The sequence below is a fragment of the Labrys sp. F242 genome (assembly GCF_057813875.1).
Map to the genome: position 1 here is coordinate 570,329 of NZ_JBVASG010000002.1, position 226,459 is coordinate 796,787.

Below are 226,459 nucleotides of genomic sequence, written 5' to 3' on the forward strand. Positions count from 1 at the left end.
TCTGCTGGCCTGGGGGCTGAGTACCAGCGACATTCCCACGCTCAAGGAAGGCGAGGCCAGCCACGCCTATCGCACGCTGGCCTGGCCGATCGCGCGCGGCTCCGCCTTCGCCCTGTTTCCCAACCTCACCTGCAACGACCCGGTCTGGCGTGCCGTGCTGCGGGATGTCCGCTTCCGCCGGGCCCTGTCGCTGGCCATCGACCGCCACACGCTCAACAATTCGCTGTGGTTCCGGCTCGGCATCGAGGGCAACAACACGGTGATGCCGGAAAGCGCCCTCTACAGCGAGGACGACCGCAAGCGTTGGGCCACCTACGATCCCGCGCTCGCCAAGAAGCTGCTGGACGAAGCCGGCCTCAACAAGCGCAATGCCGCCGGCTTCCGCCTCCTGCCCGACGGCCGGGAGGCGGAGTTGATCGTCGAGGTCGCCGGCAACGCCCGCGACGTTGCCGACGCGCTCGAGATCACCAGCGAGTTCTGGCAGGATGTCGGCCTCAAGGTGGTGGTGAAGGCCGAGGACAGCAACGACCTGAACAAGCGCTCCTTTTCAGGCCTTACGCTGGTGACGGCGAGCGAAGGCCTCGAGAACGCCATTCCAACCGCACTGATGCCGCCCAGCGGGCTGGCACCCCTGCGCCAAGATAATTACTCCTGGCCCAAATGGGGCCAATATGCCGAAACCGGTGGCATGGCTGGCGAAAAGCCCGACATGCCCGAAGCGATCGAGCTGATGTCCTTGTGGGAGCAGTGGATGAATGCGACCACGCTGAACGCCCAGGCGGCAATCTGGCGGGAAATGCTCTCCCTCCATGCCGACCAGCAGTTCAGCATCGGCACCGTGCAGGGAGCGCTCAAGCCCATCATCGTCAACAAGGCCATCCGCAACATCCCGAAGAAGGCGGTGTTTTCCTGGGAGCCGACGGCCCTGATCGGTGTCTATCGCGTCGACGAATTCTACTACGACAACATCGTGGTGACGGGGAATGCGCCATGATGCGCTATGTGCTGCGCCGCTTCGCCACCATGGTGGTGACGCTGCTCTTGATTTCGCTTTTGATCTTCATCGTGATCAAGCTGCCGCCGGGCGACTTCCTGACCAACAAGATCAACGAACTCAGGGCCCAGGGCGAGGCTGCCAGCGTCGCCAAGGCGGAGGCGATGCGGGCGCAATACGGCCTCGACAAGCCGCTGCTCCACCAATACGCCACCTGGCTCGGCGTGTTGCCCGGTCCCAACGGCTTCAAGGGCCTGCTGCAGGGCTATTGGGGCTGGTCGTTCGAATATGAGCAACCCGTTAAGGCGGTGGTCGGCGATGCCCTGTTGCTGACCGTCCTGCTCAACCTGGCGGTGATCGTCTTCATCCATCTCGTCGCCATTCCGATTGCCATCTACTCGGCCACCCGTCGCAATTCAATCGGTGCCCATGTGGTGACGTTCCTGGGCTATATCGGCCTGGCGACGCCCAGCTTCCTGCTTGCCCTCGCGCTGTTGTTCTATCTCAACCGCTGGTTCGGCATCTCGATCGGCGGCATGTTCGGGCCCGATTATGCCGACGCGCCCTGGTCGCTGGGCAAGCTCGGCTCCTTCCTCAGCCACATGATCGTGCCGGTGGTGGTGATCGGCCTCGCCGGCACCGCGGGCATGATCCGGCGGCTGCGCGCCAACCTGCTCGACGAGCTTTCCAAGCAATATACGGTCACCGCCAAGGCCAAGGGGCTGCCGCCGGGCCAGGCCCTGCTCAAATACCCCTTCCGCATCGCGCTCAATCCCTTCGTGGCCGATATCGGCAATCTCCTGCCCAGCATCGTCTCGGGCTCGGCCATCGTTTCCATCGTGCTGAGCCTGCCGACCATTGGCCCTATCCTGGTTCAGGCCCTGCGCATCCAGGACCAGTATCTGGCCGGCTTCATCCTGCTCTTCGTTGCCTTCCTCACCGTGGTCGGCATGTTCATCGCTGATCTCGCTCTGGCGGTGCTCGATCCGCGCATCCGTATCGGCACCGGCAAATAGGACTGTAATGACCGAGTCGCGATCGCCCCATTACGTCAATCCCGCTCCCTTCGACCCCTATGTCGCCAAGAAGATGACGGCGGAGGAGGAGCGGTTTTATCGCGCCTCCTCCGCCACGCTGATCTGGTGGAAATTCCGACGCAATCGGCCGGCCCTGTTCGCCGGCATCTTCCTGGCGCTGGTCTATCTGTCGCTGCCTTTCGTGGAGGTCATCGCCCCCTATTCCTTGAACCAGCGCAATGCCGACTATCTCTATACGCCCCCACAGAGCGTGCATCTGTTTCACGACGGGCAGTTCGTCGGTCCTTTCGTCTATCCCGTGAACTTCGCCATCCGAGACATCGAGAGTTCGCAATTTCCCGGCATCTACCAGGTCGACAAGACCAAGCCCCAGACGCTGCGCTTTTTCTGCCGCGGCGAGCGCTACAAGATGTGGGGCCTGTTCGAGGCCAACTTCCATCTGGTCTGTCCGCCCGAAAACGGTACCGCCTTCCTGCTCGGGACCGACCGGCTCGGCCGGGACATGCTGTCGCGCATCGTCTATGGCGCCCGCATCTCGCTCACCGTGGGCCTGATCGGCATCGCGGTCTCCTTCACGATCGGCCTGACGCTGGGCGGGCTTGCCGGCTATGTCGGCGGCATCATCGATGCCCTGGTGATGCGCCTGATCGAAGTGCTACGCTCGCTGCCGGAACTGCCGCTCTGGCTGGCGCTGTCGGCGGCCCTGCCGGCCAATTGGAGCCCGGTGATCATCTTTCTCGGCATCACCATCATTCTCGGCCTGCTCGACTGGCCGGGCCTAGCATTGGCGGTGCGCTCGAAGGTGAAATCGCTGCGAAACGAGGATTTCGTGCATGCCGCCGAGATGATGGGGGCCTCGCGCGCGCGCATCATCGGCCGCCACCTCCTGCCCAATTTCATGAGCCATTTGATCGCAAGCGCCACCCTGTCGATCCCGGCAATGATCCTGGGCGAAACGGCGCTGTCCTTCCTCGGCCTCGGCCTGCGCCCGCCTGTGGTGAGCTGGGGCGTCCTGCTCAACTCCGCCCAGAACCTGGGCGCCATCAACCTCTATCCCTGGCTGTTGATCCCGATGATCCCGGTGATGCTGGTCGTGCTCGCCTTCAACTTCTTCGGCGATGGCCTCAGGGATGCGGCCGACCCCTATCATTGAGCGCAAGACAACTTCACTCGAAACAAAAAGCACAAACACGCGCTGAAACAAGGAGTTAAGGCAAAAACCCCAGTTCTGAAATTGGGCTAGATCAGCGACCGACGGCATCGGCATTCCGATCGGGGGAGGGTCGGCAAAGGTGGGTGGTCGAGCAAAGGACGCCGACCCACTCCCCGCCGACAGGCTGTCGCGAAATTCTAATCCAAAAGCTTCCTAAAATTGGGAGCTTTGCTGGTTCCATACAATTCCTGAGCCCGGAATTGAATAATTGTCGAGGATCAGCATAGTCCTGACGCCGAACCACAGCTCCGGTCTGGAATCCTCCAATGCATTTATTTGAAGAAAAGCCATGGAAACACTCCCAGGCTGGTATTGCGGGCATGCCTTCAGGAATGTTGGGCCCGACCGAGGGGGCGCTTCTTTATCACCTTGCGAAGGACTATTTCAGCGGCAGGGGAGAGATCATCGATGCCGGGGCGTTCCTGGGCTCGTCGTCCTACTGCCTTGCGAAGGGAGTCGATGAGAACAATAGGCTAAAGTCAAAATCCGAGACAATTCATGCCTATGATTTGTTCAAGGTATGGATCGAGCAGGACAATTCCGAAGATTTCATGATCTCGGAATTGAAAAGAGTCTTCGACATCGACCTATCCAATAATCGATCGATCCTGCCTCGATACATGTCCAATCTGGGCCCGCTGGCACAATATGTTGACGTACATATCGGCGACATCACCAAAATGAATTGGAATAAGAGGCCAATTGAAATCTTGTTTCTCGACATCTGTAAAACGAAAGAGATTTGGCAGCATGTGCTGGGGACATTTTTTAGAAGCCTGATTCCGGGGATCTCCATCGTCATTCATCAGGACTATCATCACCCCTTTCTGCCCTATATTCACGTCGTGCAGGAACGGTTGGCCGGGTATTTCGATATTGTGGAAGAGAAAGCCGACGACAGTGCAGCCTTCTTGCTGAGAGAGCGCCTGCCCGATCGGCTGCTCGACGAAGTAGCGAATTACGATTTCGACTTCGCCGCAGAATTGAACTGGATCGATCGGGCTATTGAAAGACTACCGAACAACAATCGGCATATCCGTTGCGCCAAGGCGCAGTTGCTTAGGCAACACGGCCAATTCATCCCGGCGAGAAGCCTTATCGACCAATTGAAGACGGAGGCGGCGGATGTGAAGGATGATCCCCGCTTTCCGGTGCACATTGCTTATGTCGAGCATCACTTGGCCCGGGACGAGGCGCGCGAGTTCGCGCCGCCTCCTGGATTCGACGAGGACTCTTATCTCGCCGCCAATGCCGACGTCCGCGCCGCCGTTCTGAAAGGAATTTTCCAAAGCGGCCTGCACCATTGGCATGCATTTGGCCGCAATGAGCATAGGCGGCTTGCGTAAGGCCCTCCCATCTCAAACCGCTTCCCAGGCCGGAAAAGGATCGCTGAGATGGCGATAGGCTTTCGGGTCGAAGCGGCGCCCACCGGCAGGCCGCACCAGGCAATCGTCCAGCGCCTTGCGGATCGCCGGCTCGTCGAGGCCAGTGCCGATGAAGACCAGTTCCTGCCGCCTGTCACCCCATACGTCGTCCCAATTGCGTTCGAGGATGCGCCACCAGTCGGGATGATCCGGCCAATGCCGCCGCGGGATGGCGGCCCACCAATGCCCCATCGCGCTCACGCGGGCGATGGCGCCCGCCAGCGAGAACTCGCCCACCCAGTCGGGCCGCGTCGCCAACCAGAAATGGCCCTTGGCCCGGATCAACCCTGGCCAGATCCGTTCGACGAAAGCATTGAACTTGTCGGGATCGAAGGGCTGCCGCGCGCGGTAGACGAAACTCTGGATGCCATATTCCTCGGTCTCGGGCACATGATCGGCGAAGCCGTAGAGTTCCTTGTACCAGAGGGGGTGGCGCTGCGCCTTCTCCTCGTCGAAGAGGCCGGTATCGAGCACCGCTTCCAGCCCGACCCTGCCGAAATCCGTCTCGACGATGCGCGCATCGGCATTCAGGGCCTGCACGACCTTGCGCACCAGCGCGAGATGATCGGCCGATACTTGCGAGGCCTTGTTGATCACCACGACATCGGCGAACTCGATCTGCTCGACCAGCAGATCGACGATAGTACGCTCGTCCGCGGCGCCCGCGGTTTCGCCGCGATCGCGCAGGAAGTCGTTGGAGCCATAATCGGCCAGCAGGTTCGCCGCATCGACGACCGTGACCATGGTGTCGAGGCGCGCGACGTCCGACAGGCTCACGCCCGCCCCGTCCCGGAAGGAGAAGGTACTTGCAACCGGAAGCGGCTCGGCGATGCCGGTGCCCTCGATCAGGAGATAGTCGAAACGGCCTTCCTCGCTCAGGCGCCGGACCTCGGAAAGAAGGTCGTCGCGCAAGGTGCAGCAGATGCAGCCATTGGTCATCTCCACCAGTTTCTCGTCGGTTCGCGACAGGCCACTGCCGCCGTCACGCACGAGATCGGCATCGATGTTGACCTCGCTCATGTCGTTGACGATCACCGCGACCCGCCGGCCCTCGCGGTTGTTGAGGACATGGTTCAGCAGGGTCGTCTTGCCCGCCCCCAGGAACCCCGACAGCACGGTGACCGGCAGCCTCTTGTCTTCGATCTCCATAATAACTCCATAAGTAATGTTATAACATAACATTACTTATGGCTTTCCCGCTTGGCAAGCAGCTTTGGCGCCGAAGAGGGGCAGCCCTCGGAGCGACCTGAAAACACCGCACGCCCGGAGGGTTCAGCTCCGAAGAACTTGCTTCAAAAATCGTGGCAAGCCGAGAAAAATTCGATTTTGTCATGCCTGGGCGTCGTCCCGGGCAGCCAGGGAACCATAACTCGCTGAGTTTTTGGCTCCTGGATCACCGGGACAAAGCCCGGTGATGACAAAGGTTGAGGTTTCCGTGAGTCTTCTGTCAGGCTCTGAAGACCGGGCCCCGATTGCCCGCTTGCCTTCCGTCCCGCCCTGGCTGATATGCAGGACATGCAGTCCCCCCTCGCCGCCGCCCTCCTCGCCCGCATCCAAGCAAGACAGGCCGTGATCGGTATCATTGGCCTGGGCTATGTCGGCCTGCCGCTCGCCATCGCCATTGCCGGCGCCGGCTTCAAGGTGCTGGGTTTCGATATCGACTTGAGGCGTGTGGCCGCCCTCAACGAGGGCGATGGGCTGATCAAGCACATCTCCAACGAGCCGATCCGCGAGGCCATCGCCAAGGGCCTTTTCGAGGCCACCGCCGATTTCGACAGGCTCGACGAGCCGGATGCCATCCTGATCTGCGTGCCGACGCCGCTGACACGCCAGCGTGAGCCCGACATGTCCTATGTCGCCAACTCGACTGCTTCGATCGCGCAGAAGCTCCGGCGCGGCCAGCTCGTCATCCTGGAATCCTCGACCTGGCCCGGCACCACCGAGGAATTGATGAAGCCCGTGCTGGAGGCTGATGGCCTGGTCTCCGGCCAGGACTTCTTCCTCGCCTTTTCGCCCGAGCGCGAGGATCCGGGCAATCCCGTTTATGGCACCCAGAACATTCCCAAGGTCGTCGGCGGCGACGGCGCCGATGCGCTCGCCTTGGCCAAGGCCCTCTACGATGCCTTCGTGAGCGCCACCGTGCCGGTCTCCTCGCCGGCGGCGGCGGAGGCTGTCAAGCTCACCGAGAACATCTTCCGCTCGGTGAACATCGCCCTCGTCAACGAATTGAAGGTGATCTACGACGCCATGGGCCTCGACGTCTGGGAGATCATCGAGGCCGCCAAGACCAAGCCCTTCGGCTACATGCCCTTCTATCCCGGCCCGGGGCTCGGAGGGCACTGCATCCCGATCGACCCCTTCTATCTGACCTGGAAGGCGCGGGAGTTCGATATTGCCACGCGTTTCATCGAGCTCGCCGGCCAGATCAACACGGCCATGCCCCGCCATGTCGTCGACCGCCTGGCGGAAGCCCTCGACAAGCGCTTCAGACGCGGCCTCAACGGCGCCCGCATCCTGCTGATCGGCATCGCCTACAAGAAGAATGTCGACGACACCCGAGAGAGCGCCTCGTTCAAGCTGATCGAGATCCTGGAGGAGCGTGGTGCCGCGACCGATTTCCACGATCCCCATGCACAGGTGATTCCGAAAACGCGCGAGCATGCCGCCCTCACCGGGCGCCTCTCGGTGGCGCTGACAGCCGAGACGCTCGCCGGCTACGATGCCGTGCTGATCGCCACCGACCATGACGGCGTCGACTACACCCTGGTCGCCAGCGCCGCGCGCCTGGTGGTCGACACCCGCAACGTCTGCGCCAAGGCGGGTGCCGACATGGCGAAGGTGGTCAAGGCGTGATGGGAGCGCGGACTTCTCGGCTCCGGGTTCTGACTTGCCTGCTAGAACGCTCGACATGCGGTGTGCCGATCTCCAGATCGGCATTCTTGGAAACGTCGCGTTTGTCGGTAGGGAAGATGCCGATCTAGAGATCGGCACACCAATTTCATGCTCCGGGGAATCAATGCCCGATCATCCATTTGTGGCGAGTCGAAGGGCCTTTCTTGCTGACCTTGCACAAGGCGCAGCCGCAACCAGCCAGATGGGACTTCTTGACCACCTTCGGCTCGGTGCCGCTCTTTTCGGAACGGGCGAGGGCACGGCGCAGCTTGCCGTTCATCAGGCTGAGCTGCGGGGAAGCGACGTCCCGTTCGCTGAGCTCGCTGCAGCCCGGGCAGGCGCAGGCCTTGGTTGCGTCCGCCATCGCCACCCATTCGTCGAAGGGCCCGCAATCGTCGCAGACATAATTGTAGAGCGGCATGGTTGTCTCCCAGGACAAGACGCTTTTGGCACCAAAACAGAAGATGCCGCGGGGCGTACCCCGCGGCAGGTTCACAGCTTGCCTTCCAGCAGCAGCAGCCCGGGGATCCAGCCGGTAACGATGCCGGAGGCCACGGTCGCCAGCCCCGTCACCCTGAGGATCGGGCGCTTGAGCGCCAGCAGCAGGAAATACATGAACCAGAGCACGGCCCAGATCGCCCAATTCAGGCCGAGCCAGGTATCGGTGAAGGTCTGGGCCGAGGTCAGCCCCTGAAAGGCGATGGGCACCACGGTTACAGCCACGAACAGGCTGAACCAGCCCAGCCCGCGCCCATCGACCGTCACCACCCGGTTATAGGCGACCCACAGATAGGTGGTGGTGAACAACAACGTCAGGGCAGCGGCCTTGATCGAGGCGGCATCGGCCTGGGCGCCGAAGGCCGAAGACAGGGCGACGCACAAAGTGACGAATCCGGAGACCACGTTGATGACGACGATCTCCTTGTCGTCGATCTTCCCGAGCAGCCACAGCCCGTTCAGGAACAGGACGGCTCCGACATAGAGCAATGCAAATCCAAGCAGCATGATCGCCTTTCCTCCACACGCAACGCGTCGACCGGAGATGCATTCCGGTCGAAGCGCGGGTTTCATGATGTGTGCGAGGGGGTGATCAGCTCGTCTTGGCGACGTCTGGGCCCGACACCTTCTTGGTCGGTCCCGAGGCGTTCGGATTGATGTCGAAGTCGAAGATGGCGGTTGGAATGGCCAGCGTGGCGCAGACATTGGGAATGTCGACGATGCCGGCGATACGCCCTTCCACCGGCGCTGTGCCCAGGATCATGTAGGCCTGCTCGCCCGAATAGCCGAATTTCTTGAGATATTCGATGGCGTTGAGGCAGGCACGCCGATAGGCGACATGGGCGTCGAGGTAATATTGCTCGCCCGTATGCTCGTCGACCGAGATGCCCTCGAAGATGAGATAATCGTCGAAATGCGGGTCGATCGGGCTCGGCTTGAAGATCGGGTTGGTGATGGCATATTTGGCCATGCCGCCCTTGATCACATCGACGCTGATATCGATCCAGCCGGCCATCTCGATGGCGCCGCAGAAGGTGATTTCGCCATCGCCCTGGGAGAAGTGGATGTCCCCCATCGAAAGGCCGCCGCCCTTCACATAAACGGGGAAATAGACCTTGGAACCGCGCGACAGATTCTTGATGTCGCAATTGCCGCCATGCTCGCGCGGCGGCACGGTGCGCCAGGCTTCCGCCGCGGCCTTGCGGGCGGCATCCCCCGACATCTGGCCCATCAGGGCCGTGTCGCCATAGGGCAGGGCCGCGAGCGGCGGCACACGCTCGGGATCGGTCGCCACCAGTTCCGCCTCGCGCCGGTTGGCCTCGGCCAGCAGCTTATGATCGGGCAGGCAGCCGATCAGGCCGGGATGGATGAGGCCGGGATAGCGCACGCCGGGGATATGGCGCGAGGTGGTGTAGATGCCCTGGAAGTCCCAGATGGACTTGGAGGCATGGGGATAATGCTCGGTGAGGAAGCCGCCGCCATTCTCCTTGGCGAACAGGCCGTTGAAGCCCCATTCCGAATCGGGCAGGGCGCCGATGTCGAGAATGTCGACGACCAGAAGGTCGCCGGGCTCAGCGCCTTCGACGCCGAAGGGGCCGGAAAGATAGTGCACGCGGGTGAGGTCGACGTCCCGGATGTCGTTGGCGCTGTTGTTGTTGCCGATCTGGCCGCCGGTCCAGTCATAGCATTCGACGCGGAAAACGGCGCCGGGCTTGAAGGTCTCGACCATCGGGATGTCGGGATGCCAGCGATTATGGGTCTTGATCGCCTGGTCCTCGGGAGCTTTTTTCAGATCGACGGAGAATGCGGTCTTGGGCATCGGTTCCTCCTCCTGGGGCCGGCCTGCGGGGTACTCCGGGCCGAACCGTCACGATGTTCTGTGCCCGCGCCACAAGGGAGCAGCCGGGCCGTTCGTGCAGGGGGAGCCTAGGAGCGCCCTGTAACCACCATGAATCGTCCGACCACGGTTTGTGTAATTTTTTGTAACCGGGAAAGACGGAGGTAAGCGCCGAATTGACCGTCCCTTGGCCATACCCCCCGGTTTTTCAGCGGAATTGGCACAAGAACCCCGGCCAGGGCCCTATACGCTACCGCCATGTCCCGCTACCCGTCTCGACCACAGGCGGCATTGCGACTATCCTGCCGCCATGCCAGCCGCCGACGCCAAGCCTCGCATCCTCGTGGTCGATGACGATCATCGGCTGTGCCGCTTTCTGGAGAAATTCCTGTCGAGCGAGGGCTATGCCACCGCCAGCGCCAATGAGGGGCGGGCCATGCGCCGCGCCATGGCGGACGAGAGCTTCGACCTGGTGATTCTCGACCTCACCTTCCCCGCCGGTGAAGACGGGTTGAGCCTGGCGCGCACGCTGCGCAGCCAATACGACCTGCCGGTGATCATGCTCTCCGGCAAGAGCAGCACCATCGACAAGGTGGTCTGCCTGGAACTGGGCGCCGACGACTACATCACCAAGCCCTTCGAGCCGCGCGAATTGCTGGCCCGCATCCGCACCGTGCTGCGCCGCTTCACCCGGCGCATAAACCTGTCCGAAACGGTGGAGCACAGCGCCTCCCCCGCCATCCGCTTCGCCGGGTGGCAGCTCGATCCCTCGCGCTACGAACTCTGCTCGCCGCAGGGCGAACGTGTGCGCCTGACCAGCCAGGAATTCCAGATCCTGTCCGCCCTGGTCGAGCGGCGTGGGCGCATCCTCTCGCGCGACCAGATCCTCGACATCGTCGCCAATCGCAACTGGACGCCCTATGACCGCAGCATCGACGTGCTGATCGGCAAGATTCGCCGCAAGCTGCGCGACGATGTGCGCGACGCCCAATACATCAAGACCATCCGCGGCGTCGGCTACATGTTCGCAGCCGAAGCGCGGGAGTAGGCACGTGAGCACCCCTCATCCCCCGCCTGCCAGCCGCGCCTGCGGCAGATAGAGGTTGATCGTGGTGCCCTCGCCCGGCGTGCTGACGATGCCGAGGCGCCCGCCGGCCTGGCGCACGAAGGCATCGACCATCGCAAGGCCTAGGCCGTTGCCTTCCCCGGATGGCTTGGTGCTGAACAAAGGTTCGAGAGCCCGGCGCCGGACCGCCAGCGGCATGCCCTGGCCGGTATCGGTCACCGACAGCAGAACATAGGCACCCGGCAGCAGGCCAGAGGCCACGCGCGCGTCTTCGGCCGCCACCAGGATATTACTGGCTGCAAAGGTAAGGCGCCCGCCTTCGGGCATGGCATCGCGGGCATTGAGGGCAAGATTGAGCAGGCTCGATTCGAGCTGGCCGGTGGGGATCTCGACCGGATGGAGATCCGGCGCGACCTCGAGGACAACAGCCACCTTGTCGCCCAGCGTGCGATCGAGGACGCGCATCAAGGGCGGCAATTCCGTGCCGAGAGCGACGACCGCCGTTTCCTCGATGCGCCTCGCCCCGAAGCTCAGCAGGCGCGACGCCAGCTCCGAGCCGGACCGCGCGGCATCCAGGGCATCGGCAACGAGTTCGTGCAGCTCCGGCTGGCTATCGAGCCGCTCCTGCAGCCAGCGCAGATTGGAATAGAGCACGGCCAGGATGTTATTGAAGTCGTGGGCGATGCCGCTGGCGAGCTGCCCCATCGCCTCCAGGCGCTGGGTCTGGCGCAGACGTTCGGCAATCCGGCTCTTCTCCTCCACCAGGCGGATGCGTTCGAAGCAGCGATCGAGCAACGCCAGCAATTCCTCGGTGTAGAAGGGCTTGGAGAGGTAGTCATAGGCGCCCGCCTTGAGAGCCTCCACCGCCGTCTCGATCGAGGCATAGGCCGTGACCATCACGCAGACGAGATCGGGATTGCGCTGGCGCAGCGCGCGGACGAGATCGACTCCATCGCCGATGCCGAGGCGGACGTCGACCAGCGCCACGGCGATACGTTCGCGAGCAAGCATGTCCAGGGCCGCCGCCGGATCATGCGCGATCGGGGTATGATAGCCTTCCAGGCTCAGCAGGCCGGCAAGGCTGGAAGCGAAATCGACATCGTCGTCGACGATCAGCACGCAGCGCGTATCCGCCTCTTCGCCACCGGAGGAAGCCCCCGACGCGCCGATGATGTCGGCGGGCAGTTCACTGTCCTCGTCCTTCATGGCCGGGTCGCCGGAATGCAGGGCAGGACCAGCGATATCAGCGTGCCCTCGCCGGCCTCGCTCTCGACCCTGACTTCGCCGCCATGCTGTTCGAGGATACGCTTGACCAGCGGCATGCCGAGCCCGACGCCGAAGGCCTTGGTGCTGAACAAGGGCTCGAAGATACGAACAGCCACCTCCGGGGACATGCCGCTGCCCTTGTCGGCGATACCAAGCACCACCCGATCCCCTTCCCTGAGCGTGGTGATGGTGATGGCGGCCTCGCCTTGCACCTTGCCCTCGCAGGCCTGCACCGCATTGACGAGCACATTGGAAAAAGCCTGGCGCAGCCGCTCGGCATCCGCCGGCACGGCGCAATCGGCCTCGAGATCGAGGGTGATCAGAGCGCGGGTGGCCGCATCCTGCTCGCCGGCCTGCTGGCGGACCCAGGCATCGATGGCGACGGGCGCGAGCACCAGCGGCCGCTTGCGCGAGAAATCGAGAAGGTCCTCGATGATGCGCACGCAACGCCAGGCATTGCGCTGCAGGCGTTGCAGTTCGCCCATTACCGGCTCGCCGGCGTCGCGCAGCGAACGCCTGAGCACATCCGCCGAGGTCACCAGCGTACCGAGCGGGTTGCGCAATTCATGGCTCACCGTGGCCGTCATCTGGCCGATCGCGGCCAGGCGCTCATTGCTCGCCAGCTCCTGTTGAGCCTGGTGCAGGCGCTCCAGCGAAGCGACCAGGTCACGCTCGGCAAGCTCGCGGCTTTCGTGCGAGAGCACGATCCACCAGGCGCCGATGCCAAGCAGGGGGAGGAGAGCCAGGAAGACCCGGAGCAGCAGGGCGCCGCTGTCGAGATGCGGCTCCTCGGCGCCGGGTTCGATCAGGCGATAGGTGAGCAGGAACACCGCGGCGGTAACGATGGTCAACGCGAACCCCACCCCCCCCACCTTGAGCAGGCGCTGGCCCATATGCGGGGCGATCTTGCCGATCAGCGTGCGCCCGAAATAGCGCGAGCGGGAATCCTCCAGCACGCCGCCGGGCGATTTGCAGACATCGTGGCAATGCGAATCCAGGCTGCAGCACAGCGAGCAGATCGGCCGATCGTAGAAGGTGCAATGCACCATGTCCGGGCGCTCGTAGTCGAGCCCGCAGATCTCGCATTTGACGATAGCCTGCCGGCGAGCAGCCACTTCTTCCCGCGGACGTGCGAGATAATAACGCCCCCCAGTCGCCACACCGATGAGTACTGCGCTGGTAAGGGCGGTGAAGAAGGCGATCGGCGCCGCATAGGCTTCCGCCAATGTTCCGAAGCTGCCGACAAAGCAGAGCACGGCGACGATGGAGGCGAGCGCCATCGAGCCGCAGCCGACCGGGTTGAAATTGTGGAGATAGGCCCGTTTGAACTCGGTGAAGGGCGGGCTGACCTTGAGCGGCTTGAGGATGGCGAGGTCCGCGAAGATCGAGCCGATCCAGGCCGAGGCGATGATGGAATAGACGGCCAGCACCAGCGCCAGGGTCTGGAAGATGCCGAGCAGCATCAGCAGGAGCGAGATCAGGATGTTGAAGACCAGCCAGACCACCCGTCCGGGATGGTAGTGGGTGACTCGCGAAAAGAAGTTCGACCAGGCGAGCGAGCCGGCATAGGCATTGGTGACGTTGATCTTGACCTGCGAGATCAGCACGAACAGCACGGCGACCGCCAGCACCACGGCGCTATCGGCGCTCACATACTCATAGGCCTTGATATACATGTGAACGGGCTCGAGCGCGGTCGCCTGCGACAGGCCCGAGCTGACCACCAGCACGGCCAGGAAGCTGCCGCACAGGATCTTGAAGCCGCCGACCACGATCCAGCCCGGCCCCGCCGCGATCACCGCCGTCCACCAACGCCAGCGATTTTCTTCCGTCTTGTCCGGCAGGAAGCGCAGGAAGTCGACCTGCTCGCCGATCTGGATCGACAAGGCACCAAGCACGCCGATGGCAGAACCGAAGGCGAGGAGGTTGAAGCCCCCGCCGCCTGCCGCGCTGCCAGCGAAGGCGACCCATTCGCCGAGCGTGCCGGGATGGCCGATGGCGATATAGACGAAGGGAAGCAGGTGCAGGACGATCCAGACGGGCTGGGTGATCATCTGCAGCTTCGAGATCATGGTGACGCCCATGAAGGTGATCGGGATGATCACCAGCGAGGAGATGATGTAGCCCAGCACCAGCGGCACATTGGCGAAGAGCTTCAGCGCCTGTGCCATGATCGCCCCTTCGAGGGCGAAGAAGATGAAGGTGAAGGTGGCGTAGATCAGCGAGGTGATGGTCGAGCCGATATAGCCGAAGCCAGCCCCACGGGTGAGCAGGTCCATGTCGATGTTGTAGCGGCTCGAATAATAGGCGATCGGCAGGCTGGTCACGAACACGAACAGGCAGGTGACCAGGATGGCCGGAAAGGCGTTGGCGAAACCATAGCTGAGCGTGATGGTGCCGCCGATCGCCTCCAGCGCCAGGAAGGAGATGCCGCCAAGCGCCGTATTGGCGATGACAAAAGGGGACCAGCGCCGGAAGGACCTGGCCGCATAGCGCAGCGAATAGTCCTCCAGGGTCTCGTTGGCGATCCAGGAATGGTAGGATCGCAAGGCGGGCAGGCGCGGAATGTCCACTAGCCACCTCGCCCGATAGGACGCATGCGCCTCAGGCAAACCTCGACTGGCATCCAATCCCCTCCCGGTCCGGACACCGCCATCCTATCGCGGTTCCAGGCCTGATACGGTCCGCAAATCCCGGTGTGACCCCGATTGAAGCGGCCGAATCTTCTTCGCTCCGACAGCGTTGCCCCTGGGCGGCGGCATTGTGGTCCGCCCCTATCGAGACTGCAAGCCAACGCTCGGCATCTTCGATCTTGACGGAATCCGTTAGGATCTCTATAAATGAGTATGTACTCACTCAAATGAAGCCGAACCGTGGCCCGTCCTCTCAGCGAAGCAAAGCGCCAGGCGATCCTGGTATCCGCCACCAGGCTGGTGGCGGCCATGGGGATCGGTGCACCGACGGCGAAGATCGCCCAGGGCGCGGAGATCGCCGAGGGCACGCTGTTCAAATATTTCGCCAATAAGGACGAGTTGCTCAACCAGCTCTATCTCACCCTCAAGACCGAACTCGGCGGGTCCATCATGCAGGGCTTCGCCCCCGATGCCAGCATAAGGGAGCGTGCCTGGCACATCTGGAGCCACTGGATCGACTGGGGCGCGAAATATCCGGTGAAACGCAAGGCCATGCGCCAACTCGGCGTATCCGAGCGCATCACACCGGCCAGCAGGCAGGCAGGCCACGCAGCCTTTCGTGACGTCAGCGCTGCTTTCGAACAGGCCCACGCGCTGGGCCCGCTCCGGGATCAGCCGATGGCTTTCCTGAGCGCCGCGTTTGAGGCGCTCGCAGAGACGACCCTGGAATTCACCGCGCGGGATCCGGATGGGCGGGAAGCCTACAAGCAGGCCGGCTTCCAGATCTTCTGGGGCGGCCTGGGCAGCTAAGGCGACCTTACTCACAGAACTCTTTTACACGTTAAATGAGTGAGCACACACTCTTTATTCACCGAAACGGGAAGTGAACCATGTCTAAGATCTGGCTGATCACGGGTGCCGGCCGCGGGCTGGGGCGTTCGATCCTCGAAGCGGCGCTGGCCGCAGGCAATAAGGTGGTGGCGACGGCGCGCGATCCGGAGCGCCTTGCCGATCTCAGGGAACGTTATGGCGACAGGTTGCTCAATCCAGCGCTCGACGTCACCAATCCGGCCCATGCCCATCGCGCCGTCATGGTCGCTGAAGCTGCCTATGGCGGCCTCGACGTGCTGGTCAACACGGCCGGCTACGCTCATCCGACGCCCCTCGCGCAGGCCGGCGACGAGGGTCTCGCTGCCCGAAGCGAGACCAATTTCCTCGGCACGGTCAATCTGATCCGGGCCGCCCTGCCGGTGATGCGCAACCAGCGGGCCGGCCATATCATCAATATCTCCTCCCTCGGCGGACGCGTCGCCACACCCGGCTTTACCGCGGCTCTGGCCCGAGACGTCGGGCCCTTCGGTATCAAGGTTACCGCCTTGCAGCCGGACGCCCCCGACGAGATTGCCCGGCTGGTGGCGGAGCTTTCCGGCCGCCAGGAGTCGCCGCGCCGCCTCATGCTCGGTGGCGGAGCGTTTCAGGCCTTCCGCCAGCCCGAAACCGTCCGGCGGAGCACGGCAGCCGAATGGGCCCCCTCGGCGCGCCGACCGGTTTCGCCCGCGCCCAATTCCCAGCTTTGCTGAGGGCTTGACAATCATGAGCACAACCAACGGGTCTTGGACCACGCGCAACATGCCGCCCCAGCGGGGCCGGCGTGTGCTGATTACCGGCGCGACCGGCGGCCTCGGCTACGAGACGGCCCTGGCCTTGGCGCAGGCGGGCGCCGAGGTCCTGCTGACCGGCCGCAATCCGGCCAAGGGGCAGCAGGCGCTCGCGCGTATCCGCGCTCGATGCCCCACCGCCATCATCCGTTACGCCGACCTCGACCTCGCGGATCTCGGTGCGGTTGCCGCCTTTGCCGATCGCCTGGACGATGAGCAGGAGGGGCTGGATCTCCTCGTCAACAATGCCGGCGTGATGACACCACCCGTCCGGCACGAGACCCGGGATGGTTTCGAGCTGCAATTCGGTACCAATTATCTCAGCCATTTCGCTCTTACGGGCCGGCTGTTGCCCCTGCTGCGCCGGGGCAGGGCCCCTCGCATCGTCAATCTCAGCAGTGGGGCACACCGACTGCTGGCGGATATCCACTTCGACGATCTGCAATGGCGTACAAGCTACAAACCCTGGCGGGCCTACGCCCAGTCCAAGCTCGCCATGATCCTCTTCGCCTTCGAGTTGCAGCGGCGTAGCGACGCCTTCGGCTGGGGCCTGATCAGCAATGCCGCCCACCCCGGCTATGCCGTCACGGATCTGCAGAGCAGCGGTCCGCGCCTCGGCCGTAACAGGCCCCATCCAATGGCGTGGCTGACCCGGCTGATGCAACCGCTGATGTCCCAAACTGCCGCCGAAGGCGCGCTGCCGACGCTGTTCGCGGCGACATCGCCCGAGGCCAGGCCATCAGGCTATTACGGCCCACAGAACATGTTCGAACTCAAGGGGCCGGTCGGGGACGCCAGGATCGGCGACAAGGCCCGCGACCCGACCCTAGCAGCCCGCCTCTGGACCATTTCCGAAGAACTGACAGGTGTGACATGGCCGAACCATCAGCCGAGCTTCGTTTGACCGATCCGGGCACGTCCTGTGCCGATTTCTCCCGTTTCTTCCGCGCCTGGGTGACGAACCCGCTGCGCGTGGCCGCCGTAGCCCCCTCCAGCGACGCGCTAGCCCGAGTGATGACCCGCGAGATCTCACCGGCACACGGTCCCGTGCTGGAACTCGGACCCGGCACCGGCGTGTTCACCCGCGCCTTGCTGGCGCGCGGCGTCGCCGAAAGCGACCTGACGCTGATCGAGTTCGGCGCCGATTTCGCCCGCATGCTGGGAAACCGCTTTCCGCGGGCTCGAGTCGTATCGATGGACGCCGCTCATCTCGCCCAGCATGCGCTGTTCCTGGGCAGCCCCGTTGGCGCCGTGGTCAGCGGCCTGCCGCTGCTTTCGATGCCGCCGGACAAGGTGGCGGACATCGTATCAGGCGCCTTCCATTATCTGCGTCCGGACGGAGCCTTCTACCAGTTCACCTATGGGCCGCGCTGCCCCGTTCCCCGCGCCGTCCTCGCAGAGCTCGGCCTGCAGGCCGAGCGCATCGGCGGCGCCTTCTGGAACCTGCCGCCCGCCGCCGTCTACCGGATCACGAGGGCAAGGCGCTTTTGAACAAAATGCTGCAGAGGCGGTGTCTGAAGAGCTGAACCCTCAGGCGACGGCCGGCTGCCCGCCCGGGAACACCTGTGTTCCCGGGAATGCTTGTGATCCCGGGATTACCACCGTCTGCAGGCCGTCGGCGAAAGAGATACCAGCGGCCTTGAGAGCGGTCTCGATGCGCTTGAAGGCCTCGGCCCGAACATCGAACTGCTTGCCCGGTGCGGTCTGGAACTTGCAACGGAAGATCTTGATGCCGGGATCGATGCGATAGAGCTTGGCTTTCAGCGGCTCGCGTATCAGCGGGCCGATATCGGGGTCGGCCTGCATGCCCTCGCCCACCTTCTTGATGATCTTGCGGACCTGTTCGGAATCCACGGCCACGGGCAATGGCAGGTTGAACTTCTCGATCACCCAGTCGCGGGAATTATTGCGCACCGTGCCGAGCGAGCCATAAGGCACGAAATGCAAGGGGCCGTTGTGGTGGCGCAGTGCCACGGTACGCAAGGTGATGCGCTCCACCGTGCCCTTGGTGCTCGAGCCACTCTCGATATATTCGCCGATGCGGAAGACGTCCTCGACCAGGTAGAAGATGCCGGCGATGATGTCGCGCACCAGCGCCTGGGCCCCGAAACCGACGGCGAGGCCGAGCACGCCGGCTCCGGCCAGCAGCGGCGTGATCTCGATGCCCAGGGTCCACAGGGCGGAGAGCACCAGAAGCACCAGCAGGACGATGGCGCTGGTCATGCGCAGCAGCGGCAGCAGGGTGCGCAGGCGCGCATTGGGGCCGGGCTCCGCATGGGGATCGAAAGGCCCGATGGCGCGCAGGCGCCGGTCGATCAATTCGCGGATGGCGACCCAGCCGACATTGATGACGAGCGCCAGGCCGGCGACACCGAGCAGATGCAGCACGAAGCGCATCAGCGGGCTGTCGCCCCCCGCCATGTTGCGCATCGGCGCATCCAGGGCGATGAGGGCGGCGCCGATGCCGAGCAGCACCACGACATAACGCGACATGGACAGCACGATGTTCGGGATGAGGCCGGCGCCGATCGTGCTGCCGTCGGGCGTCACCTCCTCGGGCCAGTAGAAGAACACCCAGCGCCGCAGCCGCGCCTGCACCGCCGCGACGATGACCAGGATCGCCAACAGCGTCGCGAGTGGGCTGCCCGCCGCCAGCCAGACGCCGTAAATGCCGAGGATCAGCGCGGCCGCGAGGAAGCCATAGGGAAAGCGCGGCAGGCGGCCACTCGCCCTGGCGGCGGCCCGTCCCCGTCTCAGCCCCGTCAGAACGGCGACCAGCACGATGAGCGTGATCAGGGTGGCTGATATCACCCGGACGGCCGAGGCCGCGTGGGGCGCGCCAGCGACATATTCCAGGAGTTCGGGCAGGAGATGGCTGAGGGCGAGCAGGAAGGCCATGCCGACAAAGCTGGCCACGAAGCGCTGCGCATGGGCGGGATCGATGTCGCCGAGCCGCAATTGCGGATGGCCGGGCGCGGCGATGACGTCAGCCACGAGCCAGGCCAGGCGCACGAACACGATGAGCAGGATCGAGGCGATCACGAAGCCGTCGAAGCCGGCCGGCCAGTCGAAATAGGCGGCGGCGCCGACAATGGCCACCACGAACAGGACCAGGCCGAAAGCACGCAAGGCGAGACGCCGCATGGCGAGGCTGAATGCCTCCCGGCGGCTCGTGAGGGCGGCCGCCTCCAGCGCGATCACCGCCGGCGTGGCATAGGTCCAATAGAGCCATTCGGCCCCCGCCCCGACGATGACCAGGATGAGGCCATAGGTCAGAGTGACGATGCCGTTGCCGGTCGGCATCGCGGTGGAGACTTCCGAGACAAGGCGCGCGAACTCGCCGGGCGCCAGAGCCAGGCTGTTGGCGATGCCCGAGAGGCGATGCTTGGCGGCCTGCAGCAAAGTGGCCACGAAGGCCGAAAGCTGCCCCTGCTGGACCGTCTGGTCCTGGATCAGCGCGGCGGTGCCGAGGGTTTCCGCCTGCGCCCGCTGCAGGGCCAAGCCGGCGGCCGAAGCGCATGCCAGGAAGGCGACGATGCTGCGTTTGCTCATGGCACGGCCTGCGATGGCAAGGTCTGCGATATGGCTCCGCCGGCCGAAGCTGCCACCCAGCCGGCGGGATCGCGCGCAGCGGTGACGTCGGCATAGGCCGGGTGCAGGCGGCTGATCGAAACGGACTCGCCCAGCAATCGGGCCTGGCAGGCCAGGCGCTGGCCGGCGCCTGCCTTGATGCGCGCCAGCGTCGCCCGTTCGTCGGCACCGATCGGCGATAGATTGGCCGTCCCCTCGTCCACGGCGACCAGGCAGGTTCCGCACCGGCCCCGGCCGCCGCAGACATGGGCATGGGGAATGCCGCTGGACAGGCTGATCTCGAGCAGGGAAAGGCCGGGCCGCCCCTGGCCGAGAAGATCTCCGTCATAGTGCACGCTGACCACCTGCTGCCGATTCCCCAGCACGCGCCTCACCATCACGCCGCAGGCCAGCAACACCAGGGCGACATAGGCCAGCAGGGTCGTATTGCGGATGGCGCCGATCTCAGCCTCGGCATGACCGAAACGCGCCATACTGGCGGCGATCGCTGCCTGCCATTCGGGCTCGGCGGCAAGCCTGGCCATGGCATCCTTGCCGCCCTGTACGAAGCCGAGCAGGGCGGCCACGGGCAGGATGAAGAACAGCGGCGTCAGGATCAGGCCGAGGCGCCGCCAGATCGGCTTGAGCACCAGCCAGGTATAGAGCCCTACCGCGCCATGCACCCAGACCACCACCACGGCGAGCACCTGCAGCAGCGCATTGGCGGGCGCGAAATGCCAATAGGCTGCCAGCACCAGGCCGAAATCGGGTTTGAACCCGGCGTCGATCAGGCTGAACACCTGCGCGAACAGGATATGATTGATCAAAAGGGGGGTGGCGAACAGGCCCAGAACGATCTGCAGCCAGTCCGTGCGCGACAAAGCCAGGCTCCGTCGTCCGGCAATCGCCATGAGGCCGAGAACGCCATGCACCAGGGCCGCGGCCGACAGCAGCACCAGGCCCGGCATGGTGCGCCAGGGCAGTTGCAGAAACGGCTTGGCCTGTTCCATGGCCTCGATGGACATCAGGCCGAGGGCAGCGTTGACGAGATGCATCGTCACGAAGACGAGCAGCACCAGTCCGGCGAGGAGCCGCAGCCGACGCTGGAGCGAGCGCATACGCTGGGAAAGGGGAAGCGCCGACAAGGGACCCGCCTGCCGCTTGAGTTCATTGCCGCGATCATCCTACGAAATTCGTAAGATTCAATGATCCCGGTAGCGGACGAAGACGCTCGTGCTTCCAGGCGTCCCTACACGGTGCGCCGATAGAGGAAATAGCGCCCGGCCGGCACGTCGGCCGGCGGATCGAGATGCTGGAGCGCGGAATGCCGCAATGGCAGGCCGCTGGCGACGACGCCGCCGGGCTGCAGCAGGCCGGCGGCCAAAGGCGGCAGCCAGCGCATCGTCTCGGCGTCGACTTCGGCATAATTGGTTTCGATATCGGCATGCACCAGCGCCGCGCCAATGCCGGTGAAGCGGGCAGCGGTCTCGCGGATTTCGCCGAGCACGAGATCGTCCTCAGGCGGCACCGAGCTCTTATGCGCACCGAGGGCTCGGTCGAAGGCGATGATACGATGGCCTGGCAGTCTCTCGCGCAGATGATCGAAGGTCCGCCCATTGCCGAGCCCAAGTTCGAGCACCGGGCCGGGCAGCCCGTCGATCAGGCCGCAGACATGGTCGAGCACGTCGCGCTGGGCGCTGACCCGGCGGATGAAACTGTCGAGGCGACTCACGACCCCTGCTCCGCCAGGGTCGGTGCCGACACCACGGCCGCGCCTTGTCCGGCCAGCACCGCGTCGAACTTGCCGGCGAGCGCCGCAATGCCGGCTTCGAAGGAGAAGGCTTCGCGCACCCGCCGATAAGCGCCGGCTCCCAGGCGATGGCGCAAGACGGGATCTTCGGCCAGGGAACGCAACCCTTCGGCGAGGGCTGCCGGATCGCTCGGCGGCACCAGCAGCCCTTCCTCGCCCTCGCGCACGAATTCCGGCACGCCGGCAAAACGCGTGGAGAGGATCGGCAGAGCCTGGGTCGCCGCCTCCATGATCACATTGGGCAGTCCGTCGCGGTCGCCGCCCTCGCCTTCCTTGCAGGGCAGCACGAACAGATCGGCCATGCGCAGGGCCTCGATCACATCGCTTTGCGCCAGCGCCCCCCGCCAGGTGATTCGGTTGGACAGGCCAAGGCTCTCGGCCTGGGCCTGCAGCGCCTTGCGCAGCTCGCCGCCGCCAATATGGGTGAGGCGCCAATGGAGGCTCGGAGGCAACCGCCCCAGTGCCGCGAGCAGATCGTCGAACCCCTTCTTGGCCACCGCGCGCCCGACCGTGACGATCTCCACCGGCGCCTCGGCGCTGCTGCCGTCGCGGGGTGGGCGCACGGCCGGCGGCAGCGGGAAGCGGCCGAGATCGAGCCCGTGATAGAGCAGGCTGACACGCTCGGGATCCCCAGCCGGCGCCAGTCTCTGCAAGGCCTCGACGCCACCACGCGTGCAGGTGACACCCCATAGGCTGTCGGCGATCTTTTCGCGCTTCTCCCAATCGGTGGTGGTCCAGATGTCCTTGGCATGCGCCGAGAAGCTGAAGGTCCGCCCGGTGAGCAAGGCGGCGTAGCGCGCCACCGAGGCCGGCGTGTGCAGGAAATGCACATGGATATGGCTGACAGCCGGATCAAGCTCGCGCGCCATCACCAGGGCCTGGCCGAGGCGGCGGCCCCGGCTCGCGCTGAAATCGCGCCTGAGATCGCGCGCGAACAGCCCCATCAGCTTGAAGAGCCTGGGACGCTTGAGGGCGCTGATCGCCCCCGCCAGCACCCGCAGCGGGGCCTGGTGCAGATATTCGGGCAGGTAGACCGGCCGGGCCTTGATCTGCCGGTTCAGCATGTGCACGGCCCCGTCCGTCGGCTGGCGCAGCGACCAGATCTCGAAGGCGAAGCCCGCCTGCTCCAGCGCCAGGACCTCCTGGGCGATGAAGGTCTCTGACAGGCGGGGATAGCCCTTGACGACGATGGCAATGGGAGTGCGGGTTGATGACATCAAGATCCGGTCACGGAAAAGCTTTGTTGGTAACTGCTCGCTTTAGCAGGGACTTTTCTCGAGCGCCCGGGAAATGGTCAGGTTCCAGCAACGCGCCCCAGCGGGACCGCGCCTGACCTGGCCTCGAACCAGGGTGTCGCCAATTGCTCGATGCGGTCGAGGCCATCGAGCAGATGGGGCAGGAATGCCTTGGACGGCAGGGGCTGGTCGGGCAGGTTGCGGATGGCCTGCGCCATCTCCAGCGGATCGCGGCGGGCGCCGGGATTGAGGTTGTTGCCGTCCAGCATGGAGACGAGCCCGAGGCGGGTGGCGTGCTCGGCGCGGATCGTCTGCTCGCGCCGGGGCGTGGTGCGCGGCACGATCAATGCCCGTTTGTCGAGCGAGAGGATCTCGCAGAAGGTGTTGTAGCCGCCCATCGAGACGATGCCCTGGGCCTTCACCATCAGATGCTCGATCTTGGCGTCGAAGGTGATGGCATCGACGTTGGGCAGGCGGGCGATGCGTTCCATGAAGGGGCCACGGCGGTCGCGGGCGACGAACGGCCCGAACACCAGCAGAGCGGGGGTCGGAATGCCGGGATCGCGCTCATAGGCCGACAGCACCCAGTCGACCAGTTCATGCCCGTCGCCGCCACCGCCGGTGGTGACCAGCACGAAGGGGCCCTTGGTCAGCTTGGGATAGCGGATCAATTGCGGCTGAGGCGGCAGTTCGCGGCGCAGGAAACCGGTATAGACGATGCGCCGACGGACATGCTCGGGCAGGTCAAGCCCGGCCAGCGGTTCGTAGATCTCGCGCAGGCCGTAGACCCAGACGTCGTCGTAATAGCGCGCCAGCGCATCGACGGCGCCCTTGCGCTCCCATTCCGGCGCCAGCACCGAAGGGTCGTCCATCACGTCGCGCACACCGAGTACGATACGGGCCCCGGCCCGGTGCAGTTCCTCGAGCGCCGGCAGCAATTCGCCGCGGAAACCGGTCGGCTCCTTGTCGACGATCACCAGGTCCGGCTTCAATGCGCGGGCTGTCTGCAGGATGATACCCTCGCGCATCGCCACCGCTTCGTCGAGCGACAGGTTGAGGCTGAGGGTGGTGTAGTTGCCATCGGCATGCTTGACCACGCCAGGCACGCGCACATAGTCGACCCCGTCGCCGAATTCGAAGCTGCCGATCACCGGGGAGCCGGAGATGATGACGATCGAGGCGTCGGGGTGGCGTTCGACCAGGCGGTTGGCGATGGCGCGCGAGCGCCTGAGATGGCCAAGGCCAAAAGTATCATGGCTGTAGATCATCACGCGCGGGCCGCCGGAGCTGCGTTGCGCGCGACGGGATATTCCCGGCCCGGGCTGATGCAACATGACGACTAGCCCCCCGAGCCTTTGCTGGATGCTCTACGCATTAATACCCAATTCGATCCTGATCGACGCCGTATAGCGGCTCGCGCCAAACAGCGCGGCCAGCCAAGCAGCACCGCCACCATCCGATACCACTTCGGGTTCATCATAAACATACCGCGTCGCAGCGACAACGGGCAGATGGCGGCATTCTCAGTGCAATGAACGCCCGCCTGCACCTGCCAACCCTGGCAGCCACGATACGCAAATACGAACGCTAAACATGGTTATGTAACAAGCTTTTGTCAGCTAACATGGCAGCCTCGTTGACGGATGCCCTGCAAGCTCCTACTTCCACGACACTGGAAAACAGGTGTCACCCGTTGGACCCTAGCCTCTTTCGATATGTCTGGCGGCACTCGCGCGGCGAGCAGATCTTCCTGCTGCTGGTGATTCTTGTGTCCCTGCCCTTCTATTGGATATCGCTGGAAGTCCCCAAGCACATCGTCAACCAGGCGATTCAGAACGGCGCCTTCGAAGGCGGCAACAAGACGGCGCGCCTGTTCGAGATGTCGCTCTCGCTGCCCGATTTTCTCGGCGGCGCCACCTGGCGGATCTTCGACGGCCTCGAGCTCACGCGGATACCTTTCCTGTTCGCGCTCAGCCTGTGGTTCCTGGTGCTGGTGCTGATCAACGGCGCCTTCAAATATGTCATCAACATCCGCAAGGGCATATTGGGCGAGCGCATGCTCAGGCGCCTGCGCTTCGATCTGTTCTCGATCCTGATGCGCTTCCGGCCCGAGGACATCGCTCCCCTGAAGCCGGCCGAGGTGGCCGGGATGATCAAGGACGAAGTCGACCCGATCGGCGGCTTCATCGGCGATGCCTTCATCCAGCCGATCTTCCTGATCACACAGGCCGGCACCGCTTTGCTCTTCATCCTGATGCAGAGCCCGAGCCTGGGCCTGGCCGCCCTCGTCGTGGTGCTGGCCCAGGCGATCATCATCCCGATCCTGCGGCGCGAGCAGATCCGCCTCGGCCGCGAACGCCAGCTGGCGTCGCGCCAACTCGCGGGGCGAATCGGCGAGGCGATCGAGACGGCCCCCGCCCTCCACACCTTCGGCGCCACCCGCTATGTCGAGGCTGAGATCGGCGACCGGCTGGGCGGCCTCTACACGATCCGCGCCAACCTGTTCCGTCGCAAATTCGCGGTCAAGTTCCTCAACAACCTCCTGGCCCAGCTCACGCCCTTCATCTTCTACGCCGTGGGCGGCTACTTTGCCGTGATCGGCACGGTGAGCATCGGCTCCCTCATTGCCGTGATCAATGCCTACAAGGATCTTCCCGCGCCGATCAACGACCTCATCACCTGGGACCAGCAGCGCCAGGACGTGCAGGTGAAATATGAGCAGGTCGCCGCCCAGTTCTCGCCCGAGCGCCTGCTGCCGCCGGCCAATGGCAAGACCGCGGCGATTCCCCCCGCCGACACGCCGATCCAGCTTACCTCGGTCAGCGTGCAGGATGCCCGTGGCGTCTCGCTGCTCGACCGTCTCTCCCTAACGCTGGAAAGGCCTGGTCACATCGCCCTGGTCGGGCCGGCCGGCTCCGGCCGGGACATCATGGCCCGCATCGTCGGCCGCCAGTTCCTGGCCTATCAGGGCAGCGTGAAGATCGGCGAAACCGAAATTTCAGCGTTCTCCGACCTCGAACTCAGCCAGATCCTGTCCTTCGTCGGCCCGGATGCCCTGCTCTCGCCCGGCTCCATCCGCGACAACATCCTGTTCGCCGCCCAGCGCCGGCCGCCCGCCCTCGGCGACATCTCGGTGCTCGTGTCCGACAACGTGCAATACAAGACCTTCCTCGAAGCACGCCGGTCCGGCAATCCGCTGATCTCAGCCGATGCCGACTGGACGGACTACCAGGCGCTGGGCGTAGCCGGGCCGCAGGAGGTCGACGACGCGATTCGCAGGGCGCTCGACGCCGCCGGAGCCTTCGCGGACATCAACCGCTTCGGCGTGCGCGGCCGCTTCGACGACAGCCATAGCGACGCTTTCCTCGAGCGATTCGTGCGGGCACGCCAGGTCGTGCGCGAGCGCCTCGCGAGCAAGGGCATGTCCCATCTGGTCGATCCCTTCGACCCCCAGCTCTACAACGCCGGCGCCTCTGTCGGCGAAAACCTGCTCTTCGGCGTGCCCAAGGGCAAGAAGCTGCATATGGACACCCTGCAGCGCAATAATTTCATGCGCTCCATCCTCGAGGCCGAGGCCCTGCTCGAACCCCTGATCGATTTCGGCCTGCGCGTGGCGGAGATGGCCGTGGAGACTTTCGCCGGCCTGCCGCCCGAACATCCCGTGTTCGAGCGCTATTCGGCGATTCGCCCCGAGGACCTGCCGCGCTTCCAGGAGATCGTGGATTCCGTGCACGCACGCGGCACCACGAGGGCGCTCTCGTCCTCGGCGCGCACGCGGTTGCTCGGCGCTGGCCTTGCCTATATCGAGCCGCGCCATCGCCTGGGTCTGGTCACCGAGGCTTTCATGGCGCGCGTGCTGCGCGCTCGCCACAGCTTCCGTACCCACCTACCCTCCCACTACAGCGGTGAGATCGAGTTCTACGATCCCGCCAGCTACATGCGCGCCGCCCCGGTGGGAGACAACATCCTGTTCGGGCGCATCAGCTATGGCATCGCCAATGCTCCCGAGCGCGTCTACGCGCTGGCGCGCGCCGTCGTCGAGGAACTCGGCCTCGACAAGGACATCTTCGCCCTCGGACTGAATTTCGAAGTCGGCAAGAATGGCTGGCAGTTGCAGCCGGCGCAGCGCGCCCGCATCGCCATCGCCCGGGCCCTGGTCGCCAATCCCCAGATTCTGGTGATGGAGAACGCGCTTTTGGCCTTTTCCAGCACGGAAGCCGAGGAGCTTCTCCATAGCGTGCGCAGCGCCATGCAGGGGCGCACCTTGATTGCAACCCTGCCGAGCAGCGGCCAGGCAGAGGGATTCGACCGGATCATCGAGTTCGAGGGATCAAGAATCGTCACTCGCGATATTGTTACTCTTGCGCAGAGTGCCTAAATGATGCTTGGATTGCAGCTGGATTTTGCCTCGATTGCTCAACGAGGGGTTGTTTGGGTTGAGCGGGGAGAGGGACCTTGGATCTCGATCTGGAAGTCAAGACCATCAGGAACGCGGCGATCTTCACGGGTATAGATCCGTGCAAGATGCGGCTGCTTGCCTGCATGAGCGAGCAGTTGACCTTCGAGAAGGGCGACTATCTCTTCAAGGTGGGAGAGATTCCTGACGCTGCCTATGTCATCCTCAAGGGCGAAGTCGAAGTTCTTGCCCAGAACGGCGAGAGCCTCATCACTGTCGGCACCGAAGGCCCGGGCAGCATGATCGGCGAAGTCGCGGTGCTTTGCGACGCACGCCGTTTCACCTCAGCGCGGGCTCATACCGAGATTTCGGTCATGCGCATCAACAAGGACTGCCTGCTGCGCATGATGCAGGACAATCCGCAATTCTCGATGTCGATCGCCAAGGAACTGGCGCGCCGCGTCATGCAGATCGCCACGCAGGACGCCCACGTCCTAACGCATTGAAGCGCCTGACGCATTGAGGCGCCTGACGGGTGGGCTTCAACCAGCCGCTGCAGCTTTGCGGCGGCCACATCTTGCTTGGCGAATTTACCTACAATTACTTGCATTGTGAAGGCTTGGCAGGCAGGACTCGGGGGCAGATGGCGCCATGCCATTGCCCGGAGCGAGGTGCGTTTCAAACGCAGTTTCGTTCCGATTCCGTTTCGACGCGTCTTTGCGATTCCGGATGACTCCATCGGATCGAGGGACGCCTAAGGAACCGCCATGTCCCTTGCGCTCGATCGCCTTCGTGCCGAAACCCCCGGTGTCGCCAATCGCATCCATCTCAACAATGCTGGCGCAGCCCTGATGCCGGCGCCAGTGGTCGATGCGATGACCTCCTATCTCAGGCGCGAAGCCGAGATCGGCGGTTATGAGGCCGCCGAAGAATCGGCAGCCCGTCTCGACACTGTCTATGACAGCCTGGCCCGCCTCGTCGGCGGCGCCCGCGACGAGATCGCCTTGACGGAGAATGCCACCGTCGCCTGGCAGATGGCGTTCTATGCTCTCCCTTTCCGGCCCGGCGACCGCATTCTCACCACCACGGCCGAGTATGGCGCCAACTACATCGCCTTCCTGCAGGTCGCCAAGCGAACCGGTGCGGTGATCGAGGTCATTCCCGACGATGCCGACGGCGTGCTCGACCCCGCCGCGCTCGAGGCCATGATCGACGACAGGGTCCGCCTGATCGCCATCAACTGGATCCCGACCAATGGTGGACTGGTCAACCCGGCCGCCGCCGTGGGCGCCGTGGCCCGGCGCCATGGCATTGCCTATCTTCTCGATGCCTGCCAGGCGGTCGGACAGATGCCTGTCGACGTCGAGGCGCTCGGCTGCGACATGCTGTCCGCGACCGGCCGCAAATTCCTGCGCGGGCCGCGCGGCACCGGCTTCCTCTATGTGCGCCGCAAGCTCTGCCTCACGCTCGAGCCGCCCATGATCGATCATTTCGGCGCAACCTGGGTCGACAAGGATCATTATCGCTTGCGCGACGATGCCAGGCGCTTCGAGAGTTGGGAGAACAATTACGCTGCGCGGCTCGGGCTGGGCGTCGCCACCGATTACGCCCTCGCCGTCGGCATCGAGGCGATTCGCGAACGCTGCCTGGCGCTGTCACAGCGGCTGCGGGAGGGCTTGCGGTCGCTCCCGCGCCTGCGCATCTTCGATCTCGGCCCGCACCCGGCGGCCATCGTCACCTTCGCGGTCGATGGCCTAGAGGCGGAGGAGGTCCGCCGCCGCGCGACCGAAGCCGGCATCAATCTCAGCATATCCAGGCCGGGCAGCACTCTGCTCGATGCGCTCGCCCGCCATCTGCCGATATTGGTGCGTGCCTCCCCGCACTATTACAACAGCGAGGAAGAGATCGACGCCCTGCTCGCGCTGCTGCAGAAAATGCACTAGTGGCAGGCTGGCGCCCAAGCATTCAAGCCTGAATGCTCGAGGACGTCACCGCGGATCGCAAACACGCTCCAGCCGATCCGTTGGATTGGCTCGGAAACAAAGAGCTAGAGTAAAATCGCGTTTTCGCTAAAACGAGCTTTGCCTCAGTGACGCAGGGGCCACCCCTTTGACCGACTGCCGCATCCCGGCACTCATCTTCACGAGTTCGACCGCATGAGCGACACCGAGAGCGCACCCGGGCAAATCGAATGGCGATTGCCGCGGGAGCGCGAGTTGCGGCTTTGGGCCGGGGTCGTGCTGTTCGCCTTCGTGACTACCCACCTGCTCAACCACGCCCTCGGCGTGTTCGGCGTAGCGACCATGGAGGCCGTGCAGCGCTGGCGCATCTGGGCCTGGCAGTCCTATGGCGGCACCGCGCTCCTCTACGGAGCGTTGTTGACCCATGCCACGCTCGCGCTCAAGCGGCTGACCACGCGGCGCATCTCGCGCATGCCGCTCGAGGAGTTGGTGCAGATCGCCCTCGGCCTGGCCATTCCCTATTTCCTGATCTCCCATGTGCTGGGCACGCGTGTCACCTCGCTCTATGGCTACAGTGAAAGCTATGGCGAGGTGCTGGCGCGAATCTGGCAGGGCGGACCGGTCAAGCAGATCCTGCTGCTGCTCTGCGCCTGGACCCATGGCTGCATCGGCATCGGCCAGGTGTTGCGCAGCCGCTCCTTCTATGCGCGCTGGCGCGACCTGCTGATCCTGGGCATGGGCATGCTGCCCACGCTGGCGCTGGCGGGCTTCTTCTCCGCCAGCCGAGAGCTCGAGGCCGCCGGCCGCACGCCTTCACCGATCGCCGCCGATCACACTATGGCCTTGCTCGTTGCCGGACAATGGCTGCTGCTCGGCCTTGCCGCCGTGATCGCCTTTGTTGCCTTCGTGATGATTCTCCGGGTCGTACTGCGGCTGCGTTCCGGCACGGTCGCCATCCGCTATGTCGGCCATGGTACCTTCAAGATCCCGCGCGGCACCACCGTGCTCGAAGCCAGCCGCGCCAATGCCATCCCCCACCCCGCCCAATGCGGCGGACGCGGGCGCTGCTCGACCTGCCGGGTGGCGGTCACCTCCGACGCAAGTGCCCTGCCGGCTCCGAGCAAGGCCGAGCGCACCATGCTGGAGCGCATCTCGGCACCCGCCAATGTGCGCCTCGCCTGTCAGCTTCGCCCCGACCACGACATCTCCGTGCAGATCCTGCTGCCGATCGTGCCGACAGGCATGCGCGGGCGCAGCGGCGATGATCTCTATCGCTGGGGCGCCGAACGCGAGATCACCGCGCTCTTCGTCGACATCCGCGCCTTCAATGCGATGACGAGGCTGCAGATTCCCTACGACATCGTGCTGTTGATGAACCGCTTCGTGCAGGAAATGACCCAGGCCGCCGAAGCCCATGGCGGCCGCGTCGATGCCTTTGCGGCCGACGGGCTGATCGCGGTCTTCGGCCTTGGCGACGAGCCCTCCCGCGGCGCAGCCGATGCCATCCGGGCGGCCAGGGGCATGCTCAAGAGCGTGGAAGGCCTCAACACCGAATTCGGAGCCGCGCTCTCGATCCCGCTGCGGGTGGGCATCGGCATCCATTCCGGCCCTGCCATCATCGCCCGTGTCGGCGACAGCGAACGCGGCATGCGCCTGGTCGCGCTCGGCGACACCGTCACCATTGCCGGCCGGCTGGAAGCCGCCACCAAGGATTATTTGACCGACTGCCTGATTTCCGAGGAAGCGATGCAGCGCTCCGGCATGTCGCTGCGCCGCCAGAATGGCAAGCATCTGCATATCGTCGGCCGGGACAAGCCGATCACGCTCTATACGCTGGATGAAACGCCCGTACCGGCGGAGTGAGACGCAAAGATCCTGCAACGCCCCATTCCGGCGGGCCGCACCGTGCCGGCCCTCGGCGCAGGCCTTCCCGAATTGCCGCGGGAAGCGGCGCATCGAGCGGAGCGGGCTTGGACGGCGCTGCCGATGGCGAGGATCCAGTACGGCTCTGAAGGGTGCTTTCCCGGCATCCGGCACGGCGCGTCATGCCGGGACCACCATCACTCGAATTTGAGCGCCGCCTGTCGCACTTCTGCCAAATCTGCGCTACACACGGGCTCAAGCCACCGGCCTTGACCCGGTGTGCCGGATGGAGAAGACCGTGCTTGATCTGACTGCGATTGGAACCAAGTCCGCCGCCCCCAAGCTGCTGCACCGCATGCGCGACAAGGTGACGGACCAGATCCAGAAATCGCCTCTGGCGCGCAAGGCGTTCACCTACGCTGCCAGCCATATTCCGCTCAGCTATTTCAAGAAATTGCCGACGATCATCGTCGTCGACGTCACCAATTCGTGCAATTTGCGCTGCCCCGTCTGCCCGGTCACTTTCGCCATGACGCGGCCGCGCGGCCTGATGAAGATGGAAATCTTCCGGCAGATCGTCGACGATTTCGTCGACGAGAAGGAAAAGCCGGCGATGTATTTCAACTTCTCCGGCGAGCCGACCATGAACAAGGCGCTGCCCGAGATGATCGCCTACGCCAACGAGCGCGGGCACGATACCTTCGTCTCGACCAACGCCACCAAGCTCTCCTCCGAGTTGATCGAGAAGATGCTCCAGGCCGGGCTTGGCCGCATCAACCTGTGCATTGACGGCTTCGACGCCGAGGCGCAGGAATCCTATCGCGTCGGCTCGAAATTCGAGCAGGTGAAAGCCAATATCGAGAACTTCCTCGCCATCAAGCAGCGCCTCGGCATCACCAAGACGGTGACCGTGCTGCAGACGCTGCTGACCTCCTATTCGGAAAAGCAGATCGACGCGATGGTGGAGTGGGCCGACAATATCGGCTTCGACCAGGTGCGCTTCAAGACCTTCAGCCTGGGTTCCTATACCGACGACGACCAGCAGACGAAATACGGCCACCTCGTGCCGAAGAACCACGATCTGCAGCGCCACCAGAACGAGAAGATCAGCCTGCTCTGCGACGTGCCGCTCTATCAGACCGTAGTGTTCTGGGAAGGCGATCTCGGCCTGTGCTGCATCGACTATGACCGCATGATCAAGCTGCCCAATGTCGACAAGGTCGGCTTCAAGCAGGCCTATCTGTCGGACGAAGCCGCCAAGGCTCGGCGCCACGGTTACACCAAGCAGTTCGATATCTGCCAGAGCTGCTCCTATTCCAACGCCGACAATATGGGCTTCAAGATCAAGCTCAATAAATTGCGCCGGCAGAAGGCCGCCGAGCTGCAGAGCAAAGCGGCGTGAACGCCCGGTTGCGTACCGTTGCCGGCACGCGTTTTAGCGTCGCCGACGACAAGGACGGCTTCTGGGACAAGGCCGAGAGCGGCACCTGGGAACCGGAAACACTGGCGAGTGTGCACGCGCTCGCCGGCCCTGATACGCTGCTCATCGATATCGGCGGCTGGATCGGACCGATCACCCTGACAGCCGCTGCGCTCGGGGCCGATGTCCTCGCCTTCGAGCCCGACCCGCGCGCCTTCGAGCTCATCAGCGCCAATGTCGCCGCCAATCCGACGCTGTCATCGCGCATCCGCCTCCACAATGCCGCGGTGTCGCCGACGCCGGGGCGCGTCAGGCTAGGGTCGCCCAGGAAACCCGGCGACAGCATGGGTAGCATCCTGGCCGCAGACAGCGGCGTCGCGCTGTGGGAGGCGGAGGCCATTCTACCTGCCGACATCGCGGCCATGGCGGGGGATGCCGAGCGCATCGTCCTCAAAATGGATGTGGAAGGGGCCGAATATCAGCTCTTGCCGTACCTCGCGCCTCTCCTCGGCCCGCGCACCGTCGCGGCCCTGATCGCTTTCCATCCACGCCTGCTCGCCAAGGCCGGCCGTTCGCCGGTGCAGATCGAGGCTCTGACGGCGACGGCCCAGTCGGCACTCGCAGCCTATGAGCTGCGCAGCCTGGATTGCGAGGACATGCCCATATCGCGACAGGCGAATTCCACCGTCCTGCTGACGCGAAAGTAGCAGATTGCCGTTACGGGGCCATTGACCGCCCCTTCGCCCTGTGTCGTGAATTGTCCGTCCTTCGGTCAGGCAAGCGAGGCCCTGCGCCTGCCCGTCGGCGGCTGGAGCAAAACGCGTTCAGGCTTGGACGTCGGTTCGCTCTCACTCTTTGTTTCCAGCCAATCCAACGGGATTGGCTATAGCGTCTTGCGATTCCTCGCTCATGCCGGCAAGCCGCAAGACGTTTTGGAGGACGTTTGCCTTGAAACTGCCTGGCGGCTTGCGTTGGCTCTTCCTGGTTTTCGCCCTGGCAAGCTGGCCTTGCTGGGCGCAGGGAACGCCACCGCCCTCGGCTCCTGCCGCACCCGTCATGAGCCAGCAGCAGATGGATACGATGGTGGAAGCCATCAGCCAGTCCGTCATGAAGAAATTGCAGGCCCAGGGCACACAACCCGTTCCGCCCGGCCCTGACGGCAGCGGCATGCAGATGGCGAGTGCCCAGCAGACCGAGATGTTCATGCACGTCGGCGGCCTCGTCACCGGCCTGCCGGCTCTTTGGGCCGAATTCGGCAAATTGATCACCAGGCTCGATGCTGATTTCAACAATGGCAGGAGCCTCGGCCGCTATTTTCTGCTGCTGATCGGCGCGCTGGCGGCGGCCCTTGCGGCAGAATGGGTAGTCCGGCTGCTGCTGACACCACTGCGGCGCCGCCTGGTGATCCGGATGCATGGGCTGCATGGCATAAGGGCCCTGCTCGGCCTCGGGGCCTTGGAATTGCCTCCCCTGATCGCGCTCTGGGTCGTCGGAAACGCCAGCGAGGCGGCCCGCTTCATGGGCGACCTGCCACAGACCCGCTTCTCCATCGCCATGCTCAAGACCATGCTGATCTGGCGTATGCTCCAGGCGGTGTTCCGCTTCACCCTGCAGCCACGCCTGGCCGAGGCCCGCCTGCCCGATCTCGGGGATGCCGATGCACGGGCAATCTATCGTGGCGCTTCGTTTGCAATTCTGCTGCTCTTGTTCAACACCGTGCTGGCTGATGTGCTGCGTGCCCTGCAGTCCCCGCCTTTGGCGGTGGGAACCGCCCAGCTCTATGGGGCCGTGATCATGATGCTGGGCATGGTGGCCGTCTGTATCCGCCTCAACGGCCCGATCGGCCGCTGGTTCATCGGCGTCGCCAATCCCGCCCATGCCAGCCCGGTCAAGACCACGATCGCCAAGCACTGGTTCCTTGGAGCCATGCTGCTGTTTGCCTTGTTCGTCACCGCCGATATCTATGCGGCCGTGGCGGGCCAGACGCGCATCTCCGGCGCCCTGATGCTGACGCTGGCAATTCTGGTAGCCCTGCTGGTGGTCGAATCACTGGTGCACCGTATCCGCATCATGCTTCAGCATCAGACCGACGGCGTCCGCCTGATCCATCCAAGGGGCGCGGAAGCGCTGGCGCGCTGCGCCCGTTTCGGTGTCCTGATCCTGGCGATCGGCGCCCTGGGCCGAACCTGGGCCGTCGATGTCAGCGGCGTAATGGCCGGCGACGATTTCAACAGGGTGGCGCGCAGCCTCTTCTCGGCCGGTCTGACGGCCTTTGCCGCCTATTGCACCTGGGAACTGGTGCGCTACATCACCGACCGCTATTCCTCTGGCCGCAGCGGCTCTCCTCTCCAGCCGGGCGCGAGCGACACCGAGGACGAAGCTCCGGTTTCCACCGCCTCGCGCGTCGCCACCATGATGCCGGTCTTCCGCATCGGCCTGGCCATCGCGATCTCCATCCTGGCCGTGCTGACCGTCCTGTCTCAGCTCGGTGTCAATGTCACGCCGCTGATCGCCGGTGCTTCGATTTTCGGCCTTGCCATCTCCTTCGGATCGCAAACCCTGGTGAAGGACGTGGTGTCGGGTGTGTTCTTCCTCATCGACGATGCCTTCCGGGTCGGTGAATATATCGATGTCGGCAAGGCCAAGGGCACCGTCGAGGGCTTCACCCTGCGCTCCCTGCGCCTGCGCCACCAGAACGGGCCGGTGCACACCATCCCCTACGGCCAGCTCGGCCAGGTCACCAATTACAGCCGCGACTGGGCGACCATCAAATTTCCGCTGCGCTTCGCACGCGAGACCGATCTGGAAAAGCTGCGCAAGGCGGTCAAGAAGATCGGCCAGGACATGCTCGAGGATCCCGAGATGAAGGAGGAGTTCCTCACCCCGCTGAAGATGCAGGGCGTGTTCGACATCACCGACAACGCCATCGTCGTCCGATTCAAATTCACGGTCAAACCGAACAAGCCGACCTTCATCCAGCGCGAGGCGCTCAAGCGTCTGGTCCGCATCCTGCCCGAACAGGGCATCGAGTTCTCCACCGGCACCGTGGCGGTGCGCACGCTCGACGGTGAGGGCCGTGCCTCGCTCGGCGCCGCCGTCGCCGCCAATGCGGCCTTGGCCTTGCCTCCCGCCGCAGCCGGATAGGCCAGTTAGGATAGGGGCGTCGGCGCTACCAAATCCTTCCCCAAATGCGCGTCAGGGTGTAGCAGACACATACCCGATTTGTGCCGGCGGATTGTCGCGATGACCTTTCTACCCGATCTCCATACGCTCGCCCTCTATTCGATCGCCTGTGTGTTCCTGTTCATCACGCCCGGTCCCGACATGAGCCTATGGCTGGCCAAGACCATTTCCGGCGGCCGGCGCGGCGGTACCGCCGCTATGCTGGGTACGCAGGTCGGCTGCCTATTCCATACTTTCTTTGCCGCGGTCGGCCTGTCGGCCGTGCTGGCGGCCTCGGCCACCGCCTTCACCGTGCTGAAGATCGTCGGCGCGCTCTATCTGCTCTGGCTTGCCTATGGCGCGATCCGCTCCGGCTCTGCCCTGAACATTCGCGACGAGACCAAGCAGGAGGCAGGATTCTGGGCCACTTTCACGGTCGGGCTCGGCATCAACCTCACCAACCCCAAAGTAGTGCTGTTCTTCCTGACCTTCCTGCCGCAATTCGTCGACGCCACCGACCCGCATGCCTCCCAGAAACTTTTCTTCCTGGGACTCTATTTCATTGCCATCAATCTGCCGTTTGCGTTTCTATTGATTCTCGGGGCTGAGAAGGTGGTGTCGTGGCTGAAGGCGCGCCCACGCGTACTGCGCGGCATCGACTTCACCTTCGCCGGGGTCTTCGGGCTGTTCGCCTTCAAGATCCTGACCACTCAGACCCGCTGAACACGCTTTGCTCTGAGGAGTTGTTGCTTGCCGTCGTTTCTGCGCCGGACCTTACTGGGCCTGGCAACCATCGTCGCCCTGATCGGATCGGCCGTCGCGGCCGAAGCTGCCTGCGAGGACGTGACCTCGAAGGGGCGCAGCTACATCGTGTGCCGCTTCGATCTGTCGAACGACAGCCTGGCCCTTTATTGGCGCGGCGCCGACGGCACGCCGCTCGGCAGTCCGAACCGGCTCGCCCAGGAACTGGGCGCCCAGGGCAAGAAGCTGATCTTCGCCATGAATGCCGGCATGTATGACAAGGCGCTCGGCCCCGTCGGCCTCTATGTCGAGAACGGCCGCATCCTGCACAACGCCAACACCCGCAACGGCTTTGGCAATTTCCATCTCAAGCCCAATGGCGTGTTCTATTTCGGCGACGGCAAGGCCGGCGTGATGGAGACGAGCCGATTTCTGAAAGCCCGCATCAATGCCCGCTTCGCCACGCAATCGGGCCCCATGCTGGTGATCGACGGCCAGATCCATCCCAAGATCCAGCCGGACGGTCCCTCCGAGAAGATCCGCAATGGCGTCGGCGTGCGCGACGGCAAGATCGTGATCTTCGCCATCTCGGCCGAGCCGGTGAGCTTCCACGATTTCGCCGAACTGTTCCGTGACGGCCTGGGCACCCAAAACGCCCTCTTCCTCGACGGCTCGATCTCCACCCTCTACGCACCCCCGATGCCGGCCATCGGCGGCTGGACCACGCTGGGACCGATGGTGGGCGTGACGGAAGGGCCGTGATGGCGGCAGAACCCACCAAGACAGTACTGGATTTCCTGGGCTTTCTCGGCGTTGCTCATCGGAGCTTCATTGAAGCCTGAATGAGGCAAGTAAGAAACAAAGCCTCCCCAATCTCCAGATCTCGGTCGTGCCATCCGACAAAGGGCCCGACGACTACGCGACTGACGGCAAAGTTCTGCTCCTTTATCTGAACGCAGATATCAAGACGCCGATCCATTCCAGACGGCAGGCCCTCGGTATGCAGTTCCTCACGCGTCACAGGATGGGAAATGGCAGGGTGAAGCCGAGATTGGCTGGTCCAGCAATCAGGTCGGCTGGGAGGTCATTGATTCGCGCGAGTTTCAAGTGCCATCGATCGACGAGTTCATCGAAAACGCACCGGATCAACTAAACTGGCCGGGAAAGCGATTCATTGAGGAGATCGCCAAACTACCTAATTAGGCTGTTAGTTTTTACACTCTTTTCCAGACGGGCATTTTTGACTACATCAGCGTCAAATCGACGTCACACTCTAGGAAAAGCCATGGCTCCCCGCACGCTCTATGACAAGATCTGGGACGATCACGTCGTCGAAACTTCCGCCGACGGGACGAGCCTGCTCTATATTGACCGTCACCTCGTGCATGAAGTGACCAGCCCGCAGGCCTTCGAGGGCCTGCGCGTCTCGGGCCGCCAGGTGCACTCGCCCCAGCGCACCCTGGCCGTCGTCGACCACAACGTGCCGACCTCCGACCGCTCCAAGGGCATCGACGACCCCGAAAGCGCCATGCAGGTCTCGACGCTCGCCCAGAACGCCAAGGATTTCGGCGTCGAATATTATTCCGAGCTCGACAAGCGCCAGGGCATCGTCCACATCGTCGGCCCCGAGCAGGGGTTCACCCTGCCTGGCACCACGATCGTGTGCGGCGACAGCCACACCTCCACGCATGGCGCCTTCGGGGCGCTGGCGCACGGCATCGGCACCTCCGAGGTCGAGCATGTGCTCGCCACGCAGACGCTGATCCAGCGGAAGGCCAAGAATATGCGGGTCACCGTCGACGGCAAGCTGCCGGACGGCGTGACCGCCAAGGACATCATCCTGGCCATCATCGGCGAGATCGGCACGGCAGGTGGTACCGGGCATGTGCTGGAATATGCCGGCGACGCCATCCGTGCCCTCTCGATGGAGGGCCGCATGACCATCTGCAACATGTCGATCGAAGGTGGCGCCCGCGCCGGCCTGATCGCGCCCGACGAGAAGACCTTTGCTTATCTCGTGGATCGCCCCAAGGCGCCGAAGGGCGAAGCCTGGGAGCGGGCTCTGGCCTATTGGAGAACGCTCTACACCGAGGAAGGCGCACATTTCGACCGCGAGGTGAAACTCGACGCCGCCGCATTGCCGCCGATCGTCACCTGGGGCACCAGCCCGGAGGATGTTGCCTCGATCACCGGCAATGTGCCACGCATCGAGGATGCCGCCAACGAACACAAGAAGGCCTCGATCCAACGCGCTTTGGCTTATATGGGCTTGAAGGGTGGTGAGCGCATCCAGGACCTGAAGCTCGATCGCGTCTTCATCGGCTCGTGCACCAATGGCCGCATCGAGGATCTGCGCGCCGTCGCCGGCATCGTCGAAGGTCACCAGGTCAACGCCAATGTCAATGCCATGATCGTGCCGGGTTCCGGCCTGGTGAAGATGCAGGCCGAAGCCGAGGGCCTCGACAAGATCTTCCGGGCCGCCGGCTTCGACTGGCGCGAGCCCGGCTGCTCGATGTGCCTGGCCATGAATGCCGACAAGCTCGCTCCCGGCGAGCGCTGCGCCTCGACCTCGAACCGCAACTTCGAGGGGCGCCAGGGCTACAAGGGACGGACCCACCTGGTCTCGCCGCAGATGGCTGCTGCTGCCGCCATCGTCGGCCATTTCGTCGACATCCGCGAATGGGAAAAGATCGCGGCCAACGCGTAGTCATCTCCCCTCTCCCTAGTCGGGAGAGGGACTAGAGCGTTTTGCGATTAGACGGGAGCACCTGGAATCGCAAAGACGCGTGGGAAACATGAGACTAGAGAAAAGGGCGTTTTTGCTAAAACGCGCTTTGCTCTAGGGGTGAGGGTCTTTTGAGGGCACCATGCATGTTTTCCCCCTCGCCCCTAGCCCCTCTCCCCGCCAGGGAGAGGGGAATGCGGTTGTGATGCCTCCACTCTCGCCTGCCGATGCCCGCCGCCTGCCCGCCTTCGCCCCGGGGATGACCATCGGGCTGTTCGGCGGCAGCTTCAATCCGCCTCATGAAGGCCATCGCCATGCCAGCCTGGTGGCGCTGACGCGGCTCGGGCTGGACCGGGTCTGGTGGCTGGTGACGCCCGGCAACCCCCTCAAGGACAATCGGGCCCTGCCCTCGCTCGAACTCAGGGTGGCGGCCGCACGCCGGCTCGCAGACCACCCTCGCATCGAAGTGACCGGCATCGAGGCCGATATTCATACCCGCTACACTTACGACACCATCGCCTGGCTGCAGCGCCGCTGCCCGGGCGTGACCTTCGTGTGGATCATGGGCGCCGACAATCTCGCCGGCTTCCATCGCTGGCAGCAATGGCAGGCCATCGCTTCGCGGGTGGCCATTGCCGTGGTGGCCCGCCCCGGCGCCACCACCAAGGGCCCGCTTGCCAAGGCGGCCCGTGTACTCGCCGCTTATCGCGTCCCCGAATATCAGGCCGCGACGCTGAAATATCGCCGGGCGCCCGCCTGGATCTTCCTGCACGCGCCGCTCGATGCCAATTCCTCCACCGCCTTGCGGGCCAATGGCCAGGGCTTGCCCATAAGGTAAAAATTAACCACTTATTAACTATGTCGGAGCAGGCTTAATTCTATTGGCGTCATTGAATCGACGCGATGGCTTGCTAATATTGTGGAGCGAGTGGAATTCGCGGAGGTCCGCGAATCAATGAGCAAGAGGGTGTGCCCCTGACCACGTTGGTGAGACGCGAAGCGGACGTGATTCCGCTTCATCCCGTGAGCCGAGCGATCCGCCCGGACGTTGAAGCTACGGTTCGCCTGATCCTCAACTGCCTTGATGACATGAAGGCTGAGGAGATTGTGGAAATCGATCTGCGCGGCAAGAGTGCAATCGCCGACGTCATGATCATCGCGACAGGTCGGGTTGCCCGACATGTCGGCGCGATCAGCGATCGCATCGCCAAGGATCTCAAGGAAAACGGACACGGCAATCCCCGGATCGAAGGTGTCCCGGTCTGCGACTGGGTGCTGCTCGATACCGGGGACGTCATCGTGCACGTGTTCCGCCCCGAGGTCCGCGCCTTCTACAATCTCGAGAAGATGTGGTCGTCAGGCCGCCCGAACGAGCAGCTTCCGAGCTAAAGCATTTTCCAGAAAAGTCGATAGACTTTTCGATTGAGAAAATGCGTCAAAACAAGGAGTTAGAGCAAAGCGCGATTCGAAGAAATCGCACCTTTGCTCTAAAGTGAGCATGCGCCTGATGATCTGCGCCGTCGGCCGGCTCAAAGCCGGCCCGGAACGCGATCTCGTGGCTCGTTATGCCGAGCGGCTGAATGCCAGCGGGCGGAGCTTGGCCCTTGGCCCGCTCGACATCATCGAAATCGACGAAAGCCGCGCCCGGCGGCCCGAGGACCGCAAGGCCGAGGAAGCCGACAAGCTGCTCGCCGCTGCTGGCACGGCCACCATCATTGCCCTGGATGAAACCGGCAGCTCGCCCGGCAGCGAGGCCTTCGCCGCGCGGATTGCCGGCTTGCGCGACGGCGGCACCCAATCCCTTGCCTTCCTGATCGGCGGCGCCGACGGCCATGGCGACGCAATCCGGTCGCGTGCGATCCTCTCGCTGTCCTTCGGCAAGATGACCTGGCCCCATCAGATCGTGCGCATCCTCCTGGCCGAACAGCTTTACCGCGCCGCCACCATCATCGCCGGCCATCCCTATCACCGGGTGTGATACCCATCTGCTTTGACCTGGCTCTGCCCGGGACGATCTGTCTTCGCTCTGTCGGTATTTTCGAGACGTGGCGTGAAGACATATAGGCGTGGGCTTTGGCCCAAAAGCTGCGCAGGTCGCGCTGCCCTCCTCCATCAAGCCTCAACCTCTCCCGCACATCATCAACCGCTTTCGGCGATCTGCCTGCCCAAATAAACAATGCAAGATACCTTGCATTAAAAGGTACCTTGCATTATTCTCCTCCTTGAAGAGTAGGGAGGCCATGACCGATTCCATCGACATCCAGCTCAAGAAGGGCGCGCTCGAACTCTGCGTCCTGGCTCTGCTGCACCGGCGTGAAAGCTATGCCTATGAGATCGCCAGCACGCTCTCCGAGCGTGTCGGCATGGGCGAAGGCACCATCTACCCGCTGATGCGCCGGCTGCAGACCGAGGGGTTGGTCAGTACAAGGCTGGAGGAATCGGCCAGCGGCCCGCCACGCAAATATTACCGTCTGACGCCGGCCGGCCAGGCCAACTATGTGGCCCGTCAGCGCGAATGGCGTGACTTCGTCACCGCCGTCGACCGGCTTATGGAAGGCATGCCATGACTCGCCAGGACTTCTCTCGCCAGGAATTCCTCGACGCCTTGAAGGCCGGTCTCGACGGGCTGCCGGCAGCGGAGATCGACGAGGTCTTGGTTGACTACGCCGCCTATTTCACCGATGCGCAGGAGGCCGGGCGTAGCGAGGACAGTGTCGTGCAGATGCTTGGCGATCCTGCCCAGCTTGCCCGGGCACTCAAGGCGGAAAGCGGCCTGCGCCAATTGCAGGCGCGGCCGAGCCTATCCACCATACTGGGCGCGATCGCCGCGCTCACCGGCCTCGCCATGCTCGATCTCTTCGTGCTGCTGCCCGTCCTGTCGATCCTCCTGGTGGTCTTCCTTGCCCTCGGCCTGGTTGCCCTCGCCTTGGCGCTCGGCGGATCGGCGATCGTGCTCCACTCGACCTTCATGTGGGATGGCACGCCCCTGCTCACCCATCTCGGGCGGGCCCTGGTCGGCTTCGGTTTCATCGCCCTGGCGGTGTGTCTGAGCTGCCTCTTCCTGCTCGGCCTCAATGCCGGGCTGAGGGCGATGGCTGCACATGCCCGGCGCTACACCCGCTTGCTCACTTCCTCACCACGCTCCGGCGCCGCATCGTGACAATGCTCGCGCCGAGCAGGCGCCATGGGAGGCACCATGCCCTCGAAACTTGGAAAACTGGCGGCCTTCTCCTTCGTGATCGCCCTGGTCTGTCTGTTCCTCGGCACCAGCCTTGCCGGGCCGAACGACGGCTCGCCCTGGCGAGGCTGGCGCTGGACCACGCTGACGGGATGGGGAGCCTGCCCGGCCCTGCCGCAAAGCGGCGACGGCAAGGCTGGTTCGATCACCCTGCCCTGGGACAATGACGGCTCGCTGACCATCGCCCTGCCGGCAAGCGTGAGCTATGCCCCCGGCCCACAATCCAGCGCCGTGATCAGCGGTGACCCCACCCTGATCGGCCATGTCCGCCTCTCGGCGGGACGCCTCGCCCTGGACGATGACTGCGACATCCCGTTCGGCGCCATCGCCGTCCGGCTGACGGGCGGCCCGGTCAAGGACTGGACGGTGAACGGATCCGGTGAGCTACACCTTGCGGCAATCGCGCAGGATCGGCTCGCGCTTCGCCTCCACGGCAGTGCGCAGGCGACCGGCGAGGGTACGGTGGAACAATTGGACCTGCGTATCTCCGGTTCCGGCGGCGCGGATCTTGCCAAGCTGGCCGCCAAGGCGGCCGAGATCCGCATCAGCGGCAGCGGTGAAGCCGGTATTGCCGCCAGCGAGAGTGCCGACGTCACCCTTTCCGGCAGCGGCCGCGTCACCCTGCGCGGCAAGCCCAGACTCACGACGCAGATCCATGGCAGCGGCCGGATCGACGAAGTTCCCTAAAGCGTTTTGCGATTAGGCGGAATCACGGCCAAGCAAGGAGCTGGAGCAAAGAAGCGGCTTCGCCAAAACCCGCTTTGCTCTAGCGGTCACGACTAAAGGCTCCGGCCCCCTTCCCGTCACCTTTGGTGGCATTGGAGATGGCTGTCCCTTCGTTTCCCTCGTTCACGGATAAGCCCCTGGAGCTCCGGGCCGATTCCGATCGAACTCTCGCTATTCCCATTTCCCCATCACACTTTGCAAGGAGGCACCCATGCGCCCCCATAGCCTTTCCGTTGCCTTGGCGATCATTCTGACCGGCATGACCACCGCCGGGCTGTCGGGCTCGGCGGCGCCTCAATCGACCTGCGGCACGCCCGGCAAGGGCACTTCCGGCAAGGGGACGTCCGATTGGCCGATCGCTGCGCCTGAAGATGTCGGCCTCGATCCGCAAAACCTGTGCACGCTCGCCCAGAAACTCGACGCGGCGAAGGAGGACAATATCCATGCCCTGCTGATCGCCCGGCACGGCAAATTGGTATTCGAACGCTATTTCACTGGCTCCGATTCCCACTGGGGCCAGCCGGCCAAGGAGGTTGCCTTCGGGCCGGACGTTCCGCACGATCTGCGCTCGATCAGCAAGAGCGTGGTATCGCTGTTGTTCGGCATCGCCCTGGACAAGGGCTGGATCGGCTCGATCGACCAGCCGGTGCTGGTGGTGTTGCCGGTCTATGCCGATCTGGCAACGCCGGAAAAACGCGGCATCACACTGCGCCATCTCCTCACCATGTCGCCGGGCTTGGCCTGGAACGAGCAACTCGCTTATGACAATCCCGCCAACAGCGAAAGTCGCATGGACATGGCCAAGGACCCCTGTCGCTATGCACTGGAACAGCCCGTGGCCCATGATCCCGGCCTGGTGTGGACCTATAGCGGCGGCACCACCGGCCTGCTTGCCTGCGTCCTGCAGCAGGTGACCGGCAAGCCCCTGGATGAGCTGGCACGCGAGAATCTGTTCGAGCCGATGGGCATCACCAAGGTGGAATGGGCGCGCTATCCCCAGAACGGCGGCCCGGTGGCGGCCTCGGGCCTGCGCCTGCTGCCCGCCGACACGCTGAAATTCGGCCAGCTGGTGCTCGACAAGGGGGCGTGGAAGGGCCGACAAATCGTGTCGGCCAAGTGGATCGAGATGGCGACGGCGCCGCAGATCAACGCCCCCGGCGCCATGTTCTACGGCTTCCAGTTCTGGCTCGGGCGCTCCTTGGTCGACCACCGCTCCGTCGATTGGATCGCCGGCTTCGGCTATGGCGGGCAGCGCCTGTTCATCGTGCCCTCGCTCGACCTCACCGTGATGGTGCATGCGGGGCGGTATGGCGGCCAGGACGAGGGCGGGTTCGCAGCCGCCATCCTCAACCGCTATGTGCTGCCTGCCGCCAAACCATAAGCGGCCAGGAGCAGTGGGTAGGAGGGAGTGTCAGGACCCGATTGCCGCCTTGATCAGCGCCTTCGCATCCTCGCTGGCCCACTCGGCCGGGCCGGCCATGGCGCCGATGCGGCAACCCTGCTTGTCGATCAGCACCGAGGTCGGCAGGCCCTGGCCGAGGCCTTCATTGCGCAGGCTCTGCAGGATGCCGGTCGAAGGATCGGCGTAGCGGTGCAGCTTGTCGATCTTGGTCTCGTTCAGGAAGGCGTCGACCCGCTCGGGCCCCTGCGTGTCGATATTGACGGCCACCACCTCGAAGTCCTGGCCACCCAGATCGGCCTGCAACTGGTTGAGCGCCGGCATCTCCTTGCGGCAGGGCACGCACCAGGTCGCCCACAGATTGAGCAGCACGGTTTTGCCCTTGAAATCGGCCAGGGTCGTCTTGCTGCCGTCCGCCCTCTGGAAGCTGATCGGCACCAGCGGTTGAGGCGCCTTGGAGACGGCGAGAGCCGCCACCTCCCCCTTGGCGAGCGGGTCGACACGGGCCGCAATTGCCGCGGAAGCGGGGCAGGATGCGCTTTCCTGATTGCCCGAGCCGCCGTTTGTCCCGTATACCGCGCCGACACCCGCCACGGCTCCCGCCAGGATTGCCGCGCCGATCAACCAGCGCCGGTTCGACCCTTGTGGTGGCTGACTCTCGGAATGTTCCTGCCGACTATTCTCGTTCACTGAAAGCCTATCCAGATGAGCAACAAAATGTGGGGCGGCCGGTTCCAGTCGGGACCGGACGCGATCATGGAAGAGATCAACGCCTCGATCGACTTTGACAAGCGCCTGTGGGCCCAGGACATCCGCGGCTCTCTGGCGCATCTCGCCATGCTGGAAAAGCAAGGGATCGTTGCCGCCGCCGATGCCAAGGCCATCGCGGACGGTCTAGAGGTGGTCCGCGGCGAAATCGAGAGCGGCTCGTTCACTTTTTCGCGCGCGCTCGAAGACATCCATATGAATGTCGAGTCGCGGTTGGCGGCGATTGCCGGACCGGCGGCCGGACGCCTGCACACCGCCCGCTCGCGCAACGACCAGGTCGCCACCGATTTCAAGCTGTGGGTGCGCGACACTATCGACGATCTCGACGCTCAGCTGAAAGATTTGATGACGGCACTCGCCGAAAGGGCTTTCGCCCTCTCCGGTGCGGTGATGCCGGGCTTCACGCATCTGCAATCGGCCCAGCCGGTCACCTTCGGCCACCATCTGCTCGCCTATGTCGAAATGCTCGGCCGCGACCGCGGCCGCTTCGCCGATGCGCGCCGGCGCCTCAACGAATGCCCGCTCGGCGCTGCGGCGTTGGCCGGCACCTCCTTCCCGATCGACCGGGACGCCACGGCCAAGGCGCTCGGCTTCGACCGCCCCACCGCCAATTCGCTCGATTCGGTCTCCGATCGCGACTTCGTGCTGGAAGCGCTCGCCGCCGCTTCGATCACCGCCATGCACCTCTCCCGCTTCGCCGAGGAGATCGTAATCTGGACGACGCCACAATTTGCCTTCGTGGCGCTGTCGGACAAGTTCACCACCGGCTCGTCCATCATGCCGCAGAAGCGCAATCCCGACGCGGCCGAATTGGTCCGCGGCAAGGCCGGCCGGGTCATCGGGGCGCTGGTCGGCCTGCTCACCATGATGAAGGGCCTGCCGCTCGCCTATGGCAAGGACATGCAGGAGGACAAGGAGCCCGCCTTCGACGCGCTGCAGACGCTGTCGCTCTGCACGGCGGCCATGGCCGGCATGGTCAGGGACATGGTGCCCGACCTCAAGCGCATGAAGGCGGCCGCCGGCTCGGGCTATGCCACCGCCACCGATCTCGCCGACTGGCTGGTGCGCGAGCTCAATCTGCCCTTCCGCGAGGCCCATCACGTCACCGGCCGCCTGGTCGGACTCGCCGCCGATGCCAAGCTGCCTCTGGAGAAGCTCTCGCTGGCTGAGATGCAATCGGTGGAGCCACGCATCCATCAGGGGCTTTTCGCCGTGCTCGGCGTGGAAAAGTCGGTCCGCAGCCGGACCTCCTATGGCGGGACGGCGCCGGCAAATGTCAAGGCCCAGGCCAGGAAGTGGCTGAAAGCGCTGGCGAAATAATCGAAGCACGGACATCGCAACATGCCCACATGTTGCTGAGATGTCCGCGCTCTCAAATCAAAATTCGTGCTACACAGCGTCAAACACTGGAGTTCCCCATGGCTGGTAATGCGTTCCGCATCGCGCTCGCTTTGACGTTGGTCACGACTCTCGGCCTCGCCGGTTGCGGCCGCAAGGGCAAGCTCGAGCCACCACCCGAGCAGCATGTCTCGGACGGCAAGGGCGGCGGCTACAACAAGAAGAAGGATCCGGGCTATGTGAAGCCGGATCGCAAGCTGCCCATGGACTTCCTGTTGAACTGATTTCGAACCGAACCGGCCATGCATCACTTCACCTATCGCGACGGCGTGCTTCATGCCGAAGATGTCGCACTGCCGGCGATTGCCGCCGCGGTCGGCACGCCTTTCTACTGCTACTCGGCCGCCACGCTGCGCCGGCACTACAAGGTGTTCGCCGGTGCCTTTGCCGACGTGCCCTCCCTGGTCTGCTTTGCGGTGAAGGCCAATTCGAATCTTGCCGTGCTGCGCCTGCTCGCCAAGCTCGGCGCCGGCATGGACGTGGTCTCCGAGGGGGAGTTGCGCCGCGCCCGCGTCGCCGGCGTGCCTGCCAGCAAGATCATGTTCTCGGGCGTCGGCAAGCTCGTGCGCGAAATCGACTATGCGCTCGATGAAGACATTCTGTGCTTCAATGTCGAATCGGAACCGGAACTGGAGCTGCTGTCGCAGCGTGCCAGCGCCAAGGGTGCGACGGCCCGGGTGTCGCTGCGCATCAATCCGGATGTCGACGCCAAGACCCACAAGAAGATCTCCACCGGCAAGTCCGAGAATAAGTTTGGCATCCCGATCGCCCAGGCCCGCGCCCTCTACGCCCGCGCGGCCAAGCTGCCGGGCATCGCGGTCACCGGCGTCGACATGCATATCGGCAGCCAGATCACCGCGCTCGAGCCCTATGACGCCTCGATCGAGCGTCTGGTCGGCCTAGTCAGAGACCTCAGAGCCGACGGCCATGTCATCGACCATATCGATTTCGGCGGCGGCCTCGGCATTCCCTATCGCGACGACAACGAGCCGCCGCCTCACCCCGACGACTATGCCGCGGTGGTCAAGCGCTATGCCAGAGATCTCGGCGCCACGCTGGTGTTCGAACCCGGCCGCCTGATCGCCGGCAATGCCGGCATCCTTGTGAGCGAAGTCGCCTTTGTGAAGGAAGGCGAGGGCAAGACCTTCGTCATCGTCGACGCCGGTATGAACGACCTGATCCGCCCCACGCTCTATGAAGCCTATCACGCGATCTGGCCGATCAAGGAACGCCCGCTCGGCGGCGCAATGGTGACGGCCGACGTCGTCGGCCCCGTCTGCGAGACTGGTGATTATCTCGCGCTCGACCGCGACATCCCGGCGGTGGCACGCGGCGACCTGGTGGCGGTGATGTCTGCCGGCGCCTATGGCGCCGTGCAGTCAGGCACCTATAACACCCGCCCGCTCATCCCGGAAGTTCTGGTGGACGGCGACAAGTTCGCGGTGATCCGGCCTCGGCCGAGCTATGACGAACTGCTCGGGCTCGACAAGGTACCGGACTGGCTGTGATCCCGGGAACAGCCTCTGTTCTAGGGAACAACTTCTTTTCCGGGGAACACAGGGTGTTCCCGGGAACAGCGCCTTCTCCAACCCTGTCGTAGAGCCGTCATTCCATCTGGAACTCCGAGGACCCATGCGCAGTTTCCTTGCCATTGCCCTTCCCCTTCTCGCCAGCGTGGCCTTGGCCACCCCCGCCTTGGCGGACGCCTATAGCTGGCAGCTCCGTCAGTCGCCGGAATCGGTGGTGGTGGCCTATGAGGTGCCCGACACCGACGACCAGCCGCTTGCCTTCTTCTGCACGCCGGACAGCAAGGCCTTCTCGATCAATTATCTGCCGGGCGCCGACCGCATCCGCAAAGGCTGGCAGGGCGTGGTCAGCTTCAGTTCCGAGGGCGGGCAGGTCGACGTGACCATGCAGGCCGTCGAGGATGAATTGAACGGCCCATCGCTCGAGGCCAAGCCCGACTTCGATCCCGATTGGAGCGCCGTTCTCGGCAAGGGCCGCACCCTCAAGATCGGCTTCCTCGGCAAGAGCGAAAAGATCAAGCTGACTGGCGCTTCCAGGGGCGCCGCGGCCTTGGCCAAGGCTTGCAGTCGATAGAGCATCTTTCAGCAGGATCGCTCGGGCCACCGCAGCCCCTTACCCTCTCCCCATAAGGGCGGGGAGAGGGTAAGGGTGAGGGGCTACGCCACCCCGGCAAATCACTGTCGGCCTTTTCCCGGAATTGCGCCCGTAAGCAGCCTTTTGCTCCGCGCCTGCTCGGTGCTCAGCGAGCGACGGCGAAGCATTTGGCCAGCCTCGCCGCGACGGGATCATAGGTTGCCGCCTCCTTGGTCGGATAGGTCAGGCGGAAGGCACGGATGGTCTCGACTGCACCCTTGGCATCCTTCTCGAACAGGACCTTGGCGTAGAAAGTCTCGCCGCCCTTCCGGCCTGAGACCACCACCCCGTTCTTGGTGGCACTGCGATAGGTGACCTTGCCGTCACCGGCGACACCGGCAACGATTGTGCCGATGTCTTCCTCGGCGGCATTGTAGGAGCCCCAGACACGCAGGCTGGCGCCGGAGCGGCCGGTGAAGACACGCCCATCGCCATTGTCGGCCTCGGGCTCCGCTGTCATCAGATCGGCAGGGTAACAGATGCGATAGCCAAAACGGGCATTGGCATAATCGTTCCAGTCCTCAGCCGCTGCCGGCCCGGTGGGAACGGCCAGGCACAGAAGCGGGGCGAGCACGGCGCAGGAACGGATCAGGCGGCGCATCGGCCTCTCCTTGTCGATGAGACATGCCATTGCTACGGCGATGATCCGCGCAATGCCAATCATGTCCTTACCAGATTGCTGGTATGAGATTGCCGGACCTGGGCTGGCTCTTCCGCGAGGAACGCACCAGCAGCACAGCCATTGTCATTGCCGGGATTGGCCCGGCAATCCAGCCTTCCACAGGTGACGAGCTGTGCTCTGGATGCCCGGGTCGAGCTGGGCATGACAAAGGTCGGCGCTCAGTGCCGGCGCCGGCGCCGTGCCTCCTCACCGCCGCCCACCTTGGGCGGGGCGACCAGCGGGCCGATCTCGGCGATCACCTTGGCCGCATCCGGGCGCTCGGCCCGGGTATGAGCATCGATGGCCTGGCGCATGGCGGCAAGATGGGCCGGCGAGGTGCCGCAGCAGCCGCCGATGATGCGTGCACCCGCATCGATGGCCAGGCGTGCATAATTGGCCATCAGCTCCGGCGTGCCGGAATAATGGATATGGTCGCCGTGGAACTGCGGAATGCCGGCATTGGCCTTGGCGATGACAACCACTTCGGGATTGGCTTCGGTCATCGACAGTACCGAGACCAGGAGGTCGGAAGCCCCGACGCCGCAATTGGCACCCACCGCGACAGGATTGGGATCGACGCCGCCGGCAACTTCGGGCATGGCCGATGGCGGGATGCCCATCATGGTCTTGCCGGCCGTGTCGAAGCTCGCCGTCACCGTATAGGGCATGCCGGCCTTGACCGCCGCCTTGGCGGCGGCCCGCATCTCTTCGGCAGCCGACATCGTCTCGATCCAGATCACGTCGGCGCCGCCTTCCTTGAGCCCCTCGATCTGCTCGAGGAAGACCTCGACGGCTTCGTCCTCGGTCAGCGGCCCGAGCGGCTGGAACAGATCGCCCGTCGGGCCGACGGAACCGGCCACCACTACCGGGCGGCCGGCGCCATCGGCGACCTCTCGGGCCGTGCGGGCGGCCGCGGCATTGAGCTCCTTCACGCGTCCGTCGAGCTTGTGCAGCGCCAGGCGACGGCGATTGCCGCCGAAGGAATTGGTGAGGATGATGTCGGCGCCGGCATCGACGAAGGACTGGTGCAGCGCGTGGATGCGGTCGGGATGGTCGAGGTTCCACATCTCCGGCGGATCGCCCGACATCAGGCCCATCTCGAACAGATTGGTCCCGGTGGCCCCATCCGCGAGCAGCACGGGCTTTTGAGCCAGAAGTTCGGTCAGGCGCATGGCGTGTCCTTCATGAAGAAACCATGCTTCCACATAGGCTTTTGCGGGAACGATTCAAGCACGAATGTCCGGGGGCGGCTTCGCCCCCAAAACAGCAACGCCGGGACAAGCCCGGCGTTGCACAAGCATGGGATGGGCTGAAAAGCCTGTCAGTTCGGCACGCCCGCCTTCGGATCCGGCGGGAAATAGGCGCTCTTCTGCGCACCATGCAGCAGGTCGATCGCCTTGTTGAGCTGGGTATCGTCCTTCTCGTTGGCGGGCACATAGGCCGATGAGCCGCCTTCCTCCGACTTGTTGTCGGCATCCGGATTGGCCAGATGGCCCTTGAGGCCGGATTCGCCCTTGGTCTGGTCCTTGCCCTTGAGGTCGTCGGGCACGTTCTCCTGAACCACGATCTCCGGTTCGATGCCCTTGGCCTGGATCGAGCGGCCGGACGGGGTGTAGTAGCGCGCCGTGGTGAGGCGCAATGCACCATTGCCCTGTAGCGGGATGATGGTCTGCACCGAGCCCTTGCCGAAGGAGCGCGTACCCAGGATGGTGGCGCGCTTGTGGTCCTGCAGGGCGCCGGCGACGATCTCCGACGCCGAAGCCGAGCCGCCATTGACCAGCACGATCACCGGCTTGCCGCCGGTCAGGTCGCCGTTGCGGGCGGAATAACGCTGCACGTCGTCGGCCTGGCGGCCACGCGTTGAAACGATCTCGCCACGTTCGAGGAAGGCATCCGACACCTGGATCGCCTGGTCGAGCAGGCCGCCCGGATTGTTGCGCAGGTCGATGACAAAACCCTTGAGCTTGTCCGGGCCGATTTCCTTGCTCAGCTTGTCGATGTTCTTCTTCAGGCCATCGAAGGTCTGCTCGTTGAACTGGGTGATGCGGATATAGCCGATGTCATCGCCCAGCTTCTTGGCTTTGACCGACTGCACCTTGATGATGTCGCGCACCACCTTGATGTCAACAGGCTCGCCCTTGTTGCGCAGGATCTTCAGGATGATCGGCGTGTTGACGGCGCCGCGCATCTTGTCGACGGCCTGCTGCAGCGTCATGCCCTGCGTCGCTTCGCCGTCGATGGCGGTGATCAGGTCGCCGGAGAGGACGCCAGCCTTGGACGCCGGCGAATCATCGATCGGCGACACCACCTTGATGGCCCCGTCCTCCTGGGTCACCTCGATGCCGAGACCACCGAACTCGCCCTTGGTCTGCACCTGCATGTCCTGGAAGCTCTTGGCATCCATGTAGCTCGAATGCGGATCGAGCGAGGTCAGCATGCCGTTGATGGCGGCTTCCACCAGCTTGCCGTCCTCGGGCTGCTCGACATAGTCAGAACGCACCCGCTCGAACACGTCGCCGAACAGGTTGAGCTGCTTGTAGGTGTCGGTGACGGCGGCATTGGCACCGCCCATCAGCAGCAGGTGGGGTTGCGTCACCGCGATCGTCGCGATCGCGCCCATGGCCACGCCGCAGAATAGAATGGGAAGCTTGCGAATCATCCGCGTGCCTTCTCGCCTTGATTGGCCCACCACGGGGTGGGGTCTATGGAAACACCGTCTTTCCTGAACTCTATATATAGGGCGGGTTGACCGGCACTTGAAGCACCGCCAAACGCCGCAGCCGTCGCCTGTATTCCCAAGCCCGCCTGAGACCCCGGATCGACGTTCGATCCCGAAGACGGACCTGAACCCATGGCGGCAACCGGCTCGCCCGTCAAGACAAACTGGCCCAGCCCCACATTGATCTTGTCCATGCCGGCCATCACGACATGATACCCGCCACCGGCATTGATGATCAAGAGTTGGCCGTAGGAGCGGAACTTGCCGGCGAAAACGACCCAGCCGTCGCAGGGCGCGGTGACGCTGGCGCCGGACGTCGCCGTCAGGGTCATGCCCTTGGCGGCGCCGCCATTGCCGTCATCGGCGCCGAAGCCGCGCAGCATCGCGCCGGTCACCGGCAAGCGTAACAGACCCTTGGCCTGGTCGAAGGGCATTGCGGGGGTCAGGCGGCTCGGATCCTGCAGGGCGGCGAGCGAAGGCCGGGTCTGGCCAGCCGCCGCGTCGGCGGTGTCGGCGGCGCGCCTGGCCGGCGCCACCTCGCGCTCCATGCGGGCGATCAAATCCTTGAGATTGGCGGCTTCCTGCGCCAAGGCGGTAGCATGGGCCTGTTCGCTGGTGAGGGTGTTCTGCTCCTGCGCCAGCACCTTCTGGCGCTCCTCGACCAGAAGCTGAGTGCGGGTGCGCTGCTCGGCGAGGGTGAGAAGCGCCTGCTTGAGCGTGTCGCGTTCGATGGTGATCTCGCCCCGCACCCGGGCCAATTCCTTGAGATCGGCCACCAGGGCCAACATTTCCTGGCGCATTTCCGGCAGCACCGCCCCCAGCAGCATCGCCGTGCGCACCGCCTCCAGCGCGTCGTCCGGGCTGACCAGCAGGGCCGGCGGCGGATTGCGCCCCATGCGCTGGAGCGAGGCCAGCACCTCGATCAGCAGGCCGCGCTTGGAATCGAGGGAGACGCGAATATTGTCCTCATTGCTGTCGAGCGAAGCCAGTCGCGCCTCGGCACCCAGCACCTTGGCTTCGGTCTCATGCGTCTGATCACCGGTTTCGACCAATTGCTGGCGCAGCTTCTCGCTGTCGCTCCCGATCGCCTGGATCTCCTTGCGCAGGCGCGCCAGCGTCTCGTCGGACAGCTTGATCTCGCCCTGGATGCGCGCGAGGTCCTGGCGTTTGGCGGCAGCCTCGTCGGCGGCGGACGGGGCCGACGGAGGCGCCGCCTGCTCAGCCCGGGCGGGCAGACCTGCAAAGCACAGCAACGCAAACAGCGCCCCGGCGATCATGGCCGGGCTCTTGGTCGAGTTTGCGCTGGTCTCGTTCATTCAGGATAAATGCGGCCAATATGGTTAACGAAGTTTCAATCGTTAACGATTCGTCATTGTTGTCGAGAGACACTGGCGCCGTATCCCGCCTTTTCTGGGGCAGGATGAGGTTTCCAACGGGAAGTTGATCGCCGCCTTCTGGAGCAAAGCGCGTTTAGGCGTAAACGCTTCTTTTCTCTAACTCTTTGTTTCGACGCGTCTTTGCGATTTGAACTGATGCCGTCAAATCGCAAAACGCTGTGGCGCCGGTGGATTTCCCGCCGCATGCCCGCTAAGGAAACTTCGAAGAGTCAAGTGAATTGCCTTGAATCCGTCATTTTCAGCCACGACTAGCGGTGCAAGTCGTGGTGACAGCGTCGCCGGAGGTGGCGGCAAGTGATGACGGGATCACTTGTTCTCCGACCTCTTCCCAGGGGGCACGATCCCGCCGCGAGCATGCCGGAATCCCACCACCGTCATGCTCTCATATCCTGCAACGCCCCGGACTGCCCGGCACCGCCCGATGGACGGATCCGGACTGCCCGCTCAGGGAAAACCATGCTGCGCCGCTTCTATGACTGGATGATCCGCATTTCGGAAAGTCCACGGGCCGTCTGGGCCCTCGGCATCGTTTCCTTTGCCGAAAGTTCCTTCTTCCCGTTTCCGCCCGACGTCATGCTGGTGCCGATGGCGGTCGCCCAACCGAAGAAGGCCTGGTTCTACGCCGCCGTCTGCACTGTCACCTCCGTCCTGGGCGGGGTGCTCGGCTATCTGATCGGCTGGCTGCTCTACGACACGGTCGGGTCCTGGCTGATCAGCGCCTATGGCTATCAGCACGGCGTCGAGCAGTTCCGCTGTCTCTATGCCCAATATGGCAGCTGGATCATCCTGATCAAAGGCCTGACGCCGATCCCCTACAAGATCGTGACCATCACCTCGGGCTTTGCCGGCTACAGCCTTTTCTGGTTCGTCCTGCTGTCGCTGCTCACGCGCGGCGCCCGCTTCTTCATCCTGGCCGGCTTCCTCAACTTCTTCGGCGAGCGCATCCGCGCCTTCATCGAAAAGCACCTGGCGCTGGTGGCGATCGCTTTCGTGGTGGTGCTGGTGGGCGGGTTCTTCGTCGTCGAATATCTGATGCCATCGGGTAGTACCGCAACATGCCAGTAAATCTCAGTTCCCGCTCCGCGCTTGCGGCCGGATTGATCGGCCTCGTCGTCATCGCCAGCGCCCTGGTGCTGCAGCACGGCTTCGGCTATGCGCCCTGCCCGCTCTGCCTCGAGCAGCGCTGGCCCTATTATGTCGGCGTGCCCATCGCCTTCATTCTCGCTTTCATCGGCGACAGGCTGTCGGCGAAAGTGATGGTGGTGGCCTTGCTGCTGCTGGCGGCCCTGTTCGCCTATGGCTGCGGCCTCGGCATCTACCAGGCGGGGGCGGAGTGGAACTATTGGCTCGGCCCCGCCAATTGCGCCGCCGGCAATATCGGTTCCAACCCGGCCAATGTCGGTGGGCTCCTCGATGCGATCGACACTTCCACCGTGGTGTCCTGCACCAATCCAAGCCTGCGTATCGCCGGCCTCTCGCTGGCCGGCTGGAATGCCATCGTCATGGCCGTGATGGTGCTGATCACGCTGAAGGGCGCCGCAAGCGCCGCCAAGTCGCACTGAAAGCGCCACCAGAGCCCATCCGCGTTCGGATTGGCTCAAGTCTTGTCATTGCCGGGCTTGATCCGGCAATCCAGCCTCTCTTTCTAGTTACGAGGCCCCTCTGGATGCCCCGGGTCAAGCCTGGGCATGACAAAAATCTACGATTTCACCTTATAGGTCAGATAGTTAAGGGCTGCTACACCAGCGCTCCACATCGGCCCACCTTCAGATCACGTTGAGCTCGAAGACCGGCTTGTTCTCGATCACGCGCCGATAGTCGAACACCGACAGGTCCAGCGTCTGGAAGCGGCCCGTCGTGATCAGTTCGGCGACGGCGCGCCCGGCGGCCGGAGCCTGCTGCAGGCCGTGGCCGGAAAAGCCGTTGAGAAAGAAGAAGTTCGGCATGGCCGGATGCGGGCCAATCACAGCATTCTGGTCGAGCGTGTTGTATTCGTAATGCCCCGCCCAGGCCCGTATGAGCTTGAGCTCCTCCAGCGCCGGGACCTGGGTGGCCAGGGCTGGCCAGACGGCTTCCTCGAACAGGCTGTAATCGACCTCGAAATCGCCGTCGGCACGCTTCTCGCCGCGTTCGTCCTCGGCACCGCCGCAGATATAGACGTCGCCTTCCGGCCGGATATAGATGCCGCCTGGCTCGACCAGCAGCGGCATGCGCGGCAACTCGGTCCTGCAGCGCACCACGAAGACGGAGCGCTTGCGCGGCTCGACTGGCAGGCCGAGCCCGGCCAGGGCGGCAACGTCGCCACCCTGCGGCCCCGCCGCGTTGACGAGCGTGCCGCAGGCGATGCGCCCGCCCGATTTCAGCCTGACCGCCTCGGCCTTGCCGTCCCGGTGATCGATGCCGACCACCTCGTCCTTCACATAGACGGCGCCGGCATCCCGCGCCGCCTTGCGGAAGAGATCGAGCAGGGAATGGGCGTCGAACCAGCCCTCCCCCCGGCGGCCATAGGCACCGGCGGCGATGCCCTCGACATTGAGCCAGGGAAATTCATGGCTGAGAGCCTGCGGATCGAGCAGCTCGATCGCCGTGCCCTCGGCCTGCTGGACCTGCCAGTTCTGCTCGAGGATCGCCTTACCGCCCTCGCTAGCCAGCAGGAGGTAGCCGCCCTCATGGAAACCGATGTCGGCGCTCGGGCCGAAGCGCTCCTTGAGATTGCGCATGATCTCCAGGCCGAACAGGCTCATGCGGATGTTCTCGGGCGTGGAGAATTGCTGCCGGATCGAGGCGGCCGACAGGGTGGTCGAGGAATGGGCATAGGTCGGATCGCGCTCGATCACCGTGACGGAGCCGGCGAAACCCAGTTCGACCTTGAGGAAATAGGCGGTGGCTGAGCCCATGGCGGCGCCGCCGACGATGACGATGTCTGAAGAAGAAGAAGGGATCACAAGAAGCTCGCTGGCGGAAGGGCGATTGCGCCCGGGGGTTGGCCTTTCTATGATCGCAGGTACGGGATGCGCAATATCCCCGGGTGCGCGGACGTCTCGGCCGCATCTTCCTTTCCTGCGGATGGGCCGTGTCCAGGATGCGGATCGTCCGACACTCTCTTGAGTGTCGCAGGACGTCCGCGCACCCGGGAATGCCTTCGCAAGATCATGGGAGAGTTTTCGTGAACCAATGGCGGCCGCAGCCTGCAGGCGACCTGCCCGACGGACTGATTCTGTTCGACGGGGTCTGCGTCCTGTGTTCGGGCATGGTGGCCTTCGTCATTCCCCGGGATGCCCTCAGCCGTTTCCGATTCGTCGCCATTCAAAGTGAAGCGGGCGCCGTGCTCGCCGATCGTTTGGGCATCCGGGCGGATGATCCCGAGGCTATCGCCGTGATCAGCGACGGCATCGCCTATTTCAAGGCGGATGCGGCCATCGCCATCGGCCGGGGCCTGCCGGGCTGGCGCTGGGCGGTCGTGCTGAAGGCCGTACCCCGCCCCGTGCGGGATTTCCTCTATGACCGTATTGCCCGCAACCGCTACCGCCTGTTCGGCAAGCGCGAGAGCTGCCTGATGCCGACGCCGGAGATCCGTTCGCGCTTCATCGCCACCCTGCCCGATCTTGCGAGCGTGGCATGATCGAGAGAGCCGTCATTGCTGGGACCGCGGACGTCCTCGTCCGCCTCTTCCTTTTCTGCACGAACAGCGTTTCCAGGAGCAGGCGAGGACGCCTGCGGTCCCAGGAACGCCCAGTTCGAGGCGCGGCATGATCGACGCCAACATCATCGTCCGGCGCGCCGGCTTCACGCTCGAATCGGCCTTTACCTCGGATGGCGGCATCACCGCCTTGTTCGGCCGTTCGGGCTCGGGCAAGACGACACTCCTCAATGCCATGGCCGGGCTGATCCGGCCTGACAGTGGGCATATCCGCCTCGATGGGCAGACGCTGTTCGAGGCCTCCTCCCGTACCTTCCTCGCCCCGCATCGGCGCCGGATCGGCTTGGTCTTCCAGGATGCCCAGCTTTTCCCGCATCTCACCGCCAGGCAGAACCTCCTTTATGGCCGCTTCTTCAACCGTCGATCGCTCGACGTCGCCGGCCCGAAGCTCGAATTCGACGCGGTGGTCGGCGTGCTTGGCATCGAAAAGCTGTTGGGCCGCCGGCCGAACGCGCTTTCGGGCGGCGAGAAACAGCGCGTGGCCATCGGCCGCGCCTTGCTGGCCTCTCCTCGCCTGCTGCTGATGGACGAACCACTCGCCGCGCTCGACGCGCCGCGCAAGCTCGAAATCCTGCCCTTGATCGAGCGCGTGCGCGACGAGATGAAGGTGCCGATTCTCTACGTCTCGCATGCGGTGGAGGAGGTAGCGCGCCTCGCCGCCCGTGTCGTGGTCCTGGAGGCCGGCCAGGTCAGCCGCATCGGCACGCCGCAGGACGTGCTGGTACCGGCATCCGGCCCGCTCTCCAATCAGCGCTTCGAGACGGTCTCGCTGCTGGAAGCACGCGTGCGCGGCTATGACGAGCATTACGGCCTCTCGACCCTGGATCACCCGGCTGGCCCGATCAGCATTCCCGGCCGCGCCGGCCCGCCCGGGACCAAGGTGCGCGTGGTGGTGCGAGGCTCCGACGTCTCCATCGCCATGAAACGCCCGGGCAGCGTGTCGATCCGCACCATGCTGGGGGCGCAAGTGCAGGCGATCGATGCCGATGACGGCCCAGTCGCCCGCGTCGACCTCATACTCACCGGCGGCGACAAGCTTTCCGCCTTCATCACCCGCAACGCCGTGGATGAGCTTGGCCTGGGCCAGGGCGATAGCGTCCTGGCCATGATCAAGGCGGCCTCGATCGACGCGCGGTGGGAGGGCTAGCGCCCCTTCTTCACCTCGTCCAGCCAGCGCCGGGCCGCTTCGTGATGGCGCGGCAGTATGGCGCCGGAGACCATGCGGATGGCGGCATAGAGGATGGCGGCATCGTCGGTGAAGCCGAGGCCGACGATGAAATCGGGGACGATGTCGAAAGGCAGCACGAAATAGGCGAGCGCAGCCGCCAGCGTCGCCCGCACCTTGAAGGGCGTGTCGCGGTCGAGCACCGCGTAATAGGCGGCCAGGAGATCGGAAGCGAAGGGTATATGGGCGAGCGCCAGCTTCAGCTTGGGCAGGAAATTGGCCCTGAGCTGTTCCTTGCGCCGCTCGAAACGACGGCCGGCATCGTCATACATACGGGACTGTGTGACCATGTTACCCTCCTCAACGCGAAACCATGTGGCCCCGCTTGCGGCGGTTTCAAGCATCGCATGCCCAGACATCGTGAAAATATTTCGATCTGCATGGCTGCTCTGCGCCCAAAATCCGCCAGGATCTCGGGATTCGCGTTCTAATCCATTGCACTGAGCCCGCCGACAGGATATCGCATCGCAGCAAGATTATAACGGGTCGAAACTGGAGGTCCTTCCGATGGCCGATCCTAACGCGTCCGCCGGCAAGCCTGGCCTGGCTGATTCGCGTCCCTTGTCGCCGCATCTGCAGATCTATCGCTGGCCGATCACCATGACGATGTCGATCCTGCACCGCGTGACCGGCGGGGCTCTCTATGTCGGTACCTTGCTGCTCGCCTGGTGGCTTTTGGCTGCGGCGACCAGCCCGTCGGCCTTCGCCTGGATGCAGTGGTTCATCGGCAGTCCGCTCGGCCTCCTCATCCTGTTCGGTTATACTTGGGCTCTGATGCATCACATGCTCGGCGGCATCCGGCATTTCATTTGGGACTTCGGGCATGGCCTCGGGCCGGGCGAACGCAACGTCTATGCCTGGGCCAATGTGATTGGATCGGTGGCGCTCACGGTGCTGATCTGGATCGTCGGCCTGCTGGCCTTCAGCAGCGCCAACTGAGGACCCGACATGAGCAAGAGCCTCAAGACCCCTCTCGGCCGCGTGCGCGGCCTCGGTTCGGCCAGGTCCGGTACCCATCATTTCTGGCTGCAGCGCCTGACCGGCGCCGCCATGGTGCCGCTCACCATCGCTTTCGTGCTGACGGTGATCTGCCTTGCCGGCGCCAGCCAGGCCACGGCGATCGCCACCTTGTCCTCGCCGCTCGTCGCCATCCTGCTGTTCCTGTTCATCATCGCCGGTATCGTCCATATGCGGGCCGGCATGCAGGTGATCATCGAGGACTATGTCGAGACGGAAAGCCTGAAGATCCTGGCAGTACTCGCCAACACCTTCTTCTCGCTCCTGGTAGGGGCTGCTTGCCTCTACGCGCTGCTGAAATTGAATTTCGGGATGTAAGCCATGGCCGAAGGCACCGTTACCACCCCCTCCGCCCTGGGCACTGCCTATCCCATCACCGATCACACCTATGACGTCGTGGTTGTGGGCGCCGGTGGCGCGGGCTTGCGCGCCGTGGTCGGCTGTTCCGAAGCGGGGCTGCGCACCGCCTGCATCACCAAGGTCTTCCCGACGCGGTCCCACACCGTGGCCGCACAGGGCGGCATCGCCGCCTCGCTCGGCAATATGGGTCGCGACGACTGGCGCTTCCACATGTACGACACCGTCAAGGGTTCGGACTGGCTCGGCGATCAGGACGCCATCGAATATCTGGTGCGCAACGCGCCCGCCGCCGTCTACGAGCTTGAGCATTGGGGCGTGCCCTTCTCGCGCACCGAGGACGGCCGCATCTACCAGCGCCCCTTCGGCGGCATGACCACCGATTTCGGCAAGGGCATCGCCCAGCGCACCTGCGCCGCCGCCGATCGCACCGGCCACGCCATGCTGCACACGCTCTACGGCGCGGCGCTCAAGCACCAGGCCGAGTTCTTCGTCGAATATTTCGCCATCGACCTGATCATGGATGAGGATGGCCAGTGCCGCGGCATCGTGGCCCTGAAGATGGACGACGGTACCATCCATCGCTTCCGCGCCCATCGCACCATCCTGGCGACAGGTGGCTATGGTCGCGCCTATTTCACCGCGACCTCGGCCCATACCTGCACCGGCGACGGCAACGCCATGGTGCTCAGGGCCGGCCTGCCGCTGCAGGACATGGAATTCGTGCAGTTCCATCCCACTGGCATTTATGGCGCCGGCTGCCTGATCACCGAAGGCGCCCGCGGCGAGGGCGGCTACCTCACCAATTCGGAAGGCGAGCGCTTCATGGAGCGCTATGCCCCCTCGGTGAAGGACCTTGCCCCGCGTGACATGGTCTCGCGCGCCATGACCATGGAAATCCGCGAAGGCCGGGGCGTCGGCAAGCGCAAGGATCACATTTTCCTGCATCTCGACCACCTCGATCCCAAGATCCTGGCCGAGCGCCTGCCGGGCATCTCCGAATCGGCCCGCATTTTCGCCGGCGTCGATCTCACCAAGGAGCCGATCCCGGTGCTGCCGACGGTGCATTACAACATGGGCGGCATCCCCACCAATTATCACGGCGAAGTGTTCACCAAGAAAGGCAACGACCCGGATGCGATCGTCCCCGGCCTGATGGCCCTGGGTGAAGCAGCCTGCGTCTCCGTGCACGGCGCCAACCGCCTCGGCTCCAACTCGCTGATCGACCTCGTGGTGTTCGGCCGCGCGGCGGGCCTGCGTTGCGCCGAAATGATCAAGCCCGGCGAGAAGCATGCCGACCTGCCGGCCGATTCGGCCGAGAAGGCGCTCTCACGCCTCGATCGCCTGCGCTACGCCAAGGGATCGACGCCCACCGCCGAACTCCGCCTTTCCATGCAGCATGTGATGCAGAGCGACTGCGCCGTCTACCGCACGAGCGCCTCGCTCGCCGAAGGCAAGCAGAAGATCCATCAGGTCTGGGGCAGTGCCGATGACGTGCGCGTCACCGACCGCTCGCTGATCTGGAACTCGGACCTGATCGAAACCCTGGAATTCGACAATCTGATCAGCCAGGCCGTGGTCACCATGGACGGCGCAGAGAATCGCAAGGAAAGCCGCGGCGCCCACGCCCATGAGGATTTCCCCAACCGCGACGACCAGAACTGGATGAAGCACACGCTGGCCTGGGCAGACACCGAGAAGAAGTCCGTCACGATCGATTACCGGCCCGTTCACACCTACACCATGTCGAACGACGTCCAGTATATCGAGCCGAAGGCACGCGTTTATTGAGAAAGGTGGCTCGCTGACGCGAGCAGCCGCCGACCCGACATCAACAGACCTATCCGGGCGCCTTCCGCGATCCACGAGAGACTCGAAAATGGTTCAGCTCACACTTCCCAAGAACTCCCGCATCGTCAGCGGCAAGGTCTGGCCGAAGCCGGAGAGCCAGAAGAATCTGCGCGAGTTCAAGATCTACCGCTACGATCCGGACGGTGAGTCGAACCCGCGCACCGATACCTATTTCGTCGATCTCGACGATTGCGGCCCGATGGTGTTGGACGCCATCATCTGGATCAAGAACACCATCGATCCGACGCTGACCTTCCGCCGCTCCTGCCGCGAAGGCATCTGCGGCTCCTGCGCCATGAACATCGACGGGGCCAACACGCTGGCCTGCACCAAGGCGATGGACGACATCAAGGGCGTGATCAAGATCTATCCGCTGCCGCATATGCCGGTGGTGAAGGATCTGGTGCCCGACCTTACCCGCTTCTATGCCCAGCACGCCTCGGTCGAGCCCTGGCTGAAGACCGACACGCCGATGCCGGAAAAGGAATGGCGGCAGTCGCATGGTGACCGCGAGAAGCTCGATGGCCTCTATGAATGCATCCTGTGCGCCTGCTGCTCCACCTCCTGCCCGAGCTACTGGTGGAACGGCGACCGCTATCTCGGCCCCGCCGCCCTGCTGCAGGCCTATCGCTGGCTGATCGACAGCCGCGACGAGCGCACCGGCGATCGGCTGGATGAGCTGGAGGACCCCTTCAAGCTCTATCGCTGCCACACCATCATGAACTGCGCGCAGACCTGCCCCAAGGGTCTGAATCCAGCCAAGGCGATCGCCGAGATCAAGAAGATGATGGTGGCAAGGCAGGTGTGAGGGCGGGGGTGTCACCCGCGCCAGGATTGTATCCTGCACAATCTGCGGCGTTTTCAGGATTTCGGCATTCCAGAAACGCACGATGGTGAAGCCTTGTGCTTCCAGCCAGCGATCTCACTCCTGATCATGCGTGCTTTCGGCATGTTGCGAACCATCGGCCTCGACGATCAGCCTGCATTCGAAACAGACGAAATCGACGATGTATTTTCCGATTGGCGCCTGCCGGCGAAACTTCAGGTGGGATAACCGGCGACCACGCAATAACCGCCAAAGCCTGGCTTCCGCGTCGGTCGATTCAGCTCGCATTGAACGGGCGAAGCCACGTTGGTCCTGCTTCACGACGTTAAAAAAGGGGTAGCGAATTATTCCCCTCATCCCCCTGCCGGGACCTTCTCCCGCATGGGGAGAAGGGATTTCATCAAATTCGCGACGCGGCTACCGCACCGGGCCGGTGACGTCCACGTCTTCCACCGGAGGCTGCTTGCCGAGTTCATTGCGGTCAAGCCGGGGCGAGGCCGCGGCTGGAACGGTGGCGGGCGCGTGGAGCGTGAGCTTAGGCAGTTCGAGATTGCTGTCGACGCGGCCAATCGGAGCGGCCGACGATGTCATCGTCGACAGGGCGACCAGCACTGCAACGGCGCTCGGGGCAGCCATGGGTTCTCTCCGGGACGTGTGACGTTCAGGCCACACCTTGGCGAAATTGATTTAAGCAAGCCTTAAGATCATCGAGCCTATCAAAGATTCGACACAGAACCAGCTCAACAGGGCAGTGTGGCCTCGCGGTCCAATTTCCCCTACGGCACGCGAGATTGTTTGCCCGATTTATCGCATGCGGCGTTGCGCTTCTTGCTGTCGCCGTGCGCCTCGATCTGTTATGGGCAGTACCTGATAAACTCTGACTGGGACCGGATGGACCGATGAGATTTTCCGCGCTGGCAATTCTACCTTGTGCCCTGCTGCTGGCGTCCTGCGCGTCGTCATCCCGCCTTGGCGACGCCTTCGATTTCGGCAGTTCGCGCCGCCCCCCGCCCGATGCCGGTCGCCCTGTGCCGGCGCCAGAGCCGCTGATGGCGGCACCGACAGAGGACGTGACCTCCCAGCCCCTGCCGCCCGCCGGCGGCGAGGCGACGCCGGGTGGCACGGCCGCTGCCCCCTCCACCTCGCTCGCGCCGCCGAGCAACCAGGTCGCGGCCCTGCCGACCACGCCGCGGGCGCCGTCCACCGGCGGCATCTCCGGGAGTTGGAAGATTTCCGATGCGGCGCGCGGCAGTTGCAACATCTCGCTGACGCGCCAGGCCCTGCTCGACGTCTACCGTGCCTCTCCGTCCGGCTGCCAGGCCGGATCGCTCGCCAAGGTCAATGCCTGGCAGCAGCGTGGCCAGGAGATCGATCTGCTTGAGCCGGGCGGCCGCACCGCCGTGCGTCTGTTCCCGACGGGCGACGGCGCCTATGAGGGCGCGGCCACGCTGTCGGGCGCCAAGATCCGGATGACCCGGTAGAGGGTGGCTTCCGACGGGAATATCGTGAGGGCAGGCTTCGGCCTGCCCTTTTTTTTCCAAATCGATGAACAGAAAACAAACAGGCGGCCGATGCGATGGGCCCGCCAGGCTCATCCCTGTGCGGGCGCCCGGCCATAGGGATGGATCAGCGTGTCGTGCTCGGTGACGAAATAACGCCGGGCCACGTCCCAATAGCCGTTATAGACCAGACCGCCATTCTCACGAATCACCCGCTCGCGGTTAGCGCGGTACCAGGCCGGGATTTCGTACCAGGGCATCATCGGATTGTCGTGATGCACGACATGCAGGTTGTTGTAGAGGAAGAGCAGGCCTAGCACCGGCGCGTTCTCGACGATGGCCGTGCGCTCCTCCACGTCGTTCTCCGCGCGGTGCTCGGCGAAGGAACGCACCAGCATCAGCGCCGTGCCGGGGTAGACGATCGCCACAAAATACACGAGCGGATTGAGACCGCACACCAGCACGAGCCAGGCCAGCACCACCAGGAGCTGCAGGGCGTGGCTGGTCCAGATGCGGCGATGCATCGGCTCATTGCGCCACACGGCACGGGCTTCGCGGAACAGGAAGGTCGACATTGCCCGCGCCGGCCCGATGATCATCCGGCCAAGGAAGGTGGCGTTGGCGCGGATCGTCCAGGCATGGAAGCGGCCAAGCCGATCCCATTGCTCCTGTGTCCAGTAGTGCGATTCCGGATCGTCGAGCGGGTCGGTCAGCCGTTCGTCGCGGTGATGCAGCAGGTGACTGATGCGATAGGATTCATAGGGCAGCCATAAGAGCAGCGGCCAGCAGCCGATCCAGCGATTGAGCGTCCGGTTCGAGGTCGGATGCCCGTGGATGATTTCATGCTGGAGGGAGGCATGCCAGGCGACCGTCCAGCCTCCGAGCGGAATCCAGAGCCAGAGCGGAATCGCGGCATGAAAATAGGTCAATACCCCCCAAAAGCTATAGATTAAAGCTGCAAGAGCGACGGTCGGCCACTCGACCGCCTTCCGTCTCCGTCGCGCCTGAATCTCAGCCTTATGCATTCAAATCACTCCATAATTACAGTGATGATGCGGCGAAAGCCTAAATCACACAAGGATTGTGTTGTCGCATAACATTGACATTTGTAGTTTAATAATCTCCTGTGTAGATTGTTTCATCATTCGTTGATAATTATAAACATTCAGGGCAGAAATGGCACACCCTACCGCGGCTCAGAGCTTTCGCGACCGGCTCGAACGGGTCATTGGCCAGACCGGCCTGAACCAGGCGGGCTTCGCCCGCCATGTCGGCATCGATCGCTCCACCCTGTCGCAATTGCTGTCGGCGGAGAATGACCGCCTGCCGCGGGCCGAGACTTTGGCGGCTATCGCCAAGGGCTGCCGCATCTCGATCGACTGGCTGCTCGGCCTCAGCCAGCGCGAGCAGATCGGCGCCGAGCTGGTTGAAGCGGTGTTGACCATCGAGACCCAGGCCCATGCCCCCTTCAACGAGCGCTTCCTGCGTTGGCATGCCGAGGCGGCGGGCCGCAAATTGCGCACCGTGCCGATGAGCTTTCCCGACTTCCTGAAGACGGACGAGGTCATGCAGTTCGAATATGCGGTGGCGCTCGGCCCAGATTCGAACCCGGCCCTGGCCGAGCGGCGGCGGTTGACCATCGCCGCCATCCGCGATGGCGGCGAGATGGAGGCCTGTGTCTCCGTCCAGGCGCTGGAACTCTTCGCCAAGGGCCAGGCCCAATGGGAGGGCTTCGATAGCGCTGCCCGGAAGACCCAGTTCCACACCATGGCCAACCTGGTGGACGAACTCTATCCGACGCTGCGGCTCAATCTGTACGATCTTAGGCACACCTATTCGGCGCCCTTCACCATCTTCGGCAATTCCCGCGCCGCGGTCTATCTAGGACCGACCTACCTTGTCCTCAATGCCAGCGAACATATCCGCCTGCTGACACGCCGCTTCGATGACATCGTGCGCACCGCCACCGTGCAACCCCATGTCGCGGCCGCCTATCTGCGCGATCTCGGCGCCTCTCTCGACTGAGCAGGATCGGCACGGCGCGCGACCGGAACGCTCCAGCTCCACGCCTTGATGCGGCGCTGTTCAACAAGGAAAGTCCTGATTTGTCATAGCTTGGCTTGTTCCGGCTGTAACAAGGCTCACGCAAACTCGGATGAAGTTTAGGTGCGCCGTTCTCCATGCAAGATGAACGCCACGTGAACGAGCGCTTGCATCGTTGTTCACACAGTTCCGGTTATGGTGCCCGCAGATCTGGTCTGGAGAAGCTTCATGCCCTGCCGAACCCTTATCGGGGTGATTGCCGGTCTGGCCCTCCTGACCCTGGGCTTTCAGACCGATGTGAATGCCGCCTTCGCGCAAAACTCGTTGAATAATTACGCCCAGACGCCGCAGCAGGCACCGACGCTGGGAGCCAATCGAGGTCTTCCGCAGGCACCGAACGAGGTCGGCCGGGGGCCGGACGAGGCAGGGAATCCACGCCTGCTGCCGCCACGCGCCATCATTTCCAGCCTGGCCGGCCGGGGATACCGCAACGTCGTCATCAAACGCGTGCGGGGCGACAGCTACATCGCCGAAGCGGAGGGCTCGGAGGGCGGGCGCGTCCTCATCGTCATCGACGGCCATACCACCGAAATTACGGGACTGCGGCAATTGGGCTGGGCCCGGCCTCCCCGCCAATGGGACAATGACAGTTGGGTCCCGCCGCGTCCCTGGAGTGGTCCACGCTGGTAGGCTCGAGCCGAAACTCGATAGCTCGGCGTGCTCCGGAGCAGTCCGGCAGCCCGCCTGCGCTCCCGGCGCGGGCGGGCTCGTTATTTGACGCTGCCACCACAAAAGATGCTGGCGCAAATTACGGTCTCTGCGAGCGGCAATTCTCTCCAATTTTCGTTTCGACGCATTTTCTTGATCGAAAAGTCTGCCGACTTTTCTGGAAAATGCGTTAAGGAGCAGGTCATGCTCCAGCCCACCAGCGCGATGCGCCTTCACGGCAGCCCCGAGAATCCCTGTCCCGATGGCGCCATCCTCGAAGCGCTCACCACCCGGGACGGGATCAGCCTGCGCACGGTGCGCTGGCCTTCGCTGTCGCCGCATCCCAAGGGAACCGTCTGCCTGTTTCAGGGACGGTCGGAGTTCATCGAGAAATATTTCGAGGTGATCCGCGAATTGCGGGCCCGGGGCTTTGCCGTGGCAACCCTGGACTGGCGGGGGCAAGGCGGATCCGACCGCCTGCTGCGCGACGGGCGCCTAGGCCATATCGATGATTTCGCCGATTTCGGGCCAGATCTCGACGCCTTCATGCGCAAGATCGCACTGCCCGAATGCCCCGGCCCGTTCTACGCGCTGGCCCACTCGATGGGGGGCGCCATCCTGTTCGCCAATATGCCGCCCGGCTCGATCTGGTTCGACCGCCTCGTCGTCACCGCGCCCATGATCGAGATTGGCCGCAAGCCCCCAGGTGCCCGCTGGCTTGCACGTTTCCTCGGCGGGATCGGCCTGGGACGGCTGATCGTGCCGGGCTGGTCGACCCGCCCGGTCGGGCTCAAGCCTTTTGACGGCAATCCGGTGACTTCGGACAAGGCTCGCTATGAACGCGCCGCCCAAATCGCCCGCGACGCCCCTGAGCTTGCCATCGGCGGGCCGACGATCGGCTGGGTGCGCGCCGCTTTCCGGGTAATGGACCGGCTCGCCGATCCGCGTTTCGGGGCGGATTGGCGGATCCCTACCCTGATCATGCTGGCGGGCGACGACCATGTCGTCTCCTCGCCGGCAGCCCAGCATTTCGCCTCCAAGCTCTACGCCACCCGGACGTTGACCCTGCCCGGCTCGCGCCACGAGATCACCCAGGAGCGCGACGCCATCCGCGAAGCCTTCTGGGCCGCCTTCGACGCCTTCATTCCGGGCACTCAGGTGTGAGTCCTGGGAGCGCGGACACCTGTCCGCTCTTCTCCTGGCCGCAAATGCGGACATCGCCCCATGAACTTCATGGAGCTGTGATGTCCGCTCTGCGGGGCCGTCAGCCGGCCTGCAACAGGGAGAGCGCCGCCGCATGCACGCGAGCATCGCCCGCCGCGACGATCCGTCCGCCCGCCTGGGCAGGACCGCCGTCCCAGGTGGTGATGACGCCGCCGGCGCCTTCCACGATCGGGATCAGGGCCGTGATGTCATAGGGCTGCAGATTGGCCTCGATCACCAGATCGACCAGGCCCATCGCCAGCATGGCATAGGCGTAGCAATCGCCGCCATAGCGCGAGAGCTTCACCTTCTCTTCCACCACCGAGAACAACGCCCGATCGGGCTCGGCCATCAGGCGGGGACTGGTGGTGTAGAGCACGGCGTCGGCGAGGCCCGCGCAGGAGCGGGTGCGCATGGTGCGCTCGCCGCCCGGGCCGCGATATCGAGCCGAGCCGCCATCGCCCGAAAAGCGCTCGCGCGTGAAGGGCTGATGCATCATGCCGTAGCAGGGCTGGCCGTTGCGCAGCAGGCCGATCAGCGTGCCCCAGCCGACCATGCCGGAGATGAAGGATTTGGTGCCGTCGATCGGATCGAGCACCCAGACGAACTCGGCATCGAGGCGCTCGGAGCCATATTCCTCACCCATCACGCCATGGCTGGGAAACATCGCCCGGATCTTCTGGCGAATCACCGCCTCGGCGCCACGGTCCGCCTCGGTGACGGGATCGAAACTGCCGCCGCCGGACTTGTCTTCCGCCGCCAGGGCCGAACGGAAGAAAGGCAGGATCGTGGTGCCCGAAACATTGGCGAGTTCATCTACGAAGGCTTCGAAATCCACCGGTGCCATCTTTTTCTCCGCGCGGCCAGAGCGCTTGCTTGCGCCGGACTCCCTTAGAGTGTTTTGCGGCCCGGCGGAATCGCCGGGACTTGCAAAGGCACGTCAATGGGGAGCCGGAGCAAAGAGCGTTTCGATCTGAATGGGCCTTGCTCTAGAGTAGAACGTCGCCGGAGAAAACCGGTTTTTTACAGCATCGGGCCCGATTTCGGAATCGTGTCCGATGCTGTAAGTTCTTGCTATCACATCGTTTTTCCGAAAACCGGCACCCACTTTTCGAACGATACTCTCAAAATGAAAACCCCGCCTCTCGGCGGGGTTCCGGGGCCTCGCTGCCGACCGCTGATGCAGGCCGGTGCGAGGACGCTACCGTGAAATTCTGTTAGCGGCAGACGCGCACACGCTCGACGTGATAGCCGTAGTCGTACTGGTTCGGCACGCGCTGGCGCTCGAACCAGCAGCGGGGCTGCACATAGACCGGAGCGGGCTCTTCATAGTAGCCCTCGTCATAGTAGCGATCACGATTGGTCAGCGCACCGCCTAGGAGCAGGCCGCCAACGAGACCGGCCGCCGCACCGCCGGCAAAGGCGCCACCACGGCCGTAGCGAGCTTCGGCGGTGCCGGTCGTCGCCATCGAGGCACCGGCAACAGTGGCAACAACCAGGGCCGATGCGAGAATTTTCTTCAACATAATCAGTTCCTCACGTGGGGCGCTCCAGAAGCGCCACCATCGGTAGCTGCTTTGTGCCCTTGAACCTATGGGATGCATTTTAGGGGGTACAAGCTGAATGGACTATGAACGCTTCCGTCAGCTTTCGGACGGGTTTTGCGGGTCCAGCATGATGATGTCGACGGCCTGTCCCAGGCGTTCGCGGGCGATCTCTACCACATGGCGATGATGCGTAAACAGGATCTTCTGCAGCCCCGAGCCCTTGGCCGCCAACACCTGCAGCGCGGCGGCGACGCGCTCCTCATCGAAGGTCATCACCAAATCGTCGCCGATGAAGGGGGGCACCTCACGCCGCCCCGCCATGGCTTCGAGATGGGCAAGGCGAAGCGACAGATAGAGCTGATCCCGCGTGCCCTCGCTCAAGCCACCGATATCGGTGGTGCCGCCATCGGGCCGACGGGCGGCCAGGCGCAGCCTGTCGGCCTCGTCATAGAGCGTGGCGATACCGGAGAACCCGCCGGCGGTGATGGTAGCGAACAGGCCGCCGGCCCGCGCGATCAGCGGTCCCTGTTCGGAGCGTAGCTGGCGCTCCAGCCCCGCCTCCAGCAACAGGGAGGCCGTCTTCAGCACCAGATAGTCGCGGGTGATGCGGGCAAGGTCGGTGCGCGCGTCCTCCCGTGCCTGGGCCGCGCCGGCCGCGCCGGCTTCCCGCTCGATCGCCTCGCGCCGCCGCCGCAATTCCCCGAGGGCGAGGGCCGCCTGCTTGTCCGCTTCGATCAGGCCGTTGAGTTCGGCCTGCACGGCCTCGCTCTCGCCCGCGGCCTCGTCGATACCGATCTCGGCCGCTTCATGCCGCAACACTGCCTCCTCCAGGCCGTCGCCCTGTCCGCCCAGTTCGGCCCGCGCAGCGGCAAGCTCACGGCGGAGGCCGGCACGCAAGGCGAGGTCGGCGGCTAGCGCGGCAAGCGCGGCCGTCTCGCAGCCGGCCGTAGCGGCAAGGCCGGCCAAGGCATCGTCATGGCTACGCTGGGCCGCCTCGGCCTTGGTCAGCGCATCGCGATAGCGATCCAGGCTCTCCCGTGCAGTGCGACGACGGATCGCCGCGTCACGGGCCGCCGTCAGAGCCGTCATCAGGCCAAGAGCCGTCTCCGCCGGATCGCCGCTCGCCTCGGAGGGAAGCTTGTCGACCAGGCCCGCGGCGTGTTGCGCAAAGGTGGTCCGATCGTCGAGAATACTGGCGATCCGGTGATCGAGGCTGCCGAACTGGGCAAGCTTGCCCTGGACGGCGATCCAGAGTTCGCTCGCCTTGGCGGCCTCCTGGGGGCTCGCCTCGGGCGCCAGGCCGAGAACGGCGAGTGCGGCGGTCCAATCCGACTGGGTGGCGGCGCGCGCCGCCTCGGCCGCTTCCTGTGATTTTTCCGCCCGGGTCAGCTCGGCCTGGTTTGCTGCGAGCTGGTCGGCGAGTGAGCGGGCCTCGCGAGCCCCGAGTTCGAGTGCGGCAAGACCGTCCTCGATCAGCCGAATCAGGCTGGGCAGGCTCTGCGCCGGTGCGCCCGCAATGCCGATCTCGGCGGCGAGAGCCTCGAGCCCTGGCCGCTCACCGGCCAGACGCCGCCGGCTCCGCTCGATCCTGAGTTCGAGCTCCTGCAGTGCCTGGCGTTCCTCGCGCAGCCTTGCGAGCTCGGCCAGAAAGCGACGCATCACCGCCGGCGCCTCCGTCTTGCAGCCGAGCGACGCGAACAGCGCCTGCCAGGCCTGCCCCACCTTCTCGCTTTCCTGCAGACGCGCCGCGATCCCCACCTCAGCCCGCGCAAGGGCCGCGGCATCCCTGGCTCGCGTCCGGCGCGCCACTTCACGGCGAGCCAGATGCTCGGCCTGTGCCAGCCTGCGGTCAGCGAGTTGATCCACGGCGCCGACGATCTTGCGATAGGCCTTCGCCACAGCCTGCGAGGGCTCGGCGATTACAGCGTCGAACAAGGCATCGCGTTCCGACCGTTCGCGGGCCAGCAAGGCATCGTCGATCAGCCCGTCCTCGCCCCCGGTTTCGGCCAGGAGAGCGTCGGCTTCCGCTAGGGCTTCCCGCACCCGCCTGACTTCGGTTTCCTGCTCCCGGGCTGTGCTCTCCAGCGCCGCTAACGCCTGCTCGGCCTGGGTAATCTCTGCCTCGGACGGCTCGCGCCAGGCCCAGAGCCTGGGCTCATCAGCCACCGCCGGCGACAGCCGCGCCAGCCTGTCCTGCTGCAGCGCCCGGCGACGGGCCAATTCGCCTTCCTGCTCTTCGAGGGCGCCGGCTTCCGCCAGGGCCGGCTGCATGGCCTTCAGGCGTTGGCGCAGGGGGCCGGGATCGGAGCCCGCCCGGACGGAGGCCGTCTTGCGTTTCAGCCCGTCGATCGCTTCGCGCGCCCGCTCGGCGGCGCGCCGGCTTTCGCCGCCTTCGCGCTCGATCTCGCGCCGGCGCTCGGCCAGCACTCGGATGCGTTCGAGGGCGAGATCGTCCGGGCTCAACGCCGAGAGGGCAGCCCGGTCCTTCTGGCCGAGCCGCCGGGCCAGGTCGTCGAGGTCATCAGCGATTTGCCGCGCTTCCGCCTCCCGCCGCGGCAGATCCTGCATCGCCTTGGCCAGGGCGGCGCGCTCCTCATTGAGGGCCGTAATCGCCTCTCCCGCCGCCAGCAAATCATCATCGACGGCGATCGCGGCCAGGGCCCGCTCGGTATCACCAATCTCGCGCGCCAGGCGGGCCATGGCCTCGCGTCCGTTCTCGGCCCGGACCAGCGCCGCCTCGATCTCGGCGGCGAAGCCGTCGGGCAGATCCGGCCGGGTATCGAGAGCAGCCAGGGCCGCCTCGGCCTTGCCCATGCGCGCGAGCAAGGGGGCGACACGGCGGACGCGGTCGATACGGGCACGCCGGATTCCGGCCTGGCGCAATTGCTCGGCCAGGGTGCGGGCTCGCGCCTCACCGGCTTCGATCTCACCTTCGAGACTGCGCACGTCGTCGGCCCGCAGAGACTGCTCGCTCAGCGCCCGGCGGGCCTGATCGTACCGCTCCTGCGCCTCATAGAAGGCACGCTTGTTCGACTTGCGGGCTCCGAACAGCCCATCCGCCTCACCCTCCAGCCCGGCGCGAACCGAAACCAGGGTCTTCAGGCCGGAGGCCGCTGCAAACAGGCTTTCGCCCACCTCGCCCTCGGCCGCTAGCATCTGGCGGGCGCCCTCGCGCAGGCCGGCTTGGTCGAGCCCGAAGGCAGCCAGGAAGACCTCCCGCGAAATGCCGCTCAACAACTGTTCGAGCAACCCGTCGTCGAGCGGCGTGTCCTCGGCATCGGTGAGGGAATTCTTCAGCCGCTTGCGTCGCCAAAACCGCAAGGGTTCGCCATCAGCCCGTTGCAGCTCGGCGCCGACCTTCAAATCCTCGTAGCGATGCCTGAAATTGGCGGGGCTGCGCGGCTCGAAACCATAGAGCAGGTCGGTGATCGCCGACAGGGCCGAACTCTTGCCCGCCTCGTTCGGGCCATAGACGATGTGCAGATCGGCATCGGGACGAAAATCGAGACGCGTCCCGGTAAAGGGACCATAGCGATCGAGATCGAGGCGGGTGAGCTTCATGCCGCCTCTCCGGCACCGGCCTTGCCGCCCCGGCGCAGGCGCGCCAAGGCGACGGCGCGTGCCTCTTCCACCAGAGCCGTCCCGATCTCCTCGCCGCGCACGGCCTGGCGCACCTCGTCCGGCAATTTGGCCAGGATCTCCTCGACGACACCTGCAAAAGCCTCAGCGAAATCCGACTCGGCTTCGAGCCCGGCCAACAGGCCTTGCGGATCGGCAAAGCCGACAGTCTCGTCCATCGCGATCTGCGGCATCGTAGTCGAGAGTTCGATGCGCTCGATATAGAGGCGCTCGCTAACCCGATCGGCGGCGGCCTGGATCTCGGCTCGCAAATGCTGGCTGTCGGCGGCAAGTCCGTCATGAACAGGCGTTTCACCCGTCAGCGTCAGGCGCAGCGCCAGCGGGCGTTCGCCCGCTGCGGTAATTTCCTCCCGCAGGGCGGGCTCGACCCGTGCCAGCACCTCGGCGAGCGTCGTCGCCTCGTCGATCGCGATGCGGCGATGGCCCCAGCGCGCCTTGTCGAGCACCAGGGGGATGAGCGAAGCGACGGCGCCATCCTCGACCTCCACCAGCATGGCGCCTTTCGGCCCGCTTTCCCGCACATGACGGCCCTGGAGATTGCCAGGGAAGACGATAGGGGGATCGGTGGCGACGATTTCGGCCGCATGGATATGACCGAGGGCCCAGTAGTCGTAGTTGCGAGCCTTGAGATCGGCCAGGCTGCAGGGCGCATAGGAGGCGTGGCCAGCTCGGCCGTCGAGCGAGGTATGCAGAAGGCCGAGATTGAACCAGCCAGGCCGCGCAGGTGGAAAATCGCGCACGATATTATCGCTCAAGGAGCGCTCCGCGAAGCTGCGCCCATGCAGCGCGACTCTTAGCTCGGGCAGCTCCATGGTTTCGGCCTTGCGGGTGCTGAAGGAATGCACCAGGGGCGGCAACGTCACCTTGCGCGAGATCTGGCTTTCCGCGTCGTGATTGCCCTGGATCAGGTAGGTGCGAATGCCGGCCCGCGACAGACGCGCGAGCTGGCCGGCAAAGAACAGGCCGGTGTGGTAATCGCGCCAGTCGCCGTCATAGACGTCCCCCGAGATCACCAGAAAGGCCGCCTTGCGGGCCAGCACGTCGTCGATCAAGGCTTCGAACGCCTCGCGCGTCGCCCGAGCGAACAGTGCCGCCAGCTCGGGCTGGCGAGCCGTCAAGCCATGCATGGGGCTGTCGAGATGCAGATCGGCGGCGTGGACGAAGCGAAAGCGCATGAGCGCTTGTAGGATCGTTTCAGCCGCTTTGTCGAGGCAGCCCGCCTGGGCCCTCAGGCACCCTCAGTCGAACAGCGGGCCGAGATAGTCCTTCTTGCTGAGCTCAACGCCATTGGCACGCAAGATGGCGTAGGCCGTGGAGGCGTGGAAATAGAAGTTCGGCAGGGCATAGAAGTTGAGATAATCGTCCGGCTTCAGGTCGCGCTGTGTGCCGGCGATCTTCAGGCTGATCGTGCGCCCGCCGCCGGCCTCAACATCGGCCTGGGGGACGGAGCGGATGAATTCCAGCGTCCTTGCGATGCGCGAACGCAATTCGGCGAAGTCCTTCTCGTCATCGTTGAATTTCGGCGCCTCGACGCCGGAAAGCCGCGCCACGCACAACTTGGCGAAATCGCAGCTCGTGCTGACCTGCCGCGAAAGCGGCAGCATGTCGGCGGTGAGCCTGAGCCCGCACATCACCGCGGGATCGACCTTCTTGGCTTCGGCAAAGGCTGCTGCCTTGTCGAGAACCCCCGAGATAGCCCCCAGAGCGTGCACGAAAACCGGCACGGTGGCCTGGTAATATGAGAGCGACATGATTTCCTCCGCATCCGTCCAAAGCGTTTTGCGATTTGTTGGAATCACCAGGAATCGCAAAGACGCGTCGAAACAAAGAGTTGGAGCAAAGAAGCGTCTACGCCTAGACGTGCTTTGCTCTGGGTGTGGCCGGCCCCTTGTACTCGGCCGAGCCCGCCAAAGCTATGGTCCTTCGACCTCACGCCCCGAAGATCGACCAGCCCATGCGGCGAGTGAGGGCCTCCAGGGCGATGCGGCCGAGATGGGAATTGCCGTTGGCGTCGAGGCCTGGCGCCCAGACCGCGATCGAAGCCTTGCCGGGGGCCACGGCGAGGATGCCGCCGCCCACGCCGCTCTTGCCGGGCAGGCCGACGCGATAAGCAAATTCGCCCGAGCCATCATAATGGCCACAGGTCAGCATGATCGCATTGATGCGGTGGGCACGCTCGGCCTGGACCACACGGTGGCCGGTGGAAGGATTGCGGCCCTGCCAGGCGAGGAATCGCCCCGCCATCGCCAGTTGCCGGCAGGACATCGCGATGGCGCAATGATGGAAATAGACACCGAGCGTGTAGTCGACCGGATTGTCGAGCACGCCGAAGGATTTCATATAGTTCGCCAGGGCGGCGTTACGGAAGCCTGTGCGCTGTTCGGAGGCGGCCACCGCCTCGTCGATGGCGATCGAGGGATCGTCGGCGAGGAAGCGCATGAAATGCAGGATCTCGCCCAGGGCCTCGCGCGGCTGGTGGCCTGAGAGGATCAAATCGGTGACGGCGATGGCGCCGGCATTGATGAAGGGGTTGCGCGGAATGCCCCTCTCGTTCTCGAGCTGCACGATCGAGTTGAAGGCGCTGCCGGATGGCTCGCGTCCCACCCGGCGCCATAGCCGATCGCCGGCCTTGCCGAGGGCGAGGGTCAGGGTGAAGACCTTGGAGATGCTCTGGATCGAGAAAGCCATATCAGCATCGCCGCCGACATGCGCATTGCCGTCGGCATCGATGACGGCAATGCCGAAATGTTTGGGGTCGACGCGGGCAAGCTCAGGAATATAGGTCGCCACCTCGCCCCGGTCGCTGTAACAGGCCATCTCCTCGGCGATTTCGGTGACGATCTCATCAAGCTGGGGCAAGGCGGGTCTCGGGTTTCGATGGCGGTATCCTCCCTTACCGCAAATCGGCAGCGGTTTGGAAAGAGGTGACCTTTTTTGGTGGGGTGGTGTTTCATCCCTCATCCCCCTGCCGGGACCCAAGGCACTTTCATGGAAAGTGCCAGGTCCCGCACGGGGAGAAGGGTTTTTTGTGGGAGAGGTCGAGTTTGACTGAGCAGTTCCATGGTGCATCATACCGAGCCCGAATAGATCCCTTCTCCCCCTGCGGGAGAAGGTGGCGGCAGCCGGATGAGGGGTGAAACGCCGCCTTTCCTTGACTCCTGCGCCCGTATCCCCTATGTCCCGCATCGTTCTTACACAGTAAGACGCTCTTCCTGCCGACCATCCCGAGAGGATGGAGGCCAACGCCCGTCAGCGCGATGCGCCCACGGGCGTGTTTTGCGTTGTGCGTCTTGCCTTGAAAGACGATGGCTCCGATATCCGCATCGAAGCCAAACAGGAAAAGACGAATGTTCGATGGTCTCTCCGCACGTCTGTCCGACGTGCTCGACAAGCTCACCCGGCGTGGCGCCCTTACCGAGGCGGATGTCGGCGAAGCCATGCGCGAGATCCGCCGTGCGCTGATCGAGGCGGACGTCGCGCTCGACGTCGTGCGCTCCTTCATCGACAAGGTCCGCGCCCGCGCCGTCGGCGCCGAGGTGCTGAAGTCGGTGACTCCGGGACAGATGGTCGTCAAGATCGTCAACGACGTGCTGATCGAGACCCTCGGCGGCGACGGCCAGGCCATCGACCTGCAGGCTGTACCGCCGGTGCCGATCCTGATGGTCGGCCTGCAAGGCTCCGGCAAAACCACCACCACCGCCAAGATCGCCAAGCGCCTGACCGACCGGTTCGGCAAGAAGGTGCTGCTGGCCTCGCTCGATACCCGCCGTCCCGCCGCCATGGAGCAGCTTGCCGTGCTCGGCAAGCAGGTCGGCGTCGCCGTGCTGCCGATCGTCGCGGGCCAGTCCGCCGTGCAGATCGCCAAGCGCGCCATGGATGCCGCCCGCTTCGGCGGCTATGACGTCGTCATGCTCGACACCGCCGGCCGCACCACGGTCGACGAGGCCCTGATGGCCGAGGCCGCCGAGGTCAAGGCCGCCACCGAGCCGCATGAAGTGCTGCTGGTCGCCGATGCCCTCACCGGCCAGGATGCCGTCAACACCGCGCGCGCCTTCGACGAACGCCTCGGCATTACCGGCATCGTGCTGACGCGCCTCGATGGTGATGGCCGCGGCGGCGCCGCCCTCTCGATGCGTGCCGTCACCGGCAAGCCGATCAAGCTGGTCGGCACCGGCGAAAAGGTCGACGCACTCGACGACTTCCATCCCGCCCGCATCGCCAACCGCATCCTGGGCATGGGCGACATCGTCTCGCTGGTCGAGAAGGCCGCCGAGACGATCGACGCCGAAAAGGCCGCCAAGATCGCGGCCAAGATGCAGAAGGGTGCCTTCGATCTGGAGGATCTGCGCGACCAGCTGATCCAGATGGAGAAGATCGGCGGCATGTCCGGCGTGCTCGGCCTCCTGCCCGGCATGGGCAAGATCAAGGATCAGCTCGCCGGCGCCAATCTCGACGAGAAGGTGTTCAAGCGCCAGCGCGCCATCATCGACTCGATGACCCCCGAGGAGCGTCGCAAGCCGGAAATCCTCAAAGCCTCGCGCAAGCGTCGCATCGCCGCCGGCTCCGGCACCTCGCCCGAACAGATCAACCGCCTCCTGAAGATGCATATGCAGATGGCGGACATGATGAAGAAGATGGGCGGCGCCAAGAAGGGCGCGCTGGGCAAGATGGCCTCGATGTTCGGCCTGGGTGGCGGCATGCCGCAATTGCCGCCCGGCGCCATGGATGCCATCGCCAAGGGCCAGATGCCGCCGGGCATGCCCTCGGAAATGCCGAAACTGCCGCCCCAGATGCCGAATTTCGGCCCCGGTGGCCCCAAATTGCCAGGCTTCCCCGGGCTTGGCGGACCAAAATTGCCGGGCGGCCTGCCGCCGGGCTTCCCCTTCGGCGGCAAGAAGAAATAGCTGCCCGAAACCCCTTGAAGACCATCCTGCCCTTTAAGACACTTGCAAACGGAGTAACCCATGTCCCTCAAGATCCGTCTCGCCCGCCGCGGCGCCAAGAAGCGCCCGTTCTACGCGGTCGTCGTTGCCGATTCGCGCTCCCCGCGCGATGGCCGCTTCATCGAGAAGCTCGGCACCTATGACCCGATGATCGCCAAGGATTCGGGCAAGTCGCGCTGGACCGTCGATCTGGAGTCCGCCAAGGCCTGGATCGCCAAGGGCGCCCAGCCGACCGACCGCGTGCTGCGTCACTTCGCCGATGCCGGCCTGCTGGCCCGCGAAGCCCGCAACAACCCGGTCAAGGCCGTTCCCGGCAAGAAGGCGCAGGAACGCGTCGCCGAGAAGGCCAAGAAGGCCGAAGCTGCTGCAGCTGAAGCTGCCGAGTAAGCTCGACTAAGCAAGGACGAAGCGCGATTCCAGCGCATACAATTTGTGTGCGCGACCTCCCCACGAAGCTGGGGAAGGTGGGCTTGCGCAGCAAGCTCGGAAGGGGTGCAGCCAGAATAGAGCACATGAAACGGGACTTTGGGTCTGCGGTTCTCGTGCTCTATTCTGGCTGCACCCCCTCCGTCACGACTTCGTCGCGACACCTCCTCCAGCTTCGGGGGGAGGCTCCCGTGCCCTTTATTACAAGGTCCCCATGCCCCCTGCCTCGCAAAACCTCGTTGTCCTCGGCGTTTTCGGCGCAGCCCATGGCCTCAAGGGCGAGATCCGGCTGAAATCCTATACCGAGGAGCCGCTGGCCATCGCCAATTACGCGCCGCTCCTCACCAAATCAGGCCGCCAGATCAAGCTGGCCAGCCTGCGCCAGGCCAAGGATGTGCTGATCGCCCGGGTTGAAGGCGTCGGCGACCGCACCGCTGCCGAACAACTCGTCAATCTTCAGCTTTTCGTCGAGCGCGCCGTGCTGGGCACCCCCGAGGACGAAGACGAATTCTTCCACGCCGACCTTATCGGCCTTGTTGCGCGCGGCGAGGACGGCAGCAGGATCGGCACGGTCACAGGCCTGTTCGATTTCGGCGCCGGCGACATCATCGAGGTGACGCCCGATGGCGCCAAAGGGACGCAAGGCAGCGCCAAGGGGGCGCCAGACAGCGCCAAAGGAGCGCTTGGAGGGGCCAAGCCCCTGCTGCTGTCCTTCACCAAGGCCGTCGTACCCGAGGTCGACATCAAGGCCGGACATATTGTCGTCGTGCTGCCTGAGGAAACTGGCGCGGCCGATGAGGCCGAGGAGACAGGTGACGATGAGCGCTGATTCTATTTCCACCGGCAGCCTGCAAGGCGATTTCAGGCATTTGGCCGGCACGCCGGTCGCCGGCCTGATCTTCGACATGGACGGCACGCTGGTCGACAACATGCATGTGCACAATGATGCCTGGGAAGCCTGGCATCAGCACCATGGCCTGCCCTTCGATCGCGAGCGCTTCTTCCGCGACACCGCCGGCCGCGCCAATCGCGAAGTGGTTGGGATGGTCAAGCCCGACGCGAGCGAGCACGAGCTCGACACGCTGGGGCTGGAAAAGGAAGCGATCTACCGCGAGATCTATCGCAACCAGATGGTACCGATGCCAGGCTTGGCAGCTTTGATATCAGCCTGCGAGGCTCGCGGGCAGAAGATGTCGGTCGCCACCGCGGCCACGCCCGAAAATGCCGCTCTGGTGCTCGACGGCCTCGATTTGCGCCGCCATTTCGTCACCGTGGTCTCCCCTTCCATGGGCTATCGCGGCAAGCCCCATCCCGACCTCTTCCTTGCCGCCGCCGAGGCGATGGGCCTGGCACCCAGCCAATGCGTGGTGTTCGAGGACGCACCGCTTGGCATCGAGGCCGCCCGCAATGCCGGCATGCGCGCCGTGGGCGTGAAGACCATGCTCGACGATGCGGCGCTGGACGGCCCGAACACCGTGTTTTCGATCAAGGACTTCACGGATGAGAGGCTGAAGGGCCTCTTGGGTTTCTGAGCATTCGTCCCGTGTGGCGTGCCTCGATCCTCACCCTCTATCCGGAGATGTTCCCCGGGCCGCTCGGCGTCTCGTTGTCGGGCGAAGCCCTGGCCACCGGCACCTGGGCGCTGGAAACACGCAATATCCGCGATTTCGGCCAGGGCCGCCATCGCTCGGTCGACGACACGCCAGCCGGCGGCGGCCCGGGCATGGTCATCCGCGCCGACGTGCTGGCTGACGCCATCGATGCTCTCGGCGATGACGGTCGCCCGCGCCTGTTGATGTCGCCGCGCGGCCTGCCGCTGCAACAAGCCCATGTGCGGGCGCTGGCGGCGGGAGATGGCGCCGTGATCGTGTGCGGGCGCTTCGAAGGCGTCGACCAGCGCGTGATCGAGGCGCGCGGCCTCACCGAGGTTTCGATCGGCGACTATGTGCTGTCGGGCGGCGAGCTCGGCGCCATGGTGCTGATCGATGCCTGCGTCAGGCTGCTGCCCGGTGTGATGGGCGGCGCCACCTCCGGCGACGAGGAGAGCTTCGAGAACGGCCTGCTCGAATACCCGCATTACACCAGGCCCGCCCTCTTCGAGGATCGCGAAATCCCGGACATCCTGCGCTCGGGTCACCACAAGAACATCGCGGCCTGGCGGCGGGGCGAGGCGGAGGCACTGACGCGCGCGCGCCGGCCGGACCTGTGGGCGGCCTATGAGGCGCGACAGCCGCCGCCGAAAAAGAGGAAATAGATGCGCGGTCCCAGGGGTGACATCTCTTCACCGAATTCGGTGGACTCGCCTTCCGTAATGGCGTATTGGCACGCCTCCACTTAAAGCAAGAGCAAGATGCGTCCTTCGGGTACGCGCGGAGACATGATCATGAACCTGATTCAGACTATCGAGCAGGAAGAAGTTGCCCGCCTGTCGGCTGGCAAGGACATTCCTGAATTTCAGCCCGGCGACACGGTGATCGTGAACGTCAAGGTGAAGGAAGGCGAGCGCTCCCGCGTTCAGGCCTATGAAGGCGTCTGCATCGCCCGCAATGGCGGCGGCCTGCAGGAGAGCTTCACCGTCCGCAAGATTTCCTATGGCGAAGGTGTCGAGCGCGTGTTCCCGCTCTACTCGCCGATGATCGATTCCATCAAGCTGGTCCGCCGCGGCAAGGTCCGTCGCGCCAAGCTGTATTACCTGCGCGATCGCCGCGGCAAGTCTGCCCGCATCGCCGAGCGCGTCGATCACAAGAAGTAAGTTCGACGCATCTGACGGATTTCGACGCCGGCCTGGCAACGGGCCGGCGTTTTTGTTTTGTGCAAGAGCAACCCGGACGCATCCTGCCGAAAGTTGGACCCTCTTTGCGAGCGTGGCGAAGCAATCCAGACGTTCAAACATATCACTCGCGGCCTCTGGATTGCTTCGCTACGCCCGCAATGCTCCTCAGCCGACCGGTGCACTGCTATCCCTTTTTCTTCGACCACCACAGATCCGGGATGCCGCGGTCGTAGATTACGCCGGGATCGCCGTGCTCGAACTCGTCCCAATAGGCCAGCCAGTGGTTCGGGCGGGTCCACATCGGCACCCAATAATAGCCCGAGCGCAGCACGCGATCGAAAGCGCGGCACGCCGCGACGAGCGCGACCCGGCTGTTGGCGGCGACGATGGCATCGATCAGCGCGTCGATTGCCGGATCGGCAATGCCGGAAATGTTGGTCGAGCCAGGGATACCGGCCGTCCGGCTGGCGAAGGGCCCACGCATGTCTTCGCCCGGGGTCAGGCCGAAGGACGTGCGGCGGGAAATGATGTCATAGTCGAACGCATCGGTACGGCGCTGATATTGCGAGGAATCGACGGCGCGGAAACTCGCCGCGATGCCGAGCCGGCCCAGATTCTGGATGAAGGGGGCCGTGACCTTGTAGAGGAAGTCGCTCTCCTCCAGGAACTCGATGGTGAAGGCTTCGCCCTTGGCGTTCTTGAGAACGCGGTTGTCGAGGGTCCAGCCGGCGTCCGCGAGGAGCCCCAGCGCCGTTCGCAGATTGGCCCGATCGAAGCCGGTCCCGTCCGAGACCGGCGGCAGCAGGGCTTCGCCGAAGACGGCATCGGGCACCTTGCCGCGATGAGGTTCCAGCAGGGCGAGTTCATCCGGCCCGGGCTTGCCTTCGGCCTTCAGTGGCGAATTTTCGAAGATCGAGGCCGTGCGCCGGTAGGACGCGTACATCACGTTTCGGTTCACCCATTCGAAATCGAAGACGAAACCGAGAGCCTTACGCACGCGAGGATCGGAAAACTTGGCGCGCCGCGTGTTGAAGTGCCAACCCTGGGCGCCCGAGGGCGTGTGGTCGGGCACCGTTTCACGCCGGATGCGGCCGTCGCGCACAGGCGGAATATCATAGCCCTTGGCCCAGTTCTCGGAGCTCGGCTCCTCGCGGAAGCGGAAATTGCCGGCACCGAACGCAATGAAGGCCACCGAAGGATCGCGGTAATATTGCCAGGTCAGGCGATCGAAATTGTTGGTGCCGATCTGGGTCGGCAACCTCTCGCCCCACCAGTTCGGCACGCGTTCATAGCTGATCGCATCGCCTACATTGACCTTGCCCACCTTGTAGGGCCCGCTGCCGAGCGGTGCTTCCAGCGTGGACTTGACGAAATCGCGCTTGGACCACCAGGCTTTCGAAAAGATCGGCAGGGCGGCGACGATCAGGGGAAGCGAGCGCCCGCGCCCGGGCAGCAGCGTGACGCGCACCACGTCGGGAGCCTCCGCCACTGCCTCCTTGAAGAAGCGTAGCGGCTCGGCGATGAAGGGATGTCCCTTCTCCTTCAGAATGTTGAAGGACCAGGCACAGTCCTCCGCCGTCAGCGCGGAGCCGTCATGGAAGCTGAGGCCGGGGCGCAGGCGGAAGCGATAGCTCTGCCTGTCAGCCGAGACGGCCACCGATCGGGCGGCATAGCCATACATCGCATCCGGCTCGTCCACGGCCCGCGCCATCAGCGAGGCGAAGGTAAGGTCCATCCCCACCGCGCCCGTGCCCTTCAGGACGTAGATGTGCAGGCTGTCGAACGAGTTGAAGGACTGGTTGTAGCCGGTCTGGTAGACCAGCTGCGAGAAGGCGCCGCCCTTGGGCGCGTCCGCGCGCGTATAGTCGAATTTCTTGAAATCAGGTCCGTATTTGAGATCGCCGAAGGTCGACAGGCCATGGCTCTCGACCTCCTGTCCCCGCGCGCCCACCGGCAGGAGCGCACAGGCTGCGCCGAGGAAGCCGGTCTTCAGGAGCATGCGGCGATCGAGTTCGGCCATGGGCGGGGTCCTTGCGGGGGGATAGACGGATAGTTCGGGTGCACGGGCATCTTGCCCGTTCTTCCTATCCTGCCAGTGCGGCGGTTCAAGAATGAGCAAGATGCCCGTGCACCCGCAACACGTCGACGCTACTTCGCCGCTCCGGTCTTGGCGGCAAGCGCCGGATCATACCACCAGACGGTGGGAAAGCCGCCGGTCGGGCTCTGCGTGGGCAGTACAGCCGGCTGGCCGAAGCGGTTCCAGCGCAAAGTGTGCCATACATCGTTGTACCACATCGGTACCACATAGTTTCCGGCGAGCAGCACCCGGTCCAGCGCCTTGGTGGTGGCGACCAGTTCGGCCCGGTCCTTGGCATAGACGATGCGCTCGGTCAGTACGTCCACCGCCGGATCCTTGATGCCGATGATGTTGCGCGAAGTCGGCTTGTCGGCGGCAGCCGAGCCCCAATAATCGCGCTGCTCATTGCCGGGCGACTGGGTCTGGCCCACGCCGAACAGGATCAAGTCGAAGTCGCGGTTGTTCTCGCGCTGGTTGAACTGGGTGTCGTCGACCACACGCACCGAGGCCTCGATGCCGATGCGCTTGAGATTCTCGACATAGGGCAAGGCGATCTTGGTGAACGTATCGCTGGAGAGCAGGATCTCTACCTTCATCACCTCGCCGTTCCTGGTGTTGGTGAGCTTGCGATCCTTAAACTCCCAGCCGGCCTCCTTCAGCAGGCCGATGGCTGCGCGGATATTGGCGCGCTGAGCTTCGTCGCTGCCATTGACGGGATTGGCATAGGGCGTGGTGAACACTTGCGGCGGCAGCTTGTCCTTGAGCGTTTCGAGGACGTCGCGCTCCTGGCCCTGCGGCAGCCCCGTGGAGGCGAGTTCGTCGAGACCGGCGAAATAGGAGCCGATGCGCTTGTACTGGTTGAAGAAGATCGTACGGTTCAACGTCTCGAAATCGAAGACCAGGTTGAAGGCCTTGCGCACCCTGACATCCTCGAACTTCGCCCGCCTCAGGTTGAAGGCAAAGGCCTGCATCCGGCCGGATGTGTTTGAGGGGAAATCCTGCTTGACGATGCGCCCTTCCGTCACCGCCGGGATGTTGTAGAGCGTCATCCAGTTGGCGATGACGTTCTCCAGGCGGAAGTCGTAGGAATCGCTCTTGAACAGTTCCGGAAGTTGCTGGGTGTTGGTGTAGTAGTCGTAGCGGATCTCGTCGAAATTATAGTGGCCCTTGGCGGTGGGCAGGTCGACACCCCACCAATCCTTGACCCGCTCATAGACGGCCCCGCGCCCGGCCTCGAAGCTCTTGAGACGGTAGGGGCCGGAGCCGAGCGGCGGCTCGAGCGTGGTGTTGGCGACGTTGCGCGGCTTGCCGTCGGGCCCGTTGGCCAGCCACCAATGTTTGGGCATGACATAGAGCTGGCCGAGGATCTGCGGCAGCTCGCGATTGCCCTTGGTCGAGAAGGAGAACGTCACCTGGTCGGGTGCGCTGACCTCGGCCTTGGTGACGTCGTGATAATATTGCGCGGTCTGCAGGTTGTTGGCCTTCTGCACCTCGAAGGACCAGACCACGTCCTCCGGCGTCAGCTTGGTGCCGTCGTTCCAGCGCGCCTTGGGGTTGATGCGGAAGGTCACCGAGGAGATGTCGTCGGGAAAGCGCACGGCATCGGCGATCTCGCCATATTCGGTGGACGCTTCGTCCTGCGCTGATGTCATCAGGTTCTGGTAGACATTGGTGATGCCGGCCTCGATGTTGCCCTTCACGGAGACGCCGTTGATAGCCATCAGCGCGATATTGAAATTGTCGAAGGTGCCGCTGATCGCCAGCCGCACCCGGCCGCCCTTGGGCGCATCGGGATTGACATAGTCGAAATGGTCGAAAGCTTGCCTGTGCTTGGGCTCGCCCAGCAGGGAGATGCCGATGCGCCAGGGTGGTGTCGTGCTCGCCGTCGCCCCGGCAGGCGCTTCGGCCGGTTTGGCGGCCTCCTCCGCCGAAGCCTGCCAGGGCGCGAAGACAGTCAGGCTCATGAGGACGGCAAAGGCGGCCGAGGCGAGAGGGGAACGGACGGGGTGCATGGGATCTCCGTTGGTTTCCCTCGCCATGGGCAGGGAGACGGGGGGCGGCCGGGGCGACGCCGCTCGATTGCAGCACGGCTTGCGGGCAGCGCCCGCCAGCCCGCGAGGATTAGGAGCCAATGCGGCGGAAATGCAGCTGATTCGGCAAGATGACATCGTGTTCACCTCGAGCAAAGCACGTTCACAGCTGAGCAGTCGTTTTGCTCCAGCTCCCCGTTTCCCAACCGATCCAGCGGATTGCCTGGGGCCTTTGCGCTTCCCCGCGATTGCACCAAATCGCGAGGCGTTTCCGCAGGAAAGCGCGTGCCAACGCGCCCGGCCGGGCTTATTCTGATTGGGCAGTCCTTGCGCCGGACGGCTGCGCCGGTTTTCGACGCCGAGCGGTACGGGCCGGCAAGAGGAACGATCCGGAGGCACCGCCATGCTGGGAGACAAGCTCGCCGTCGCCACTTTGCCCGTGCGCGATCTCGCCACGGCCCGGCGTTTCTACGAGGAGCTGGTGGGGCTGGAGATCGCCTTCGAGCATGCCGGCAGCGCCATCGCCTACAAGGCCGGCCCCTCGATCGTGCTGGTCTACGCCTCGGCCAATGCCGGCACCAACCACGCCACCGCCGTGACCTGGGTGGTGGGCGACGACATGATCCGCCTGGTCGAGGCGCTCAAGGCCAAGGGCGTCGCCTTCGAGCATTACGAGATCCCCGGCACCACGCTGGAGGGGGACATCCACCGCACCGGCGACCTCGAACTCGCCTGGTTCCGCGACCCCGACGGCAACATCCACGGCCTGGCGAGCGGGTGATCCCGGGTGCGCGGGCGTCGCGTCCGTTCTTGGAAACGCCGCACGCGCCGATAGGAAAGAACGAGCAGGACGCCCGTGCACCCGAAAAGCCCGCAATCGCGGATTGACGCCGCCCCATCCCTCGCTATAGTGCCGCCCGCGTTGCCCCTATGGCGGAACTGGTAGACGCGTCCGACTCAAAATCGGATTCCGCAAGGAGTGCTGGTTCGATTCCGGCTAGGGGCACCACTTCCACTTCATGCTGACGGGTGTGCCGCTGCGATCAGTTGCGCGCGCCGCAATCCTCACCCTTCCCTCCCACTCCCGCCCGTGACACTCTCCCGGTCCAATCACACCAGGGAGTGCCCACCATGTCCTCGTCCCCCGCCATCATCGTCACCGGCGCCGCCGGCAATCTCGGGGCTGCGGTGGTGCGCGAGCTTGCCAAGGGCAGCGCCCCGCTGGTCCTGATGGAACGCTCGACGGACAAGCTCGAGGCGCTGGTCGCCTCGCTGCCCTCGGACACCCAGGTGCTGTCGATCGCCGGGACGGACATGACCTCGCAGGAAGCTTGCGAAGCGGCGGTGGCCAAGGCTGTCGAGCGGTTCGGGGCGGTGGGCGGGCTGGCCAACACGGTGGGCGGCTTCGCTATGGCGCCAGTCGCCAAGGCCCTTGCGCAATGGGATGCCATGCTCACCGGCAATGCCCGCACGGCGCTCGCCATCAGCGCCGCGGTACTGCCGGCGATGCAGAAAGAGCGCCATGGCCGCATCGTGCATGTGGCGGCGCTGGCCGGGCAGAAGGCCTCGGCCGGGATGGCCGCCTATGCCGCCTCCAAGGCGGCGCTGCTCCGGCTCACCGAGGCCATTGCCGAGGAATATCGCAAGGACGGCATCAGCGCCAATTGCGTGCTGCCCGGGGTGATCGACACGCCGCCGAACCGTGCGGCCATGCCCAAGGCCGATACCAGCACCTGGGTGGCACCGGAAGCGATCGCACGATTGATCGCCTTCCTGCTCTCGCCGGAGGGCGGTGTGGTCACCGGCGGGGCGATTCCGGCGACCGGCGTGCCGGCTGCGTGAGGCCACGAGGTTGTTACTTGGGAGCGCGGACCTCACAGTGACATGCTTGCATGTCGCGATGTCCGCTCTTCTTTTCGCAAGCTCGGCGCTTCCAAGAGCGGACAGGATGTCCGCGCTCCCAGGAGTCGCTGGATGTCGCCATCGGGCAATTGCCCGGCAATCTTCCAGCGCTATAGTTCCCTCCAAAATCCTGCCGGAGGAGGAACCGCATGCTGAACCCTTTCGTCCGTCTCACCCGCGTGGCCACGCTCGCTCTGCCCCTGGCCCTCGGCCTCGCGATGGGCGCCGTTGCGCCCGCCAGCGCCAAGGGCTGCGAGGATCTGGCAGCCGGGCGCTGCAAGGTGAAGCTGCCCGGCGGCATCACCATGGCCTATGTCGAGACCGGGCCGAAGGACGGGCCGGCGGTACTCCTCATCCACGGCCTCACCGACAATATCCGCTCCTGGTCGACCACGATGGCGGCGCTGCACAAGCGCGACCCCGGCCTGCATATCCTTGCCATGGACCTGCGCGGCCACGGCCAGACCTCGATGCCACCCCGCACCACCTGTTCGCCCGCGCCGGAAAAATGCTTCCGGACCAGCGATTTCGCCGGCGACATCGTCGCCTTCATGAAGGCCAAGAAGATCGCCAAGGCGACGCTGGCCGGCCATTCGCTCGGCAGTTTCGTCACCCAGGAAGTCGCCCTGGAGCACCCCGAACTGGTCGAGCGCACCGTGCTGGTGGCGAGCTCCACCAAGGGCGTCGACAATGTCGCCTTGCGCGACTACGTGCTCAAGGAGCCGGTGGAGGGCTCCTGGAAGAAGGCCCTGGAGGCCAAGGGCTGGAAATATCCCGCCGGCTTCTACATGCTCACCCCGCTGAAGGCCGATCCCAAGGCCGAGGACTGGATCGCCAAGAACTGGGTGGTCGATCCGGCGGCCGATCCCGCTTTCCTCAAGCCCTATGTGCCGGAGACCGCCAATGTCCGGCTCGGCACCTGGATCGGCGCCAGCAAGGCGCTGCTGGCCACCGACAACACCGAACGGCTGAAAAGCTTCTCCGTACCCGTGCTGGTGCTCTGGGCGACGCAGGACAGCATCTTCCTGGAGGCCGACCAGGCCTGGCTGAAGCAATCCCTCGGCGAAGCAGCCAAGGCCAAGGGCATCCCCGCCTACTGGAAGCGCTATGGCGTGATTCCCCTGCCGGCTTCCGGGGCGCAGGTCAGCGATATCGGCCATAATGTGCAATGGGGGGCGCCGGATGCCGTCGCCGCCGACATCGAGGCCTTCATCAAGACGGGAGCACCCACCAGCGATCTCCTGCACAGCGACAAGCCGCCGGCGCTCGACCACATTCTCACCGAACCTGGCAAGGCGGAAGTGATCAAGCTCGGCCAGTAAGGCGCCGAGACTTGATGGAGCAAAGTCGGCATGTTCAGTGGCACGCATGACGGTTCCGGGCCGGTTTGAAGAGACTGACGCGATAGTCGCAACGAGGCCGAGAAAAGCTCGGTTTTGTCATGCCCGGGCTTGTCCCGGGCATTCAGCCACCGCCGCGGTCCTGGATTGCCGGGACAAGCCCGGCAATGACAAAAGTCGAGTTCCATCGATTTTTCCGTCAGACCGGCCCGCAGAGGCCCGCCTCGACCATTCACTTTAAGGCTTGTTAAGTACGGCAATTCACTTTATGCCTTGTTAAGTGAATCTGCCGAGGCCCTGATGAAGCGTGCCGACGATCACAATGCCGACAGCGGTGCCGCGCCCAATCTGGAAGCGCGGCGCTCCAGCGTCCTGGGCCAGCGCGTCAAAGCCTTCCGCACCGCGCGCCGGCTGACCCTGCGCGAGCTCGGCGACCTCACCGGCACCACCGCCAGTTTCCTCTCTCAGCTCGAGCGTGGCCTTTCCGGCGCCAATACCTCCACGCTGATGGGGATCGCCAACGCCCTCGGCATCAATGTCGCCGACCTCTTCGACGAGGGCGAGGCTTTGCCGCACAAGGTCGTCTCCCGCTCCGAACGTCCGGCCTTGCCGGCCAGCGGCGGTTGCCACAAGACCTTGCTGTCCCGGCGCCCGCTTCGTGACCTCGAAGTCTATTCCGGCGAGTTCGATGTCGGCGGCTCCACAGGCGACCTGCCCTATACCCATGGCAATTCCCACGAGATGTTCCTGGTGCTGCGCGGGCGCCTGCAACTGACGCTCGGCCAGGAGAGCTTCATCCTCGAGGCGGGTGACAGCATCGAATATTCGTCCTCGACACCGCACAAGACGGCGAACATCGGCGACACGCCGGCCGAGGTGGTGTGGATCATCTCCCCGCCGACCAGCGGCGCCGCCGATCTCGACCAATATGTGATCCGGAAATCGCTCGCATCCGGGTCGCCACAACAAACAAGCGAGTCTCCAGAGGGATAATGGGATGACAACTGCAACGGCATTTGCCCGACTATCTTGCGCCAAAGCGATTTGTGCCGGCCTGGCCGGCGCCGCCTTCACTCTGCTGGCGGCATCGGGCGTGCAGGCCCAGAGCGCACCGCCGGCCGGCACCATCGGGGAGGGCTCGCTGAAGGACAAGACGCTGACCTTCGTCTCCTATGGCGGCATCTACCAGGACGGCCAGAACGCGGCGCTGAAGGAATTCGCCGAAAAGTCCGGCGTCAAGCTCCTGAACGACGGGCCGACCGAACTCGCCAAGCTCCAGGCCCAGATCGAATCGGGCAACGTCACCTGGGACGTCGTCGACACCGGCGACCTCGCGCCCTTCGCCTATTGCGGCAAGTACTTCCAGAAGCTCGACTTCACCAAGATCGACGTCTCGCACATTCCGCCCGGTCAGGTCGGTCCCTGCAGCGTGCCGGCCATGAATTACGGCATCGTGCTGATGTACAAGACCGACAAGTTCAAGGACCATCCGCCCAAGAACTGGAAGGACTTCTTCGACACCAAGAATTTCCCGGGCACGCGCGGCATCGATGGCAGCGGCGACCCACCGGTCGGCCTGCTCGAACAGGCGCTGCTGGCCGACGGCCATCCCGTGGACAAGATGACGCCCGAGGATATCGACAAGTCCATCGCCCGGATCAAGGCCCTCGGGCCCGATACCGTGTTCTGGAAAACCGGCGCCGAATCCCAGCAGCTCGCCGAGTCCGGCGAGATCGACATGCTGCTGATGTGGACCGGTCGCGCCATGACCGCCGTCAAGAACGGCGCCAAATACACCCCCGTCTGGCAGGACTGGCTGGTGGTCAAGGACCAGCTCGCCATCCCGGTCGGGGTCAAGGATCCCGCCGCCGCCCATGCGCTGATCAACGCCTATCTCGGCAAGAGCGCGCAGGAGGCCCTGACCCAGAAGACCTCCTATTCCCCGGTCAACAACGAGGCCAAGCCCGAGGTCGACGCGCAGGTGCAAGCCTTCCTCACCAACACGCCCGAACGTGTCAAGCAGGGCTATGGCTTCAACACGGCCTTCTGGACCGAGAATTTCCAGGCCCTGAACGAGAAATGGGGCTCGCTGCTGGCAGGCAATTGAGCGAAGGGATCTTTAAACCCTGCCCAGAGAAGCGCGACCAGCCTTCCCCACGAAGCTGGGGAAGGTGCTCAAACGGAGTTTGGGCGGATGGGGTGTGGCGGGCAGCGCAGCGTCATTTGAAGGTCTGCATACCCGTGGTGCAATCTTGTTTTGCTTGGGGTGCTGCCCGCCCCACCCTTCCCGACCTCGCTTCGCGAGGCAGCGCACACAACTTGTGTGCGCGCCCTTCCTTGTAGGCATACCCAGCCAAAGCGGAGCTTTTGCGCGTGACTGACACCATGCAATCCTCCATGGCCATCGCCCGGCAACGCAGGTTGAGGCCGCTTTCTGCCTATCCGTCGTTGCTGACGGTCCCGGCCGTGCTGCTGCTGATCCTCGCCATGGGCTATCCCTTGCTGACGGTGGTGGTGCGCAGCTTTGCCGAGCCGAGCTGGGGCCTGCAGAACTATGTCTGGTTCTTTTCCACCCCGGCGAACCTGACCGTGCTGGCGCGCACCTTCTCCATTGCCGCCTGGGTCACCCTGGTCTGCGTGGTCGCGGCCTATCCCTATGCCTATCTGATGACGGCGGTCGGGCCGAAATGGCGGCTGGTGCTCATTCTGTGCGTGCTGGTGCCCTTCTGGGTCAGCGGCGTGGTGCGCACGCTCGCCTGGGTCGTGCTGCTGCAGGATTCCGGCGTGATCAACACGGCCCTCCAGGCGCTCGGCCTCGACGGCATCAAGCTGATCCGCACCCCGCTCGGCGTCGTCATCGGCATGGCGCAGGTGCTGCTGCCCTTCATGATCCTGCCGCTCTATTCGGTGATGCGCAGCATCGACCTGCGCCTGATCCAGGCGGCGCGCAGCCTCGGTGCCAACCCGGTCCGTGCCTTCTGGCAGATCTACCTGCCCCTGTCGCTGCCCGGTGTCTTCGCCGGCGCCATCATCGTCTTCATCCTGTCGCTCGGCTTCTACATCACCCCGGCTTTGCTGGGCGGGCCGCGCAGCACCATGCTCTCCACTTTGGTGCAGAACCAGGTGCTGAGCCTGCTGGCCTGGGGCCGTGGCGGGGCGATGGGCGTGATCCTGCTGGTGGCGACCTTCCTGCTGCTCGCCATCGCCGCGCCTTTGATGCGCCAGCGCCACAAGCAGGCCTCGAGGAGCTGACGATGAAACCGCTGCGTCTCTTCCTCGCTCTGTTCTGCCTCTTGATCGCGCTCTGGCTGGTGTTGCCGACATTGGTGATCATTCCAATGTCGTTCAATCAGAACAAGTCGCTGGCCTTCCCGCCATCGGGCTTCTCCTGGCAGTGGTACGAGAACTTCCTCACCAATCCGGACTGGTCGTCCAGCTTCTTCAATTCGCTGCGCATCGCCACCGTCGTCGCCATCATCGCCACGCTGATCGGCACGCTCGCCGCCCTCGGCCTCAGCCGCATGAAGCATGCAGGGGGAGGCATCCTGCGCGCGCTGCTGATCACGCCGATGGTGGTGCCGGGCGTGGTGCTGGCGGTGGGGATCTATTCGGTCTACCTCACCTACAAGCTGGTGGGCACGGATCTCGGCTTCGTCATCGCCCACACCATGCTGGCGATCCCCTTCGTGCTGATCGCCGTCTCGGCCAGTCTCGAAATGTTCGACGTCAGGCTCGAAAAGGCGGCAGCCAGCCTCGGCGCCAACCGTTTCACCACCTTCCGCACCATCACGCTGCCGCTGATCGCGCCCGGCATCCTGTCGGGCCTGCTCTTTGCCTTCGTGACCTCCTTCGACGAGATCATCGTCGCGCTGTTCATCACCAATCCCTATCTGAAGACGCTGCCGGTGCAGATCTTCACCTCCATCACCCGCGACGCCGACCCCACGGTCGCCGCGGTGGGAACCATCGTCTTCCTTGCCACGACATTGCTGATCGCCGCCGGCCTTCTCCTCGGCGCGCGATCGAAGAGGAGCTGAGATGTCCAACGCCGCAGCCGCCATCGCTACTCCTGCCGGCTCCCCTCAGGGCGCGGCCGGCGCCGCCATCGATATTCGCAATGCCAGCAAGCATTATGGCAACTTCACTGCGCTCGACGATGTCAGCCTCCATATCGAGCCCGGCGAGTTCATGACGCTGCTCGGCCCCAGCGGCTCGGGCAAGACGACCACGCTCAACGTGGTGGCCGGGTTCACCGAGCTCTCCAGCGGTGCGCTTGCCGTCGGCGGCGAGGACATCAGCGGCTTGCCGGCGCATAAGCGCAATATCGGCGTGGTCTTCCAGCACTATGCCCTGTTCCCGCATATGACGGTCGGCAAGAACGTCGCCTACCCCCTCGCCTTGCGCGGTGTTCCCAAGGGCGAACGCGAGGCGCGTGTCCGCCGCGCCCTCGACATGGTCAAGATGGCCGATTTCGCTCACCGCTATCCCAGCGAACTTTCCGGCGGCCAGCAGCAGCGCGTGGCGCTGGCCCGCGCCATCGTGTTCGACCCGCCGCTATTGCTGATGGACGAGCCGCTCGGCGCGCTCGACAAGAAGCTGCGCGAATGGCTGCAGCTCGAGATCAAGCGCATCCATCGCGAACTCGGCACCACCTTCGTCTATGTCACTCACGATCAGGAAGAAGCCCTGGTGCTGTCGGACCGCATCGCCGTGTTCAACCATGGACGCATCGAGCAGGTCGGCACCGGGCGCGAACTCTATGACGAGCCGGCCACCCTGTTCGTCGGCAAGTTCATCGGCGAATCCACCACCCTGCGCGGAAGCGTGGAGACCTCCGGCAGCGAGACCTGCCTCACCATTGCCGGGCAGAAGGTGGTTTCGCAGGAAAGGCTCGCCGACGGCCGGCAGCCGGTGATGCTGCTGCGGCCCGAAAAGCTCTCGCTCGCCCCGGCGGCCACGGGCGCGAGCGCCGGCCACAACAGCCTGTCCGGCCAGGTCAGCGAAGCGATCTATCTCGGCTCCAGCTCCAAATACCAAGTGGTACTGGCCGACGGCTCGGTCGCGATCGTGCGCGCGCCGCTGGAAAGCCGGCCCTTCGTCATCGGCGATGCGGTCGATCTCACCTGGGCGACCAGCGACGCCAAGCTGCTGGCCGACGACGAGCGCGCCGACCTGACCCTGACTTAAACGAACAGCGCCAACCTTTACCCTCGTCATCAAGGGGGTAAGCGCCACCTCCGCACCGCCATATTGCATCTCTTTTACGCGAGCCCCCCATCATGGACGTCAAAGTCAACGGCAACATCTCGTTCTGGTATGCCGATATCGGCGGCGTGCCCGGCTATCGCCCGGCGCTGCCGGGCGACCGCAGCGCCGATGTCTGCATCGTCGGCGGCGGCTTCACCGGGCTGTGGACGTCCTACTACCTGAAGAAGGCCAATCCCGGCCTCAACATCATCGTGGTCGAGAAGGAATTCGCCGGCTTCGGCGCCTCCGGGCGCAATGGCGGCTGGCTCTCGGGGGGCTTTGGCTGGTCACGCGAGAAATATCTGAAGACGTCCTCGCGCGGCGCGGTCGTCGACATGGAAGCGGCGATGCACGGCTCGGTGAACGAGGTGATCGCCGTTACCGAGCGCGAGGGCATCGACGCCGATGTCCGCCGCAACGACACGCTGACGGTGGCCGTCAACCAGGCCCAGCTCGGCCGCATCCGCCAGTCCTACGAGTATGAGAAGGGCTGGAGCGTCCCCGATGCGCGCATCAGCCTGATCGGCCGCGATGAGATGCGCAAGCGCATCGAGATCCACAATGTCGAAGGCGCCCTGGTGCATCACGACACCGCCCGCGTGCAGCCGGCCAAGCTGGTGCGGGGCCTCGCCGCCGTGGTCGAGCGCCTGGGCGTCTCCATTTACGAGCAGACCGAGGTCGTCGGTATCGAGAAGGGGGCGGTGACCACCAAGCGCGGCACCGTGCGTGCGCCGATCATCATCAGGGCGACGGAGGGCTTCACCGCCGGCATTCCCGGCTTCGAGCGCCTGTGGATCCCGATGAACAGCGCCATCCTGATGACCGAGCCCCTCAGCGAGGAGCAATGGAGCCGGATCGGCTGGAACGGCTACGAGCTCCTGGGCGATGCCACCCATGGCTATTGCTATGCCCAGCGTACCCGCGAAGGCCGCATCGCCATGGGCGGGCGCGGCGTGCCCTATCGCTACGGCTCGGCCACCGACATGCGCGGACAGACGCAGGATCAGACCATCGCGCAGCTCTACGCCATCCTGATGCGGCATCTGCCCCAGACCAAGGGCCTCAAGATGGAGCATGCCTGGTGCGGCGTGCTCGGCGTGCCTCGCGACTGGTGCACCACCGTCGGCCTCGACCGCAAGAACGGCATCGGTTGGGCCGGTGGCTATGTCGGCCTCGGCGTGTCCACCTCCAATCTGTCCGGCCGCACGCTGGCCGACCTGATCCTGGAGCGCGACACCCCGCTGACCCGGCTGCCCTGGGTCAACCGCTCCGTGCGGGAATGGGAGCCGGAACCCTTCCGCTGGCTCGGCATCCACTCGATGTACCAGCTCTATCACATGGCCGACCGGCGCGAGTCGGCAGGCCTCAAGCAGACCTCGCGCCTCGCGACCTTCGCCAACAAGATCACCGGGCGCTGACAAGCCCGGGTTTCATTTGCTTCAACGCGCCTCGATTGGAATGACCATGATCGACAGCCGAACTTTCGCCGATCTCACCTCCCTGGACCTCGGTCCCTTCGGACCCAAGCCCACCACCCTCAGCGAAGGCCAGGTCGAGGCGGCAAAAACCCTGTGGAAGTCCGAGGACGGCCTGATGGAAGTCGGCGTATGGGAATGCACGCCGGGCCGCTTCACCGCCTCGCGCGAACGCAATTCGGAAACCTGCCATATCGTGTCGGGGCGGGTATCGCTGCATGACGCGGGCGGCCAGACCCGCGAGGTGCGGGCTGGCGAGGCCCTGGTCCTGCCCAAGGGCTGGAAGGGCGAGTGGACCATCCACGAGACCACCCGCAAGCTCTACATCATGCATTACGACGCGGCGTGAACGCGTTTGTGGCGCCGCTCGGCCAGGATGGCGTTGATCTCCGCCCCGAGCAGGAACGCCAGCGCCACCAGCCACAGGAAGAACAGTGCCGCGAAGACGCTGCCCAGGCCCGCATAGAGCTTGGAGTAGGCGGCAAAGTCGCTGATATAGATGCTGAAGGCGTAGCCGCCGGCGAGCCAGAGCCCCATGGTGATCAGCACGCCTGGCCAGATCACGCCGAGCGAAGGGCGGCTCGCCACCAGGAACAGATGTACCAGGATGATGGCGCCGCCGAGCACCGCCGTGGTGATGCCATAGCGGGCGATCTCGATCAGTGCCTGCAGCGGTGCCAGCACCGGCGTGAAGCTGACCGCCGCCTGCCATATCACCGGCCACAGCACCACCAGCAGAGCGAGAGTGACCAGAGCCAGCGAGGCCAGCAGCACGAAGAACAGGCTCTGCAGCCGGCACCACCAGAAGGACCGCATCTCGACCAGGCCATAGGCCCGGTTGATGCCGACGCGGATGGCCTCGACGCCATTGCTGGCCAACACCACCGCCACGATGGCACTGACGGTGAGCAGGCCGGGGCGCGCCGTGCCCAGTACCCTGGTGACCTCGCGGGCGATCGGCTCGGAAACTTCATGCGGCCAGGTTTCGAACAGCAGGCGGACGATCTCGTTCTGCAGGTCGGCGGTGCCGAGCACGCCGGCCAGGGACGCCACGAAGATCAGGAAGGGAAACATCGCCGTGAGCAGGGACAGCGCCATATGGCTCGCCAGCGCGTAATCGTCATGCTCGGTGACCCGTTGCGTGAGATCGGAAATGAATTTGTACGCCCGCATGGGGCAATCATGCCATTCCATTCGAAGATTTACCAGGAAAGGCCACGAAACATCCCGAGAAAACGCTAATCGCACTGTGCTAAAGCGTTTTGTGATTTAATTGCCTTACGTCAACTCGCCAAGTCGCTCCAGCCAATCGGTAGGATTGGCTTGGAACCAAGGAGCGAGGGCCCACAAGCGTTCACAGCTGAACGCGCTTTGCTCTGGAGGACACGGGCGAAATCGCTCGATATCACACCCCTTCACGAATCGCGGAGGTGCCCCCTTCTCACCACTGTGTTACTCGCCCGTTCATCTTCGATGGGCTATGGCTTGCGGGTGTTTCTCACCGGAGCAAGGCACTTTTCAGCAAGAATGCGCCCTGCCCGCACTCCCTGTTTCAACCCGTCTTTGCGATTCCCGGCAGTTCGGCCAGATTGCAAGGCGCTTTAGGCCTGGACGAGATCGATGCGGCGAAACCTGGTTGCAGCGCTGTTGTTGCTGGCCGCGAGCAGCCCGGCGATGGCGCAGCCGCGGGCCGTGGTGGAGCTGTTCACCAGCCAGGGCTGCTCCTCCTGCCCGCCGGCGGACAAGATGATGGGCGAACTCTCCCGTGATCCCAGCGTCATCGCACTGTCCCTACCGGTCGATTACTGGGACTATGTCGGCTGGAAGGACACGCTGGCCGACAACACCTTCACCCGCCGCCAGCGCGCCTATTCGGAGGCACGCGGCGACAGGGCCGTCTATACCCCGCAGATCGTGGTGGATGGCGTGCAGCACGCTGTCGGTTCCAATGGCGAGGAAGTTCGCCGGGCCATCGAGATGGCCGCCACCCATCCCAGCGTCCTCAGCGTTCCCGTCGCCATTTCCGGCAAGAACGGTGCTTACAGCATCTCGTTGGGCAAGAGCACCCACAAGGGCGAGGTCTGGGTGGTGCCCATCGAGACGAGCGCGGAAGTCAAGATCGAGCGCGGCGAGAATACCGGCAAGACGGTGACCTATTCCAATGTCGTGCGCTGCTTCCGCAAAGTCGCCGATTATGATGGCAGTGTCGCCACGGTAACGCTGAAGCCGGACGTGACCAGCGCCCCGGGGGCCGACAGTTTCGCCGTGTTGGTGCAGGCCAATGCTGCCGGCAGGCCGGGCGCCATTCTCGGTGCTGCCCTGCACAAACCCTGACCTGCTGTTTTTGATCCCCATCGGCCCAAGGCGTTTCCCAGAAAAGTTGACAGGCTTTTCGATTAAGAAAACGCGTGAAAACAAAAAGTTGGAGAAAAAGTGCGATTCAGAGAAATCGCATTTTGCTCGCGGCGCTTTTCTCCTGCGACAATCCTCCCTATCTTCCGGTCTCCCACGCATCGTGGCGGCCGAGTCGTACAGGTGTGCGCTGGCCATTGCCCCGAATCCGCACCGACGCCCCCGCCTGACGAGCTTCAAATGATTGACCAGAACGATATTCGCGCCGCCTATCAGCGCGTCGCCTCCCATATTCGCCGCACGCCACTTCTCGACACCCAGGCGGGAACCTTCGGCCTCGCACATGGCGTACAGCTCAAGCTCGAATTCCTGCAGCATGCCGGCTCGTTCAAGCCGCGCGGCGCCTTCAACAACCTGCTGTCGCGCGACGTGCCGGCGGCCGGGGTCGCCGCTGCCTCGGGCGGCAATCACGGCATCGCGGTTGCTCACGCCGCCCGTGCTCTCGGCCACAAAGCCCGCATCTTCGTCCCGGTGATCTCCAGCCCAGCCAAGATCGCGGCGATCCGCGCCCGCGGGGCCGATCTCGACATTGGCGGCGAGCGCTATGCCGATGCTCTCGCCGCCTGCGAACGCTATATCGCCGAGACCGGCGCGCTCTCGGTGCACGCCTTCGATGCCTGGGAGACCATTGCCGGCCAGGGTACGCTCGGGCTGGAATGGGAGGAACAGGCCGGTGGGGCGCTCGATACCGTCCTGGTCGCCACCGGCGGCGGTGGCCTGATCGCGGGTATCGCGGCCTGGTTCGCCGGCAGGGTCAAGGTCGTTTCGGTGGAGCCGGAAGGCTCGCAATGCCTCAAGGCGGCGCTGGAGGCCGGCGGCCCTGTCGATGTCGGCGTGGAGAGCGTGGCAGCGGATTCGCTCGGCGCCCGCAATTGCGGCGCCAAGGTCTATGCCGTCGCCAGCCGCCATGTCGGCGAGGCCATCACCGTGCCGGACAGTGCCATCGTGGAAGCGCAGAAGCGCGCCTGGGCCGATGCCCGCCTCGCCCTCGAACCCGGCGGCGCCACCGCCCTGGCGGCCCTGGTCGGCGGCGCCTACCGCCCGGCACCGGGCGAGCGCGTCGGCGTGCTCGTCTGCGGCGCCAATGTGGACCTTGCGACCATCGGCTGAGGCCGTATGCCTCAGTTGCGCTGGCGCCGGTAGTGCAGGATGACGGCGCCGGTATCGAGCGGGCGGTTTTCGATCAGCTCCAACCCGAGCTTGGGCAGGCCTGGCTCGAACAGGCGCTTGCCATTCCCGAAGATCACCGGCGTCACCATCAGGCGATATTCGTCGACGAGATCGAGGCTGATGAGGCTGTTGGCGACGCCGGCGCCGCCGAAGCAATAGATGTCCTTGTCTGCGAGGCTCGATTTCAGCCTCCCGATCGCGGCGGCGAGATCCGCTCCCGCCAGGGCGGCGTTCCAGCCGGGAGCGCCGGACAAAGTGGAGGAGACCACCGTCTTGGGCAGGCGGTTCATCACCGCGGCATGGGGAATGCCGGCGGCGGGGCTGGCGGGATCGGTCTCGGCCGGCTCCCAGAATTCCTTGTTGAACAGGAAATTGGTGCGGCCATAGACGAGATGGCCGGCCCGCTCCAGGGCATGGCCGGACCAATGGGTTTCCAAATCACCCGACCACGCCGGCGGCACAAAGCCGTTCGGGCCCTCGATATAACCATCCAGACTCGTGAACATCGCCAGGACCAGTTTGGTCATCGTCATTCCTCCCAGGAATACCAGTTGTTATATGCAATCAGTTGCCTTCTAGCTCAACTACTCCTATTTTGCAAGCGGTCAAGCCATTTTACGATGGATGGTATCACCCGAAATCGTAAAGGCTCTTCCGCCAATCCGTTGGATCGGGTTGGAAACAAGGCGTTGGAGCGAACGAGCGTTCAGCCACGAGCGCGCTCTGCTCCAAGCAGAGTTTCCCAGTGAGGCGCTTGAATGGGGCTCGCCGGGAAACTCTGAACTATTTGATATCTTGCAGGTTCCTTTTGATTGCGCCCTGGGCTCGATCAAGAGGCCCCTGCTTGGGAGTGCGATGATGAATACGGCCTACCGGTCGGGATGCCCGATCAATCTGACGCTGGAAATGCTGGGGGACCGCTGGAGCCTGATCGTCATTCGCGATGTCATGTTCGGCAACCGGCGGCATTATCGCGAGCTCCTGACCCAGTCGGAGGAAAAGATCGCCTCCAACATCCTGGCCGACCGGTTGAAACGTCTTGTCGAAAGCGGCCTGCTCAGCCGCCGAGACGACCCCAGCCACAAGCAGAAGGCGATCTACAGCCTGACGGAGCCGTCTATCCAGTTGGTGCCACTGCTGGCGCAGATGGGCGCCTGGGGCCGCCGGCACACGCCGGCTTCACGCCGCTTGTCGATCCGCGCGCAATTGCTGGAGGAAGGCGGCCCGCCACTGTGGGAGGCGTTCATGGAGGAATTGCGGGCCCTGCATCTGGGCACGCCCGTGCCAGCCCGCTCGGTCCTGGCCGAATTGCAGGCAGCCTATCTGGCTGTGATGGCGCAGGAAGAGGGCGCGTCGGATCCCGTCAAGGCCTGACCGGATCGACGTCCCGCTCGGGATCGGCAAAGCCGATCAGGTCCTGCGGCTTCAGCCGGTACTGGCGGGAGTAACGGTCGGGCGCGTCGAGGATCTCAGGCGTGTGTCCCTCCTCGACCTCGGCTATCCAGGCGAGCAAGCGGGCCTTCAAATCGTCCGATATGCCGCGGAAGGCCGTCATGCCGACGAGGTTCACCATCTCATAGGGGTCGTTTTCGAGGTCGTAGAGATAGCTTTCGCGATAGACGTCCGAGCGGGGAGCTCCCTGGTCGTAGTCGGAGGTCACGCCATATTTCCAGCGCTGCGTACGCAGGGCCCGCCCTGTCTCCGTCTCGCTGATCTGGACGAGGATATCCTGCCGCCAGGGCTGCCGGGCATCCCGGATGACCGGCATGATCGACCGGCCCGCCATCGCGGCGGGTATGTCGAGGCCGGCGGCATCAAGCAGGGTCGGGGCAACGTCGATGGTGCTGAACAGGGCGCGGACCTGTCCGCCCGACATGAAGCCCGGCCCGGTGATCATGCTCGGCACCCGGATCGCGCTCTCATGGCAGGAGCGCTTATACTCGCTGTTGCGCGTCTTGAAATGGCAGGCATGGTCGGAGGTGAACATCACAATGGTGTCGTCGAGCATGTCCAGGCTCTTCAGGGCATCGATGAGCCGACCGAAAGCCTCGTCGAGGCGTTTCACCATGCCGTAATAACCACTCAGGTGCCAGGCGCTGCTGCCCTGGAGGCCGACGAGATCCGGCGGCGTCCACTGGCTGGCAGCCATGGCCTCCCGGTAGCCGTCGGGCGGGGGATAGTCGTCGACATGGTTCTGGTGATGCGGCTCCAGGAACGAGACGAACAGGAAGAAGGGCTTGTCCTGATGGTCGTCGCAATAGCGGATGGCGGCATCGGTCAGGGCATCGATCCGGTATCCCGGCAGTTTGCGGCGGCGGTCTTCGGTATCGAACAGCACCGCATCATAGGCATCGGACACGAATTCCAAAAGATTGGCCGCGAGCCAATTCTGGTAGCCGCCACGCTCATGCTTGGGCACGGGATCGGTGTCGCCCAGATGCCACTTGCCGATATAGGCGGTGTCATAACCGTTGCGAGCAAATTCCCTGGCGATGGTGACGGCGTCGTCAGGCAGGGGAATGCCGTTACGGAACACGCCGGTCTGCGTGGCGAAGCGCCCGGTTTGCATCGAGGAGCGCGCCGGCCCGCAAAGCGGCTGGCTGGTAAAGGAATTGTAGAGGTGCGTCCCCGCACGGGCGAGTCGGTCGAAATGGGGGGTGAGGCCCATCGGATTGCCGTGCACGCCCGTGGTATCGTGGCGTTGCTGGTCCGTGAAGAAGACCACGACATTCGGCTTTTTCATCCAGATCCCGCTCCAATTCGTCCGCTTTCGCCCTCGAAGAGTCAAGAGGGCGAGCACCGTCTGGATGGTTTAGCGGCTCGATTCAGACCCGGAAAATGATATTAACTCACCCCCACCATAACCTGACGGAATATCGCGACTACCCGCAAGCTCCGTTCACGCCAGTGTCCCCTGCTCGTCCACCAGTTGCTCAAGCAGGTCGAGCGAGCGGGTGAGGATCGGAAACTCGCTGGTCGAACGACGAAAGCAGGCGCCCGAGGCAAAGCGCCAGAACGGGTCTTCGAACAGGAGCTTTTTCAGGCCGGCGGCTTTGGCCATCGCCTCGACCTGCACCGGCGCCAAGGTGAAGTAGGAGGTGCCGCTGATGATCCGGAAGCTTGCCGCCAGGGTCTCCACCTCCATGACGATCTCGGGCGAGCGCAGGCGCCTGTCGCGAAAATAGGTCTTCAGGCGTTCGACCACGGTGCCGTCGCGCTTGTAGACGATCCAGCGGCGATCACTGAGGTCTCGGGCGGCCACGCTGTCCGACTGAGCCAGCGGGTCGTCGCCGCAGCAATAGACGCACATCTCGACATTGAACAATTGCCGGGTCTCGATGCCTTCCGGCGGTTCGCCGCGCAGGATGCCGAGCAGCAGGTCCACGCGCCCCTCCAGCAATTGCGGAAAGGTCGTATCGGCGAGGTTGTAGTCGAGGGTGAACCGTGTCTGCGGAAATTCCAGACTCAGCCTTTTCACCAGGTCCGGAGCGATCGCCATCTGATAGGACATGCCCGCCGCGATGGTGAACATCTCGACGCTGCCCTTGCCGAGCGCCCTGATCTCCTCGCGGGCGTGACGATGATGGGTTTCGATCGCCCGCGCGCGCTCGAGCAGTTTGCGGCCGGCGACTGTGAGTTCCATGCCGCGCGTGGTGCGGTGGAAGATCTGGCTGCCGAATTCGAGTTCCAGCCGGCGAATGGTCTTGGTGAGGGCCGGTTGCGACAGGCCGATCTTTTCGGCTGCCGCCGTGAGATTGCCCTCCCGCGCCACCGCGAGGAAAGCCTTGAGATTGCGATCCATGCCATTCCCAAAAGTTATGGATAGATGCACTCAATATCATTTTCCAAGCTTGGCGGCAGTACCTATCGTGCAATCCGGAGCGGGGCCAATTCCGGTTATGGGCGGAGCCTGGCGGCAGACTCCCGGCCGAGCGGTCGGAGTATCGGACAAGGGAGAACTCGAATGAGCCATCGGCATGCCAAACCCGCGATCCTCGCCGCCCTGTGCATGTCGATATCAGCCACAGGCGTGGCGAAGGCCGAGGCCCCCTTCGCGGAGGTTGGCAAACAGGCGCCGATCACGGTTCTGATCAATGCCTCGCCCTGGTACAAGGGCTTTGAAAAGGCCGTCGAACTGTACGAGGACCAGACTGGTAACGTGGTCAATCTCGAGGTTACGCCGTTTGACGGCATGCTGGAAAAGGCTCGCTCGGCCGTGCGCAACGGTGGCACCAGCCCGCTCGATCTGGTGAACATGAACGGCCTTTCGGCGGTAGAGTTCTATGAAGGCGGTTTTCTCACGCCGTTCACGGATATCGATCCCGATTTCAAATGGCCGAAGGAAGCCTACACCTATGGCGACAGCAATTGCTGGGACGCCGGGAAGCGATATCCTGATTGCAGCACGGGCAAGGTGATGGGCTTTTCGCCCAACGGCAATGTCCAGCTCTATTACTACCGCAGCGACGTCTTCAAGGAGAAGGGCCTCAAGCCGCCGGCAACCTTCGACGAGGTGCTCGCCGACTGCAAGCTGCTGCACAATCCGCCGGCCGCCTACGGCTATTTGCAGCGCGGCGAGAAGGGCAATGGCATCTTCTATGACTGGATGGCCTATATGCTCAGCTATGGCGCCAAGGCCGAGGCCGACCCCGCCCATGGCGACTACACGGTGACGATCAACAGCCCGCAGGCCAAGCTGGCACTCGACAAGTTCATCGAGATCAGCCGCAATTGCGGCCCCGCCAATTACGCGAGCCTGGGCCAGGGCGACGTCATCCAGCTCATGCAAACAGGCAAGGGCATGCAGGGACATGCCGTGGTCGCAGCCTTCCCCAATTTCGACGATCCGCGCAAATCCGCCGTTACAGGCCAGATCGATGCGGCCGTCCTGCCCAAGGCGAACGCCGAAGCGGAACCCGGCATCGCCATCGGCAACCTCATTCTGGGAGTGCCCGCCAATGCCTCGGAAGCCGGCAGGAAGGGCGCGGTGGCCTTCGCCAAATGGTTCCTGACCTATGAGGCGCAATATGCCTATGCCGAGGCGGGCGGCATTCCGGTGCGCAGCGACGTGCTCTCCTCCGACCTCAGGAACCGGCCGGAATTTCGCTGGATGCCGGCCTATCAGGATTCGCTGAAATATGGCCGCCAAGTCTTCTTCTATGCGGAAGGCACGACCATCAGCAACAATGTCGGCCTGCGCATCAACCAGGCTCTGGTCGGGGAAATGAGTTCGGCCGCCGCCCTCAACCAGATCGCCCGGGACATGAAGGCCCTCTTCGAGAAGAACGGCCGCAAGACCGGCATGCTGCCACCCTTGCCGGAATGACCCCGACAATCGCACAGGGAACGGGAGGAAGCCGGTTGCCGTGACAACGGTGCCGCCATTCTGAAAGGGGAAAGTGTGTCCGATTTCGTCGACCGCCACCTCGCCTGGTTCATGCTGGGACCGGCCATGCTGGTCCTGCTGGCCCTGACGATCTATCCCGTGCTCAACCTGATGGCGATGGCGTTTGCCGACATCCGCTTCGAACAGGCGCGGGAAATCTGGACCTTCCGGCCTCTGGATAATCTGCGCCAACTCGCTGGAGATGAAGTCTTCCGGCGAGCCCTGCTCAACACCGTCGTCTTTGCCGTGGCGGCCGTCTGCCTGGAAATGCTGATCGGGCTGGCACTGGCCATCCTGGTCTCGTCGCTAAGCGGCCTGAAGGGGCTGGTGCGAACGGTGCTCATCCTGCCCGTCCTGATGCCGCCCGTGGCCATCGGCTCGATGTGGAAGCTGATGTACAATCTCGACTTCGGCGTGCTGAACCAGGCCGTAACCGCCATTGGCCTGCAGCCGATCAACTGGCTTGGATCGAGCTCCCTCGCTTTGATCTCGGTGATCATCGTCGACGTCTGGCATTGGACGCCCTTCGTCTTCCTCATCCTGTTCGCCTCGGTCGAGGGCATTTCGAAGGATATCGTCGATGCCGCCAGGCTGGATGGTGCGGGCAATTGGGACATCGTCACCCGGATCATCGTGCCCTTGATCTGGCCGCCACTGCTGGTGGCCGCGCTGTTTCGCATCATCATGGCCTTCAAGGTGTTCGACCAGGTGTTCCTGCTCACCTCGGGCGGCCCCGGCAATGCCACCGAGGTGGTGAGCCTCCATCTCTACAAGGTCTATTTCCAGGAGAACCAGCTCGGCTACGGCTCGATGCTGTCGCTGGCGATCATCCTGGCGCTGCTCTGCTTCATCTGGATCAGCCGGCGTGCCGGAAAAGCCATGGAAGCGCGCTGATGCTGGAGCTTCGCGGCAACTCCCGCGCCATCGGCTACGGCCTGATCGCCCTTGGCGTCTTCATCACGATCGCCCCCTTCCTGTGGATCGCGCTGCAGTCGCTGAAGAACGAGATCGATATTCTGCGTGGAAGCTGGCTGTTTGCACCGAACGGGTTCAACTACGCCGACGTGCTCTATTCGCGGCGCTCGGATTTTCCCGCCAACATCCTCAACAGCCTCATCGTCGCCGCGACCTCCACGGTCTCAGTGCTGGTGATCGGCACGCTGGCCGCCTATGCGCTGACCCGGCTGACCGTGAAGCCCTGGATCTCCAGATTGTTCCTGGGCTGGACGCTGATCTTCAACATGCTGCCGACGCTGACCCTGGTCGGGCCCTGGTACCTGATCTTCCGCCAAGTCGGGCTGGCAGGCTCGCTGACGGCCCTGGTGCTGACCCACATCACCCTCAATCTGCCGATGACGATCTGGATGATGATGGCCTATTTCCGGGAATTGCCGCAGGAGCTCGAGGACGCTGCTCGCGTGGACGGCTGCCGGCAGATCGACGCCTTCTGGCGGATCCTGCTGCCGCTGACGACGCCCGGCCTGATCGCGGCGGGCGTGCTGGCTTTCGTGTTCTCGTGGAACGAATTCTCGGTGGCGCTGACACTGACCGATCGCTCGACAGCGACGGTACCGGTCGCCGTCGCCCGCTTCGCCCAGCAGTTCGAGGTGCAATATGGCCAGATGGCCGCCGCCTCGGTGCTATCGACCATCCCTGCCGTGGTGTTGATGTTCTTCGGCCAACGCTTCGTGGTGCAGGGGCTGACCATGGGCGCCGTGAAATGACGGCGCCCAGCGCAGGCTGTCCGGCATTGGGGGCGAACGACCGCGCTCGCCGTCCAACCCGCGCAAAGGGCAGCCTCAGCCCTTGTTGCTCGCCTTGTAGCGTTCGATGGCCGCGAGGATCATCGCCTCCGCTTCCTTGGCGTCGCCCCAGCCCTCGACCTTGACCCACTTGTTCTTCTCGAGATCCTTGTAGTGCTCGAAGAAGTGCTCGATCTGCTTGAGGGTGATCTCCGGCAGGTCGGTATAGTTGTGCACCTTTTCGTAGCGGCGGGTCAGCCGCGACACGGGCACGGCGATGATCTTCTCGTCGCCGCCGGATTCGTCGCTCATCTTCAGGACGCCGACAGGACGCACCGCGATCACGGCGCCGGGGATGATGCCGCGCTGGTTGGCAATCAAGACGTCGATGGGATCGCCATCATCGGACAGCGTGTGCGGAACGAAGCCGTAATTGCCGGGGTAGCGCATCGGCGTGTAGAGGAAGCGATCGACCACGAGCGCGCCGGAATCCTTGTCCATCTCATACTTGATGGGCTCGCCGCCGACGGGAACTTCGACGATGACATTCACCTCATGCGGCGGATTGCGTCCGGTCGAGATCGCTTCGATACGCATCGTAGATCACATCCTGTAAGGCAGGTTCTGGCGCAGGATGCCTCCAGACCCCGATCAGACTGCAGCCTTATGCGGAACGCGGATGCGTTTCAACCCGAAGATCACAAGAATATGATGCCAGTTTCACGGGAAACACTGACGGATGCCCCTTCCGTCACGGGAGTGTCACAACGGAGGCTGCCGCGGCAGCATCCCTCTATGCTTCGAAAACATGGGCCGGCCCCGCCACGCTCAGGCGCACGCGCGTGCCGGTCGGCGGCAGATCGAGGCCGGTGCCGGTGATGCGAAGCCGATTGCCATCGGCCAGTTGCACCGTCACGGCCCGCAGAGCACCGCCGAATTCCACGTCCACCACGCTTGCAAAACAGCCCTGCGCGGCCTCGTCCGTGCTCGGCGTGAACTTGACCTGCTCGGGGCGCAGCATCAACTCGACATCGCCGCGCCGGCCATGCGTGCCGGCAGCGAGCCGGCCGAGCACGCAATCGACCCAACCGACCCCGGCCTCCCCCTTCAGCAGGATAGCCTCGCCCAGAAACAGCGCCGTCTCGCGATCGCACGGCCGGCGGTAGAGATCGTGAGGTGCACCGGCCTGCACCAGCCGGCCCTCGCGCAGCACGGCGACCTGGTCGGCGAAGGACAGCGCCTCGGTCTGGTCGTGGGTGACGAGGATGGTGGTGACGCCGGCCTCCTGCAGCAGGGCTGCCACCGCCTTGCGGGTCGCCTCGCGCAGGCCGGTATCGAGGGCGGAGAAGGGCTCATCCAGCAGCATCAGCTTGGGCTGGCGCGCCAGTGCCCGAGCCAGGGCCACGCGCTGCTGCTGCCCGCCGGAAAGCTGGTGCGGCCGGCGCTCCAGCAGGCGCGGATCTAGATCGACGGTGCGCATCAAGGCGCGGATACGCTCGTCCCGATCCCTGGCACCCCGTTCCAGGCCGAAACCGATATTGTCGGCGATGGTGAGGTGGGGAAACAGCGCCCCGTCCTGGGTGACGAAGCCGATGCCGCGGCGATGGGCGGGCACGATGGCAGGGCCATCCGCCAGGACGGTACCGTTCAGGGCGATGCGGCCGGCATCCGGCCCCTCGAAACCGGCGATCAGGCGGAGCAGCGTGGTCTTGCCGGATCCGGAGGGGCCGACGATGGCGGTGCGGCTGCCGGACGCAACCTCCAGGCTGACGCCATCGAGCGCCACCATGGCGCCATAGCGCTTGCCGGCCTTGTCTATGGTCAGGAAACTCATTGGCTCGGGAAACTCATTGGCCGATCGATCGCCTGGACTGATAGTGAAGCAGGAGGGTGAGAGGCAGCGACAGCAGCACCATCAGGAGCGCGAAGGGCGCCGCCGCCACATAGTCGATGTCGTTGGTCAGCGACCAGAACCGCGTCGACAGGGTGACCGTGCCGTTGGGGGCCAGCATCAGGGTCGCCGTCAGCTCCGTGGTGATGCCGAGGGCGACCAGCGCCATGCTTGCAGCGACGCCCGGGGCCGACAGGCGCATGGTCACCTGCCAGATCGCCTTGAGCGGCGGGCGCCCCAGTGCCATCGCGGCCCGTTCGAGCTCGATGGGTGCCTGCGCCAGACTGGCCCGCAGCCCGACCACGGCCCGTGGCAGGAACATCAGGCCATAGGCCAGCAGCAAGGTCGTCATGGTCTGATAGAGCGGCAGGGCGACCCGCACGGTGATCGTCACTAGCGCCAACGCCACCACCACGCCCGGGAGTGAGCCGACATAATAGTGGCAGGCCTCCAGCACCTTCTGCAGGCGGCCCGGTGCGCGGACCGACAGCCAGGCCATCGGCAGGGCGGCCAGCGTGGTCGCGGCCCCGCCGAGCAGGGCGAGGCCGAGGGTCTGGCCGAGGGCTGTGCCGATATCGCCGGACGCCCAGGCCGCCGCGCCGCCGATAGTGAGCCAGCGCGAGAGCGTCAGCAGCGGCACGCCCAGCGAAAGGAGAGCGAGGCCGAGCGGCAGCGCCAGCCAGATCGGAGTGGCCAGGCCGAGCCGCGCACGCGCCGCCGGACGGGCAGCCCCGGAGCCGACGCGGGCATAGCGCTCCTGGCCACGCAGACGGCTTTCCAGCCCCAGCAACACGAGGCAGGCGAGCACCAGCACGCCGGCGAGCATGTTGGCGGCCGGGCCGTTATAGGCCGACTGGAACTGGTCGACGATCGCGGTCGAAAAGGTGTCGAACTCGATCATGGCATAGAGGCCGTATTCGGCGAGGAGATGCAGGCCGACCAGCAGCGAACCGCCGCAGATCGCCAGCCGCAATTGCGGCAGGATCACCCGGAAGAACACGCGCGAGGGCGACTGGCCCAGGCTCGCCGCCACGTCCTCGAGTGCCGGGTCGAGCCGCCGCATCTGGGCAGCCACCGGCAGATAGAGGAAAGGCAGATACGCCATGATCGAGACCAGGACACCGCTCCACAGGCCGCGCATGCCCGGCACCAAGCTGATCCAGGCATAGGAATGCACGAAGGCCGGCACGCCGAGCGGCGCCACCGCGAGCCAGGACCAGATGCGCGCGCCCGGCAGGTCGCTGCGCTCGGTCAGCCAGGCCAGAGCCACCGCCAATACGATGGCGATGGGAATGGTGACGGCCTCGAGCAGGACGGTATTGACCAGCAATTCGCCGACGCGCGGGCGTACCACCAGTTCATAGACGGTCTGCCAGCCGGTCTGAAGAGTGATGAAAATCACGAAGCCGAGCGGCAGCAAGGCGAGCAGGGACACCAGTACCGCAGCCATGGCGACCGCATTGCGCCCGGTGAAGCCGGGTGAAGATACGCGCAAACTGCCGATTTCGGGCTGAGGTGACGTCGATGACACGAGGTGTCCTGAAAAGCGAAGGCCTCCGGCGCAGAGCCGGAGGCGCGATGATGTCAGGTTTATGTCGGCAGCGCCATATCGGCGCGGCGCGGTGTACGGTCGCTCAGAGCAGGCCGGCCGCCGTCATCAGGTCGCTGACCTTCTTGCTGTTGAGCTGGGCCGGGTCGATCTTGGGAGCATTCAGATCGGCCAGCGGCACCAGCTTGGCATTGGAAGCGGCATCCTTGCCGACCGCATATTCGAAGGAATTGCCGGTCTTCAGGATTTCCTGGCCGCCCTTGCCGGCAACCCACTTCACGAAGGCCTCGGCTTCCTTCTTGTGCTTGCTGGAAGCGAGCACGCCACCACCCGAGATGCTGACGAAAGCGCCCGGATCCTGGTTGCGGAAGTAATGCAGCGCAACGTTCTTGGAGTTCTCGCCGGTCTTGGCCTGGTCGCCGAACCAGTAGTACTGGTAGATGATCGCGCCTTCGACCTCACCGTCATTCACACCCTTCATGGCGATACCGTTCTTCTTGAACGGCTTGACGTTGGCCTTCATGCCCTTCAGCCAGGTCGCGGTGGCCTCCTCGCCCTTCAGGGCCAGCAAGGCGCTGACGATGGCCTGGAAGTCGGCGCCGGCCGGCGCTGCACCCCAGCGGCCCTTCCAGGACGGATCGGCCAGATCGAGCAGGGACTTCGGCAGCTTGTCCTCGGTCAGCTTGGTCTTGTTGTAGGCGAACACCGTGGTGCGCGCGGCGATGCCGATCCAGCGACCATGCGAGGGCTTGAAGGCCTCGGGCACCTCGCCCAGCGTCTCGGCCGATAGCGGCGCGAACAGCTTGGCGTTGTCGACCAGCACCATGGCCGGCGAATTCTCGGTGAGGAAGACATCGGCGGGCGATTTGTCGCCTTCCTGCACCAGCTGGTTGCCGAGTTCGGTGTCTCCGCCATTGCGGAGCGTCACCTTGATGCCGGTTTCCTTGGTGAAGGCCTCGGCCCAGGCCTTGGTCAGGCTTTCATGCTGCGCATTATAGACCGTGATGCCCGCATCCTCGGCCTGGGCGCCCAGGGGAGCAGCGAACAAAGCAGCGGCAAGGGCGACGGCCCCCGCGAGGGCTGCACGGCGATGCGGCAGGAAAACTCTCATCAGAACCTCTATCGGTTGGCTTCAGCCAAGGGATTGATTGAACACCCGATCTCTAGGCTCACCGAGAAGTTCCCGTCAAACACTTTAGATTAGAATTAGAATTATTAAAAACTAGATATTCATACCATTTATTATAGAAATGGTATCGGTCATCTGAGGAATCTCGAAAGGAGGACTTGCGCCTCTACACGTCCGCAGAACTATACGCTGGATTTTTTATCGACCGCCATGATGATACCGAGGATTACAAATGCGTAACCGGCACCTCGGGCTACCTGATGCCTCGCTCGCGCATCCCTGGCCGGTCGTGCCTTCCGGCAATGAAGAAAGACGACCGCCATCGAATTGATGACCGCGCTCGGAAGGTGATGGGAAACAAGAGGGTCATCGACCGATCGGACCGCTGGCAAAAATGCAAACCAGCCCAGGCCTCGTTCAGGCGGCCCAGCCGAAGGCGATCTTCTGCAGCTTCACGTCGCCGAAGCGCTCCACCATGCTGTCGACGGACTGGCCGCCGAGGCGCCGGTAGAAATCGCAGGCCCGCACATTGTCGGCCAGCGCCCAGACCACCATGCCCTTGACGTCATGGCCGTTGAGATCGCGGCGCACCGCGTTGAACAGCCGCTTGCCCAGGCCGATGCCCTGATATTCCGGACGCAGGTAAAGCTCGAAGATCTCACCCTGATAGGGCAGTCCGACGGCCCGGTTGCGGCCATAGGTGGCATAGCCGGCGATTACGCCGCCAAAGGCCATCACCACGATGCGGGTCTTGCGATCGATGGCATAGCGCCACCATTTGGCACCACGCCGCTCGACCAGGCGCTCGAGCTCACGGCCGGGAATGACGCCACGATAGGCGTAACGCCAAGCGACGTCATGCACATCGGCGATGGCATGGGCGTCGTCCGGGCGAGCCAGACGGATTTCGATGGCGTCGGTCCTCATGGCAGAAAGATAAGCGGGCCTGGGCGGTTCCTGCAAGTGAATTGCTCGTAGGAATGCGGCCGCCGGCGCAATGCGCGTCGGAGCGGCCACGCTGTTTCGCTTCAGCGCCTTGTTTGGACAGGAGTTTGCGATTCCCAGTGGTTTCACCGGGTTGCCAGGCGCCATGGCGTCGCGCCCGCACAAATCTGTTGCAAGCCAGACGCTCAGCCTGTTGAAAGGCCTGGAAAGGACCCGGCATGACTTCTCACCTAGCAAGCGCTCTTCCCGTTCCGGCGGATCATCCCGTCGGGGCCAGCGGAAGGATCGGTGTTCTCCTGGTCAATCTCGGCACCCCGGACGCGCCGACCTACTGGCCGATGCGGCGCTACCTCAAGGAATTCCTGTCCGACCGGCGGGTCATCGAGGTCTCGCGCCTGCTGTGGTGGCCGCTGCTCAACGGCATCATCCTGACGACGCGGCCCGGCAAGAGCGGCGCCAAATATGCCTCGATCTGGGACAAAACCGAGAACGCCTCGCCGCTCCTCGTGATCACACGGCGCCAGACCGAAAAGCTGGCCGAGACCTTCGCCGCCGATTCCCGCCTGACGGTGGATTTTGCCATGCGCTACGGCAATCCCTCCATCGCCTCGCGCATCGACGCCCTGCGCGCCGAGGGCTGCGACCGCATCCTGATCGTGCCGCTCTACCCCCAATATGCGGCGGCAACCAGCGCCACGGTGTGCGACAAGGCCTTCGAACATCTGATGACCCTGCGCTGGCAGCCGGCCGTGCGCATCGCGCCGCAATGGCATGACGACCCCGTCTATATCGAGGCCCTGGCCAGCTCCGTGCGCCAGAATCTCGCCAAGCTCGACTTCGAACCGGAGGTGCTGCTGGCCTCCTTCCACGGCGTGCCCAAGACCTATCTGATCCAGGGCGACCCCTATTACTGCTTTGCCATGAAGACGGGGCGGCTCCTGCGCGAGGCGCTCGGCTATGACGAGGCCCGTTTCAAGATCACCTTCCAGTCCCGCTTCGGCAAGGAGGAGTGGCTCAAGCCCTATACGGACGAGACCGTGGAAGGGCTGGCCAAATCCGGCGTGAAGCGCCTCGCCATCGTGGCGCCTGGCTTCGTGGCCGACTGCCTGGAAACGCTGGAAGAGCTCGGCGAGGAGAACAAGGAGATCTTCCAGCACAATGGCGGCGAGCACTTCGCCTATCTGCCCTGCCTCAACGACAGCCCCGAGGGCCAGCGCGTGCTGGAACATGTGGTCACGCGCGAATTGCAGGGCTGGGTCTGACGGGAAAATAGTCGCCCCAATGCGGGCTGGTACTACTTCAAGATGGTAGCCGCCCGATCGAGTGCCGGGCCGAATCCCTTGAGCGAAACCGTGAAGACGAGCGGCTTCACGCTGTCGTCGACCGACTTGGCCGTGAGCTTGAGCTGCTTGCCGGCCTTGAGCGCCGTGATGGTGTTGGCATCGAGTGCCAGGGGCACCAGGCAGCCCGCGGGGATGCAGGTCTTGTAGTTCAGCGGCTTGCCGCTGATCCCGGCATCCAGGGCGAGGGACACGCCGGCATCGAATTGCAGGCCGAACGGCATCACGAGATTGCCGGTGGTACCGCCGTCCGCCGTGGGGTTCAGCTCGACCGCCAGCACGCGCTGGCCGGTCTTGGTATCGCTCTGGACCTGCTGAACCGCGCATTGCTTGGCATTGTTGACGACATTGCAGAGCACGCGCCAGTCCTCATAGCTCTCCTGGATGGAGGAGGCCCCGCCGGGCAGCGGCGATTTGGCAGGCGCTGCATCCTGGGCCTGGGCGGCACTTACCAGAAGGGCAAAAGCGAGACTAAGGCTGGTCTTCAGCATCGATTCCTCACGGCAGAAAGGCGTCATGCCCGGATGAGGGCAATGGCCGCAGCCATGACACGAATATCGCCTTCTGGCGATAGGGCCCTGCCGAAAAACCCGATGCTTTCGACACTTGATATGCCGTTACGGTAGGATGGCACGCCCCAACCTCCCAAGGCCGACCCTTTCTCCTTGACTTGCCGCGGCTTCGCGATCCAACTGACCGGGGGAAAGATCCGGGGCATCTTGCACGAGGTGACGACCATGGACATCGACAAGGCCATTGCATTGGTTTCCGCGGCCGGTATCGAACTCACCGACCGACGCCGCAACGACAGCGATGACGGCTGGTCCCTCAGCTTCTCCAACGGCGCAGCGCTGGAAATCCGGGACAATGGCGAAGTCTCCGCCTCCGGCAAGGGCGCCGAGGCGGTCACGGGCCTGCTGGGTCTGCCGGGCCAGTCCGCGGGAAGCTGAACCGCATGAAGCGCAGGCCAGAGGGCCGTCGCTTCGATCCGATACTCACTTTGCCGGCTCATAGCCGTCGGTGAGCGTGCCTAGGAAGACCACGACATCGTCGATCTCCGCCGGTGTCAGCGCCGGTTCGTCGCCGGCCTTGCGGTCGAAGGGCGGGTCGGTGTTGATGTTCGCCTTTGCCGCTTCGGGCAAATCGTCATATTTGTCGATGCTGCCGTCGGCCTTGCGCGGATACCAGCGTTCCGGATGGGTTTCCCGCTCGACATAGAAGCGCACGGCATCGCGCAGGGAATGCATGGTGCCGTTGTGGAAGAAGGTCTTGCGCAGGGCAATGTTGCGCAGGGTCGGCGTACGGAACAGGCCGCAATAATCCTCGCGCTTCAGAAAGTCGGTGCGCAGCGGCCCGCACAGGCCGAGATCGTGATAGGCCGGATCCTTGTTGGCGGGAATGTCGGGGTTGCGCGGCACGGCCAGCGCGATCTGGCCGTAATCGGTGAATTGCGGCGGCGTGCCGTCATTGCCGCGCTGGCTGATATGGCAGGAGGCGCAATTGCCCTTGTCTGCCGCGTTGAACAGGTCCAGTCCCCGAGCCTCCTGGAGCGTAAGCTCGGCCTTGCCGGCCAGAACTGCGTCATATTTGCTCGAATAGGGATAGAAGGTCCGGTAGTCCTGCTGGAACACTTCGAGCGCCTTGAGGGCGGTCTTGTAGACCAGGGCGGGATCGCCGGCCGCCTTCGGCCCGGCAATGGCGGCGATGGCCTTGCCGTGCCCAGCGGCGAGCACGCGGCGGGCCACCTCGGCCCCATCCCGATTACCCATCTCGAAATCCGAGAGCAGCGGAATCCGGGCCTGATCCGCGCCGCGGTCGACCCGCCCGTCCCAGGTCAGGCCTCCCGTGGGGCCGTTGTCGACGCTCTCGTCGGCCTCATCCTCGGAATCGTAGAAATGTTCGGTGAAGGGCGGCACCACCTGCAGATATTTCAAGGAGGGCACGGCACGCACACCGGACCGATGCATGTCGCCGCCGCCGAGCTGCACCGCGCGATCGTTTACCGGCCCGAAAGCATGAGCGGGATCGTGACAGGAGGAACAGGCAAGCTTGCCCGACCCCGACAGGGAGGGATCGAAGAAGAGGGAGCGGCCGAGGGCGCCGAGGGCCTGCGCCTGCTGGCGTACTTGCGCGCGCGACATCGCACGGGACACGTCTTGGCCGGCCTGGACCGAGGTCATCGCCAGCAACGGCAGGGCGAGCCCCAGGGCTCCGCCCAATCGCCTCACACGCCTGTTGCAAAGAAAGCTTATGGCTGCATTCCTTCATTGCGATCGGGGGTGGCTTCCGCCGCCAGCCCGGATAAGATGAGGGGCTGAGGGGAACGATAGCAACAAGCAAATCGATGCAGGAGACCCAGATGCGCATGAAACCTGCGGCGGTCGTGTACGCGTTGAGCCTTTCCATCGCGGCGTTCGGGCCGGCGCTGGCTGCCGAAAGCGCTTCAGGCCAGAAAGCCAAGCCTGCGCCCGGAACGTCCGAGGATCTGAAGCTGATCGACACCGTGGTGGTGATCTATGCGGAAAACCGCAGCTTCGACAATCTTTATGGCAGCTTTCCGGGCGCCAACGGCGTGGCGAAAGCACCCGCAAGCGCGCGCATCCAGCGCGATCGCGACGGCAAGCCCTTCCGCCAGTTGCCGCCGATCTGGGAAGGCCTGACCGCCAAGGGCGTGACACCGCCGGTCACCCAGGCCGAGACCGAGCACCTGCCCAACCTCCCCTTCCATGCGGATGACTCCAAGGGTTTCAACCTCAGCTACGGCACCATTACGCGTGACCTCTGGCACCGCTATTACCAGAACCAGATGCAGATCAATGGCGGGCGCAATGACAGATTTGTCGCCTATGCCGATTCCGGCGCCTTGGTGATGAGCCTGTGGGACGGCTCGAAAACGGCGATGTGGCAGGTCGCCCAGAAATATGTCCTGGCCGACAATTTCTTCATGGGCGGCTTCGGCGGTTCGTTCTTCAACCATCAATGGCTGGTCTGCGCCTGCGCGCCCTATTACCCCAACGCCGACACCAGCCCCGCCAAGCCCTCGATCGCGGTGGTCGAGCCCGATGGGGTGACGCTCAAGCCCGCCGCCAACTCGCCGAAATCGGCGATGGACGGCATCCCGAAATATGCCGGCGACGGCAATCTCACGCCTGATTTCTATGCCGTGAACACCATGCAGCCGCCCTATCAGCCGAGCGGCAACGACCCAGTGAAGGGCGGCGACAAGGCGCTGGCCGATCCTGCAAAGCCGACGACGCTGCCGCCCCAGACCGAACCGACCATCGGCGACCTGCTCAGCCTCAAACATGTGAGTTGGGCCTGGTATGGCGGGGCCTGGCAGGACGTGCTCGACCACGGCAACAAGACGCCGATCCCGAATTTCCAGTATCACCACCAGCCGCTGAATTATTACGCCAGCTTCGCACCGGGCACTGCGGCCCGGGCCGAGCATCTGCGCGACGGCGGCCTGGCAGGCGTGGAATTCATCAAGGCGATCGACGCCGGCAAGCTGCCGCAGGTCTCCTTCTACAAGCCGCAAGGCGACCTCAACGAGCATTCGGGCTATGCCGACATCCAGGCCGGCGACGCCCATATCGCCGATGTGATCGCCCATCTCGAGAAGAGCCCGCAATGGCCGCATATGCTGGTCGTCGTCACCTATGACGAGAATGGCGGCTTGTGGGATCACGTCGCCCCGCCCAAGGGCGATCGCTGGGGCCCCGGCTCGCGCATCCCGGCCATCATCGTCTCGCCCTATGCGCGCCGCGGCATTGTCGACCACACCCCGATGGACACCACCTCGATCCTGCGCTTCATCACGCGCCGCTTCGAGCTGCCGACCCTGCACGGCATCACCGTGCGCGACACGGCGATGGCCGCCCGCAAGCAGAAGCTGCTCGGCGACCTGACCAGTGCGCTGGTGTTGAAGGACAAGTAAAGGCCCGCATCGTAGCGCGGGTGCGCCGAATAAAGCACAGGAATCCCTCCCCGACTTCGGGGAGGGTGGCCGAGCCCAGCGAGGTCGGGTGGGGGAGAGTGGCACTAACCAGGCTAGCAAAAGCGAACTGGCGCCACTCTCCCCCTTCCGTCGCTGCTGCGCAGCGACACCTTCCCCGAAGCCGGGGAAGGATAATTGCGTTTCGTTTTGAAGGGACGGCAAAGGTGGAAGGGTAGCCTCAGCTTGAGGGAGTTACCCCTCCTCTTCTTTCCAGCGGCCGTGCAGTGCCTCGAAGATTGTATCGATCACCGACGGGAGTGCATGATCGACGTCGTAGTTCGAAAAGCGCAGGATTTTGAAACCCCGCTCCGCCAGGAAGGCATCGCGGATGCCATCCCGGGCAAGCCCTTCAGGCATTGCATGCTGGTTCCCGTCGACTTCGATGATTAAGCGCCGGCGCAAGCAGGCAAAATCCGCAACATAGCAACCGATCGGAACTTGGCGCCGGATATGGAATCCCTGGGGCCGCAGTACGCGGAGGCGCTGCCAGAGTTTGATTTCCTGCCGAGTCAGCTTTTTACGCAACTGCCTCGCCGTTGCGACCGACATGCCACCTCGCCGCTCCCCCTACCCCACCAGCGCCAGGAACCTCTTCACCTCTTCATCCTTCGTCGCGAAGGAGGTGACCAGGCGCACGAGGTCGGCATCGGCGGCGGGCCGCCTGTCAGCCTGTAGGCCGTGAACAGGCCATTCATAGAGGCGGGCACCGGCCTGCCTCAATTGGGCGATCACGGTCTTCGGCAGGATGGCGAAGACTTCGTTGGCCTGCGTCTCATAGCCGAGTTGATGACCCGCCGCGACGAGGCCCTGCGACAAAGCCGCCGCCATGCCATTGGCGTGGCGAGCGAGATCGAGCCAGTGATCGTTCTCCAGCATGGCCAGGAACTGCGCGGCGATCGGCCAGGCCTTGGAGACGACATGACCGCTGCGCTTGCGCAGCCATTCGATCTCGGCCGCCTTCTCCGGCTCGAACAGCACGACAGCCTCGGCCATCAGAGCGCCATTCTTGGTGAGGCCGAAGGCCAGGGCATCGACACCCGCCTTCCAGGTGATGTCGGCGGGGCTGATGCCATCGGCCTTCTTGAGGAAGGCGAAGGCATTGGCGAAGCGCGCGCCATCCATATGCACCTTGAGGCCCCGTGCCCGGGCGATCTCGGTCAGGGCGGTGATCTCACCCCGGCGATAGACCGTGCCGCTTTCCGTTGCCTGGGTGATCGACAGCACGGCCGGCTTGGGGATGGCAGAGCCGGAGCCCGAGCCCCGTGCCAGTGTGGCCTCCAACCCGGCCGGGGTCAGCTTGCCGCTGGCGCCGGCGATCGGCACCAGGCGCGCACCATGGGTGAAGAACTCTGGCGCACCGGCCTCGTCGCCGACGATATGCGCCTCTTCATAGGCATAGACAGCGCCATAAGGCGGACTGAGGGCACTCAGGGCCAGGGAATTGGCGGCGCTGCCGGTGGCAGCGAAGAGCACGCCGACCTCGCAGCCGAACAGATCGGCGAGGCGTGCCTTCAATTCACGGGTAAGATCATCCTGCCCATAGGCAGGGGCGATACCATCGGCGCCGCGGGCAAGCGCCTCGATGATCCTGGGGCTGGCTCCAGCCCAATTGTCGCTGGCGAAATTCATGCCTTGAAGTAGAGCGCTCCAGGCCTGATGCGCAAGGGGGAAGAGGCAAGCTTTCCGGTGCGACGTGTCAGCGCTCCCAACCCTTGCCGCGCGGCCAGGGCAGCAGGACGAAGCTGGCGATGCCGGCGGCCAACAGGACGATGATCACCACAAAGACGGGCGTGAAAGGATCGGCTTCCTGGGCCGCCGCGAAGGATCCCACCAGTCCCGTCAGCCATTGCATCACGGCGACGCCGAGGAAGATGGCGGTGTTGAACACGGCGAAGGCCCGGCCGACGACCTCCTCGACATAGGCGGCGCGGACATCGGCATATTGCAGGATGAAATAGCCGGTCATGAATCCGAGCAGGACCACCGCGATGACATCGACGAGGCTCGACGACTGCCCGGCCAAGGCCGCAAAAGCGGCAATGCAAAAGGCCGCGCTGGCGACGATCCAGTAGCGCCGGCCGCGATTGCCCGGCTTGAGCAGGCCGAAAACGGGTGGACCGAGCAGGGCTGCGACCGAGGTCGCCAGCATGATGTGCCCACTGACGACGAGGCCGAAGCCGTGCCGATCCATCAGCATCGGCACGGCCCACAGACCGCGCAAGGTGAGGAAGGCGGCATAGGAGACACCGCCGAGCAGCAGGATGCCGAGCGTATGCCTCTGCGCGAGAAGGGGACCTATCTCGGCAAAGGCGGCAAGCAGCCCCGGACGTTTGCGCTCACGACCGGGTTCGACCCTCTCGTCCGAAACCAGCAGGACATTCGCGGCCAGGACGATCGCCGACAGGATCGCCAGCACCAGGAAGCCAGCCCGCCAGGACCAGATTTCGACCACGAAGGCGAGCGGCGTGCCGGTGATCAGCATGCCGATGCCGCTGAAGCTCAGCACCAGGCCGGAGAGCCGCGCAAATTGCGAGGCTGGATAGCGGTTGGTGACGAAGACGATGGCGCCGAGGAAAGCCGGCGCGCAGCCGATGCCGATCAGCACCTGGCTGGCGACGAGCACGGGCAGGTTCGGTGCGAATACGGACAGGAAGGAGCCGGCGCAGGCCAGCAGGAATGCCGCGCTGACGGTACGGCGCGGACCGAAAAGGTCGAGCGCGACGCCGATGGGAATCTGCGCCACCGCGAAGGACAAATGAAAGGCGCCGGCGAACAGCCCGATCTCTTGGGTGGAAGCGCCAAACTCCCGCTGCAACTCGCTGGCGAACAGGGTTGCGACCGTACGAAAGGCCTGGCTCATGGCCGCCACCGCGGAGAGGGCCGCGAGCATCGCCCAGAGCGGAATTGCGGCTTGTGCCCTGGTGTGGGGAACGGATCGCCGTTGGTCTTTCGACACGGCTTTGCGAGCTTCGGTCAGCATGGCGCCCTCCTCGCATCGGTTTCATCAGGAATTTATAACCATCATGATGGTTATAGCATCGACCTCCTTGCCTTGACCGTCAACCCCCATGGGGGTTAGAAATACCTAGCAGCCGTCAGCGTTGATCGAAAACCCGGCGGGTAGCCCCAGAGGCCAGAGGGAGGGAGCGGCCATGCTGATTGCTCCGGTGCGCGCCGATCTCTGCATCGACTATGCCAATACCCGCTCCTGGCGGGGCCGGGAAAAGCCCGTCGAGCGGTTGAACGGCATGGCGGACTTGCTGGCCTGGACGGCGCGGCAGGGTGACGAGGTGCCTCGGCTGGCCGAACAGGCAACGCATTGGTCGAAGGCGCATCCCACGGCGGCGGACCGGCTCTTCGACGAAGCCATCAGGCTTCGGGAGACGCTCTACCGCAGCCTCGCAGCGGTTGCGCAGAACCGGGGGGTAGAGGAGCAAGACTTCTCGGACCTGGCGCAGGCGATCGCACAGGCCCCGCCACGAAACCGTCTGGTCCGCTCGCAACAAGGCTATGCCTGGACCATCGGCGCCTTTGAACCAGCCGCCGCTTATCTGCTCGCCCCGGTGCTATGGTCGGCCGGCGATCTCATTCCCGCCGCCGAGCGTTACCGCATCCGGTGCTGCGCCAATCCCGAATGCCGCTTCCTGTTCCTCGACGAAAGCAAGAGCGGTACCCGCCGCTGGTGCGACATGGCCACCTGCGGCAATCGCGCCAAGGCCAGCCGACATTATGCCAAGGTCAGGCAAAGCGACATCGGCGCATAGGCAACGCCGCCTCACCTCAGGCGAACGCGACCTTGCGGCCGGTCCAGCGGGCGATCAGGGCGTCGAGGGAGAAGAAGCCGCCGCCGAACTTGGCGAGATAGAGGGCGCAGACCATCCAGGGCAGGTGCTCGTTGTAATGGTCGGGATAGACGAAGAGCTGGATCACCAGCGCCATGCCGAACAGGCCGAGGCCGCCGAGCCGCGTCGCCAGCCCGATAAGGACCAGCACGGAGAACACGCTCTCGCCCAGCAGGGCCAGATGGGCGGCGAGCTCCGGCGGCAGCAGCGGGAGCTTGTATTCTTCCTGGAAGAGATAGACGGCGCTGTCCGACAGGGAGAACAGCGTGCCGTCAGCCACCTTGGTGCGCGCCGACCACCAGAACACCCGAAACAGGGCGATACGGGCGATCAGGGCGATCAGCCAATGCGGGATCAGCGTGAAGAGGTGGATCAGGCGATCCGCCAATCCCGGTGCTGCCGGGCCGGGGGATGCGAATGTCGTGCGGGTCATGGCAACACTCTCCGGCAGGTTCAGATCTCGAAGCGGCGGGCGATGCCGGCCGCAACCAGCCCCGCAATGGTGGCGGCTAGGTCGAAATCAGGGGTTTCGGCGAAAGCAGCCTCTGCCGCCGCCTCCAAGGGGTGCCGGGCCAGCAGGGTGGCCAGGAAGGCATGGCCGCCCGGCGGCAGGATCTGCACCTCGACATCGAGGCGGGGACGGGTCACCAGCACGTCTTCGCCGGACCAATCCGCGATCTCCCGCGCCTCGCCGCCGGCATTCATCTGCCAGATCGTCGCCACCGGGAAGGCCGAACGCAGGAGACGCGCCGCCGGATGGATCTCGACCCGCACTTCGTGCAGCCGTGCAGGATCGAGGCCGCTGAGGGCGGCCGGCGAGGCAGACTCGGCATCGGCGGCGTGATAGGCCTGGGCCCGGGCAATCTCCAGGCGCATCACGTCGGGCAGATAGGCGACCGCCCGCGCCGGCTCGAAGGCTTCGGTGAAGGCCGGCAGATGATCGCCGTAATCGAGAAGCAGCGGCGAGCGCGGCGGATGCTCGCGCGCAAAGCGGATGGCGAGGGCCCGGAAGAAGTCGGCGCCGACGATGGCGATCGAGGCCGGAAAGCGGCTCTCCAGTGCCGCGGCGAGGCTGAGCGCGACATTGTCGCGATAGACGGCGAAGCGCCGGTGCGGCGCCACGCCATTATGGGCGGCGAGCCCCTGCGGCAGCGCGGCGGCCGGGTCGAGCACGGCCTGCCGGAACGAGGATTGCATCTTGGCGAGCATCAGGCGGCCCTCGCTCGCATGACCCGTGCCATCGCGGCCTCGGCAAGCGCGGCCTCGCGGGCGAGCACCGGCCAGTCCGGCACGTCATTGTCCCATTCGATCAGGGTCGGCAGCCGCCCGGTCCGGGCGATGACGCGTTCATAGAGCGCCCAGACCGGGTCGGCCACCGGCCGGTCATGGGCGTCGATCAGGAGCGGCGCGCCGGCATCGTCGACCGTCTCGGCATGGCCGGCGAGATGGATCTCGCCGACGAGATCAAGCGGGAAGCGATCGAGATAAGCTTCGGGCGAGGTCGCGTGATTGGTAGCGGAGACGAAGACATTGTTGATGTCGAGCAAGAGGCCGCAGCCGGTACGCCCCGCGATCTCGCGCAGGAAATCGGTCTCCTCGATGGTGCTCTCCTCGAACAGGAGATAGGTCGAGGGATTCTCCAGGAGCATGGGCCGCCCCAGCGTCTCCTGCACCTCATCGATATGCGCGCAGATACGCTGCAATGTTTCGGTGGTATAGGGCACCGGCAGGAGATCGTTGAGGAAGACCTCCTCATGGCTCGACCAGGCCAGGTGCTCCGAAAAGCTCGCCGGGCGATAGCGTTGTTCGAGCGCCTTCAGCCGGGCGAGATGATCCTTGTCGAGCGGCCGCGCCGCGCCGATCGACAGGCCGACGCCGTGCAGCGACAGTGAGTAGTTCTCGCAGATGGCCCGAAGCTGGGCATGCGGCGGACCGCCGGCACCCATGTAATTCTCGGCATGAACCTCGAAGAAGCCGATGTCGGGCCGGGTCGCGAGAATGGTCTCGACATGCTCCGGCTTGAGCCCGGCGCCGGCGCGCAATGGCAGGGTCGTGCTGGTTGCTTTGCTCATGGCGTTCTCCGAGATGGGGAGGGCGCGGGAGCCATCGCCGTGAGGCGACGAGAGCCCCCGCGAGCTCGATATCAGCTCTTGACGGGCGTCAGCGAGCCCATGCCCGTCGGGGTCTTCATGGTGACGCAGCTGCCCTTGGGCACCAGCTTGAAGGACTGGCCGTCATAGTCGATCGTCGACGTGCCTGCACAGGAATGGGCACCGGCCGCGCAGTCGTTCTGGCCCTTGAGGGCGACGCCGTAGCACTTCTCCTTGGAATCGTCGGCCCTGGCGGGAGCCGACAGCAAAGCGGCGGCGCTGGCGACGGCGCCGGCGAGAGCGAAGGCGGTGCTGGCCTTGGTGAACACGGACATGGGAGTTTCCTTCTGTTGCTGGATGGCGGAAACGGCCTGTCGCCGCTCCGCATGAACAGGACTATGACCCGCTCCGGCAGCGGAGCCAAATCAAGTGAGCGTGCCGAAAACCACACTTTTTGCGCTAAAACATGTGATTCCAGCCGCTGTAACGATATTCGTCGCCACAGCGTAAGTTGTTACCTCGTCGTTCCAAGATGAGGATCAGGGTATGATCCGCGCGCGCCGGGAAGGACCTGCCCCATCGATCCGACATTGACAGTGACACCTCTTGCTCCGATATAGCCAGCGTTCCCGACAGCCCGCCTCTCCTCAAAGGAGGATCAGACATGGCCGCCCTCTCCGATCTCGCCGAAAAGCCGCACCAGGCCGGCGTCGTCCGTACCGTCTTCATCGACGGCGAAGCCGGCACCACGGGCCTGGGCATCCGCGAGCGATTGGCGTCGGTGGCGCGCATTGCCCTGCGCAGCATCGCGCCGGAACTGCGCAAGGACGTCGCGGCGAAGAAGGCGCTGCTGGCCGAAGTCGACCTCGTGGTGCTCTGCCTGCCCGATGCCGCCGCCAAGGAAACGGTGGCGCTGATCGGTGAACTCGACGGCCGCAAGCCCAAGGTGCTGGACGCCTCGACCGCCCATCGCGTCGCCCCCGGCTGGGTCTATGGCTTTGCCGAACTGGCGCCGGACCAGGCCGCCAGGATCGCAAGCGCCAGCCACGTCGCCAATCCCGGCTGCTACCCCACCGGGGCGATCGCCCTCCTGCGGCCGCTGGTCGATGCCGGCGTGATCCCGCAGGACTATCCCGTCACCGTCAATGCGGTGAGCGGCTATTCCGGCGGCGGCAAGTCGATGATCGAGGCCTATGAGGCCGGTACCGCGCCGTCCTTCGAACTCTACGGCCTGACACTCGAGCATAAGCATGTGCCGGAACTGCAGGCCTATACCGGCCTGACGCGCCGGCCGATCTTCGTGCCTTCCGTCGGCAATTTCCGCCAAGGCATGCTGGTCTCGGTGCCGCTGCATCTCGACACGCTGACGGGCAAGCCGAAGGCAGCGGAGCTGCATGCGATTCTCGCCGACTATTATGCCCGTGCCAAGTTGGTGAACGTGGAGCCGCTGGACGGTGCCGGCAAGATCGAGGCGGAAGCGCTCAACGACACCGACCGGCTGGAGCTTCGCGTCTTCCCGAACGAAGCCCATCGCCAGGCGGTGCTGGTGGCGCGGCTGGACAATCTCGGCAAGGGCGCTTCCGGCGCGGCCGTGCAGAACATCCAGCTGATGCTGGGCGTCTGAGTACGCCTGCAGTCGGACCGGGCTTCTCGCGCAGGGGCCAGGAGTCCGCATAGCACTCGGCCAGGCCGAATAAAGCCGGATAATCCCTCCCCGGTTTCGGGGAAGGTGGCCTCGCGAAGCGAGGTCGAGTGGAGGCAAGTGGCACGACCTGCCATTCTACTGCCCTCGAAGCGCCCCTCCCCCTTCCGTCACTGCTCTGCAGCGACGACAGGAACATCTTCACTTTCGAAGATGTTCCGGACTTCCCCGAAACCGGGGAAGGATCACCCACGCTTCATTCTCGAAGCATCGGATGTGTATCTGCCCCTGTTCGCGGGGGAGCATGGCGGTCTCATCGCACGATGCGAGGCATACCGCTCACCCGACCAAAACCTGATCCAGCCAGGCCAGCAGTTCCGCTTCGTCGAAGCCTGCTGCGGTGTCGATATCGAACAGCGGACCGCGCCTGAGCGGTTCGGCGCGCTGCGCCAATGCCACCAGCTCGGGCAGGAAGGCCTCGCCGGGATGGCCGGCATGGCGGGATGACAGGCGCGAGCGATAGCGTTCCACCAGGATGTCCGGTGGGGCATGGCACCAGATCTCCGCCGTGAGGCCAATCCCGGCCCGGGCAAGATGGTCTTCCAGCACCTCGCGGGGCTGGAAGCCGAACCAGGCGTCCACCACGAAGGTCATGCCATCGGGTGCTTCGCCGACGATCGACCAGATCGCCTGCGAGCTCGCCCGGCCGAGCTTGCGGTTATAGTCGCGATCGCCCACGCCGAGATGGTCGAAGAACGGCTCCTTTACCGTATCGAGGCCGAGAATGGCCCAGCCGCGCGCATCGGCGACGAAGCGGGCGATGGAACTCTTGCCGCTGGCGGGAACGCCGTTGACCAGAACCGCCTTCTTCATGCGCAAGGCCTTCTTCATGGACCTGCCTCCCGCCTGCCGGCCAGGGCTGCCCCGATCACGCCGGCATCGTCACCCAACGTCGCGGCGGCAACCGGGCATTGATACCAGGCCGACAAGGCCGGCACGGTCTGCAGGGCAACCTCAGCGGCCTTGCCGAGGCCGCCGCCGAGCAGGACCAGCGCCGGATCGAAGGCCGCCACCAGGCTGTCGATGGCGGCGCGCAGCGGCTCGGCCCAGGCCCTGATGACGGCCTCCGCCTGCCTGTCCCCATCGAGGCGAAGGCCAAGCAACTGGCCGGCCGTGATGTCCGCCGGCAGGCCGGCTTCGCGGATATGCCGCCCCAGCGCCGTGCCGGAACTGGTGGTCTCCACGCAGCCGCGCCGGCCGCAGGCACAGGGCAGGCCACCGACATCGACGGTGACATGGCCGAACTGGCCGGCGCTGCGCCGGCCGCGCAACACCCTGCCCTCCAGCGCCACGGCGCCGCCGATACCGGTTCCGATCGTCAGCATCGCCACATTGGCGGTTCCCCGCGCCGCGCCGACAGCCATTTCGCCGACCAGCGCCATGTTGCAGTCATTGTCGACGAAGATCCGCTTGCCGGTAAGTTCGGCCAGCACGGACGCGAGCGGCACGCTCGACAGATCGACATAGCCGCCCGAGAGAACCTCGCCGCGCAGCGCATCCACCCGGCCGGGCACGCCGATGCCGATGCTACCCACGGCGGGACTGTCGAGGCGGTCGATCATCTCGGCCAGCCTGTCGACGAGGGCCAGGGGTTCCGCCACGGTGCGCTCGGCGAGCCGTTGCAGGATCTCGCCTCCCGCCGCCACCCGCGCGGCCCTCAGATTGGTGCCGCCGATATCGATGCCGATCGCCTCGGGCTCAACCTCGGACTTGCTTGGCATGACCGGCCTCTCAGGCGGCTTGCGCCTTGACGAAATGTCGCTCGATCACCGCCTGGATCTCGCGCAGGCGTGGCACCGCGACGTTGCGCAGCCTGTCGGCCTGCACCGCGCGGTCGAGCGAGATGCAATCCTTCCATAGCGCCCGGCCGGCAATCACGCCCGAAGCGCCGTTGCGCATCGCGGTCTCGACCTGGCCGAGGAAGGTCGCATGGTCGACGCCGGCCGACAGCACGGCCCAGGGCACGCCACCGGCAAGGCGGGAAACCGCGGCGCAGGCCTCCGCATGGCCGGGAAATGGCAGCTTCAATACTTTCGAACCGAGATCGAGGCAGATGCGGGTGCCCTCCACCACCAGTTCCGGGATCTTGGCCGCATAATCCTCGCGGCTTTCGCCGGGCAGGTCATAGGTGAGGAACTCCACCACCAGCAGCAGGTCCTCGCGGGCGAAATCCTCGATGCAGCGGCGCAGGATCTCGATGTTGTGGGCGTTGGCCTCGGGCCTGTCAGCCCGCAGATAGACCATGATCTTGCCGCCGGTGCCGCCGAGCTCGCGTACGCGGCGGGCATCGATGCCGGGCACCAGGCGCGAGAGGCGATAGCCTTCCGGCGAGCGGTCGAAGCCGGACGCGTCGAGCCCGATCAGCAGCGCCACGTCCCGCGCCAGCACACCATCGTCCACCACCTTGGGCACGGCGCAGAGAGGATCGAGCAGTACGCAGGACGCCTCGTTGGCGAGATGGCGCACGATGTCGGCCTTGGTCTCGCCGAGCATCGCATCGCTGATCGCCGCCTGGTCAGCCGGGTCGCTCGCCAGGATGGTGCGCATGCCGCCGCGCTGGTCGCATGCGATCACCATCATGGCGCCATTGCCACCGCAGATCTGTCGGTAGCCGCGATATTCCGCCGTCGTCATCGCCGCCATGGCGTTCTTCTCCCTTTGCCTCGGCAGCTTCCATCGCGGCCGTTGCTTGTTTCCTGTCGAGCGGGTAGCGATCTTGCGATGGCAGGCCGAGAGACCGGTCAGCGATGTTCTTCCCTCTCTGTCATCATCGATGTAACATGTTTCTGAAAGGAATTGCAAACTGTCGGACAGCCTGACCAGCGACGCCTCGGCCACCCGCAAGACGCTGCACATGGTGGCGCGCCTTCACTATGAGTCCGACCTGTCGCAGGTCGAGATCGCCCGGCGCCTCGGCCTGTCGACGGCGACCATCTCGCGGCTGCTCCGCCGCGCGCGGGATGAAGGCATCGTCCGCATCGAGATCCGAGATTTCACCGCTCCCGAGGACCTGACCCGCGAGCTCGTCGAGGCCTTAGGCCTGCATAGGGCGGCGCTGGTGGAGACCAGCGAGGTCGGATTGCTGGCGTCGCTGGCCCAGCCCATCGGCGCGCTGCTGAAGGAAGCCGGGCTGAAGGACGGCTCGGTGCTCGCTATCGGCTGGGGCCGCGCCATCCGCGAGGTGATCCGCGCCGGGCTGCCCAGCATACCGGGCGTGATCACGGTGCCCGCGACCGGCGGCATGCAGCAGCCGGCCCCCCATTTCCAGATCAGCGAATTCGTGCGGCTGGCGGCCGAGCAACTCGGCGGCACGCCTCAATTCATCCACGCGCCCTATCTGCCGTCGCAGGAATATCGCGACGCCTTCGTCAACGATCCCACCATCCGCGACCAGATCGCGCTGTGGGACCGCATCGATGCCGCGCTGGTGGGTGTCGGCCTGCCGCATGGGGTCGATCCGGTGCACGCCGGCGCCGCCACTTCGAGCGAACGCGCTTTGGTGCAGGCGGCTGGCGACGTGATCCGGCATTATTTCGACGAGGAGGGCAATCTGGTGCCCTGGGACGGCGACGAGCGCCTGATCGCGGTATCGCCGGAGCAATTGCGGGCCGTCCCTCTCGTCATCGGCGTGGCCGTTTCCCCCGCCAAGGCGAAGTCGATCATCGGCGCCGTACGGGCAAGGCTGATCAACGCCGTCGTGACCGATACCGCGACGGCCGAAGCCATGCTTGCTCTGCTGCGGGGATAACCGCTCGAAAAGCCAGCGCCACGCCTTTCCTTCCCCCCGCCATGGAGGCCGGGGCCCTTGCGGTCGGGCTCAAGCTGAATCAGGATGGAAGCATGACCTCCCGTCCAAGCCGCACCGCCTCTCGCCACAACCCGCCCAGGGTTCTCATCCTGACCCCTATCAAGGACGCTGCCGATCTAGCGGAAACCTACCTGCAGAACCTCGAACGCCTGACCTATCCGAGCAAGGCGCTTTCGCTCGGCTTTCTGGAGAGCGACAGCCGCGATGGCACCCAGGAAGCTTTCCGGGCCATCGCCGACAAGCTCTCCAGGCGATTCAGGCGAACCGGCTTCTGGAAAAAGGATTTCGCCTTCCACATTCCCGACAACGTCCCCCGCTGGGCGCCCGACATCCAGACCCAGCGGCGCGCCGTGCTTGCCCGCAGCCGCAACCACCTGCTCTTCAATGCCCTCGCGGACGAGGACTGGGTGCTGTGGCTGGATGTCGACGTGGTCGAGTTTCCCGCCGACCTGATCGAGACGCTGCTATCCTACGACAAGGACATCCTTCAGCCCCATTGCGTGCTGCGCTATGGCGGCCCGACCTTCGACAAGAATGGCTGGCGCGACCACGGCCAATATTATCTGGAGCATCTGCGAGAGGAGGGTGAGATCGTTCCGCTCGACGCGGTCGGCGGCACCGTGCTGCTGGTGAGGGCCGATATCCACCGCGACGGCCTGATCTTTCCGCCCTTCTATTACGGCGAGCGCAATCCACTGGCGCGGGGCACCAAGGCCTATATCGAAACCTCCAGCTTCGGAGAGATCGAAACCGAGGGATTGGGCATGATGGCAGCCGATATGGGCCTGACCTGCTGGGGCCTGCCGCATCTCGAGGTCCGCCATCGCAACAAATAGGCGGTGACTCTTTCCAAGAGCCGGCTTTCAGCCGGCTCTTGGAAACGCACCGTCGGTTGGAGAGAAAGAGCCGGCTGAAAGCCGGCGGTCCCAGGAAGGTTACTTCACATATTCCCGCGCGGCCTGCTCGAGCTGGCCATGTAAATAGTCGGTGAAGGAACGCCAGACCTCGACGTGGAAATCGCTCGCACCCTTGCGCCACAGCACGATCTCCGCCTTGGCGTAGAGCGTGCGCGTGGCGGTGCCGACGGGAAAGGCCTTGGGGTCGAGATCCAGCATGACGCCGGCATTCAGCACATCGGCGGCCAGCGAACCCGAGACCAGGACGCCGATATTGCGGTGGCTGACATCCACCAGCGAATGGGGCTCCTGGACGGCGGCCTCGATGGCGGCATAGGCCTCGGCCTCGCCATTCTCCGGCGCAAGCAGCAGCCACTCGTCCGGGCCGAGCTTGAAGGCGGTGCGCGTGCCGTCGGTGGTGGCGGTGTTGATTGCCGTCGGCAGGGCCAGTCCGAAGGCCTGGCCGGCCGCGGCCGCAGCGCTGTCCGGTCCGCGCAGCACCAGACGGGCGCCGCGTGGCGCCGCCTCGATGGTGAGGCGGCTGCGGGCGGTGATCGGCGCGATGCCGTCGAGCGGATCGCGGCGGGTTGCAGTATCAGCCATTGAGCCGCGCTCCTTCCTTGTCGATGAAGATAGGGTCGACCACCGTCACGGCGGTCGAGCCGCCGGGCATCGGCACATAGACCGTCTCGCCATAGCGCGAACGGCCACGCTCGAGATTGGCGAGGGCGATGGAGCGGCCGAGATTGGCGCTCCAATAGGCCGAGGTGACATGGCCGAGGGCATGCTCGCCTAGGGCGGGCTGCGCCACCTCGGTGATCTGGGCGCCCTCTTCCAGCACCACGCCGGGATCGACGGTGGCGAGTCCGACGAACTGCTTGCGGTTGGGATCCTGCAAATCAGGCCGCATCAGGCCGCGCTTGCCGACAAAGTCCGCCTTGGCCTTGCCCACGGCCCAGCCGACGCCAGCTTCGTCCGGGGTCAGCGTGCCGTCGGTATCCTGGCCGACGATGATGTAGCCCTTCTCGGCGCGCAGCACATGCATCGCCTCGGTGCCATAGGCGCAGCCATCATATTTGACGACCTCGGCATGGATGGCCTGCCACACCGCACGGCCATAGGCCGCCGGCACGTTCACCTCGAAGCCAGCCTCGCCGGTGAAGCTCATGCGGAACAGCCGGGTGGGAACGCCGCAGATGCGGCCCTCCTTCACCGACATGTGCGGCATGCCGTCCTTGGAGATGTCAATACCCTCGACCAGGGGCGCCAGCACGTCGCGGGCATGCGGCCCCTGCACGGCGATGACGGCCCATTGCTCGGTGGTGGAGGTGAACCAGACCTTGAGGTCGGTCCACTCGGTCTGGAGATAGTCCTCCATATGCGAAAGCACGCGAGGCGCCCCGCCCGTGGTGGTGGTGACATGGAAGCGGTCCGGAGCCATGCGGCCGACCACGCCGTCGTCATAGACGAAGCCGTCGTCGCGGGTCATGATGCCGTAGCGCAGGCGGCCCGGCTCCAGCTTCATGAACGGGTTGACATAGATGCGGTGCATGAACTCCGCCGCATCCGGGCCGACGACCTCGATCTTGCCAAGCGTGGTCGCGTCGAACATGCCGACCTTGTCGCGCACCGTCTTGCACTCGCGATTGACCGCGTCATGCATGCTCTCCCCGGCGCGAGGATAATACCAGGCGCGTTTCCACAGGCCGACATCCTCGAACACTGCGCCCAGTTCGACCTCGGCCTCGTGCATCGGGGTCTTGCGCACGGGATCGAAAAGGTCCCCGCGCGCCGTGCCGGCGAACAGGCCGAAGCTGGTCGGGGTATAGGGTGGGCGGAAAGTTGTCAGGCCGACCTGCGGCACCTTCTTGTCAATAGCCTTGGCGGCGATCGCCAGCGCATTGATGTTGGAGGTCTTGCCCTGGTCGGTCGCCATGCCCGTGGTGGTGTAGCGCTTGACATGCTCGATCGAGCGAAAGCCCTCGCGCGTCGCCAGCTTGATGTCCTTGGCGGTGACATCGTGCTGGAAGTCGACGAAGGCCTTGACCTTGGCGGCATTGCGGTCATGCGGCAAGGCGCCGGTGTAGAACCCTTCGGGAGAGGTCTCGCCATCGACGTCGAAGGTCTTGAGCGCGCCCCTGTCGAAACCGGCATCGCGCCCGGCCTCGTGGCCGGCGGCAAAGCCGTCATTGATCACCGCGCCGAAGTCGAACACGCCGCGGCAGGCGCCGGCGGAGCGCTCCTCGTCGCGGGCAAAGCCCGGCACGAAGATCTGCTTGGCTTCGTCATAACGCAGCTTGCCGCGCGACTGCGAGAACAGGTGCACCGTCGGCGTCCAGCCGCCCGACATCAGCACAAGATCGCAGGAGACGGTCTCACGATCACTGACGCTGACGCCATCCGTGGCGACCCGGCCAAGCCTGACCGCATTGACACGCAAGCGCCCGCTGGTGCCCATCATCGTCGCGCCGAGGTTGACGCGGATGCCGGCCTCCCGGGCAGCACCGACCAGCGCACCGCCATCGGTCCTGATATCGGCGATCACGGCGATCTCGACGCCGGCGGCCTTGAGGTCGAGCGCGGCCTGGTAGGCGGTGTCGCAGGCGGTAAACACCACCGCGCGGTTGCCCGGCTTGACGCCGTAGCGGTTGACATAGGTGCGGGCCGCATCGGCCAGCATGATGCCCGGACGGTCGTTCTCCGGGAACACCAGGGGACGCTCGATCGCACCGGCTGCGATGACGACCTGTTTGGCGCGCACCTGCCAGAGCCGTTCGCGCGGCGTGCGGGCTTCCGGCTGGGCCACATGGTCGGTCAGCCTTTCGGCCAGCGCGACGAAATTGTCCGAATACCAGCCGAAGGCGGTGGTGCGCGGCATCAGCCGGACACGATCGTTGAGGGCCAGCGACATGATGATGTCGGTGGCCCAGTCGCGCGCCGCGCGGCCTTCGATGGTGGCCGTGGTCTCCGTCAGCAGCGAGCCGCCGAGCTCGGCTTGCTCGTCGACCAGGATCACCGAGGCGCCGGTCTCGGCCGCGGCGATGGTGGCCGCCAGGCCCGCCGGCCCGGAGCCCACCACCAGCACGTCGCAATGGGCATAGCGGTTGAGGTAGCGGTCGGGATCGGCCACCTTGGGCGCCTCACCGAAGCCGGCGGCAGCGCGGATCCTCGGCTCGTAGACCTTCTTCCAGAAGCTCTGCGGCCACATGAACGTCTTGTAGTAGAAGCCCGAGGCCAGGAAGGGCGACATCGCGTCGTTGACGGCGCCGGCATCGAATTTCAGCGAAGGCCAGCGATTCTGGCTTGTCGCGACGAGGCCTTCATAGAGCTCGACCTGCGTGGCGCGCAGATTGGGCGTGGTGCGTCCGGCATCCCGGATCACCGTCACCATCGCATTCGCCTCTTCCGAACCTGATGACATGATGCCGCGCGGCCGGTGATATTTGAAGGAGCGGCCGATCAGGTGCACGCCATTGGCGAGCAAAGCGGAGGCGAGCGTATCGCCACGCACGCCCTGATAGGCGATGCCGTCGAAGGTGAAGTTGATCGGCTTGGCGCGATCGATGCGGCCGCCGGCCGCCGTACGGAGAGAGGCGGTCACGCGCGCGCCTCCTTATTGGAGGGCGTGGCGGCGGCAAGCTCGACGGCGAGCGCCGCCAGATCGGGCTTGGGCTCGCCCTGCTTGTAGGTCTTCACGAACTTGTCGGTCACGGTATGGCGCACGGCGTTGAAGAAGCGTGCGCAGCCATGCACATGGCGCCAGCGCTCGGCGATCAGCCCCTTGGGATTGGAGCGTGTGTAGAGGAAGCCTTCCCAGACCTCGTCCGTCGGATTGTCGGCGAAGGCGGGGCGGGCGATATGCGCCTCGCCCATGTTGCGGAACTCCAGTTCCGGGCGATCCTGTTCGCAATAAGGGCAGCGAATGAGCAGCATGACGGTCCTCAGTGCGCGACGGCGGCGGCGGCCGCTTCGTCGATCAGGCGTCCGGTGCGGAAGCGATCGAGAGTGAAGGGAGCGGCGATCGGATGGGGTTCGCCTGTCGCCACCGTATGGGCGAAGACGTGGCCCGAGCCCGGCGTCGCCTTGAAGCCGCCCGTGCCCCAGCCGCAATTGACGAACAGGCCAGGTACCGGGGTCTTCGAGAGGATGGGCGAGCGATCGGGCGTGACGTCGACGATACCGCCCCAGTTGCGCATCATGCGGGTGCGGCGAACCACCGGGAAAAGCTCGCAGATCGCGTCCAGCGTGTGGGCCGCGATGTGCAGGCCGCCCGTCTGCGAATAGGAGACATATTGGTCGGTTCCGGCACCGATGACGAGGTCGCCCTTGTCCGATTGCGACATATAGGCATGCACGGTGTTCGACATCACCACGCAGGGCATGATCGGCTTCAACGGCTCCGACACCAACGCCTGCAGAGGATAGCTTTCCAGCGGCATGCGCACACCGGCCATGTCCATCACCACCGAGGTGTGGCCAGCGGCGACGACGCCGAGCTTCTTGGTCCGGATCGTGCCCCTGGAGGTCTCCACCCCGGAGACGGCGCCTGAGGCGTCGCGCAGGATGCCGGTAACCTCGCAGTTCTGGATGATGTCGACGCCCAGCGCATCGGCGGCGCGGGCATAGCCCCAAGCCACCGCGTCGTGGCGAGCGACGCCGCCGCGCCTTTGCAGGGCGGCGCCCATGATCGGATAGCGGATGTCCTTGGAGATGTTGAGGATCGGACAGAATTCCTTCGCCTCTTCCGGCGTCAGCCATTCATTGTCGATGCCGGCCAGGCGATTGGCATGGATATGGCGCTTGAATACCTGGATGTCGTGCACATTGTGCGCCAGCATCATCACGCCGCGGGCCGAATACATCACGTTGTAGTTCAGCACCTGGGACAGGTTCTGCCACAGCTTCATCGCGTGGTCGTAGAGCTTGCCGCTCTCCTCCCACAGATAGTTGGAGCGGATGATGGTGGTGTTGCGGCCGGTATTGCCGCCGCCCAGCCAGCCCTTTTCGAGCACGGCGATATTGGTCATGCCATGCTCGGCAGCCATGTAATAGGCGGTGGCGAGGCCATGCCCGCCGGCGCCGATGATGATGGCGTCGTAGCTGGCCTTCGGTTCGGGCGAGCGCCATTGCTCGGGCCAGTCCTGATGACCACGCAGCGCATTGCGCGCCAGGGAAAAGACAGAAAACCGCACGTGTTGCCGCCCGTTGGATGGAGTCTTGAATGGGGCGACTATCATCACCCCGGCCGGGGCCAGTCTAGCACGGAAGCGACGCGCCTTTTGTCGCATTGGAAGAAATTGCACAAAAGGCGCTATCTTCCATGCCCCGTAAAGGACGCATTTGGGATAGTATTTGACCATTGGGTCGCATCCGAATATCTCATACTTGTCAATTTACGACATTAAACGCGACATATGGTCGGCCCCACATCAGAATTCTTCAAAAAATGTCGCAATATCGTCTCGGTTCGTCGTTTCGAAGAACGCGGTACAAACCGCCCCGCAACCGACGCTTTTGACCACAATGGGCGCGTAGATGCCCGATGCCATCATGAGGGCGAGCGCTCCGTCTGGTGCGCTTTCCCGCCTCCGTCACGCTTCGTACCGCCGGCCCCCCGGCGGAGGTCCCAGGGAGAATCGCGTATGAATATCCGGCCGGATATCGGCGCCACGCATACCGTCGGCCTTCTGCTCACCCCCAACTTCTCGATGATCGCTTTCGCGGCGGCTGTGGAGGTCCTGCGCCTGACGAATTACGTCACCGGCGCCAAGGCCTTCGCCTGGCGGCTCTATTCGCCTGACGGCCAGCCGATCGAGGCGTCGAACGGGGTGGCATTGGCGGTCGACGGTTCCTATGCCGATGTCGGGCCGATGCCGGAGATCATCGTGTGCTCCGGCATGGACGTGCAGAAATACGATCACGGCTCGCTGATCGCCAAGCTGCGCAAGCTCGCCTTCTACGGCGTCTCGATCGGCGCCGTGTGCACGGGCACCTATATCCTTGCCAAGGCCGGTCTGCTCGACGGCCATCGCTGCGCCATCCATTGGGAAAACTACGACAGCTTCCGCGAGGAATTCCCTGAGATCGATGCCACGCAGGAACTGTTCGAGATCGACCGCAATCGCTTCACCTGCGCGGGCGGCACCGCCTCGATCGACATGATGCTGGCGCTGATCACCGCCAAGAAAGGTGCTGTCATCAGCGCCCTCGTTACCGACGAACTCATCCATCATCGCATGCGCGATTCCCACGAGCGCCAGCGCATGGAACTGCGCGCGCGTTTGGGCGTCTCCCATCCCAAGCTCCTCGCCGTGATCGGCGAGATGGACAAGCGCCTGGAACGTCCGGTGTCCTGCGCCCAGCTCGCCCGGACCGTGCGCCTGTCGCCACGCCAGCTCGAACGGCTGTTCCAGCGCTATCTCGATACCACGCCGACCCGCTACTATCTCGAAATGCGCCTCAACCGCGCCCGCCAGCTCCTGCGCCAGACCTCGATGCCGATCCTTTCGGTGGGCCTGGCCTGCGGCTTCGTCTCCGCCTCGCACTTCTCCAAATGCTATTCCGAGCATTTCGACCGCACGCCGTCCGAGGAGCGCAAGGGCATGCGGGTGGAACGCAACGTGGCGACCGCCATCGCCTGACCGCGCGCATGCAAAGCCGAATGGTTCTGATCGTCAGGCTCGCTATCGCCACGGCAATGCTGGTGGCGATGCCGGCTGCCGCGATTGCCATGGCTGAGGACTCCGATGGACCGACGGCCATGCTCAAGGTCGGCGGCAAGGCCGGCCCCCTGAGTTGCTGGTCCAGGCCCATCCCCTGCCGGACGGCATCCGGCGAGCCGGATTACTGTTCCAAGCCCGCTCCTTGTCCTGCAGGGACCAGGACCATTCAGCTCGAAGGCGGGGAGGGCAAGCCGGCGATCTACGCCGGCGTCGCGCCGCCCCCCATCGCGGCGGCGGATGGAAACCATGAGGTAATGCGGCACGCGGTCGGCCGGGCCTGGAAGGCCGGACGATGCCTTGTCGTGTTCGGTCGCTTTACGCGCAGTGGTGCCGTTGCCGCACCACTCCTATCGGTCGAACGCGTTGTCGGTCCCTGCAGCAGTCCGCAACGCTAATGGAGGCAGGCTTTTCCTGGAAAGGCTGCGACGCCGCCGTCAGTTCCCACCCAGCAACCCGGCCGCGATGTTGATCGCCAGGGCCAGGATGGTGGCGTTGAAGAAGAACGAGAACACCGCATGGGCGGCGACGATGCGGCGCATCGGCCGCGAACGCAGATTGGTGTCCGACGTCGCCGAGGAAGCCCCGATCGCTACGGAAAAATAGACGAAATCCCAATAATCCGGCGGTTCGGGGTCACCGCCGAAATCCAGGCTCGGTTTACCCGGCCGGCCGCCGTCATTGTAATAGATATGGGCGTAATGGATGGCGAAGATGGTATGGATGAAGAACCAGGAACAGACGATGGTCGCCACCATCAGCGGCAATGACAGGCTATCGCTGTCAGCCTGGTTCTTGGTTGCCTGAAGCTCGAAGATCACCCCGGCAAAGCTGGTGGCGGCGGCCAGCATCGACAGGATCAGAATGGTCACGGCACCTTCGTCAAGGGAATCAGCCCGGTGGCTGAAGCGATCCGGTGGCAGGCGCGACAGCTTGTAGCTGACGATGACGACGAAAATCGCGGTGGCTAGGCACCACCCTGCCAACAGGCGTTCGAGCCAGGGCAGGCCCGGTATGACGAGACCAAGAGCCATGCCAGCGACGAGGCTCCAGAGCAGGACCGGCCTGGCGGTCAGCGGACGTAGGAAATGCCTCACCTCAGTGGTCTCGCTCGCCGTCTCGCGTGGAGCCCCACTTGGAATCTCACTTGCGCCTGTCCGCCGTGAAGCGGGCGGCGGCGCGCAGGATATCCGCCTCGGCACCAAAACCGGCAAGGGCGCCGAGGGCATCGCCGGTAAGACGCTCGAGCTCGGCCCGTGCCTTGTCCACGCCCCACAGGCTGACCAATGTCGCCTTGCCGCGGTCGGCATCCTTGCCGGTGGCCTTGCCAAGCTCCGCGCTCGAGGCTTCGATGTCGAGAATGTCGTCGGCGATCTGGAAGGCGGCGCCCAGAGCGCGTCCATAGGACAGCAGGGTCTGATAGGTTGGCGCATCGGCACGCCCGATGACCGCACCCATCTCCACCGCGCACGACAGGATCGCGCCCGTTTTCATCGCCTGGAGCTGGGCGATGGCCTGCGCCGAGAGCTCGGCTGTTCCTTCGAAACGCCCTTCCGCCTCGAGGTCCAGCATCTGGCCACCGGCCATGCCCGCACCGCCGGCGGCCTTGGCCAGCAGGCGCACCAGTTCGGCCCGCATGCCCGCATCGGTGCCGGTCGCGGCATCCGCAAGGGTCTCGAAGGCCAGGGTCTGCAACGCATCCCCGGCCAGGATGGCGGTGGCCTCGTCATAGGCAAGATGCAGCGTCGGCTTGCCACGCCGCAACGCGTCGTCATCCATCGCCGGCAGATCGTCATGAGCGAGGCTATAGACATGCACAAGCTCGATCGCCGCACCCGCACGCAGAGCGGTAGTCTGATCGCCCTTCAGGAGGCGAGCCGTTTCGACCACCAGGAAGGGGCGCAGCCGCTTGCCACCGCCCAGAACCGCATAGCGCATCGCGCCCAGCAGCCGTGCCGGCACCGGCGGCGTGGTGGCGACGTCGAAGATCGCCACCAGCACATCTTCGATCTCACTGGCGACGGAGGCGAGGCGGTGATGGAAATCGATGGTCATGGATTGCTCATAGGAACTTTCCTCTCCTAGAGCAAAGCGCGTTTAGATGGAAACGCTTGTTTGCTCTAACTCCTTGGTTCCAAGCCAATCCAATGGATTGGCTAGAGCGTCTTTGCGATTCTTGGCGATTCCGCCAAATCGCAAAACGCTTTAGCCCGGGAAAGGATGACGCAAGATTATCGGCAAGCAGCTTCTGACGGCTGCGCTGATGGAACGCGAAACGGGTCGCCGCGTTCCATCGATCGTCTCACATCCCACTGGAGAGTTGCGCTGCCCAGCCTCAGGCCAGGTACTGCCCGCCATTGATGCTGAGCGTCGAACCGGTGATATAGCCGGCATCGTCGGAGGCCAGGAACACCACGGCGCGGGCGATTTCGTCAGGCTGACCCAGCCGACCTGTCGGAATCAGCGGCAGAATGCGCGTTTCCAGCACTTTGGGATCGATCGCCTGCACCATCTCGGTGCCGATATAGCCGGGCGCGATCACATTGGCGGTGATGCCCTTGGCCGCGCCTTCCAGGGCCAGTGCCTTAACGAAGCCGATATCGCCGGCCTTGGCTGCGGAATAATTGACCTGCCCCGCCTGCCCCTTCTGGCCGTTGATCGAGGAGATCACGACCACCCGGCCAAAACCGCGATTGCGCATGCCTTCGATGACCGGGCGGGTCATGTTGAACAGGCTGTCGAGATTGGTGCGGATGACGGCGGACCACTGGTCCTTGCTCATCTTGTGAAAAAAGCCGTCGCGGGTAATGCCGGCATTGTTGACCAGGATGTCGACCGGACCGAGATCCTTCTCCACCTGTGCCACGCCGGCAGCACAGGCATCGAAATCGCCGACGTCCCACTTGTAGGTTGCAATGCCGGTTTCGGCCTTGAACTTGGCCGCTGCCTCGTCATTGCCGGCATAACTGGCGGCAACCGTGTGGCCGGCTGCCTTGAGCGCCCTGGAGATGGCCGCGCCGATGCCACGCGTTCCGCCGGTGACGATTGCAACTCTGGTCATGGTGCCTCCTTGGTAACGATGGTGTTCTTCATTGGACTAAGGCGTTTTGCGATTTTAGGGAGTCACGAACCGGTCTTCGCCCCTAAGGACCTGCCCGACGCGTACCTCCCCTCCCCTGCACGAGAAGGGGCCGAGATCGAGGGCATCCCCCGTTCCTCCAACGGAGAAAGCCCTTGTTTCCAGCGTCTCGGCGATCCGATGAATTCTCCAGATCGCAAAACGCTTCGGCATCGCCGTGAACCGATCAGCGCTCGACGGTCAGGGCGATGCCCATGCCGCCGCCGATGCACAGCGTGGCGATGCCCTTCTTGCCGCCACGGCGAGCAAGCTCATGCAGCAGCGTGACCAGCACGCGGGCGCCGGAGGCACCGATCGGATGGCCGATGGCGATGGCGCCGCCATTGACGTTCACGATGGCAGGATCCCAGCCCATGTCCTTGTTGACGGCCAGGGCCTGCGCCGCGAAGGCTTCGTTGGCCTCGACCAGGTCGAGATCCTTGACGCTCCAGCCCGCCTTTTCGAGCGCCTTGCGCGAGGCTGGGATCGGCCCGGTGCCCATGATGGCGGGATCGACGCCAGCGGTCGCCCAGGAAGCGATGCGGGCGAGCGGTGTGAGGCCGCGACGCTCGGCATCCTTGGCGCTCATCAGCACCACGGCGGCCGCGCCGTCATTGAGGCCGGAGGCGTTGCCGGCAGTCACCGTGCCATCCTTGCTGAAGGCCGGGCGCAGCTTGGCCATGCCGTCGAGCGTGGCACCGTGGCGGGGATATTCGTCGGTATCCACGATGACATCGCCCTTGCGGCCGGGAATCGTGATCGCGACGATCTCATCCTTGAAGCGCCCCGCATTCTGGGCGGCCTCGGCCTTGTTCTGGGAGGCGACGGCGAAAGCGTCCTGTTCCTCGCGGGTGAGCTGCCAGCGCGCCGCGATATTCTCGGCGGTCGTGCCCATGTGATAGCCCTGGAAAGCGTCGAGCAGGCCGTCCTTGAGCATGGAATCCAGGAACTTCACGTCACCCATCTTGGCGCCGGCGCGCAGATGCGCGACATGCGGCGCCAGCGACATCGATTCCTGGCCGCCAGCCACGATGACCGAGGCATCGCCATTGGCGATCTGCTGCAGGCCGAGGCCGACCGCGCGCAGACCCGAGCCGCAGAGTTGGTTGAGGCCGAAAGCGGTCTTCTCCTGGGGCACGCCAGCCGCCATCGCCGCCTGTCGAGCCGGATTCTGGCCGCCGCCCGCGCTCAGCACCTGGCCGAGGATGACTTCGTCGACCTCGCCGGCCTCTACCTTGGCACGGGCCAACGCTTCCTTGACGGCCGCCGCACCGAGCGTGTGAGCCGGTGTTGCCGCGAAGGCGCCGTTGAAGGAGCCGACCGGTGTGCGTGCGGCGCTGACGATGACGACATCACTCATGGCAATTTCACTCCTCTAATGTTCCGTTTTGCAGCGGCCCGATGGACCAACTCTTTCCGAAGCAGAATTTACCTGCTTCATCCCCGCTGGGATGAAGCAGGTAAATTCTGCAAATCTCCCAAGTCCTGGAGATTGCGCCTGCAGATTACGGTTGAGCGGATCTGTGATCCGCTCAACCGTAATCTGCCTGGGCATATGGGACGCTTGGCGCGCCGCCGTCAATGCGCCAGGTGAGTTTACCGCGCTTGCACAAAGATGTTTTCGCGACCGCGAAAAGAGCCTAGATTTGTCAGACCGTGGGGGTGATCATCCCTCCAGGAGAGGGGTTCCGGAACGGGATACCGCCCCGGGCCGGAGGCCGTCACGGGAATACCGGGGTGGTTCGGAATTTCCAGGCTTGCCCAGGCGGGCCGGTTCGGAAATTCTCCGTGATCGATTTCGAGGCAAACTCTCCGGCATCGCCGTCACGGGCCTGCCCGGGGGGGATTTGTCCAGGCAGATTGAGTTTGATCGGGTCTCGGAACCGACCAAACTCAATCTGCAGGATCGGAAACGTTTGCAGAGTCCGCACGCTTCCCCCACAGATGGGGCAAGCATGTGAATTGTGCAAGGCAGGGACGAGCGTAAGGGGCAGTAGGATGGCGAAAGCTAAAGAGCCGACCACGATCAAGAAATACGCCAATCGGCGCCTCTACAACACGGGTACCTCGACCTATGTCACGCTCGAAGATCTCGGCACCATGGTCAAGGCCGGCGAGGATTTCGTGGTCCACGACGCCAAGACCAATGAGGACATCACCCGCCAGGTCCTCACCCAGATCATCTTCGAGCAGGAGAACAAGGGCCAGAACCTGCTGCCCATCACCTTCCTGCGCCAGTTGATCCGCTTCTATGGCGACAGCATGCAGGCGCTGGTGCCGAGCTTCCTCGAATTCTCCATCGACAATCTCACGCGCGACCAGCAGAAGCTGCGCGAGCAGATGACGCAGCATCTTACCAGCGGCTGGGGCCAGGCGCCCTGGGTCAATGGCGGTTTCGGCGCGCTCGAGGAACAGGCCCGCAACAATATGGTGGCCTTCCAGCGCGCCTTCCGCCTGTTCTCGCCTTTCACGCAGCAGGCCGGCGGCGAAGACGCGAAGGAGCCGGCCGCGACCGCAACCTCCAAGAGCAGCGACGATCTCGACACGCTGAAGAAGGAGCTGGCGGAGATGAAGTCGCGCCTCGACCGCATCAGCGACGAGAAGAAGTAGGGCAATACTTCCCTTCTCTCCTTATGAGAGAAGGAAGGCCGTGCCTCAGGTTCCGGTCAGCGCCATTGGCGCTTGGCGGCCGGCATCGCGCAGGCGCGGCAATTCCAGCCGGAGCGTGCCCGCCACCGTCCCCATCAGGCGGTTACAACCCCAGTTCAGGAGCTGGCGTGCGATGACCTCGTCATCCACCCATTCGGCCGCCATGTCGAGGCCATGCCGCGCGCCGGCCTCGATCAGGCTGCGCAGTGCGAAACGGCCCTGCGCGACCTGATCGGCCATTTCGACCAGCACGCCGTTGAGCGTCACCTGGCCGACTTCGAGAGCCTGGAGTTCGGCGAAATCGAGATGGCCGCCGCCGAAGCCGCCAATGCCGAGTCGCGCGCCGGAGGCGCGGATCGCCCGGCAATAGCGACCATTATTGTCGAGATCGGCCTTGGCCAGCGCCTCGTCGAGTTCGATGGTCAAACGCTGGAAGCTGTCGCCCGGTCCCCGGCGCGGATCGACGACGACCGGCAGGGGCAGGATCAATTCGACGCCGGGATGGCGGTCGAGCACCACGCCGGCAAGGTCCACCAGCCGCAAGGCGAGCCGGCGAGCGAGCGCACGGTCGCAGGCCGGGGTCAGCCAAGCCGGTTGCAAAGACGCCGGTTGCAATGTGGTGGACGCCGCCGCCTCGGCATTGCCGGGCAGCCGGATGAAGGCGCGGGCCCGGAAGGACTGCCGTCCTGCCGGCTGGGCCGCCAGCACCGGCTCGAAACCGAGGAAGATGCGGTCTTCGTTGAGTGCCAGCGCCAAGCGTTGCGCCGCATTCGCCGAAGCGACCTGATGGTCGCCTTCCGCGAAGATCGCGATACCGCCCGGTGTCTCGCGCTCGCAGCGGTCGAGGGCCTGCTGGGCCGCGTGCAAGGCGGTGCCGGCGGTCTCCGTCGCGGGTGCGATATGGACGGCCCCGATCGACACCGTCGGCTGGATCGCGCCCTCTTCCGCCTCGACGGTCACGCGCTCGACCACCTGCTGGAAGCGTTCGGCCGCCGCCCGCACGTCCCCGGCCTGGCAACCGGGCAACATCAAAGCGAATTTGCCGTCCGCAATGCTGGTAAGGCTGTCGCCGATGCGCAGCACGCTGCGCAAGCCGCGCATCACCTGGGCGCAGACGCGATCCGCCACCACGGCGCCGAAGGCACCGTGAATCGCACCGAGCCGGTCGACGGTCGCCAGGAACAACCCGGCCTGCCGGCCCTCGGCACAGGCGTTGGCCAGGGCGGTGGCGAAAAAGCGGTCGTGAATGCCGATAGCCGCCTGGGCTGATGCCGCCGCCTCGTCTTCCGGGCATTCAGCCACGACACGCACCAGGCCGCGCGCGACCACGGGGCGTCCGTCCGGTCCGGCGAACCAGCGCCCACGATCCTCGATCCAGCGTTTCCGGCCGGCCGCATGCGGACGATAGCTGTAGCGCAGGCAGTAGGGCGCGCCCTCTCCCGTTCCCCCATGCGGGCTCTGGAGGATGGCTTCATGCCGGCCGCCGGGCCGGTCGAGATCGATCAGGAGGGCAAAAGCCTTGCCGTCGGCAATGTCGGCGGCGGCACGCACGCCCAGCACGGCGGACGCTCCGGCTCCCCACGCGAGGCGGTCGGTCTCCAGGCACCATTCGTAACTGGCCTGGCCAAGAGCGCCGAGAAGGGTCTGGGGCGCGAGAAGAACCTGGGGATCGAGGGTCGGCTGATCGACACAAGTGCCGGAAACCGGCACGGCACTATCATACATGCTTCGCGTCCTGCGCCCACTGCATCGGGCGTGAAAGGGGAAGCAAGATCAATGCCATTGAATGATTAATAGGTCGGAAAGAGGGAGCTGGGGAGGGCAGACTTCTAGCCTATAGGTGCCTAGGTCGAGCAAACAGGCGCGATTACGGAGGGTCGATCCCCCGAGCTCCATCAAGGGAGGAAGCGAGATCGACATCTGGGAAACGTCATGTGCAATGGCAGGCGAAAATGGTCGATCTGGAAATCGCCCCTCCATGCTGCCTGCGTTTCGACTCGCAAAGCTAGCGCCTGTGGGCCTCCAGGACCCTATACACTGCCGGCCACCATGGCGCGGATCACCACGCGCAGCAACCGGGCAAGACGCTGGTCGAGCTCGAGCCGATTGGCGTCGCGATCAGCAGCGATCGCCGCCGGATCGATGAAGCGGTGCAGGGCGTCACCAAGAAAGGCGATCAACCTCTCGTTCGAGCGGGCGCGAAAGAGTTCGATGGAACGCCCTTCGTCGACGACACGCTCGATCAGGCTGCGGATGCGGCGGCGATGCTTGCGCACCACCGCGCGGTTCTCGCCGATCGCCGACAGCCAGGCTGCATAGAGATTGGGCTCCTGGTCGAGGCGCTCGCGATAAAGCCGCGCCAGCAACAGCATCATGCGCTCCAACTTGTCGTCGGCCGGGTCGGGGGCGTCGGCGACCACGGCGAGCTGGGTCTCCACCGCCTTGTGCCAATCGGCGGTAACGGCATCGATCAGCGCGTCCTTGGAGGCGAAATAGCGATAGACAGCGGCATGGCTGACCTGAGCCTCGCGCGCGACCGACACCACCGAGGTCCGCTCAAGCCCGTGCTTGCGGACATGATCGGTGGCGATGTCCAAAAGGCGCGCGCCGGTCGGTTCGCTCTTGCCGCCCATGCCCTACCTCCGATGCAGCTTCCTCTTGATCGCGCCCATGGCACGAACAAGAGGAAGCTGCAAGATATCAAACATTTGCAGAGTTTCCCGGCAAAGCTCCCGGCGGGGCCTCGCCGGGAAACTCTGCTTGCCGGCTCAGCCGTCCACCAGTGAGGTCTTGGGCGGCGCCCGATGCGGCTGGGCAAGATAGACCTCCGAACGCATCTCGATCAGGCGCGAGATGGTGCGTTGGAATTCGAAGGCCTCGCGCCCCTCCTGATAGGGATAGAGCCCGGTCGGCTCCGCCGCCGCGGAAGCCACGAGCTTGGCACCGCGATCATAGAGGCAGTCGATCAACAAAATGAAGCGCTTGGCCTCGTTGCGCTGCTCCTGCCTGAGCACCGGGATGTCGTCGACCAGCAGCGTGTGGAAATGTTCGGCAAGGGCCAGATAGTCGGCCGAGCCCAAAGGCTGGCCGCAGAGTTCGGCAAAGGAAAAACGGGCGACGCCCATGGCGGCCTGCGGCACTTTCAAGGCCCGGCCCTTGACCGTCAACACCAGCGGCAGGCCCTCTTTCCGCCCGGTGAGGCGCTCGAAGGCTGCATCCATCCCGGCGCGAACGTCCGGCCCGCCACCGACGAGATAGGTCTCCCCGCCGGAGAGCTTCTCGAGACGATAATCCGTACGCGCCTCCAGCTTCACCACCTCCATATGCTGCTGGAGCAGCGCGATGAAGGGCAGGAACAGGGCGCGGTTCAGACCATCCTCATAGAGCCGGTCGGGCACCACGTTGGAGGTGGCAACCACCACCACCCCATGCGCGAACAACTGGGTAAAGAGGCGCCCGAGGATCATGGCGTCGGCGATGTCGGTGACGGAGAATTCGTCGAAGCACAGGAGCCTGGCTTCCCTGGCCAGCACCTCGGCAACCGGGCCGATCGGATCATCGCCCTTGACCCGCCCGGCCCGGATCTCGCTGCGATAGTGGAAGATGCGCTCATGCACATCGTTCATGAAGGCATTGAAATGCACGCGGCGATGGCTGACGCCAGCTGGTACGGCTTCGTGGAACAGGTCCATCAGCATGGTCTTGCCGCGCCCGACCTCGCCCCAGATATAGAGGCCCTTCGGCCCCGGCTTGGGCTTGGCCCGCCCGAACAGCCAGCCGAGGGCACCAGGCTTGCGCGCCGCCGACATCTCGCCCAACTCGTCCAGAACGATCTGCAGGCGGGCGAGGACGGCCTCCTGGGCCGCGTCGCGTTCGAGCCCGCCGGCGGCGACGAGGGCAAGGTAGCGATCGAGCAGGGAAATCGGGGCGGGTGCGTGCAAGGAAATGTCCCGTATCGTCAGTTTCGATCAGGTGCGCGCCGGCGGGGCGTGTGGCACCATCTCATAAGGCGGCTTCCATCCCGGCATGGCCGCGATGCGGGCCCGCCAGGCCAGGATGTTGGAATAAGCCTGGAATGGCAGGCCCGTCTCCTCTTCGAAGAAGACATAGCCGGCCAGGGACAGGTCGGCGATGGTCAGACGATCTGCAACCAGGAAATCCCGGCCGGCCAGATGCTTGTCGACGATGGCAAAGGCACTCTTGGCCCGCCCGCGCAGGAATTCGGTGACCGGGCTCTCGCCGCTCCTCTGCAGGCCTACGATGAAGCGAAGGGTGGCGTAATAGCTGGTGAACTTGTGATTGTCGAACAGGATCCAGCGCAGGATCTCGCGCCGTTCATCGGCAGTGTCGGCTCCGAACCGGCCGGTCTGCTCGGCGAGATAATCGAGAATCACGCCGGACTGGCTCAGCACCTTGCCGTCATGCAGCAGCACCGGCGCTTCGCCCATCTCGTTGAGCGTGCGAAAATTGTCGGTCCGCGTCTCGCCATTGAAGAAATCGACCGGGAGGCGCTCCCACGGCGTGCCGGTCAGGGCCAGCATCAGCGCCACCTTGTAGCAATTGCCTGATTCACCGAAGGCGTAAAGCTTGTAGTCGGCCATGCGGATCTCCTCATCGCGGCCAAGTCATAGACAATAGAGCCGCAATGGCATAGGCCTGCCGGCACAGTTCTGGTGCGACGAAGCGGCAACATGGCTCGCAACCATGTTGACATCCCCGCCCCTCGTCGCTAGAACCCCGCATCTTTCGAATTTGGGAGCTCCTGCGTCTTCTCGCGTGCTCCAATAGAGGCACGAGTACCATGAAGATCCGCAATTCGCTCAAGTCGCTGCGTACGCGCCATCGCGACAATCAGCTGGTCCGCCGCAAGGGCCGCGTCTACATCATCAACAAGACCCAGAAGCGCTACAAGGCCCGCCAGGGCTGATTTGGCGCCGAATTATCGGGTCTGCCGCGTTTGAACCCGGCCGCAGCGATGCGGTCGGGTTTTTGTCTTTGAATCCGCCACAATCTCGCGCCACTATCTATGCATGAGGATCGCGATTCTGGCCCTGATCGGCATGCTTGCCGTACCCGTCGCCGCCCTGGCCGAGACCCGGCCGGCCGGCGATCCCGAACTCGACCGCCTGTATGAGCGCCTTGCCAAGGCCGAGTCGGAGAAGGAAGCCGACAATATCGCGGTCGCCATCGAACGTGTGGAGCTACGCTCGGGCAGCGACACCACCGACCTCTTGATGGACCGGGCGCTGACGGCGATCAAAGCTTCGAATACCGACAAGGCCATCAAGATCCTGAATGCCGTCATCCATCTCAGGCCCGGTTACGCCGAGGCATGGAACCGGCGCGCTACCGCCTATTACCTGAAAAAGGACTATGTGCGCTCGATCGCCGATGTCGCCGAGACGCTGCGGCGCAATCCGCGCGAATATGGCGCCTGGAACGGCCTGGCCATGATGCTGGTCGACATGGGCGACAAGAAGAACGCCTATGAGGCGCTCAAACACGCTCTGGCGATCAATCCTCATATGGCCGGCGCCCGCAAGATGATGGACGAGCTCAAGCCCGAGGTCGAAGGGCGCGATATCTAAGATTCGGGAATCGCAGGTGGGAGGGTCGATCTCCTCAGCTCCATCATTTGATGGAGCGGGATCGACCACTTTGGAAAGCCGAGCGGGATAGAGGACTAAGACGGTCGATCGGGAGATCGACCCCTCCCACCCGCTCCTGCCTGCGGCCCCAGGAAAGGCCGCAGCGCGCGGGGACTTTCGAGCCGGTTGCAAAACGGCTAGAAGCATATTTTTCCACCGGCTCCAGCACGCCAAAGGCCGCGATTGACCCTCTTTCTGCTCTTCATCGGCATTCTCCTTCTTGCGCATGGGCTCGGAGCCATCCAGGCCACCAATGTCATCGCCGCCCGCATCGCCGAAGAAAATCCGCCCGAAGGCATCTTCGTGCCCGTACCTGGCGGACGGCTGCACCTGATCGATCTTGGTGCCGGTCACAGCGGCGAAAAGCTGCCTGTGCTGCTGTTGCATGGCGCCACCTCCAATGCCCGCGACATCGTCTATGGCATCGGCGAGGATCTGGCGCGCCAGCGCCGCGTGATCGCCGTGGACCGGCCGGGGCATGGCTGGAGCGGCCGGCCGAACGGGCGCGGCGACGCTACCACCGCGGCGCAAGCCAAGCTGGTCATGGCAGCCCTGGATGGCCACGGCATCGACCGTTTCATCGTCGTCGGCCATTCCCTGGCCGGGTCGCTCGCCACGCTGCTGGCCGTCGAACACAGGGATCGGGTCGCCGGTCTGGTGGTGCTGGCCGGGGCCACCCATCCCTGGCCGGGCGGCATCGCCTGGTACTACCGCCTCGCCGCCCTGCCCATGCTGGGACGGCTCTTCGTGCACACCGTGATGACCCCGGTCGGAAGCTGGAGCCTGAAGAAATCGGTCGAGGACTCCTTCCGGCCGGGCGAGGCGCCGGCCGACTATGTGCGCAAGGCCAGCGCGGCCCTGGTGCTGCGGCCTGACGAGTTCCGCTGGAACGGGCAGGACGTCGCCGCTCTCAAAGCCTGTCTGACGAGCCAGTCTCCTCGCTATCACGAGATCACTGCCGCCACCGCCATCGTCGCCGATCCCGCTGATCACGTGGTGTCGACAAGCATCCATGCCGAGACGCTGCACCGGCAGGTGCAGGGGTCTCGGCTGGTCCTGGTGCCCGGCGCCGGCCATCAGATCCACTACACAGCCAGGCAGGTGGTGCTGGAGGAGATCAACCGCCTCGCCCAGGTTGCCGACGACCGTGGCTCGGCGCGGCAGGCCGCACAGTAGTTAGCCAACTATTTGAAATGGGTTCGGTGTGGCGTTTTTGCGGAAGTATGGGCGCCCGCAAATTGGACCCGCCGGGTGTCCGCCCTCTTTTGCGAGCTTTCGCCCCGAATTCCGGGGTTCACGCCATAAACGCAAAATATTAGCCGGCAACCATATTGCCGGCTAATATGTCTACGGCATTGTCGTAACAGGAACCGTCAGACCGCCTCGCCACCGTCGGCGCCGATCACGGCGATGCGCACCATGTTGGTCGCGCCCGGCGTGCCGAAGGGAATGCCGGCCATGATCAGCACACGCTGGCCGGTCTGCGCGAAGCCGTCTTGCGAGGCATGGCGGCAAGCACGATCGACCATGTCGCTGATGTCGCGGGCGTCGTCGGTGAGCACGGCATGCACGCCCCAGACCAAGGCGAGCCGGCGCGCCGTGCCGACATTGGGCGTGAGCGCCAGCAAGGGCTTCTCCGCGCGTTCGCGGGCGATGCGGATGCCGGTCGAGCCCGAGGCCGTCCAGGCGATCAGGGCGGCGAGGTCGAGCGTTTCGGAGATGGTGCGCGCGGCCGCCGCTATGGCGTCGGCACCGGTCTGCTCGGGCTCGCTGCGCTGGGCGTTGATGATGGTGCGGTGCAGGGCGTCGCGCTCCACTTCCTCGGCGATGCGGTTCATCGTCGCCACCGCCTCGCGCGGGAATTCGCCGGCGGCACTCTCGGCCGAGAGCATGACCGCATCCGCCCCTTCATAGACCGCCGTGGCGACGTCCGAGACTTCGGCGCGCGTCGGCACCGGAGAGGTGATCATCGATTCCAGCATCTGGGTCGCCACCACGACCGGCTTGCCAAGCTTGCGCGCGCCGCGCACGATCCGCTTTTGCAGGCCGGGCACCCTTTCGAGCGGCAGTTCGACGCCAAGGTCGCCGCGTGCCACCATCAGGGAGTCGGAAGCAGCGAAAATCTCGTCGAGACGCAGGATCGCCTGCGGCTTTTCGATCTTCGACATCACCAGCGCACGACCCTGGATGATCTCGCGCGCTTCCAGAACATCCTCGGGACGCTGCACGAAGGAGAGAGCGACGATGTCGACGCCCGCACCGAGTCCGGCCTCCAGGTCGGCATGATCCTTTGGCGTCATCGCCGAGACGGCGATCTCGGTATCGGGCAGCGAAACGCCCTTGCGGTTCGACATCTTGCCGCCGACGATGACCTCGGTGACAGCGCGATCGCCGGTCGCCTCAGTGGTCTTCAGCCGCACCTTGCCATCATCGAGCAGTAGCGTATGGCCGGGCCGCAGGGCCGACAGGATTTCCGGATGAGGCAAATAGACCCGGCTGGCATCGCCCGGCGTCGGATCGGAATCGAGGGTAAAGCTGGCCCCATTGGCCAGTTTCACCGCACCGCCGACAAACTCGCCGATCCGCAGCTTGGGGCCCTGGAGATCGAGCAGGATGCCGATCGGCCGGCCGCATTCCTTCTCGACATCGCGGATCAGGCCGACCATTTCGCGCATGCGGTCATGCGAGGTGTGGCTCATATTGATGCGGAACAAATCCGCACCGGCGCGGAACAAATGGGCGATCATCTCCCGCGACGAAGAGGCAGGTCCCAAGGTGGCGAGAATTTTTACTTTTCGCTGGCGTCGCATACGACCGTTTCTTTCTTATCTTGGTATTTTGCGCGGATCTTGGCGCGCTGGCACAGCGCATCCGCAAGGATGAGATGGCACTCTAGTCCGATTTTCGCGCCAGTTAAGTGACATATATGCCACGCTGGCCCGCTAATTCGCGGAGGGTGCCGAGGCCGGTCGTTCAGGGGGCAAAGGCGGAGCGGGCGTGGTTGGCGTGCCTTCCGCTGGGGGAGGTGCCTCCGTCCCGGACTGCGGGGCGACCGTATCCTGCGGCGGCTTATCCGGCTCGGGTTTGTCCGGAGCGGGCGGGCTTGGGGCGGGCTGGTTCGGCGGCTGCGTGCCTTCGCCGGAGGGCTGGGCCGGCGCAGCGGGCGCCGGTGCTGCGGGAACGGGTGCATCTTGCGGCGTCAATGGCGACGGCGTCGCAGGCGAGACCACCGGCGGCGTGGTCACGACCGGCGGATTGGCTGGCGTGGGCGCCGCACCGGAGGCTGGCGGAACCGCGGGTGCTGGCGCATTGGGCGCCGAAGGCCCCTGGGCTGGGGGCGTGTCGGACGGGGCGTTCGACTTGGGCTTTGCCCCATTCTGGGCCTGCTCGGAAAGCTGGACCGTCCAGGCTTTCTGCTCGCTGGTGTCGATCTCGAAATAGCCGGTGCGGTTATAGCCGCGCGCCAGGCAGTTCTCGAAACCGCGAATGGTGAATTCCTTGTCGCGCGAGCACATGAAGGCGTTGCCGCTCCATTCCCCGCCCTGGTCGTAGTCGACCGCATAGACATAGTAGAATCGTGCCGCCAGCGGGCCCTTCAGGATGGACTCGCAGCTGCGCGCCGCGACGTTCCACCAGCCCTCGGTGAGCCAGCCCTGCTTGTCGCGATAGCCGACGGCGACGCCCACCCGGCTCGAGGTGTTGTTGCACAGGCGAAAATCGGCCTTGGCCGGGCTGGCGGCGAGCAGCGGCGCCACGCAGATCACGGTCGCGGCGAGCGGGAGGCGAAGAGAGGAAGAGATCATCCGGAACGATTCGACCTTGAGGGCCTTCTTGATACCGTTTCGTTCGGGCGCAAGGAAGGCAGCAAAGCGTTTTGCGATTTAACAAAATCGCCAGGAATCACAAAGGCGGGTCGAAACAAGGCGCCAGAGCAAAGCGCGTTCAGGTCCGAACGCGCTTTGCTCTGGAGAGTGTAAACCCCGATTGTCTTTGCCGATATCCTCAACCTTTCACCCTTGTCTCAGGCCGGCCGCGGACGCGAGACCCAGATGCCGGTGATGATGACCAGGCCGCCGAGCCCCTGCAGAAGCGAGACCGGTTCGTCCAGGATCACCCAGCCAAGCGCTGCGGCGGCCACCGCCTCCAGGAAGATCACCAGCGAGGAGAACACCACCGGCAGCGAGCCGAGCGCGACCGACAGCAGGCCCTGTCCGCCGGCATGGCTGACCCAGGCCAGGGCGATCAGCACGAGCCAGCCCGTCGCTCCGGCCGGCAGGAAGCGCTGGCCCAGACTCTGGGTCGCCCATAGCGCTGCCACGGCCAGGATCGCCACCGTCACCACCGACATGTAGAAGGTGAGCCGCGCGGCGCGGTGGCGCAGCCTTGCTTTCTCCACCGCCAGGAAATAGGCGCCGAAGAAGATTCCCGTCACCCCGGCAAAGCCGTCGCCGACGAGATGGCCCGGAGCAAAGCCGAGAGACTGGGCGACCAGCGCCAGCCCGCCCAGCAGGCACAGGCCGAGGCCAATCAGGGCGGCGCGGCTCGCCTTGCGCCGGTAGACCAGCCATCCCAGGATCACCACCCACAGGGGCGCCATGGTGGCGAAGAAAGTGGCATTGGCTACCGTGGTATTGGTAATGGCGAGGTGCCAGAAGAAGAGGTCGCCGGCAAAAAACACGCCGGTGGCGATCACCGGCAAGGAGAAGGCCGGGCCGGCGTCGGGCGTATCGGCCTTGCTTTCTTCCAGGCGCATCCAGGCATAGAGCACCGGCAGCGCCAGCAGCACCCGGTAGAAGGCGCTGGCGAAGGGCCCGACATCCGTCAGCCGCACCAGGATCGGCGAGATGCCCATCGCCATGGCACCGGCGATCAGCGCGGCGAAAGCAGGCCAGAAGGCGCTTGGCGCCGGTGCCGCGGATTGGGCTGCAGAGCTCATCGGAAATAGTTCCTGGCAGGTCATTCGAACAAAGCGCGGTTTCTTCGAATGGCGGTTTTTCTAACTCTTTGTTTTGACGCTATTTTTAATAGAAAAGTCCATCGACTTTTCTATAGAACGCTTTGGTGCGCCTGCATTGCGAAAGTCCGAAGCGGGACGTCGCATTGGCTGTGGCGCCGGCCTCCGCTCGTCTTTATGCTGCCCGCTTCGATACCACAATGTCAGTATCCCCCTTGCAGTCCGATTTCTCACCTATCGAAAGGCTGGATGGCCAGCCCGACTCCGGTCTCATCCTGCTGTGCGACCACGCCTCCAACACCCTGCCCGCCGAATATGGCACGTTGGGGCTGCCGCCGGCCCAGCTCGAGCGCCATATCGGCTACGACATCGGGGCGCGGGCTGTTACGCTCGCCTTGTCAGCGCGACTTCGGGCTCCTGCCTTGCTCACACGCTTCTCGCGCCTGCTGATCGACCCCAATCGCGGCGCGGATGATCCCACTTTGGTGATGCGCCTGTCCGATGGCGCGCTGATACCTGGCAATGCCCGTGCCGACCACGCCGAGATCGCCCAGCGGATCGAACGCTTCCACCGCCCCTATCATCGGGCGATCGGCGAACTCGTGAACGAGAAGCTCGCCAGCGGCATCGTACCGGTGCTGTTTTCGGTGCATTCCTTCACGCCGGTCTGGCGCGGCGTGCCGCGTCCCTGGCACGTCACCCTGCTCTGGGACAAGGATCCGCGCATCATCCGGCCGATGATCGAGGCCTTCAAGCGCGACACGGCCCTGGTCGTGGGCGACAACGAGCCCTATGATGGCGCCCTGGAAGGCGATACGCTTTATCAGCACGCCACGCTGCGCGGCCTGCCCCATGCCTTGATCGAATTGCGCCAGGACCTGATCGGCACCCAGGAAGGAGCACAGGATTGGGCCGACCGTATCGCCCGCGCCCTGTCGCCCCTGATCATCGATCCCGCCGTCCGGCGCATCGAACATTGGGGATCGCGCACCGGGACCCAGGCCCAGTCCTCGCATCGATGAAGGCGAATGCCGAAACAGATACGCCTTCCGCAAGACAGGTGAGCAAATCCCTAACCTTTATCGGAAACCCTAGAGGCTGTTTTCGAAGCGCCTTTGCGATTCCCGGCAGTCCGCCAAATCGCAAGACGCTCTGGGACTTGACCCGACTCGGCTTTATCAGCCACATCCGCCCCCAAATTTGTCTCAGGAGTAAGCAATGACGGACGCAACCTCGGTCGCCGCCGACCAGCTCAAGTCGATCATCGAGCGCATCGAGCGCCTCGAAGAGGACAAGAAGGCGATCGCCGACGACATCAAGGAAGTCTATGGCGAGGCCAAGGCCAACGGCTTCGACGCCGCCATCCTGCGCAAGATCGTGTCGCTGCGCAAAAAGCCAGCGGCCGAGCGCGCCGAGGAAGACGCCATCCTGGAGCTCTACCTCCAGGCCCTCGGCATGGAGTAAGGATTCGTCCGTCAACAAACGGATCGATTTGGCTCGACTTTTGTCATTGCCGGACTTGACTCGGCAATCCAGCTCGCTTCCTGGCCTCGAAGACGGGGCCGCTGGATGCCCGGGTCGAGCCCTGGCATGACAAAGGCAGCGCATCCGTCATTTCCGGACAATGGCTAAAGCCAAGCTGCTTGGTGATCAGGCGGGTATCGGCGGGATGTACCCTGGCGATGCCCGCTGATCGGCGACCTCAATTGTTGCGCGTCGTCACCCAATATCGAGGCCCGGGGCCAAGGCGGCCGGCGCGGTCGTCCGGATTGGCGAGCTGGCAGAATTCCAGCGACAGGCAGCCGCAGCTGATGCAGCGCGTAAGACCGCTCTTCAGCCGCTGCAATTCGGCAATCCTGGCATCGATCCGCTCGGTCCAGGGCTGGGATAATTGTGCCCAATCCTCTCCCCCCGGCACGTGATCGGTGGGCAGCCGGGCGAGCTCCTCCCCGATCTCCTCCAATGACATGCCCAGACGCTGGGCGAAGACGATGAAAGCGATGCGCCGCAGCGTCGAACGCGCAAAGCGCCGATGCCCGGAACCGGCGCGTTCGGACCGGATCAGGCCGCGCTCTTCGTAATAGCGCAGAGCCGACGCCGCGACGCCCGATCGGCGTGAAATCTGATTGATGGTGAGGGTCGGATCCATGCCCGCCATCAAAGCATATTTGCCGCTTGATCTCAAGTTCACTTGAACTTGTATAAGGACTCATCCTTTGCATGGAGGCTGAGTTCGATGACAAACCGAGCGACCGACCGACGTACCGAACCATCAAAAATCCCAAAGTGTTCCGGCTTTCTGCGCATTGAGTTGGCAGACTGTGGGAGCCCAACATGAGCCGGGCTCCGTTCCGCCTCGGCCTGATCTATGGCAGCAGCCGTCGCGGCCGCTTCTGCGATATCATGGGCCATTGGGTGCAACTGCGGCTCGCCCAATCAGGGATGTTCGACATCGACCTCGTCGATCCCCAGCAGATCGACCTTGCGGCACTGCTGCATCAGGAGGATTGCCCAACGAGACAGGCGTTGCGCCGCCGGCTGGCCGACGCCGATTGCTTCATCCTGGTAACGCCGGAATACAATCATGGCTATACGGCAGCCACCAAGCTGATCATCGATGCGGCCAGTCGCGAATGGGCGGAAAAGCCGATCGCCTTCGTCTCCTATGGCGGCATTTCCGGGGGGCTACGGGCGGTCGAGCAATTGAGGCTGGTCTTCGCCGAGCTGCATGCGATCGCCCTACGCGATAGCGTGAGCCTGGCCAATGCCTGGCGGGCGACCGATGCCGATGGCCGCCTTGTGCCCGGCTCCGAGACCAGTCAGGCCATGGATGTCCTGATCGGCCAATTGCACCGCTGGGCGCGCACGCTCAGGCAAGTCCGGCAGGTGGATACCGCCATGGCCTCGACGCAAACCCAGTGAACTTCAGCCGTGCCGGAACGACCCGGTGCCGGCCTGCCGCAATTGCAGCCCGTTCAGGGCGAGCCAGCGCTCGACCTCGAGGGCCGTGACCTGCCCGATGCCGCGTTCGGCAAGCAATTCGTCCCAGGAATAGGCCGTTGCGATCGTGGTCAGGTTGCGAGCGCGCTGCGCCAGCGTGCGCCCTCCCTTGTGAGCATGGCGCCCTTGCAAGAGCTGATCCAGAGCCCGCCGCCTCAAGCGCATGGCCATGTCCTCCTTTCCAAGAGTCTCATTGCTTCGACGCGCCGTTGCGATTTGAAGCGGTCTATTCAAACCACACGGCGCTTTGGCGCCCGGCCGCCGTCAGCCATGCAGGCGCGGAAAGCCGTGACGCTCGGCCAGCAGTTCGAGAATGCGCTGGGTCGGCTTGACGAAGGCAGCGTCGCCGAAGTGCTCCGCATCGTCGGGAACCGGTCCCTCCCGCAGGACCAGCGCTGGCAGGGACTGGTTGACCTCGCCCAGTTCGGCGATCACCGCCCGGCGCGGCCGGGCGAAGGGCACGCGTTCGATGTCGAGATGCCCGGCCAGTTCGGGAAAGCTCGCCAGCACACCTTCGATCTGGTTGCTGTGCGGGCAGACAAAGCGCTGCCCTGGATAGTTGGGATCCTCGAATCCGGGTTCAAGCAGAAACAACTTGTCGCGGCTGCGGCTCATGCCTGGTCTCCTGTCAGTTCGTGTCGGCGCGCACGGGCGCCGGGCGCTTCTCGACGCGATCGTAGAACACGTCGCCATAGGGGCTCTGGAAATAGCCGGTGACGCCCTTGGCGAGCACGATCTGGTCGCTGTCCTGCAGGATCACGACATAGGGTGAGCTTTTCTGGATCTTGCGCTGCAACTCCTCATAGAGGGCGATGCGCCTGGCCGGATCCTGCTCCTTGACGGCCGCGGCCGTCTCGTCGCTGAGCTCGGGGATGACCCAGCCGGCCTGCTTGGCGACGGTGTTGCGCTTGTTGTCGCGATTGACGGCGAAGGCGCCGGCATTGGAATGCGGGTCGAAATAATCCGGGCCCCAATAGCGCAGGGTCACCTCATATTGCCCGGAGCGTGCCTTGGCGAAGATCTCGCTGCTCACACCCGGCTGGATGTCGAGCGTGAGGCCGGCCTGGCCGAAGCTCTGCTGCAGGGATTGGGCGATGGTGAGAAAGAGCGGCTCGTTGAAGACCGGGAAACTGATTCTCGTCGGGCCGATGCCGGCATCGGCCAGGATCTTCTTGGCCTTCTCGACATCAAGCTTGTAGGGGGTATCGCCCAAGGCGCCCGGGAATCCGGCGGGCAGGAAAGCCTGGTGCACGCGATACTGGCCGCGCAGCAGGTTCTTGGCGATGCCCTCATAGTCGACGAGATAGCGCGCTGCCTTCCAGAAGGCCGGATTGCCGAGGGTCGGATTGGCCTTGGTGTTGATCAGGAGATATTCGAGCCGCGCCGAAGGCGTTGCATAAATGCTGACCTGGCTCTTGTCCCTGAGCGTCTCGACCTGGTCGATGCCGAGGCCACGGGCGATGTCGACGTCACCCTGCTCCACCAGCAGGCGGCGGGCCGCCGGATCCGGGACATTGCGGAAGATGAGCCCCTGCAGTTTGGGTGCGCCGCCAGGCGAAGCTGGGTTGGCGTCCAGCACCAGCGCCTCATGCGCGGTATAGGAGTTGATCTTGAAGGCGCCGCTGCCGGCCGAATGTGATTTGAGCCAGCCATTGCCGAAGTCGCCATTGCTGGCTTGCGGCGCGAGCACCGCTTCGTCGAGAACCGAGGCGACGTTGGCGGTGAGGATGGCAAGCACGAAGGACGGAGCGACATCAGCTTGCCAGGTCAGCTTGACTTTGCCGTCATCGACCTTGCTGATGGCAGCTTCGACATTGTCGGCAGTCCAGCCGAGTTCGTTCAGGATAAAGGCGGGTGCCTTGTTGAGCTTCACGGCGCGGCTGAGGGAGAAGATCACGTCTTCCGGCCGGACGGGATTGCCGGAGGCGAATTTGGCGTCCCTGGCCAAGGTAAAGGTCAGGCTCTTGCCATCGCTGCCCGCTTCCCAGCTCGACGCCAACGCCGGCTTGATGCTGGCGCTGGCATCGCGATCGGCTTGTACCAGGCGCTGATAGAGGGCGTTGGCCACCTGCCCCGTCGTCGACTCGAAGGCCTCGGCCGGGTCGAAGCTGGTGACGTCGTCGATGGATTGCGCCACCACGGCGATTCCCGGCGGCGTTTCCGCCCATGCCGCAGGCGCCTGCAGGGCGAGAGCGAGGGCCGTAAAGCCGAAAAGTCCGATCTTGCTTCGCATGCCACTTGCTCCGAATTCAAAGGAAAGGATGCGTCTTTCGAGCGATATGGCTGAATAATGACAGGGAACAGAGCTTGGTCAAGATTATTATATAAAAATTATGGACTAAGTGTATTTATGAATTAAGCTCGCCTTCCGGACACTCCTGCAACGAGGCAAGCGATGACGACACCAGCTTCCACATCCCTGGTTACGGCGGACTGGCTTCTCGAAAATCTGGACAATCCCAAGGTGCGGATCTTCGAGGTCAGCGTCGATCCGACCGTCTATGAGCGCGGCCATATCCCCGGAGCAGTCAATCTCGACTGGCATCGGGACCTGGTCGACACCGTCAACCGCGATATCGCCTCGCGCGAGAAGCTGCAGGACACCCTGCGCAAGGCCGGTGTGGGGGACGACACCACCGTGATCGTCTATGGCGACAACAACAATTGGTTCGCCGCCTGGGGCGTATGGGTGCTTGACGTCTATGGCTTCGGCGAGCGCGCCAAGCTGGTGGACGGCGGGCGCAAGCTCTGGGAAGCCCGCGGCCTCGCCCTCACCGCCGACGTGCCTGATCTTTCAGCCTCCGCGCTCACTTTGCCGGACCGCAACGAAGCCCTGCGCGCCCGGCTTCCCGACGTGCTCGGCTTTGCCCAGGGCAAGGTCGACGGACAGCTGGTCGACATCCGCTCGCCCGACGAATATGCCGGCAAGATCTTCGCCCCCGAAGGCGTGAAGGAACTCGCGATCCGGGCCGGCCACGTACCGGGCGCCGAGAACGTGCCCTGGGCCACCATCGTCAACGAGGACGGCACCTACAAGCCCGTCGAGGAGATCCGCGGCATCTATGCCGCCAAGGGCATCGACGGAACCAGGCCGATCATCACTTATTGCCGCATCGGCGAGCGCTCGAGCCATAGCTGGTTCGCCCTCAAGCGCATCCTCGGCTATGACGCCCGCAACTATGACGGCTCCTGGACCGAATATGGCAATGCCGTCGGCGTTCCCGTCGACAATCCGTCGGGCACGATCTGGCTGGGCAAATAGGTTTTTGGAGCGCGGACTGGAAGTCCGCGCTCCAAGGATCAGCGATAGCCCCGCCCGCTCTGGATCTTTCTCAGCGCCGCCACCAGCGCATCGACATCGTCATACGTATTGTAGAAGGCCAGCGACGGCCGCACCGTGCTTTCCAGGCCGAAGCGGCGCAGGATCGGCTGGGCACAGTGATGGCCGGCGCGCACCGCGATGCCCTCGCGATCGAGCGCCACGCCGACATCCTGGGTCCGGCAGCCATCCAGCACGAAGGAGAGCACGCTCGCCTTTTCCTTGGCGGTGCCGATCAGCTTGAGGCCGGGCACGCTAAGCATATGCTCGGTGGCGTAGACCAGGAGTTCATGCTCATAGCGGCCGATCACATCCATGCCGATCGTCTCGACATAGTCGAGCGCCGCGCCGAGCCCCACCGCGTCGGCGATGTTGCCGGTACCAGCCTCGAAGCGTTCGGGCGGGCCATGATAGATCGTCTTCTCGAAGGTGACGTCGGCGATCATATTGCCGCCACCCTGCCAGGGCGGCAGATGGGCGAGCACGTCGGGCTTGCCATGCACCACACCGATGCCGGTCGGGCCGAACACCTTGTGACCCGAGAACACGAAGAAATCGGCATCGAGAGCCTGCACGTCGGTGCGCATATGCGAGACGGACTGGGCGCCATCGACAACCACCGTAGCGCCGTGGCGCTTGGCGATGGCGACCATCTCCCGCGCTGGCGTCACCGTGCCGAGTGCGTTGGAGACCTGCGTGATCGAGACGATGCGCGTGCGCGGATTGATGAGCTTCTCATATTCCTCGAGAATCACCTGCCCGGTGTCATCGACCGGGGCGACACGCAGCTTGGCGCCCTTCTCGGCGGCGAGCATCTGCCAGGGCACGATATTGGCGTGGTGCTCCAGCCAGGTGACCAGGATCTCGTCGCCTTCCCCGACATGGCGGCGTCCGAAGGCCTGCGCGATCAGGTTGATGCCCTCGGTGGTGCCGCGCACGAAGATGATGTCGCGGGTCGAGCCGGCATTGAGGAAGCGCCGCACTTTTTCGCGCGCGCCCTCATAGGCGTCGGTTGCCCGCGCCGCCAGCGCATGGGCCGCGCGATGGATGTTGGAATTCTCATGCTCGTAGAAATGGCTGAGGCGGTCGATCACCGCCTGCGGCTTCTGAGTGGTTGCCGCATTGTCGAGCCAGATCAACGGCTTGCCATGCACCTGCGTCTGCAGGATCGGGAAGTCGCGTTTGACCGATTGCGCATCGAAGGGGCGGCCCGATGGGGCAAGATCCGGCACTGCGTCGGGACGCAGTTCCAGGGAAATCGCACTGAAATCAGGAAGGCGCGGGGCAGCCGGAACGGCGGGCGAGCCCACCTGCGGCGCGACCGACGGAATTTGCGGACTAGGTGGCGCCACCGGAACGGCTGGCGGGGTGGCGAGAGGCGGCGCAGGCGGTTGCGAGGGAGCGAGGGATTGTCCGTCGCGCAGGAAATAATAGCCATCCTCGGACGGCTGGGCGATCGAGCCGGGAACGGAGGCCGTGGACGGAGCCTGCAAAGGTGCGGCGGCGGCCACGTCGGGACGCAACAGCGATAGAAACTCGGCAAGACCCGGCGGCAGGACGGAGAAGTCGACCTGGGTCGGCACACTGGGCACGAAGGGGCCGGCCGAGCCACCGGGCTGCGGCACGTCCGAGGGGACTGCCGACGCACCCGATAGCGGCTGCGGAGCGGTGGCAGGCGCGATCGGGATGGTCGGTGTCGGCACGATCGAGGGAATGGTCACGGGCGGCAGGTCCGGCGGGCCGACAGGCGGGCGTGCCGGCACCTGCGGGGCGACGCTGGTGGTGATGGAAGGCGCCGGCGCCAGCGTCGGGCTCGGCGGGACCGCCGGCACGGTTGGCGCCAGCGGCACGGTGCCCTGGCCGGGGGGCGCCTGGAACAGGGCATTGGCGAGATCTGCCAGCACCGTCGGATCCGGCCAGGTCGGGCTTGAGGTAAGGCCTGATGTCATCGAGCGGGAGCTCCTTAAAAAGGGCGGTCGTCATGGCGGGGAATGGCTCCTATCCCTGCCCAGAGAAGCGCGGCTTGCCTTCCACACGAAGCTGGGGAAGGTGCCCAAACGAAGTTTGGGCGGATGGGGTGTGGCGGGCAGCGCGGTGTACTTGACGAGATGGCACCACGGTCGCCCGAGCTTCGGAGATGGCGTCACGCCGCCCTCCACACCCCTTCCGACTCGACTTCGTCGGGCCACCCCTCCCCACTTCGTGGAGAGGGCCGATCGCACCATACTCGGTATGGTCGAGATAAAGGCTCGCCTGTCGGCATCAGCCCCGATCAGACATATTTGTCGGGATAGTCGTGATATTTGCCCACCTCGACGCCTTCCAGCACGGCCAGGGCATCATGGGTGAGGATGGCCGAGGAGCAGTAGAGCGAGATCAGGTAGGAGGCGATGGCCTTGCGGTTGATGCCCATGAAGCGCACCGACAGGCTGGGCTGCACCTCGCCGGGCACGCCGGGCTGGAACAGGCCGATGACGCCTTGCTTCTTCTCGCCGGTGCGCAGCAGCAGGATGTTGCTCTTGCCCTTGGCGTCGACCTCCAGCTTGTCGCTCGGCACCAGCGGCAGGCCACGCCAGGTCAGGAAGGGCGTGCCGAACAAGGTAACGGTCGGCGGCGGCACGCCGCGGCGGGTGCATTCGCGGCCGAAGGCGGCGATGGCGCGCGGATGGGCCAGGAAGAAGGAAGGTTCCTTCCAGACTTTGGTGATCAGCTCGTCCAGATCGTCGGGCGTGGGAGCGCCGGTACGGGTCTTGATGCGCTGGCTGGCCTGCGCATTGGGCAGGAGCCCATATTCCTTGTTGTTGACCAGCTCGTTCTCCTGCTTCTCCTTCACCTTCTCGATGAGGAGCCGCAGCTGTTCCTGGATCTGGTCGTAGGGATGGCTGTAGAGATCGGAGACGCGGGTCTGCACGTCGAGCACCGTGGTGACGGCATTCAACGAATATTCGCGCGGCGCCTCCTCATAGTCGACGAAGGTCTCCGGCAGGTCCGGATCCTGGTCGCGGCGGGGCGAGCACTCGACTTCGGCGCTGATGTCACCCTGGTCTTCCTTGACCCGGTTGAGGCGATAGATGCCGGCTTCCACCGGTGTCCAGGGCAGGAAGGAAACCAGCCAGCGCGGCGTGATGCCGGACCACTGGGCCCTGGTCTTGGTGGCATTGGCAAGCTGTCTTGCCGCCGCTTCGTTCAATGTTCGGCGAACGGCGGGTTCATCGGCCATACGGTGCTCCTTGTCTGGTTCATGGCGCGGAAGAAGATCTGGATTTGCCCTGTATCGAGGCCGGCAAGGCTCCGGACAAATGGGCTAACAACCGACGTGTCACGTGGCTTTGGCAAACCCCGCGAGCAACGCGTGAAATAGGCTCGAACCTCGCCATTTCAGGCCCTTTCCCCGGCCACGGTGTCGACGAGCGGGGCTGGCGCCGTCGGCCCAACTGAGTAGGGACGCTGGGCGTCCCGGTAGAAGTCGAGAGCCTTGTCGATGAGGCCGGCCGAACGGTGGAAGCGGTCGGACAGGATCAGGATGGTCTGGTCGCGGGTGAAACCGTCTTCGCGTATGGCGTCGAAGGCTTCGCCGATATCGAGCCATTGCGCCGGCGGCCGCCGGTTGCGGCGGTCACGGTCGGGCTTGGCGGGATCGAGCAGTTCGGCGATCAGGCTGAGGAATTGCGGCGAGGCATAGGCTTCGCGCAGCCACGCGCCCGCCTGCTGCTTGGCGGCGATGATGCGGCCCTGCTCGATCAGCCTGCGCAGATAGGCCGTACGGGGGCAATAGCGCGCCTTAGCCACGGCCGGCCTCTGTCGCTGGCGCAAGACCGGCTGGCCCAGTATCGGGACGGAAGCGGATCGCGGGCAACGACGGGGCAAAGGCAGGTCTCATGAGGCGTTCCGTGTGGCGAGTTCGATCTTGAGAACACAGCTTCGATTGAAATTTACAATTTGTCTATAGAAATAGTAGATAATTAAATTTAGAACGACGGGGGCGATGCATGGCGGAGCATCTCCGCCGGTTTTCCCGACCCCTGCCGCCGAGAAGAGGCCGTGCCATGAACGACATCGCACAGCATGCCATCGCCTTGCAGGAAGAGGCATCGACCGCCACGCGGCCGCCCACGCCGGGCTGGAATCTCGATGCCCTGGTGGCGCAACTCAGGCTCTCTCGTGAGATCACCCACAATATCCGCCATCAGGGCCGCATCCGCCGCACGCCTTCGCGCGAGACGGTGACGACCATTCTCGACGGGCTGAAGGCCGCCCTCTTTCCCAGCCATTACGGCCAGTCGGAAATCGGTGCCGGCAATATCGATTATTTCGTCGGCTCGACACTCGACAATGCCCTGATCCTGCTCACCGAACAGGTGCGCCGCAGCCTTGCCTTCACGCGCGACGATTCCGTGCCGGAGAACAGCCTGCGCGAGCAGGCCCTGGCGATCACCAGCACTTTCGCCGGCCGGTTGCCCGCCATTCGGGGTGTGCTGGTCAGCGACCTCAGCGCTGCCTTCCGCGGCGATCCCGCAGCCACGAATTTCCCCGAGATCCTGCTTGGCTATCCCGGCATGACGGCGATCATCTATCATCGTCTCGCCCATGCCCTGCATGGCCTGGACGCCACGTTCCTGGCCCGGCTGATCTCCGACATCGCCCATTCGAAGACAGGGATCGACATCCATCCCGGCGCCGAGATCGGCGGCAGTTTCTTCATCGACCACGGCACCGGCGTGGTTGTTGGCGAAACCGCCGTCATCGGCGAGCGCGTGCGTCTCTACCAGGCCGTGACGCTGGGAGCCCGCCATTTTCCCACCGACGAGAACGGTGCGCTCGTCAAGGGCAGCCCCCGCCATCCCATCGTCGAGGACGACGTCGTCATCTATGCCGGCGCCACCGTACTCGGCCGCATCACCATCGGCCGCGGCTCGGCCATCGGCGGCAATGTCTGGCTGACCCGCAGCGTGCCGCCCGGGAGCCAGATCACCCAGGCCCATGCCCGCAGCAACGGACAGGTCGACTAGACCAAGCTCGCAGGCTTTCGCATTGCCTCCTGCTATGCGCGGGAAGGCTTGTAATTTTTTATTATATAAAGTCTATAGATTTAATTGACATAACTTCAAAAGCCACTGATGCTGACAATCGGCCGGTGCGGGCCGTCCGCGCCGACGACGCGGGGAAGACCATGAGCAGCGTGACGACTGAGGGCGCCCAAGCCGCGCCCCTCGAAGGCAGGGGCTCCCTTGCCAGCAACCGCCTTTCACTACCGGAAGTGATCGCCCAGTCGATCGGCACGGTCGCTCCCTCCGGCACGCCGGCTCTGGTCATTCCCGTGGTTTTCGGGGTAGCCGGCAACGGGACATGGCTCGCTTATCTGTTCGCCACTATCGCCCTGCTGTTCGTTTCCTGGAACATCAACCAGTTCGCCCGCCGCACCGCCAATCCCGGTGCACTCTATGTCTTCGCCGGCCAGGGCCTCGGTGGTTTCTGGGGCGTCGTCGCAGGCTGGTCGCTGCTGATCGCCTATCTCTTTACCGCGGCGGCCGTGATCGGCGGTGCAGTGAACTCCCTGCTCGTACTCGCCCACACCTTCGGCATTCAGGAGGCTGATGGGGCCCTTACCCTCGTCGTCAGCCTCCTGGTCATCGTCGCCGCGTGGTGGTTCGCCTATCGCGACATCCGTCTGTCGACGAGGACAACCCTGATCATCGAACTGGCCACCGTCGCACTGATCCTGGTCGTGGTGCTGGGTTCGATCTTCTGGGTCGGACCCGCCATAGACAACGCGCAATTCACACTGGAAGGCGTCGGCGCCGACCAGTTGCGCCTCGGCCTGGTGCTGGCCTTCTTCAGCTTCGTCGGCTTCGAGAGCGCCACGACATTGGGGGCGGAAGCCCGCGACCCCTATCGCGCCATTCCGCGCGCCGTGATCGTCAGCGTAGTGGCGATCGGGCTGCTCTTCATCGTCAGCGCCTATGGCCTGACCGGCGCCTTCCACGCTCTGCCGGTGACACTGGACAAGGCCGAAGCTCCTCTGACCACCGCGGCCCAGGGCATTAACCTGGGCTGGGTCGGCAGCCTGATCGATCTCGGCGTGGCGCTGAGCTTCTTTGCCTGCACCCTGGGCAGCCTGAATGCCGGCGCCCGCGTGCTCTACGCCCTTTCCGGGCATGGCCTGTTCCATGGCTCGGCCGGCAATGCCCACAAAGTCAATGCCACCCCGCATGTCGCGGTCACCATCCTGGCGGTGGTTGCCATCGCCCTCTCGCTGGCCCTCACGCAGACGGGCTACGGCCTTCTCGATGCCTTCGGCCTGCTCGGCAGCGTTGCCACTTTCGGCTTCCTGTTCGCCTATATTCTGGCCGCGGCCGGCGTGCCCTTCTTTCTCAGCCGTATCGGCGAGTTCAGGCCTTGGCACGGGCTGGTGAGCCTCATCACCATTGTCTTGCTGCTGATCCCGCTGGCCGGCAGCGTCTATCCCATTCCGGCCTGGCCCTTCTCGATCCTGCCCTACATCTTCCTCGGCCTGCTGGCGCTTGGCGTGATCTGGTTCCTCGTCCTGCGTGTCGCACGCCCCGCGTCCCTGGCCGCGCTCGAACAGGATCTCCTCTCCACCGGCAACCGCACGGAGCGGTGATGACACAGATTTCCGCGCCGACCGCTCCCCTCCCGGGTGTTCGAAATCGCTCTGTCGAACTGCCCAACGGCTTGCGTCACCATTTCGTCGAGGTGGGGAGCGATGGCCCTCCGCTCGTGCTGCTGCACGGCTACACCGACAGCTGGCGCAGTTTCGAACCCCTCTTCGCCCGGCTTGGCCAGCAATTTCGCCTGTTGGTCTTGGACCAGCGCGGGCATGGCGGCTCGGATGCCGCCGAGCAATACGCCATTGCCGACTTCGCAGGCGATGCCATCGACTTCATCGAGGCGGTGGTGGGAGGGCCGGTCCATCTTGCCGGCCATTCGCTTGGCAGCATCGTCGCCCAACGCGTGGCAGCCCGCCGGACCGACCTTGTTCACAGCCTGGTGCTGATCGGCGCCGCGCCCGACGCGGCGGGCCATGCAGGCCTTCTCGAACTGCGCACCGAATTGGCTGGCCTGTCGTCGACCATCCCGCGCGATTTCATCGAGGCTTTCCAGAAAGGCACGACCTTCGCGCAGCTCTCCGACCCACAGCTTGCTATTTTCGTCGAGGAAAGCCTCAAGCTGGCACCCGAGACCTGGCGCAAGGTTCTTGACGGCCTCGTCGACGAACGCGCACCGCCACGACAGACTCTCAACTTGCCAGCCCTGGCACTTTGGGGGGCGCAGGACAGCGTGTTCGACGAGGGCACGCAGATCCGCCTCGCCCGTCATATTCCCGATCTCACCGCGATCCATTATCCTGCCATCGGCCATGCGCCGCATTGGGAAAGTCCAGCGCGGGCGGCTCAGGACATCGCCAATTTTCTCGCCGCCGTCGAAGAGGAAACCGTCGCAGCTAAGAAGGACGACCGTCATCATGCCTAAGGACGCTCAGGGACTCGAGATCACCGGCTCGCCGGCCTCGGTACAGGCTCTCGATCAGGCCGTCAGCGACTACTATGCCTGGAAGGGTGACCCTGTCGCCGTGCTGCAGGAGGCAGTCGACCGCGACCCGGCCTTCACCCTGGGGCACAGCGCGATCGCTTCCTTGCTGGTGCTCAATGGCCTGCGCGGCGATCATCCCGCCGTGACTGCGGCGCTGTCGGCGGCCCAGGCTTCGATCGGCGGTGCCGGTACCCGCGAAAACCGCCATCTCCAGGCGGCGCAGGCCTGGGCATCAGGCCAGATCGTTGTCGCCACCAATATCTGGGAAGACATCCTCATCGACCAACCCGTCGACGCCCTGGCGCTGCGATTTGCCCATGACAGCTATTTCTATCTCGGCCATTCGCTCAGCATTCGCGATTCCGTCGCGCGGGTGCTGCCGGCCTGGGATCCGCAGGGCGCCAATTACGGCTATGTCCTCGGCCAATACGCCTTCGGCCTGGAAGAGGCCGGGGAGCTGCGCCACGCCGAAGAGGTCGGCCGCGCCGCCATCGCCCGCAATGCCGAGGATGGCTGGGCCGTGCACGCCGTGGCCCATGTGCTGGAAACCGAAAGCCGCCAGGCCGAAGGCATCGAGTTCCTCAAGGCCTCGCGCCCGGCCTGGAGCAAGGCCCACGCCCTCTCCATCCACAATGGCTGGCACCTCGCCCTCTATCTCATCGAGGAAGGCCGCTTCGCCGAGGTTCTGAGCGACTATGACCGTTTCGTCGCGCCGAGGTTGACGGGCGAATCCCTGCTCGACCTCGTCGACGCCTCCGCCCTCCTCTGGCGCCTGGAACTCGCTGGTGCCGATGTCGGTGGGCGCTGGGCTCCCCTCGCCGAAAGCTGGCTCGGCCATGTCGACGAGCATGTGCTGGTGTTCAACGACCTCCATCTCGCTCTTGCCGTGTCGAGGGCTAATAATGCCGAGGGGGTGCAGCGTCTGCGCCGTTCGCTCGACGCCTATGCCCGCGACGGGATCGGCGACAACAGGGATATCACGGTCGATGTCGGCCGCCGCCTCGTCGACGGCGCCCTCGCCTTTGCCGAAGGCGACTATGCAAGGAGCATCGAGCTGATCCTGCCGGTGCGCTACAAGGTCATCCGCATCGGCGGCAGCCATGCCCAGCGCGATCTGGTGACGCAGACCCTGATCGCCGCTGCCGAACGCTCTGGGCGGACCAATCTGGCCAGGGCGCTGCTGGCAGAGCGCCTCGCGGTTCGCCCGACGGAGCGCACCAGGCAGGCCTATGCACGGGCCGGCGGCGTGACGGCGGAGCACGCCTGATCGATCTTGCGCTCGCTATTCTGCTGCGCTCGGCCGCTCCACGCCGGGCGCCGTCTCCAGTGGCCACCAGGTAGAGCCGAGATAGCGCTCGCCCGTATCGGGCAGGATGGCGACGATGACCTTGCCGGCGTTCTCCGCCCGGGCCGCCAATTGGGTGGCAGCCCAGAGCACGGCGCCTGAGGAAGTGCCGGCGAAGATGCCTTCTTCCGCCACCAGCTCCAGCGCCGTCCGGCGCGCCTGCGCCGTGCCCAGCGCGATGATCTCGTCGGCGATCCCGGTATCGAAATTCTTCGGCAGTTGCTCGGGCGGCACCTCGCTCACCTTGTGCACGCCATCGATCTCGTCAGGATAGGGGTTCTCCTCCGTCGGAATGGATCCTTCGGCCGGCTCGGCGATCACCACTTTCAGGCTGGGTTTCTTCGATTTGAGGAAGCGCCCGGCGCCGGCCGTGGTGCCGCCGGTGCCGACCCCGCCGACAAGAATGTCGACGCTGCCGGCCGTATCGCGCCAGATCTCCGGACCCGTCGTCTCGAAATGGGCCCGCGGATTGGCGGGATTGGCGAGTTGGTCGGCGAAGAAGGCCGAGGGATTTTCCTCGCGGATGCGCTGCGTGATCTTGTCGATCGCCTCCGGGTCGAGGAAGAACTCGTTCTTCACCGTGACGATCTCCGCCCCGTAGAGGCGCAGCAGCTTGACCTTGTCCTGGCTGATATTGTCGCTGACATAGAACTTGGCCCGATAGCCCCGCGAGGCCGCCACCGCGGCCAGGCCGATGCCGGTATTGCCGCTGGTCACGTCGACGATGAGATCGCCGCGGTGCAGCTGGCCGGCCGCCTCGGCCTCCGCAATGATGGCCCAGGCCGCACGATCCTTGATGCTGCCGGCGGGATTGAAGAACTCGATCTTGGCGACGATCCGCCCGAACAGATTGCGGTTGCGGGCATAATTGTGCAGCTCGAGCAGCGGCGTGTTGCCGATCAGATCGGTGAGATTGTCGTGGATCTGGCCAGGCTTTGCCACGGCGGCGCGGAGATTGCCGGAATTCATGTCATGTCTCGACTGTCTTGGTGAGGGCTGCTTCGGAGCGCGGACTTCTCAGCGACAGGTTCACCTGTCGCGATATCCGCATCGTCCTTTCACAAATGCCGCGCACGGGCTGAAAAAGAAGCGGACTGGAAGTCCGCGCTCCCAGCGCCCCAGCCAAGTTCGGGCGCAATGCGCTGGATGAAATCGGTGAGGATCTGCTCGTAGTCGTGCTGCCCGAAGGCATAGGGAAGCTCCAGCCTGAATTCGCCGACCCCGGCGAGCACCGGATCGGCGATGAGGCGCTCCAGGATCTGATCGGAAGAACCCACGAGATCGGCAGCATAGAGCGTGCGCCGGGGACCATTGGGCGCGAGCGTGCGGGCATGCCGGCTCGCGGCATAGTCGGCATAGCGCTGCCGCGTCACCCGATCGGCACTGTCATAGGGCACGATGACACGGCCGAGGGCGACGCGGGGCCGGGCCGAAGCCGCGCGATAGGTTTCGAGCTGGCGCACCTGCGCCTCGAAGAAATCGTCGGTGCCCTCGCCCGTAGTGACGTTGCCCATCAGCAGGTTGAAACCGCTGCGGCCGGCCCATTCGGCCGAACGCAACGAGCCGCCGCCGTACCAGAGGCGTTCGACCAGTCCCTTGGCATAGGGCTGCAGGCGGGGCCGGATGCGACCACCGGGAATGTCGATCAGGCTGTCGGGCGCCCCGAGATAGCTGCCGCGGAGATTATCGGCCAGCCGTTGGACCCTCGCATGGGAGAAGTCATGGCTGCGCCAGTCGCCGTCGAAAACCAGCGGCGCCAGCAATTCGGCATGCGGCGGCGTGCCGGCGCTGAGGCCGACATTGAGCCGCCCGCGCGAGAGCACGTCGACGGTGGCAAGATCCTCGGCCAGGCGATAGGGGCTCTCATAGCCGATCGGGATCACCGCGGTGCCGAGCTGGATGTGGCGGGTGCGCTGGCTCGCCGCCGCCAGGAAGACCGCCGCAGCGGAGACGCCCGGTTCGAGATGGCGCTGGCGCACCCAGGCGCTGTCATAGCCGAGGCTTTCGCCGAGCTCGAACAGCTGCAGCGTGCGCTCCAGGCCGCCCGCCGGATCATCGTCCGGATAGCTCCCCGGCGAGAGGAAGCCGACATGGCTGACGAGGGGAGAAGGCATGGGCATCCTTTCGGAAAGAGGCGTGCCGATCCTTCCCCGACTTCGGGGAAGGTGTCGCTGCGCAGCAGCGACGGAAGGGGGAGAGTGGTGCGCACCCGTCAGACTTGGGCGGCTTGGCACCACTCTCCCCTCCCCGACTTCGGGCCACCCTCCCCGAAGTCGGGGAGGGGTTGTCGCGCAACAAGCCTAAGGTTGGCGTCTACACATGGTGGCAATGGTCATGACCGCCCTCAGCTCTTCGGCAGGCCCTGGGGGTTGGTCTCGGCCTTCTCGATCGCCTCGGCGCTCAGGTTCCAGCGGGCGAGCGTCTTGGCATATTTGCCGTCCTTGATCAGGCCGTTGACAGCGATCGTCACGGCATCGGCGAGACCGCCGCCCTTGCGGGTGGTGACGGCGATATCGGCTGTGATCGGCCAGCCGCCCGAAATGGTGCCGACCAGCTTGGTCTTGCCCGTCTGCGCCGACTGGAAGGCCTGGGTAGCGTTCACGCTGAAGGTGATGTCGGCGCGGCCGGATTGCAGCGCCAGCGTCTTCACCGCATCGTCGTCGTAATACTGCACCTCGATCGGTTTGAGGCCGGCGGCCTGATTCTGCTTGTCCCAAGCCAGCAGGATCTTCTCCTGGTTGGTACCGGCATCGGTGATCACCTTCAGGCCGGCAATGTCCTTGGGCTCCTTCACCGAGGTGATCGGGCTGTCCGACTTGACATAGAGGCCGAGAATGTCACGCCGATAGGTGGAGAAATCGAACTTCTCCTTGCGCTCCTCGGTCACCGTGACGTTGGTGATCACGGCATCATATTTACCCGAGGAGAGGCCGAGCGGCCAATCCGCCCAAGTCACCGTCTCCAGCACCAATTCCTTGCCGAGGCTGTCGGCCACCAATTGCGCAAGATCCGGGTCGAAGCCGACGGGCGTCTTGGAATCGGTGGCATAGGTCACGATCGGCGGCAGGCCGGGATTGACCGCCACGGTGAATTTGCCATCCCGCACGAATTTGGCATCCTTGGCGATCGCCTTGATCGCCTCCTCGTTCTTGTCGGCACGCAGGCGGCCGGGTTGCTCCGGGCTGAGATCGAATTCGCCGGCGAAAGCGGCAAAGCTGAGGCCGAGGGCCAGGGCGGCCGCAAGGGCGCCGGCGGCGATAGAGGCGGAACGGGTCGTCATGGAGTCTCCTGATCGGGCTTGAGAGGAAGGGTCGCGCCGGCGGCTCCCAGCGCGCCGACATGGACGTCGAAAAAGCTTGGGCGTTCACAGAACCTTGGCGAGGAATTCGCCCAGGCGGGAATGGGCGGGCGCATTGAAAAGCAAGGCGGGCGGGCCAGATTCGAGGACGCGGCCGTTCTCCATGAACACCACGGTATCGGCCACTTCCCGGGCGAAGCCGACTTCATGGGTCACGATCACCATGGTGGTGCCGGAGGTGGCGAGTTCCTTGATCACTTCAAGCACTTCGCCGACCAGTTCGGGATCGAGGGCGGATGTCGGCTCGTCGAACAGGATGACCTTGGGCTTGAGCGCCAGGGCCCTGGCAATGGCAACGCGCTGCTGCTGGCCGCCGGAAAGCTGGCGGGGATAGGCATCCGCCTTGTCGGCGAGGCCGATGCGGCTGAGGAGGTCGCGGGCCTGTTCAAGGGCCACGGCGCGCGGCACCTTCTGCACCGAGACCGGCGCCTCAATGATGTTTTCGAGCACCGTGAGATGCGGGAACAGGTTGAAGTTCTGGAACACCATGCCGATCGAGGCACGGCGGCGACGGATCGCGCCTTCCTTCAGCTCGTAGAGCACATTGCCGCGGCGCTCATAGCCGATCAGCTCACCATCGATGGCGATGAAGCCTTCGCTCGCACGTTCGAGATGATTGATGGCGCGCAGCAAGGTGGACTTGCCGGCGCCGGAGGGGCCCAGGATCGCGGTGACCTCGCCGGGCCGGACGGTGAGACTGACATTGTCCAATACGGTATGGCTGCCGTAGCGCTTGGACAGGCCATGAATCTCGATCAAGCCTTCCTGCCGGCTCGGACGCAGCGCCGAAACCAGAGGCTTGCGAACGGCAGGCGCCGACGGCTGCGCTATCGGAGGTGATTTGATTTGGCGGCTATTATCGCGTCCTGTGATACGTTCCAGCAAGGACGCGGGGGCAGTGCGCAAAGCGCCCCTGGCATAATGGCGCTCGATCCTCAACTGAATGAGCGAGAGCACGCTCATGATGATGAGGTACCAGACCGTCGCCACCATCAGGAGCGGAATGACCTCGAGATTGCGCCGGTAGATGACCTGCACGGTGTAGAACAATTCCGGCAGCGCCAGGACGTAGACCATGGAGGTCGACTTGGCCAAGCCGATGATCTCGTTGAAGCCACTCGGCAGGATGGCACGCATGGCCTGGGGCAACACGATGCCGAGGGCATGCCGGCTTCGCGACAGGCCGAGCGCAGCCGCGGCCTCGTGCTGGCCCTGGTCGACCGACAGGATGCCGCCCCGGATGATCTCGGCCGAGAAGGCCGCCTGGTTGAGGCTGAGGCCGATCAGCGCGACCGAGAAGGGACTGAGAACCTCCACCAGATTGTACTGAGCGAACAGGATGCCGGTGAAGGGAATGCCGATATCCAGCGTGGTGTAGAGATAGCCGAGATTGTTGAGGATCAGCAGCAATACGATCAGCGGGACCGAGCGCAGCAGCCAGATATAGCCCCAGGATATCCCGGCAAGCAGCGGCGATTTGGAGACCCGCGCAAAGGCGAGCGTGCCGCCGAGCAGGAAGCCGAAGACGGAGGCCAGCACGGTGAGCAGCACCGTGCGGGCGAGCCCGACCAGCACCGGCTCGGAGACGAAATATTGCGCGAAGACGTCCCAGCCCCATTTCGGATTGGCCAGGATCGAATAGAGGGTCACCCCGAGGATGAGGACGGCTACCACCGTGCCGACCGCGCGCCAGGGATGCCGGGCCGGCACCACGCGATAACGCGAATAGTCGGACGCATTGCTCGCCTGGGGCCCGGCAAGTACGCCGTCGAAATCCGTGGTGGAGGCCATCCCGCGCTTCCTTCGTTCTTGATTCAGTTAGTCCATAGAAAAAGTAGATTAAATGGCGAAGTAGGGCCGACCAAGCGACCCTGTCATCCTGCCTTGCGTCCAGCCTGACCCTGTTCCGGCGCCGCTTGGCGCGCGGCTCGGACAGCGCTGAGCGCGACCAACCGGTCGTCTGTTCCCGACGCACCACCTGCGACCGACCGCTCGACTTCGGAGGCGAGATGGGAGATGTCCTTCTCGAAGGGCAGAGAGCCGTAGGTCTCGGGATCCTTGGTGACGTCGAACAGAGCGGTATAGCCAGTCGAGAGATAGAGGCCCGCGGCTTCCGGCTGGCGAAAGCCGGTGGTGAGGTAGATGCGACTATAGCCCTGGCGCGCGGCCTGCGACTCGAGCTCGACCAACACCTTGCGGGCAAGGCCCTGGCGGCGCAGGTCGACATGGGTCCACACGCGCTTGAATTCCGCCGTGTGCTCGTCATAACGCTTGAAGGCGCCGCCGGCGATGGCCACGCCATCACGCAGCAGCAGCACGAAATTGCCATGGGGCGGTGCGAAGAGCTCGGCGGGATAGCGGCTCATTTCCGCCGAACCCGGTTCGCCCCAATAATTGCCATAGCGCGATTGATATTCGAAGGTGAGCGCCTCGACCAGGGGACGTGCCTGTTCGTCGAGCGGGGTCGTATAGAAGAAGATATCTGTCATTTTGCCGGCTCACTATTATCGGAAAGATAATCCTGGACCAGCGCGACCCAGTAGCGCGCCGCATCCACGAGAATGGCATCGTTGAAATCATAATGGGGGTTGTGCAGGTCGGCGCTATCGCCATTGCCGATGAAGAGGTAGCTGCCCGGCCGCTCCTTGAGCATGAAGGCGAAATCCTCGCTCGCGGTGATCGGCCGGAAGTCCTGGCGAATGCGTTCTTCTCCGAAATGGCGGGCCGCTACCTGCCGGGCGAAGTCCGTCTCCCCGGCATGATTGACCAGCACGGGATAGCCGCGCGGATAATGGACTTCGGCGCGCGCGCCGAAGGAAGCGGCATGGCTCTGCGCGAGTTCGATGATGCGTTGGCGCACGTTCTCGCGCACGGTATCATCGAAGGTGCGAATGGTGAGCTGCAATTCGACGCTGTCGGGGATGACGTTGGGCGCGATGCCGCCATGGATCGAACCGACGGTGACAACCACCGCCTCGAGCGGGTCGACATTGCGCGAGACCACCGTCTGCAGCGCCAGCACCAGGGAGGCGCTGGCCACCACCGGATCGACCGCCTGCTGCGGCTTGGCGCCATGGCCGCCCTTGCCGATGACGCGGATGATGGCAAGGTCCACCGAGGCCATGGTCGGGCCCGCCAGGAAGCCGAACTCGCCAGCGGGTACACCGGGCCAATTGTGCAGCCCGAACACCGCATCGACCGGGAAGCGCTCGAACAGCCCGTCCTTGATCATCGAGCGGGCGCCGCCGCCATTCTCTTCGGCGGGCTGGAAGATCACCCTGAGCGTGCCGGAAAAGGCGCGCGTCGTGGCGAGGTGCTTGGCCGCCGCGAGCAGGATCGAGGTGTGGCCGTCATGGCCGCAGGCATGCATCACCCCCGGTACCGTGCTGGCATAGGGCAGCCCAGTGGCCTCGGTGATCGGCAGGGCGTCCATATCGGCCCGGATGCCGACGGTCCTGCTGCCTCGGCCGCTTTTCAGCGTACCGACCACCCCGGTGCCGCCGACATTGCGCGCCACCTCATAGCCCCAGGATTCGAGGTAACCGGCGACCAGGGCGCTGGTCTTTTCTTCCTTATAGGCGAGCTCCGGTTGAGTATGCAGCTTTCGACGCAGGGCGACGAATTCCTCGCCCAGCGTCGCGATGGCCTGGAGTGCAATCGCCTCTGCCGTGGCCGAGGGTGGGGGAAACTGCGCCGTCATCAGGCCGCCTCCTCGCCGGCATCCGGCCCGGCTGCGACCGCATAGCGGCTTTCACGGTAGGGCAGGCCGAGATGGTCCCTGAGCGTGGTGCCGAACTGGGCCGGGCGGTGATGGCCGCGCGCCTCCAGGATCGGCAGGACATGCGTCTCGAAATCGTCGAGTCCGGCTGTCAGCACATGGAAGCCGAGCACGAAGCCATCGGCGGCGGCTCCCTCCGCCCAACGGATCAACTCGTCGGCGATCGCCTCGGGCGTGCCGATGAAGCTGGTGCGCGGGGTCGCAACATCGAGCGCGATCTCGCGCAAGGTGAGCTTCTTCTCCCGTGCAACGCGCTTGATACGATCGGTATGGGCCCGGAAACTATTGGCGCCGATATCGCCGAGCTCCGGAAAGGGCTCATCGAGCGGATAGGCGGTGAAATCGTGATGGTCGAAGAAGCGCCCGAGATAGAGCAGCGCCTCGTGATCCGTTACCAGCGCGCGGATCTCCTGATATTTGCGCTCCGCCTCCTCTTCACTCGATCCCACGATCGGGGCGACGCCCGGAAACACCTTGAGATGATCGGCCGAGCGACCATGAGCCAGCGCGCTCTGCTTGAGTTTGCGCGACAGCTCGCGATTGTCCTCGAAGGATTCGGAACCGGCGAACACCGCGTCGGCATGGCGGCCGGCCAGCTTGATACCGTCATCCGAGGCACCGGCCTGGAACAGCACGGGCTGGCCCTGCGGCGAGCGGCTGAGGTTGAGCGGCCCTTCGGCGGCATGGAAGCGGCCCTTGAAATCGAGCCGGTGCATCTTGGCGAAATCGGCATATTGGCCGGTCTCGCGATTGCGCGGGAAGGCATCGTCGTCCCAGCTATCCCACAGCCCCTTGACCACCTCGATATGCTCGCCGGCAATCTCGTAGCGAAGGGCATGTTCGGGGTGCTTGTCGCGATTATAGTTGCGGGCCGAGCCTTCCAGCGGCGAGGTCACCGCGTTCCAGCCGGCACGGCCGCCGCTGATCACGTCGATCGAGCCGAACTGCCGGGCCACGGTGAAGGGATCGGAATAGGAGGTCGAGAGCGTGCCGACCAGGCCGATGCTGGAGGTCGAGGCTGCCAGCGCCGAAAGCAGGGCGATCGGCTCGAAGCGGTTGAGGAAATGCGGAATGGAGACCTCGTTGATATAGAGGCCGTCGGCGATGAAGACGAAGGCGATGCCGGCCTTTTCGGCCTGGCGCGCGGAGCGGACATAATGCTCGAAATTGATGCTGGCATCGGCCGGCACGCTCGGATGCTTCCAGGCGTTCATATGGCCGCCCGGGCCCTGCAGCATCACACCGAAGGGAATGCGTTTCCTGCTCAAATCTCTCTCCTCAAATGCTAAGCGGTCAGGCGGGAATGACTTGGCGTAGCGCCGGCTGCTGCGCGGCCGGGGACCGGCGGGCGGTGACACCGTGTTCCGTGACACCGTGTGCTTGGGCAAGCTGCTCGACCAGGGCCAGCCTCGCCGCGCCCTTCACGGCCGGTTCGACGATGAATTCCCCGATGCCGTGGCGCTCATGCAGGCGATCGAGTGCCGCCAGTACGTCGGCCGCCGTACCGGCGAGGACGCTCGGCGCCTTGCGCTCGACGCGATATTCGCTGGCACCGGCCTGGCGGGCATAATCCTTCGCCTGCGCCTCGCTGCCGACGGTGACGCTCTGGGCACCTGGAACATGCACCTTGAAGAGTTGCAATCCGGCGGCCTGGCGCGCTGCCTCGGCGGCACTGTCGGCGACGATGGCGGCCACCGCCACCAGGGGCGGTCGCCCGGCCTTGCTGCGATAGGCGGCGACGGCATCGGCAAGCAGCACATCGTCGCCATTGAGGTGGCGGGCGAACACGAACTGCCAGCCCCTGGTGGCCGCAAGTTCGGCGCTTTCCACACTCGCTCCCAGCAGGAAACGCTCGGGCGTCACGGGTGGCCGCGGCGTCGCGCTCAGGCCGGCTAGCGTCTCGCCGGCCGCAACCGGCCCGTCGAGGAAGCGGCCGAGATCGTCGAGCTGCTCGGCAAAGCCCGGCTTGCGGGCGGGGTCATGGGCTCCCTGCAACGCGCGCGTCGCCAGCGGCAACCCGCCCGGCGCCTTGCCGATGCCGAGATCGACCCGTCCCGGCGCCAGCGAAGCGAGGAGATTGAAGACCTCCGCCACCTTGTAGGCGCTGTAATGCTGCAGCATCACCCCACCCGACCCGATGCGGATTCGGGCCGTGTTGGCCAGCAGGAAGGCGATCAGCACTTCGGGGGCGGAGCTGGCGAGTTCGGGGGCGTTGTGGTGTTCGGCAACCCAGAAACGGTGGTAGCCGAGCCGCTCCGCCGCCTGGGCCAGGGCAATGGTGCGCTTGAGGGCGTCAGGGGCCTCATCACCGGAAGCAAGGGGACTCTTGTCGAGCAAACTCAGCCTGTAGCGCGTCATGCCTGGTCTCGTCTTCGCTGCGGCACGCACAGCGCCGCTTGATGGGAGCTAGGCACATTAGACTACTATTTCTATATATTAAATATGAATCTTTGGTGGTGATCGAATAATGTAGGAACCAGTGGTTCACCCCTCATCCGGCTGCTGCCACCTTCTCCCACAAGGGGAGAAGGGTTTCAGTGGGTTAACTAGAGCGCGACTGAAGGGTCACGACGTGTCGCATCCCGCACCCAATAAATTCACTTCTCCCCTTGCGGGATCTGGCACTTCCTGCGGAAGGCCTCAGGTCCCGGCAGGGGGATGAGGGGTCGATGCACCTTCGAGATCAAGCCAAGCTCATCTCCCTCCTCAGCCAGTAGCGAAGCAGCCGCGAATTTGCTCAGATAGCGGGACAGGCTCGCGCCGGGAGCGGCCTGGGGGAAGACGGCACAATGGTCAGCGATGTCGCCATCATCGGCGCAGGGGTCGTGGGATGCGCGATCGCTCGCCGCTTTGCGCTGGAGGGGCTCGCTGTCACCCTGATCGAGGCCGGTGGCGATATCCTCTCCGGCGCCAGCAAGGCCAACAGCGCCATATTGCATACGGGTTTCGATGCCCCGCCCGGCAGCCTGGAGCTCGCCTGCATCCGCGCCGGCCATGCCGAATATCTCGAGATCCACGAGGCCATGGGGTTGCCGCTGCTGCGCAGCAGCGCCCTCGTCGTCGCCTGGAACGAGGCCGAGGAAGCCGGCCTGGAGGGTATCCGCGTCAAGGCGCTGGAGAACGGCATCGACAATGTCGCGCTGATCGGCCGCGCGGAGCTGCGCGCCAGGGAGCCGGGCCTGTCCGAATCGGCACGATCAGCCCTCTTCGTGCCGGATGAAGCCCTCATCGATCCCTGGAGCCCCTTTCTCGCCTATGTCGAGCAGGCCATGGCGCATGGCGCCACCGTCCTGCGCGGCACCCGTGTCACCGGCGGCCAGTTCGATGGCCAGGTCTGGCACCTCGAAACCACGGCCGGGCCTGTCGTGGCCCGCAGCGTGATCAATTGCGCCGGCAACCATGGCGATGAGATCGACCACGCGCTCCTCGGCCACTGCGCCTTCGAGATCCGCCCGCGCAAGGGCCAGTTCGTGGTCTTCGACAAGGCGGCCTACAAGCTGGCTTCAGCCATCATCCTGCCGGTGCCCAATGAGCGCACCAAGGGGGTTGTGGTCACGCGCACGGTCTTCGGCAACCTGCTCGTCGGTCCAACCGCGGAAGAACAGCAGGACCGGGACCGGGCCGATGTCGATCACGACGCGCTCAAAGCCCTGATCCGCCGGGGCGTCGAGATCCTGCCGGCTCTGGCCGACATGCCGGTGACCGCCTGCTATGCCGGGCTGCGGCCAGCCACCGAGCGCAAGGACTATCGCATCGACGCCTATCCCGAACGCAACTGGATCAGCGTCGGCGGCATTCGCTCGACCGGCCTGTCCGCCTCACTCGGCATTGCCCGCCATGTGCTGCGCCTCCACGTCGAGGCCGGCGGGAGAACCGCACCGGTCGAGGCATCCCCGCCCGGCCCGGTTCCCAATCTGGCCGAGCACCTGCCGCGCGACTATGACCGGCCGGATTATGAGGAAATCATCTGTCACTGCGAACTGGTGACCAGGCGCGAGATCGAGACCGCTCTGTCCCGCCCGCTGGCCGCCGGCGATTTCGGCGGTCTGAAACGCCGCACGCGTTGCGCCATGGGGCGCTGCCAGGGCTTCAACTGCAGTGCCAGGCTGGCCAGCCTGACCCAGGGCCGTTTCGCCATGCCTCTCGACAGCGGAGCAGCGCGATGAGTGCGGCCAAGGTCATGGCTCCGGATGTTCTCGTCGTCGGCGGCGGCCCTGCCGGCCTGTCGGCCGCGACAGCATTGAAGGAACTCGGCATCGGCAAGGTCGTGCTGCTCGAGCGCGACACGGTCGTGGGCGGCATTCCCCGCCATTGCGGCCACTCGCCCTTCGGCATGCGCGAATTCCACCGCATTCTCTCGGGCACAGGCTATGCCGCCCGGCTTGAAGCCCGGGCTAGGGAACGCGGCGTCGAGATCCTCACCCGGCACAGCGTGCTCTCGGTCCAGGACGGCGTTGTGAAGGCGGTGTCACCCGACGGCCCCGTCGACTACAGGCCGAGGCGCATCCTGCTGGCCACCGGCACGCGCGAGGCCTCGCGTGCCGCGCGGCTGGTGTCGGGCGAGCGCCCGCTCGGCATTCTCAACACGGCGGCCCTGCAGGCCTATGTGCATCTGGAGAAGCTCGCGCCCTTCCGTCGGCCCGTGATCGTCGGTACCGAATTGGTGGCGATATCGGCCATCCTCACCTGCCTGTCGGGCGGCATCCGTCCGGCCGCCGTGATCGAGCCGAACGCCTATCCGACGGCCCGCTTTCCCTTCTGGCTGCTGCCGCGCCTGCTCGGCATTCCCGTGCACTACCGCACCGAAATCGGCACCATCGCCGGCAAGGGCCGGGTACAGGAGGTGATTGCACGCTCGGAAGCGGGAAACCGCAGCATCGACTGCGACGGGGTGCTGTTCACCGGTGCCTTCACGCCGGAATCGGCCCTGGCGCGCCTCGGCGGCCTGGCGATCGACCCGGGCAGCGGCGGCCCGATCGTCGATGCCTTTGGCCGTACCCGCGCGCCCACAATATTCGCCGCCGGCAATCTGCTCCGGCCCGTGGAGACCGCCGGCTGGTGCTGGGCGGAGGCACGGCGCATCGCCGGCAGCATCGCCCGAGACCTCGAGGGCGGGCTGCCGCCGCGCCAGGCCGCCATTCCCATCCGTACCGGCGCGGGCATCAAGCTGGTGATGCCCCAAGAAATCGACGTCAAGGAAATCGACGTCAAGGAAATCGACAGGGCGACGCTGCCGCGGGCCCTTCCCGCACTGCAACTGCGTCTCAGCAGGAGATTGAAGGGGACCTTGGCGCTGACGGCCGGCGACACCGTGCTATGGTCCCGTTCGATCTCGTCGGGGCCCGAACGGCGTGTCCTGGTGCCGCTCGAGCACCTCGTCATCCCGCCCGCCGCAACCGAACTCACCCTTGAGCTACGCCATGGCAGAGGCATCTCGCCATGAGGCTGCTATGCCAAACGCCGTTTTGGTAAAACCGTACTTATATTCTAGATATTGTCGGAAGCGTGCTTGCGATTCCCCGCTGGCTTTCTCGGATCGCAAGCCGCGATAGGAGCAGTTCTCGATGGCAAACATCGTTGCGATCGACCAGGGTACCACCTCCACCCGCTCTCTCGTGGTGGGTGAGGACGGCGCCGTCGCCATCGTCAAGGCGATCCGGCATGGCCAGCATCATCCCAATCCAGGTTGGGTCGAGCATGATCCGGAGGAATTGCTGGCCAATATCCGGATCTGCCTGGAGACCGCCGGCCCGGCAGCAGCAATCGGCCTTTCCAACCAGGGAGAAAGCTGCCTGGCCTGGGACGCTGAATCCGGCAAGCCTCTTTCTCCCGTGATCGTCTGGCAGGACGGCCGTACGGCAGACATGGCCGAAAAGTTGCGGGCGGCCGGCAAGGCCGCGACCGTGCTGGAGCGGGCCGGCTTGCCGCTCGATTCTTATTTCTCCGCCACCAAGTTCCGCTGGATGCTCGACAACCTGCCCGATGTCGCCAAGGCGCGTGCCGCGGGACGGCTGCGCCTGGGCACCACCGATGCCTTCTTCCTGCAGCGCCTGACGGGTGAGTTCGCCACCGACGCGACTACGGCTTCCCGCACCTCCTTGATGAATCTGGCAACGGGGGCCTGGGACGAGGAACTCTGCGCGCTGTTCGGCGTGCCCCTCGACAGCCTGCCGCCGATCCGGCCGACCGTCGCGGCCTTCGGGCAGACGCCAACCGGGCCGATCACCGCCTCTCTGGTCGACCAGCAGGCCGCGCTCTACGGCCATCGCTGCCGCCGCGCTGGCGACCTCAAGATCACTTTCGGCACCGGTGCCTTCTGCCTGGCCGTCACCTCGACAATCCCCAAGGCACCCGCACTGACCGGCGGCCTCTTGCCGACGGTGGCCTGGCATATCGGCGATCGCCTGACCTACGCCCTCGATGGCGGCGTCTATGATGTCGGCTCGAGTATCGAATGGGCGATCAAAACAGGTATCGCCGGCAGCGTTGCCGATTTCCACGAATTCCGGCGGCCACCGGCGATCGAGCGCGGGCTCGTCTTCGTGCCTGCCTTTTCAGGCCTGGCCTGTCCGCATTGGGATCGCTCGGCCGCCCCGCTCATCATCGGCCTGACGCCGGCCTCCGATTTCGAGGATCTGCGCCAGGCCCTGTTGGAAGGCATTGCGCTGCTGACCTGCGATATCCTGGCAGCAATGGAGGCCGAAGTAGAGACCGGCGATGTGATCGCCATCGATGGCGGATTGTCGCGCAGCCCCTATTTCTGCCAGTTCCTGGCCGACAGCGCCGGCAAAGCCGTCGCCTTGTCCGATTTCGACGAAACCACGGCCCTTGGCACGGCCCAGCTCGCGGCCCTCGGCATTGGTGTGGAAATACCGGCCGTCTCGGCTTCGAACCGGAAGTTCTACGAGCCCAAGGACGCCCCCCGCGCGCGCTGGCGCGAGCGCTTCCGCACAGCCGTCGGGCGCACGTCGGGCTGGCGCTGAGAAGTCGAAGCGCAGCGAAAGCGTTCACACGGCCGATTGAACACCCAGCAGGCCGAGAGCACCCAGATCCCGGCGCAGGGCTTCGGGGTCACTGAAGCGGATGGCCTTGAAACCGAGGTGTGAGGCCGTTGCGATATTCTCCGCATTGTCGTCGATGAAGACGCAAGCGCTGGCCGGCAAGCCGGCTTCCCGCAGGAAAAGCTCGAAAATCGCCGGATCCGGCTTGGCCAGTTTTCTCTCGCCCGAGACGATCAGCACCTCGAAATGCGAAAGAAAAGCGTAACGCTCGGCCGCGATTGGAAAGGTTTCGGACGACCAGTTCGAGATCGCATGCAGGGCCACATCCTGCCGGCGCAATTCCTCCAGGATGGCGACCGTCCCTTCGATGGCGCCCCCAAGCATCTCGGACCAACGCGTGTGGAAGGCCGAGATCAGCTCGCCATGATGGGGAAACTGAGCTGAGAGCTCGGCCACCCCTTCGGCGAAGGGCTTGCCGGCGTCGAACTGGCCGTTCCACGCCGGCGTGCAGACCTCGGCCAGGAAGCGGCGGGCGCGCTCTTCATCCGGCAGGAGCCGGCGGTAGAGATAGAGAGGATTCCAGTCGATCAGCACGCCGCCGAGATCGAATACCACCGCCTTGATTGGATTTGCCATAGCCTTCCCCTATTGCTCGCTCTCGCGCCTATCTGCATGTTTATGCGTTTTTACGCAACTTCATGCGCGAATGCAATGCCGCGCCGCGCGCGCCCTTGCGGCACGATGCCTAATATCGCGCCTTGCTTCGTCAGTACTCTCGCCCGAAATTGCGGGAATGAACGATGCGCCCCTGCATGTCCTGCTGATCGACGACAATGCCATGAGGGCTTCGGTCATCGAGGAAGGCCTGCGCGAGGCGGGGCACGATCGCGTCACCATCATTAATGAAATGCGCCATTTGCTGCGGCAGGTCGTCGACGCCGATCCCGACGTCATCTTCATCGATCTGGAGAACCCCAATCGCGACGTCCTGGAGCAGATGTTCCAGGTCTCCCGCAGCGTGCATCGCCCGGTGGTGATGTTCGTGGACCAGTCCGACAAGGCCGCCACCGAGGCGGCCATCGATGCCGGCGTCTCGGCCTATGTAGTCGATGGCTTGCGCAAGGAACGCGTCCGGCCGATCCTCGACATGGCCATCAGCCGCTTCAACGCCTTCCATCGCCTGCGCGAGGAGCTCGACCGCACGCGCCAGGCTCTGGAGGATCGCAAGACCATCGACAAGGCGAAAGGCATTCTCATGAAGCGGCGGGGCATCAGCGAGGAGGAGGCCTATGCCCTGCTGCGCAAGACCGCGATGAATGAAAGCCGGCGTGTGGCCGAGGTGGCGCGCAGCCTCGTCACCGCCGCCAAGCTTCTGGACAGATAGGCTGATGATGAGCGGTCACGGCGCGGACAGCGAAGAAATCCGGGAGCATGGGCGATGAGCAACAAGGGCAGGGACGGCATCGCGGATCTGACGCTCGGCTTCATCCCGCTCGTCGACACCGCGCCCCTGGTCGTCGCCAAGGAAAAAGGGTTCGCCGCAGCTGAGGGCCTCGAACTCAAGCTGGCGCGCGAGACGTCCTGGGCCAATATCCGCGATCGCGTCATGCTCGGCCATTTCGACGCCGCCCATATGCTTGGGCCGATGCCAATCGCCTCCACGCTCGGCCTGGGGCATGTCGAGGTGCCGATGATCGCCCCCTTCTCGCTGGGCCTCGGCGGCAACGCCATCACGCTCGCGCCGACGCTCTTCGCCCGGATGGAAGAAGAGGGTGCAGATCTTGACGCCGGCCCGGCCACCATCGGCGCCGCGCTTGCCAAGGTCGTCGCCAAACGGCCGGCGGCGGGACAGGCGCCCCTTACCCTCGCCGTCGTCCATCCCTTTTCGGGGCATAATTACGAGCTGCGCTATTGGCTGGCCGCCGCCGGCATCGATCCCGACAGGGATATCCGGCTGGTGGTGCTGCCGCCGCCCTTCATGGTCGACGCCATGCGGGAAGGCCAGATCGACGGCTTCTGCGTGGGCGAGCCCTGGAACTCGCTGGCGGTCGAGGCCGGGGTCGGCGTGATCGCGGTGACCAAATCCACCTTGTGGCGCCAAGGTCCCGAGAAGGTGCTCGGCTTGCGTGCCGATTTCGCCGAACGCACTCCCGATCGGCTCGCCGCACTGCTGCGTGCGTTGCATGGCGCGGCCCGCTGGGCTGGTGATGCCGGTAATCGCAGCGAGTTGGCCCATATCCTCGCCGCGCCTGACTATCTCGACCGGCCACCCGAGATCATCGGGCAGGCGCTCAGCGGCGTGCTGGTGCGCCGCCGGCACGAGGCCGCGGCTGAGATTCCCGACTTCCTGGTCTTCCACGACCACGCTGCCAACTTCCCCTGGGCGAGCCATGCCCTCTGGTTCTATTCGCAGATGGTGCGCTGGGGCCAGGTGGATTACAGCACCGCCTTGGCCCAGCGGGTCGGCCAGGTTTATCGCCCGGACCTCTATCGCGCCGCCCTCGCCGGCACCGGTATCGACCTGCCCCGCGCCAGTGCCAAGGTCGAGGGTGCCTTGCGGCAGGCGACGCCGGTGGCCTCGCGCCACGGCACCATGGTGCTCGGCCCTGACGGCTTCTTCGACGGCAGGCTGTTCGATCCCGACGACATCGAAGGTTATCTGCGCTCATTTAGAGTGTCAGCCTCCGGCTGAAATACCGGCAGGCAAATTGTCAGCCCAGCTCCATCACCTGATGGAGCTGTGAGGCTGACACTCCATCGTTTCCTGCCTCGCGCCAAAAATATCGGCAAAACCATGCTGCGGCGCACAATATTTGATCTTGCCTAAAAAAGCAGCCCGCTTCTAAACTGCACACAGTGAGAGACGCAGGTCTCTTTCCGCAGCAGGGTCAATGACGGCCCGATAAGCGGCTTTCCTTGAAGATTTTGGGCCGAAAAGCCCAGCGCTCAGTGACGGGCGCAAAACGGCAACGCCGCCGAACCATCCCTGCCGCCCTTTGTCGGCGGGGATGGTTCGGCGGCTTTTTGTTTTGGCGACTTCAGCACGCGGAACACGACGATGCAGACGCGAGACTTCCTCAAGGCCGGGCATTGGCCCACCCTTTTCGCCGCCTTCTTCTATTTCGACATGAGCTTCATGGTCTGGGTGATCCTCGGCCCCCTCGCCGTGCAGATTGCCGGCGACCTTCACCTCGACGCTGCCCAGAAAGGGCTGATGGTGGCCCTGCCCGTGCTTGCCGGCGCCTTCCTGCGCGTGGTGAACGGCTTCCTGGTCGATTATCTCCGACCCAAGCTGACGGGTATCCTGGCGCAGATCGTGGTGATCGCCGGCCTCCTCGGCTTCTGGGCCGTGGGCATCGGCTCCTACAGCCAGTTGCTGTTGCTCGGCCTCATCCTGGGCATGGCCGGCGCATCCTTCGCGGTGGCGCTGCCGCTCGCCTCGCGCTGGTATCCCCCGCATTATCAGGGCGTCGCCTTGGGCATCGCGGGTGCCGGCAATTCCGGCACCGTGTTCGCCGCCTTGTTCGCGCCTTTGCTCGCCACCATGGTGGGCTGGACCAATGTCATCGGCCTTGCCGCCATTCCGCTGGCTGTCGCCCTTATCGTCTATCTCCTCTGCGCCAAGGACAGCCCGAACCAGCCGCCCGCCAAGTCGCTCGGCGAATATGCCAGGATCCTGCGCCAGCCCGACGCCTGGTGGTTCATGTTCTATTATGCCGTCACCTTCGGCGGCTTTTCGGGCCTCGCCTCCTCGCTCGGCTTCTATTTCAACACCCAATACGGGCTCGACGCCGTCACGGCGGGCTATTGCACGGCGGCCTGCGTGTTCGCCGGCTCACTGTTCCGTCCCATTGGCGGCGCCGTCGCCGATCGCTTCGGCGGCATCCGTGTCCTCAGCGTTCTCTATGCCGCAGCATCCATTGCGCTGATCCTGGCCAGTTTCGGCTTCGCCCAACTCTGGCTCGGCCTCGGCATCCTCGTCGTCGCCATGCTCGCCCTGGGCATGGGCAATGGCGCGGTGTTCCAGCTCGTGCCGCAGCGCTTCCAGGCCGAGATGGGCGTGATGACCGGGCTGGTCGGCATGACGGGCGGCGCGGGCGGCTTCTACCTCGCCTCGAGCCTTGGCCTCTCCAAGCAGTTCACCGGCACCTACCAGGCCGGCTTCCTGATCTTCGCCTTGCTGGCGGTGCTGGCCTTGGCCGCCCTCACCCGGGTCAAGCGCCGCTGGCGCACGACCTGGACCCTCGAGGACGGCACCGCCACCGCCAGAATCTGAAATGGCCGGAATCTGCAATGGTTTGGATCTGAGGATCGAGACATGACCGAGAAGCTCCTGATCATCGGCAACGGCATGGCCAGCGTCAGGCTGTGCGAGGAAATCGCTGCCCACGCGCCGGGACGGTTCGAGACCACCGTCGTCGGCGCCGAGCCGCGGCCGGGCTACAACCGCGTGCTGCTCTCGGCCCTGCTCGCCGGTGATATCGGCCGGGACGGCATCACGCTGCGGGACGAGTCCTGGTATGGCACACAGGGCATTCGTCTCGTCACCGGGCAGACCGTTACCGGCCTCGATCCCGCCGCCCGCACCGCCCATCTCGCCAATGGCGCCGCCCTATCCTTCGACCGGGTCGTGCTGGCGACCGGCTCTTCCGCCATCCGCCTGCCCGTTCCCGGGATGGCTCTGCCGGGCGTGACCACGTTCCGCGACCTCGCCGACCTGCCCGCCTTGCAGGAAGCCGCTCGCCTCAACCGACGCATCGCCGTGATCGGCGGCGGGCTGCTGGGCATCGAGGCGGCCTATGGCCTGGCCAAGGGCGGCGCCAAGGTCACCCTGGTCCATGTCATGGAGCGCCTGATGGAACGCCAGCTCGACCGACGGACGGCGGCCTTCCTCAAGCGGGCGGTGGAGCACAAGGGCATCCGCATCCTGCTCAATGCCCAGACCCAGGAGGTCGCAGGCGAGGACAGGGCCGAGGCCCTCATCTTCGCCGACGGTTCCCGCCTGCCCGTCGACATGGTGGTGGTCGCCGTGGGCGTGCGCCCCAATACTGGCCTCGCCAAGACTGCCGACCTGCCGGTTGGACGCGGCATCCAGGTGGATGACGGCCTTGCCACCATGGTGCCCTTCATCCACGCCATCGGCGAATGCGCCGAACATCGCGGCCAGGTCTACGGCCTCGTCGAGCCGGCCTATGAGCAGGCACGCGTGCTGGCGCGCTGCTGGGGCGGCGACACCGGGGCAGCCTATGAAGGCACCGCTTTGTCGACCAACCTCAAAGTCTCCGGCATTCCGGTCTTCTCGGCCGGTGACTTCCTCGGCGAGGGTCATGACGACATCCTGCTGGAGGATCGTGGCGCCGGGCTGTGCAAGCGCCTGGTCCTGAAGGACAACCGCCTCATCGGTGCCGCCATGGTCGGCGAGGCCGAGGACGCCGTCTGGTACAAGGACCTGATCCGACGGGGCAGCGACATCTCCGCCATTCGCGAGAGCCTGATCTTCGGCCGCGCCTTCTGCGAAACCACCCCTTCGCGGGTTCTGAGGGAGGCCGCATGATGGGCAGCGATTTCACCTCCGACCAGAAGCGCTATCTCGAAGGCTTCGTCTCGGGCATGCAGGCCATCGGCAGTGCCAAGGCTGCGCCCGCTGCGACGGCACCGATCCCCATGGGCCCGGACGCCACGCACCTTCAGGCGCAGGATGCCGTGACCGCCGGTGGCGGCAAGCTCGTCGACCAGGAGAAATGGAAGCGGGCCGAACATCCCTTCGATGCCTATCCACGCCTGAAGGCGCAGGCCAGGGACGGCGCCTTTCCCAAGCCCGAAGACAATTTCCGCTGGCGCTATTTCGGCCTGTTCTATGTGGCGCCCGCGCAGTCGAGCTATATGGTCCGCCTGCGCATTCCCAACGGTATCCTCGCTCATTGGCAGTTCGCCGGCATGGCCGATGTCGCCGAGCGCATGGGCGGGGGCTATGCCCATGTCACCACACGGGCAAATCTGCAGATCCGCGAGGTGATGCCGGACAATGCACCGCGCGTGGTCGAAGCCATCCAGGATCTCGGCCTGTGCTCGCGCGGCTCGGGAGCCGACAATATCCGCAACGTCACCGGTTCGGCCACCGCCGGCATCGATCCGCAGGAACTGGCCGACACCAGGCCGCTCGCCCGCGAATGGCACTATCACATCCTCAATGACCGCTCGCTCTATGGCCTGCCGCGCAAGTTCAACGTCGCCTTTGACGGCGGCGGGCGCATCGCCACGCTGGAGGAGACCAACGATATCGGCTTCCAGGCCGTGCGCATCGGCGGCGAGACCTGGTTCCGCCTCGTTCTCGGCGGCATCACCGGCCATCGCGACCTCGCCCGGCCGACCGGCGTGTTCTGCAAGGCCGAGGAATGCTGCGCCATCGCCGATGCCATCGTGCGAGTGTTCACCGACAAGGGCGACCGCACCAACCGCACCAAGGCGCGCATGAAATATGTCCTCGATGCCATCGGCTTCGAGGCCTATCTGGAGGCAGTGGAAGCCAAGCTCGGCCGCAAGCTCACCCGCCTGTCCGAGGACGGGGTCGAGCCCCGCCCCGCCTTCGACCGCCTGGCTCATATCGGCGTGCACCCCCAGAATCAGCCAGGCCTGAACTGGATCGGCGTCACCCTGGCCGTTGGCCGAATGGACGCCAGCCAGATGCGCGGCCTCGCCGCCATCGCCCGCGATTTCGGGGATGGCGACATCCGCCTCACTGTCTGGCAGAACCTGCTGATCTCCGGCGTTCCTAACGCGAAGGTGGCGGAGGCCAAGGCGGCGATCGAGGCGCTCGGCCTCGACTGGAAGGCGAGCTCCCTGCGCGCCGGCCTAGTGGCCTGCACCGGCGCCACCGGCTGCAAATTCGCCGCCGCCCATACCAAGGAGCACGCCCTGGAGATCGCCGACTATGTCGATGCGCGTTTGGCGCTCGACGTGCCGGTGAACGTCCACCTCACTGGCTGCCACCATTCCTGCGCCCAGCATTATATCGGCGACATCGGCCTGATCGGCGCCAAGGTGACGCTCAACGAGGAGGGTGACCAGGCCGAGGGCTATTCGATCGTGGTTGGCGGCGGCTATGGCGACCAGCCGCGGATCGGCCGCGAACTTTGGAAGGAGATCCGGGCCGAGGATTGCCCCGGCAAGGTCGAGGGTCTGCTGCGCCTCTATCTCGAGCACCGCGAGGGCCCCACGGAGAGCTTCCAGGCCTTCACCATCAGGCACGAGCCGGAAGCCTTGCGCGGCCTGGTCGACGGCAGGGAGCTTGCAGGCGCATGAACATGATCGCCGTCCCGCCCCAGCGTTCGCTCATTCCCGAAGGAGCGCCCTTCAGCCCGGAGCAAAGAGCCTGGCTCGACGGATTCTTTGGTGCTGTCCTCGCCGCCCAGAGCGGCATGGCACCTGCCGATCTGCCGCACCTCGACAAGGCTGGGCTCGATCAGGCCGCAGGCTCTGCCCTGGCCGACAATGACGAGGCGCCCTGGCACGATCCAAGCATGGGCATAGACGAGCGCCTCGCCTTGGCCAAGGACAGGCCGCTGGCACCGCGCCTGATGGCGGCGATGGCGCAGCAGGATTGCGGTCAATGCGGCTACAACTGCGCCGACTATGCCAATGCGCTCTTCCTGCGCAAGGAGGAGCGCCTCACCTTGTGTGCGCCGGGCGGCAAGGAGACTGCCCGCATGCTCAAGGCCCTGGCGCAGGAGATCGGGCAGGACGGCACCGCTTCGACCACAAGCCCTGACGCGAAGGCCGATGTCGATGCGACCGAGGCCGGCCAGCCCCCCGCCGCCGGCCTGCCCGGCCGCTCGCGCGACAATCCGGTTGCCGCACGCTTCCTCTCGCGGCGTCGGCTCAACGGCGAAAAATCCGCCAAGACCACCTGGCATGTCGAGTTCGACCTATCCGGCAGCGGGCTCGACTATATCGCAGGCGATAGTTTCGGCGTAATCCCGAAGAACAAGGCAGGCCTGGCCGACCAGATCATCGCCCTGCTCGGAGCCCGGCCCGAAGCCCTGATCGAGGGCAAGAGCCTGCGCGACAGGCTGATCGAGGATGTCTCGCTCGGCACGCCGCCCGACAGCCTGTTTCAGCTCCTGTCCTATCTCAGCACCGGCGACCTGCGCCGCAAGGCCCGGACGCTGGCCAATGGCGGGGATCCGGACGGAGACGCGGCATCTCTCGACGTGCTCGCCGTGCTCTACAAGTTCCAGGGCATCCGCCCCGGGGCCGAGGCCTTCCTCGAGGCCCTCGATCCCTTGCAGCCGCGGCTCTATTCGATTTCCTCCTCGCATAAGGCCAATCCGGGCCGGATCTCGCTCACCGTCGATACGGTGCGCTATCGCATCGGCGCGCGCGACAGGCTGGGCGTTGCCTCCACCTTTCTGGGCGAGCGCATCGCCGAGGGCGAGGAACTCAGGGTCTATGTACAGAAGGCCCACGGCTTTCGACTGCCCGAGAACGGCGAGACGCCGGTGATCATGGTCGGGCCGGGCACCGGGGTCGCTCCGTTCCGCGCCTTCCTGCAGGAACGCAAGGCCGAGGGCGCCAGCGGGCGCAACTGGCTGTTCTTCGGCCACCAGCATCGGGACCACGATTTCTTCTATGAGGAGGAATTCGCTGCCATGCGCGAGAGCGGCCTGCTCACGCGCCTCTCCCTCGCCTGGTCGCGCGATGCCGAGGGCAAGTTCTACGTGCAGGACCGCATGCGCGAGGTCGGTGCCGATCTCTGGCGCTGGCTGGTCGAGGGCGCGCATTTCTATGTCTGCGGCGACGCCAAGCGCATGGCGCGCGACGTCGAACGCGCCCTCGTCGACATCGTGGCGCAATGGGGCGCCCGCTCGACCGAGGAGGCGGCAAGTTTCATCAACGGCCTGAAGAAGGCCGGCCGCTACCAGGCCGATGTTTATTGAAGGGGTGGCGCGATGAAACAGGCGGAGCGCGCCTTCTTGTCCCGGCCCCGGAGACCCCGCCCATGAACGTCTCTATGCCCACCCCCGATCCCTCGATGATCGAACCCGTCCGGGCCCCCGTGCGCACCACCTGCGCCTATTGCGGGGTCGGCTGCGGGGTCGTCGCCACCGCCGACGGCAAGGGTGGTGCCGCCATCGCCGGAGATGTCGCCCATCCCGCCAACCAGGGCCGGCTCTGCGTCAAGGGTGCCGCACTCGGCGAGACGCTGGCCACCGGGCATCGCCTCGTCCATCCCACCATCCATGGCGTTCGCACCACCTGGAACCGCGCCCTCGATGCCGTCGCCAGGGGGTTCAGGGAAACCATCGAGCGCCATGGTCCCGAGACCGTGGCTCTTTATCTCTCGGGCCAATTGTTGACCGAAGACTATTACGTCGCCAACAAGTTGATGAAGGGCTTCATCGGCTCGGCCAATGTCGATACCAATTCGCGCCTGTGCATGGCCTCCACGGTCGCCGGCCATCGCCGCGCCTTCGGCGCCGACATCGTGCCGGGCTGCTATGAGGATCTCGACGAGGCCGATCTCGTCGTGCTGACCGGTTCCAACACAGCCTGGTGCCATCCCGTGCTCTGGCAGCGCATCGAACAGGCGAAGAAGAAGCACGGCACCCGCATCGTGGTCATCGACCCCCGGCGGACTGTCACAGCCGACAACGCCGATCTGCATCTTGCCGTCGCACCGGGCATGGACAGCGTGCTGTTCGCCCGCCTGCTGGTGGAGATCGCCGAGAGGGGCGCCATCGACGAAAATTATGTCATCCGCCACACAGACGGGATCGAAGCCGTCCTCGGCAACGCGCGCGAGATCGCCCCGAGCCGGACGCAAGCCGCCCTCCGTTGCGGCCTGACGGAGCAGGACCTCGCCACCTTCCTCGACTGGTGGATCGAGACGCCGCGCGTCGTCACCTGCTTCAGCCAGGGGGTCAACCAGTCGGCCCAGGGCACCGACAAGGTGAACGCTATCCTCAATGCCCATCTCGCAGCCGGCCGTATCGGCAGGCCCGGCTGCGGCCCTTTCTCGCTCACCGGCCAGCCCAATGCCATGGGCGGGCGCGAGGTTGGCGGCCTCGCCAACCAGCTTGCCGCCCATATGGGCTTTTCGCCGACCGAGGTGGATCGCGTCGGCCGCTTCTGGGGCGCCCCGCACATGGCCGAGAAGGAAGGCCGCAAGGCGGTCTCGATGTTCGAGGCGATCGAGCGCGGCGAGATCCGCGCGGTATGGGTGCTCTGCACCAATCCAGCCACCAGCCTGCCGCGCGCCAACGTCATGCGAACAGCCCTGCGCAAGCTCGATTTCCTCGCCGTCTCGGAGATCAGCGCCCATGTCGACGGCCTCACCGATGCCGCGACCGTGGTGCTGCCATCGGCTGCCTGGGGCGAGAAGAACGGCACCGTCACCAATTCGGAGCGGCGTATCTCGCGCCAACGCCCCTTCCTTGCGCCTCCCGGCGAGGCGCAGCCCGACTGGTGGCAGATCTGCGAAGTCGCCAAGAGACTCGGCCATGCCGAAGCCTTCGATTACACCTCGCCCGCGGCGATCTTCCGCGAGCATGCCGCGCTGTCCGCCTTCGAGAATGACGGCACGCGTCTTTTCGATATCGGTGGCCTCGCCGAACTCACCGACGAGGCCTATGACGCCCTGGAGCCCGTGCAGTGGCCGCTGCCATGGGGCCGGGACACCGGCACGCAGCGCCTGTTCGCGGAAGGCGGCTTCGCGCATGCCGATGGCCGCGCCCACCTCGTCCCCCTGGCTCCGCCGGCGCTGGCGGCCGAGCCAAGCGTCGAGCATCCGCTCCTGCTCAATACCGGCCGGGTGCGCGACCACTGGCACACCATGACCCGCACCGGGCTCAGCCCGCGCCTGGCCCAGCATCGCAATGCCCCCTTCGTGGAAGTGCATCCCGCCGATGCCGAGCGTTTCGGCCTGCTAGACGGCGCCTTCGCCGTCGTGAGCACCGGCGAGGGCCAAGTCGAACTGCGGGTGGTGGTCACCGACAGCCAGCAACCCGGTTCGATCTTCGCGCCGATCCACTGGACCGACGCAAACGCCGCCCGCGCCCGCGTCGGCTCCCTCGTGCATGCCCATACCGATCCCATCTCCGGCCAGCCCGATTCAAAGACGGTGCCGGCCGCAATCCGGCCCTGGATGATGCAGGCGGAAGGCTTCATCGCCTCGCGCCACCGCCTGCCCATGCCGGCCTGGCTCAGCCATGCCCGCATGACCGTCGCTGATGGCGAGATCGTCCATTTCGCCAGCCCCCGCGCGCCGGGGCCTCTGCACGATCTTCTGTCGAACTGGCTCAATCTGTGGGCCAGCCCACTGCACCAGCGCAATCCCGCCGCCGATCTCTACCGCTCGGCCTCGATCGTGGATCACCGCCTCGAGATCCTGCTGTCGACCGGCCCACATCGGGATGAGGAGGGCGCAGCCTGGGCCACGGACCTGCTGGCCCGGGAGCGGATCGACGCCGCCACGCGCCGTTTCATCCTCGCGGGCCGCGCACCCAATCCGGGTATCCGCCCCAGCCGGCAGGTCTGCGCCTGTTTCGGCATCGACCAGGCGCGTATCGAGGCAGCCGCACGCAGCGGCGCCTGCAGCATCGAGGCGATCGGCACGGCCTTGAAGGCAGGCACGAATTGCGGTTCCTGCCGGCCGGAGATTGGCAAAATCCTGGAAGGCTGCCGTCAGCCGGCCTGAACGTGCCTCACTCGCCCTTGGCGATCCAGCGCGCTGCTTTTTCGGCGATCATCAGGGTCGGCGAGTTGGTGTTGCCACTGGTGATCGCCGGCATCACGCCGGCGTCGACCACACGCAGGCCGTCAACGCCACGCACGCGCAGATGGCTGTCGACCACGGCCTCGGGATCCCCGTCCCTGCCCATCCTGGTGGTACCGACGGGATGGAAGATGGTGCTGGCGATATCGCCGGCCAGCCTTGCGAGTTCCTCGTCGGTCTGGAATTCGACGCCCGGCTTCCATTCGACCGGCTTGTAGGGGGCCAGCGCCGGCTGGCTCACGACATGGCGGACATGGCGCAGGCTGTCGGCGGCGACCTTGCGGTCCTCCTCCGTCGAGAGATAGCCGGGCGCGATGGCCGGCGCATCGCCCGCCCGGTTGGAGCGGATCCGGATGCTGCCGCGGCTGGTCGGATTGAGATTGCACACGCTCGCCGTGAAGGCTGGAAAATCGTGCAGGGGCTCGCCGAAGGCGTTCAGGCTGAGCGGCTGCACATGATATTGCAAATTGGCATGCGGCCGGCCGGGATCGGAACGGCTGAAGGCGCCGAGCTGGGAGGGCGCCATGCTCATCGGCCCGCTGCGGCGTAGCATATATTCGAGCCCGATGCCCATCTTGCCGGTCAGGCTGCTCGCCAGCGTGTTGAGCGTACGGGCACCCTCGATCTTGAACACGGCCCGAATCTGCAGATGGTCCTGCAGGTTCTCGCCCACGCCCGGCAAATCGTGCACGACCTCGACGCCATGGGATTGCAGCAGGCCGGCCGGGCCGATTCCGGATAGCTGCAGGATCTGCGGCGAGCCGACCGCGCCGGCCGAGAGGATGACCTCGCGCTTGGCCTGGATTTCGACGAGTTCGCCGCCACGCCGCAGGATCACGCCGGTACAGCGGCGGCGGCCGTCGTCACCAGTCCCGAAGGCGAGGCGCTCGACCTGAGCCTGAGTCCACACCGTGAGATTGGAACGCCCGCGCGCCGGTCGCAGGAAGGCCTTGGCGGTGTTCCAGCGCCAGCCGGCCTTCTGGTTGACCTCGAAATAGCCGACACCTTCATTGTCGCCGCTGTTGAAGTCCTCGGTGCGGGGCACACCGGCCTGCACCGCCGCCTCGGCGAAGGCATCGAGGATGTCCCAGCGCAGGCGCTGCTTTTCGATGCGCCACTCGCCACCATGACCGTGCATGTCGGAAAAGCGGCTATTGTCGCCGGTGGCGGGATCGGCGCCGCCATCGAGGCGATGGTGATTCTCATGCGCCTTGAAGTCGGGCAGGCTGTTGGCCCAGTTCCAGGCCTCGTCCCCGGTCGCGGCGGCCCAGCCGTCATAGTCGCGCGCCTGGCCGCGCATATAGATCATGCCGTTGATGGAAGAGCAGCCACCCAGGGTCTTGCCGCGTGGATAGCGCAGCGCCCGCCCGTTCAGGCCGGGCTCGGCCTCGGTCTGATAGAGCCAATCGGTGCGCGGATTGCCGATACAATAAAGATAGCCGACCGGGATATGAATCCAGGGATAGTTGTCGGGCCGCCCAGCTTCCAGCAGCAGCACCTGCCGGCTTGGATTGCTGGAAAGCCGATTGGCCAGCAGGCACCCGGCCGTTCCCGCCCCCACCACAATGAAGTCGAACGGACCCGCCAGGGAGCCGGACTGGTCAGCCTTGCCGCGCGACATGCTTCCCCCTCGATATTCGCGCTACCAGTCATAACCGGGCTTGTTGCCGCTCTTCAAACGGAAATGAGCGGAGCTGACATGATGCCGCGACTGGGATCGGAGTGAAGCCCCGCCGGCTACCGCGACGAAAACCGGCAGGGCCACACCCGTACAAACCCCTTTGAGGGGAAAGGGGTTTGCGCACTTTGCGTGTCGATCGGATCCGGAGCTATCTCCGGCGGAACAGCACCGGTCAGACGCCTTTCTCGATCGCCTCGTTCAGGTCCTGATATTCCTCGCAACCGGTGCCGCAGAGTGTCTTGATGGTATCGAGCTGCTGCTTGGCCAGATCGAGTCGACCCTTGATCACATAGGCCTCGCCCAGATATTCGCGGACCTGCGCATATTGGGGATCGGCCGCCACCGATTTGAGATAATAGCCGATGCCTTCGTCGGTCCGGCCGAGCTTGCGCGTGGCATAACCTCTGTAGTTGAGGGCCTTGGCGGTGTTGGGATCCTCGAGCAGGTCCAGCACCTGCAGCGATTCGTCGTAGCGGTCGGCCTTGGCCAGCACCCAGGCATAATTGGCCAGGTCATCATCGGGCAGCGCCTCGGACTTCAGCTTGAGGCAGGCCTTCTTGCGGACACTCCACACCTGCCCCCGCGGGCAGGTGGTCATGTCGGTGATCGGCTTGCCATTGGTTGCGCCGCCGCTTCCCCCGCCGGCTCCCCCACCGCCGCTACTACCCCCTCCGCCCCCACTGCTGCCGCCGCCTCCCCCGCCCCCGGCGGCGAGGGCCACACCCGCGACCAGCAGAAAGGCGGTCGAAAGGGCGGTGACCGCGAGGCGGCGAGTCGAAGCTTGGACTAAGGACATGATGTCTCTCCCTTGTGCATGGATGCCGGGAAAACACCTGGACTGGGATATTATTCGCTGCCGTGCAGCCTTCGGGAGAACCGGCGGCAAGCCTGGCATTCTTCTGCTTTCCGCACGCCGTCCCTCCTTGACGATTTGGTCGTCACTTTCCTTGACTCTGCGCCTCACGCCTGTATAAGCCACGCCAGCGCGCGGCCTTTGGGCCGCGTGCCTTTTTTCGTGGCCACCTATTCCGCAAGACCAGGTGGCAGATATCAACGACTGGAAAAGCCGGCCGCTGCGGGGACTTTGCTCAGGCAAGGACCCGATCCGTCGAGTTTCCCTTTGCGGAAGCCAGACGGGCGAAAGCCGGGTCCGAACGAGGAAAAAACATGTTCGCGGTCATCAAGACGGGCGGTAAGCAATACCGCGTCAATCAGAATGACGTTCTCCGGGTCGAGAAGCTCGACGCCAAGGTTGGAGAAGTCATCGTATTCCCCGAAATCCTGGCCGTTGGCGGCGACGCCGGCCTGACTTTCGGTACCCCCACGGTTGCCGGTGCTTCGGTTGCCGCCGAGGTTGTCGAGCATGATCGTGATGACAAGGTCATCGCTTTCAAGAAGCGCCGCCGGCAGAATTCGAAGCGCAAGCGCGGCCATCGCCAGCATCAGACCGTGGTGCGGATCTCCGAGATCCTCACCGGCGGTGCCAAGCCTTCCAAGGCTGCGGCCAAGCCCGCCAAGGCTGCCAAGGAAGAGGCTCCGGTCACTGCCGCCGCCGTTCCGACCGGTGGCCTCGACGCCTCCAACCTCTCGCTGATCTCGGGCATCGGCCCGACCATCGAGAAGAAGCTGCGCGCCGCTGGCATCAACAGCTGGAACGACATTGCCGCCTGGACCGATGCCGACATCGCCAAGTGGGATGAAGAGCTCTCGCTACGCGGCCGCGCCGCCCGCGAAGAGTGGGTCATTCAGGCCAAGGAACTCCTGGACGGCAAGCCGCCGCGCGCCAAGGTCGACCAGGCCGAGCAGGCTTCCGGCAAGGACCTCTAAGCCGGTTTCAGAGCGTTGGGGTCGACAACCGCCCGGCTTTCGGGCATTGTCGCCCCTGATTGATGGTTTTCACCGCCGTGTCACAGCACCGGCGTAGATAGAATTTCGAGGAGTTATCGCCATGGCTCACAAAAAAGCAGGCGGTTCGTCGCGCAACGGTCGTGATTCGGCCGGTCGTCGCTTGGGTGTGAAGAAGTTCGGTTCGGAAGCCGTCGTTGCTGGCAACATCATCGTGCGCCAGCGCGGCACGAAATGGCATCCGGGCGTCAATGTCGGCATGGGCAAGGACCATACGCTTTTTGCTCTTATCGACGGCCGAGTCGACTTCCGCACCCGAGCCAACGGCCGAATTTACGTCAACGTCGCCACGACCAAAGTAGCAGCAGAATAATCCCGGCGGGACCTCAGCTCCGCCGGCTCCACTGGACCGGCGGACCTGAAATGACCCTATTTGGGACTCCAGGTTGACGCAGGGGCGGTGGAGAAATCCTTCCGCCCTTTTTCTTGCCAGGAGCCCATCATGTCCCCCTTCAAATCTCTCCCGGCCGTTTCCATTCCCTCGATCGAGATCGAGACCCTGCGTCTCGTGCTGCGCAAGCCGCATCTGGGCGACGTGCCCCGCATGGCACGCCTCGCCAATGATTCGGCCGTGGCATTGATGACCGGGCGCCTGCCCTTCCCCTATGGCGAAAGCGACGCTGCGGATTTCGTGCGTTATCAGGACGAGGCTCGCATCGCGGGCAAGGAACTCGCCTTCGCCATCGAGTGCCGGGAGACCGGCGCCTTCCTCGGCTGCATCGGTCTGCGCTTTCCCAAGCGCGAGATCGCGGAGATCGGCTACTGGCTGGGCCAGCCTCATTGGGGCCAGGGCCTTGCCACGGAGGCGGCGCGCGCCCTGATCGATCATGGCTTTTCGACCCTGCCGCTTACCTCGATCACCGGCGAATGCCGGGTGATCAATGAGGCGTCGCGCCGGGTGATGGAAAAGTGCGGGCTGCGCTATGTCAATTCGGGCCTGCAGCATGCGCCGGCCCGTGGCGGCGCTCTGCCGATCGATCGCTTCAGCTTGGTTCGCCCCGATTGGGTAAGCTTCAAGGCTTGGGTGCCGGCCGTGGTCCGCGAGGCACAGCCGCCGCTGGCGGAGCTGACTCCATAGAGGCCTCGGCAATCACGGAGGCTTCCGCCTGGGCGATGCGCAGCGTACTCCAGCTGCCTGGCTCGGATGGCGCCTGCCTCACATTGACGAGGTTCGTGCCCAGACCGTTGGTGAGGGTCACCTGGCCGCCCTTGGTGGCGACGGTGACCACGCCATGCTCGACGAAGACACCGAAGACGCCATCGCTGGGGCCGGCGAAAAATTTGGTACCGCGAGCGGCGATCAGGCCGAACGGGGTCGTGACGTTGAGCGGCCCCGACGGTTGATTGTCGGGCCGGTCGAACAGCATGGCACCGCGCTCCAGCACCAGTTCGCCGCCCCGGTCCACCAGGAACTTGTCGATGCGCACCCGCGTGCGCTCGCCCAGGGACAGCCGGGTGGCATCCCCGAGCCGGGCCCCCAGCCGGGCTCCTTCCCCGGTTGCCAGCATGTCATCGATGAAAACCGGCTCGCCGACCTGCAGGGCGCGTTTCTCGCCCCGCAGCTGCCCGGTGGTCTGCCCTGTGGCCGTCAGCACCGTGCCGACCTCGACGATCTGCATCGCCGAGGCCAAACCCGGCCGCAATCCGGCGAGGGCGAGACCGGCGAGCACGGAACGGCGGTGAATCAGCATGACGACGCTTCCTTGTCCCTATCCGTCCACCATCGGAGCCGGATCAGCCTCGAAACAGAATCCTTGTCTCATGCCATAAGCCAAGGATTCTGTCTGGGCCGTGACAAGTAGCACGCGGCGAAAAACAAACCCATTTTGAGATTTCATGGACTCGTCAGGAATCGCAAGGAGCTCCTTCGCCTGAACGCGCTTTGCTCTAGTAGCCGCTACGCTCGCAAACACGCTGGCGTCGCTTGACATAACGTCCATAGTAATCGTCGTAGACGCGCACGACGCGATAATAGCAGCGGGGACGATATTGCCGGCGATAGCCGCCGCCGTTATCGTCCTGGTTGTAACCACCGCCGCCGTTATAACCCCCGCCGCCATATCCATCGTCATACTGGGCGGCGGCCGGCAGCGGCGCCAGAGCGGCCGCGCCCAGCGCGGCACCCAGCAGCAGGTAACGAAGCTTCAGGCCGAAAATCGTCATCGCAGTTCTCCTCGCTCGAACACGATTCCGAAAAGCAGGGCCCGGTAAGCTGTGCGGGCAGGCTTTCGGATGATGATTGCTCAAAAGCGCTGCCTGCCGGGAGGAGAAATCGCACGAAACCATTCCGGCCATGCCGCTGGGCATGGCCGCTGCCTTCTTCCCCCCGGACGGGAAACGGATCACAGGATCCGCCCCAGCGACGCTAACCGGTCCCCTTGCTCCGTAAAGAGCAGACGAGCCCGATCAAGCCATCATCACCCCGTCACTCTAACCCGTCTGTTCCCGCTGAAACAGATCAACTTTTGCGGGAGTTGACCTTTCTTCTCTACCGTCATCGGGAGGGAATCGTCAGGGCGACACGCCCGGCCCGTCGGCCTGGCCACGCGTCTTCCAGAGCGAGAAAACGATGCCGCTGGCGATGATCGCAACGGTGACGATCAGGGCGAGAGCCGGATCGACTTTGCCGACAAGATGGCCCCAGTAGATTTTGCCGCCGATGAAGACGAGCACGAGGGCAAGCGCGTATTTGAGGTAGTGGAAACGATCGATCATCGCCGCCAGCGCGAAATAGAGCGCCCTCAGGCCGAGAATGGCCATGATGTTGGCGGTGTAGACGATGAAGGTATCGGTGGTGATGGCCAGAATGGCCGGCACCGAGTCCACGGCGAAGACGATGTCGGCGACGTTGATGACGATCAGGGCCAGCAGCAACGGCGTGGCATGCAGCAAAGTCCTGCCTGTGGCATGGTCCGGCTGGCGAACCACGAAGCGGTTGCCATGCAGGTCCTCGCTGATGCGCATATGACGACGCAGGAAGCGAACCAGCCAGTTTTCCTTGAACTCGGCATGATCGTCCGAGGCGACCAGCATGCGCAGGCCCGTCAGGATCAGGAAGGCCGCGAAGATATAGAGCACCCAGCCATAGCTCTGCACGATGCTGGCACCGGCCGCGATCATGATGCCGCGCAGCACCACGGCCGCCAAGATACCCCACACCAGAGCGCGGTACTGAAAGGCCGGCGGCACCGCGAAGTAGCGGAAGATCAGGGCGATGACGAAGACATTGTCGATCGAGAGCGATTTCTCGATGAAATAGCCGGTGAAATAGTCGAGCGCCGGGCTGGTGCCGTCCGGCCTGGTATCCATGCCCCACCAGATGGCGCCGCCGAAGGCGATCGCGATGGCGATATAGATGGCCGACAGCTTGAAGCTGTCGGCAACGCTCAGCACCTTGTCGTCACGGTTGAGCACGCCGAGATCGAAGGCGAGCAACAGCGCCACGAAGGCGAGAAAGGCCAGCCACATCCAGACGGGCTGGCCGGCAAAATCAGAAAATGCGAAATCGAGCATAACGCCGGACCCTTTTGCTTCGAAAACAATCGAAGCCGGCTCCGACATCACGGCATGCTTTGCGCAAACCGTCAGAGGGGCCCGGTAACCGGCGCCTCTGCATCGCCGAAACGGGGGCCCGCCGTCAAGGGGAGGTCACATTAAGCTTTGCTCATCTGGAGCAAAGCGGGTCGTGGCCGCACGACGCTCCGGACAATGAAAAAGGCCGGAGCGCGAGGCCCCGGCCCGAAAAGTCAGTCATGCAACCTTGCCTTAGTGGGCGGTCGTCATTTTCTTTTCGATTTCGCGCTTCAGGCGCAGGGCCGGCGCGGTAAGTTCGTTGCTGGAAGCCTTGATCAGCCAGGCATCGAGGCCGCCATTGTGCTCGACAGTGCGCAGGCCGGCCGCCGAGACGCGCAGGCGCACGGAGCGACCGAGCACGTCGGAGATCAGCGTGACATTGTGCAGGTTCGGCAGGAACTTGCGCTTGGTCTTGACGTTCGAATGGCTCACTTTGTGGCCAGACTGAACGCCCTTGTCGGTCAGCGCGCAACGGCGGGACATGGGTCTATCCTTCTCAATTCGGAACGGCGCCGCTGCAGCGGGGCCAGGGCAGTTTCCGGGGAACCTGCCGGTGTTAAGAGGGTCCGGCAATTCTGCCTTGCTTGCGCGGACAGAATCGCTTGGGCAAAAAGAAAACCGCCACCCCAAGTTGGGGGCGGAGCCTCCCGCCAAAATTTGTGTGGGTTGCTATAGTCGGGAGCTTGTGCCGCGTCAAGAGTTTCGCTCTAAACTCGCGTCGCATGCGTGAGGGGGCTTGCCTTCCGCTTTGCTTGCCTGTATCAGGGCGGCGCGTCCGCAAGGATCGCCTTCTGAAAACCGTTGGCGCCGCTTTAGCTCAGCCGGTAGAGCACATCATTCGTAATGATGGGGTCAGGTGTTCGAGTCACCTAAGCGGCACCACGTTTTCTCAGCCTCACAGTACTGGCTTCTGCCGTCCGGGGCTGACGTTCAAATCCACATTTCGGGATAATAAGCCGGGCAGATACAATGCCGGCTGGCACGTGGCGGATCGATCAGCCGGCCTGCCAGCTGTGTGAGCAGCGCCTCCACCCGCTCGGCTGAACGGACGGACGCTTCCGAGACCTCATAAGGACGGCCGGTGTCGCTCAGGCTGATTTCCAGCCGATTCGCTTGCGCATGGACATAGGCGGGCTGCCCAGCCAATTCGACCAAACCGGGCTGCCGGATGCGATGGCTTCCCGGAACGAGGAGAGCGAACTTGCCGAATTCCTCGGCCGTGTAAGCAACGCCCGGCACCGGTTGGGGAGAGTCGGGCGCGACGACGTCCAGGGCGATCCCCAGGGTGGCGCAGACATCCACCAGATCGACCTCTGTCTCCACCGCGATCGCGACCAGCAACTGGTCTCCATCGTTGGCATGGCCGCCAACGGCCCGGCAGAACCGGAAATAGCGCAGCCTGCCTGCCCATTGCATGATCTGCTGCCGGTCATGGCGTTCGAACAGATAGAGGTTCCAACGATCGTCGCTCATGCGCGTGCAGGTCCCCTCACAAAATCCTCCGCAGAGCTTCTCGATAGTACTCCTTCGTGGCCAATATCGAAAAGCTCTGCAAGCATTCAAGATCCCGCAGCTTCCACCTGCTCATGCCATGGGTGCGCTCAGGAGGAAGCTGCCTGGTGCCGCCGTTCCCAGCCATATTGGCCGCCGCCAGCACATTGGCCGGCCCCGACAGGCGGCAGAACGGATGGAGCGCCATGGCGTTGCGGTTTAGCACAATCTGGTCTCTGCCATCCAAAGACTCCAGGGACGAGATCATGGCTCTGGCTGACGGTTCCGTCGAAGGATCCACTCCCATCCGGGCGTCTGGCTCCTGCCCTTCGGGAAAAATGGCTTGCCCGGATCAGCAAAGCCACAGCAAGATCACAATCGCTTTGAAAGACCTACCTAAAGACAAGATCAATCAGGGGGAAACATATGAGTAACACCGCGGCCGTGGCAGTGGCAGATCCGCATGATACCCGCCGGCGGGTGATGGCGATTGTCGGCTCATCTTCTGGAAATCTTGTCGAGTGGTTTGATTTCTACGCCTACGCGTTTACGGCACTCTACTTTTCGAGTGCCTTCTTCGGCTTCATCAAGGATGCCGAGCCGACCACGCAGCTCCTCTATTCCTCGGCAGTCTTCGCCATTGGCTTCCTCATGCGGCCGATCGGTGGCTGGCTTTTCGGCTGGATTGCAGACCGCTATGGCCGCAAGAACTCGATGATGATCTCGGTCCTCATGATGTGTGCCGGATCACTGGCGATCGCGATACTGCCGACTTACGCCACGGTGGGTATCCTGGCACCGATCCTTCTCCTTCTCTGCCGGATGGTTCAGGGCCTCTCCGTCGGAGGCGAATACGGGACTTCGGCGACCTATATGAGCGAGGTCGCGCTCGCGGGGCGGCGCGGCTTCTTCGGCTCTTTCCAGTATGTGACGCTGATCGGCGGCCAACTCCTCGCCTCGGCCGTCATCGTTATCCTCGAACTCGCGCTGAGTGACGAAGAAATGCGGGCATGGGGCTGGCGGATTCCGTTCGTGGTCGGGGCTTGTGCCGCAGTCGTTGCCTTCTACCTGCGGCGCTCCCTGCACGAGACCTCGTCGGCAGAGACACGCGCCCGCAAGGAAGCCGGCTCGCTTGTCAGCCTGCTACGTCGACATCCGCGGCCCTTTCTGATCGTCATTGGGTACACAGCCGGTGGCTCGCTGATCTTCTACACCTTCACCACCTACATGCAGAAATATCTGGTCAACACGGCACACATGGCCAAGGAGACCGCCAATATCACCATGACGGCGGTGCTCTTTACCTACATGTGCATGCAGCCGCTCTTCGGCGCGCTTTCCGACAGGATCGGGCGGAAATGGTCGATGATGCTGTTCGGCGGGCTCGCGACACTATGTACCGTGCCGCTCCTGACGGCGATCGGCAGCGTCCAGAGCCCGCTCGCGGCCTATTTTCTGGTGGTGGCGGCGCTTGCGATCGTGTCGTTCTACACGTCGATCAGCGGGCTCGTGAAAGCCGAGATGTTTCCGGCCGAGGTCCGGGCGCTTGGAGTCGGCCTCTCCTACGCGATCGCCAATGCCGTCTTCGGCGGTTCAGCCGAGGCGGTAGCGCTCGCCTTCAAGGATGCCGGCCATGAGACGTGGTTCTTCTGGTACGTCACGGTAATGTGCGCGATTGCTTTCCTCACCGCACTCACCATGCTCGCCAACCGCCCGACCTATCTGACAGGCGACGGCACCGAGTAGGTCCCGAAGCGTCATACCGAAAAGCGGATCCCGGTTTTCGGTGAAAACCATGCGGCAACGGCGCCAACTCTGGGCGGCGGCGGCATGGGCTTCCTACCTGCGCTTACGTGCGATCCCCAAGAGGCATCTTCGATGCCTCTTGGTATTGTCGATACCGCCAGACAGAGATCCGGCGCGCCTCATTCACCCGCCGATATTGGCCGCCGCCAGCACCGCCATGTTGACGAGATCGGTGTCCTTGGCGGCGAGCGGTACGATCTGCACCGATTTGTCGAGGCCCACCAGGATCGGGCCGATCACCGTGGCGCCGCCGAGCTCCTGCAGCATCTTGGTGGAGATCGAGGCCGAGTGGAAGGCCGGCATGATCAGCACATTGGCCGGCCCGGACAGGCGGCAGAACGGATAGAGCGCCATGGCGTCGCGGTTGAGTGCGACATCGGCGCCCATCTCCCCGTCATATTCGAAATCGACGCGCTGGCGGTCTAGGATGCGCACGGCCTCGCGCACGCGCTCGGCCCGCTCGCCTTCGGGATGGCCGAAGGTGGAATAAGCCAGCATGGCTACGCGCGGCTCATAGCCCAGGCGTTTGGCCACCGAGGCCGCCTCGATGGCGATGGCGGCAAGTTCCTCCGAGGTCGGCATGTCGTGCACGGCGGTATCGGCCACCACGACCGTTCGCCCGCGCGCGATGGCGATCGACAGGCCGAGGACGCAATGACCGGGCTTGTCGTTGATGACGCGCCTTACGTCTTCCAGCGCGATCGAATAGTTACGGGTCAGGCCGGTGACCATGGCGTCGGCATCGCCCATCGCCACCATGCAGGCGGCGAAATGGTTGCGGTCGATGGAGGCGAGGCGCACGCAGTCACGCATCAGGTAGCCCTGCCGCTGCAGCCTGTCATAGAGATATTGCGCATAGGCATTGGTGCGCGGCGAGATGCGGGCATTCTGGACCTCCATGCCCTCGCGCAGCTCCACCCCGGCAAAGGCGGCTGCCGCCTCGACCCGGTCCTCGCGGCCAACCAGGATAGCGGTGCCCAGCCCCTGATTGACGAAGGAGGCAGCAGCGCGGATGACCGCCTCCTCCTCGCCTTCGGCGAAGACGACGCGCTTGGGGGAACGGCGAACCCTGTCGAAGATGCCGGCCAGCGTGCCGGCGACGGGATCGCGCCGGGCGGAGAGTGCCGCGCGATAGGCGGCAAGGTCGGCGATCGGCTTGCGGGCGACACCGGTCTCCATGGCCGCCTTGGCCACGGCAACGGGCACGCGGATCATCAGGCGTGAATCGAAGGGAGCGGGAATGATGTAGTCGCGGCCGAAGCGCGGCCGCGCGCCCTGATAGGCACTCGCCACCTCGTCCGGCACCTCCTCCTGGGCAAGCTCGGCCAGGGCCTGCGCCGCCGCCACCTTCATCTCCATGTTGATGGCGGTGGCATGCACGTCGAGCGCCCCGCGGAAGATATAGGGGAAGCCCAGGACGTTGTTGACCTGGTTGGGATAGTCGGAGCGGCCGGTGGCGAGGATGACGTCGTCGCGCACCGCATGGGCTTCGTCCGGCGTGATCTCCGGATCGGGGTTCGCCATGGCGAAGACCACCGGATTGGGTGCCATCGAACGCAGCATCTCGGCCGTGAGGGCGCCCTTGACCGAAAGGCCGAAAAAGACGTCGGCCCCATCGAGCGCCTCGGCCAAAGTGCGCCGGTCCGTCTCGGCGGCATGCGCCGACTTCCACTGGTTCATGCCGTCGGTACGACCCTTATAGACCACGCCCTTGGTATCGCAGAGCAGGACGTTGTCGGGCGCAAAACCCATGGCCTTGACCAGCTCGACGCAGGCAATGCCTGCCGCCCCCGCGCCATTGACCACCAGGCGGGTCGAGGTGATGTCGCGACCGGTCAGCTTCAGGCAGTTGAACAGGCCCGCGGCGGCGATGATTGCCGTGCCGTGCTGATCGTCATGGAAGACCGGAATGTCCATCAATTCCTTGAGGCGCTGCTCGATGATGAAGCATTCCGGCGCCTTGATGTCCTCCAGATTGATGCCGCCGAAGCTGGGTCCGAGATAGCGTACGGCATTGATGAAGGCATCGGCGTCCTTGGTGTCGACCTCCAGATCGATCGAATCGACATCGGCAAAGCGCTTGAACAGGACGGATTTGCCTTCCATCACCGGCTTGGAGGCGAGCGCGCCGAGATCGCCGAGGCCGAGAATGGCGGTACCGTTGGAGATCACCGCCACCATGTTGCCCTTGGTCGTATAGTCGTAGGCCAATGCCGGATTTTCCGCGATGGCACGGACCGGCACCGCGACGCCCGGCGAATAGGCGAGCGAAAGGTCGCGCTGCGTCGCCATCGGCTTGGTCGGTACCACTTCCAGCTTGCCGGGCTTGCCCTGGGAGTGGAAGGCCAGGGCTTCCTGGTCGGTGAAACTGGGGCGGGCTTGATTGGAGCGGACCGGGTTCGAGCCGACGGGGCGCGGCGGTTTCTTATCCGTCATTGCAGGGGCGTTTCCATTTACAGACGCGTTTTGCTCTAAGGCCCCGACCCTAAGCACAAACACAGGCTTCGTCCACGCACGAAGCTTTCAACGTCCGGGAAAGCGACCCTAGGCGCCGGCCTGCACGGCGTCGAGCAGATTGCGCGCCGCCTGTCTCCAAGTGAAGATGCCGGCCTGCTGGCGCCCCTTGTCGATCAGGGACTGGCGCACCGCCGCATCATCGAGCGCCGAGCGGATTTTCGCGCACCATTCCTCCGCCTTGAAGGGGTCGGCATAGAGCGCGGCCTGCCCGCAGACCTCCGGAAGCGCGCCGAAGGGCGCCGCGACCACCGGGCAGCCGAGCGACATAGCCTCCAGAGGCGGCAAGCCGAAGCCTTCCGTCAGGGAAGGAAAGGCAAGCGCACCGGCATTGGCGATCAGGCCGGCGAGCTCGGCATCACTGGTACGACCGGCAAACCGCACATTGGCGGGGACGACATGGCCAAGGCTCTCGAAATCGGCCTTGCCCGCCCCGCCGAACAGGACGAGCGGGACGTCCTTCAGCTCGGGCCTGGCGAAGGCCTCGAGCAGGATGGCGATGTTCTTGTGTTTTTGCGTGTTCGCCAGCGCCACGGCATAGCGCCCGCGCTCGAGCTCGAGCTTGGCGAGCAGGCTGTCATCGGGCACGATCTTCAGAATATGGTCGCAGCCATTATGGACGACCACGATCTTGTCGGCACCGGCGATGCCGTAGCGCACCAGTTCCTTCTTGGAGAATTCCGATACGGTGAAGATGACCTTGTGCCGCCGGCCGATGAAGGAGAAAGCGAATTTGTACCAGAGCCGGAAGGGGCGCGAATAGGAATCGGGCGTGGAATAGACCTGGGCATCGTGAATCATCGTGGCCGAAGCGCGATGAAACAGCGGTCCGATATTGCACAGGTTGAGCAGGAAATCCTTCCTGCGCGCCACGGGCAGATAGAACTGCTCCCATGCAATCCTATGCATCCAGCGCACCAGCCTGCTCTCGCGCACGCAAGCGATCTTGCGATAGGTCGGGACCTTGGCGCCTTCCCGGACCACAAGGGCATAATCGCCGCCATCCTTGGCCTGTTCGGCAAGCCAGTCGTCGACAGCGGCAATGAGCTGTTCGGCAACCCTGTGCACGCCGGTCGGCGGCGCTCCGAAGAACTTGCCGTTGAACGCTATCGTCCTGGTCATTGCCGCAACGCCTCGTTGGCAGATTTGCCTCTATGGCGTTTTGCGATTGGGCGGAATTGCCTGGAATCGCAAAGACGCCCAAGCTGATCCGTTGGATTGGCTTGGAAGCAAAGAGCTAGAGCAAAGCGCGTTCGAGTCTGAATGCGCCTTGCTCTGGTTATAGTCGAGTTGAAGCCGGTTCTCTTTCCCCCGAAGGGAGTAGCTTGCCGACAAGATAGGACGATGGGGCCCATCCCAATGACCGATGCAGCGGGCCGGCGCACCGCCGAAGCGGTCACGGCGGGTGGAGCCAGGCATCGGCTCATCCCTCAAGCCCCCTAAAGGCCAACTAGGAATGCGGGGCCGTCCTGTGATTTCATGCCCTCGAATCCCGAACCGGTCTTCAGCTTTTCAGATGGTCATATATGTCGCATTTCTCTCGATTTGATTGCCTTGATCCACGCCTTTGCCATCGAGCCGCATTCGCCGCCACTTTGTTCCTGGTCGCTACGCCCGCTCTCGCAGATCCGGTGAAAGCCGTCGGCGCCGACAGCTTCCTCAACTCCCTGGGCATCAACACCCATATCGACCAGGGCGTGAATCCGGCCTCCTATATCGAGCCGCTGAAATATCTCGGCGTCCGTCAGGTGCGCGACGGCGCCCGCCACGTCGAGGGCGGCATCGCGGTCGCACATAATACCGGCGTGCGCTTCACCATTTTCGGCACCGGTGACCTCGATGCGATCATCGCGGCGGCCGAGCGCCTCGCCAAGGCTAACGCCCTCTTGGCCATCGAGGGCCCCAACGAGCCCAATAATTTCCCGATCACCTACAAGGGCGAGAAGGGCGGGCGCGACGGCAGCTGGAAAGCCGTCGGCCAGTTCCAGGCCGATCTCTACGCCGCCGTCAAGAACAACCCGACCCTCAAGGATTATCCGGTGTTCAGCGTCTCCGAGCCGGGCGCCCAGACCGACAATATCGGCCTGCAATTCCTCACCGTTCCGCCGGGCGCCAACACGCTCTTTCCGGCGGGCACTCGCTTTGCCGACTATGCCAACGCCCACAACTACGTGATCGGCAATGGCGGTATCTACGAGGATAACCAGGCCTGGAATGCGGCTGACCCGATGCTGAGGGGCCGCTGGGATGGCCTGTTCGGCAACCACAGCGTGATGTGGGGCATGGGGTTTGCGGGCTATGACAAGGCTCAGCTCGAGGCCCTGCCCCGCGTCACCACCGAGACGGGCTGGGATTCGGTCAACGACCCAGGCGGCGAACATGGCCAGGGCGCCATCCTGACCAACACCTATCTCGCGCAGTTCAAGCGGGGCTGGAGCTATACCTTCATCTACCAGCTGCGCGACGGCGAGGGCGGCGACGGCAATCAGGGCGTTTTCGTCGGCGACACGCCCAAGCGCGCCGCCTCCTATATCCACAACCTCACCACGATCCTGGCCGACGACAAGCCCTTGCAGCAGCCCGGATCTCTCGACTACACCCTGCCCAAGAGCGCAGCGACGGTACACGACCTCTTGCTGCAGAAGAGCAGCGGGCCGTTCCAACTGGTGGTGTGGGCGGAGAATGCGGCCGGTAGCAGGCCCGTCAGGATCGAATTCGCCAAGCCTCACGCCCGCATCAACGTCTACGATATCACGGTGGGAAGTACGCCCATCCGCAGCCTCACCGAGGCCAGCGCGATCGATCTATCCCTGAGCGACCATGCCGTGATCCTCGAAGTTATCGATTGAGGCGTTCGCCGGGTTGCTGCACAGAGCAACCCGGGCTTCAGAGCTTTTCCGCCCGTTCGGGCGTCAGCCTGCCGCGCAGGAGATCCCATATTCCGATGAGATTGCCGCGCAGGCGCCCGAGGCGATCGACATAGGGCTCGGGCGCAAAGCTCCGCACGACATTGCTGGCGACGTTGCGCACGACATGGTCGAGCGCGTCGCGCAGCGGCATGGTCTTCTTGTTCACCAGATAGAGCGGATTGATGACCTGCGAATAGCCGAGCCGGCGCCCCGATACCCGGCCCCCCTTGGTGCCCAGATGCACGCCGAGCGCCGTGTTGACCCGGACCACGCGCCCTCCCCGGTTCCAGACCTGGCCGCCGAAATCGCGATCCTCCTGCCAGCCATAGAGGACGAGGCGCTCGTCGAAGCGAAGGCCGGCGATGGCGCTGGCCCGAAAGGCCATGTTGCAGCCATAGGGGCCGCCGGTGGAGGCGGCGGTCAGCTTGACCGGCACCTCGGGTGCATCGGCCAGGATGGCCCGCCCTTCCTCGAAGGACAGGCCCGCGCCATGAATGCCATCGGCCAGCAAGGTACCGGTGACGCAGGCGATCGCCGGATCGCTGCCGAAGACCTTGACGATCTCGGCGATCCAGGCCTCCTGCATCAGGAAGTCGTCATCCAGGAAGATCACGACATCGATATCGTCGGGAACCTGGCCGAGGGCCGTGTTCCGCTGCGTGGTCAGGCCCGGCCGCCCCTTCACCACCAGCAGGCCGGGTCGGCTGACAAGATCGCCGACATCCTCGTCCGACACACAGGAGACGATGATCAGATCAGGCTTCACGCTCTGCCGATCGACGAAGCCGACGACGCGTTTGAGAACCTCGGCCCGGCCCCGCGTAGCGAAGATGAGGCAGATCTTCGATGGCTTGTCGGACAATGACGGGTTCACCTTCTCATCCATGATCGCTTGCAGGCTGGCGCTCGAATCCATGTCTCACCTCGACCGCTCTTGCGGGCCATGTATCGTTCTTGCGGGTTCCATCGGACGCCTCCTTCTCAAGCCGGGGCGAGTTGCTGGCGTTGACGCGCCCCGGCCTGGAAGTCGCAGGTCGCGCAGGCAATGCCTGCCAGCATGTAGAAAGGCAGGCCAAGGTCGACCATCGTGCCCGAGATCGAACTCATGATCAGGGCAACCAGGCAACTGGTTCGTGCCGCCGCCTGAATCTGGGTGGTGGTCCAGTCGAGCGGGCGGGAGGCCGGCTTGAACAGCGCCATCAGGATGAAGATCCCGTAGGTCAGGGCACCGACGGCGCCGAGATTGGCGAGAACAGCTACCGGGAAGCTCGAGGCCCGGACCGTGCCAATGCCCGCACCGGCGCCATAGGTGGCGAAGAAGGCATTCAGGGCGGTCTGGTTCCACATGCCACGTTCTTCGGCCGAGGCACTGGCGCCTTTGTTCAGCACCATGTCGCGAACCATGTCCATGATCGGACCCGACAGAGCCGGCGTGAGGAACACGATGGCGAGGATGACCATGAGCAGCAGCGGCGCCAGCCCCAGATAGGCATAGACCCCCCGCGGCAAGGCCGTGCCCCGAGCCACCCGCAGCAGCGATGCCAGATACATGATGCCGAGCATCAGCGGCAGCACGACATAGCCGGTGGAGGAGGTCGCAAACACCACCAGCAGCATGTTGATGGCAGCCAGAGCAAAAGTGAGGCGCGGGCGGATACCGCCGAGCCAGAGCCGGAAGGCAAAGCAGCCTGCCCACAGGGAGGAAGCTGCGAAGGCGGAGGCCTCGGTGAACGAACCGTTGATGCGCTTGAGGCCGTTGATGACGGCCTCGTCCTGAATGCCGTAGGTAGAATTGCGCATGAAATCGAGCAGGAAGGAAGTACCGGTCCAGTAGGTCGCCAGATCGACCAGGGCGAAGAAGATGTTGAGGACGCAATAGATCAGGATGGCGTTGGTGATCGCTTCCAGGCCTTGCTTGTTCAAGGCGACCAGGTAGCAGATCAGGAAGAAGACGAGGTCGCCGATGAAATAGATGCTTTGCGTCAGATTGCCGGTCGTTGGTGAGAGCGGCACCAGGATCAGCGCGGAGCCACCGCTCGAGGTCGCCCCGATCGCCACCACATAGGTCACGCCGGCAAAGAAGCGCGGCAGAATGAAGGCACCGACAATGCCGAGAACCGCGGTGGCGGCGAACCAGAACCCCTCGCGGGGAAAGGTCAGCCGGCCGAGGATGGAAGGCCAGGTGCCCGGCTGGGCAATCAATGCCATGGCGGTGAAGGCCAGAAGCAGATGCGAGGGCTGGATCGACGCATTCGAGACGATCAGTGCAGCGCATGAGCCCAGCACCATGGTCGGAACCAGGAGATAGATACCGAAGATCGGCCCGCGAACCAGGACCAGGATCCCGAGCAGCAGGAAAAAGAGGCCGATGGGTTCGATACTCACGCCCGACCTTTCCTTAGGCCTTCAACCGAACGACCGCCCGTGCCGCAATGGTATTGAGCAAGGTGCCGATTCCGGTCACGTCGCCGAAGCGCAGCGATATCACATAGACCGCGACGACATAAGTCAGCACATAAAGAATGCCGGCGGCTGCGAGGCGGAGCAAGTTCATGACGATGTCGCCATCGGCATGAATGAGCGTTGCGACATAAGCCAGGGGCGTGCCGCTGATCAGCAGGGCGGCAGCAGGCCCGGCGAGCGCCACGAACTGGGTGCGCAGGGAAATTCCGATCATGGACCGTACGGCCATCATGGTGGAGACCAGCACGGCAAGTGTGGCGACGCTCTTGGCGATCACCGCGCCTAATACGCCTGCCGCCAATACGGCGACAATGGTGAGGGGAACCCGTACCGCGCATTCGATCAGATTCCTCAGCGTGATCTGGCGCGACTGGTTGAGGCTGACTGCAAGGGGCGCCATGGGCAGGGCCGGAATGGAGCCGATGCTTGCCAAAGCCAGTCCGGTAAGGACAGGCGCCGCCTCCGCCCATTGCGCACCAAGGAAGGTACGGACCAGCGGCTCGGCCATGATGCCGCCGAAGCACAGAACGGGGGCCATCAGCAGGAAAATACCGACGCAAGCCTTCAGGTAGGTCTTGTCGAGCCCGCCATTCTGGTGCGCGGTGACGAAGGCGACATTCAGGGGAGTGGCCAAGGGCGCCGATAGGACCTGGAAGGGCAGGGCCGAAAGATCGTTAGCCATGGCATAGCGACCAAAAGCCGCCGGCGGGATGAAGCGCGGTAATACGAGCCGGTCCACTTGCCAATTGAGGGCGGACAGGATCTGCGACATCAAATTCCAAGTCAGAATGTCGGCGAAGATCGGCCATTCCTTCAGGGTCAGCCTTGGCCGCATGGGCGCCAGCACATAGGAACCCACCAGCGACACCAGCGGCACCAGCACCGTACCGACCGCGATAGACCAGTAGCTGCGGGTCACGATCGCCATCACGATCGCGGCAGTGATGGCGATGAACTTGCTCGCGACATCCAGGCCTGCCTGGCGGCGAAAATCCATCTGGCGGTTGTATTCCACCATCATGGGGCTGACGCAGCCACGCATGGCAGGCGCCAAGGCAAGGCTCATCACCAGCGGCACCAGCCGCGGTTCACCATAGAAATAGGAGAGCGGCCAGGCGCAGAGAACGAAGAACCCAGCAATGATCAGGCCCCGGAGCAGGCCGAGGGTGAAGGCCGTACTGTAGACATCCGGCCCCGGAGCGGGCACACGGAGCATGGCAGCGGCCAATGGCAGCTCCATGATGGCCTCGACGATGAAGATCAGCGTCATGGCCATGGCGACCAGACCGAAATCGCTCGGCCCGAGAAAACGGGCCAGCACGATCAAGGCAACGAAGTCGACCGCCTTTCCGGCAAGGCGGGCACCGGCCGTCCAAGCGCCAGCCTTGGCGGTCCGTTTGGAAAGGGTTCCGATCTGGGCTTTCATGACGCGTTGGTTTCCTGCCCGGCATGGCCTATTGGCATCGAACCGTCAGCATGCAGCTGACATACCGGATGTGCAGTAGAAATCTTCATCGAGGCCAGATCGTTAGGGGAACGGATTCAACGACGGGTAGATCTTCCCATCGGGGCAGAGTGGTCTTGACCCGCACGCACCGACCCCCCAGGCCGAATATCGAGGCAAAGCTGGCATGGACCCTCGCGCATGGGCGAGTTCATGCCCGTGCTGCCAACTCGGCATATTCTAAGCACAGCCCGCGCCTCCCGACAGCTATCCATTCGGGGGATGATCCAAAGGGAGGGATGCGTCCCCTTTGGGGGAGGCCGCGATGGCGAGCCACCCACTTCAGGCGGGAGATCGGCAAGGCTCGCGACCTCGGGCCAGAACTCAGCCCCAGGTCAGCGGGTCCAGGCCCAGGTAGAAGGCGAGCCGTTCCCTGTCCGGGCGTTTCAGGCCGAGCTCGTCGAACAGCATGTCGAAAGCTGCCTCGGCCTGCTCCGGGCCGGACCAGCTCTCGCCGGCATTGGCCACCATCAGCGCGAGGTCGACATAGCGGTCCGCCGTGCCGAGACGACCCAGATCGATCATGCCCGTGCAGCGCAGCGTGATGGGATCGACCATGAAATTGGGCATGCAAGCATCGCCATGGCAGACGACGCGATCCCCAGCCTCTTCCGCCAGGCGTTGTTCGCGCTGTGCTTCGAGCGCAAAAAGCAGCTCGGCCGGATCCACCTCCTTCTGCTCCGGCGGCAGGAAATCGGGATTGACGGCGCCGCGCGACACCACGTCGGCCGCGCGAGCGAGCATGGTCGAAAGGTCGCGTTCGAACGGGCAATCCTTGGCCGTGAGCGCATGCAGCGCACCGACCCGGGCCGCGATCGACGGCCACGACTGCCACAATTGATAACCATCGAGATCGCTCGCCGGCACGCCGGGCACCGCACTGGTGACCAGACAGGCTCCTCCCTCCCCTTGATGCCAATCGAGCACCTCGGGAGAACCGAGATTGAAGCGGCTCAGCCATTCGACCCGCCGGCGCTCTCCCTCCAGGGCGACGGCATCGCGGCCCCGGGATAGCTTGGCGAAGGCCACGCCATCGCTGCGGCGATAGACGCTGTCCCTCGATTCGCCGCGGCTGACTGCCAGCCATTCTCTTCCCGACGGCAAGGTTGGCAGAAGGCTGCGGGCATTGAAGGCAGAAGGCATGGCGAATCGCTCCGAATCGGGAGCCGTGACCATAATGCAGAATGGTGCGACGGCTGGGCCGGTGCGCTGCACAGCCGGATGGCCCCCGCGTTTTGCGATTCATGACCGAACACGTGCTGGCTTTGGGCGACCGCCACTGGACAGCGTGGACAGGAGACTGGCGCACGGAGTTGACCACCCGCCCCCTTACCGCCGAGCTCTGGCCGGATTTTGAGGCTCTTTTCGGCAAGAATGGCGCAAAATCCGGTCCGGTCGATTTCCTGTCTCTACCTCGCCAAGGGGGTCCGGCGGCGGGGCATCGCATCCCGCCTCATCGAGGCGGCGATCGATTTCGGCCGGACCGGCGGCGCCACCATCATCGAGGCCTACCCGATCGACCGGCGCATTTCACCCTCCTCATCCTCGACAGGCTTCGTGACCAGCTTCGAGCGGCTCGGCTTCCGGCACGTTCCCTCCCCGGCTCCGGAACGGCCGATCATGCGCCTCGAGGTCGAGCAGACCGCGGGCTGAGCGGCACCCATTGGTTCGCAAGGGCTTTTGCCCTATATCAGGGACCTTCAATCACGCGGAAGTACCATGTCTGGCCTCGCCAACCGCCCCTATCTGAAGATGAACGGCATCGGCAACGAGATCGTCGTTCTCGATCTCATCGACGGTTCGCATGCCGTCACGCCGGCGGAGGCCCGCGCCATCGCGGCGCATGAGCCTTTCGACCAGCTGATGGTGCTCTATCCGCCGCAGCAGGCGGGGACCGACGCCTTCATGCGCATCTTCAATGCCGACGGTTCCCAGTCGGGCGCCTGCGGCAACGGTACGCGCTGCGTGTCCTGGTATCTGATGCCGGTGCTCGGCAAGGACCGCCTCCTGCTGCAGACCCCGACCAGCCTGGTCGAGGCCCGGCGGGCAGACGCAGACTTCGCCGTCGACAATTTCATTGTCGACATGGGCCCTCCGGCCCTGGACTGGCAAGCGATCCCCCTTGCCCGGAATGCCGGCGACACCAAGGCCATCGACTATGCCTACGGCCCGGCGGAGGCTCCCCTTCTGCAGTCCCCAAGCGTGGTGAGCATGGGCAATCCCCATGCCGTGTTCTGGATCGATCGGGATCCCGCCGAGATCGACCTCGCCGGCATCGGCCCGGCCATCGAACACGATCCGCTGTTCCCCGAGCGGGTGAATGTCTCGATCGCACAGGTTCGCGATACCAGCCATATCGTGCTGCGCGTGTGGGAACGCGGCGCCGGTCTCACCCGCGCCTGCGGTTCGGCCGCCTGCGCCACCGGCGTAGCGGCGGCGCGGCTTGGCCTTACCGGGCGCAGGACCCGCATCAGCCTGCCGGGCGGCGACCTTCAGATCGAATGGCGCGAGACCGATGGTCACGTGCTGATGACCGGCGTGGCCGAGCTTGAACATGAGGGCCGCTTTGCGGCCTCCTGGTTCGCCGACGCCGCCTAAAAAAGCCGTATTCACTACAGGCGCTGATCCCGGGATCGCGCGAACACGAGAAGGACAGCGCCGGCCATGCCGGCATGCCAGACCGCCCATGACCGAGATCGTCACCTTCGGCTGCCGCCTCAACATCCATGAATCCGAGGCGATGAAAACGGCCATCGGCGTCCGTGACGACCTGACCGTGATCAATTCCTGCGCGGTGACAGCCGAGGCGACGCGCCAGGCCAGGCAGACCATCCGTCGGCTCAAGCGCGAGAATCCGGAGCGGCGGATCGCCGTCACCGGCTGCGCCGCGCAGACCGATGCCGTCAGCTTCACCGCCATGCCGGAAGTCGACTTCGTGGTCGGCAACGCCGAAAAGCTGAAAGCCCAGACCTGGATCTCCCTCGCCGAGGCGCCGGGCAAGCTCGTCACCTCGGACATCATGGCAGCACGGGACATCGCCCTGCCGCAGGTCGAGCGTTTCGAGGGTCGGGCACGCGGCTTCGTGCAGATCCAGAATGGCTGCGATCATCGCTGCACCTTCTGCATCATTCCCTTCGGCCGCGGCAATTCGCGGTCCCTGGCCCCGGAGACGGTGATTGCGCAGATCCACCGCCTGGTCGAGGCTGGCTATAAGGAGATCGTGCTGACCGGGGTCGATCTTACCAGCTATGGCCCCGATCTGCCTGATCCCCTGCCCCTCGGCACGTTGGTGCGTCGCATTCTGCGCGAGATACCGGAGCTTCCGCGCCTGCGGCTCTCATCCATCGATTCGGTCGAGGCCGATGCCGACCTCATGCGGGCGCTGGCCGAAGAGGAGCGGCTGATGCCGCATCTGCATTTGTCCCTGCAGGCCGGCGACGACCTCATCCTCAAGCGCATGAAGCGCCGGCATTCGCGTCAGGATGCAATCCGTTTCTGCGCCGAGGCCCGACGCCTGCGGCCCGACATCGTGTTCGGGGCCGACCTGATCGCCGGTTTTCCCACCGAGGACGAGGCTATGTTCGCCCGTTCACTCGATCTCATCGAGGAATGCGGCATCACCTATCTGCACGCCTTCCCCTTCTCGCCGCGGCCCGGCACGCCGGCGGCCCGCATGCCTCCCGTCGGCGGGGCCGAGGTGAAACAGCGGGCAGCCCGTTTGCGGGACGCCGGCGGCCGGGCGATGACGCGCTTCCTCGCTGGCGAAACCGGCAAAACCCGCGAGATCCTGATGGAGCGAGGCGGCATGGGCCGCACCACGCAATTCGCGGCCGTGCGGCCCGACAGGCCGCTTGGCCCCGGCAACTTCATGCGCGTGCGGATCGAGGAGCGTCAGGGCAGCGAACTGATCGCGACGGCATTGTAGTAAACCGCGCCGGCGATTTTATCGGAGTGCGGATCTGTCAGTGACAGGCTTGCACACTGCGATACCCCTATCCTGGAACCGGTACCGTTGCGAAAAGAGGCGGACATCGCGACATGCAAGCATGTCTCTGAGATGCGTGCGCTCCGTACGACACAATTGCGCCACGTCTGATTCATCGACCATTCAGCCTGAGCACGCCAAGATGGCTCCGGGTGCACCTGCCCCGGCAAGATTTACGTAACGTTTACCTTGTTAAAATGCGCCTGAGAGATTCCATGCGCATGAGGGGCACGGCGACTGGAACATCGTGCCGAAATGTGGACGCCGGTTTTCGGCGAAAACGACGCGACAACAATGACCTGCCGTGCCGGATCCGAATTCGGGCCCGACACAGCAGGCGGCCCCGGAGACCGGCGTGACGATTTCGCATTTCTTTCGCTCGGCGCTCGGCGCCGGCTTTCTCATCACCGCGGGCCTCGCGCCTTCGCTGGCCGCCGCTGCCAGCGCCAAAACGGCGATAGACTATGGCGTGACCCTTGCCGGCTTTCCCATCGGCACGGCAAGTCTCGCCATCAATCTGAGCGAGGGCGGCCCCTACAAGATCGAGGCCTCCGCCAAGGTCGGCGGACTGATCAAATTGATCAGCGATGGCCGGGGTTCGGCCTCCTCATCGGGAAGGCTCGGCCCCAGCCAGGTCCGGCCGTCCGCCTATACGCTCACCTCGGTGGCGGGCAAGAAGCCACAATCGGTGCAGATGGCACTTGCGGGTGGCAATGTCACCGCCCTGCAACTGCAGCCCGACTTGCCGCCGCGCAAGGATCGAGTGCCGCTCACGGACGCCAACAAGCACGGCGTGATCGACCCTCTTTCAGCCATCCTGGTGCCGGTTGCCGGCGGCGCGACCCTCGACGCCTCGGCATGCCGACGCTCCCTTCCGGTGTTCGACGGAGCCCAGCGCTTCGACATCAAGCTGTCCTATGCCCGAACCGAACAGGTCAGCGGCAAAGGCTATGCCGGCCCCACCATTGTCTGCTCGGCGCGCTATGTGCCGATCGCCGGCCACCGGCCTTCGCGATCCCAGACCAAGTTCATGGTCGATAATCGCGACATCGAATTATGGCTCGCGCCGGTCGGCGAGACCCATGTGCTCGCCCCGTTCAAGATCATCATAGGCACTCAGCTCGGACGCCTGACTCTCACCGCTTCCCGTTTTGGGGCCACTGAGAACTGAATCCAAGGCTCCCGTCCCAGAACGGGACACCTTGATTAAGCTGGTACCGCGTGGGCTCGATTTTCGCCTATGGGGGGAGCAGTTCTGCATCATTTTTAGCCGACTATTGATTGCTGCATTTCAGCGATGCCGAACCGAGTCTTTTGCCATCGAGCAGCGCCCGTTCGACCGGCTCCGAGCGAAATCGAGAGACCAAGTGGCCACCGATCGCGCGTAAGGCCGATTTCCTCGCTCGATTCGATCGGTGCCCTTCGTCAAGAGAATTGTCCCGCAACGCTCGGGTTCTTCCGATTCGTCGGCGATTCGTTCAGGTTTTGGCAGTAGTTTCTCAACTTGGTTAATTCAAAGGAGCCGGCAATAAATTGCCGGCTTAATTTTCTGGAAACCATAGACCTATGGCAAGGGACGCAGATAGAGGGCACTGAGCCTTCCATCCGGTGCGAGCGCAAACCCCCACTCCAAATCGCCGCCATCGAAACCGGCGTCATAGATGTCCAACCCCGCCTGCGAAACGCCCTTGAACGTCAGGGATTGCAGGGCGCCGAGCCTGGCGAGACTGGCATGGACCGAAGCCGCCTGCTCGCGAGCGTGTCCGGCCAGCGGTTCACACATGCCCGCATAATCAGGCTCGCCGCGAAGATGATCCTGAATGATGCCGCGCAGGAGAGCCTCCCCACCGAGGACGGGAATCTTCTCCCGGATGCGGCGTTCGAGCTTGGCCTCGTTGTGCCGCGCCCGCTCCTCATCAACGCGCTGGGCCGCATGTTCATAGCCGTCCTGATGGACCACGAGGCCGACGACTTTTCCGGCATCGCGACTGAAGTCGACCTGGGCCGGCACTACCTTATAGAAGAATGCATCCTCGCCTTCCGCAAACAGCTCGAAAGCCGGTTGCCCGCTCACCCTGGCGAACAACCGATCATCCTGCAGGACAACCGTGATCAGTCCACCCTCCCGAAGCTCGTAATGTCCGATATAGTCGGGCAGTTTCTGCCGGTCGGCCGGGATTGCCGTGCGAGGCCGCGCTTGTTCGTAGCGTCGCCAGGCGACGGTCTCGGATCTCGTATCCGCCATGTTGCTTTCCTTCGCCAATTTGATGAGATCATCCGCGGTGACAGCCGCACCCTCGGCCAGTCGGGCGCGCAGCCCCGCGAGAAGTGCGAGGCTGCGTTCGGCGCGGGCACGCATGTCGAGAGCGCTCTGCTGCTGAAGCGCGAGAAGATGCGCGAGATCCGTCTGCTTTCCGGCCAGCAAGGACGCAATACGGGCAAGACTGAGGCCCAGATGCTTCAGCGCCAGGATTTCGTTGAGCCGGGCAATTTCGCGCGCGCCATAGAGGCGCCAATTCTTGCCGGTCCGCGGCGGCGCGATCAGCCGATGCCGTTCATAGACCCGCAGCGCTCGAACCGTCAGGTTCATGCGGCGGGCGCATTCGGCGGCCGTCAGGTGACTATCGTCGGGGTATACGGATCGCATCGGAACCTCCTGCGATCCTCTCTAGGCTATGACCCAAGGTCCGATGCAAGCGGCCTTTTGCGGGCCGGTCTGACCTGCGGCCTCTCGGCTATGTCGCGCTTATGAGCCTTTACTCGATCTCGAACACGCCGGTGACCGGCACGTGATCGGAAGGCTTTTCCCAGCCACGGGCTTGGCTGAGGATCTCGATCGACCGGGCCGTACCGGTCAGGCTCGGGCTCGCCCAGATATGATCGAGCCGTCGGCCGCGGTTGGAGGCGATCCAGTCGGCCGCACGGTAGCTCCACCAGGTATAAAGCTTGGCCGGTTCGGGCGTGAACTCACGCATCAGGTCGATCCAGCCCCCCACCGCGATCATCGCCTTCATCGCTTCCGTTTCAACCGGCGTATGCGAGACCACATCGAGCAATTGCTTGTGGCTCCAGACGTCATGTTCGAAAGGCGCAATATTGAGATCGCCCACCAGCAGTGCACGGCCATTGGCCTGCGGAAAATCGCCGGCAAACCAGGCATGCATCTCCGCGAGAAAATCGAGCTTGTGGCCGAACTTTGGATTGCGCTCACGATCGGGAATATCCCCGCCCGCCGGCACATAGAAATTATGCACGGTCAGGGGCTGCTTCAGCCCTGCTTCGGCGCCGAGGCGGATCGAGATATGACGGGCATCGCCCTTCTGGCAGAACTCACGCTTGTCGACCATCTCGAAGGGCAGGCGCGAGAAGATCGCGACGCCGTGATAGCCCTTCTGCCCATTGAAGGCGATATGTTCGAAGCCGAGCTTGCGCACGTCATTGAGGGGGAACTTGCCGTCCTCGACCTTGGTTTCCTGCAGGCAGAGAATATCCGGGTTCTTCTCCCTTACGAGACGCTCGACCAGCCCCATGCGCAGACGGACCGAGTTGATGTTCCAGGTGGTGAGGGTGATCTGCATGGGAGGGGCACTCGGATGAGGGTGTCATACCGCGCCGACGTGGCGCGGCTAATCGGAAAGCCGGTTGATTAGGTAGCGCTTCCTACGGGAGCCGAAGCCGGTCTTGCCCTCTTCATCGCTGCGTCAGGGCCTTCGGCTCGCCCTGGCCGTGGATGAAGGAGATCGAAAGCGCTCAGCGTTCAATCCAATTCCAGAGCTGGGATCGGACGCCTTATATAATTGATATAGCGCCGCTTTTTTGAAAACCAGCTTCCACTTTGGTTCGCAATGCCGACACGTATTCTAGCCGCGCAGCCGGCGGCAAAGGTCGTCGAGCTGCTCAAGTGATTTGTAGCGAATCTTAAGTTCGCCGCCATCACCACGATGATCGAGCAGAACCCTGAGGCCGAGTACGTCCGAGATGGTTCGCTCCAGCGCAATCGTATCGGGATCTTTCTCGACGCGGCTGCGCGCCCTCAATGTCTTGCCGGCGCTTTGCGACTGATCCTGCACGATGCTCTCGGCGTCCCGCACCGACATGTTCTCATCGATGATCAGCCTGGCCACACTTTCGGGATCGGAAACCGACAACAGAGCGCGAGCATGTCCGGCCGTCAGTTTGCCGCTCACCACATTGGTCTTGATTGCGTCAGGGAGCTTGAGCAGACGCAGCGTGTTCGCCACATGACTGCGGCTCTTGCCGATCACCTTCGCAAGGTCGTTTTGCGAATAGGAGAACTCCTCGATCAGCCGATCATAGCCGACCGCCTCTTCGATGGCGTTAAGGTCCGCGCGCTGGACGTTCTCGATAATGGCGAGTTCGAGCGCCTCCTTGTCCGAGGCCTCGACGATCGTTACGGGTACATCATGAAGCTCGGCACGCTGAGCAGCGCGCCAGCGCCGTTCACCCGCGATGATTTCATAGGCATCCATGCTACCGGCGACGGCGCGCACCAGGATGGGCTGGATGATACCCTTCTCGCGAACGGAATTTGCGAGATCTTCGAGTTCGTCTTCGCTGAAATTCTGACGTGGATTCTTCGGATTGGGCCGCAGGAAGCCCGTCGGCACGCGGCGCTGACCGCGAGCTCGCTCGATCGCCGCCCCTTCGTCACCGGCATCGCCGATCAGAGCAGCCAAGCCGCGTCCCAGGCGCGGGCGCATTTTATCATCAGAGGTCATGGTCGGTCCTTACGCGGCACGCAATAGTTTCTCGCGCTGAATCACTTCGGAGGCGAGACGAACATAGGCCTGGCTTCCCGGGCATTTCAGATCATAAAGCAGGGAGGGCTTGCCGTAAGAGGGTGCCTCCGACACGCGCACATTACGAGGGATCACCGTCTGATAGACTTTCTCACCCAAGAATTCGCGAACATCGGCTACGACCTGCCCGGAAAGATTGTTGCGGGCATCATACATGGTCAGCACCACGCCATGGATGCTGAGATGTGGATTCAGCGAATTGCGAACCTGCTCCACCGTACGCAGAAGTTGGGACAACCCTTCAAGTGCAAAGAATTCACATTGCAACGGCACCAGAACGGCATCCGCTGCCGCCATGGCATTCACTGTGAGAAGGTTGAGCGAGGGCGGGCAATCCACCAGCACATAGGAGCAGCGGAAATCGCTCGACGACGCCAAAGCATGAATGGCTTTGCGCAGACGAAATGCCCGGTCGCGCTCACCAGCGATTTCGAGCTCGACGCCGAGCAGATCCATATTGGATGGCGCGATATGCAGCCGCGGCACCACGGTCTCGACAATCGCCGCGCGCAGATCGCAGTCCCCTACCATCACATCATAGGTAGTGCGCACGCGCTGCTTCATACCGATGCCGAGACCCGTCGAGGCGTTGCCCTGCGGATCGAGATCGATGATCAGCACATCTTCACCGATTGCGGCAAGCGCCGTGCCGAGATTGATGGCTGTCGTGGTCTTGCCGACCCCACCTTTTTGGTTGGCAATAGCGAGAATACGCGGCAACGTCATGGCACCCATCTTTCCTGCAGCCTGAAGCTTGGAAACGGCATCTAAATTTTACTCGCCCAGGTGCTTTGTCGCGGTTTTGATCGAAACAATCTGCCCGGTCGAGTCAGTAAGGCTCGGTATAAATTCTGCCTGGATATTCCAATATTTAGTGGCTTGGGTCAATTCCTGCTCTACATCTTGACCCTTGAGAAACAAGGCTCGAGCACCTGTTTTCAACAACTCCGCGCTGTAATCGAGCAGCTCGACGAGTGGCGCCAAGGCACGAGCCGTGATCAGATCGGCGCGATCTTGCCATTCTGAGACGAAATCCTCGATCCGGACGGCGTGTACCGTCACCGGTGCCCCGGTTATGCGGGCGACCTCGCGCAGAAAGGAAGCCTTGCGGCCATTTGACTCAACCAGATGTACCCGAAACCCAGGAACCGTTTTATTGGCAATCGCCAGGACCATGCCGGGAAAGCCCGCGCCACTACCGAAATCGACAATCGTCCTGGCATCACCAAGTAGCGGGAGCAATTGAGCACTGTCCGCGATATGCCGCGTCCAGATCTGCGGCAAGGTCGACGGTGCCACGAGGTTCTTCACCCTCTGCCAGCGCTGCAGCAGCTCGACATAGAGGTCAAAGTCTCCAACTGTTTCACGTGAAACAGGGAGGAATTGCAGGGCGTCATGGCGGTCGCTATCGAGAGTCATGGCCGGACCATGGCTGATGCAGGCTATAGAGGCAAGTGAGACCTGCAGTAATCCAACGTCATGAAACACCCACATCGAGGGTCTGTCCCCTCAGGCAGGCATGTCCGGCTGGGATCTCCCCACCACACACGGCGCTCCCGTGACCGGGCGCGAGATGCCTGCATTGAGAGACATGTCGCTCCCAACACCGCTGGCGTCCGTCTGCTCTTAAAAAGATTCGATACGAGTCCGAATCGATCAGAGGGCGGCCCGTGCCTGCCTGCGCTTGCGCAGGGCGGCCAGCAGAAGGGTGGTCGCTGCTGGCGTGATGCCGTCGATCCGGCTCGCCTGGCCAATTGTCCGCGGCTGGACGCTGGCAAATTTCTGCCGTGTCTCGTTGGAAAAGCCGACCACGGCCTGAAAGTCGAAATCGCGAGGGATTTCAACATCTTCATCGCGACGGAAAGCAGCCACATCCGCCTTCTGCCGCTCCAGATAGACCGCATATTTTGCTTCGATCTCGACCTGTTCCAGCACGGCGGCTTCGAATTCACCCGCCTCGGGCCAAAGACGAGCGAGATCGGAGAAACCGACATTGGGATAAGCGAGGAGATCGAAGGCTGAGCGTCTCACGCCGTCGCGATTGATGTGAATGCCCGCCACCTCGGCCTGGTTGGGCGTTACCGAAACGGATTGGCTCCAGGCCAAGGCTGCCTCATACGCCGCCTGCTTGGCCTTCCAGGCCAGCTCACGTTCCGTACCGACCAGGCCGAGCGCCAGACCGCGATCGGTCAACCGGCGGTCGGCATTGTCGGCTCGCAACGTCAGACGATACTCCGCCCGCGAGGTGAACATGCGATAGGGCTCGCTGACCCCGCGGGTGACGAGATCATCGATCATCACGCCGATATAGGATTCATCGCGGCGGAAGCTGACGCCGTCGCCGCCGCCCGCCCGGCACGCCGCATTGAGCCCGGCGACGAGACCCTGGGCACCCGCTTCCTCATATCCGGTGGTACCGTTGATCTGCCCGGCCAGGAACAGGCCACGCACCCGCCGCGCCTCCAGGGTGGCGTCGAGTTCGCGCGGGTCAATATGGTCATATTCAATGGCATAGCCGGGGCGGATCATCCTTACCTTCTCGAGGCCGGGAATGGTGGCGAGCATGGCCTGCTGCACATCCTCGGGCAGGGAGGTCGAGATGCCATTGGGATAGACGGTATGGTCGTTCAAGCCTTCCGGTTCCAGGAAGATCTGATGACCGTCCCGTTCGCCGAAGCGGACCACCTTGTCCTCGATCGATGGACAATAGCGCGGGCCGCGACTTTCGATCTGACCGGAATAGATCGGAGCACGGTGGATATTGTCCTGGATGACCCTGTGGGTTTCAGGCGTGGTGCGGGTGATGCCACAGGAAACCTGCGGATTGGGCAGATGCGTGGTCAGTGTCGAAAACGGCTCCGGCGGCTCGTCGCCTGGCTGCATTTCCAGCGAGGCCCAATCGATGGTGCGGCCGTCGAGACGGGCCGGTGTGCCGGTCTTCAGACGGCCCAGTTCGAAACCGATACGGGCGAGGGTCCGGGAAAGACCGAGCGCGGGGGCTTCGCCGACACGGCCGGCCGCCATCCTGATGTCGCCAATATGGATGACGCCGCTGAGGAAGGTCCCCGTGGTGAGAACAACCGATCCGCATCCGAATCGATCGCCTTTCGCGGTCAATACAGCCTGGACCTGGCCGTCCGCGATCTCGATATCATGGACCTCGCCCTCGATCACGCTCAGATTGGCCTGCTCGGCAATGGCTGTCTGCATGGCGGCAGCGTAGAGGGCACGGTCCGCCTGAGCGCGCGGGCCCCGCACGGCCGGTCCCTTGCGGCGGTTGAGCACGCGGAACTGAATGCCGCCCTGATCGGCGACGCGGCCCATCAAACCATCGAGCGCGTCTATCTCGCGCACGAGATGTCCCTTGCCGAGCCCACCGATCGCCGGATTGCAGGACATCGTGCCGATGGTGTCGGCGCGATGGGTGATGAGGGCCGTCCGGGCGCCGAGCCGCGCAGCGGCTGCCGCCGCCTCGCAGCCGGCATGACCTCCGCCCACCACGATCACATCGAATTGCTGCTTCATTGGATTGGATCCTTCGCGCGCCTTTTACGCCGAAGGTCTCCACGGGTCAAAGGGAAGGCGTCATGCCGGCGAAAGGTCACATCGGGGAGTACGGCCAACCATGATCGGGGAGACACGAGCATCAATCAGCAGTGGTAGGAGCGTGTTTCCGGCAACCTCGATGCGCCATCGGCGTAAGCCCTTTTGACCTGACGCCTACGCCTTGAACCCGATAACCCGGCAATCTAAGCTGCCTCCTGCTCGATTGACGAAGGAGTTCGGTCGATGTCCTATGAAGCCTATGCAAATTGGAAAGGCTGGGACGCGGCGGAATTCGGCCAATTCAATCGCGGCGAGGACGTCTTCTATAACACGGAAGTCAAGGCGTATCTTCCTTCGGCGCTATCGGGTTCGACGGTCATCGAGATCGGTTTCGGCAATGGCTCTTTCCTCGGCTGGGGCAGGAAGAACGGCCTGACCGTAATCGGCATCGAGAT

Annotated in this window: 205 protein-coding genes, 2 tRNA genes and 2 pseudogenes (2 of these 209 cut by a window edge); 108 read left to right on the top strand and 101 right to left on the bottom strand. The window is 64.4% G+C overall.

Annotated features, from left to right (window positions below; genetic code table 11):
- The 4 genes from ACZYTC_RS18140 to ACZYTC_RS18155 form a co-directional block, all read left to right on the top strand.
- On the top strand, positions 1–994 hold the 3' portion of the coding sequence (locus tag ACZYTC_RS18140; RefSeq protein ID WP_454811831.1) for an ABC transporter substrate-binding protein. It extends 953 nt beyond the left edge of the window; 994 of the gene's 1,947 nt are visible here — the last part of the coding sequence; its start codon lies beyond the left edge, outside the window; it ends in the stop codon at positions 992–994.
- A complete protein-coding gene (locus ACZYTC_RS18145) occupies positions 991–2,010 on the top strand; it encodes an ABC transporter permease (RefSeq protein ID WP_488990239.1) in 1,020 nt (339 codons plus the stop codon). Before ACZYTC_RS18140 ends, ACZYTC_RS18145 begins: the two co-directional genes overlap by 4 nt.
- A 7-nt stretch (positions 2,011–2,017) precedes the next feature.
- Entirely contained in the window at positions 2,018–3,184 is a 1,167-nt protein-coding gene (locus ACZYTC_RS18150) for an ABC transporter permease (protein WP_454811828.1), read from the top strand.
- Between the two features lie 326 nt (positions 3,185–3,510).
- Positions 3,511–4,590: a hypothetical protein gene (locus tag ACZYTC_RS18155; RefSeq protein ID WP_488990240.1), complete on the top strand. Its 1,080-nt coding sequence runs from the start codon at positions 3,511–3,513 to the stop codon at positions 4,588–4,590.
- Positions 4,591–4,602: 12 nt separating this feature from the next.
- Here ACZYTC_RS18155 and zigA read toward each other — a convergent pair whose 3' ends face one another.
- Positions 4,603–5,817 (bottom strand): zinc metallochaperone GTPase ZigA, encoded by a 1,215-nt coding sequence (gene zigA, locus ACZYTC_RS18160; protein ID WP_488990241.1) that lies wholly within the window; start codon positions 5,815–5,817, stop codon positions 4,603–4,605.
- A 357-nt stretch (positions 5,818–6,174) separates the two neighbouring features.
- On the opposite strand from zigA, the gene ACZYTC_RS18165 reads away from it, so the two are divergent.
- The gene (locus ACZYTC_RS18165) at positions 6,175–7,521 is read left to right on the top strand and encodes a nucleotide sugar dehydrogenase (protein WP_488990242.1); all 1,347 of its coding nucleotides are present in this window, start codon (positions 6,175–6,177) and stop codon (positions 7,519–7,521) included.
- 160 nt (positions 7,522–7,681) lie between these two features.
- Here the strand turns inward: ACZYTC_RS18165 and ACZYTC_RS18170 are convergent, their stop codons facing one another.
- The 3 genes from ACZYTC_RS18170 to fmdA all read right to left on the bottom strand — a co-directional run bounded on the left by ACZYTC_RS18170 (position 7,682) and on the right by fmdA (position 9,877).
- The gene (locus tag ACZYTC_RS18170; RefSeq protein ID WP_441774216.1) at positions 7,682–7,981 is read right to left on the bottom strand and encodes an FmdB family zinc ribbon protein; all 300 of its coding nucleotides are present in this window, start codon (positions 7,979–7,981) and stop codon (positions 7,682–7,684) included.
- Positions 7,982–8,052: 71 nt separating this feature from the next.
- The gene (locus tag ACZYTC_RS18175) at positions 8,053–8,565 is read right to left on the bottom strand and encodes an AmiS/UreI family transporter (RefSeq protein ID WP_488990243.1); all 513 of its coding nucleotides are present in this window, start codon (positions 8,563–8,565) and stop codon (positions 8,053–8,055) included.
- A gap of 85 nt (positions 8,566–8,650) precedes the next feature.
- Complete coding sequence (gene fmdA / locus ACZYTC_RS18180; protein WP_434959094.1) at positions 8,651–9,877, bottom strand: formamidase; 1,227 nt, start codon at positions 9,875–9,877, stop codon at positions 8,651–8,653.
- A 328-nt stretch (positions 9,878–10,205) separates the two neighbouring features.
- Between fmdA and ACZYTC_RS18185 the strand changes: the two genes are divergently transcribed.
- On the top strand, positions 10,206–10,943 hold the full coding sequence (locus ACZYTC_RS18185) for a response regulator (protein ID WP_488990244.1): 738 nt from the start codon (positions 10,206–10,208) through the stop codon (positions 10,941–10,943).
- Positions 10,944–10,958: 15 nt separating this feature from the next.
- On the opposite strand, the gene ACZYTC_RS18190 is transcribed toward ACZYTC_RS18185, so the two are convergent.
- Both ACZYTC_RS18190 and ACZYTC_RS18195 read right to left on the bottom strand, forming a co-directional pair.
- Positions 10,959–12,167, bottom strand: a complete 1,209-nt coding sequence (locus ACZYTC_RS18190; protein ID WP_441774218.1) for a response regulator — start codon at positions 12,165–12,167, stop codon at positions 10,959–10,961.
- Positions 12,164–14,800, bottom strand: coding sequence for an ATP-binding protein (locus tag ACZYTC_RS18195; protein ID WP_488990245.1), 2,637 nt, complete (start codon positions 14,798–14,800; stop codon positions 12,164–12,166). The genes ACZYTC_RS18190 and ACZYTC_RS18195 overlap by 4 nt, the downstream gene beginning before the upstream one ends.
- A gap of 300 nt (positions 14,801–15,100) precedes the next feature.
- Between ACZYTC_RS18195 and ACZYTC_RS18200 the strand changes: the two genes are divergently transcribed.
- From ACZYTC_RS18200 to ACZYTC_RS18215, 4 genes are all read left to right on the top strand, one after another.
- The gene (locus ACZYTC_RS18200; RefSeq protein ID WP_434959090.1) at positions 15,101–15,670 is read left to right on the top strand and encodes a TetR/AcrR family transcriptional regulator; all 570 of its coding nucleotides are present in this window, start codon (positions 15,101–15,103) and stop codon (positions 15,668–15,670) included.
- 80 nt (positions 15,671–15,750) lie between these two features.
- Complete coding sequence (locus tag ACZYTC_RS18205) at positions 15,751–16,440, top strand: SDR family NAD(P)-dependent oxidoreductase (protein ID WP_488990246.1); 690 nt, start codon at positions 15,751–15,753, stop codon at positions 16,438–16,440.
- Positions 16,441–16,453: 13 nt separating this feature from the next.
- Entirely contained in the window at positions 16,454–17,422 is a 969-nt protein-coding gene (locus ACZYTC_RS18210; protein ID WP_488990247.1) for an SDR family oxidoreductase, read from the top strand.
- Entirely contained in the window at positions 17,392–18,009 is a 618-nt protein-coding gene (locus tag ACZYTC_RS18215) for a class I SAM-dependent methyltransferase (RefSeq protein ID WP_488990248.1), read from the top strand. The genes ACZYTC_RS18210 and ACZYTC_RS18215 overlap by 31 nt, the downstream gene beginning before the upstream one ends.
- 39 nt (positions 18,010–18,048) lie before the next feature.
- Here the strand turns inward: ACZYTC_RS18215 and ACZYTC_RS18220 are convergent, their stop codons facing one another.
- The 5 genes from ACZYTC_RS18220 to ACZYTC_RS18240 form a co-directional block, all read right to left on the bottom strand.
- On the bottom strand, positions 18,049–20,070 hold the full coding sequence (locus tag ACZYTC_RS18220) for a mechanosensitive ion channel domain-containing protein (protein WP_488990249.1): 2,022 nt from the start codon (positions 20,068–20,070) through the stop codon (positions 18,049–18,051).
- Entirely contained in the window at positions 20,067–21,233 is a 1,167-nt protein-coding gene (locus tag ACZYTC_RS18225) for a 2Fe-2S iron-sulfur cluster-binding protein (protein WP_441774223.1), read from the bottom strand. The genes ACZYTC_RS18220 and ACZYTC_RS18225 overlap by 4 nt, the downstream gene beginning before the upstream one ends.
- A gap of 104 nt (positions 21,234–21,337) precedes the next feature.
- The gene (locus ACZYTC_RS18230; protein ID WP_434959084.1) at positions 21,338–21,820 is read right to left on the bottom strand and encodes a class I SAM-dependent methyltransferase; all 483 of its coding nucleotides are present in this window, start codon (positions 21,818–21,820) and stop codon (positions 21,338–21,340) included.
- Positions 21,817–23,115, bottom strand: coding sequence for a glycosyltransferase family 4 protein (locus ACZYTC_RS18235; RefSeq protein ID WP_441774225.1), 1,299 nt, complete (start codon positions 23,113–23,115; stop codon positions 21,817–21,819). Before ACZYTC_RS18235 ends, ACZYTC_RS18230 begins: the two co-directional genes overlap by 4 nt.
- A 77-nt stretch (positions 23,116–23,192) precedes the next feature.
- On the bottom strand, positions 23,193–24,467 hold the full coding sequence (locus tag ACZYTC_RS18240; protein WP_441774226.1) for a glycosyltransferase family protein: 1,275 nt from the start codon (positions 24,465–24,467) through the stop codon (positions 23,193–23,195).
- Between the two features lie 359 nt (positions 24,468–24,826).
- Here ACZYTC_RS18240 and ACZYTC_RS18245 point away from each other — a divergent pair, with 359 nt between their 5' ends.
- The 17 genes from ACZYTC_RS18245 (at position 24,827) to ACZYTC_RS18325 (ending at position 44,746) form a co-directional block, all read left to right on the top strand.
- Positions 24,827–27,511, top strand: a complete 2,685-nt coding sequence (locus ACZYTC_RS18245; protein ID WP_441774227.1) for an ABC transporter transmembrane domain-containing protein — start codon at positions 24,827–24,829, stop codon at positions 27,509–27,511.
- 77 nt (positions 27,512–27,588) lie between these two features.
- On the top strand, positions 27,589–28,035 hold the full coding sequence (locus tag ACZYTC_RS18250) for a cyclic nucleotide-binding domain-containing protein (protein ID WP_434959080.1): 447 nt from the start codon (positions 27,589–27,591) through the stop codon (positions 28,033–28,035).
- Positions 28,036–28,296: 261 nt separating this feature from the next.
- A complete protein-coding gene (locus tag ACZYTC_RS18255) occupies positions 28,297–29,472 on the top strand; it encodes an aminotransferase class V-fold PLP-dependent enzyme (RefSeq protein WP_441774228.1) in 1,176 nt (391 codons plus the stop codon).
- A gap of 213 nt (positions 29,473–29,685) precedes the next feature.
- Complete coding sequence (locus ACZYTC_RS18260) at positions 29,686–31,353, top strand: adenylate/guanylate cyclase domain-containing protein (protein WP_441774229.1); 1,668 nt, start codon at positions 29,686–29,688, stop codon at positions 31,351–31,353.
- A gap of 298 nt (positions 31,354–31,651) precedes the next feature.
- Complete coding sequence (locus tag ACZYTC_RS18265) at positions 31,652–32,755, top strand: radical SAM/SPASM domain-containing protein (RefSeq protein ID WP_434959077.1); 1,104 nt, start codon at positions 31,652–31,654, stop codon at positions 32,753–32,755.
- Complete coding sequence (locus ACZYTC_RS18270) at positions 32,752–33,480, top strand: FkbM family methyltransferase (RefSeq protein ID WP_434959076.1); 729 nt, start codon at positions 32,752–32,754, stop codon at positions 33,478–33,480. The genes ACZYTC_RS18265 and ACZYTC_RS18270 overlap by 4 nt, the downstream gene beginning before the upstream one ends.
- Before the next feature lie 241 nt (positions 33,481–33,721).
- Complete coding sequence (locus tag ACZYTC_RS18275) at positions 33,722–35,917, top strand: mechanosensitive ion channel family protein (RefSeq protein ID WP_441774230.1); 2,196 nt, start codon at positions 33,722–33,724, stop codon at positions 35,915–35,917.
- Positions 35,918–36,016: 99 nt separating this feature from the next.
- Positions 36,017–36,658: a LysE family translocator gene (locus ACZYTC_RS18280; RefSeq protein ID WP_434959074.1), complete on the top strand. Its 642-nt coding sequence runs from the start codon at positions 36,017–36,019 to the stop codon at positions 36,656–36,658.
- A gap of 27 nt (positions 36,659–36,685) precedes the next feature.
- On the top strand, positions 36,686–37,438 hold the full coding sequence (locus ACZYTC_RS18285) for a phosphodiester glycosidase family protein (RefSeq protein WP_434959073.1): 753 nt from the start codon (positions 36,686–36,688) through the stop codon (positions 37,436–37,438).
- A gap of 523 nt (positions 37,439–37,961) precedes the next feature.
- The gene (leuC, locus tag ACZYTC_RS18290; RefSeq protein ID WP_434959071.1) at positions 37,962–39,383 is read left to right on the top strand and encodes a 3-isopropylmalate dehydratase large subunit; all 1,422 of its coding nucleotides are present in this window, start codon (positions 37,962–37,964) and stop codon (positions 39,381–39,383) included.
- 223 nt (positions 39,384–39,606) lie between these two features.
- Positions 39,607–40,239, top strand: coding sequence for a nicotinate-nucleotide adenylyltransferase (locus ACZYTC_RS18295; protein WP_441774232.1), 633 nt, complete (start codon positions 39,607–39,609; stop codon positions 40,237–40,239).
- Positions 40,240–40,409: 170 nt separating this feature from the next.
- Positions 40,410–40,790 (top strand): ribosome silencing factor, encoded by a 381-nt coding sequence (gene rsfS / locus ACZYTC_RS18300; RefSeq protein WP_488990357.1) that lies wholly within the window; start codon positions 40,410–40,412, stop codon positions 40,788–40,790.
- Positions 40,791–40,899: 109 nt separating this feature from the next.
- Positions 40,900–41,379 carry a 23S rRNA (pseudouridine(1915)-N(3))-methyltransferase RlmH gene (rlmH, locus tag ACZYTC_RS18305; protein ID WP_434959068.1) on the top strand — a complete coding sequence of 160 codons (480 nt, stop codon included), beginning with the start codon at positions 40,900–40,902 and terminating at the stop codon, positions 41,377–41,379.
- Between the two features lie 262 nt (positions 41,380–41,641).
- A complete protein-coding gene (locus ACZYTC_RS18310; protein ID WP_434959067.1) occupies positions 41,642–41,968 on the top strand; it encodes a PadR family transcriptional regulator in 327 nt (108 codons plus the stop codon).
- The gene (locus ACZYTC_RS18315) at positions 41,965–42,561 is read left to right on the top strand and encodes a DUF1700 domain-containing protein (protein WP_488990250.1); all 597 of its coding nucleotides are present in this window, start codon (positions 41,965–41,967) and stop codon (positions 42,559–42,561) included. The genes ACZYTC_RS18310 and ACZYTC_RS18315 overlap by 4 nt, the downstream gene beginning before the upstream one ends.
- A gap of 36 nt (positions 42,562–42,597) precedes the next feature.
- Positions 42,598–43,326 (top strand): GIN domain-containing protein, encoded by a 729-nt coding sequence (locus ACZYTC_RS18320; protein ID WP_488990251.1) that lies wholly within the window; start codon positions 42,598–42,600, stop codon positions 43,324–43,326.
- 250 nt (positions 43,327–43,576) lie between these two features.
- Positions 43,577–44,746 (top strand): serine hydrolase domain-containing protein, encoded by a 1,170-nt coding sequence (locus ACZYTC_RS18325; protein ID WP_488990252.1) that lies wholly within the window; start codon positions 43,577–43,579, stop codon positions 44,744–44,746.
- Positions 44,747–44,776: 30 nt separating this feature from the next.
- On the opposite strand, the gene tlpA is transcribed toward ACZYTC_RS18325, so the two are convergent.
- A complete protein-coding gene (tlpA, locus tag ACZYTC_RS18330) occupies positions 44,777–45,454 on the bottom strand; it encodes a thiol:disulfide interchange protein TlpA (protein ID WP_441774237.1) in 678 nt (225 codons plus the stop codon).
- A 15-nt stretch (positions 45,455–45,469) separates the two neighbouring features.
- On the opposite strand from tlpA, the gene argH reads away from it, so the two are divergent.
- From argH to ACZYTC_RS18350, 4 genes are all read left to right on the top strand, one after another.
- Positions 45,470–46,852, top strand: coding sequence for an argininosuccinate lyase (gene argH, locus ACZYTC_RS18335; RefSeq protein WP_488990253.1), 1,383 nt, complete (start codon positions 45,470–45,472; stop codon positions 46,850–46,852).
- 98 nt (positions 46,853–46,950) lie between these two features.
- Positions 46,951–47,154: an LPS translocon maturation chaperone LptM gene (gene lptM, locus ACZYTC_RS18340; RefSeq protein WP_434959061.1), complete on the top strand. Its 204-nt coding sequence runs from the start codon at positions 46,951–46,953 to the stop codon at positions 47,152–47,154.
- Between the two features lie 18 nt (positions 47,155–47,172).
- The gene (gene lysA / locus ACZYTC_RS18345) at positions 47,173–48,438 is read left to right on the top strand and encodes a diaminopimelate decarboxylase (protein WP_488990254.1); all 1,266 of its coding nucleotides are present in this window, start codon (positions 47,173–47,175) and stop codon (positions 48,436–48,438) included.
- Positions 48,439–48,562: 124 nt separating this feature from the next.
- Complete coding sequence (locus tag ACZYTC_RS18350; RefSeq protein ID WP_481273437.1) at positions 48,563–49,030, top strand: hypothetical protein; 468 nt, start codon at positions 48,563–48,565, stop codon at positions 49,028–49,030.
- A 166-nt stretch (positions 49,031–49,196) separates the two neighbouring features.
- Here the strand turns inward: ACZYTC_RS18350 and ACZYTC_RS18355 are convergent, their stop codons facing one another.
- From ACZYTC_RS18355 to ACZYTC_RS18370, 4 genes are all read right to left on the bottom strand, one after another.
- A complete protein-coding gene (locus ACZYTC_RS18355; RefSeq protein WP_488990255.1) occupies positions 49,197–49,691 on the bottom strand; it encodes a hypothetical protein in 495 nt (164 codons plus the stop codon).
- 239 nt (positions 49,692–49,930) lie between these two features.
- Positions 49,931–50,923: a betaine--homocysteine S-methyltransferase gene (bmt, locus tag ACZYTC_RS18360; RefSeq protein ID WP_434959057.1), complete on the bottom strand. Its 993-nt coding sequence runs from the start codon at positions 50,921–50,923 to the stop codon at positions 49,931–49,933.
- 149 nt (positions 50,924–51,072) lie between these two features.
- Complete coding sequence (locus ACZYTC_RS18365) at positions 51,073–52,407, bottom strand: S41 family peptidase (RefSeq protein WP_434959747.1); 1,335 nt, start codon at positions 52,405–52,407, stop codon at positions 51,073–51,075.
- Positions 52,407–53,786 (bottom strand): murein hydrolase activator EnvC family protein, encoded by a 1,380-nt coding sequence (locus ACZYTC_RS18370; protein WP_488990256.1) that lies wholly within the window; start codon positions 53,784–53,786, stop codon positions 52,407–52,409. Before ACZYTC_RS18370 ends, ACZYTC_RS18365 begins: the two co-directional genes overlap by 1 nt.
- 537 nt (positions 53,787–54,323) lie before the next feature.
- Here ACZYTC_RS18370 and ACZYTC_RS18375 point away from each other — a divergent pair.
- Positions 54,324–54,932: a YqaA family protein gene (locus tag ACZYTC_RS18375; protein ID WP_434959055.1), complete on the top strand. Its 609-nt coding sequence runs from the start codon at positions 54,324–54,326 to the stop codon at positions 54,930–54,932.
- The gene (locus tag ACZYTC_RS18380) at positions 54,923–55,429 is read left to right on the top strand and encodes a disulfide bond formation protein B (RefSeq protein ID WP_454811766.1); all 507 of its coding nucleotides are present in this window, start codon (positions 54,923–54,925) and stop codon (positions 55,427–55,429) included. Before ACZYTC_RS18375 ends, ACZYTC_RS18380 begins: the two co-directional genes overlap by 10 nt.
- Positions 55,430–55,633: 204 nt before the next feature.
- On the opposite strand, the gene ACZYTC_RS18385 is transcribed toward ACZYTC_RS18380, so the two are convergent.
- The gene (locus ACZYTC_RS18385) at positions 55,634–56,812 is read right to left on the bottom strand and encodes an NAD(P)/FAD-dependent oxidoreductase (RefSeq protein WP_488990257.1); all 1,179 of its coding nucleotides are present in this window, start codon (positions 56,810–56,812) and stop codon (positions 55,634–55,636) included.
- 221 nt (positions 56,813–57,033) lie between these two features.
- Between ACZYTC_RS18385 and ACZYTC_RS18390 the strand changes: the two genes are divergently transcribed.
- Both ACZYTC_RS18390 and modC read left to right on the top strand, forming a co-directional pair.
- Complete coding sequence (locus ACZYTC_RS18390; RefSeq protein ID WP_488990258.1) at positions 57,034–57,489, top strand: thiol-disulfide oxidoreductase DCC family protein; 456 nt, start codon at positions 57,034–57,036, stop codon at positions 57,487–57,489.
- Between the two features lie 127 nt (positions 57,490–57,616).
- A complete protein-coding gene (gene modC / locus ACZYTC_RS18395; protein WP_488990259.1) occupies positions 57,617–58,714 on the top strand; it encodes a molybdenum ABC transporter ATP-binding protein in 1,098 nt (365 codons plus the stop codon).
- On the opposite strand, the gene ACZYTC_RS18400 is transcribed toward modC, so the two are convergent.
- Entirely contained in the window at positions 58,711–59,082 is a 372-nt protein-coding gene (locus ACZYTC_RS18400) for a YkvA family protein (RefSeq protein ID WP_434959050.1), read from the bottom strand. The two genes, modC and ACZYTC_RS18400, sit on opposite strands and share 4 nt — an antisense overlap.
- A gap of 217 nt (positions 59,083–59,299) precedes the next feature.
- Between ACZYTC_RS18400 and sdhC the strand changes: the two genes are divergently transcribed.
- From sdhC to ACZYTC_RS18420, 4 genes are all read left to right on the top strand, one after another.
- Positions 59,300–59,731 carry a succinate dehydrogenase, cytochrome b556 subunit gene (sdhC, locus tag ACZYTC_RS18405; RefSeq protein WP_434959049.1) on the top strand — a complete coding sequence of 144 codons (432 nt, stop codon included), beginning with the start codon at positions 59,300–59,302 and terminating at the stop codon, positions 59,729–59,731.
- A 9-nt stretch (positions 59,732–59,740) separates the two neighbouring features.
- Entirely contained in the window at positions 59,741–60,127 is a 387-nt protein-coding gene (gene sdhD / locus ACZYTC_RS18410; protein ID WP_434959048.1) for a succinate dehydrogenase, hydrophobic membrane anchor protein, read from the top strand.
- A 3-nt stretch (positions 60,128–60,130) separates the two neighbouring features.
- Positions 60,131–61,957, top strand: a complete 1,827-nt coding sequence (gene sdhA / locus ACZYTC_RS18415) for a succinate dehydrogenase flavoprotein subunit (RefSeq protein ID WP_488990260.1) — start codon at positions 60,131–60,133, stop codon at positions 61,955–61,957.
- Positions 61,958–62,045: 88 nt separating this feature from the next.
- Positions 62,046–62,825 carry a succinate dehydrogenase iron-sulfur subunit gene (locus ACZYTC_RS18420; protein ID WP_434959046.1) on the top strand — a complete coding sequence of 260 codons (780 nt, stop codon included), beginning with the start codon at positions 62,046–62,048 and terminating at the stop codon, positions 62,823–62,825.
- Between the two features lie 24 nt (positions 62,826–62,849).
- Here ACZYTC_RS18420 and ACZYTC_RS18425 read toward each other — a convergent pair.
- Both ACZYTC_RS18425 and ACZYTC_RS18430 read right to left on the bottom strand, forming a co-directional pair.
- Positions 62,850–63,200: pseudogene (locus ACZYTC_RS18425) on the bottom strand (DUF559 domain-containing protein); the annotation flags it as partial.
- 60 nt (positions 63,201–63,260) lie between these two features.
- Positions 63,261–63,479 (bottom strand): hypothetical protein, encoded by a 219-nt coding sequence (locus ACZYTC_RS18430; protein ID WP_149252780.1) that lies wholly within the window; start codon positions 63,477–63,479, stop codon positions 63,261–63,263.
- 263 nt (positions 63,480–63,742) lie between these two features.
- Here ACZYTC_RS18430 and ACZYTC_RS18435 point away from each other — a divergent pair, with 263 nt between their 5' ends.
- Entirely contained in the window at positions 63,743–64,324 is a 582-nt protein-coding gene (locus tag ACZYTC_RS18435) for an AprI/Inh family metalloprotease inhibitor (RefSeq protein ID WP_434959044.1), read from the top strand.
- A gap of 110 nt (positions 64,325–64,434) precedes the next feature.
- Here the strand turns inward: ACZYTC_RS18435 and ACZYTC_RS18440 are convergent, their stop codons facing one another.
- Positions 64,435–65,271: a fatty acid desaturase gene (locus ACZYTC_RS18440; RefSeq protein WP_434959043.1), complete on the bottom strand. Its 837-nt coding sequence runs from the start codon at positions 65,269–65,271 to the stop codon at positions 64,435–64,437.
- 247 nt (positions 65,272–65,518) lie between these two features.
- On the opposite strand from ACZYTC_RS18440, the gene ACZYTC_RS18445 reads away from it, so the two are divergent.
- The 3 genes from ACZYTC_RS18445 to ACZYTC_RS18455 all read left to right on the top strand — a co-directional run bounded on the left by ACZYTC_RS18445 (position 65,519) and on the right by ACZYTC_RS18455 (position 68,257).
- On the top strand, positions 65,519–66,367 hold the full coding sequence (locus ACZYTC_RS18445) for a helix-turn-helix domain-containing protein (protein WP_441772119.1): 849 nt from the start codon (positions 65,519–65,521) through the stop codon (positions 66,365–66,367).
- A 246-nt stretch (positions 66,368–66,613) separates the two neighbouring features.
- Complete coding sequence (locus tag ACZYTC_RS18450) at positions 66,614–67,075, top strand: hypothetical protein (protein WP_434959041.1); 462 nt, start codon at positions 66,614–66,616, stop codon at positions 67,073–67,075.
- A gap of 222 nt (positions 67,076–67,297) precedes the next feature.
- Positions 67,298–68,257: an alpha/beta fold hydrolase gene (locus ACZYTC_RS18455; protein WP_434959040.1), complete on the top strand. Its 960-nt coding sequence runs from the start codon at positions 67,298–67,300 to the stop codon at positions 68,255–68,257.
- Between the two features lie 100 nt (positions 68,258–68,357).
- Here ACZYTC_RS18455 and hisN read toward each other — a convergent pair whose 3' ends face one another.
- From hisN to ACZYTC_RS18485, 6 genes are all read right to left on the bottom strand, one after another.
- Positions 68,358–69,143 (bottom strand): histidinol-phosphatase, encoded by a 786-nt coding sequence (gene hisN / locus ACZYTC_RS18460; protein WP_434959039.1) that lies wholly within the window; start codon positions 69,141–69,143, stop codon positions 68,358–68,360.
- A 370-nt stretch (positions 69,144–69,513) separates the two neighbouring features.
- Positions 69,514–69,822 (bottom strand): hypothetical protein, encoded by a 309-nt coding sequence (locus ACZYTC_RS18465; RefSeq protein WP_434959038.1) that lies wholly within the window; start codon positions 69,820–69,822, stop codon positions 69,514–69,516.
- 117 nt (positions 69,823–69,939) lie between these two features.
- Complete coding sequence (locus tag ACZYTC_RS18470) at positions 69,940–73,404, bottom strand: ATP-binding protein (protein WP_488990261.1); 3,465 nt, start codon at positions 73,402–73,404, stop codon at positions 69,940–69,942.
- On the bottom strand, positions 73,401–74,657 hold the full coding sequence (locus ACZYTC_RS18475; RefSeq protein WP_488990262.1) for a metallophosphoesterase family protein: 1,257 nt from the start codon (positions 74,655–74,657) through the stop codon (positions 73,401–73,403). Before ACZYTC_RS18475 ends, ACZYTC_RS18470 begins: the two co-directional genes overlap by 4 nt.
- A gap of 63 nt (positions 74,658–74,720) precedes the next feature.
- Positions 74,721–75,233 carry a DUF1993 domain-containing protein gene (locus ACZYTC_RS18480; protein WP_454811738.1) on the bottom strand — a complete coding sequence of 171 codons (513 nt, stop codon included), beginning with the start codon at positions 75,231–75,233 and terminating at the stop codon, positions 74,721–74,723.
- Positions 75,234–75,411: 178 nt separating this feature from the next.
- The gene (locus tag ACZYTC_RS18485; protein WP_434959034.1) at positions 75,412–76,341 is read right to left on the bottom strand and encodes a glutaminase; all 930 of its coding nucleotides are present in this window, start codon (positions 76,339–76,341) and stop codon (positions 75,412–75,414) included.
- A gap of 488 nt (positions 76,342–76,829) precedes the next feature.
- Here ACZYTC_RS18485 and ffh point away from each other — a divergent pair, with 488 nt between their 5' ends.
- The 6 genes from ffh (at position 76,830) to rplS (ending at position 81,603) form a co-directional block, all read left to right on the top strand.
- The gene (gene ffh, locus ACZYTC_RS18490) at positions 76,830–78,386 is read left to right on the top strand and encodes a signal recognition particle protein (protein ID WP_434959033.1); all 1,557 of its coding nucleotides are present in this window, start codon (positions 76,830–76,832) and stop codon (positions 78,384–78,386) included.
- 60 nt (positions 78,387–78,446) lie between these two features.
- Positions 78,447–78,812: a 30S ribosomal protein S16 gene (gene rpsP, locus ACZYTC_RS18495; protein WP_434959032.1), complete on the top strand. Its 366-nt coding sequence runs from the start codon at positions 78,447–78,449 to the stop codon at positions 78,810–78,812.
- A 253-nt stretch (positions 78,813–79,065) separates the two neighbouring features.
- A complete protein-coding gene (gene rimM, locus ACZYTC_RS18500; protein WP_434959031.1) occupies positions 79,066–79,680 on the top strand; it encodes a ribosome maturation factor RimM in 615 nt (204 codons plus the stop codon).
- A complete protein-coding gene (locus ACZYTC_RS18505) occupies positions 79,670–80,383 on the top strand; it encodes an HAD family hydrolase (protein ID WP_434959030.1) in 714 nt (237 codons plus the stop codon). Before rimM ends, ACZYTC_RS18505 begins: the two co-directional genes overlap by 11 nt.
- 11 nt (positions 80,384–80,394) lie before the next feature.
- On the top strand, positions 80,395–81,105 hold the full coding sequence (trmD, locus tag ACZYTC_RS18510; RefSeq protein ID WP_434959029.1) for a tRNA (guanosine(37)-N1)-methyltransferase TrmD: 711 nt from the start codon (positions 80,395–80,397) through the stop codon (positions 81,103–81,105).
- A 129-nt stretch (positions 81,106–81,234) separates the two neighbouring features.
- Positions 81,235–81,603: a 50S ribosomal protein L19 gene (gene rplS, locus ACZYTC_RS18515; RefSeq protein WP_434959028.1), complete on the top strand. Its 369-nt coding sequence runs from the start codon at positions 81,235–81,237 to the stop codon at positions 81,601–81,603.
- 205 nt (positions 81,604–81,808) lie between these two features.
- Here rplS and ACZYTC_RS18520 read toward each other — a convergent pair whose 3' ends face one another.
- Entirely contained in the window at positions 81,809–83,644 is a 1,836-nt protein-coding gene (locus ACZYTC_RS18520; protein WP_488990263.1) for an extracellular solute-binding protein, read from the bottom strand.
- Between the two features lie 128 nt (positions 83,645–83,772).
- The gene (locus ACZYTC_RS18525) at positions 83,773–85,713 is read right to left on the bottom strand and encodes an extracellular solute-binding protein (RefSeq protein WP_488990264.1); all 1,941 of its coding nucleotides are present in this window, start codon (positions 85,711–85,713) and stop codon (positions 83,773–83,775) included.
- Positions 85,714–86,134: 421 nt separating this feature from the next.
- Between ACZYTC_RS18525 and ACZYTC_RS18530 the strand changes: the two genes are divergently transcribed.
- The 11 genes from ACZYTC_RS18530 (at position 86,135) to ACZYTC_RS18580 (ending at position 96,044) form a co-directional block, all read left to right on the top strand.
- Positions 86,135–86,512 (top strand): VOC family protein, encoded by a 378-nt coding sequence (locus ACZYTC_RS18530; protein WP_434959025.1) that lies wholly within the window; start codon positions 86,135–86,137, stop codon positions 86,510–86,512.
- Positions 86,513–86,655: 143 nt separating this feature from the next.
- Positions 86,656–86,740, top strand: a tRNA-Leu gene (locus ACZYTC_RS18535).
- A gap of 122 nt (positions 86,741–86,862) precedes the next feature.
- Positions 86,863–87,573, top strand: coding sequence for an SDR family NAD(P)-dependent oxidoreductase (locus tag ACZYTC_RS18540; protein ID WP_441772129.1), 711 nt, complete (start codon positions 86,863–86,865; stop codon positions 87,571–87,573).
- Between the two features lie 209 nt (positions 87,574–87,782).
- A complete protein-coding gene (locus tag ACZYTC_RS18545) occupies positions 87,783–88,955 on the top strand; it encodes an alpha/beta fold hydrolase (protein ID WP_441772130.1) in 1,173 nt (390 codons plus the stop codon).
- Between the two features lie 318 nt (positions 88,956–89,273).
- Positions 89,274–89,966: a helix-turn-helix domain-containing protein gene (locus tag ACZYTC_RS18550; protein ID WP_434959022.1), complete on the top strand. Its 693-nt coding sequence runs from the start codon at positions 89,274–89,276 to the stop codon at positions 89,964–89,966.
- 4 nt (positions 89,967–89,970) lie between these two features.
- Positions 89,971–91,080, top strand: a complete 1,110-nt coding sequence (locus ACZYTC_RS18555; RefSeq protein ID WP_434959021.1) for an extracellular solute-binding protein — start codon at positions 89,971–89,973, stop codon at positions 91,078–91,080.
- 290 nt (positions 91,081–91,370) lie between these two features.
- On the top strand, positions 91,371–92,225 hold the full coding sequence (locus ACZYTC_RS18560; protein WP_434959746.1) for an ABC transporter permease: 855 nt from the start codon (positions 91,371–91,373) through the stop codon (positions 92,223–92,225).
- The gene (locus ACZYTC_RS18565) at positions 92,222–93,010 is read left to right on the top strand and encodes an ABC transporter permease (protein WP_149255407.1); all 789 of its coding nucleotides are present in this window, start codon (positions 92,222–92,224) and stop codon (positions 93,008–93,010) included. Before ACZYTC_RS18560 ends, ACZYTC_RS18565 begins: the two co-directional genes overlap by 4 nt.
- Before the next feature lies 1 nt (position 93,011).
- On the top strand, positions 93,012–94,160 hold the full coding sequence (locus ACZYTC_RS18570; RefSeq protein ID WP_434959020.1) for an ABC transporter ATP-binding protein: 1,149 nt from the start codon (positions 93,012–93,014) through the stop codon (positions 94,158–94,160).
- A gap of 92 nt (positions 94,161–94,252) precedes the next feature.
- Entirely contained in the window at positions 94,253–95,638 is a 1,386-nt protein-coding gene (locus ACZYTC_RS18575; RefSeq protein WP_441772131.1) for an NAD(P)/FAD-dependent oxidoreductase, read from the top strand.
- Between the two features lie 46 nt (positions 95,639–95,684).
- Positions 95,685–96,044 (top strand): cupin domain-containing protein, encoded by a 360-nt coding sequence (locus tag ACZYTC_RS18580; protein WP_322432494.1) that lies wholly within the window; start codon positions 95,685–95,687, stop codon positions 96,042–96,044.
- Here the strand turns inward: ACZYTC_RS18580 and ACZYTC_RS18585 are convergent.
- Positions 96,029–96,868: a YihY/virulence factor BrkB family protein gene (locus tag ACZYTC_RS18585; RefSeq protein ID WP_434959018.1), complete on the bottom strand. Its 840-nt coding sequence runs from the start codon at positions 96,866–96,868 to the stop codon at positions 96,029–96,031. The genes ACZYTC_RS18580 and ACZYTC_RS18585 overlap by 16 nt on opposite strands.
- A 447-nt stretch (positions 96,869–97,315) precedes the next feature.
- Between ACZYTC_RS18585 and ACZYTC_RS18590 the strand changes: the two genes are divergently transcribed.
- On the top strand, positions 97,316–98,029 hold the full coding sequence (locus tag ACZYTC_RS18590) for a DUF1223 domain-containing protein (RefSeq protein WP_441772132.1): 714 nt from the start codon (positions 97,316–97,318) through the stop codon (positions 98,027–98,029).
- A gap of 258 nt (positions 98,030–98,287) precedes the next feature.
- Entirely contained in the window at positions 98,288–99,217 is a 930-nt protein-coding gene (locus tag ACZYTC_RS18595; protein ID WP_441772133.1) for a threonine/serine dehydratase, read from the top strand.
- Between the two features lie 11 nt (positions 99,218–99,228).
- Here ACZYTC_RS18595 and ACZYTC_RS18600 read toward each other — a convergent pair whose 3' ends face one another.
- Positions 99,229–99,804, bottom strand: coding sequence for a dihydrofolate reductase family protein (locus tag ACZYTC_RS18600; RefSeq protein ID WP_434959015.1), 576 nt, complete (start codon positions 99,802–99,804; stop codon positions 99,229–99,231).
- A gap of 331 nt (positions 99,805–100,135) precedes the next feature.
- Here ACZYTC_RS18600 and ACZYTC_RS18605 point away from each other — a divergent pair, with 331 nt between their 5' ends.
- Positions 100,136–100,651 (top strand): winged helix-turn-helix transcriptional regulator, encoded by a 516-nt coding sequence (locus tag ACZYTC_RS18605; protein ID WP_434959745.1) that lies wholly within the window; start codon positions 100,136–100,138, stop codon positions 100,649–100,651.
- On the opposite strand, the gene ACZYTC_RS18610 is transcribed toward ACZYTC_RS18605, so the two are convergent.
- Both ACZYTC_RS18610 and ACZYTC_RS18615 read right to left on the bottom strand, forming a co-directional pair.
- Positions 100,641–102,020 (bottom strand): sulfatase family protein, encoded by a 1,380-nt coding sequence (locus tag ACZYTC_RS18610; RefSeq protein WP_441772134.1) that lies wholly within the window; start codon positions 102,018–102,020, stop codon positions 100,641–100,643. The genes ACZYTC_RS18605 and ACZYTC_RS18610 overlap by 11 nt on opposite strands.
- Positions 102,021–102,176: 156 nt before the next feature.
- A complete protein-coding gene (locus ACZYTC_RS18615) occupies positions 102,177–103,079 on the bottom strand; it encodes a LysR family transcriptional regulator (protein WP_434959013.1) in 903 nt (300 codons plus the stop codon).
- A gap of 162 nt (positions 103,080–103,241) precedes the next feature.
- On the opposite strand from ACZYTC_RS18615, the gene ACZYTC_RS18620 reads away from it, so the two are divergent.
- The 3 genes from ACZYTC_RS18620 to ACZYTC_RS18630 all read left to right on the top strand — a co-directional run bounded on the left by ACZYTC_RS18620 (position 103,242) and on the right by ACZYTC_RS18630 (position 106,387).
- Positions 103,242–104,603 (top strand): ABC transporter substrate-binding protein, encoded by a 1,362-nt coding sequence (locus tag ACZYTC_RS18620; RefSeq protein WP_488990265.1) that lies wholly within the window; start codon positions 103,242–103,244, stop codon positions 104,601–104,603.
- A gap of 75 nt (positions 104,604–104,678) precedes the next feature.
- On the top strand, positions 104,679–105,557 hold the full coding sequence (locus tag ACZYTC_RS18625) for a carbohydrate ABC transporter permease (protein ID WP_434959011.1): 879 nt from the start codon (positions 104,679–104,681) through the stop codon (positions 105,555–105,557).
- Positions 105,557–106,387: a carbohydrate ABC transporter permease gene (locus tag ACZYTC_RS18630; protein ID WP_441772135.1), complete on the top strand. Its 831-nt coding sequence runs from the start codon at positions 105,557–105,559 to the stop codon at positions 106,385–106,387. Before ACZYTC_RS18625 ends, ACZYTC_RS18630 begins: the two co-directional genes overlap by 1 nt.
- Positions 106,388–106,462: 75 nt before the next feature.
- Here the strand turns inward: ACZYTC_RS18630 and ppa are convergent, their stop codons facing one another.
- The 5 genes from ppa to ACZYTC_RS18655 form a co-directional block, all read right to left on the bottom strand.
- On the bottom strand, positions 106,463–107,002 hold the full coding sequence (gene ppa, locus ACZYTC_RS18635) for an inorganic diphosphatase (protein WP_434959009.1): 540 nt from the start codon (positions 107,000–107,002) through the stop codon (positions 106,463–106,465).
- Positions 107,003–107,198: 196 nt separating this feature from the next.
- Positions 107,199–108,239 (bottom strand): ABC transporter ATP-binding protein, encoded by a 1,041-nt coding sequence (locus ACZYTC_RS18640; protein ID WP_434959008.1) that lies wholly within the window; start codon positions 108,237–108,239, stop codon positions 107,199–107,201.
- Positions 108,240–108,252: 13 nt separating this feature from the next.
- Positions 108,253–109,746, bottom strand: a complete 1,494-nt coding sequence (locus ACZYTC_RS18645) for an ABC transporter permease (RefSeq protein WP_441772270.1) — start codon at positions 109,744–109,746, stop codon at positions 108,253–108,255.
- Between the two features lie 184 nt (positions 109,747–109,930).
- Positions 109,931–110,956, bottom strand: coding sequence for an iron ABC transporter substrate-binding protein (locus ACZYTC_RS18650; protein ID WP_434959007.1), 1,026 nt, complete (start codon positions 110,954–110,956; stop codon positions 109,931–109,933).
- A 435-nt stretch (positions 110,957–111,391) separates the two neighbouring features.
- On the bottom strand, positions 111,392–111,901 hold the full coding sequence (locus ACZYTC_RS18655) for a GNAT family N-acetyltransferase (RefSeq protein WP_434959006.1): 510 nt from the start codon (positions 111,899–111,901) through the stop codon (positions 111,392–111,394).
- Positions 111,902–112,137: 236 nt separating this feature from the next.
- Here ACZYTC_RS18655 and hemH point away from each other — a divergent pair, with 236 nt between their 5' ends.
- Positions 112,138–113,181 carry a ferrochelatase gene (gene hemH, locus ACZYTC_RS18660; protein ID WP_488990266.1) on the top strand — a complete coding sequence of 348 codons (1,044 nt, stop codon included), beginning with the start codon at positions 112,138–112,140 and terminating at the stop codon, positions 113,179–113,181.
- A gap of 32 nt (positions 113,182–113,213) precedes the next feature.
- Here hemH and ACZYTC_RS18665 read toward each other — a convergent pair whose 3' ends face one another.
- Entirely contained in the window at positions 113,214–113,750 is a 537-nt protein-coding gene (locus ACZYTC_RS18665; RefSeq protein ID WP_434959004.1) for an invasion associated locus B family protein, read from the bottom strand.
- A gap of 246 nt (positions 113,751–113,996) precedes the next feature.
- Here ACZYTC_RS18665 and ACZYTC_RS18670 point away from each other — a divergent pair, with 246 nt between their 5' ends.
- Positions 113,997–114,209, top strand: coding sequence for a hypothetical protein (locus tag ACZYTC_RS18670; protein WP_434959003.1), 213 nt, complete (start codon positions 113,997–113,999; stop codon positions 114,207–114,209).
- Between the two features lie 45 nt (positions 114,210–114,254).
- Here the strand turns inward: ACZYTC_RS18670 and ACZYTC_RS18675 are convergent, their stop codons facing one another.
- The gene (locus ACZYTC_RS18675; protein ID WP_434959743.1) at positions 114,255–115,439 is read right to left on the bottom strand and encodes a cytochrome-c peroxidase; all 1,185 of its coding nucleotides are present in this window, start codon (positions 115,437–115,439) and stop codon (positions 114,255–114,257) included.
- Between the two features lie 185 nt (positions 115,440–115,624).
- Between ACZYTC_RS18675 and ACZYTC_RS18680 the strand changes: the two genes are divergently transcribed.
- Positions 115,625–117,196 (top strand): acid phosphatase, encoded by a 1,572-nt coding sequence (locus ACZYTC_RS18680; protein ID WP_488990358.1) that lies wholly within the window; start codon positions 115,625–115,627, stop codon positions 117,194–117,196.
- 252 nt (positions 117,197–117,448) lie between these two features.
- On the opposite strand, the gene ACZYTC_RS18685 is transcribed toward ACZYTC_RS18680, so the two are convergent.
- From ACZYTC_RS18685 to ACZYTC_RS18695, 3 genes are all read right to left on the bottom strand, one after another.
- Complete coding sequence (locus ACZYTC_RS18685; protein WP_488990267.1) at positions 117,449–117,805, bottom strand: endonuclease domain-containing protein; 357 nt, start codon at positions 117,803–117,805, stop codon at positions 117,449–117,451.
- Between the two features lie 18 nt (positions 117,806–117,823).
- Positions 117,824–118,885 (bottom strand): threonine aldolase family protein, encoded by a 1,062-nt coding sequence (locus ACZYTC_RS18690; protein ID WP_488990268.1) that lies wholly within the window; start codon positions 118,883–118,885, stop codon positions 117,824–117,826.
- Positions 118,886–118,952: 67 nt separating this feature from the next.
- Positions 118,953–120,236 carry an MFS transporter gene (locus ACZYTC_RS18695; protein ID WP_488990269.1) on the bottom strand — a complete coding sequence of 428 codons (1,284 nt, stop codon included), beginning with the start codon at positions 120,234–120,236 and terminating at the stop codon, positions 118,953–118,955.
- Between the two features lie 172 nt (positions 120,237–120,408).
- On the opposite strand from ACZYTC_RS18695, the gene ACZYTC_RS18700 reads away from it, so the two are divergent.
- A complete protein-coding gene (locus ACZYTC_RS18700; protein WP_488990270.1) occupies positions 120,409–121,020 on the top strand; it encodes a CGNR zinc finger domain-containing protein in 612 nt (203 codons plus the stop codon).
- A gap of 16 nt (positions 121,021–121,036) precedes the next feature.
- Here ACZYTC_RS18700 and ACZYTC_RS18705 read toward each other — a convergent pair whose 3' ends face one another.
- From ACZYTC_RS18705 to ACZYTC_RS18720, 4 genes are all read right to left on the bottom strand, one after another.
- Positions 121,037–121,531 (bottom strand): DoxX family protein, encoded by a 495-nt coding sequence (locus ACZYTC_RS18705; protein ID WP_434958999.1) that lies wholly within the window; start codon positions 121,529–121,531, stop codon positions 121,037–121,039.
- Positions 121,532–121,551: 20 nt separating this feature from the next.
- On the bottom strand, positions 121,552–122,307 hold the full coding sequence (locus tag ACZYTC_RS18710) for an HvfC/BufC family peptide modification chaperone (RefSeq protein ID WP_488990271.1): 756 nt from the start codon (positions 122,305–122,307) through the stop codon (positions 121,552–121,554).
- Positions 122,307–123,170: an MNIO family bufferin maturase gene (gene bufB, locus ACZYTC_RS18715; RefSeq protein WP_441772142.1), complete on the bottom strand. Its 864-nt coding sequence runs from the start codon at positions 123,168–123,170 to the stop codon at positions 122,307–122,309. The genes ACZYTC_RS18710 and bufB overlap by 1 nt, the downstream gene beginning before the upstream one ends.
- Positions 123,171–123,241: 71 nt before the next feature.
- On the bottom strand, positions 123,242–123,523 hold the full coding sequence (locus tag ACZYTC_RS18720; RefSeq protein WP_149252839.1) for a BufA1 family periplasmic bufferin-type metallophore: 282 nt from the start codon (positions 123,521–123,523) through the stop codon (positions 123,242–123,244).
- Between the two features lie 329 nt (positions 123,524–123,852).
- Here ACZYTC_RS18720 and argC point away from each other — a divergent pair, with 329 nt between their 5' ends.
- Positions 123,853–124,812 carry an N-acetyl-gamma-glutamyl-phosphate reductase gene (argC, locus tag ACZYTC_RS18725; RefSeq protein WP_488990272.1) on the top strand — a complete coding sequence of 320 codons (960 nt, stop codon included), beginning with the start codon at positions 123,853–123,855 and terminating at the stop codon, positions 124,810–124,812.
- A gap of 357 nt (positions 124,813–125,169) precedes the next feature.
- Here argC and ACZYTC_RS18730 read toward each other — a convergent pair whose 3' ends face one another.
- From ACZYTC_RS18730 to ACZYTC_RS18740, 3 genes are read right to left on the bottom strand one after another with little or no spacing between them, the layout of a single operon-like run.
- On the bottom strand, positions 125,170–125,721 hold the full coding sequence (locus tag ACZYTC_RS18730) for a P-loop nucleotide/nucleoside kinase family protein (protein ID WP_488990273.1): 552 nt from the start codon (positions 125,719–125,721) through the stop codon (positions 125,170–125,172).
- Positions 125,718–126,611 (bottom strand): ROK family protein, encoded by an 894-nt coding sequence (locus tag ACZYTC_RS18735; protein WP_488990274.1) that lies wholly within the window; start codon positions 126,609–126,611, stop codon positions 125,718–125,720. Before ACZYTC_RS18735 ends, ACZYTC_RS18730 begins: the two co-directional genes overlap by 4 nt.
- 10 nt (positions 126,612–126,621) lie before the next feature.
- Positions 126,622–127,533: a tagatose-bisphosphate aldolase gene (locus ACZYTC_RS18740; protein WP_434958993.1), complete on the bottom strand. Its 912-nt coding sequence runs from the start codon at positions 127,531–127,533 to the stop codon at positions 126,622–126,624.
- 211 nt (positions 127,534–127,744) lie between these two features.
- On the opposite strand from ACZYTC_RS18740, the gene ACZYTC_RS18745 reads away from it, so the two are divergent.
- On the top strand, positions 127,745–128,638 hold the full coding sequence (locus ACZYTC_RS18745) for a sugar-binding transcriptional regulator (protein ID WP_434958992.1): 894 nt from the start codon (positions 127,745–127,747) through the stop codon (positions 128,636–128,638).
- Between the two features lie 92 nt (positions 128,639–128,730).
- Positions 128,731–129,534: a glycosyltransferase family protein gene (locus ACZYTC_RS18750; protein WP_434958991.1), complete on the top strand. Its 804-nt coding sequence runs from the start codon at positions 128,731–128,733 to the stop codon at positions 129,532–129,534.
- Positions 129,535–129,633: 99 nt separating this feature from the next.
- Here the strand turns inward: ACZYTC_RS18750 and ACZYTC_RS18755 are convergent, their stop codons facing one another.
- Genes ACZYTC_RS18755 through ACZYTC_RS18770 form a run of 4 tightly spaced genes read right to left on the bottom strand, consistent with a single transcriptional unit; the run spans position 129,634 to position 134,831 of the window.
- Complete coding sequence (locus ACZYTC_RS18755) at positions 129,634–130,197, bottom strand: sarcosine oxidase subunit gamma (RefSeq protein WP_434958990.1); 564 nt, start codon at positions 130,195–130,197, stop codon at positions 129,634–129,636.
- A complete protein-coding gene (locus ACZYTC_RS18760) occupies positions 130,190–133,195 on the bottom strand; it encodes a sarcosine oxidase subunit alpha family protein (RefSeq protein ID WP_488990275.1) in 3,006 nt (1,001 codons plus the stop codon). Before ACZYTC_RS18760 ends, ACZYTC_RS18755 begins: the two co-directional genes overlap by 8 nt.
- Positions 133,192–133,527 (bottom strand): sarcosine oxidase subunit delta, encoded by a 336-nt coding sequence (locus tag ACZYTC_RS18765; protein WP_488990276.1) that lies wholly within the window; start codon positions 133,525–133,527, stop codon positions 133,192–133,194. The genes ACZYTC_RS18760 and ACZYTC_RS18765 overlap by 4 nt, the downstream gene beginning before the upstream one ends.
- Positions 133,528–133,535: 8 nt before the next feature.
- Positions 133,536–134,831 (bottom strand): sarcosine oxidase subunit beta, encoded by a 1,296-nt coding sequence (locus ACZYTC_RS18770; RefSeq protein ID WP_149255412.1) that lies wholly within the window; start codon positions 134,829–134,831, stop codon positions 133,536–133,538.
- Between the two features lie 405 nt (positions 134,832–135,236).
- Here ACZYTC_RS18770 and ACZYTC_RS18775 point away from each other — a divergent pair, with 405 nt between their 5' ends.
- Both ACZYTC_RS18775 and ACZYTC_RS18780 read left to right on the top strand, forming a co-directional pair.
- Positions 135,237–136,235, top strand: a complete 999-nt coding sequence (locus tag ACZYTC_RS18775; RefSeq protein ID WP_434958987.1) for a GlxA family transcriptional regulator — start codon at positions 135,237–135,239, stop codon at positions 136,233–136,235.
- 20 nt (positions 136,236–136,255) lie between these two features.
- Positions 136,256–136,711, top strand: a complete 456-nt coding sequence (locus tag ACZYTC_RS18780) for a hypothetical protein (protein WP_441772150.1) — start codon at positions 136,256–136,258, stop codon at positions 136,709–136,711.
- Between the two features lie 39 nt (positions 136,712–136,750).
- Here the strand turns inward: ACZYTC_RS18780 and ACZYTC_RS18785 are convergent, their stop codons facing one another.
- The 4 genes from ACZYTC_RS18785 to ACZYTC_RS18800 all read right to left on the bottom strand — a co-directional run bounded on the left by ACZYTC_RS18785 (position 136,751) and on the right by ACZYTC_RS18800 (position 140,791).
- The gene (locus ACZYTC_RS18785; protein WP_434958985.1) at positions 136,751–137,410 is read right to left on the bottom strand and encodes a DUF1345 domain-containing protein; all 660 of its coding nucleotides are present in this window, start codon (positions 137,408–137,410) and stop codon (positions 136,751–136,753) included.
- Between the two features lie 46 nt (positions 137,411–137,456).
- Positions 137,457–138,368: a polyprenyl synthetase family protein gene (locus ACZYTC_RS18790; RefSeq protein ID WP_488990277.1), complete on the bottom strand. Its 912-nt coding sequence runs from the start codon at positions 138,366–138,368 to the stop codon at positions 137,457–137,459.
- A 280-nt stretch (positions 138,369–138,648) separates the two neighbouring features.
- Positions 138,649–139,374, bottom strand: coding sequence for an acetoacetyl-CoA reductase (gene phbB, locus ACZYTC_RS18795; RefSeq protein WP_441772151.1), 726 nt, complete (start codon positions 139,372–139,374; stop codon positions 138,649–138,651).
- Between the two features lie 244 nt (positions 139,375–139,618).
- Positions 139,619–140,791, bottom strand: coding sequence for an acetyl-CoA C-acetyltransferase (locus tag ACZYTC_RS18800; RefSeq protein ID WP_434958982.1), 1,173 nt, complete (start codon positions 140,789–140,791; stop codon positions 139,619–139,621).
- A gap of 638 nt (positions 140,792–141,429) precedes the next feature.
- On the opposite strand from ACZYTC_RS18800, the gene phaR reads away from it, so the two are divergent.
- Positions 141,430–142,041, top strand: a complete 612-nt coding sequence (gene phaR, locus ACZYTC_RS18805) for a polyhydroxyalkanoate synthesis repressor PhaR (protein ID WP_434958981.1) — start codon at positions 141,430–141,432, stop codon at positions 142,039–142,041.
- A gap of 45 nt (positions 142,042–142,086) precedes the next feature.
- On the opposite strand, the gene ACZYTC_RS18810 is transcribed toward phaR, so the two are convergent.
- The 4 genes from ACZYTC_RS18810 to ACZYTC_RS18825 all read right to left on the bottom strand — a co-directional run bounded on the left by ACZYTC_RS18810 (position 142,087) and on the right by ACZYTC_RS18825 (position 146,681).
- Complete coding sequence (locus ACZYTC_RS18810) at positions 142,087–143,805, bottom strand: bifunctional diguanylate cyclase/phosphodiesterase (protein WP_488990278.1); 1,719 nt, start codon at positions 143,803–143,805, stop codon at positions 142,087–142,089.
- A 305-nt stretch (positions 143,806–144,110) separates the two neighbouring features.
- The gene (locus ACZYTC_RS18815) at positions 144,111–144,713 is read right to left on the bottom strand and encodes a TetR/AcrR family transcriptional regulator (protein ID WP_322432528.1); all 603 of its coding nucleotides are present in this window, start codon (positions 144,711–144,713) and stop codon (positions 144,111–144,113) included.
- 135 nt (positions 144,714–144,848) lie between these two features.
- Positions 144,849–146,027, bottom strand: a complete 1,179-nt coding sequence (gene zapE, locus ACZYTC_RS18820) for a cell division protein ZapE (protein ID WP_488990359.1) — start codon at positions 146,025–146,027, stop codon at positions 144,849–144,851.
- A 21-nt stretch (positions 146,028–146,048) separates the two neighbouring features.
- Entirely contained in the window at positions 146,049–146,681 is a 633-nt protein-coding gene (locus ACZYTC_RS18825) for a glutathione S-transferase family protein (protein ID WP_488990279.1), read from the bottom strand.
- A 200-nt stretch (positions 146,682–146,881) separates the two neighbouring features.
- Here ACZYTC_RS18825 and ykgO point away from each other — a divergent pair, with 200 nt between their 5' ends.
- The 3 genes from ykgO to ACZYTC_RS18840 all read left to right on the top strand — a co-directional run bounded on the left by ykgO (position 146,882) and on the right by ACZYTC_RS18840 (position 148,904).
- Positions 146,882–147,007 carry a type B 50S ribosomal protein L36 gene (ykgO, locus tag ACZYTC_RS18830; protein WP_068283257.1) on the top strand — a complete coding sequence of 42 codons (126 nt, stop codon included), beginning with the start codon at positions 146,882–146,884 and terminating at the stop codon, positions 147,005–147,007.
- Positions 147,008–147,110: 103 nt separating this feature from the next.
- Complete coding sequence (locus ACZYTC_RS18835; RefSeq protein ID WP_434958978.1) at positions 147,111–147,668, top strand: tetratricopeptide repeat protein; 558 nt, start codon at positions 147,111–147,113, stop codon at positions 147,666–147,668.
- Between the two features lie 243 nt (positions 147,669–147,911).
- Positions 147,912–148,904 (top strand): alpha/beta fold hydrolase, encoded by a 993-nt coding sequence (locus tag ACZYTC_RS18840; protein ID WP_488990280.1) that lies wholly within the window; start codon positions 147,912–147,914, stop codon positions 148,902–148,904.
- 197 nt (positions 148,905–149,101) lie between these two features.
- Here ACZYTC_RS18840 and pyk read toward each other — a convergent pair whose 3' ends face one another.
- The 3 genes and pseudogenes from pyk to ACZYTC_RS18855 form a co-directional block, all read right to left on the bottom strand.
- Complete coding sequence (gene pyk, locus ACZYTC_RS18845; protein WP_434958976.1) at positions 149,102–150,538, bottom strand: pyruvate kinase; 1,437 nt, start codon at positions 150,536–150,538, stop codon at positions 149,102–149,104.
- Positions 150,539–150,976: 438 nt separating this feature from the next.
- Positions 150,977–151,531: pseudogene (locus ACZYTC_RS18850) on the bottom strand (DUF1036 domain-containing protein); the annotation flags it as partial.
- 218 nt (positions 151,532–151,749) lie between these two features.
- On the bottom strand, positions 151,750–152,664 hold the full coding sequence (locus ACZYTC_RS18855; RefSeq protein ID WP_434958975.1) for a DMT family transporter: 915 nt from the start codon (positions 152,662–152,664) through the stop codon (positions 151,750–151,752).
- 218 nt (positions 152,665–152,882) lie between these two features.
- On the opposite strand from ACZYTC_RS18855, the gene ACZYTC_RS18860 reads away from it, so the two are divergent.
- Positions 152,883–153,704 carry an N-formylglutamate amidohydrolase gene (locus ACZYTC_RS18860; RefSeq protein ID WP_488990281.1) on the top strand — a complete coding sequence of 274 codons (822 nt, stop codon included), beginning with the start codon at positions 152,883–152,885 and terminating at the stop codon, positions 153,702–153,704.
- 196 nt (positions 153,705–153,900) lie between these two features.
- The gene (locus ACZYTC_RS18865) at positions 153,901–154,146 is read left to right on the top strand and encodes a DUF2312 domain-containing protein (protein WP_149252861.1); all 246 of its coding nucleotides are present in this window, start codon (positions 153,901–153,903) and stop codon (positions 154,144–154,146) included.
- 238 nt (positions 154,147–154,384) lie between these two features.
- Here ACZYTC_RS18865 and soxR read toward each other — a convergent pair whose 3' ends face one another.
- A complete protein-coding gene (soxR, locus tag ACZYTC_RS18870) occupies positions 154,385–154,831 on the bottom strand; it encodes a redox-sensitive transcriptional activator SoxR (RefSeq protein WP_434958973.1) in 447 nt (148 codons plus the stop codon).
- Positions 154,832–155,016: 185 nt separating this feature from the next.
- Between soxR and ACZYTC_RS18875 the strand changes: the two genes are divergently transcribed.
- A complete protein-coding gene (locus tag ACZYTC_RS18875) occupies positions 155,017–155,604 on the top strand; it encodes an NADPH-dependent FMN reductase (RefSeq protein WP_434958972.1) in 588 nt (195 codons plus the stop codon).
- 3 nt (positions 155,605–155,607) lie between these two features.
- Here the strand turns inward: ACZYTC_RS18875 and ACZYTC_RS18880 are convergent, their stop codons facing one another.
- From ACZYTC_RS18880 to ACZYTC_RS18890, 3 genes are all read right to left on the bottom strand, one after another.
- Positions 155,608–155,853, bottom strand: a complete 246-nt coding sequence (locus ACZYTC_RS18880) for a hypothetical protein (RefSeq protein ID WP_434958971.1) — start codon at positions 155,851–155,853, stop codon at positions 155,608–155,610.
- 93 nt (positions 155,854–155,946) lie between these two features.
- The gene (locus ACZYTC_RS18885) at positions 155,947–156,297 is read right to left on the bottom strand and encodes a DUF3088 domain-containing protein (RefSeq protein WP_441772156.1); all 351 of its coding nucleotides are present in this window, start codon (positions 156,295–156,297) and stop codon (positions 155,947–155,949) included.
- Between the two features lie 13 nt (positions 156,298–156,310).
- On the bottom strand, positions 156,311–157,915 hold the full coding sequence (locus ACZYTC_RS18890; protein ID WP_434958969.1) for an ABC transporter substrate-binding protein: 1,605 nt from the start codon (positions 157,913–157,915) through the stop codon (positions 156,311–156,313).
- Between the two features lie 162 nt (positions 157,916–158,077).
- Here ACZYTC_RS18890 and ACZYTC_RS18895 point away from each other — a divergent pair, with 162 nt between their 5' ends.
- On the top strand, positions 158,078–158,944 hold the full coding sequence (locus tag ACZYTC_RS18895; RefSeq protein ID WP_434958968.1) for a sulfurtransferase: 867 nt from the start codon (positions 158,078–158,080) through the stop codon (positions 158,942–158,944).
- Positions 158,945–158,982: 38 nt separating this feature from the next.
- Here ACZYTC_RS18895 and ACZYTC_RS18900 read toward each other — a convergent pair whose 3' ends face one another.
- The 3 genes from ACZYTC_RS18900 to ACZYTC_RS18910 all read right to left on the bottom strand — a co-directional run bounded on the left by ACZYTC_RS18900 (position 158,983) and on the right by ACZYTC_RS18910 (position 162,790).
- A complete protein-coding gene (locus ACZYTC_RS18900; protein ID WP_441772157.1) occupies positions 158,983–160,950 on the bottom strand; it encodes a family 2A encapsulin nanocompartment cargo protein cysteine desulfurase in 1,968 nt (655 codons plus the stop codon).
- 323 nt (positions 160,951–161,273) lie between these two features.
- Positions 161,274–162,221 carry a family 2A encapsulin nanocompartment shell protein gene (locus ACZYTC_RS18905; protein ID WP_434958966.1) on the bottom strand — a complete coding sequence of 316 codons (948 nt, stop codon included), beginning with the start codon at positions 162,219–162,221 and terminating at the stop codon, positions 161,274–161,276.
- A 158-nt stretch (positions 162,222–162,379) separates the two neighbouring features.
- Positions 162,380–162,790, bottom strand: a complete 411-nt coding sequence (locus tag ACZYTC_RS18910) for a hypothetical protein (RefSeq protein WP_488990282.1) — start codon at positions 162,788–162,790, stop codon at positions 162,380–162,382.
- A 257-nt stretch (positions 162,791–163,047) separates the two neighbouring features.
- On the opposite strand from ACZYTC_RS18910, the gene epsC reads away from it, so the two are divergent.
- From epsC to ACZYTC_RS18930, 4 genes are all read left to right on the top strand, one after another.
- Positions 163,048–164,010, top strand: a complete 963-nt coding sequence (gene epsC, locus ACZYTC_RS18915; RefSeq protein WP_488990283.1) for a serine O-acetyltransferase EpsC — start codon at positions 163,048–163,050, stop codon at positions 164,008–164,010.
- Positions 164,011–164,171: 161 nt separating this feature from the next.
- Complete coding sequence (locus ACZYTC_RS18920) at positions 164,172–165,623, top strand: APC family permease (protein WP_488990284.1); 1,452 nt, start codon at positions 164,172–164,174, stop codon at positions 165,621–165,623.
- Entirely contained in the window at positions 165,623–166,492 is an 870-nt protein-coding gene (locus ACZYTC_RS18925) for an alpha/beta fold hydrolase (RefSeq protein ID WP_434958962.1), read from the top strand. The genes ACZYTC_RS18920 and ACZYTC_RS18925 overlap by 1 nt, the downstream gene beginning before the upstream one ends.
- Positions 166,485–167,819 (top strand): tetratricopeptide repeat protein, encoded by a 1,335-nt coding sequence (locus tag ACZYTC_RS18930; RefSeq protein WP_488990285.1) that lies wholly within the window; start codon positions 166,485–166,487, stop codon positions 167,817–167,819. The genes ACZYTC_RS18925 and ACZYTC_RS18930 overlap by 8 nt, the downstream gene beginning before the upstream one ends.
- 15 nt (positions 167,820–167,834) lie before the next feature.
- On the opposite strand, the gene ACZYTC_RS18935 is transcribed toward ACZYTC_RS18930, so the two are convergent.
- The 8 genes from ACZYTC_RS18935 to ACZYTC_RS18970 form a co-directional block, all read right to left on the bottom strand.
- On the bottom strand, positions 167,835–168,866 hold the full coding sequence (locus ACZYTC_RS18935; protein WP_441772162.1) for a PLP-dependent cysteine synthase family protein: 1,032 nt from the start codon (positions 168,864–168,866) through the stop codon (positions 167,835–167,837).
- Positions 168,867–168,955: 89 nt separating this feature from the next.
- Complete coding sequence (locus ACZYTC_RS18940) at positions 168,956–170,017, bottom strand: LLM class flavin-dependent oxidoreductase (protein WP_441772163.1); 1,062 nt, start codon at positions 170,015–170,017, stop codon at positions 168,956–168,958.
- Positions 170,018–170,241: 224 nt separating this feature from the next.
- Positions 170,242–171,177 carry an ABC transporter substrate-binding protein gene (locus ACZYTC_RS18945; protein WP_441772164.1) on the bottom strand — a complete coding sequence of 312 codons (936 nt, stop codon included), beginning with the start codon at positions 171,175–171,177 and terminating at the stop codon, positions 170,242–170,244.
- A gap of 84 nt (positions 171,178–171,261) precedes the next feature.
- Positions 171,262–173,046, bottom strand: a complete 1,785-nt coding sequence (locus ACZYTC_RS18950; RefSeq protein WP_488990286.1) for an amino acid ABC transporter permease/ATP-binding protein — start codon at positions 173,044–173,046, stop codon at positions 171,262–171,264.
- Positions 173,047–173,129: 83 nt separating this feature from the next.
- The gene (locus ACZYTC_RS18955; protein WP_488990287.1) at positions 173,130–173,744 is read right to left on the bottom strand and encodes a GNAT family N-acetyltransferase; all 615 of its coding nucleotides are present in this window, start codon (positions 173,742–173,744) and stop codon (positions 173,130–173,132) included.
- On the bottom strand, positions 173,741–174,955 hold the full coding sequence (locus tag ACZYTC_RS18960) for a M20 aminoacylase family protein (RefSeq protein WP_488990288.1): 1,215 nt from the start codon (positions 174,953–174,955) through the stop codon (positions 173,741–173,743). The genes ACZYTC_RS18955 and ACZYTC_RS18960 overlap by 4 nt, the downstream gene beginning before the upstream one ends.
- Positions 174,955–176,271: an LLM class flavin-dependent oxidoreductase gene (locus tag ACZYTC_RS18965; RefSeq protein ID WP_488990360.1), complete on the bottom strand. Its 1,317-nt coding sequence runs from the start codon at positions 176,269–176,271 to the stop codon at positions 174,955–174,957. Before ACZYTC_RS18965 ends, ACZYTC_RS18960 begins: the two co-directional genes overlap by 1 nt.
- A 55-nt stretch (positions 176,272–176,326) precedes the next feature.
- Positions 176,327–177,391: an MsnO8 family LLM class oxidoreductase gene (locus ACZYTC_RS18970; protein ID WP_441772168.1), complete on the bottom strand. Its 1,065-nt coding sequence runs from the start codon at positions 177,389–177,391 to the stop codon at positions 176,327–176,329.
- A 431-nt stretch (positions 177,392–177,822) separates the two neighbouring features.
- Between ACZYTC_RS18970 and ACZYTC_RS18975 the strand changes: the two genes are divergently transcribed.
- The 3 genes from ACZYTC_RS18975 to ACZYTC_RS18985 all read left to right on the top strand — a co-directional run bounded on the left by ACZYTC_RS18975 (position 177,823) and on the right by ACZYTC_RS18985 (position 182,016).
- The gene (locus tag ACZYTC_RS18975; RefSeq protein ID WP_488990289.1) at positions 177,823–179,199 is read left to right on the top strand and encodes an NAD(P)/FAD-dependent oxidoreductase; all 1,377 of its coding nucleotides are present in this window, start codon (positions 177,823–177,825) and stop codon (positions 179,197–179,199) included.
- Positions 179,196–180,476 carry an NAD(P)/FAD-dependent oxidoreductase gene (locus ACZYTC_RS18980; protein ID WP_488990290.1) on the top strand — a complete coding sequence of 427 codons (1,281 nt, stop codon included), beginning with the start codon at positions 179,196–179,198 and terminating at the stop codon, positions 180,474–180,476. Before ACZYTC_RS18975 ends, ACZYTC_RS18980 begins: the two co-directional genes overlap by 4 nt.
- Positions 180,477–180,597: 121 nt before the next feature.
- Complete coding sequence (locus ACZYTC_RS18985) at positions 180,598–182,016, top strand: FGGY family carbohydrate kinase (RefSeq protein WP_434958951.1); 1,419 nt, start codon at positions 180,598–180,600, stop codon at positions 182,014–182,016.
- A gap of 24 nt (positions 182,017–182,040) precedes the next feature.
- Here the strand turns inward: ACZYTC_RS18985 and ACZYTC_RS18990 are convergent, their stop codons facing one another.
- A complete protein-coding gene (locus ACZYTC_RS18990; RefSeq protein WP_488990291.1) occupies positions 182,041–182,670 on the bottom strand; it encodes an HAD family hydrolase in 630 nt (209 codons plus the stop codon).
- Between the two features lie 157 nt (positions 182,671–182,827).
- Between ACZYTC_RS18990 and ACZYTC_RS18995 the strand changes: the two genes are divergently transcribed.
- From ACZYTC_RS18995 to ACZYTC_RS19025, 7 genes are all read left to right on the top strand, one after another.
- Positions 182,828–183,418 (top strand): ANTAR domain-containing response regulator, encoded by a 591-nt coding sequence (locus ACZYTC_RS18995; protein ID WP_434958949.1) that lies wholly within the window; start codon positions 182,828–182,830, stop codon positions 183,416–183,418.
- Between the two features lie 54 nt (positions 183,419–183,472).
- Positions 183,473–184,726 carry a CmpA/NrtA family ABC transporter substrate-binding protein gene (locus ACZYTC_RS19000; RefSeq protein ID WP_488990292.1) on the top strand — a complete coding sequence of 418 codons (1,254 nt, stop codon included), beginning with the start codon at positions 183,473–183,475 and terminating at the stop codon, positions 184,724–184,726.
- A 366-nt stretch (positions 184,727–185,092) separates the two neighbouring features.
- A complete protein-coding gene (locus ACZYTC_RS19005) occupies positions 185,093–186,310 on the top strand; it encodes a nitrate/nitrite transporter (protein WP_488990293.1) in 1,218 nt (405 codons plus the stop codon).
- Positions 186,311–186,352: 42 nt separating this feature from the next.
- Positions 186,353–187,588 (top strand): NAD(P)/FAD-dependent oxidoreductase, encoded by a 1,236-nt coding sequence (locus ACZYTC_RS19010; RefSeq protein ID WP_488990294.1) that lies wholly within the window; start codon positions 186,353–186,355, stop codon positions 187,586–187,588.
- Positions 187,588–189,336 (top strand): NirA family protein, encoded by a 1,749-nt coding sequence (locus tag ACZYTC_RS19015; RefSeq protein WP_488990361.1) that lies wholly within the window; start codon positions 187,588–187,590, stop codon positions 189,334–189,336. Before ACZYTC_RS19010 ends, ACZYTC_RS19015 begins: the two co-directional genes overlap by 1 nt.
- Positions 189,333–190,970: a sulfite reductase subunit alpha gene (locus tag ACZYTC_RS19020; RefSeq protein WP_441772175.1), complete on the top strand. Its 1,638-nt coding sequence runs from the start codon at positions 189,333–189,335 to the stop codon at positions 190,968–190,970. Before ACZYTC_RS19015 ends, ACZYTC_RS19020 begins: the two co-directional genes overlap by 4 nt.
- 62 nt (positions 190,971–191,032) lie before the next feature.
- Positions 191,033–193,729, top strand: a complete 2,697-nt coding sequence (locus ACZYTC_RS19025; RefSeq protein ID WP_488990295.1) for a nitrate reductase — start codon at positions 191,033–191,035, stop codon at positions 193,727–193,729.
- Between the two features lie 7 nt (positions 193,730–193,736).
- On the opposite strand, the gene ACZYTC_RS19030 is transcribed toward ACZYTC_RS19025, so the two are convergent.
- The gene (locus ACZYTC_RS19030; RefSeq protein WP_481273343.1) at positions 193,737–195,428 is read right to left on the bottom strand and encodes a GMC family oxidoreductase; all 1,692 of its coding nucleotides are present in this window, start codon (positions 195,426–195,428) and stop codon (positions 193,737–193,739) included.
- 232 nt (positions 195,429–195,660) lie between these two features.
- Complete coding sequence (locus tag ACZYTC_RS19035) at positions 195,661–196,284, bottom strand: tetratricopeptide repeat protein (protein ID WP_441772178.1); 624 nt, start codon at positions 196,282–196,284, stop codon at positions 195,661–195,663.
- 371 nt (positions 196,285–196,655) lie between these two features.
- Between ACZYTC_RS19035 and rplU the strand changes: the two genes are divergently transcribed.
- The 3 genes from rplU (at position 196,656) to ACZYTC_RS19050 (ending at position 198,471) form a co-directional block, all read left to right on the top strand.
- Complete coding sequence (rplU, locus tag ACZYTC_RS19040) at positions 196,656–197,315, top strand: 50S ribosomal protein L21 (RefSeq protein ID WP_434958941.1); 660 nt, start codon at positions 196,656–196,658, stop codon at positions 197,313–197,315.
- A 121-nt stretch (positions 197,316–197,436) separates the two neighbouring features.
- On the top strand, positions 197,437–197,706 hold the full coding sequence (gene rpmA / locus ACZYTC_RS19045) for a 50S ribosomal protein L27 (RefSeq protein ID WP_149252894.1): 270 nt from the start codon (positions 197,437–197,439) through the stop codon (positions 197,704–197,706).
- Between the two features lie 129 nt (positions 197,707–197,835).
- A complete protein-coding gene (locus ACZYTC_RS19050; protein ID WP_441772180.1) occupies positions 197,836–198,471 on the top strand; it encodes a GNAT family N-acetyltransferase in 636 nt (211 codons plus the stop codon).
- Here ACZYTC_RS19050 and ACZYTC_RS19055 read toward each other — a convergent pair.
- The 4 genes from ACZYTC_RS19055 to rpmB form a co-directional block, all read right to left on the bottom strand.
- A complete protein-coding gene (locus ACZYTC_RS19055) occupies positions 198,407–199,084 on the bottom strand; it encodes a FecR family protein (protein WP_441772181.1) in 678 nt (225 codons plus the stop codon). The genes ACZYTC_RS19050 and ACZYTC_RS19055 overlap by 65 nt on opposite strands.
- A gap of 196 nt (positions 199,085–199,280) precedes the next feature.
- Positions 199,281–199,556: a hypothetical protein gene (locus ACZYTC_RS19060; protein ID WP_434958938.1), complete on the bottom strand. Its 276-nt coding sequence runs from the start codon at positions 199,554–199,556 to the stop codon at positions 199,281–199,283.
- A gap of 348 nt (positions 199,557–199,904) precedes the next feature.
- The gene (locus ACZYTC_RS19065) at positions 199,905–200,906 is read right to left on the bottom strand and encodes a TerC family protein (protein ID WP_488990296.1); all 1,002 of its coding nucleotides are present in this window, start codon (positions 200,904–200,906) and stop codon (positions 199,905–199,907) included.
- Positions 200,907–201,158: 252 nt separating this feature from the next.
- Positions 201,159–201,449 carry a 50S ribosomal protein L28 gene (gene rpmB / locus ACZYTC_RS19070; RefSeq protein ID WP_434958936.1) on the bottom strand — a complete coding sequence of 97 codons (291 nt, stop codon included), beginning with the start codon at positions 201,447–201,449 and terminating at the stop codon, positions 201,159–201,161.
- Positions 201,450–201,772: 323 nt separating this feature from the next.
- Between rpmB and ACZYTC_RS19075 the strand changes: the two genes are divergently transcribed.
- Positions 201,773–201,848, top strand: a tRNA-Thr gene (locus ACZYTC_RS19075).
- 48 nt (positions 201,849–201,896) lie between these two features.
- Here the strand turns inward: ACZYTC_RS19075 and ACZYTC_RS19080 are convergent.
- Together ACZYTC_RS19080 and ACZYTC_RS19085 are read right to left on the bottom strand one after the other, a co-directional pair.
- Positions 201,897–202,439 carry a hypothetical protein gene (locus ACZYTC_RS19080; RefSeq protein ID WP_488990297.1) on the bottom strand — a complete coding sequence of 181 codons (543 nt, stop codon included), beginning with the start codon at positions 202,437–202,439 and terminating at the stop codon, positions 201,897–201,899.
- A gap of 16 nt (positions 202,440–202,455) precedes the next feature.
- Positions 202,456–202,725, bottom strand: a complete 270-nt coding sequence (locus ACZYTC_RS19085) for a hypothetical protein (RefSeq protein WP_488990298.1) — start codon at positions 202,723–202,725, stop codon at positions 202,456–202,458.
- 158 nt (positions 202,726–202,883) lie between these two features.
- Between ACZYTC_RS19085 and ACZYTC_RS19090 the strand changes: the two genes are divergently transcribed.
- Positions 202,884–204,203 (top strand): MFS family transporter, encoded by a 1,320-nt coding sequence (locus ACZYTC_RS19090; RefSeq protein ID WP_434958933.1) that lies wholly within the window; start codon positions 202,884–202,886, stop codon positions 204,201–204,203.
- A 183-nt stretch (positions 204,204–204,386) separates the two neighbouring features.
- Here ACZYTC_RS19090 and ACZYTC_RS19095 read toward each other — a convergent pair whose 3' ends face one another.
- Both ACZYTC_RS19095 and ACZYTC_RS19100 read right to left on the bottom strand, forming a co-directional pair.
- Positions 204,387–206,699, bottom strand: coding sequence for an NADP-dependent malic enzyme (locus tag ACZYTC_RS19095; protein ID WP_434958932.1), 2,313 nt, complete (start codon positions 206,697–206,699; stop codon positions 204,387–204,389).
- A 108-nt stretch (positions 206,700–206,807) separates the two neighbouring features.
- Entirely contained in the window at positions 206,808–207,899 is a 1,092-nt protein-coding gene (locus ACZYTC_RS19100; protein ID WP_488990299.1) for a glycosyltransferase family 4 protein, read from the bottom strand.
- Positions 207,900–208,408: 509 nt separating this feature from the next.
- Here ACZYTC_RS19100 and ACZYTC_RS19105 point away from each other — a divergent pair.
- Positions 208,409–209,626: a glycosyl hydrolase gene (locus ACZYTC_RS19105; protein ID WP_434958930.1), complete on the top strand. Its 1,218-nt coding sequence runs from the start codon at positions 208,409–208,411 to the stop codon at positions 209,624–209,626.
- Positions 209,627–209,663: 37 nt separating this feature from the next.
- Here ACZYTC_RS19105 and ACZYTC_RS19110 read toward each other — a convergent pair whose 3' ends face one another.
- From ACZYTC_RS19110 to ACZYTC_RS19125, 4 genes are all read right to left on the bottom strand, one after another.
- The gene (locus ACZYTC_RS19110; RefSeq protein WP_434958929.1) at positions 209,664–210,602 is read right to left on the bottom strand and encodes a glycosyltransferase family 2 protein; all 939 of its coding nucleotides are present in this window, start codon (positions 210,600–210,602) and stop codon (positions 209,664–209,666) included.
- A 65-nt stretch (positions 210,603–210,667) separates the two neighbouring features.
- Entirely contained in the window at positions 210,668–212,071 is a 1,404-nt protein-coding gene (locus ACZYTC_RS19115) for a hypothetical protein (RefSeq protein ID WP_434958928.1), read from the bottom strand.
- 13 nt (positions 212,072–212,084) lie between these two features.
- A complete protein-coding gene (locus tag ACZYTC_RS19120) occupies positions 212,085–213,575 on the bottom strand; it encodes an oligosaccharide flippase family protein (protein WP_434958927.1) in 1,491 nt (496 codons plus the stop codon).
- Between the two features lie 402 nt (positions 213,576–213,977).
- Positions 213,978–214,796: an APH(3'') family aminoglycoside O-phosphotransferase gene (locus ACZYTC_RS19125; RefSeq protein WP_441772187.1), complete on the bottom strand. Its 819-nt coding sequence runs from the start codon at positions 214,794–214,796 to the stop codon at positions 213,978–213,980.
- 231 nt (positions 214,797–215,027) lie between these two features.
- Here ACZYTC_RS19125 and ACZYTC_RS19130 point away from each other — a divergent pair, with 231 nt between their 5' ends.
- The 4 genes from ACZYTC_RS19130 (at position 215,028) to ACZYTC_RS19145 (ending at position 218,809) form a co-directional block, all read left to right on the top strand.
- Positions 215,028–215,306 carry a GNAT family N-acetyltransferase gene (locus ACZYTC_RS19130; protein WP_434958925.1) on the top strand — a complete coding sequence of 93 codons (279 nt, stop codon included), beginning with the start codon at positions 215,028–215,030 and terminating at the stop codon, positions 215,304–215,306.
- Positions 215,307–215,372: 66 nt separating this feature from the next.
- Positions 215,373–216,251, top strand: a complete 879-nt coding sequence (dapF, locus tag ACZYTC_RS19135) for a diaminopimelate epimerase (protein ID WP_441772188.1) — start codon at positions 215,373–215,375, stop codon at positions 216,249–216,251.
- Between the two features lie 88 nt (positions 216,252–216,339).
- The gene (gene mtaB / locus ACZYTC_RS19140) at positions 216,340–217,578 is read left to right on the top strand and encodes a tRNA (N(6)-L-threonylcarbamoyladenosine(37)-C(2))-methylthiotransferase MtaB (protein ID WP_434958923.1); all 1,239 of its coding nucleotides are present in this window, start codon (positions 216,340–216,342) and stop codon (positions 217,576–217,578) included.
- Between the two features lie 415 nt (positions 217,579–217,993).
- Positions 217,994–218,809, top strand: a complete 816-nt coding sequence (locus ACZYTC_RS19145) for a DUF3108 domain-containing protein (protein WP_434958922.1) — start codon at positions 217,994–217,996, stop codon at positions 218,807–218,809.
- Between the two features lie 393 nt (positions 218,810–219,202).
- Here the strand turns inward: ACZYTC_RS19145 and ACZYTC_RS19150 are convergent, their stop codons facing one another.
- The 6 genes from ACZYTC_RS19150 to mnmG form a co-directional block, all read right to left on the bottom strand.
- Positions 219,203–220,285: a MerR family transcriptional regulator gene (locus tag ACZYTC_RS19150; RefSeq protein WP_441772189.1), complete on the bottom strand. Its 1,083-nt coding sequence runs from the start codon at positions 220,283–220,285 to the stop codon at positions 219,203–219,205.
- Positions 220,286–220,394: 109 nt separating this feature from the next.
- A complete protein-coding gene (gene xth, locus ACZYTC_RS19155; protein ID WP_434958920.1) occupies positions 220,395–221,216 on the bottom strand; it encodes an exodeoxyribonuclease III in 822 nt (273 codons plus the stop codon).
- A gap of 282 nt (positions 221,217–221,498) precedes the next feature.
- Positions 221,499–222,377, bottom strand: a complete 879-nt coding sequence (locus tag ACZYTC_RS19160; protein WP_434958919.1) for a ParB/RepB/Spo0J family partition protein — start codon at positions 222,375–222,377, stop codon at positions 221,499–221,501.
- Positions 222,378–222,386: 9 nt separating this feature from the next.
- Positions 222,387–223,193 (bottom strand): ParA family protein, encoded by an 807-nt coding sequence (locus ACZYTC_RS19165; protein WP_434958918.1) that lies wholly within the window; start codon positions 223,191–223,193, stop codon positions 222,387–222,389.
- A 39-nt stretch (positions 223,194–223,232) separates the two neighbouring features.
- On the bottom strand, positions 223,233–223,877 hold the full coding sequence (gene rsmG / locus ACZYTC_RS19170) for a 16S rRNA (guanine(527)-N(7))-methyltransferase RsmG (RefSeq protein WP_488990300.1): 645 nt from the start codon (positions 223,875–223,877) through the stop codon (positions 223,233–223,235).
- Positions 223,878–224,114: 237 nt separating this feature from the next.
- Positions 224,115–225,983 carry a tRNA uridine-5-carboxymethylaminomethyl(34) synthesis enzyme MnmG gene (gene mnmG / locus ACZYTC_RS19175; RefSeq protein ID WP_488990301.1) on the bottom strand — a complete coding sequence of 623 codons (1,869 nt, stop codon included), beginning with the start codon at positions 225,981–225,983 and terminating at the stop codon, positions 224,115–224,117.
- Positions 225,984–226,247: 264 nt separating this feature from the next.
- Here mnmG and ACZYTC_RS19180 point away from each other — a divergent pair, with 264 nt between their 5' ends.
- On the top strand, positions 226,248–226,459 hold the 5' end (the start) of the coding sequence (locus tag ACZYTC_RS19180; RefSeq protein ID WP_481273331.1) for a class I SAM-dependent methyltransferase. Its footprint extends 547 nt past the window's final position; the window shows 212 of its 759 coding nt (coding positions 1–212); the start codon lies at positions 226,248–226,250; the stop codon falls past the right edge of the window.

What these genes read in the sequence shown, in the direction of transcription:
- ACZYTC_RS18770 (WP_149255412.1), bottom strand. Translation starts at nt 134,831, where the DNA reads ATGATAGTCGCCCCATTCAAGACTCCATCCAACGGGCGGCAACACGTG.
- sdhA (WP_488990260.1), top strand. Translation starts at nt 60,131, where the DNA reads ATGGCCGAAGGCACCGTTACCACCCCCTCCGCCCTGGGCACTGCCTAT.
- ACZYTC_RS18215 (WP_488990248.1), top strand. Translation starts at nt 17,392, where the DNA reads ATGGCCGAACCATCAGCCGAGCTTCGTTTGACCGATCCGGGCACGTCC.
- ACZYTC_RS18430 (WP_149252780.1), bottom strand. Translation starts at nt 63,479, where the DNA reads ATGGCTGCCCCGAGCGCCGTTGCAGTGCTGGTCGCCCTGTCGACGATG.
- ACZYTC_RS18595 (WP_441772133.1), top strand. Translation starts at nt 98,288, where the DNA reads ATGATTGACCAGAACGATATTCGCGCCGCCTATCAGCGCGTCGCCTCC.
- ACZYTC_RS19000 (WP_488990292.1), top strand. Translation starts at nt 183,473, where the DNA reads ATGAGCAACAAGGGCAGGGACGGCATCGCGGATCTGACGCTCGGCTTC.
- ACZYTC_RS18950 (WP_488990286.1), bottom strand. Translation starts at nt 173,046, where the DNA reads ATGGCCTCCACCACGGATTTCGACGGCGTACTTGCCGGGCCCCAGGCG.
- argC (WP_488990272.1), top strand. Translation starts at nt 123,853, where the DNA reads ATGGCCGCCCTCTCCGATCTCGCCGAAAAGCCGCACCAGGCCGGCGTC.
- ACZYTC_RS18920 (WP_488990284.1), top strand. Translation starts at nt 164,172, where the DNA reads ATGAGCAGCGTGACGACTGAGGGCGCCCAAGCCGCGCCCCTCGAAGGC.
- rsmG (WP_488990300.1), bottom strand. Translation starts at nt 223,877, where the DNA reads ATGACTCTCGATAGCGACCGCCATGACGCCCTGCAATTCCTCCCTGTT.
- ACZYTC_RS18310 (WP_434959067.1), top strand. Translation starts at nt 41,642, where the DNA reads ATGACCGATTCCATCGACATCCAGCTCAAGAAGGGCGCGCTCGAACTC.
- bufB (WP_441772142.1), bottom strand. Translation starts at nt 123,170, where the DNA reads ATGAGCAAAGCAACCAGCACGACCCTGCCATTGCGCGCCGGCGCCGGG.
- ACZYTC_RS18875 (WP_434958972.1), top strand. Translation starts at nt 155,017, where the DNA reads ATGAGCCGGGCTCCGTTCCGCCTCGGCCTGATCTATGGCAGCAGCCGT.
- ACZYTC_RS18970 (WP_441772168.1), bottom strand. Translation starts at nt 177,391, where the DNA reads ATGACGCGCTACAGGCTGAGTTTGCTCGACAAGAGTCCCCTTGCTTCC.
- ACZYTC_RS18380 (WP_454811766.1), top strand. Translation starts at nt 54,923, where the DNA reads ATGCCAGTAAATCTCAGTTCCCGCTCCGCGCTTGCGGCCGGATTGATC.
- sdhC (WP_434959049.1), top strand. Translation starts at nt 59,300, where the DNA reads ATGGCCGATCCTAACGCGTCCGCCGGCAAGCCTGGCCTGGCTGATTCG.
- ACZYTC_RS18600 (WP_434959015.1), bottom strand. Translation starts at nt 99,804, where the DNA reads ATGACCAAACTGGTCCTGGCGATGTTCACGAGTCTGGATGGTTATATC.
- leuC (WP_434959071.1), top strand. Translation starts at nt 37,962, where the DNA reads ATGGCTCCCCGCACGCTCTATGACAAGATCTGGGACGATCACGTCGTC.
- ACZYTC_RS18465 (WP_434959038.1), bottom strand. Translation starts at nt 69,822, where the DNA reads ATGTTGAAGAAAATTCTCGCATCGGCCCTGGTTGTTGCCACTGTTGCC.
- ACZYTC_RS18855 (WP_434958975.1), bottom strand. Translation starts at nt 152,664, where the DNA reads ATGAGCTCTGCAGCCCAATCCGCGGCACCGGCGCCAAGCGCCTTCTGG.
- ACZYTC_RS18965 (WP_488990360.1), bottom strand. Translation starts at nt 176,271, where the DNA reads ATGCTGCAGGGCCCGGGCGGCCATATGAACGCCTGGAAGCATCCGAGC.
- ACZYTC_RS18685 (WP_488990267.1), bottom strand. Translation starts at nt 117,805, where the DNA reads ATGTCGGTCGCAACGGCGAGGCAGTTGCGTAAAAAGCTGACTCGGCAG.
- ACZYTC_RS18400 (WP_434959050.1), bottom strand. Translation starts at nt 59,082, where the DNA reads ATGGTCACACAGTCCCGTATGTATGACGATGCCGGCCGTCGTTTCGAG.
- ACZYTC_RS18780 (WP_441772150.1), top strand. Translation starts at nt 136,256, where the DNA reads ATGGTTCTGATCGTCAGGCTCGCTATCGCCACGGCAATGCTGGTGGCG.
- ACZYTC_RS18825 (WP_488990279.1), bottom strand. Translation starts at nt 146,681, where the DNA reads ATGGCCGACTACAAGCTTTACGCCTTCGGTGAATCAGGCAATTGCTAC.
- ACZYTC_RS18720 (WP_149252839.1), bottom strand. Translation starts at nt 123,523, where the DNA reads ATGTCCGTGTTCACCAAGGCCAGCACCGCCTTCGCTCTCGCCGGCGCC.
- ACZYTC_RS18630 (WP_441772135.1), top strand. Translation starts at nt 105,557, where the DNA reads ATGCTGGAGCTTCGCGGCAACTCCCGCGCCATCGGCTACGGCCTGATC.
- ACZYTC_RS18170 (WP_441774216.1), bottom strand. Translation starts at nt 7,981, where the DNA reads ATGCCGCTCTACAATTATGTCTGCGACGATTGCGGGCCCTTCGACGAA.
- ACZYTC_RS18370 (WP_488990256.1), bottom strand. Translation starts at nt 53,786, where the DNA reads ATGAACGAGACCAGCGCAAACTCGACCAAGAGCCCGGCCATGATCGCC.
- ACZYTC_RS18930 (WP_488990285.1), top strand. Translation starts at nt 166,485, where the DNA reads ATGCCTAAGGACGCTCAGGGACTCGAGATCACCGGCTCGCCGGCCTCG.
- ACZYTC_RS18810 (WP_488990278.1), bottom strand. Translation starts at nt 143,805, where the DNA reads ATGTATGATAGTGCCGTGCCGGTTTCCGGCACTTGTGTCGATCAGCCG.
- ACZYTC_RS18995 (WP_434958949.1), top strand. Translation starts at nt 182,828, where the DNA reads ATGAACGATGCGCCCCTGCATGTCCTGCTGATCGACGACAATGCCATG.
- ACZYTC_RS18695 (WP_488990269.1), bottom strand. Translation starts at nt 120,236, where the DNA reads ATGCTGACCGAAGCTCGCAAAGCCGTGTCGAAAGACCAACGGCGATCC.
- ACZYTC_RS18800 (WP_434958982.1), bottom strand. Translation starts at nt 140,791, where the DNA reads ATGAGTGATGTCGTCATCGTCAGCGCCGCACGCACACCGGTCGGCTCC.
- rplS (WP_434959028.1), top strand. Translation starts at nt 81,235, where the DNA reads ATGAACCTGATTCAGACTATCGAGCAGGAAGAAGTTGCCCGCCTGTCG.
- hisN (WP_434959039.1), bottom strand. Translation starts at nt 69,143, where the DNA reads ATGGCACCGGTGGATTTCGAAGCCTTCGTAGATGAACTCGCCAATGTT.
- ACZYTC_RS18165 (WP_488990242.1), top strand. Translation starts at nt 6,175, where the DNA reads ATGCAGGACATGCAGTCCCCCCTCGCCGCCGCCCTCCTCGCCCGCATC.
- ACZYTC_RS18185 (WP_488990244.1), top strand. Translation starts at nt 10,206, where the DNA reads ATGCCAGCCGCCGACGCCAAGCCTCGCATCCTCGTGGTCGATGACGAT.
- ACZYTC_RS18895 (WP_434958968.1), top strand. Translation starts at nt 158,078, where the DNA reads ATGACGACACCAGCTTCCACATCCCTGGTTACGGCGGACTGGCTTCTC.
- ACZYTC_RS18235 (WP_441774225.1), bottom strand. Translation starts at nt 23,115, where the DNA reads ATGTCATCAACCCGCACTCCCATTGCCATCGTCGTCAAGGGCTATCCC.
- ACZYTC_RS18475 (WP_488990262.1), bottom strand. Translation starts at nt 74,657, where the DNA reads ATGCGCTTTCGCTTCGTCCACGCCGCCGATCTGCATCTCGACAGCCCC.
- ACZYTC_RS18155 (WP_488990240.1), top strand. Translation starts at nt 3,511, where the DNA reads ATGCATTTATTTGAAGAAAAGCCATGGAAACACTCCCAGGCTGGTATT.
- ACZYTC_RS18145 (WP_488990239.1), top strand. Translation starts at nt 991, where the DNA reads ATGATGCGCTATGTGCTGCGCCGCTTCGCCACCATGGTGGTGACGCTG.
- ACZYTC_RS18320 (WP_488990251.1), top strand. Translation starts at nt 42,598, where the DNA reads ATGCCCTCGAAACTTGGAAAACTGGCGGCCTTCTCCTTCGTGATCGCC.
- ACZYTC_RS18220 (WP_488990249.1), bottom strand. Translation starts at nt 20,070, where the DNA reads ATGAGCAAACGCAGCATCGTCGCCTTCCTGGCATGCGCTTCGGCCGCC.
- ACZYTC_RS18580 (WP_322432494.1), top strand. Translation starts at nt 95,685, where the DNA reads ATGATCGACAGCCGAACTTTCGCCGATCTCACCTCCCTGGACCTCGGT.
- ffh (WP_434959033.1), top strand. Translation starts at nt 76,830, where the DNA reads ATGTTCGATGGTCTCTCCGCACGTCTGTCCGACGTGCTCGACAAGCTC.
- bmt (WP_434959057.1), bottom strand. Translation starts at nt 50,923, where the DNA reads ATGCGCCTGACCGAACTTCTGGCTCAAAAGCCCGTGCTGCTCGCGGAT.
- ACZYTC_RS18940 (WP_441772163.1), bottom strand. Translation starts at nt 170,017, where the DNA reads ATGCCCATGCCTTCTCCCCTCGTCAGCCATGTCGGCTTCCTCTCGCCG.
- ACZYTC_RS18835 (WP_434958978.1), top strand. Translation starts at nt 147,111, where the DNA reads ATGAGGATCGCGATTCTGGCCCTGATCGGCATGCTTGCCGTACCCGTC.
- ACZYTC_RS19110 (WP_434958929.1), bottom strand. Translation starts at nt 210,602, where the DNA reads ATGGATTCGAGCGCCAGCCTGCAAGCGATCATGGATGAGAAGGTGAAC.
- ACZYTC_RS18280 (WP_434959074.1), top strand. Translation starts at nt 36,017, where the DNA reads ATGACCTTTCTACCCGATCTCCATACGCTCGCCCTCTATTCGATCGCC.
- lptM (WP_434959061.1), top strand. Translation starts at nt 46,951, where the DNA reads ATGGCTGGTAATGCGTTCCGCATCGCGCTCGCTTTGACGTTGGTCACG.
- ACZYTC_RS19060 (WP_434958938.1), bottom strand. Translation starts at nt 199,556, where the DNA reads ATGACGATTTTCGGCCTGAAGCTTCGTTACCTGCTGCTGGGTGCCGCG.
- ACZYTC_RS18435 (WP_434959044.1), top strand. Translation starts at nt 63,743, where the DNA reads ATGAGATTTTCCGCGCTGGCAATTCTACCTTGTGCCCTGCTGCTGGCG.
- ACZYTC_RS18350 (WP_481273437.1), top strand. Translation starts at nt 48,563, where the DNA reads ATGCGCAGTTTCCTTGCCATTGCCCTTCCCCTTCTCGCCAGCGTGGCC.
- ACZYTC_RS18765 (WP_488990276.1), bottom strand. Translation starts at nt 133,527, where the DNA reads ATGCTGCTCATTCGCTGCCCTTATTGCGAACAGGATCGCCCGGAACTG.
- soxR (WP_434958973.1), bottom strand. Translation starts at nt 154,831, where the DNA reads ATGGATCCGACCCTCACCATCAATCAGATTTCACGCCGATCGGGCGTC.
- lysA (WP_488990254.1), top strand. Translation starts at nt 47,173, where the DNA reads ATGCATCACTTCACCTATCGCGACGGCGTGCTTCATGCCGAAGATGTC.
- ACZYTC_RS19035 (WP_441772178.1), bottom strand. Translation starts at nt 196,284, where the DNA reads ATGTCCTTAGTCCAAGCTTCGACTCGCCGCCTCGCGGTCACCGCCCTT.
- ACZYTC_RS18745 (WP_434958992.1), top strand. Translation starts at nt 127,745, where the DNA reads ATGGTGGCGCGCCTTCACTATGAGTCCGACCTGTCGCAGGTCGAGATC.
- rimM (WP_434959031.1), top strand. Translation starts at nt 79,066, where the DNA reads ATGCCCCCTGCCTCGCAAAACCTCGTTGTCCTCGGCGTTTTCGGCGCA.
- ACZYTC_RS18935 (WP_441772162.1), bottom strand. Translation starts at nt 168,866, where the DNA reads ATGAATTCCGGCAATCTCCGCGCCGCCGTGGCAAAGCCTGGCCAGATC.
- ACZYTC_RS18325 (WP_488990252.1), top strand. Translation starts at nt 43,577, where the DNA reads ATGCGCCCCCATAGCCTTTCCGTTGCCTTGGCGATCATTCTGACCGGC.
- ACZYTC_RS18640 (WP_434959008.1), bottom strand. Translation starts at nt 108,239, where the DNA reads ATGAGTTTCCTGACCATAGACAAGGCCGGCAAGCGCTATGGCGCCATG.
- ACZYTC_RS18450 (WP_434959041.1), top strand. Translation starts at nt 66,614, where the DNA reads ATGCCCTGCCGAACCCTTATCGGGGTGATTGCCGGTCTGGCCCTCCTG.
- rpsP (WP_434959032.1), top strand. Translation starts at nt 78,447, where the DNA reads ATGTCCCTCAAGATCCGTCTCGCCCGCCGCGGCGCCAAGAAGCGCCCG.
- ACZYTC_RS18790 (WP_488990277.1), bottom strand. Translation starts at nt 138,368, where the DNA reads ATGACCATCGATTTCCATCACCGCCTCGCCTCCGTCGCCAGTGAGATC.
- ACZYTC_RS19160 (WP_434958919.1), bottom strand. Translation starts at nt 222,377, where the DNA reads ATGACCTCTGATGATAAAATGCGCCCGCGCCTGGGACGCGGCTTGGCT.
- ACZYTC_RS18710 (WP_488990271.1), bottom strand. Translation starts at nt 122,307, where the DNA reads ATGCTCGCCAAGATGCAATCCTCGTTCCGGCAGGCCGTGCTCGACCCG.
- ACZYTC_RS18210 (WP_488990247.1), top strand. Translation starts at nt 16,454, where the DNA reads ATGAGCACAACCAACGGGTCTTGGACCACGCGCAACATGCCGCCCCAG.
- ACZYTC_RS18530 (WP_434959025.1), top strand. Translation starts at nt 86,135, where the DNA reads ATGCTGGGAGACAAGCTCGCCGTCGCCACTTTGCCCGTGCGCGATCTC.
- ACZYTC_RS18445 (WP_441772119.1), top strand. Translation starts at nt 65,519, where the DNA reads ATGGCACACCCTACCGCGGCTCAGAGCTTTCGCGACCGGCTCGAACGG.
- modC (WP_488990259.1), top strand. Translation starts at nt 57,617, where the DNA reads ATGATCGACGCCAACATCATCGTCCGGCGCGCCGGCTTCACGCTCGAA.
- ACZYTC_RS18560 (WP_434959746.1), top strand. Translation starts at nt 91,371, where the DNA reads ATGGCCATCGCCCGGCAACGCAGGTTGAGGCCGCTTTCTGCCTATCCG.
- ACZYTC_RS18175 (WP_488990243.1), bottom strand. Translation starts at nt 8,565, where the DNA reads ATGCTGCTTGGATTTGCATTGCTCTATGTCGGAGCCGTCCTGTTCCTG.
- ACZYTC_RS18730 (WP_488990273.1), bottom strand. Translation starts at nt 125,721, where the DNA reads ATGAAGAAGGCCTTGCGCATGAAGAAGGCGGTTCTGGTCAACGGCGTT.
- ACZYTC_RS19055 (WP_441772181.1), bottom strand. Translation starts at nt 199,084, where the DNA reads ATGCTGATTCACCGCCGTTCCGTGCTCGCCGGTCTCGCCCTCGCCGGA.
- ACZYTC_RS19030 (WP_481273343.1), bottom strand. Translation starts at nt 195,428, where the DNA reads ATGTCGCGCGGCAAGGCTGACCAGTCCGGCTCCCTGGCGGGTCCGTTC.
- ACZYTC_RS18860 (WP_488990281.1), top strand. Translation starts at nt 152,883, where the DNA reads ATGTCAGTATCCCCCTTGCAGTCCGATTTCTCACCTATCGAAAGGCTG.
- ACZYTC_RS18675 (WP_434959743.1), bottom strand. Translation starts at nt 115,439, where the DNA reads ATGACCTCGGTCCAGGCCGGCCAAGACGTGTCCCGTGCGATGTCGCGC.
- ACZYTC_RS18885 (WP_441772156.1), bottom strand. Translation starts at nt 156,297, where the DNA reads ATGAGCCGCAGCCGCGACAAGTTGTTTCTGCTTGAACCCGGATTCGAG.
- ACZYTC_RS18190 (WP_441774218.1), bottom strand. Translation starts at nt 12,167, where the DNA reads ATGAAGGACGAGGACAGTGAACTGCCCGCCGACATCATCGGCGCGTCG.
- ACZYTC_RS18925 (WP_434958962.1), top strand. Translation starts at nt 165,623, where the DNA reads ATGACACAGATTTCCGCGCCGACCGCTCCCCTCCCGGGTGTTCGAAAT.
- ACZYTC_RS18150 (WP_454811828.1), top strand. Translation starts at nt 2,018, where the DNA reads ATGACCGAGTCGCGATCGCCCCATTACGTCAATCCCGCTCCCTTCGAC.
- ACZYTC_RS18525 (WP_488990264.1), bottom strand. Translation starts at nt 85,713, where the DNA reads ATGCACCCCGTCCGTTCCCCTCTCGCCTCGGCCGCCTTTGCCGTCCTC.
- ACZYTC_RS19010 (WP_488990294.1), top strand. Translation starts at nt 186,353, where the DNA reads ATGACCGAGAAGCTCCTGATCATCGGCAACGGCATGGCCAGCGTCAGG.
- ACZYTC_RS19130 (WP_434958925.1), top strand. Translation starts at nt 215,028, where the DNA reads ATGGCGCAAAATCCGGTCCGGTCGATTTCCTGTCTCTACCTCGCCAAG.
- ACZYTC_RS18775 (WP_434958987.1), top strand. Translation starts at nt 135,237, where the DNA reads ATGAATATCCGGCCGGATATCGGCGCCACGCATACCGTCGGCCTTCTG.
- fmdA (WP_434959094.1), bottom strand. Translation starts at nt 9,877, where the DNA reads ATGCCCAAGACCGCATTCTCCGTCGATCTGAAAAAAGCTCCCGAGGAC.
- ACZYTC_RS18570 (WP_434959020.1), top strand. Translation starts at nt 93,012, where the DNA reads ATGTCCAACGCCGCAGCCGCCATCGCTACTCCTGCCGGCTCCCCTCAG.
- ACZYTC_RS18705 (WP_434958999.1), bottom strand. Translation starts at nt 121,531, where the DNA reads ATGACCCGCACGACATTCGCATCCCCCGGCCCGGCAGCACCGGGATTG.
- ACZYTC_RS18550 (WP_434959022.1), top strand. Translation starts at nt 89,274, where the DNA reads ATGAAGCGTGCCGACGATCACAATGCCGACAGCGGTGCCGCGCCCAAT.
- pyk (WP_434958976.1), bottom strand. Translation starts at nt 150,538, where the DNA reads ATGCGACGCCAGCGAAAAGTAAAAATTCTCGCCACCTTGGGACCTGCC.
- ACZYTC_RS18865 (WP_149252861.1), top strand. Translation starts at nt 153,901, where the DNA reads ATGACGGACGCAACCTCGGTCGCCGCCGACCAGCTCAAGTCGATCATC.
- ppa (WP_434959009.1), bottom strand. Translation starts at nt 107,002, where the DNA reads ATGCGTATCGAAGCGATCTCGACCGGACGCAATCCGCCGCATGAGGTG.
- ACZYTC_RS18740 (WP_434958993.1), bottom strand. Translation starts at nt 127,533, where the DNA reads ATGGCGGCGATGACGACGGCGGAATATCGCGGCTACCGACAGATCTGC.
- ACZYTC_RS18455 (WP_434959040.1), top strand. Translation starts at nt 67,298, where the DNA reads ATGCTCCAGCCCACCAGCGCGATGCGCCTTCACGGCAGCCCCGAGAAT.
- ACZYTC_RS18735 (WP_488990274.1), bottom strand. Translation starts at nt 126,611, where the DNA reads ATGCCAAGCAAGTCCGAGGTTGAGCCCGAGGCGATCGGCATCGATATC.
- ACZYTC_RS18955 (WP_488990287.1), bottom strand. Translation starts at nt 173,744, where the DNA reads ATGACAGATATCTTCTTCTATACGACCCCGCTCGACGAACAGGCACGT.
- ACZYTC_RS19165 (WP_434958918.1), bottom strand. Translation starts at nt 223,193, where the DNA reads ATGGGTGCCATGACGTTGCCGCGTATTCTCGCTATTGCCAACCAAAAA.
- epsC (WP_488990283.1), top strand. Translation starts at nt 163,048, where the DNA reads ATGAACGACATCGCACAGCATGCCATCGCCTTGCAGGAAGAGGCATCG.
- ACZYTC_RS18520 (WP_488990263.1), bottom strand. Translation starts at nt 83,644, where the DNA reads ATGGCCGAACTCGATCGCCGCATGCTCCTGAAGACCGGCTTCCTCGGC.
- ACZYTC_RS19065 (WP_488990296.1), bottom strand. Translation starts at nt 200,906, where the DNA reads ATGCTCGATTTCGCATTTTCTGATTTTGCCGGCCAGCCCGTCTGGATG.
- ACZYTC_RS19095 (WP_434958932.1), bottom strand. Translation starts at nt 206,699, where the DNA reads ATGACGGATAAGAAACCGCCGCGCCCCGTCGGCTCGAACCCGGTCCGC.
- ACZYTC_RS18680 (WP_488990358.1), top strand. Translation starts at nt 115,625, where the DNA reads ATGAAACCTGCGGCGGTCGTGTACGCGTTGAGCCTTTCCATCGCGGCG.
- ACZYTC_RS18255 (WP_441774228.1), top strand. Translation starts at nt 28,297, where the DNA reads ATGTCCCTTGCGCTCGATCGCCTTCGTGCCGAAACCCCCGGTGTCGCC.
- ACZYTC_RS19100 (WP_488990299.1), bottom strand. Translation starts at nt 207,899, where the DNA reads ATGACCAGGACGATAGCGTTCAACGGCAAGTTCTTCGGAGCGCCGCCG.
- ACZYTC_RS18975 (WP_488990289.1), top strand. Translation starts at nt 177,823, where the DNA reads ATGGTCAGCGATGTCGCCATCATCGGCGCAGGGGTCGTGGGATGCGCG.
- ykgO (WP_068283257.1), top strand. Translation starts at nt 146,882, where the DNA reads ATGAAGATCCGCAATTCGCTCAAGTCGCTGCGTACGCGCCATCGCGAC.
- ACZYTC_RS18240 (WP_441774226.1), bottom strand. Translation starts at nt 24,467, where the DNA reads ATGTTGCATCAGCCCGGGCCGGGAATATCCCGTCGCGCGCAACGCAGC.
- rpmB (WP_434958936.1), bottom strand. Translation starts at nt 201,449, where the DNA reads ATGTCCCGCCGTTGCGCGCTGACCGACAAGGGCGTTCAGTCTGGCCAC.
- ACZYTC_RS18665 (WP_434959004.1), bottom strand. Translation starts at nt 113,750, where the DNA reads ATGCTGAAGACCAGCCTTAGTCTCGCTTTTGCCCTTCTGGTAAGTGCC.
- ACZYTC_RS18540 (WP_441772129.1), top strand. Translation starts at nt 86,863, where the DNA reads ATGTCCTCGTCCCCCGCCATCATCGTCACCGGCGCCGCCGGCAATCTC.
- ACZYTC_RS18590 (WP_441772132.1), top strand. Translation starts at nt 97,316, where the DNA reads ATGCGGCGAAACCTGGTTGCAGCGCTGTTGTTGCTGGCCGCGAGCAGC.
- ACZYTC_RS18585 (WP_434959018.1), bottom strand. Translation starts at nt 96,868, where the DNA reads ATGCGGGCGTACAAATTCATTTCCGATCTCACGCAACGGGTCACCGAG.
- ACZYTC_RS18575 (WP_441772131.1), top strand. Translation starts at nt 94,253, where the DNA reads ATGGACGTCAAAGTCAACGGCAACATCTCGTTCTGGTATGCCGATATC.
- ACZYTC_RS19090 (WP_434958933.1), top strand. Translation starts at nt 202,884, where the DNA reads ATGAGTAACACCGCGGCCGTGGCAGTGGCAGATCCGCATGATACCCGC.
- ACZYTC_RS18645 (WP_441772270.1), bottom strand. Translation starts at nt 109,746, where the DNA reads ATGGCTGCGGTACTGGTGTCCCTGCTCGCCTTGCTGCCGCTCGGCTTC.
- ACZYTC_RS18755 (WP_434958990.1), bottom strand. Translation starts at nt 130,197, where the DNA reads ATGGCTGATACTGCAACCCGCCGCGATCCGCTCGACGGCATCGCGCCG.
- rpmA (WP_149252894.1), top strand. Translation starts at nt 197,437, where the DNA reads ATGGCTCACAAAAAAGCAGGCGGTTCGTCGCGCAACGGTCGTGATTCG.
- ACZYTC_RS19120 (WP_434958927.1), bottom strand. Translation starts at nt 213,575, where the DNA reads ATGAAAGCCCAGATCGGAACCCTTTCCAAACGGACCGCCAAGGCTGGC.
- ACZYTC_RS18295 (WP_441774232.1), top strand. Translation starts at nt 39,607, where the DNA reads ATGCCTCCACTCTCGCCTGCCGATGCCCGCCGCCTGCCCGCCTTCGCC.
- ACZYTC_RS18505 (WP_434959030.1), top strand. Translation starts at nt 79,670, where the DNA reads ATGAGCGCTGATTCTATTTCCACCGGCAGCCTGCAAGGCGATTTCAGG.
- ACZYTC_RS18555 (WP_434959021.1), top strand. Translation starts at nt 89,971, where the DNA reads ATGACAACTGCAACGGCATTTGCCCGACTATCTTGCGCCAAAGCGATT.
- ACZYTC_RS19025 (WP_488990295.1), top strand. Translation starts at nt 191,033, where the DNA reads ATGAACGTCTCTATGCCCACCCCCGATCCCTCGATGATCGAACCCGTC.
- ACZYTC_RS18610 (WP_441772134.1), bottom strand. Translation starts at nt 102,020, where the DNA reads ATGAAAAAGCCGAATGTCGTGGTCTTCTTCACGGACCAGCAACGCCAC.
- phaR (WP_434958981.1), top strand. Translation starts at nt 141,430, where the DNA reads ATGGCGAAAGCTAAAGAGCCGACCACGATCAAGAAATACGCCAATCGG.
- ACZYTC_RS18990 (WP_488990291.1), bottom strand. Translation starts at nt 182,670, where the DNA reads ATGGCAAATCCAATCAAGGCGGTGGTATTCGATCTCGGCGGCGTGCTG.
- ACZYTC_RS18670 (WP_434959003.1), top strand. Translation starts at nt 113,997, where the DNA reads ATGGACATCGACAAGGCCATTGCATTGGTTTCCGCGGCCGGTATCGAA.
- ACZYTC_RS18905 (WP_434958966.1), bottom strand. Translation starts at nt 162,221, where the DNA reads ATGGCCGATGAACCCGCCGTTCGCCGAACATTGAACGAAGCGGCGGCA.
- rlmH (WP_434959068.1), top strand. Translation starts at nt 40,900, where the DNA reads ATGCGCCTGATGATCTGCGCCGTCGGCCGGCTCAAAGCCGGCCCGGAA.
- argH (WP_488990253.1), top strand. Translation starts at nt 45,470, where the DNA reads ATGAGCAACAAAATGTGGGGCGGCCGGTTCCAGTCGGGACCGGACGCG.
- ACZYTC_RS18650 (WP_434959007.1), bottom strand. Translation starts at nt 110,956, where the DNA reads ATGAGAGTTTTCCTGCCGCATCGCCGTGCAGCCCTCGCGGGGGCCGTC.
- ACZYTC_RS18900 (WP_441772157.1), bottom strand. Translation starts at nt 160,950, where the DNA reads ATGACATCAGGCCTTACCTCAAGCCCGACCTGGCCGGATCCGACGGTG.
- ACZYTC_RS19020 (WP_441772175.1), top strand. Translation starts at nt 189,333, where the DNA reads ATGAACATGATCGCCGTCCCGCCCCAGCGTTCGCTCATTCCCGAAGGA.
- rplU (WP_434958941.1), top strand. Translation starts at nt 196,656, where the DNA reads ATGTTCGCGGTCATCAAGACGGGCGGTAAGCAATACCGCGTCAATCAG.
- dapF (WP_441772188.1), top strand. Translation starts at nt 215,373, where the DNA reads ATGTCTGGCCTCGCCAACCGCCCCTATCTGAAGATGAACGGCATCGGC.
- ACZYTC_RS18880 (WP_434958971.1), bottom strand. Translation starts at nt 155,853, where the DNA reads ATGGCCATGCGCTTGAGGCGGCGGGCTCTGGATCAGCTCTTGCAAGGG.
- ACZYTC_RS18980 (WP_488990290.1), top strand. Translation starts at nt 179,196, where the DNA reads ATGAGTGCGGCCAAGGTCATGGCTCCGGATGTTCTCGTCGTCGGCGGC.
- ACZYTC_RS18815 (WP_322432528.1), bottom strand. Translation starts at nt 144,713, where the DNA reads ATGGGCGGCAAGAGCGAACCGACCGGCGCGCGCCTTTTGGACATCGCC.
- ACZYTC_RS19085 (WP_488990298.1), bottom strand. Translation starts at nt 202,725, where the DNA reads ATGATCTCGTCCCTGGAGTCTTTGGATGGCAGAGACCAGATTGTGCTA.
- ACZYTC_RS18420 (WP_434959046.1), top strand. Translation starts at nt 62,046, where the DNA reads ATGGTTCAGCTCACACTTCCCAAGAACTCCCGCATCGTCAGCGGCAAG.
- ACZYTC_RS18545 (WP_441772130.1), top strand. Translation starts at nt 87,783, where the DNA reads ATGCTGAACCCTTTCGTCCGTCTCACCCGCGTGGCCACGCTCGCTCTG.
- ACZYTC_RS19150 (WP_441772189.1), bottom strand. Translation starts at nt 220,285, where the DNA reads ATGCGATCCGTATACCCCGACGATAGTCACCTGACGGCCGCCGAATGC.
- ACZYTC_RS18605 (WP_434959745.1), top strand. Translation starts at nt 100,136, where the DNA reads ATGAATACGGCCTACCGGTCGGGATGCCCGATCAATCTGACGCTGGAA.
- ACZYTC_RS18945 (WP_441772164.1), bottom strand. Translation starts at nt 171,177, where the DNA reads ATGACGACCCGTTCCGCCTCTATCGCCGCCGGCGCCCTTGCGGCCGCC.
- ACZYTC_RS18205 (WP_488990246.1), top strand. Translation starts at nt 15,751, where the DNA reads ATGTCTAAGATCTGGCTGATCACGGGTGCCGGCCGCGGGCTGGGGCGT.
- ACZYTC_RS19005 (WP_488990293.1), top strand. Translation starts at nt 185,093, where the DNA reads ATGCAGACGCGAGACTTCCTCAAGGCCGGGCATTGGCCCACCCTTTTC.
- ACZYTC_RS18750 (WP_434958991.1), top strand. Translation starts at nt 128,731, where the DNA reads ATGACCTCCCGTCCAAGCCGCACCGCCTCTCGCCACAACCCGCCCAGG.
- ACZYTC_RS18890 (WP_434958969.1), bottom strand. Translation starts at nt 157,915, where the DNA reads ATGCGAAGCAAGATCGGACTTTTCGGCTTTACGGCCCTCGCTCTCGCC.
- ACZYTC_RS18690 (WP_488990268.1), bottom strand. Translation starts at nt 118,885, where the DNA reads ATGAATTTCGCCAGCGACAATTGGGCTGGAGCCAGCCCCAGGATCATC.
- phbB (WP_441772151.1), bottom strand. Translation starts at nt 139,374, where the DNA reads ATGACCAGAGTTGCAATCGTCACCGGCGGAACGCGTGGCATCGGCGCG.
- sdhD (WP_434959048.1), top strand. Translation starts at nt 59,741, where the DNA reads ATGAGCAAGAGCCTCAAGACCCCTCTCGGCCGCGTGCGCGGCCTCGGT.
- ACZYTC_RS19125 (WP_441772187.1), bottom strand. Translation starts at nt 214,796, where the DNA reads ATGCCTTCTGCCTTCAATGCCCGCAGCCTTCTGCCAACCTTGCCGTCG.
- ACZYTC_RS18655 (WP_434959006.1), bottom strand. Translation starts at nt 111,901, where the DNA reads ATGAGGACCGACGCCATCGAAATCCGTCTGGCTCGCCCGGACGACGCC.
- ACZYTC_RS18480 (WP_454811738.1), bottom strand. Translation starts at nt 75,233, where the DNA reads ATGTCGCTCTCATATTACCAGGCCACCGTGCCGGTTTTCGTGCACGCT.
- ACZYTC_RS19050 (WP_441772180.1), top strand. Translation starts at nt 197,836, where the DNA reads ATGTCCCCCTTCAAATCTCTCCCGGCCGTTTCCATTCCCTCGATCGAG.
- ACZYTC_RS18985 (WP_434958951.1), top strand. Translation starts at nt 180,598, where the DNA reads ATGGCAAACATCGTTGCGATCGACCAGGGTACCACCTCCACCCGCTCT.
- ACZYTC_RS18615 (WP_434959013.1), bottom strand. Translation starts at nt 103,079, where the DNA reads ATGGATCGCAATCTCAAGGCTTTCCTCGCGGTGGCGCGGGAGGGCAAT.
- ACZYTC_RS18260 (WP_441774229.1), top strand. Translation starts at nt 29,686, where the DNA reads ATGAGCGACACCGAGAGCGCACCCGGGCAAATCGAATGGCGATTGCCG.
- ACZYTC_RS19080 (WP_488990297.1), bottom strand. Translation starts at nt 202,439, where the DNA reads ATGAGCGACGATCGTTGGAACCTCTATCTGTTCGAACGCCATGACCGG.
- ACZYTC_RS18960 (WP_488990288.1), bottom strand. Translation starts at nt 174,955, where the DNA reads ATGACGGCGCAGTTTCCCCCACCCTCGGCCACGGCAGAGGCGATTGCA.
- xth (WP_434958920.1), bottom strand. Translation starts at nt 221,216, where the DNA reads ATGCAGATCACCCTCACCACCTGGAACATCAACTCGGTCCGTCTGCGC.
- mtaB (WP_434958923.1), top strand. Translation starts at nt 216,340, where the DNA reads ATGACCGAGATCGTCACCTTCGGCTGCCGCCTCAACATCCATGAATCC.
- ACZYTC_RS18470 (WP_488990261.1), bottom strand. Translation starts at nt 73,404, where the DNA reads ATGAAGCTCACCCGCCTCGATCTCGATCGCTATGGTCCCTTTACCGGG.
- ACZYTC_RS18355 (WP_488990255.1), bottom strand. Translation starts at nt 49,691, where the DNA reads ATGCGCCGCCTGATCCGTTCCTGCGCCGTGCTCGCCCCGCTTCTGTGC.
- ACZYTC_RS18315 (WP_488990250.1), top strand. Translation starts at nt 41,965, where the DNA reads ATGACTCGCCAGGACTTCTCTCGCCAGGAATTCCTCGACGCCTTGAAG.
- mnmG (WP_488990301.1), bottom strand. Translation starts at nt 225,983, where the DNA reads ATGAAGCAGCAATTCGATGTGATCGTGGTGGGCGGAGGTCATGCCGGC.
- ACZYTC_RS19015 (WP_488990361.1), top strand. Translation starts at nt 187,588, where the DNA reads ATGGGCAGCGATTTCACCTCCGACCAGAAGCGCTATCTCGAAGGCTTC.
- ACZYTC_RS18700 (WP_488990270.1), top strand. Translation starts at nt 120,409, where the DNA reads ATGCTGATTGCTCCGGTGCGCGCCGATCTCTGCATCGACTATGCCAAT.
- zigA (WP_488990241.1), bottom strand. Translation starts at nt 5,817, where the DNA reads ATGGAGATCGAAGACAAGAGGCTGCCGGTCACCGTGCTGTCGGGGTTC.
- hemH (WP_488990266.1), top strand. Translation starts at nt 112,138, where the DNA reads ATGACTTCTCACCTAGCAAGCGCTCTTCCCGTTCCGGCGGATCATCCC.
- ACZYTC_RS18375 (WP_434959055.1), top strand. Translation starts at nt 54,324, where the DNA reads ATGCTGCGCCGCTTCTATGACTGGATGATCCGCATTTCGGAAAGTCCA.
- ACZYTC_RS18620 (WP_488990265.1), top strand. Translation starts at nt 103,242, where the DNA reads ATGAGCCATCGGCATGCCAAACCCGCGATCCTCGCCGCCCTGTGCATG.